Below are 230,686 nucleotides of genomic sequence, written 5' to 3' on the forward strand. Positions count from 1 at the left end.
ACATGTGTTGGTTTCCCGATACCTTTTGGCAACGGTAGATTAGAAAAGCCAGTAACCAGCGATTTTGCAATGTATATTCACGTAGCCGCGCATTTCAGGAGCGGTTTTAGTGGAGGCGAGATCCGATGGTTACGAAGACTTAGGCGAGAGGGCTCTCCCGAGCGCCTTAGTCGTAGTTACCAGCTAGCTTGCCGGAACGTTGCTCCGCACGGCGGTGAATATACATTGTGAAATCGCGTACGGGGTAACGACCAACCCACAAAATAGCAAAAAAGTGGATTGACAAAGCCAAAAAAATGATTTATTATATAGCATATTTTTGAATAAGAATTAGTTTTGACAAAGGCGTCAAAGAGAGATAGACAGGTTAAGTGCCCCCTAATCCTCCTCTTTGACGCCTTTTTTACATATTAGCACATCAAAAGCAATTGGAGGAGGAAATCGAGAAATGGCAGTAAAATACGTTTTTGTTACTGGCGGTGTTGTGTCAGGGCTGGGAAAAGGAATCACGGCAGCTTCATTAGGAAGACTTTTAAAAGCAAGAGGCTTCCAGGTAACCATGCAGAAATTTGATCCTTACATCAACATTGATCCGGGAACCATGAACCCCATTCAGCATGGAGAAGTCTTCGTAACCGACGATGGAACCGAGACCGATCTGGATCTTGGCCACTACGAACGATTCATTGATGAAAGTCTGGATAAAAATTCCAACGTTACAACCGGAAAAATCTACTGGTCCGTTCTGCAAAAGGAACGTCACGGAGATTTCGGCGGAGGAACCGTACAGGTCATCCCTCATATCACAAATGAGATCAAAAGCCGTTTCTACCGTGCTAAATCCCCGGATGAAGACCGGATCGCCATCATCGAGGTAGGTGGAACTGTAGGAGATATTGAAAGCCAGCCATTTTTGGAATCCATCCGTCAGTTCCAGCACGACGTGGGACATGAAAACGCCATCCTCATTCACGTAACCCTGATCCCATACTTAAAAGCCTCCGGCGAGATGAAAACCAAGCCAACACAGGCCAGCGTAAAAGAACTTCAGGGAATGGGAATCCAGCCAGACGTTCTGGTATGCAGAAGCGAATATCCGCTGACTGATGACCTGCGAGCAAAGATCGCCCTGTTCTGCAACGTACCGGTAAGCCATGTACTTCAGAACCTGGACGTAGAATATTTATATGAAGCACCACTTGCCATGGAGCGTGAGAAACTGGCCGACGTGGTTATGCAGTCCCTTGGACTTGAGAAGAGAAAACCAGACCTTACCGACTGGGAAGCAATGGTAGAAAATCTCCGCCATCCAGACAAAAACGTAAACATTGCCATGGTAGGAAAATATACCCAGCTTCACGACGCATACCTGAGCGTAGTAGAAGCGCTGAAACACGGCGGAATCGCCTGCAAAGCAAAAGTTGAGATCACCTGGATCGATTCCGAAGAGCTGAACGAGAAAAACCTGGATCAGAGACTTTACCAGGTAGACGGAATCCTGGTACCAGGCGGCTTCGGCGGAAGAGGAACAGAAGGAATGATCCTGGCTGCCCAGTATGCCCGTGTACACAAGATCCCATACCTTGGAATCTGTCTTGGAATGCAGATGGCAATTGTGGAATTTGCCCGCCACGTTCTTGGCTATGAAGATGCCAACAGCATTGAGCTGGCTCCGGAGACCACCCATCCGGTGATCGCCCTGATGCCAGACCAGGAGGATATAGAAGACCTTGGAGGAACCCTTCGTCTTGGAAGCTATCCATGTGTCCTGGCAGATGATTCCTTATCATTGAAGCTCTTTGGACAGAAAGAGATCCAGGAACGTCACAGACATCGTTATGAAGTAAACAATGCATATAGAAAAGAATTAGCAGAAAAAGGAATGACCATTGCCGGAACCTCTCCGGACGGTCATATTGTGGAAATGATCGAGATCCCGTCCCATCCGTTCTTTGTAGGAACCCAGGGCCATCCGGAATTTAAATCAAGACCAAACCATGCACACCCGCTGTTCCGTGGATTTGTCCAGGCAGCGGCAGAGAAAAGCAAAAAAGAGGAAACTCTTAATCAACAATAGAAAGGATGAGGAAAATGAAAGAAGTGAGAAAGGAAAGGCAGGGACTTTACCGCCAGGAATTTGAACATGACAACTGTGGAATCGGAGCAGTTGTCAATATCAAAGGAAAAAAATCCCACGACACAGTTGCCAACGCATTACGGATTGTAGAGAATCTGGACCACCGCGCCGGTAAGGATGCAGAAGGAAAAACCGGTGACGGCGTTGGTATCCTTCTTCAGATCTCCCATAAATTTTTCAAGAAGGCATGTAAAAAAGAGGGAATCGAGCTGGGACAGGAAAGAGAATATGGTATTGGCCAGTTCTTTTTCCCACAGCATGAGATCAAACGTGCCCAGGCGAAAAAAATGTTCGAGATCATCGTGGAAAAAGAAGGTCTGGAATTCCTTGGCTGGAGAGAGGTTCCGGTAGTGCCGGAGGTCCTTGGACATAAAGCCAGAGAGTGCATGCCATATATTATGCAGGCTTTTATCAAGAAACCTGAGGATATGGAAAAGGGCCTGGAATTTGACCGTAAGCTGTACATTGCCCGCCGTGAATTTGAGCAGAGTAATGACAACACCTACGTATGTTCCATGAGCAGCCGTACCATCGTCTACAAAGGTATGTTCCTGGTTGGACAGCTTCGTACATTTTTCTCTGATCTTCAGAGCCCGGACTATGAGTCCGCCATTGCGCTGGTACATTCCCGTTTCAGTACCAACACAAACCCAAGCTGGGAGAGAGCACATCCGAACAGATTGATCGTGCACAACGGTGAGATCAACACCATCCGCGGAAATGCAGATAAAATGCTGGCAAGAGAGGAAAACATGGAGTCTCCTTACTTAGAAGGGGAAATGCAGAAGATCCTTCCGGTAGTAAACAGAAACGGTTCCGACTCAGCCATGCTTGACAATACCCTGGAATTCCTTACCATGAGCGGTATGGATCTTCCACTTGCTGTGATGATCACCATTCCGGAGCCATGGGCAAATAACGACACCATTTCCCAGGAAAAACGTGATTTCTACCAGTATTATGCAACTATGATGGAGCCATGGGATGGCCCTGCTTCCATTCTTTTCTCAGATGGAGATGTGATGGGTGCAGTTCTTGACCGAAATGGTCTTCGTCCATCCAGATATTACGTAACCTCTGATGGATGCATGATCCTTTCCTCTGAGGTTGGGGTTCTGCCGGTACCAGAAGAGAAGATCGTGTTAAAAGAGCGTCTTCATCCTGGAAAAATGCTTCTGGTAGATACTGTCCAGGGCAAGATCATGGACGACAATGAATTAAAGGAAATGTACGCAAAGAAACAGCCATACGGTGAGTGGCTGGACAGCAATCTGGTACATTTAAAAGATATTAAGATTCCAAACGAAAGAATGGAAGAATATACAGAAGAGCAGCGTTCCCGTCTGCAGAAGGCATTTGGTTATACTTATGAGCAGTACCGTACCTCCATCCGCAACATGGCATTAAACGGCGCGGAGAGTATTGGAGCTATGGGTGTAGATACACCTCTGGCAGTATTTTCCAGACAGAACCGTCCTTTATTCGACTATTTCAAACAGCTTTTTGCCCAGGTAACCAACCCGCCGATCGATGCCATCCGTGAGGAAATCGTAACCAGCACCAGCGTTTACGTTGGAAAAGACGGAAACCTTCTGGAACAGATTCCGGAGAACTGTAAGGTATTAAAGATCAACAACCCGATCCTTACCAATACCGATATGCTGAAGATCAAGGAGATGCATCATGAGGGCTTTAAGGTGGCCGTTGTTTCCACTCTTTATTACAAGAGTACAAAGCTGGAGCGTGCCATTGACCGTCTGTTTGTAGAGGTTGATAAAGCTTATAGGGACGGTGCCAATATTTTGGTGCTTTCCGACAGAGGCGTGGACGAAAACCATATGCCGATCCCGTCACTGCTTGCCGTTTCAGCAGTACATCAGCACCTTGTAAAAACAAAAAAGAGTACTTCTCTTGCCATTATCCTGGAGTCCGGCGAGCCAAGAGAGGTTCATCATTTTGCCACTCTTCTGGGCTATGGTGCAAGCGCAGTCAACCCATATCTGGCGCTGGAGACCATCCATGAGCTGATCGATACCCATATGCTGGATAAGGATTATTATGCAGCTGTTGAGGATTATAATCATGCCGTGATCAGCGGTATTGTTAAGATTGCTTCCAAGATGGGTATTTCCACCATCCAGTCCTACCAGGGCTCCCAGATCTTCGAGGCCATTGGCGTATCACAGGATGTGATCGATAAATACTTCACAGGTACCGTAAGCCGTGTTGGAGGTATTACACTGGAGGATATTGAGGAGAATGTGGAGAAGCTTCATTCTGAGGCATTTGACCCGCTGGGACTTACTACAGACCTGACTTTGGACAGTGTAGGAGCTCACAAGATGAGAAGCCAGGGCGAGGAGCACCGCTACAATCCTGCAACCATTCATCTCCTTCAGCAGTCTACAAGAACAGGCAGCTACGAGCTGTTTAAGCAGTATACAGATCTTGTTGATAAAGAAAATCACGGCAATCTTCGTGCCCTTATGGACTTTAAGTATGCAGAAAATCCAGTGCCCATCGAAGAAGTGGAAAGTGTTGACGAGATCGTAAAGCACTTTAAGACAGGTGCTATGTCCTATGGCTCCATTTCCCAGGAGGCTCATGAGACTCTGGCCATTGCTATGAATCACCTTCACGGAAAATCCAATACCGGTGAGGGTGGTGAAAGTGACGAAAGACTGGACTCAGCAGGAACAAAAGATGACAGATGTTCTGCCATCAAGCAGGTTGCCAGCGGCCGTTTCGGTGTGACCAGCCGTTACCTGGTGTCTGCAAGAGAGATCCAGATCAAAATGGCACAGGGTGCAAAACCTGGTGAGGGCGGCCATCTTCCGGCAAAGAAGGTTTACCCATGGGTAGCAAAGACCCGTCACTCTACACCTGGTGTTTCCCTGATTTCTCCGCCGCCGCACCACGATATCTATTCCATCGAGGACCTGGCAGAACTGATCTATGACCTGAAAAATGCAAACAAATACGCCGATATTTCTGTAAAACTGGTTTCCGAGGCTGGTGTTGGTACTGTTGCTGCCGGTGTTGCAAAGGCTGGTGCACAGGTAATCCTGATCTCCGGATATGATGGAGGTACTGGTGCAGCACCGAGAAGCTCTATCCACAATGCAGGACTTCCGTGGGAGCTTGGACTTGCAGAAACCCACCAGACTCTTCTTATGAACGGACTTCGAAACCGTGTCCGCATTGAGACGGATGGTAAGCTGATGAGCGGCCGTGATGTTGCCATTGCAGCACTTCTTGGTGCCGAGGAATTTGGCTTTGCTACAGCTCCTCTTGTAACCATGGGCTGTGTGATGATGCGGGTATGTAATCTGGATACCTGTCCGGTCGGGGTAGCTACCCAGAATCCGGAGCTGAGAAAGAGATTCAAAGGCAAACCGGAATATGTGGAAAACTTTATGAGATTTATTGCCCAGGAGCTTCGGGAATACATGGCAAAACTGGGTGTAAGAAGCCTGAAGGAGATGGTTGGACGTACCGATCTTCTGGTGGCTACAGACGCAGTAGACGAGCCTCATAAGGGTAAGGTAGACCTTAGTGCTATCCTGAATAACCCATATGCAAAAGAAGGCAATGAGGTAACCTTTGACCCGAAGGCCCAGTACAACTTCCAGCTGGAGAAAACTCTGGATGAAAAGATCCTGGTAAAGAAATGCAGCAGTGCCATCAGAAGAGGAGAGAAGACACGTTTCTCTGTAGAAGTAAAAAATACAGACCGCGCTTTTGGTACCATTCTTGGTGCAGAGATCACCAGAAATAACAAAAATGGACTGCCGGAGGATACGGTAGAGATTGACTGTACCGGTGCCGGCGGACAGAGCTTCGGTGCATTTATCCCGAAGGGACTTACCCTGAAGCTTACTGGTGACTGTAACGATTACTTTGGAAAAGGCCTTTCCGGCGGAAAGCTGATCCTGAAAACACCTGAGAATGCCGGTTATAAGGCAGAAGACAACATTATCGTGGGCAACGTTGCCCTCTATGGTGCAACCAGCGGAACCGCTTTTATCAACGGTATGGCAGGCGAGCGTTTTGCAGTCCGTAACTCTGGTGCAAATGCAGTTGTTGAGGGTGTTGGCGAGCATGGCTGTGAGTACATGACTGGCGGCCGTGTAGTTGTCCTTGGTAGAACAGGCAAAAACTTTGCAGCTGGTATGAGCGGTGGTATCGCTTACGTGCTGGATGTGGAGAATGTTCTTTATAAGAACTTAAATAAAGCAATGATTTCTATTGAAAAAGTAGAGAATAAATACGACAAAAAAGAACTGAAGGATCTGATCGAAGCACATGTAGCTGCAACAGGCTCGGGGCTTGGACAGAAGGTCCTGGATCAGTTTGACGAGTATCTGCCTCACTTCAAGAAGCTCATTCCAAATGAGTACAAGAAGATGATCACATTAAGTGCAAAGCTTGAGGAAAAAGGTCTGAACAGTGAGCAGGCACAGATGGAAGCGTTCTACGAAAGCATAGGAGTTAAGCATTAAGGAGGCAGAATATCGTGGGAAAACCGACTGGATTTTTAGAATATAACAGAGAGACGGCAAAGGTTCTGCCGCCAAAAGTAAGAATCGCCAATTTTAAGGAGTTCCGTACTCCTCTTAATAAAGAAAAACAGAAGCTTCAGGGAGCACGCTGCATGGCCTGCGGCGTTCCCTTCTGCCAGGCAGGAATGATGATCGGAGGCATGGCTTCCGGATGTCCGCTTCACAACCTGGTACCGGAAACAAATGACCTGGTATTTACCGGAAACTGGAAACAGGCATTTCTTCGCCTGAATAAAACACACAGCTTCCCGGAATTTACTTCCCGTGTATGCCCTGCACTTTGTGAGGCAGCCTGCACCTGCAACTTAAATGGAGAGCCTGTTTCCACAAAGGAAAATGAGCGTGCCATTATTGAGACCGCATATGCAGAAGGCTGGGTGGTTCCACAGCCACCAAGGGTCCGCACAGGAAAGACCATCGCAGTTGTAGGAAGTGGTCCTTCCGGACTGGCAGCAGCACAGCAGTTAAACAGAAGAGGCCATAATGTAACGGTATTTGAGAGAAGCGACCGTATCGGTGGACTTCTCCGCTACGGCATCCCCAATATGAAGCTGGAGAAATCTGTGATCGACAGAAGACTGAAGCTGATGGAAGCAGAGGGCGTGAAATTTGTAACAAACACAAATGTAGGTATTGACATTACTGCAGAAGAGCTTTTGAAAAAATTTGACCGTGTGGTTCTTTGCTGCGGCGCTTCCAATCCCCGTGATATCAAGGTTCCAGGAAGAGATGCAAATGGAATTTATTTTGCAGTAGACTTCCTGAAAAAAGTTACCAAAACCCTTCTGGACAGTGATTTTGCCAAGGCTCCTTATGAAGAGGCAAAGGGCAAACATGTGCTGGTAATCGGCGGCGGTGATACCGGAAACGACTGTGTGGGAACTTCTGTACGTCTTGGTGCCAAATCTGTGACACAGCTGGAAATGATGCCAATGCCTCCGGTAGAGCGTGCAGCGTCCAACCCGTGGCCGGAGTGGCCGAAGGTCTTAAAAACAGACTATGGCCAGGAAGAGGCAATTGCAGTGTTTGGACATGATCCGCGAGTTTACCAGACAACGGTTACTGAGTTTATCAAGGATAAAAACGGAAATGTCTGCCAGGCGAAGATCGTAAAGCTGAAAAGTGAGAAAGATCCAAAAACAGGCCGTATGATGATGGTCCCGGTAGAGGGAACAGAAGAAGTAATCCCTGCTGATCTGGTACTGATCGCAGCTGGTTTCCTTGGAAGCCAGAAATATGTAACTGACGCCTTTAAGGTTACCACAACTGCAAGAACCAACGTGGAAACCAAACCAGATGCCTATGAGACCAGCGTACCGCGAGTTTTCACAGCAGGTGATATGCACAGAGGACAGTCTCTGGTAGTGTGGGCCATCCGGGAGGGTAGAGAAGCTGCAAAGGCAGTGGATGAATCCCTGATGGGATATTCCTATCTGTAAAAATACTTCTATAAATATAAATAAAAAAGAAGACCGGGGGTAAACGAAAGCTGCTCCCGGTTTTCTTTTTTTGAAGTCTGCCGACAGCATGGGAAAAGAGATACCGTTTCTTTTGTACAGCATTTTATACAACGCTGATATGGTAAAGTGTTAAAAATAAGTTGACAAAGCATGACCTCGTTGCTATAATAACCTCCATGAACAAGGGCGTTCTTCAGAAGGGTATCTTTTTGAAGTGCGCCTTTTTTGTTTAAATATATAAGTGATCATGCAGGATTGGATGGATGAGGGCATGAGAATGAAAGAAGGAGAGAACACTATGGGGAATTACACCAGAGAAGAAGTGTTACAGATGGCAGAGGACGAAGATGTAGAGTTCATTCGTCTTCAGTTTACCGACATGTTCGGCACTTTAAAAAATATCGCGATTACAGCACGGGAGCTCCCCCGGGCACTGGATAATGAATATGTAGTAGACAGCTCCTACATTGCCGGAATTGCAGGGGAGAAAGAGCCGGATATGTATTTGCATCCGGATTATGATACTTTTACCATTCTTCCGTGGCGTCCGCAGCAGGGAAAGGTAGCCAGACTGATCTGTGATATCTACCGTTCCGACGGAACACCGCTTGAGAAAAGCCCAAGATACATTCTGAAACAGGTGGTAGATGCTGCTGCTAAGGAAGGCTATGTCTGTGAAGTGGATCCGGAATGCGAGTTTTTCTTATTCCACACAGATGACAATGGGGTTCCTACTACACTGACTCATGAAAAAGCCGGATACCTGGATATCAGCCCGCTGGATCTTGGAGAAAATGCAAGACGTGATATGGTGCTGAATCTGGAAGACATGGGATACGAAATTGAATCTTCCCATCATGAGACCGCTCCGGCCCAGCATGAGATCGATTTTAAATTTACAGGTGCAAATGAAATGGCAGACTGTGTGATGACCTTTAAAATGGCAGTCCGTACCATTGCCAAGCGTCATGGCCTTCATGCAACCTTTATGCCAAAGCCAAGGGCAGAGGTAAACGGTTCCGGTATGCACATTCATTTTGCATTGTATAAAGATGGAAAAAATATATTTGCAGATCCTGATGACGTAAATGGTCTCAGTGAAGATGCTTATCACTTTATCGGTGGTCTTCTTGCACACAGTGAAGAGATGGCTGCCATCACCAATCCTCTTGTAAATTCCTACAAGAGGCTGGTACCTGGCTATGATGCCCCTACAGAGCTGACCTGGACAAAGAATAATCAGAACTCTTTGATCCGTATTTCCAATTTAAGGTCAGACAGCCTGGCTATCGAGCTTCGAAGCCCGGATGCATCTGCAAATCCTTACCTTGTATTTGCAGTTTGCATTGCAGCCGGCCTGGATGGAATTCAGCAGAAATTATATCCTACAAAGGCTTCTGACCGTTCTTTTTCCGAGTCAGACCAGAAGGCTATGAACATTGGAAATCTTCCGCTGAACCTGGATGATGCTCTTGCACATTTCGAGAGGAGTACCTGGATCCAGAGCGTACTTGGCAAAAGGTTCTGCGAGGAATACGCAGCTGCTAAGAAGGAAGAATGGCTGAATTATATGAGACAGGTAAGCGAGTGGGAAATCAGCCAGTATTTATACAAGATTTAAGATAAGAGAGTGGCATTGGTATGAACAGCAGCATTGTAATTGCATTACCGAAAATCGATGACGCAAAGAAAATACGTACCATACTGAACCGGCACGGCTTTTCTGTAGCTGCGGTATGTTCAACTGCTTCGACGGCACTGGCCAGCATGAGTGAACTGGATGGTGGGGTTCTGATCTGTGGTTATAAACTGACAGATCTGTACTACCGGGACGTGCTGGAAGATATTCCTTCCTGTTTTGAAATGCTGCTGCTGGCATCTGGAAGAGTGATTGCGGAAGCACCTACATCGGTTCTTACTGTGGAAATGCCAATGAAGGTCAGTGACCTGGTAAACACAGTGGACATGATGCTTGCCCAGATCGAGCGGCGGATCCGAAAAGAAAAGAAGAAACCGAAACCACGTTCCTGGAAAGAGCAGAATTATATTTCCAACGCGAAGTTTCTTCTTATGGAGCGAAACCACTTAAGTGAAGAAGATGCATACCGGTATATTCAGAAATGCAGTATGGATTCCGGGACAAATATGGTAGAGACAGCTCAGATGGTTCTGATGCTGTTGTATGATGAAGTATAGTGTACGGCGGGCAAAAAAATACGTAACTGTGAAGAGGTACTGAACAGCTGTAATTTTTAAATAGCCTGACCGGGGTTTTTATGAAATACATTTTGACGAAATGGAGGATGAGGAAATGGAGTTTTTGGATGGAAGCTGGAAAAAAGAAGTGAGCAGCTGGGATGCACTGATGGGAGAAGAGCTTCTGAATCAGGAAGCCATCCTGGAGGGCGCCATTCACAGTATCCGCAACATGGGAGATGTTGCATTTGTAATTATCAGAAGAAGGGAAGGCCTGTTTCAGACTGTTTTCGTAAATGAGGATGTTGATTTTTCCATTCATGATCTGAAAGAAGGCATGACAGTAAGAGTAAAAGGTGTTGTAAATAAAGAAGAGAGAGCACCTCATGGCAGAGAGCTTCACATCCGGGAAATCCAGGTGCTGTCTGCTCCGGCTGAGCCTCTTCCTCTTGCAATTGATAAATGGAAGCTGAATACTTCTCTGGAAGCCAAGTTAAATTACCGTTCCCTCTCCCTCCGTAATATACAGGAACGCGCAAGATTTAAGATTCAGGAAGCGCTTACAAGAGCCTTTCGTGATTATCTTTATGAGAATGGGTTTACCGAGATCCATACTCCAAAAATCGGAGCCAGAGGTGCTGAGGGTGGTGCGAACCTGTTTAAGCTCAGCTATTTCCATAAACCAGCTGTGCTTGCCCAGAGCCCGCAGTTTTACAAACAGATGATGGTTGGCGTGTTTGACAGAGTGTTTGAGACAGGACCAGTTTTCCGTGCTGAGAAGCACAACACCAAGAGACATCTGAATGAGTATACAAGCCTTGATTTTGAGATGGGTTATATCGATGGTTTTGAAGAGATCATGGCAATGGAGACTGGATTTTTACAGTATGCCATGAAGCTTTTAAAAGAGGACTATGCAAAAGAGCTGGAAATCCTGAAGGTAGAACTTCCAGATGCTTCTAAGATTCCGGCAGTCCGCTTTGACGTTGCCAAGGAGCTGGTTGCAAAGAAATACAACCGTCAGATCCGCAACCCATTTGACCTGGAGCCGGAAGAGGAAGCTCTGATCGGCCAGTATTTTAAAGAAGAATACAACGCAGATTTTGTTTTTGTCACCCATTATCCATCTAAGAAGCGTCCGTTCTATGCAATGGATGATCCGGAGGATACCAGATTTACTTTAAGCTTTGACCTTCTTTTCCATGGTCTTGAGATCACAACAGGAGGACAGCGAATCCATGATTACAATGCCCTTTTGAAAAAAATCCAGGACAGAGGTATGGAGACCGAAGGAATGGAGCAGTATCTGGATACCTTCAAATATGGTATGCCGCCTCACGGAGGTCTTGGAATTGGTCTGGAGCGTCTTACCATGCAGCTTCTGGGAGAAGAGAATGTCCGCGAGGCATGTCTGTTCCCAAGAGACCTGAACCGTCTGGAGCCGTAAAAGGATACGGCATGGTTAGAAATGGAGGATGAGGAAATGGCAAAACAGATCGATGACGAAACCATGGAAAATGTCTGCATTCTTGCAAAGCTTTCCCTTACAGAAGAAGAGAAGGAAAAAGCAAAAAAAGACATGCAGGAAATGCTTGATTATGTAGATAAACTGGATGAGCTGGATACATCCGGGGTTGAGCCTATGTCCCATATTTTTGGTGACGACAACGTATTCCGTGAGGATGTGGTCACAAATGGTGATAACAGTGAGGCAATGCTTGCCAATGCACCAAAAGCCAAAGAGGGACAGTATCAGGTTCCGAAGACCATAGGATAGGAGACATTCGCATGGAATTAGAAAAATTAACAGCTTTACAGCTGGCTGAAAAAATAAAAAAGCATGAGATTACCGTGACAGATGGTGTGAAGGAAGTCTTCTCCAAAATCGAGGAAAAGGACGAGAAGATTCACGCTTATCTGGACACATACAGAAAAGAAGCATTTGCCCGGGCAAAAGAAGTGGAAAAAGGGATTGAAGACGGCACTTACACTGGTCCTCTTGCCGGCGTTCCTATTGCCATCAAGGACAACATCTGTGTACAGGGAAAACCTACTACCTGTGCTTCTAAGATACTGGAAGGTTTTGTCCCACAGTATCAGGCGGAGGTAATCGACCGTCTGGAAAAGGCAGGAATGATCATTATTGGAAAGACCAACATGGATGAGTTTGCCATGGGAAGTACCACAGAGACTTCTGCCTATGGCATTACCAGAAACCCATGGAACACTGAACACGTTCCGGGAGGCTCTTCAGGAGGCTCCTGCGCGGCTGTAGCGGCAGGGGAGACCTATCTGGCACTTGGCTCCGATACAGGCGGTTCCATCCGTCAGCCAAGCTCCTACTGTGGCGTAACAGGTCTGAAACCTACTTACGGCACGGTTTCTCGTTATGGACTTGTGGCCTATGCCTCTTCACTTGATCAGATCGGACCAGTTGGAAAAGATGTGGCAGATTGTGCTGCACTTCTGGAAGTTATCGCTGGATATGATCCAAAAGACAGTACTTCCATTGACCGGAAGGACCTGGATTTTTCCAGTGAGATAACAGACAAGATTGCTGGAATGAAGTTTGGGGTACCGAAGGAATATCTGGCAGAGGGACTTTCCCCAGAGGTAAAAGAGGCTTTTATGGAGACTCTGAAAGTGCTTACCCAGATGGGGGCTATTGTAGAGTTTTTCTCTGTAAAGACTATGGAATACATGATCCCAGCCTATTATATTATCGCCAGTGCGGAGGCCAGCTCCAACCTGGAACGTTTTGATGGTGTGAAATACGGCTATCGTGCCAAAGAGTACGAAGGCCTTCACGATATGTACAAACGCAGCAGGACAGAGGGCTTTGGAGAGGAAGTAAAGCGCCGTATTATGCTTGGTTCCTTTGTCTTAAGCTCTGGTTATTACGATGCTTATTATCTGAAAGCCCTGCGCACAAAGGCGCTTATCAAAAAAGAATTTGACCAGGCATTTGAAAAATATGATGTTCTTCTGGCCCCGGCAGCTCCTTATACAGCTCCGAAGATCGGGGAAAGCTTAAAGGATCCTATGGCTATGTACCTGGGAGATATTTACACCGTTGCAGTAAACCTTTGCGGACTTCCGGGAATTACCGTTCCCTGCGGCAAGGACAGCACTGGTCTCCCAATCGGTATTCAGATGATCGGGGACTGCTTTATGGAAAAGAAGATTCTTCGTGCTGCCCATGCATATGAGAAGGCAAGAGGGGATTTTGGAACACCAGAGGAAGGAGGTAAGAGAGCATGAAACAGTATGAGACAATTATCGGACTTGAGGTTCATGTAGAACTTGCCACCAGAACCAAGATTTTCTGCGGCTGTTCCACAGCTTTCGGAGGAGCGCCCAATACCCATACCTGTCCGGTGTGCACTGGTATGCCAGGATCTCTTCCTGTGTTAAATAAAAAGGTAGTAGAATTTGCCCTGCGTGCAGGACTTGCTACTAATTGCAGCATCAATCAGTATTGCAAATTCGACCGTAAGAACTATTTTTACCCGGATAACCCCCAGAATTACCAGATTTCCCAGCTGTATCTGCCAATCTGCCATGACGGTTTTGTGGAAATTGAGACAGAGGCTGGTAAGAAAAAAGTGCGGATTCACGAGATGCATATGGAGGAGGATGCCGGTAAGCTGATCCACGATGAGTGGGAGGACTGCTCCTTGGTAGATTACAACCGAAGCGGCGTGCCTCTGATCGAGATTGTTTCGGAGCCGGATATGAGAAGTGCAGATGAGGTCATCGCTTATCTGGAGAAGCTTCGCTGCACCATGCAGTATCTGGGAGTTTCCGACTGTAAGCTTCAGGAGGGCTCCATGCGTGCGGACGTCAACCTTTCTGTGAGAGTGGCTGGAAGTGACACACTTGGAACCAGAACAGAGATGAAGAACCTGAACTCTTTTAAGGCCATTGCACATGCCATTGAGGGCGAAAGAGAACGTCAGATCGAGCTTCTGGAGATGGGCAGAAGTGTTACCCAGGAGACCAGAAGATGGGATGACAATAAAGAATCTTCTCACGCAATGCGTTCCAAAGAGGATGCAAAGGATTACCGTTATTTCCCGGATCCGGACCTTCCGCCGATTCATATTTCCGATGAGTGGATTGCCAGGATTAAAGGTGAATTGCCAGAGTTCCGTGAGGAGAAGGCAGACCGTTACCAAAGTGAATTTGGTCTTCCAGAGTACGATTCCCAGATCCTTACAGAATCCAGACATCTGGCTGCTCTTTTTGAAGAGGTGGCTACTTTGTGCGGCAACCCGAAGAAGGCTGCAAACTGGTTTATGGTGGAAGTGCTCCGTCTTATGAAGGACAAGGGCGTGGAGGCAGAGAAGGTGAGATTTACACCTCAGCATCTGGCTGATCTTCTTACTATGGTGGATAAGAAAGAGGTAAGCCCCCAGAATGCCAAGAAGGTATTTGAGAAGGTATTCGATGAGGATATTGATCCAGTGGCTTATGTGGAGGAGCATGGTCTTAAGATTCTGGAGGATACCGGACTTCTTAACAGCACCATCCACAGGATCCTGAATGAGAACCCTGGGCCGCTGTCTGAACTGCTTGGAGGTAAGGAGAAGGTTATGGGCTTCTTTGTAGGCCAGATCATGAAGGAAATGAAGGGTAAGGCAAACCCGGCGAGCGTGAGAGAGGCGCTGATGGCTGAGGTTGAGAAGCGAAAATAGAATGATTAGAAAAGACAAACCATACAGGAGGAGAATCAGATGGTTACCGTAAATCACAATTATTTAAAGCTGCCAGGAAGCTATCTTTTTTCTACCATAGGAAAAAAGGTGCGTGCTTATAAAGAAGAAAATCCAGATAAGGAGGTGATCAGCCTTGGAATCGGTGATGTCACACAGCCGCTGGTTCCAGCTATTATTGAGTCACTTCATAGTGCTGTAGAGGAGATGGCCCATGCTGAGACTTTTCATGGTTATGCACCGGATCTTGGCTATGAATTTCTGAGAAATGCAATTGCAAAAAATGATTATCAGGATAGAGGCTGCGATATTGCAGCGGATGAGATCTTTGTTTCGGATGGAGCGAAGAGTGATTCCGGTAATATTCAGGAGATTTTTGGATCTGATAATAAAGTGGCTGTCTGCGACCCGGTTTATCCGGTTTATGTAGATACCAATGTAATGGCTGGCCGTACTGGAGAGTACAATACGGTCCGTGAGAATTTTGACGGTGTGATCTATATGCCGTGCCGCAAGGAAAACGGATTTTTACCGGAGTTTCCGTCTGAGGTACCAGATCTGATTTATCTTTGTTTCCCGAATAACCCCACTGGTTCTGCAATCACAAAGGATGAGCTGCAGAAATGGGTGGATTATGCCAACAAAAATGGCTGCGTGATCATTTATGATGCAGCTTATGAGGCTTATATTTCTGAGGAGAATGTGCCTCACAGCATTTACGAATGTGAGGGGGCCAGGACCTGTGCCATTGAGCTTAGAAGCTTTTCCAAGAATGCAGGATTTACCGGCGTTCGTCTCGGATTTACGGTAATTCCGAAGGATCTGGTAAGAGACGGCGTGTCCCTTCACAGCCTGTGGGCAAGACGCCATGGTACCAAGTTTAATGGTGCTCCTTATATTGTGCAGAAGGCTGGTGAGGCTGTTTATTCTGAGGCTGGCAAGGCGCAGCTGAAGGAGCAGGTTGGTTATTACATGAGAAATGCAAAGCTGATCCATGATGAACTGGCAAAGGCTGGTTTCTCTGTTTCCGGTGGTGTGAATGCGCCGTATATCTGGCTGGAAACACCGGATAAAATGACTTCCTGGGAGTTCTTTGATTATCTTCTTAAGAATGCAAATGTGGTTGGTACACCGGGTTCTGGTTTTGGTGCTCATGGTGAGGGCTATTTCCGTCTGACTGCTTTTGGTACTTATGAGAATACCCTGAAAGCCATTGACAGGATCAAGAGTTTGTAATTATAATTGAAGAAAGCTGAAAAACAGGGCGTATCTCTGGCGAAAGGCTGGGGATGCGCTCTTTTTATGAAGGAGGATTTTGATATGAAGATCAGTCGTGTTGAACATATGTGTGAGGGAAATGGACATGTAATTATCAAGGAACTGCTGGATGGGCAGCAGTTGAATGGGAAATGTGGGCTTTATGCGGAGGTAACTCTGGAGCCAGGATGTTCTCTTGGTTTTCATATGCATTATGGGGAGAGCGAGACCTACTATATTCTCACTGGTGAGGGAGAATATAATGACAATGGCACTTCCTGGAGACATGTAAAAGCAGGAGATATTACCTTTACACCGGATGGCAGAGGTCATGGACTGGCCAATACGGGAAATACGGATCTGGTGTTTATGGCACTGATCATTAAAGATTGAGACAGCTGCCAGCCAGACGTCAGCGCCTGCTGACAGGGAAAAAAATATATTTAGGAGTTTAGAAATGAATCATACAGCAGAGAAATTACTTACATTTATTAAAGAGAGTCCTACTGCATTTCAGGCAGTGGAGATGATGAAAAAGAGATTTACGGAGAATGGTTTTACAGAGTTAAAGGAAGATGAGCATTGGGAGATAGAGAATGGCGGAAAGTATTTTGTGATCCGGAATCATTCCGCGATCATTGCATTTACAGTGCCGAAAGTTTCCAGCGATGTGTTCCATATTATTGCAAGCCACAGCGATTCCCCATCCTTGAAAATTAAGGAGAATCCGGAGATGGTGGAAAATGGATACGTAAAGCTGAATGTGGAGCTTTATGGTGGAGCGCTTCTGGCGCCCTGGTTTGACAGACCTCTTTCTGTGGCTGGACGTCTGATCGTGAAGGAAAATGGACAGATCTGTGAGAAGCTGGTGACAGTGGATAAGGATATGCTAATGATCCCGAACCTGGCGATCCACATGAACCGTGAGGCGAACAGCGGATATAAGTACAATGTACAGAAGGATATGCTGCCTCTTTATGGACTGGAGAGCGCCAAGGGGACTTTCTTTAAAACTGTGGCGGAGGCTGCCGGAGTGAAGGAAGAGGATATTCTGGGACACGATCTGTTCCTTTACAACCGTATGCCTAGTACTGTCTGGGGCAGCGAGGAGGAGTTTGTTTCTGCGCCAAGACTGGATGATCTTCAGTGTGCTTTTTCTTCTATGGAAGGGCTGATCGCGGGAAAACATGAGAAGAGCATCTGTGTACATATGGTAATGGATAATGAAGAGGTAGGAAGCGGCACCAAGCAGGGCGCGGCATCTACCTTCCTCCGGGATACCCTCCTTCGCATTAATCTGGGGCTTGGAAGAAGCTATGAGGATTATCTGATCTCTCTTGCAAAGAGCTTTATGATCTCTGCTGACAATGCCCATGCCATCCATCCAAATTACCCGGAAAAGGCAGATCCGGTGAACCGTCCGCGTATTAATGCTGGAATTGCAGTGAAGTATAATGCAAACCAGAAGTACTGTACAGATGGAATTTCTGCGGCCACATTTAAAGAGCTTTGTAAAGAGGCAGGAGTATCCTGCCAGGTATATGTGAACCGGTCCGATGTAGCTGGCGGTTCTACCCTTGGCAATATTTCCAATACCCAGGTGGCTTTAAATACAGTGGATATCGGACTGCCGCAGCTGGCCATGCATTCTCCTTATGAGACTGCAGGAGTGAAGGATACCTGCGATTTTGTGAAGCTTGCGGAGGTATTCTATGCTTAAGGCTGTCAACGCGATCAGAAGTGGGGATTTTCATAAAAAAGTAGTTTTCTTTGATGCAGATGGTACCATCTGTGATATTGAAAAGGGGACTCCGGCAAGTGCTGTAGAGGCCATAACCAAGCTTATAGAGAATGGACATGAGGCATGGCTTTGTACAGGAAGAAGCCGGGCTTTTGTGCCGGATTATCTGGAGAAGATCCCTTTTACCGGGATGATCAGCGCCTGTGGATGTACCATTGAGAAAAATGGAGAGCGGCTTTTTAACAAGGAGATGACCACACAGGAGGCCTGGCATTCTGTGGAGGTTCTCCGAAAATATGGCATGGTTCCGGTAATGGAGGGTGCCGACTGGATGTATTATGACAAGGATGAGTACAATACAGAGATCAACTGGTATGCAGATCTGATCACAAAGGCTCTGGGGGCAAAGTGGCGCCCGATTAAGGGGTATGAGCAGGATCTTCATATCAATAAGATCAGCTCCAAGATCGTGCCAGGAAGTGATCCGAAGAAGGCCTGTGCAGAGCTTGGGGACTATTATGAGTTTATTGGTCATGTAGGGGAAGGCCTCGCCGGAGATACCATTGAGATGATCCCCAAGGGCTTTTCAAAGGCGGTCGGCATTGCGGCTGTGTGCAGGATCTTTAACATTGCGCATGAGGATACCATTGTGTTTGGTGACAGCAACAATGACCTGTCTATGTTTGAATATGCAAAGACGAAGGTGGCAATGGGAAATGCGGCGCCAGGAATCAAGAAGCTGGCCGATTATGTGACAACGGATATTTTCCATTATGGAATTAAGAATGGGCTGGAGCATCTGGGGCTGATCTAGGGTTAGGGGTTAAAATCTCTCACCAATCGTGAGGCATAATATGTTGAAATTTTTTGCGCGAGTTTAAGATAAAGGATAAAATATGGCAGAGCGATTCAATTACCAACCTAAATTTGAAAAATACAAAGAAGAGCTGATCATACTGCGTCGGTATTTTCACAGACATCCGGAGCTGGGACTCCAGGAGTTTGAAACTTCAGCTTTTATACAGGAGTATCTGGGAAAACTAGGCTACCATTTTCGGATGGTGGAGCCTACCGGGATCATTGCGGAGCATCCCTGCCAGGATATGGCAGCGTTTGCCTGCAAAAAGAAGGTAGTGCTTCGTGCGGAGATGGATGCCCTTCCTATAAAAGAACAGACCGGGCTTTCTTATGCGTCGGAAAAGGATGGAGTGATGCACGCCTGCGGCCACGATGGGATTGTGGCAACAGCCCTTGTGCTGGCACGTATTCTGGTAGAAGAGGGGGAGAAGTTTCCGGTGCGGATGCGGTTCCTTTTTGAACCGGCTGAGGAGATTGGAGAGGGCGCAAAAAGGATGCTCTTAGCTGGTGCTCTTGATGGGGAGCCGGATGCTTTTCTTATGTTCCATTATGCAGTAGACCAGCCCTTTGGCATGGCTGTGCATGAGGGACAGGCCTCTGCGATGATCAATGGCATGGAAATCCGTGTTCATGGAAAATCCAGCCACTGGTGTGAGGCGGACAAGGGAATTGACAGTATTTACGCGGCTTCCCTGGTGGTAAAAGCCCTTCATGACCTGAACGAAACCTATAAAGGAAAAGGTCCCTGCCTGATTGGAACCGGAACCATCCATGGTGGAGAATACTCCAATATTATTACCGATCTTGTGACCTTACGGGGAAATATCCGGGCTGCTTATGAGGAGGATTATCTGGCTCTGGCTGAGCGTTTGAAGGAAATATTAAAAGAGGTAGAAGCAAAGACTGGCACCACAATGGAGCTGGAATATCCTAAGCCCGCAGTTCTGCCTTTTGCAAACGATCCCGGGCTTACCAGAATTGCAGAAGAGGCGGGAAAGAAAGTGTTTGGAGACCAGTTCCTTCTGGAAGGCGAGGACCAGCTGTTTTTGTCCGGAGACAATGCCTACCGGTATTTTTTACAGACAAAGGGATTGTTCAGCGTATTTCTGGCTGGGATTCCTGGAAAGGTTTATCCGCTGCATCATCCGAAATTTCAGTTTGATGAGGCAATCCTGCCGTATAGCTTGGAGGCCTTGTATGAAATACTGGCTGGAATTGGCTGTGAATGAGGAGAGGGAAAGCAGCGGAGAACTTAAGAAAACAAAAATAATAACAGCTTACACAGATGCAGGTTTGGGAATAAGAAAGAGCATTTGTGTAAGCTGTTTTTTTGAAAATGTTAATATTGTTATTAAAAAATGTTTAAATCAACCCAAAACTCTTACAAATGAACAACCAGACCGTAAGGGTAAAGGCACTGAAAAGTGTGGTGAGCATAATAACACTGGAAGAAAAAGATCCTTCGTGTCCCATGTTTTTCGCCATGATATAGCAGCTGACTGTAGTGGCGGAACCAAGCATGATCAAAATGGCAACTAGTTTGTCGTGGGTAAATCCAAGACTGACTGCAACTGGAAGGAAGATGGTACAAAAGCCGATCAGCTTCATAAAGGTGCAGGCAATGGTTGCTTTTAATCTGGAAAAGGCTTTTCCAAAATGAAGGGCGCCGCCCATTGCCATTAGACCAAGAGGGGTAGCTGTTTTGCCCAGATTGTTAACCGTACTGTAAAGGATGGTTGGAAGAGGCAGGCGAAGGAGAGACCAGATCAGACCTGCCAGGATTCCCAGGATAATGGGGTTGGCTGCAATTCCCTTTAAGGTTCTTAGGATCAGCTGTTTATCCATTTTATGGTGTCCAGGCTGCATGAAGGAGAGCACTGTGACTGCCATTACGTTGTAAAGGGGCACACTTGCAATGATCATCAGCGGTGCCATGCCGGCGTCTCCGTAAAGATTCTGGATAATGGCAATGCCAAGGATTGCTGCGCTGCTCCGGTAAGAGGCCTGCACAAATTCGCCCTGGATGTCTCTTGGCTTCAGAAGAAAGGAGAGGCCAATGGAGATAGCAATGCTGCAAAAGGTGGCGACCAAACAGAAGAGAACAAATTTGGTATCCCACACTTTCATAAAATCCGATTCCGCCACATTCAGGAATAAAAGGGCGGGCAGGGCAGCCTTAAATACGAATTTGTTCATCTGGGAGACGAAGGAGTCGTCATAAAGATTGATTTTTCGAAGAAAAAAACCAAGCATAAGGGTTAAAAAAATAGGAATTGTCGCATTGAGACAAAAAGTAAGATTTTCCATAACAAAATTCACCTTTCTTAGGCCGGCGCCAGTAACGGCGGGTTATCTTTTTTGATTATAAACTCTTTCCAATAATTGTCAAATTTTGTTTTCTGTGGTATCGTATAAATGACAGGCAACGAATGGAGGAGAATTATGAGATACGGTAAGATTCGCGTAGAAGATGGAAATCTGGTCTTTTTCAGACATATGATACAGAATAATCTCCCATGCCGGGATATTGTTTGGGCATATATCCATCGGGAAGGCGAAAATGCAGAGGCAGCAGTGAAACAGATGATTTCCAATTATCTGGTGATTATTACCAGAAGGAAGAAACAGTATCGGTTTGAAATGACAGAGCATGAGGCACAGGATTGTCTGCGGATTTTGAAGCTTCTGAATTCGGAGATGGCTACTGGCTTTCCAAGAGGAAGCAGGATCCCTCTTCAGAGTCTTCCTAATACAAGGGATCTGGGGGCGATCGTCACAAAGGATGGACGTCACATTCTTCCAAGAAAGCTTATCCGGAGCGGAAATCTTTATCATGCTTCCGTGGCAGACCAGCATGTTTTGCAGGAGGAATGCAAGTTAAAAACTGTAATCGATCTCAGAGACCAGACGGAACGAAATGAGAAGCCGGATGCTGTGATGAAGGGGGTGGAATATTATTATATTCCCATGAGTGATGAGGAGCTGATCAATGATTCCCCGGAAAGTGTTCTTGGAATGCTGCAGTCTGATGGAATGCTCCACCAGGTGCTGGATTATGATGGAGACATTGAAAAGCTGCTGGAGCAGCAGTATGAGAATTTTGTGAAGGATCAGTACTGTGTGAAGCAGTGTGCCAGATTTATTGATGTACTGCTGCATCATGACAATGGAGCTGTTTTATGGCATTGCAGCTGGGGAAAAGACCGGGTAGGAGTGACGACTGCACTTCTTCTTTGCATACTTGGTGTCCACCGGGATGTGATCCGGGAGGATTTTATGCGCTCCAATGTATATCTGGCAGGGGAACTGGACTATATGTTACGTTATCTTGAGGCGAACCGCCTGGACAGCATTGCAAATGTGAACAAAGTGTCAGCACTTTTTAAAGTAAAAGAAGAATATCTGGACCGGATGTTCCAGACCATCTATGGGGAATATGGAAATGTGGAGCGCTTCCTAAGAAGAGGGCTCTATTTGAATCCAAAGACCGTGACAGATCTACAGAGTAAATATCTGATATAAAATACTGGAGTCGGTATAAAACCAAAGTCCGGCCTCTGATATGTATAATTATGCTTTAATACAATAAAACATTAAAACTTTTTTGGAATGTAGCATTGACAAAAAAAATTATATTGTTATAATGGTAAACATATCAATCTGAAGCACGAAAGCAGGATTATTTTTATGCAAAACAAGATTTTATCATTATTAGTTGATAACACGTCTGGTGTACTTAGCCGGATCGCCGGAATGTTCAGCCGACGTGGTTATAATATTGACAGTATCACTGCTGGAGTTACAGCAGATGTGAGATACACCCGTATTACAGTGGTGTGTAGTGGAGATGACACAATTCTTGACCAGATTGTGAAGCAGCTTGCGAAGCTTGTAGATGTAAGGGATATTAAGGTTCTGGATCCATCTGAGAGCGTTGTTCGTGAGACTGTTCTTGTGAAGGTTGCAGCAGCACCGGAGCAGAGACAGGGAATTGTTTCCATTGCAGATATTTTCCGCGCCAAGGTGGTGGATGTGAGTAAGGATTCTCTGATTGTGGAGATGACAGGAAGCAAGACCAAGCTGGAAGCGTTTATTGATCTGATGGGAGATTACGAGATCCTGGAGCTGGCACGCGCCGGCGTTATGGGGCTTGAGAGAGGCTCCCATGGAGTAAAGTTTTTATAGTTTGCTAAGGGGTATGTATTCCGAATATGAATAATCATGCGTTTGGTATGCATATATATACCCTTAACGATACATTATTTCTAAGTTTTAACACAGTAGGAGGAAACGAAAATGTCAGCAAGAATTTTTTACCAGGAAGATTGTAATCTGTCTTTATTAGATGGAAAGACAATCGCAATTATCGGCTACGGCAGCCAGGGACATGCTCATGCACTGAACCTGAAAGAGTCCGGATGTGACGTCATTATCGGTCTTTACGAAGGCAGCAAATCCTGGAAGAGAGCTGAAGAGCAGGGATTTAAAGTATATACAGCAGCAGAGGCTGCAAAGAAAGCTGATATCATCATGATCCTGATCAATGATGAGAAACAGGCTGATATGTACAAGAATGATATCGAGCCAAACCTTGAGGAAGGCAACATGCTTATGTTCGCTCATGGTTTCAACATTCATTTCGGATGCATCGTTCCGCCAAAGAATGTAGATGTTACCATGATCGCTCCAAAAGGACCTGGACATACAGTAAGAAGCGAGTATCAGGCAGGCAAAGGTGTTCCGTGTCTGGTAGCTGTTGAGCAGGACTACACAGGAAAAGCTCTTGACGTTGCACTTGCATATGCACTTGGCATCGGCGGAGCAAGAGCTGGTGTTCTTGAGACAACCTTCCGTACAGAGACCGAGACAGACCTTTTTGGTGAGCAGGCAGTACTTTGCGGTGGTGTTTGCGCTCTTATGCAGGCTGGTTTCGAGACTCTTTGTGAGGCTGGTTATGACCCAAGAAATGCTTACTTTGAGTGTATCCATGAGATGAAGCTGATCGTAGACCTGATCTATCAGTCAGGCTTCGCTGGAATGAGATACTCCATCTCCAACACAGCTGAGTACGGCGATTACGTCACAGGACCGAAGCTTGTTACAGAAGAGACAAAGAAAGCTATGAAGAAGATCCTTTCCGACATTCAGGATGGTACCTTTGCAAAAGAATTCCTGCTTGATATGAGCCCGGCTGGACGTCAGGTACACTTCAAAGCTATGAGAAAGAAAGCTGCTGAGCATCCATCAGAGAAAGTTGGCGAAGAGATCCGTAAACTTTACAGCTGGAACGGCGAAGACAAGCTGATCAACAACTAATTCAATAGAACAGGTAAAGAAATAAATGGGGACAGTCCTTTGGGACTGCCCCTTATTTTATTTGTTGCAGAAAATGGAAAAGCTTTCAGAGAGTGTTTTGCCGCATCGTTTTCTATAATTTATCCAAGCTTTGACAGAGCCTCTTCAGATACGATTTTTCCACGTACACTGAGGAAAATGATAAAAGCAGTGGTAGCAGCTGTAACATCTGAGATGGGTTCTGCATAATAAATCCCCATAACGCCGAAGAACTTCGGAAGGATCAGTGCCAGCGGGATCAACAGGATTACTTTACGGAGCAAGGCAATAAAAAGAGAAATTTTTGCCTGGCCCAGACCCATGAAAGTGGTCTGACAGCCCATCTGGATCCCGAAAACGGCAATTCCTGCCATGAAGATCGGCATCACCTTTTTTACTAATGCAAGAAGCTCCTGGTCAGAAGTAAAGATCCCTGCGAAAACACCAGGGAAAAACACAGTGAGAAGGCAGAAAACAGTGGCAACTGCAAAGGTAAAGCTGATGGTAAGCCGATAAGTCTTTTTTACACGGTCAAATTTTCTGGCACCAAAATTGTAACTGATAATGGGCTGCACGCCCTGTGTAAAGCCCTGAATGGGAACTACGGCAAGCTGCATAACACTTTGAAGAATGGTCATGGAGCCGACGTACAAATCTCCCCCATAAATGGAGAGCCCACGGTTTAATACAATGTTGATAGCGCTTTCTGTGGCCTGCATAATAAAAGGCGAGATCCCAAGAGCCATGATATTTTTCAATATTCCAAAATCAATGGCCATATTTTTTCGCCGGATGCGGATGGCAGACTTTTCAGAAAGTAGAAAATGCACTACCCAGATAGCACTGACTGCCTGGGAAATGATGGTGGCAAGGGCTGCTCCCTGTACATTCATATGCAATACGAAAATAAAAAACGGATCCAGCACAATGTTGATCACAGCGCCGATAAGCACCGATAGCATAGCGGTACGTGCCTGTCCCTGTGAGGAGATAAACATGTTAAGTCCCAGTGCAAGCTGTACGAAAATCGTGCCAAAAAGATAGATGGTAATATAATTTACTGCATATGTAATGGTCTGGTCACTGGCTCCGAACAGAAATAGAAGGGGACGTTTGAAAATCATAAAAATAATTGTCAGGGAAATGGAGAAAATAAGAAGAACACTGACTCCGTTTCCAAGGATTTTTTCTGCCCGGTCCCGGTCGCCTTTGCCAAGTGCAATGGAAGCAAGTGGTGCGCCGCCGGCGCCGATGAAAGCACTGAATGCAGAAATCATCATAATAATAGGAAAAGTAAGGCCTACTCCGGTCAAAGCAATTGGTCCCACATCCTGGATGTGTCCAATATACATTCTGTCAATAATGTTATAAAGAACATTGATCAGCTGTGCAATGACAGAAGGAATTGCGAGGCTGGCCATAAGACGGGGCAGGTTTTCTGTGCCTAGCTTTTGTTCTCGTGTCTGATTCATGAATTACCTCTTTTCTCGTTTTATCGTCAGGAAGTAAGTATAACATATGGAAATTTTTTCAGCAAGAATTGATGAGAGAAATTACCATTAAGTACTATAGGAAAATAGAGGAAGATGTGATATGATAGCAGAAAAGGTTAGAACATACTAACTTGCATGGCTTTTGAAGTATGGTGCATAAAATATAGAAACGAAGGAGGTGTTAGAATGAATGTATTCTGGGGATTGATGATTCCCTTTGCAGGAACTGCTCTTGGAGCTGCCTGCGTATTTTTTATGAAAAAAGAGCTGGATCCTCTGGTGCAGAAAGGATTTCTTGGTTTCGCAGCAGGTGTTATGGTTGCAGCTTCAGTTTGGTCTCTTTTGATCCCGGCAATGGATATGTGCGCCGGAATGGGGAAGCTGGCGTTTATTCCAGCGGCTTTTGGCTTTTGGCTTGGAATTGGTTTTCTGCTTTTTATGGATCGGCATGTGCCCCATTTGCATCTGGACAGCGAGGAAAACGAAGGCCCGAAATGTAATTTAAAAAAAACGACCATGCTTGTCCTTGCAGTAACCCTTCATAATATACCAGAAGGATTGTCCGCAGGTGCGGTGTTTGCAGGAGCCATGTCTGGAAACGAGACGGTGACTATGGCTGGCGCTTTTGCCCTGGCCATTGGAATTGCCATACAGAATTTTCCGGAAGGAGCTATTATTTCCATGCCTCTTTGTGGAAATGGGATGAGCAGGAAAAAGGCATTTGTTTATGGAACTGCTTCCGGGGCAGTGGAACCCATCGCAGGCGGGCTGACTCTTTTGCTGGCGAAATACATTACGCCGGTGCTTCCTTATCTGTTATCCTTTGCAGCCGGTGCTATGATCTACGTGGTTGTGGAGGAGCTGATCCCGGAATCTAGTGAAGGAGAGCACAGTAATATTGGAACCCTTGCTTTTGCAGCAGGGTTTGTGCTGATGATGGTGCTGGACGTGGCGCTGGGGTAGGGTTACGGTTCACTTCGTGAACAGTAACGGGGTAGAGGCTTCTATGGGGCTTCTATAAGAAAATCTGTTGCAATTTATCTGCTTCAAGTATAAAATGGGAGCAGAGTAAATTTTTACAAAAGAAAAGGGCTGCCATAGAGACAGTCACAGACAAAAGGAGAGAGTGAAATGTCAACAAAAATCGGACGTAATGATCCATGCTGGTGTGGCAGCGGGAAAAAATATAAAAAATGCCATGAGGCTTTTGATGCAAAGGTGGAAATGCTGCGCCAGAAAGGGTATCCGGTACTGGATCATAAGCTGATCAAAACTCCGGAACAGATTGAGAAGATCAAGGAGAGCTGTAAGATCAATGTGGCTGTGCTTGATTATGTAGCAGAGCATATTAAAGCAGGCGTTTCCACAGAGGAGATCGACCGCTGGGTACATGAGGAAACTGTTCGTCACGGCGGAATCCCGGCACCGCTGAACTATGAAGGCTTTCCCAAGAGCGTCTGCACCTCTGTCAACGAGGTGGTGTGCCATGGAATTCCATCTGAGGACGAAATCCTGAAAGAAGGGGATATTGTAAACGTAGATGTTTCCACCATTTATAATGGTTATTTTTCTGATTCTTCCCGTATGTTCTGTATTGGAAATGTAAGCCCGGAGAAAGAGAAACTGGTCCGCGTTACCAAAGAATGCGTAGAAATTGGTATTTCCCAGGTAAAACCATGGGAGCCTATTGGAAATATGGGACACGCCGTTCATATGCATGCCCTTGAAAATGGCTACACCATTGTAAAAGAGATCGGCGGCCATGGAGTGGGACTGGAATTCCATGAGGATCCGTGGGTAAGCTATACCTCTGAAGAGAATAGTGGCGTGATCATGGAGCCAGGAATGATGTTTACCATTGAACCGATGGTGAATATGGGAAGTGATGAGGTTTATACAGATGAGGAAGATGACTGGACGGTCCGCACCGAAGATGGTATGCCGTCTGCACAGTGGGAAGTTACTGTCCTGGTGACAGAGGATGGCTGTGAGGTGATCTGCTGGTAAAGAGGCGAAATGCTGCTAATGAATAGTAATTGGAAGCTTTCTTTTTTGCTCATTATTTTGTGCACTATTTTGTAAAAATAATAGTTGCAAACAGGAAATAATTATAGTATAATCACTTATGTTGTGAAAAAAGATGGTCCGCTGTTACCGTGATGGGTATTAAGAACATCCAGAGAATAAGGAGAGAATAACATGAACGAAATTATTAAAAACATCGAAGCAGAACAGCTGAAAAAAGAAGTACCGCAGTTTAACGTAGGTGATACCGTAAGAGTACACGCTCTGATCAAAGAGGGTAACCGTGAACGTATCCAGATCTTTGAGGGAACTGTATTAAAGAAACAGGGCGGAAGCACCAGAGCTACTTTCACAGTAAGAAAAGCTTCCAACGGCGTTGGCGTTGAGAAGACATGGCCGCTTCATTCCCCACATGTAAAAGAAGTAGAAGTTATCCGTCATGGTAAAGTTCGTCGTGCAAAACTGAACTACTTAAGAGACCGTGTAGGTAAAGCCGCTAAGGTTAAAGAGCTTGTTAAATAATTTCAATCGTAGAATTCAGTGTTTATTGTTCAATAGCAATATTCCGCGAGCTGTTTTTTGTGAACAAAGTTCACAGAAAACCCGAGAATCTCAGCGCGAAATCATGCGAATGCATGATTTCTGTGCATCGCGAAGCGTGTTGCTGTAAACGAAGTGAACAGTAACAATTTGCTGCGCAGATGGCCGGTATGACTGTCTGGGCAGCATTTTTTATGTAATAGAAAACATATCTCACAGGATATGCGCCCCATTTTTTCCTTTTTCTTTCCCAGGATATGTGGTAAGATAGTAAGGTATCTGGCGGACGGTGCAGGAAATGGTGCTGTCAGATGTGAGGTATGGAATTGTGATACGAATGGAGTAGATATGAGCGACAGAAGAAATAAAAGAGAAAAAGAACAGCTTTTTAACATGCCTGAAATTACAAAAATGGAGAAAAAAGCCCTTTCCGGTGCCATGGAGAAGTTAGAAGACAGCAAGCTGAAGAAGGTGCTGATCTGGGTGTTTGAGATCGTTGTCACACTGATCTTCGCAGCACTGACTTCCATGATGCTGTTCCAGTCTGTGACCATGCAGGAGAGCTCCATGGAGCCGACCCTGGCGGTGGGCAGCCGCTATTTTGTGAATAAGCTTGCTTATAAGGCATCTTCTCCAAAGAGAGGGGACATTATTGTATTCCGCATAAATGGAAGTGATGATGCAGCCCTTCATATCCGCCGTGTGATCGGACTTCCTGGGGAAACCATTCAGATTGTAAATGGAAGGATCCTGATCAATGGAGAGACCTATAAGGAGGGCAAAGACTTCCCGACTATCAACAATCCGGGAATGGCAGCCAATGCCATAACTCTGGAGGCTGGAGAGTATTTTGTCCTGGGAGATAACCGCAACAATAGTGAAGACAGCCGTTATGGGGACATTGGACGGGTGAATAAGAAATACATAACAGGAAAGCTGTGGTTTCAGATTTCCCCGAAGAAAGACATTGGTCCTTTGGAAAACTAACACTTTATAATAGAAAATGAGGTAAATATGAACGTACAATGGTATCCTGGTCATATGACCAAAGCGAAAAGACAGATGCAGGAGGACATTAAGCTGATCGATCTGATCATTGAGCTTGTGGACTCCAGAGTTCCCCTTGCAAGCCGTAACCCAGACATTGACGAGCTTGGCAAAAATAAAGCAAGACTGATCCTTTTAAATAAATCCGACCTTGGGGATGAACGCCAGAATGAAGCCTGGAAGTCCTATTTTCAGAGCAAAGGATTCTATGTGGTAAAAGTAGATTCCCGCAGCGGTTCCGGCATGAAGGCCATTCAGGCGGCGATACAGGAAGCCTGCAAAGAGAAAACAGAGCGGGACAGAAGACGAGGAATCAAGAACCGTCCTATCCGCGCCATGGTAGTAGGAATCCCAAACGTTGGGAAATCTACCTTTATTAATACCTTTGCGGGAAGAGCCTGCGCCAAGACGGGAAACAAGCCTGGTGTGACCAAGGGCAAACAGTGGATCCGTCTGAATAAGAACGTGGAGCTTCTGGATACACCAGGTATCCTTTGGCCGAAATTTGAGGATGAACAGGTGGGAATGCGCCTTGCGTACATTGGTTCCATCAAGGATGACATTCTGAATATGGAAGAGCTTGCCCTCACACTGATTGATTTTCTCCGGGAAAAATATGCAGGCGTACTGGAGAAACGTTATCAGATCCAGGAAGAGGGAACTTCTGTACAGGTATTAGAGGCTATCGCACGCTCCAGGGGCTGCCTGAAAAAGGGCGAGGAACTGGATTATGCCAAGGCATCCCTGATCCTGTTTGATGATTTCCGTTCTGGAAAGATCGGAAGGATCACCTTAGAGTGGGTATGAAGAAGGAAAGTAATATGCAGAAGATCGGAGAAATAAAGAGCGAGATACAGGCGGCAGAGCCGGAAGAATATGCTGCTCTTTTTGAAAAATACAAAGAAGATACAAGAAGCGGTGTGAGAAAACTTTTAGAGCAGCTTCATAAGAAAGAGGCTGCCTACGAAAAGGAGCTTCTCCGTACCGAGAAAATGAAGGAATTTGAGCACAAATACGAAGATCTTGGTTATGTTTGCGGGATCGATGAGGTAGGGCGGGGACCGCTGGCAGGACCGGTGGTTGCAGGTGCAGTTATTTTGCCCAGGGACTGTAAGATTTTATATCTCAATGATTCCAAGCAGCTAAGCGCAAAAAAAAGAGAAGAATTGTATGATGTGATCATGGAGAATGCAGTGGCGGTAGGAATCGGAATGGCGAGCCCACGGAGAATTGATGAGATCAACATTCTTCAGGCTACTTACGAGGCCATGAGAGAAGCCATTGGCAAGCTGGATCCGGTGCCCCAGATCCTTCTTAATGATGCTGTAACCATTCCCCAGGTGACCATCCCCCAGGTGCCGATCATAAAGGGAGATGCCAAGAGCATTTCCATTGCAGCGGCCAGTATCGTGGCGAAAGTTACAAGGGACCGGATGATGGTGGAATATGATAAGCTCATGCCAGAGTATGGGTTTGCGTCAAACAAGGGATACGGTGCTGCGTCTCATATTGAAGCGCTGAAAAAGTATGGACCAAGCCCTATCCACAGGGCATCTTTCATAAAAAACTTCATATAAGAGAAAAACTGGCGGCTATTTTGGAACAGCATAAGCCAGGAGCATGAATATACAAAAGCTACCTACATAGAAAGAGTCTGGAGTTTAAATGGAAGTAAACAAGCGAAAAGTAGGTGCTTTTTATGAAGGACTGGCAGCGGATTATCTGATCTCCCAGGGCGTGATGATCCTGGAACGGAATTACCGCAACAGGCTGGGAGAAATCGATCTGATCGGAATGACGGCTGATGGCTGGCTGATCTTTGTGGAGGTCAAATACAGAAGCTCAGAATATTCCGGGAATCCGTTGGCAGCAGTGGATAGCAAAAAGCAGTGGGTGATCTCCAGGGTTGCTGTGGAGTATTTGAAGAACCGTTACAGGAGTATGGATGTGAGGTGCCGGTTTGATGTGGTGGGGATCGAAAGGGATGAAATCTGCTGGGTGAAGAATGCTTTTGATTTTTGCAGTTAAATCGGAAGTTGACATACCTTCAGGCTCATTTTGGGCAATCTGTACTTCAATTTGCCAGGAAAATTTCAAATGTGTGCCTGGGAGAAGAAATTAGGAGAACAAGATGGATATAAAATGGCATGATAAAAATAAACCGCATATGCAGGTAAGAAAATCTGGTGAAGTGACTTATCTTACCTATCCCTCCTTTGAACAGTTTCCAGACATTGTGCACTGCTTCAGCACAAGGCTGGGAGGTGTAAGCGAGGGGATTTTCGCATCCATGAACCTTAGCTTTACCAGAGGGGATGAGGAAGCTGCGGTGAAAGAGAATTATCGGAGACTCGGTGAAGCGGTGGGCTTTTTTGTGGAGGATATTGTCACATCTGACCAGACACATACTGCCAATGTACGGTTGGTGGGGGCAGAAGACCGGGGGAATGGAGTGATGCGCCCAAGATCTTATCAGGATGTGGACGGAATGATCACCAATGTTCCCGGAGTCGTATTGTGTACCTTTTATGCGGACTGTGTACCTTTGTATTTCGTAGATCCGGTTCATAAAGCAATCGGGCTGTCCCACTCTGGATGGAGGGGAACCGTAGGGAAAATAGGTAAAGTGACCATAGAAAAAATGAAAGCGCAGTTTGGCTCAGCTCCTGAGGATATTTTTACCGCCATTGGGCCTTCTATCTGTCAGGATTGTTATGAGGTAAGCGAAGATGTGATCCTGGAATTTCAGAGCACATTTGATAAAAAATATTGGGAAAGCCTTTTTTATCAAAAGGAGAATGGCAGGTATCAGCTAAATCTCTGGGAGGCAAACCGGATTATTTTTCTGGAAGCAGGAATTAAAGAAGAACATATTTCCATGCCGGGAATCTGTACCTGCTGTAATCCGGACTTTCTCTTTTCCCACAGGGCAACCCATGGCAAAAGGGGGAATCTGGCAGCTTTTCTTGGAATCCGCCGGGAAGCGAGATAGGGTATACTTGTAAATAGAAAGAAGCCCTGTACCACAAAATGAGATGTGGCACAGGGCTTCTTCTTGCGTATACGACAAACAGTTTTTGATGCTTTATTCCTGATTTACACGTTTCATCAGATCCATGATCTTCTCGTTGCTGGAACGGACTTTCTCAACGGAAACGTCGTGGTTGATGATATCCATAATACTTGCAAGATATTTACTCATATTGGCCTCTACGTAGTAAGGTCTGGTGAGGAGATCCGGAATACGGTAGTTCAGGTTAGTGGTGATAACCTTGTCAATCCAGCCTTTCTCATAGTAGGCATCAAATTTATCCATGCCTTCTGTGAACAGACCATAGGTGGTGCAGATGAATACACGGTTCGCATGGCGTTCTTTGATCTGTTTGGCAACATCAAGCATACTTTCGCCAGAAGAAATCATATCATCAATGATAACAACATCCTTGCCCTCTACAGAGTCCCCGAGGAATTCGTGGGCAACAATTGGGTTCTTGCCATTTACAACGGTAGAGTAGTCACGTCTCTTATAGAACATACCCATATCAACACCCAGAATGTTGGAAAAATAAACGGCTCTGGACATAGCGCCTTCATCCGGGCTGATGATCATAAGATGGTCATTATCAACCTGGAAATTGTCAACACTCTTTACCAGTGCTTTCAGGAACTGATAAGTGGGGAAGAAGTTGTCAAAACCGTTTAACGGAATGGAGTTCTGTACACGGGGATCATGAGCGTCAAAGGTGATGATGTTGGATACGCCCATATCGCTTAATTCCCGGAGTGCCAGTGCACAGTCCAGGGATTCTCTCTTCTTACGTCTGTGCTGACGTCCTTCATAAAGGAATGGCATGATCACATTGATACGGTGTGCTTTACCTGTAGCTGCGGAAATGATTCTCTTCAGGTCCTGGAAATGGTTGTCAGGAGACATATGATTCTCGTGACCGCAGACAGTGTATGTGGAACTGTAGTTGGTAACGTCTACCATAATATAAAGATCGGTTCCTCGAACAGATTCCTTAATGATACCTTTACCTTCACCGGTACCAAAACGTGGGCACTCACACTCTACAATGAAAGTATCCTCGCTGTAACCCTGGGGAATGTTTTCAAGACCCTTCTTCTCTACAAGTTCCTTACGGAATTTTACCAGGTTTCTGTCTACCTCCTCTGCAAGCTCGCGGCAGCCTTCCAGAGCAGCGATACGAATAGGTGCGACAGGCATAGATTTCTCAAGTAATTCTATGTTCGGCATGATATTCCTCCTAAGTAGTATGCTAATTGTCGATTGGAAAATCTGCAAAAATGGGGACTAGTGTCCTTTACCTTTGCAGACCTCTACTTTATATTTATAACATTTGCCCTAAATGACGTCAAGGAATTTATTGATTTTTACTTGAAAAAATGCCTGGATAGGGCAATGATGTGAAATTTTTTGTTGTGTTTTTGGAGAAAACTTGTTATAGTAAAAATAATGGTTTTATTATGCTATGCCAGAAATTGGTGATCTGAGGTACCTTACTGCAGGCGGCTGATTTTCCTGTGAGGGAATGCCTGCGTATGCGGCTGTTGTCTGCTTTTGCGAAAAGGATCTGGCAGATCATAGTTGAAATTGTATGGAGAAAAATGTGAAGAAACAAAATAAACATGTGATTGCAATTGTGCAGGATGGAAGTATTGCGCAGGAGCTTGAACTTCAGCCGGGGGATGTGCTGCTTACCGTGAATGGTCAGCCGGTGGAGGATATATTTGATTACCGCTATCTGATGAATGAAGAATATGTGGTTTTGGAAGTGGAGAAGCCAAATGGAGAGATCTGGGAGCTTGAGGTGGAGAAGGAATACGAGGAAGACCTTGGGATTACCTTTGAGAAGGATCTGATGGATGACTACCGTTCCTGTTCTAACCACTGTATTTTCTGTTTTATTGATCAGATGCCGCCTGGGATGAGAGATACGCTTTATTTTAAGGATGATGATTCCCGTTTGTCTTTTATCCAGGGGAACTATGTAACCCTGACCAATATGAGTGATCATGATATAGACAGGATCATCCGCTATCATCTGGAGCCGATCAATATTTCCATCCAGACCATGAATCCGGATCTGAGATGTAAAATGCTTCATAACCGCTTTGCAGGGGACGCTTTGAAAAAGCTTCAGAAGCTTTATGACGCGGGGATTACCATGAATGGGCAGATCGTTTTGTGCAAGGGCGTCAATGACGGAAAGGAACTGGATGACAGTATCCGGAAAATGGCAGCTTATGCGCCAGTGCTTCAGAGCGTTTCCGTGGTTCCTGTTGGCTTGACGAAATTCCGTAAAGGCTTATATCCGATGGAACAATTTAAAAAGGAAGATGCATTAGAGGTTCTGGAAATCATTCATTCCTGGCAGCAAAAGATGATGGACAAATATGGGATCCATTTTATCCATGCTTCTGATGAATGGTACATTCTGGCAGAGAAGGAACTGCCAGGGGAGGAATCCTACGATGGTTATCTCCAGCTGGAAAATGGTGTAGGAATGCTTCGGCTTCTTGGGGAAGAAGTGAAGGAAGCGCTTGCTGACCGGGTGGGAGATGACCGCAAAATAAAAGCAGTCAGCGCCACAGGTGCATTGGCGGCACCATTTATTCAGAAATACATGGGGATGATCCGGGAGAAATTCCCAAATGTAGAAGTGGATGTGGTTTCCATCCGAAATGAATTTTTCGGTGAGACTATCACCGTATCCGGACTGATCACAGGACAGGACCTGATCCGGCAGCTAAGTGGCAAAGACCTTGGAGAGAAACTTTTGCTTCCCTGCAATATGCTGAAAAATGAAGAAGATATTTTCCTGGATGATATCTCCGTGGAGAAGCTATCCAGGAAACTGAATACAGAGATTGTAATTGTGGATGAAGGCGGTGCGGATCTGGTATCTGCAGTTCTTGATCCGCCCACACAAAAGAAACAGAAAAGGAGACAAATGTATGAGCAAACCGGTAGTAGCAATTGTGGGCAGGCCTAATGTAGGAAAATCCACATTGTTTAATGTGCTGGCGGGAGATAAAATTTCCATTGTAAAAGATACGCCAGGTGTAACCAGAGACAGAATTTATGCAGATGTGTCATGGCTGGACAATGATTTTACCCTGATCGATACAGGCGGTATTGAGCCTGACAGCGGGGATATCATTCTTTCCCAGATGAGAGAGCAGGCACAGATCGCCATTGACACTGCAGATGTTATTATTTTTATCACAGATGTACACCAGGGACTTGTAGACTCTGATTCCAAGGTGGCAGACATGCTCCGCCGCAGCGGTAAGCCAGTGGTTTTGGCGGTAAATAAAGTGGACAGCATCCAGAAATATATGATGGATGTTTATGAATTTTATAATCTGGGAATCGGGGAACCATTTGCCATTTCTGCTGCGAACAGACAGGGACTTGGAGACATGCTGGACGAAGTTGTAAAGCATTTTCCCGAGGATGCAGGTGAGGACGAGGATTCCGATATTCCGAAAATCGCCATTGTTGGTAAACCAAACGTGGGTAAGTCATCCCTGATCAACAAACTTCTTGGTGAGGACCGTGTGATCGTTTCCGACATTGCAGGTACTACCCGTGACGCGGTGGATACCAAGGTTACCTGGAATGAGAAGGATTATATCTTTATTGATACAGCAGGACTTCGCCGTAAGGCAAAGGTAAAAGAAGAAATCGAGCGTTTCAGTGTGATCCGTACAGTAACAGCGGTAGACCGCGCTGATGTTGTGGTTGTAATGATTGATGCAGCAGAAGGTGTGACCGAGCAGGATGCCAAGATTGCAGGAATCGCCCATGAAAAAGGCAAGGGTGTGATCATTGCCGTAAATAAATGGGATGCCATTGAGAAGAACGACAAGACTATTTACAAGCATACCAACCGGATCCGTGAGGTGCTTTCCTTTATGCCGTATGCAGAAATCGTCTTTATTTCTGCAAAGACCGGGCTGCGTATTTCCAGAATGTTTGAGACCCTGGATGCGGTGATTGAAAACCAGACTATGCGTATCCAGACGGGCGTGCTTAACGAGATCCTGGCAGAAGCAGTTGCCATGCAGCAGCCGCCGTCTGACAGAGGCCGCCGTCTGAAGATTTTCTATATGACACAGGTTGCGGTAAAGCCACCTACATTTGTAATCTTTGTCAATGACAAGGAACTTATGCATTTCTCTTATACCAGATATCTGGAGAACAAGATCCGTGACGCCTTTGATTTTGGCGGTACACCGCTGAAATTCATTGTAAGAGAGCGCGGAGAGAAGGAATAAAAATGGAACGTATTATTTGTCTGGCAATCGGATATGTGTTTGGCATGTTCCAGACTTCTTATATCATTGGAAAAGTACATCACATGGACATCCGTCAGTATGGAAGCGGTAATGCAGGAACTACAAATGCTCTTCGTACCCTGGGTAAAAAGGCCGGAGCGATGACCCTGATCGGGGATATGCTGAAATGTGTGATCGCCATTCTGGTGGTGGACGCAGTTTTCAAAAATGATTATGGGGAGATCCTTCCGCTGCTTGGCATGTACACGGCGGCCGGCTGCGTGCTTGGACATAATTTTCCTTTTTATCTCGGTTTTCGGGGGGGAAAGGGAATCGCAGCTTCCGCGGGAATGCTGCTGGCTATGGACTGGAGAGTGTTTTTGATCTGCGCTGTGGTCTTTACCGGACTTGTGGCGATCACCCGTTATGTGTCATTGGGCTCAATAGCGGCTTATGTAGGGGCATTGATCTGTTTTATCGCGTTTGGTGCAGCTGGAAGCTACGGGATGGATCTGTCCCATACAGTGGAGATGGACGTGATCATGGGGCTGATGACAGTGCTTGCAATATATAGGCACAGAGCAAATATTTCCCGCCTTTTAAAGGGAACAGAGAATAAACTGGGAGCAGCGAAGACTACATCTAAATAAGGACGAGGTGATGAAATGGCAAAAATCAGTGTAATGGGAACTGGAAGCTGGGGGACTGCACTTGCAATCCTACTTCACAACAATGGCCATCAGGTTATGCTGTGGTCTGCACATCCGGAAAAGGCCATCAGTCTGAATGAGACAAGAGAGGATCCCAAAAAACTTCCTGGAATTAAAATTCCGGAAGGTATTGTAATAACGGGGGATGAGAAGGCAGCCCTTGATTCACCGGATGTGGCTGTATTTGCATCTCCGTCTGCCTATATGCGTGAGATCAGCAGAAGACTTTCCCCACTGGTACGCCAGGACCAGATCATTGTAAATGTGGCAAAAGGTGTGGAAGAGAAGACCCTTATGCCGGTGTGCGATATTATCAAGGAAGAAATCCCACAGGCAGATGTGTGTGTGCTTTCAGGTCCAAGCCATGCGGAGGAGGTAAGCCGCGGCCTGCCTACCACCTGTGTGGTCAGTGCTAAGAAAAAGGAGACGGCCGAATATCTTCAGGGCCTTTTTATGAGCCCGGTTTTCCGCGTTTATACAACACCGGATATGCTTGGGGTGGAACTTGGCGGTGCCCTTAAGAATGTGATCGCCCTGGCAGCTGGTACTGCAGATGGCCTTGGATATGGAGATAATACCAAGGCGGCGCTGATCACAAGAGGAATTGCAGAGATGGCAAGACTTGGCAGAAAGATGGGAGCCAAACTGGAAACCTTTGCCGGACTTTCCGGGATTGGGGATCTGATCGTTACCTGTGCCAGCGTGCACAGCCGCAACAGACGCGCCGGTTACCTGATGGGACAGGGCTACACCATGCAGCAGGCTATGGATGAGGTGCAGATGGTTGTGGAAGGTGTTTATTCCGCAAAGGCTGCCAAAGCACTGGCTGAGAAATACGATGTGGAAATGCCGATCATTATGGAAGTAAATAAGCTTCTGTTCGAAAACAAACCTGCATCTGAAGCTGTGAAGGATCTGATGCAGAGAGAGAAGCAGGGAGAGATTTCCTGGGAATGAACGGTTCCTTATGACGAAGCAGTTTATAGTAGGAAAAATATAGAAAAGCTGGAAACTTTTTTAGATTGAGGTGCTCCCTCAATTATTAGAAGAAGTTTCCGGCTTTTTATTTTTATGAACAACGAACCAAAGTACATGCTTACATGAGAAATTGGCGACTGCCATCATAACGAGCGAAACTCGCAGGGTATATTTTGCCTCGTTTACCTAAAAGATATAGATGAAAGAGATAAGACAAAAACTGCCAAAGCTGTGTGCACAGCCTTGGCAGTTAATGACATGTCTAATTAAGAATCAGAAAATAACATCCTTCAGATCATCCGGCACATGTGATGTGTGGAGATTCTCGTTCAAAGTATCCATGATGGCCATGTCTTCGTCTTCAATATTGAAATCAAAAATATTGGCATTGGAGGCAATACGGTCTGGATTGACAGATTTCGGGATTACGGAAATGCCCTTCTGGATCGCCCAGCGAAGACCAACCTGTGCCGGAGTGTGGGCATATTTGGTGCCAAGGACACACATAACATCATTGTCAAGGTAAGCTCCCCTTGCTAGCGGAGCATAAGCCTGAACCTGGATCCCCTCGGACTGACAATACTCGATCAGCTCCTTGGGATAGCAGAGCGGATGACATTCAATCTGGTTGACTGCAGGGACAATGCCGGAAACCTTCTTAAGCTCTTCCAGATGGTGGATCTGGAAATTACTGACGCCGATGGAAAGCACACGGCCGGTTTCAAGAAGCTTGGCCATCTCCAGCCAGGTTCCAGTGTAGCAGCCGGGTACCGGCCAGTGAATCAGATAAAGATCCAGATAATCCAGCCTCAGCCTTTCCATACTTCTGTAAAAAGCACCGTCCACATCTCCAAGCCGCTGGGCATTGTTCCAGATCTTGCTTGTGATAAAAAGCTCCTTGCGGGGAACGCCGCATTTGGCAATGGCCTTGCCGATGCTTTCTTCGTTCTTATAGGCAGAAGCGGTGTCAATAAGACGGTAGCCGGCATTGACTGCGGCTGTGATGGCTGTTTCTGCTTCGCTATCTGCTGTTTTATATACACCAAGCCCTAAAAGGGGCATTTCTCTGTCGGTATTCAGAAATACGGTTTCTTTCAAAGATAATTCCTCCTTGCTAAAAGAATAGGCGTTACTGTTCATGACCTGTCCAGTAACCAATAAACTTTCATTATTATACCATATAATCACAAAACATTCACCTGTTTTTTACTTAAATGCCAAGTTGTTAATCTATAGACAAACTTTAGGAAAAACTGTTAAAATTGTACAGAAATTAAAACATATATTTGTATGGTAAAGCATTGAAATTTGGTAAAATTTTATAATTATTTCCTTGCGTATCAATGAGAAAGGATGTATAATAAAGAAAAAATTGATAAATTTATGTCATAAGTCTGCACTTTTTCAGGTAGAGGAAAGGAACTGCGCTATGCATGATATGGAGATAAGCGGAATCTCAAATAAGGGGAACGAATACCCTCATTTCCATACTCACGTCACCCGCGTGAGTCTTTTTCGTGTCTGAAAATAATTCCTGCGGCGTTATTATGCCATAAAGAATCTGCCTGACCTGCAGGCGGAAAGGAGTAGTTCAATGCATTTAATCAAAGACGAAAACGGTAATCTGATCCAGCATGGCCATGAGCATACTCATGAGCACACACATGCTGACGGAGTAAGTCATACACATGCACATACTCATGACGGATCTGAGGGCCATGACCATACACATACTGAGGGACAGAACTGTGGTACAGACTGCGGCGGCTGCCAGGGAGGAGACTGCAAGAATGAGACAGTAGCGCTTCTTACCTATATGCTGCAGCACAATGAGCACCACGCTGCGGAGCTTGACCAGATGGCAGACAATCTTGCCAAGATGGGAATGGATGCTGCTGCGAAGACCATTAAGGAAAGCGTTTCTGATTTCCAGAAAGGCAACATGCGCCTTGGCCTTGCTCTGACTCTTGTAAAAGAGGAAATGAAATAAGGAGGCATTATTATGTGTTTAGCAACTGTATACAAGGACAATGATGATTCTGTGATCTTCAAGAACGTCAGCCGCATTAATGTAGATGGAAACCAGCTTGTTCTCCGTGACATTATGGGTGACGAGAGAGTGGTAGAGGGAACCATCCTTATGGTAGACCTTGCCAACAGCATCGTCAAAGTGAAATGTGATTAAACGTTGATCTTCAGGCGCTTACGCCTTTAGAATAAAATTACTTAATACGTGGAGGTATGTAATTATGAAATTGTCAGAAGCTATGAGAGAAAAAATGCTTCTGTCCTTCGAGCTTTTCCCGCCGAAGACAGAAAAAGGAATGGAGAACCTTCCTGGAACAATCGATCATCTGATGAAGTACAAACCAGAGTACATTTCCTGTACATACGGTGCAGGCGGCGGAAACGTTGGTGCTAACAGAGAAGTATGTCAGATGATCAAGAAAGCCGGAACAACACCGGTTACTCATTTCACAGTAATCAAGAACACCAAAGAGGGAATCAAAGAGCAGCTGGATCAGTACCTTGCAGAAGGCGTAGATCATATGCTTGCACTTCGTGGAGATATTCCGCTTGGTGAGACAACAACCTGTGGTGATTTCAACTACGCTACAGACCTTGTTAAATTCGTTCGTGACGAGTTTGGTGACAAATTCGAGATCGCAGTTGCTGGATCCCCGGAGGGGCACATTGCATGCCGCAGCCTTGATGCTGATATCGCGGTTCTGAGACAGAAACAGGACAACGGCGCTGACTACATCATGACTCAGCTTTGCTGGGATATGGAGCAGTTCAAATACTGGCTGGATGCAATCCGTGAGGCTGGTGTTACAATGCCTGTAGATGTTGGAGTTATGCCAATCCTTGACATGTCCGCAACAATCAACATGGCACTTTCCCGTAACGGCTGTGTAATGGATCGTGAGCTTTGCAGACTCATCTCCAGAAACTGGCTGTTCCCGAACCCATTTGCAGCAAAAGATGCAGACGGCAAGCCATTTGATATGTTCTATGATGACAAGATCAAGAGATTCAAAGAAGAGGGAATCGAGTACACAATCAAACAGATCGACGAGTACCGTGCTCTCGGCGTAGATGGTATCCATCTGTACGCTCTGAACAAATGGAAAGACGTATCCGAGATCATCGACAGATCCGGACTTCGTACTTTAATCTAATCTGTTTTTGACTTAAATTTTTCAGGAGGCAATTGATAGTATTATGGCACATGTAATTGCTGTCGCAGGTAAAGGCGGCGTTGGTAAAACCACATTATGCGGAATGCTGATCCAGTATCTCTGCGAGAAAGGCAAAGGACCGATCCTTGCCGTAGATGCAGATGCAAACTCAAATCTGAACGAAGTTCTCGGAGTAGAAGTAGAAACTACACTTGGCGATGTCAGGGAAGAGATTGCCCGTGCAGAGCTTGCAAAAGAGAACCCGATCCCGGCTGGAATGTCCAAGGCTGATTATGCTGAGAGACGTTTTGAGGATGCCCTTGTAGAAGATGACGATTTCGATCTTCTGGTTATGGGCAGAACCCAGGGAAAAGGCTGCTACTGTTTCGTAAACGGACTTCTTCAGACACAGCTCGCAAAATACCAGAACAATTATCCCTATATCGTAGTAGATAATGAGGCTGGTATGGAGCATATCAGCAGAGGCGTACTTCCGTCCATGCAGACAGCGATCCTGGTTAGCGACTGCTCCAGAAGAGGCGTGCAGGCTGTAGGCCGTATTGCAGAGCTTATTAAAGAATGTGATATGCACCCGGATAAAGTTGGCCTTATTATCAACCGCGCTCCTGGCGGCAAGCTGAATGACGGAATCAAAGAAGAAATCGAGAAACAGGGACTGGACTTACTGGGAGTAGTACCGCAGGATGAAACTGTTTACGAGTACGACTGCGAAGGCAGACCGACCGTAGGACTTCCAGAGGATAATCCGGTGAAGATCGCTCTTCGTGAGATCGTAGATAAGCTTGGTTTATAAGTAAGATCCCCCTTGCCTGGTATGCTTATGCGACAAGAGGATAGAAAAGGCTATATATTTCCGCAGTAGGCGGGTTCGCTGCTGCGGAATTTTCGTCAGAAATTTATCCCATGGGAGGGGATGGGTTCCGATTAACGGAATATATATAAAATTATCGAAAGTAACACATACTTAGAGGAGGTCAATAATGAGTGAATTCAAATTAACTACAGTGGAAGAATTCGAAGCTGCCACAGCCCGTCTTCTTGAGACTGGTGCAAAGGTAGGCGCTGATTCCTGGCAGATGCGTGTTAAGAATCAGACTCCACACTGTAAATTCGGTGAGCAGGGCGTATGTTGCCGAATCTGTGCTATGGGTCCGTGCCGTATTACACCTAAGGCACCGAGAGGTATCTGCGGATGCGATGTACATGGTATCGTAGGAAGAAACTTCCTTCGTTTTACAGCAGGCGGCGCAGCTACACACTCTGATCACGGACGTGAGATCTGTATCACACTTGGACATGCAAAAGAGGGCGGCGATTACCAGGTAAAAGATCCTGAGAAGCTGATCCGTATTGCAAAAGAGTGGGGTGTTGAGACAGAGGGCAAAGACATCTATGATCTGGCTCATGAAATGTCTGATCTTGCTCAGGAAGAGTACGGAAAGATCAGAGGAAATTCCAGATGGCTGAAGAGAGCTCCTCAGCATACACAGGATCTGTGGCATGAAGCTGAGATCGAGCCAAGAGCAATCGACCGCGAGGTTTCCTGTGCACTTCATATGACTCATATGGGTAACACATCCAAACCAGAGGCTCTGATCCGTCAGGCACTTCGTAATGGTCTTTCCGATGGATGGGGCGGTTCCATGTGCGGAACTGAGTTCTCTGATGTCCTTTTCGGAACTCCGAAGCCAATCGAGACCGAGGCTAACCTTGGTGTTATGAACGCTGAGAACGTAAACATTGTTGTACATGGACATGATCCGAGCCTTTCCGAGATGATCTGTGAGTACGCAGACAGCAAAGAAATGATCGATTATGCAAAATCCATGGGCGCTAAGGGAATCACTGTTTCTGGTGTATGTTGTACATCTAATGAGGTTGCAATGCGTCGTGGTATTCCGATGGCTGGTAACTTCTTACAGCAGGAGAACGTTGTACTGACAGGTGCCTGCGAGGCAATCGTAGTTGACGTTCAGTGTATTTTCCCGGCACTTGGACCTCTTTCCAAATGCTTCCATACAAAATTCATCACAACTTCTCCAATCTGCCAGATGCCAGATTCTGACTTCATCAGATTCAACGCTGACACAGCAGGAGAGAATGCAAAACAGATCGTAAAACTTGCATGTGAGAACTTTAAGAACAGAAAACCAGAGCTTGTACATATCCCGGATATGAAACAGAAAGCTACTGTTGGTTACTCTGTAGAAGCAATCGTTAAGACACTTGACGGTGTAACAAACTCTCAGGTAGATGAGACCGGTACCACCAAACCTCTCCTTGAGTGTATTACATCTGGTGTTATCCGTGGTGCTGTTGCTATGGTTGGATGTAACAACCCGAAGGTTAGACCTGACACAGCTCACATTGAACTTATGAAGAAACTGATCGCAAACGATATCGTGATCATCGCTTCCGGATGCTCCGCACAGGCAGCTGCTCGTGCAGGACTTATGGACAAAGCTGCAAAAGACCTTTGCGGTGCTGGTCTGAAACGTGTTTGCGAGCTTGCAGATATCCCGCCAGTATTACATATGGGATCCTGCGTTGATATCAGCCGTATGATGATCCTTGCTTCTGAGCTTGCTAAGGATTCCGGACTGAACATTTCCCAGCTTCCAGTAGTAGGATGTGCTCCTGAGTGGATGTCTGAGAAAGCGGTTTCCATCGGAAACTACGTAGTAGCAACTGGTATTGATACATTCCTTGGCGTAGATCCATATGTATCCGGATCCACAGAGGTAGCTGGTCTCCTTACAGAGGGTGTTCGTGACTGGGTAGAGGCTGCTTATACAGTTGAGAAAGATATTGATAAATTAGGCGATCTGATGATCGAGAGAATCGAAGAGAAACGTGAAGCTCTCGGAATCTAATTGCAGGAAAGGCGCGATTAACTTATGAAAATAGCAGTAACCGGTAAAGGCGGAGTAGGAAAGACAACTTTTGCGGCAACACTTGCCAGATTATATGCAGATGAAGGGAAAAAGGTCCTTGCAGCTGATGTTGACCCGGACGCAAACCTGGGACTGGCTCTTGGATTCGATGAGGAGACTTTGGATTCCATCGTTCCCATTTCCAAGATGCGTAAACTGGTAGAGGAGCGTACCGGAGCCAACAGCCAGAATCAGTTTTATACACTGAATCCGAAGGTAGACGACATTCCGGACACCTACGGAAAGGTTTGTAATGGGGTAAAGCTGCTTGTCCTTGGAACCGTGGAGACAGGCGGAGGCGGATGTGTCTGCCCTGAGCATGTCATGTTAAAGAGAATCATCAGCAACCTTGTAGTACACAGGGATGATGTGGTGATCATGGATATGGAAGCCGGTCTGGAGCATCTGGGCCGGGGTACCACGGAGAGCATGGATGAATTTATTGTGGTGATCGAACCAGGCGCAAGAAGCGTACAGACCTACAAGAATGTAAAGCGTCTTGCAAAGGATCTTGGCATTACCCAGGTTAAGGTAGTAGCCAACAAAGTCCGGAACGAAGAGGATGAAGAATTTATCCGAAACAAGATCCCGGCGGAAGATCTTCTTGGAATGATCCACTACAATGTAGAAGTTATGGACGCAGACCGCCAGGGCAAATCACCCTATGATTTCAGTGAGACAGTAACATCTGAGATCAGAAAGATTAAAGAAAAGATAGACAACGAATCAAGTCTGTAAATAATAGGAGGTACTACAGTGACTTTATTTGATAGAGTATTCAGCGGAAACGACGCTGTTTATGGATTAACAGAGGGCGCTATTGATGCAGCCATCGCACAGCATGGCGAAGACAAAGCAGTAAGCTTCCCTGATACCGCTTACAGCCTTCCTTGCTACTATTCAGTAACAGGAACCAAGGTTACAACCTTAAAAGAGTTAAAAGAGGCTCTTGGCGTTGTAAAAACTCTTATGACAAGAGAGAAAAGACTGAACGACGCATTCATGTCCGGTATTGCTACCGCACTTTGCGCAGAGTTCATCGAAGTTCTGAAATATATCGACGGAGCAACACCATATGAGGAGCCATGCTATGGCCACCTTGCAGATGCTGTGATCCGTGAGCTTGGTGTACCGCTTGTAACAGGCGATATCCCTGGTGTAGCCGTTATCCTTGGAACAGCTCCATCTGTAGAAGAGGGTGTTGCACTTGTAAAGAGCTATCAGGCACAGGGTATTCTTGTAACACTGGTTGGCGGAATCATTGACCAGGTGAAGGAAGCTGGCATGAACACTGGAGCAAACGTACGTGTTATTCCTCTTGGAAAAGACGTTACAGCAGTTATCCACGTTGTATCTGTTGCACTTCGTGCAGCTCTGATCTTCGGTAACGTAACACCTGGAGATGCAGGTACACTTATGAAATATACAATGGACCGTGTTCCGGCATTCGTTAACGCATTCGGACCTCTGGATGACGTTGTAGTTGCTTGCGGAGCTGGCGCTATCGCACTTGGCTTCCCGGTAATCACAAACGAGACAGAGAACATCTTCCGTGTACCGAAGAGCCTTATCGTTCAGGAGGACGTAAGCAAATTCAACGCTACTTCCCTTGAGGCTCGTGACATCAAGATCAAGATCACAAATATCGATATCCCGGTTGCATTCGCATCTGCATTCGAGGGCGAGATCATTCGTCGTAAAGACATGCGTGTTGAGTTCGATGGTTCCCGTGTTGACTGTGCTGAGCTTGTACATACCTGTGACGCTTCTGAGATCGAGGATCACAAGATCACAGTTGTAGGACCGGAAGTTGACGAGATGGAAGACGGAAGCAAGAACAGCATTGCATACGTTGTTAAGGTTGCCGGTAAGAACATGCAGCCTGACTTTGAGCCTGTTATCGAGCGTAAATTCCACAACTACATCAACTGTATCGAGGGTGTATATCACACCGGTCAGAGAGATATGCAGCGTATCCGTATCAGCCATGCAGCATTTGATGCAGGATTCCGTATCAAACATATCGGTGAAGTTCTTTATACTCAGGTTAAGAACGAATTTGACGCAGTTGTTGACAAGTGTGAGGTTGTGATCTACACAGATCCTGCTGAGTGTACCAGAATCCGTCATGAAGTTGCAATTCCGACATTCGAGAAACGTGATGATCGTCTTGCAAACCTCACTGACGAGTCTGTTGATGTATATTACAGCTGTATCCTCTGCCAGGCATTCTCCCCGTCTCACGTTTGTGTTGTTACACCAGAGAGACTTGGACTTTGCGGTGCCGTTTCATGGCTGGATGCAAAAGCTACCAACGAGCTTGATCCGAACGGACCTTGCCAGGTGATCACCAAAGAGCGTCCGATCAATGAAGAGCTTGGTTCTTATGAAGACGTTGATGAAGCGGTTCAGAAGTTCTCCCAGGGTGCTCTGGAGCACGTTACCCTGTACTCCATCATGCAGGATCCTATGACTTCCTGCGGATGCTTCGAGTGTATCTGCGGTATCGAGCCATTCTCCAACGGTGTAGTTATTGCTAACCGTGAGTATGCAGGCATGACACCTCTCGGAATGACCTTCTCTGAGATGGCTTCCATGACAGGTGGTGGTGTTCAGACTCCTGGATTCATGGGACATGGTAAACACTTCATCGCTTCCAAGAAATTCATGAAGGCTGAGGGCGGTATCGAGCGTATCGTATGGATGCCGAAAGAATTAAAAGAGTTCATCGCAGAGAAATTAAATGCTACTGCAAAAGAACTTTACGGAATCGATAACTTTACAGATATGATCGGTGATGAGACTGTTGCTACAGATCCTGAGACTCTGGTAGGATTCCTTACAGAGAAGGGACATCCGGCACTTGGACTTGACCCGATGATGTAATTTATCCAGCAGCTCCTGCTGCAAAATGGAGATAATTTCCCTGGAGTCTGTCTCCTTTAGACAGGCTCCGGGATTCACTATTTCCGGCAGGAATACTGATTTATAATTTCGCTGCGGAGGGCGAACAAGCAGATCATTTTGAGTGCGGAAGGAAATGGTCTGTATCTGATAATTTATTTAGCAGCAAATCCATGGAAAGAAGCGAGGCTTTACGTGGTTTGTGATAGAAGATTAACAGAAAAGGAGATGCAGAAAATTGTTAATTAACAGAATTTTCAGCGGAAATGATGCAGTATACGGTCTGACAGAAAAAGCCGTAAACGATGCTGTACAGCAGCATGGTGCAGACAAGGCAGTGGGATTTCCACACACAGCATATTGTCTTCCATGCTATTATGCAGTAACCGGTGTGAAGATCAAAACACTTGGAGAACTGCAGGCAGCCCTTGGCGTCGTAAAATCTCTTATGACAAGAGAGCATGTTCTGGATGATGCTCTTATGTCAGGTGTAGCAACAGCCCTCTGTGCGGAATTTATTGAAGCACTGAAGTATCTTGATGGGGCAGAACCCTATCAGGAGCCTTGTTATGGCCATCTTGCAGATTCCATTATCCGTGAGCTTGGTGTACCGCTTGTAACAGGAGATATCCCTGGTGTAGCTGTTATCCTTGGCAGCGCACCGACTGCACAGGAAGGTGTTGACCTGATCAAGAGCTATCAGGCACAGGGTATCCTGGTAACATTAGTTGGCGGTATCATTGACCAGGCACAGGAGCTTGGCCTTAAGATGGGCTATAATTTACGAATTGTTCCTTTGGGAAAAGACGTAACATCTGTTATCCACGTTGTATCTGTTGCACTTCGTGCAGCACTGATTTTCGGCAATGTAACACCTGGCGATGCAGCAAGCCTTCTTACATACACCAAAGACAGGGTTCCGGCATTTGTAAATGCTTTCAAACCTGTTGATGATGTAGTTCTTGCAGCCGGTGCTGGTGCGATCAAGCTTGGTTTCCCGGTAATCTCCAATGAGGATGAGAACATTGTGGAAGTACCAGGAGCCCTGATCGCGTGTCCGAACGTTGCTGACTTTAATAAGGTTTCCCTTGAAGCAAGAGGAATCAAGATCAAAATCACAAAGGTGGATATTCCGGTAGCATTTGCGTCTGCCTTTGAAGGTGAGATCATTCGTCGTAAAGATATGCGTGTGGAATTTGACGGTTCCCGTGTGGACTGCGTAGAGCTTGTGCAGACTAAGGAAATGAACGAGGTCGAGGATCACAAGATTACTGTCGTAGGTCCGGAAGTCGATAGCTTCGAACCTGGAAGCAAGCACAGCCTTGCCTACGTGGTAGAAGTAGCTGGTAAGAAGATGCAGCCGGATTTTGAACCGGTTATCGAGCGTAAATTCCACAATTATATAAACTGCATTGAAGGTGTATATCACACAGGACAGAGGGATATGTTCCGTATCCGTATCAGCAATGATGCTTTTGCAGCAGGTTTCAGAGCAAAACACTTTGGTGAAGTTCTTTACACTCAGGTAAAGAATGAGTTCGAGGCTGTTGTAGATAAGTGTCAGGTAACTGTCTATACAGATCCGGATGAGTGTACCAGAATGCGTCATGAAGTAGCAATCCCTACTTTTGACAAACGTGATGCGCGTCTGGAGACATTGACTGATGAATCTGTAGATGTTTATTACAGCTGTATCCTGTGTCAGGCATTTTCTCCGTCACATGTCTGCGTAGTAACACCGGAGAGACTTGGACTTTGTGGAGCCGTTTCATGGCTGGATGCAAAAGCAACCAATGAACTGGATCCAAACGGCCCATGTCAGATCATCACCAAGGAGCGCCCGATCGATGTAAATCTGGGCTCTTACGAGGATGTTGATGAAGCAGTAAAGAAATATTCCCAGGGTGCTCTGGAGCATGTTACTCTGTACTCCATCATGCAGGATCCTATGACCTCCTGCGGATGCTTCGAGTGTATTTGCGGTATTGAGCCATTTTCTAATGGTGTGGTTATCGCAAACCGTGAGTATGCAGGCATGACACCTCTTGGAATGACGTTCTCCGAGATGGCTTCCATGACCGGCGGCGGTGTTCAGACACCAGGCTTTATGGGACATGGAAAACACTTTATTTCATCCAAGAAATTCATGAAGGCAGAGGGCGGAATTGAGCGTATCGTATGGATGCCAAAGGAATTAAAAGAGACCGTGGCGGAGCGACTCAATAAGACTGCAAAAGAACTCTATGGCATTGACAACTTCACTGATATGATCGGTGATGAGACCGTTGCCACAGATCCGGAAGTTCTTGTTGCATTTTTAACAGAACATAACCATCCTGCATTGTCAATGGATCCGATGATGTAGTATAATGGTTCTGTATAATTTTTACAAATTTTTAAGGAGGCTTTAAGAAATGCCATTTAATCAGAAACCACAGAAGTTCAACGCAAAGATCAACACTGTTACGGTTGGAACTGGCGATAAAGCGGTTACTATTGGAGGAAATTCTACATTTCCTTTCTATACATTTGACGCACCAACCGAGAACAGCCCGAAAATCGGTGTAGAGATCACGGATATGGGACTTGATGACTTTGCACCTGGAATCAAAGCATATTATGAAGGATGCACCACCATGGCTGAGATCGCTCAGAAAGCAGCAGCTATGGAAGGTGGAGATTTCGTTGTACTCAACCTGGAAGGCGGAGATCCAAACGGAGTAAACAAATCTACAGAAGAACTTATTGCAATCGTAAAAGAGGTTGCAGATGCAATCGACTGTCCATTAGTAGTTGAAGGCTGCAAGAACGTGGAGAAGGATGCGGAACTTCTTCCGAAGGTTGCAGAGGCACTTCAGGGCAGAAACGTGATCGTGATGTCTGAGAAGGAAGAAAACTACAAGGCAATCGGTGCTGCAGCAGGACTTGCTTACAACCAGATCGTAGGCGCTGAGTCCGCTGATGATATCAACCTTGCAAAACAGTTGAACGTAGTAACAACACAGTTAGGTGTTGATGCGAAGAAGATCGTTATGAACGTAGGAACAGCTACCGTTGGTTATGGTTACGAGTATGTTGTTTCCACTATGGACCGTATCAAAGGTGCAGCATTATCCCAGAATGATAACATGCTGCAGATGCCTATTATTACACCAGTTTCTTCTGAGACATGGGGCGTAAAGGAATCAGTTGCAACTGAGGAAGATATGCCAGAATGGGGCTCAGAGGATGAGCGTGGTATCGACATGGAAGTTATGACAGCAGCAGCAGACCTGGCGGCAGGATCTGACGCAGTTATCTTAAGACATCCAGAGTCTGTAAAGACCATCGCTAAGATGATCAAAGCACTTGTGTAATATTTTTAGGAGGGAAAAATTGATATGGCACTGAATGGTATTCAGATTTTTAAATTAACACCAAAGAAAAACTGTAAGGAATGTGGATGCCCGACATGTATGGCTTTCTCCATGAAAGTTGCACAGGGCGCTTTAAAGATTGAGCAGTGTCCACATATGTCTGAGGAAGCATTAGCATCTCTTTCCGAGGCAACTGCTCCGCCAATGAAGACGATCAAGATCGGTACTGGCGATGAGGAGCTTACCCTTGGTGGTGAGACCGTTCTTTTCAGACATGAGAAGACCTTTGTAAACAAGACAAGATATGCAGTAGAGCTTTGCACATGCATGGATGACGCTACTGTAGATGCAAAACTGGCTGAGATCCCGAAGGTTGATTATGACCGTATCGGTGAGAGAATGTACGCAGAGATCGTTTACGTAAACTGCGATGCAGAAGCAACAGCTGACAAATATGTAGCACTTGTACAGAAAGCAGCAGCTCTTGGACGTACCCTGATCCTTGGATGTTCTGATCCGGAGATCGCAAAAGCAGCCCTTGAGGTTTGCAAAGACAGCAAGCCGGTATTAAACGGAGCAAATGCTTCTAACTATGAGGCTATGAACGCAGTTGCAACAGCAGCTGGTGTTGTTCTTGGTGTATCTGGCAAAGATCTTAACGAGTTATATGATACTACAGCAGCAATCGAGAAACTTGGAAACAAGAATCTGGTACTTGATGTAACAGGCGCTGACATCAAAGAGACCTTCGGCAATGCCGTACAGGTACGTCGTGCAGCTCTGAAGGATCAGGACAGAACATTCGGTTATCCATCCATCGTAAACCTTGCAAAGATCGCTGGTGGTGACTATCACCTTCAGGCAGGTCTGGCAGCTATGTTTACAATGAAATACGGTTCCATCGTTGTTATGGAGCGTATGACATATGCAGAGGCACTTCCGTTATATGGTCTGCGTCAGAACGTATTTACTGACCCGCAGAAGCCAATGCGTGTAGAGCCAGGTATCTACCCGATGAACGGTGGAGATGAGAATTCTCTTGTTGTTACAACTGTTGACTTCGCTCTTACATATTTCCTTGTATCTGGAGAGCTGGAGCGTTCCGGTGTTCCGCTTAATCTTGTTATCAACGATGCCGGCGGTTTATCCGTACTGACATCCTGGGCAGCAGGAAAATTCTCCGGAAACAGTATTTCTACATTCTTCAAAGAGAAAGTAGAGCCAAATGTTAAGAGCAGACGTCTGGTAATCCCAGGTAAGGTTGCAGTCCTGAAGGGTGATCTGGAAGCAAAACTTCCAGGATGGGAAATCATCGTTGGACCAAGAGAAGCTGTACAGCTTGTGAAGTTCTTAAAGGATCTTGAAGGCTGATTTAAGCCTTTAAGACCCTAAAAGGGTATGCCGCTTATGGGCGGCACCACTATAAATGTAAAGGAGAACATTTGACATGGCAAAATTTGTTACAATTGGAGAGAGACTTTCAACAACAGCACCTTCTGTAAACAAAGCATTTACAGAGAGAGATCCTGAGCCGATCTTAAAGAGAGCAAAACAGCAGCTTGATGCTGGTGCTGTTTATCTTGATGTAAACATCGGACCAGCTGAGAACGATGGAGAAGACCTGATGAAATGGGCTGTTAAGCTTCTTCAGGAGAACTTCGACAACGTTCCGCTGTCTCTGGATACATCCAACAAAAAAGCAATTGAGGCTGGTATTTCCGTATACAACCGTTCCAAAGGAAAACCAATCGTAAACTCTGCTGATGCAGCTGGAAGAATTGAGAACATCGACCTTGCAGCAGCTAACGATGCAATCGTTATCGCTCTTTGCAACGGTGAAGGTATTGCAAAAGACAACGACGAGCGTATGATGTACTGCCAGATGCTTCTTGAAAGAGGTATGGAGCATGGTATGGACGCAAGTGATCTGTGGTTTGACCCGCTGTTCCTGGTTGTTAAAGGAATGCAGGACAAACAGATGGAAGTACTTGAGGCTATTAAAATGTTCTCCGATATGGGACTGAACTCTACAGGTGGTCTGTCCAACAACAGTAACGGTATGCCGAAGAACATCCGTCCAATCATGGATTCCGCATTAGTTGCTATGGCTATGATGCAGGGCCTTACATCCGCAATTGTTAACCCTAACGACCTTCGTCTTATGGAAACAATCAAATCCTGCGATGTATTCAAGGGCAACACCCTGTATGCTGATTCCTATCTTGAACTGTAATCATCTATAGTTCTTTCTAATAGGGACGTAAGATACAAAGAGGGGCTGGGGCTTTGGCCTCAGTCCCTTTTTCTAACGGATAAGATGTAAAAAATGTCTGTTTTGGTTATTGTTCATGTGGTGAGCAATAACCTGTTTTGGCAGATATGACCATATGAGAAAGGTGAGTGCCGGATGTTTAAGGTTACATTTTCTTTTGAAGATGGCAGTGTGGTAGAACATTTTGCCAATGCGGGGGACAATTTACTTGAATTAGCCAGAGAGGCCAATGTGGCCATCGATGCGCCGTGCTCCGGAAATGCTTCCTGCGGAAAGTGCCGGGTACAGTTAAAAAAGGGAGAGCTGGACAGCAAGAAAACCTTGCATATCAGTGAGGAAGAATATCAGGAAGGCTGGCGTCTTGCCTGCGTAAGCAGGGTCTGTGCAGATGTGACCGTACTGGTACCTGATATTGCGTCTGCTTACAAGAGCAGAATGAAGGTTGCAGATCTCAGCTCCAAAGAGGAAATTGCCATTTTCGAGAATTCCAAAAGAGACGTAGAAATGACCGGTATTGAGCTCAGAAACAGTCTGGATGTAATTGAACTTGATATGAATGAGCCAAGTCTTGATGACACCATGCCGGATAATGAGCGCCTTACAAGAGCTTTAAAGAAATACATGAATCTGAAGCAGGTAAGGATTCCTTACGCTGTATTAAGAAAATTACCGGATGTACTCCGGGAAAATCATTTCAAGGTAAAATGTGTGGTTCGTACGGCTCCTAATGATCTTTTTGTATACGATATTTTCGGAAAAGATGAAGAAGTGGTAGTGGGCGGACTTGCAGTGGATATTGGCACCACAACTGTTTCTGCAGTCCTGATCAATATGGAGACTGGAGAGATTCTTGCCAAGGCTTCCTCTGGAAACGGACAGATCCGTTTCGGAGCAGATGTTATCAACCGTATCATCGAACAGCAGAAGCCAGGTGGGAAGAAGAAACTGCAGGATGCAGTCATTAAAGAGACAATCAATCCAATGATCGCACAGATGTGTAAAAGTGCAGGCATTCCAGCCAGCCATATTTACAGAATGTCTGTGGGAGCAAATACAACGATGAATCATCTGTTTGCCGGGATCAACGCGGATCCGGTCCGTATGGAGCCGTACATTCCAGCATTCTTCAAAACCAATTCCCTTTTTGCTTCTGATGTGGGAATTGCCATCAATAAAGACGCGCATATCATCATTGCGCCAAATATCGGAAGCTATGTAGGCGGTGATATCACTGCCGGAACTTTAGTAAGTATGATCTGGAACAGACCGGAGTTCTCTTTGTTTATCGACCTTGGCACCAACGGCGAGCTGGTATTTGGCAACTCTGATTTTATGATGAGCTGTGCATGTTCTGCTGGCCCGGCCTTCGAGGGTGGAGATATCAGCTGCGGTATGCGAGCAACGGATGGTGCCATTGAGGCTTGTACCATTGATAAAGAGACTATGGAGCCGACCTATAAGGTAGTAGGTGATCCAGGCACCAAACCGGTGGGACTTTGCGGTTCCGGAATCATTGACGTGATCAGTGAGCTTTTCATGTGCGGAATCATCAATCCAAAGGGCAAATTTGTCCGCGAGGGAGAGAGAATCCGCCACGATAAATACGGAATGGGAAGCTATGTGATCGCATTTGAAAAGGATGCAGGCTCTGTGAAGGATATTGAGATCACAGAGGTTGATATTGATAACTTCATTCGTGCCAAGGGAGCTATCTTCTCAGCCATCAGAACCATGATAAACAGTCTTGATTTTGATGTGAGCATGATCGATGACGTATACGTTGCCGGCGGTATCGGAAGCGGAATCAATATGAGAAATGCCGTAAATATCGGAATGTTCCCGGATATTCCTCTGGAGAAATTCCATTATATCGGTAACTCCTCATTGACCGGTTCCTATCTGATGCTTCTTTCTACAGAGGCAGAGAAGAAGACCTATGAGCTTGCTGCAAACATGACATACATGGAGCTTTCCACAGTGCCAACCTATATGGACGAATTTGTAGGAGCATGTTTTATCCCTCATACAGATACCGGAATGTTCCCTGATGTAATGAATGATTTACAGAACAGGAAGTAATTAATAAAATGCCATTTACAATTGATGACTTAAATTATGATAAAGACAGTAAAGAGAGAATGCCATGGGAGCATTATCTTGAGCTGTATGCAAAAGCTGATCCAAAGGAGATCGCATCCAGACTTTCCATCCCATATGAAGAAGAGTCGAAGGAATTTACTTTGACTTTTCTGGGTTCCGAATATAAGGTTACATACCCGGATTTCCAGGTAAAACATGTGGCAGATGAGAAAAACTGCTATCCTCTTGAGGATATGATCTATGCGAAGATCCTTACCATCCGTTTTCTGCTGAACGGTTCCGCCTCTGTGGGAACCGGAAAGTTTAAAACTTACCGGGAGATGCCATGGGGAGAGGTTTACCTGCGGCAGTTTGACGGACGGTGTATCAAAAGGCTTGCATTTACCTATGGAAACAGGCTGGATGATTTCCGACTGGTGATGGATCATATGAAATGTACTCCTATAAAGTTTGGAGACGTTGCATATGAGCTGTCCATCTATCCGGGATATCAGATCCAGATGATCCTGTGGGAAGGGGACGATGAATTCCCGCCGTCTTCCCAGATCCTGTTTTCCGACAATTTCCCGGTATCCTTTGCTGCGGAAGATATGGCGGTTATGGGAGATGTGATCATTGGCTCTTTGAAGGCTTTTCTGAAAGCTGCGAAAGAGCAGTAAAACATTTATTTTAGATTAAAGCGGACTGGAGTGCGGGTGCTTGAACCTGCACCAGGATCCGTTTTGATAAATCCAAATTAAGCGGAGGCGTCCGGCTATTATAGTAGCAGGGACGTAAAAAGGAGGTAAGTTACAATGGGATACAAGAGTGACATTGAAATCGCACAGGAATGTGAAATGCTACCGATTACCCAGATTGCAGAGAAAGCTGGTATTGATGACAAATACCTGGAGCAGTATGGAAAGTATAAGGCAAAAATCGACTACAATCTCTTAAAAGAGAGCGACAAGAAAGACGGAAAACTGATCCTTGTAACAGCAATCAACCCGACCCCGGCTGGTGAGGGAAAAACAACTACAACTGTAGGACTTGCTGATGGAATGCAGAGACTTGGAAAGAGCGCAATGGTTGCACTTCGTGAGCCATCTCTTGGACCGGTATTCGGTGTTAAGGGCGGCGCTGCAGGCGGCGGATATGCACAGGTTGTTCCAATGGAAGATATCAACCTTCATTTCACAGGTGATTTCCATGCAATCGGAGCTGCAAACAACCTTCTTGCAGCAATGATCGACAACCATATTTTCCAGGGCAATGCTCTGAACATTGACCCACGTAAGATCACATGGAAGAGATGCGTGGACATGAACGACCGTCAGCTTCGTAACGTGATCGATGGTCTTGGCGGAAGAACAAACGGTATGCCTCGTGAAGATGGCTATGACATCACAGTTGCTTCCGAGATCATGGCAGTTCTCTGTCTTGCAAGTGACATCACAGATCTGAAGAACAGACTTTCCAAGATGATCATTGGTTATACATATGGCAAAGTATCTGAGCAGAAACCGGTAACAGCTGGTGATCTTCACGCAGAAGGTGCTATGACAGCTCTGTTAAAAGACGCTCTGAAACCAAACCTGGTTCAGACTCTGGAGCATGTACCTGCAATCGTTCACGGCGGACCATTTGCAAACATCGCTCACGGATGTAACTCTGTAACAGCTACCAAGATGGCTATGAAGCTGGCTGATTATGCCATCACAGAGGCTGGATTCGGTGCTGACCTTGGTGCAGAGAAATTCCTTGACATCAAATGCCGTATGGCAGGTCTTCATCCAAATGCTGTTGTGATCGTTGCTACTGTACGTGCCCTTAAATACAACGGCGGTGTTGCAAAAGCAGACCTTAACAACGAGAACCTTGAGGCTCTTGAGAAAGGTATCCCGAACCTTTTAAGACATGTAAACACGATCAAAAATGTTTACAAACTTCCATGTGTTGTTGCAATCAACGCATTCCCGACCGATACCAAGGCAGAGCTTGACCTTGTTGAAGCAAAATGTAAAGAGCTTGGTGTTAACGTTGCACTTTCCGAAGTATGGGCAAAAGGCGGCGAGGGCGGCCTGAAGCTTGCTGAGGAAGTAATCCGTCTCTGCGAAGAGCCAAATGACTTCTCTTATTCCTATGAGCTTGACGGTTCTATCGAGGATAAGCTGAACCAGATCGTTCAGAAAGTATACGGCGGAAAGAAAGTTGTTCTCACAGCAAACGCTCAGAAACAGGCAAAACAGTTAGAAGCTCTTGGTTTTGGAAACTGCCCGATCTGTGTTGCAAAGACTCAGTACAGCTTAACAGATGACCAGACAAAACTTGGTGCACCGACAGATTTTGAGATCACAGTTCGTAACCTGAAGGTTTCCGCAGGTGCTGGATTTGTTGTTGCACTGACTGGTGAGATCATGACCATGCCAGGTCTTCCGAAAGTTCCGGCAGCTGAGAGAATCGACGTTGACGAGACTGGTAAGATCACAGGTCTGTTCTAATCAAAGAAAAAAGAAACATCAGGCGGATATACCTGTCCGCCTGGCGTTATAAAAAGGTCATGGCTTACATGATGATTAAGAACAATAAGGAGACAATGAAAATGGGATTTTCAACAAGTACATGTACAGAATTTGTAGAAGTTCTTGCTTCTAAAGCCCCGGTTCCAGGCGGCGGCGGAGCATCTGCACTGGTAGGTGCTGTAGGAACTGCACTTGGAAATATGGTAGGAAGCCTTACTGTTGGCAAGAAGAAATATGCTGATGTTGAGGATGAAATGTGGGAACTGAAAGGCAAATGCGACCAGCTTCAGAAAGATTTCCTTCGCCTGATCGAGCGCGATGCAGAAGTTTTTGAGCCTCTTTCCAAAGCATACGGTATGCCGAAAGAGACAGAGGAAGAGAAAGCTGAGAAAGCAAGAGTTATGGCAATCGTATTAAAGGATGCCTGCTCTGTTCCAATGGAGATTATGGAGAAGTGCTGTGAGGCACTTGATCTGATCAAGGAATTTGCTGCAAAAGGCTCCAAGCTTGCCATCAGCGATGCTGGTGTAGCTGCAACCTTCTGCAAAGCCGCCTTAAAGGGCGCCAGCCTGAATGTTTATATCAACACCAAATCCATGGCTGACAGAGAATATGCAGAAGAGCTGAATGCAAAGGCAGATGCAATGCTTGAAAAATACTGTAAGCTTGCAGATGAGACATTTGACAGCGTACTTGCAAGACTGAAATAAAAAGGATATGATTGTCAAAAGGTCTTTTGACAATCATTTGATACCCTGGATTTATCATAAAATAAGGAGATTACTTAAAAATGGCAAAACAGTTATTAGGTAAAGAAGTAACTGCTGCATTAAATGAGCGTATCAAAGGCAATGTAGCAGCACTTCAGGAAAAAGGCGTAAATCCAACACTTTGCATCATCCGTGTAGGAGAGAATCCAAGTGATATTTCCTATGAAAAAGGAGCAACAAAGCGCTGCGAGACATTAGGCGTTGCATGCGAGAAAATCCTTCTTCCAGAGGATGTAGCTCAGGATGAGCTTCTTGCAGTTATCGATAAAGTAAGCAAAGACGACCACATCCATGGCGTTCTTCTGTTCCGTCCGCTTCCGAAGCACTTAGATCAGGCTGTGATCGAGAATGCACTTGCTCCGGAGAAGGATGTTGACTGTATGACAGATCTTTCCATGTCTGGTGTTTTCACAGGCAAGAAGATCGGTTTCCCACCATGTACACCACAGGCCTGCATGGAGATCCTGGATCATTACGGAATCGACTGCACAGGCAAGAAAGCAGTTGTAATCGGAAGAAGCCTTGTTGTTGGTAAACCGGCAGCCATGATGCTTGTTAAGAAAAACGCAACTGTAACCATCTGCCACACAAGAACTGTAGACATGCCGTCTGTAGCACGTGAGGCTGATATCATCATCGTAGCAGCAGGACGCGCAGGCGTTGTTGGTGCAGAGTATGTAAAAGAGGGACAGGTTGTCATTGATGTAGGAATCAATGTAAACGCAGAAGGCAAACTTTGCGGAGATGTTGATTACGCAGCAGTAGAGCCGGTCGTAGACGCCATCACACCAGTTCCTGGCGGAGTTGGAAGCGTAACTACTTCTGTTCTTGTCGGACATGTTGTAGAGGCTGCCATGCGTAAGGTAAATGCATAATTATTGATCAGATTATAATGATATAAGGATGTAATCAGATACATCCAGTGTCCAAGCGGAAAAAAGGCTCTCCAGAGTGAAATCTGGGGAGTTTTTTTGTGGCTCAGATTTCGTGAAATCTCCCATTATATGGCAAAATTTTGTTTTGCTATTACAAAAAATTTGCTTTTCTCAGTAAGATATTGTACTATAGAAAGTACAGATAAATGGAGGTAACACATTATGGGAAAAGTGATGGCAGTAAACATCAGTGAGAAGCGAGGGACTCAGAAGGTCAATATCCACACTGTAAAACTGATCGAGAATTACGGACTGGAGAATGATGCCCATGCAGGGAACTGGCATCGCCAGGTCAGCCTTCTGTCCTATGAAAAAATAGAAGAATTTAAAGCCAAAGGAGCACCTGTAAAGGATGGTGCTTTCGGGGAAAATCTGATCGTACAGGGGTTTGATTTTAAAACACTTCCGATAGGAACCCGCCTGAAGTGCAACGATGTGATCCTGGAGATCACCCAAATCGGGAAACAGTGTCATAATGGCTGTGAAATATTCCAGATCATGGGAGACTGCATTATGCCCCGGGAGGGCGTTTTTGCAAAAGTGATCCATGGCGGCGTGATCTCTGAGGGAGATGAGATGGTTTATGCTTGACAGATACGGAAGGAATATTAATTACCTGCGGATATCCCTTACAGACAGATGTAATCTCCGGTGCGTGTACTGCATGCCGGAAGAAGGAATCCATCAAATTCCAAGAACGGAAATACTGGATACAGATGAGATCGTGAGAGTCTGCCGCGCAGCCAGTGAACTGGGGATTTCCAAGATCAAATTGACTGGAGGCGAGCCCCTTGTCCGCAAGATCTGTATTCCATTGGTAAAAGAGTTGAAAGCCCTTCCTGGAATCAGTGAAGTAACGCTGACTACTAATGGAATCCTGCTGGCAGAGCAGCTCCCGGAGCTGATGAAGGCTGGGTTGGACGCTGTAAATATCAGTCTGGATACCCTTGCAGCAGAGACGTTTGAGCGGATAACAAGAAGAAGTGCTCTGCCCCAGGTATTGCAGGGCCTGGAAAAAGCACTTTCCTATCCATCTCTGAAGGTGAAAGTAAATTGTGTTCCCACATTTCAGCCGGAAGCGGATCTTATACAGATCGCAGGGCTTGCCAGGGAGAATCTCCTGCATGTTCGTTTCATTGAAATGATGCCAATTGGTCTCGGAAAGGAGTTTACAGCCAGGGGAGAAGAACAGATAAAGGCTGTTCTGGAAAGAGCGTACGGATCAATGACACCTACAGGGGAAAGACTTGGAAATGGCCCCTGTCATTATTATACCCTGGAAAACTTCCAGGGCAGGATCGGTTTTATCAGTGCATTGTCCCATAAATTTTGCGACAGCTGCAACCGGGTACGTCTTACTTCTACCGGTTTCCTAAAAGGCTGTCTGCAGTTTGAGAACGGAGCAGATCTGAAAGCTCTGATTCGCGGCGGCTGTTCAGATGAGACTTTAAAAGCAGCAATAGAAAAAGTAATCTATGAGAAACCAGCAGGCCATAATTTTCAGGAAAAGAAAAAAGGAAACGAAGAATCCCATATCATGGCACAGATAGGCGGGTGAATATGCTGCGAAAGCAGGGATGGGATAGGACAGAGCAGTTTCTGAAAGGACGGGCAGGCGGTTCTTAGCGTATATAAAACGAAAAAAGATGACAGATAAGGAAAGTCGGAGAGTGCAGCTGTATCATATGTGCAGCCTGCGCAATCTGGCCTTTTTTGTATGTTTTCATATATTTTGACATACAAAATTGTGCAAAAATAATTGTTAATTAATAAACTTATACGGAATTACTTGCCAAAATGAACAAAAAATTATATAATTTCATTACAAAAAATAGTCATGTTTGTTAAAAAATACGCAAAGCGAGCAGCCCTGGAGGACGGGGACAAAAGACCTGTAGGCAGCTGGCAAGTAAGGAGGTTAACAAAAATGGTAGATCAGTCATATTACAAGAAAGCAGATGAGATTATCGATCATTATGAGCGGTGTGCGGCATCTTTAATCCCCATCATGCAGGATATCCAGGCAGAATATCGGTACCTGCCTGCAGAGCTTCTGACCTACGTAGCCGAGAAGATCGGCGTTACTGAAGCGAAAGCCTTCAGTGTTGCAACCTTTTATGAGAACTTTTCCTTTGAGCCTAAGGGAAAATACATAATCAAAGTATGCGACGGTACGGCCTGTCATGTAAGAAAGTCTATTCCGGTTAAGGAAGCCTTCATGAAAGAGCTTGGACTGAGCAATAAGAAACATACCACAGATGATATGATGTTTACGGTAGAGACCGTGTCCTGTCTTGGAGCCTGCGGACTTGCTCCCACCTGTATGGTCAATGAAGAAGTGCATGCCAAGATGACACCAGAGAAGGTAGTAGAGCTGATTAACAGATTGAGAGGTGAGAATGGATGAGAATTAACAGTAAAGAAGATCTGCAAAGCAAAAGAGCTGAGATTGAACAGAATATCCAGAGCTTCACATGCCGCGTTCTCGTCTGTTCCGGTACTGGATGTATGGCTTCCGGTGCACAGAAGATCTATGATGAGATGGTAAGACTCTGTGAAGGTATTGACGGTGTGGAGATCGAAATGCAGAAGGATATCCCACACGTAGGCGTGATCAAGACTGGCTGCCAGGGACTTTGCGAGTTAGGCCCTCTTGTAAGAATTGAGCCATATGGATATCAGTATGTACATGTTCAGGAAGAAGACTGTCTGGAGATCGTAGAGCGTACCGTACGTCTGGGACAGCCTGTAGACCGTCTGTTTTACCGTCATGGGGATGAAGTCTGTCCGAAGCCTGAGGACATCCCGTTCCTCAGCCGTCAGACCCGTATTGTTCTTGAGAACTGCGGTAAGATCGACGCAGAGTCCATTGACGAATATATTGCAGCAGGCGGTTTTTCTGCCCTTGCGAAAGCAGTCACAGAGATGACACCCCAGGATGTCATTGACGAAGTTACGAAATCCGGTCTTCGCGGACGTGGAGGCGCTGGTTTCCCGGCGGGTAAGAAATGGTCACAGGTAGCAAGACAGGCTGAAAAGACACGCTATGTAGTATGTAACGGTGATGAGGGTGATCCGGGAGCATTTATGGATGGCTCCGTTATGGAAGGTGATCCTTATAAGATGATCGAAGGTATGATCATTGCCGCCTATGCTGTTGGAGCTGAGAACGGATATATTTATGTACGTGCAGAATATCCTCTTTCCGTAGCAAGACTTCGCCTTGCCATTTCCCAGGCTGAGAAATATGGTCTTCTGGGAGAGAATATCCTTGGCAGCGGCGTGAATTTCCATCTTCATATTAACCGCGGTGCAGGAGCTTTCGTATGTGGTGAAGGTTCTGCCCTTACCTCCTCTATTGAAGGAAACAGAGGTATGCCTCGTGTTAAACCGCCTCGTACCGTTGAGAAAGGTCTGTGGGGCAAACCAACAGTATTAAATAACGTAGAGACTTACGCAAATGTTCCGAAGATTATTGCCCAGGGCGCTGAATGGTTCCGTACCATCGGAACAGAGGGAAGCCCGGGAACCAAGACCTTCTCCCTGACAGGTGCCATTGAGAATACTGGTCTTATTGAAGTTCCAATGGGAACCACACTTCGTGAGATCATTTATGATATCGGCGGCGGCCTGAAGAGCGGTGCTGCATTTAAGGGCGTTCAGATCGGCGGACCATCCGGCGGATGTCTGATCGAAGAACAACTGGATGCACCTCTTGATTTTGACTCCGTGAAGAAGCTGGATGCTATCATGGGTTCCGGTGGCCTTGTTGTTATGGACGAGAATACCTGTATGGTAGAGGTTGCCCGTTTCTTTATGAGCTTTACCCAGCGCGAGAGCTGCGGTAAATGTGTACCTTGCCGTGAGGGTACCAAGCGTATGCTGGAGATCCTTGAGAAGATCGTTGCTGGCAAGGGCGAGATGTCTGACCTTGATGAACTGGAAGAGCTTGCAAAGATGGTTCAGAGCATGGCTCTTTGCGGACTTGGAAAGAGTGCACCACTTCCGGTTCTCAGTACTATGAAGCGTTTCCGTGAGGAATACGAGGAGCATATCCGTGACAAGAAGTGTCGTGCAAAGGTTTGTACGGCTCTCCGCCAGTTCCACATCAATCCGGAATTCTGTATTGGCTGTGGAAAATGTGCCAAGAACTGTCCTGCCGGGGCAATTTCCGGTAAGATCAAATCACCTTATCATATTAACAATGATGCATGTATCAAGTGCGGTACCTGTAAGGATAACTGTAACTTTGATGCAATATATGTGGAAATGTAGAGGGAGGACAGATTATGGGTACAATGACAATTGACGGCAGAAAAGTCGAATTTACAGATGAAAAAAATGTCCTGACCGTAATCCGTAAGGCAGGCATTAATATTCCCACGCTTTGTTATCACTCAGAGGTTTCCACATTTGGAGCCTGTCGTCTGTGTACGGTAGAGGATGACAGAGGAAGAACCTTCGCTTCCTGTTCTGAGGAGCCAAGGGATGGAATGGTAATTTATACAAACTCAGGCAAGATCAAAAAATACAGGAAACTGGTTGTAGAACTGCTTCTTGCAGCTCATTGCCGTGACTGTACCACCTGTGTAAAGAGTGGAGAGTGCGTTCTTCAGGAACTGGCTCACCGCCTTGGCGTACATAACATCCGTTTCCAGAATACAAGAGAGCAGTACGAGATTGATGACAGTTCACCATCACTGGTTCGTGACCCTAATAAATGTATCCTCTGCGGTGACTGTGTACGTGCCTGTGAGGAACTTCAGGGAATCGGCGCGTTGAACTTCGCATATCGTGGAACAGAAGCAATCGTAATTCCTGCATTCAACAAAAAGATTGCAGAAACCCAGTGTGTAAACTGCGGACAGTGTCGTGTATATTGTCCTACAGGTGCGATTTCCATTAAGACCCATATGGATCAGGTATGGGAAGCTCTTGCAGATCCTAATGTCCGTGTAGTAGCACAGATCGCTCCGGCGGTCCGTGTTGCAGTAGGAGACCATTACAGCCTTCCGAAAGGCCGAAGCGTAATGGGTAAGATCGTCAATGCGCTCCACAGAATGGGATTTGATGAAATTTATGATACCACATTCAGTGCTGACCTTACCATTATGGAAGAGTCTGCAGAATTCCTGAACAGGATTGAGAAGGGCGAGAACCTCCCGCTTCTTACCTCCTGCTGTCCCGCGTGGGTAAAATTTATTACAGACCAGTATAAGGATTACATTCCGAATCTGTCTACCTGCAGATCCCCACAGGGAATGATGTCTGCAGTCATCAAAGAGTACTTCCGTGATCCTGAGAATGCCAAGGGTAAGAAGACCGTTATGGTATCTATTATGCCATGCACAGCTAAGAAGGCGGAGATAATCCGTCCGAACAGCTTTACAGAGGGGGAGCAGGATACCGATATTGTGATCACCACTACAGAACTGCTTCGCATGATCGACAACTTTGGTCTTGACTTCGCACAGCTGGAGCCGGAAGCATGCGATATGCCATTTGGATTTGGTTCTGGCGGCGGTGTTATCTTCGGTGTTACCGGTGGTGTGACTGAGGCGGTTCTCCGTCGTTTAAGCCCGGATCACTCCAAAGAAACCATGCGGGAGATCGCAGAGTGCGGTGTACGTGGAGATGAGGGCATTAAAGAATTCTCTGTTCCATATAAGGGAATGGATATCAATGTATGCGTAGCCAGTGGACTTGCAAATGCAAGAACGGTTATGGAGCGCGTAAAGAACGGGGAAGCCAATTACCATCTGATCGAGGTTATGGCATGCCGCCGTGGATGTATCATGGGTGGAGGCCAGCCGGTACGTGCCGGTGACAGAACCAAGGCTGCAAGAGCCAAGGGACTGTACAATGCAGACAATACCATGCTGATCAAGAAATCCGATGAGAACCCGATGGTTCTGGAACTTTACCAGGGCCTGCTGAAAGGCAAGGAGCACAAGCTTCTCCACAATGAGTTTTATTGATTTTTAAATATGATCCAGTTGTTTGGCAGCTACGCCATGGAAAATGGCTTCCGCCAGTGGGAGAAGCAATAGCATAATAAAAAGCCCGACTGCATAATATTTAGAGGAAGAGTATATACCTGTGCCGAGAAATCATCTCGCAGCTACCTTTTAATTATGATGCAGGAGGGCTTTTTTATATGGAAAATTTTCAGATTTACCGGGATATACAGGCCAGAACCGGCGGCGATATATACATAGGCGTTGTAGGCCCTGTCCGTACTGGAAAATCCACTTTTATCCGCAGGTTTATGGAGCTGATCGCTCTGCCTGGGATGGATGAAAAAATGCAAAAAGAAGTGCGGGACCAGCTTCCCTTAAGCGGTTCCGGGAAAATGATCACCACAGTAGAGCCTAAATTTATACCAAAGGAAGCAATCCCGGTTGATTTAGGCGAAGACCTGAAGGTACAGGTGCGTCTTATCGACTGTGTGGGTTTTCTCGTAAAAGATGCAGGTGGCAATCTGGAGGACGGAAAAGAGCGGATGGTAAAAACCCCCTGGTTTTCCAAAGCTGTTCCTTTCCATGAGGCTGCGAAGGTGGGAACGGAAAAAGTGATCCAGGAGCATTCTACCATTGGTCTTGTGGTCACCACAGATGGAAGCTTTGGAGAAATTCCAAGAGAAAATTTTGTCCAGGCAGAAGAGCAGACAGTGACAGAACTAAAAGCCCAGAAAAAGCCGTTTCTTATTGTGGTAAATTCCCAGCTGCCCCATAGGGAAGAGAACATTCAGCTTGTGAATGAGCTTCAGAATAAATATCAGGTACCAGTACTTGCGCTGAACTGCGAACAGCTGAAAAAAGAAGATATCGCGCAGATCCTGGAAAAAATCCTTTACGAGTTTCCAGTTACCCAGCTGCAGTTTTTTATTCCCAAATGGGTGGAAATGCTGCCAGCAGCCAGTGAGCTGAAAGGCCAGATCCTTTCCCAGATAAAAGCCTGTATGAAAAAGCTTCTCCACATCCGGGATATTACCAGGGAATCGGTGAAATTAGAAGGGCCTTATGTGCAGGATACCCTTCTGGATCGTGTGAGCCTGTCTGATGGAACCGTCCAGATCCGGCTGCAGGTAGACGATAAATATTATTATAAAATGCTTAGTGACATGAGCGGGATCCCCATGGAAAGCGAGTATGAACTGATCCATACCATGAAAGAGCTGGTAGCCATGAAGGAAAAGTATGTAAAGGTAAAGGATGCCCTTGACGCTGTGAACGGCAGCGGCTATGGGGTGGTAGTGCCGGAGCTTTCCCAGATCCAGCTGGAAGAGCCTGCCGTGATCCGCCAGGGAAATAAATATGGCGTAAAGATCAGATCCAAGAGTCCTTCCATCCATATGATCAAAGCAGATATTGAAACCGAAATTGCGCCAATCGTGGGAACAGAGCAGCAGGCAAAAGACCTGATCACATACATTGGGGAAAGCGACGCAAGAGGGGAAAGCATCTGGGAGACCAATATTTTTGGAAAATCCATTGAACAGCTGGTTCAGGATGGGATCAAAAGCAAGCTTGCCATGATCAGCGAGGAAAGTCAGGTAAAGCTTCAGGACACCATGCAGAAAATCGTAAACGACAGCAAAGGTGGTCTGGTATGCATTATCATATAGGATTCTGGCAAAAAGGCAGTGCATTTAAAGCAGCTGCCTTTTTGCTGTGAAGAAAATGTTACAAAAAGTTATCGTTTATCTGTAATCGTGCTCTTTTTTCCATTTCGCCAGATATTCCATCTGCTCCTGGTCTGAAAGAAACTGGGAATAAGCATCATTCCCCGCCGCCAGGCAGCAGAACAGAACCAGAAGCTGTAAAGCAAAAAACAGGATCAGAAATAAAACTGCAAATACAACCATAAAAATCCTCCTTTATCTGTATTAAAAAGTCTTTACAGAAAAGTTAATTTTATACATCCATTTTTGGAAAACACGAAAAACCCAGTATTTATGCGGGTTTGCGGGCTTTTTGCACCCATCGTAAAATGCCGCAAAATATCGTATTTTGGTGTAAAAATGGTGTAGTAAATGGTGTAGTAAAAGGAAAATCAAATTGAACTTATAAGAGCATTAGTGGAGAAATCTACTGGTGCTCTTTTTATGTATATGTGCTCCTTTGGCGGTAAATGATATGGTTATAGTACGGATTATATGAAAGGCTGGCGAACACCATAGATAAATACTGCCCTGACTGTAAAGAAAAATTGAAGCGATATGATACTGTGAAACGAATTGTAAGAGGAAAGGATCATTCCAAAAAACTCGTTGCCATAGAACGTTATAAATGCCCGAAGTGCAAAACAATTCATAGAGATCTTCCAGAATATTTATATCCTTTTAAGCATTACGAGTCGGATATTATAGATGGAGTGATAGAAGGATTCATCAGTCCAGAGACTTTAGGCTTTGAAGATTTCCCTTGTGAGGAAACGATGAAACGTTGGAAGAAGCAGGGTATTAAACCAAGATTATGATGGAAAATTTTTCCACTGACTTTGTTTTAACATTTTCAAAATTCTAACCTAGAATAGAATTTAGAAGGAGGTAATACTATATGGGAAATATTATAAGAGCCGAAGTATCCGAAAATAATCCATATTGGATTGAGAAGCATCGTTATTACGAGTTGAAGCATTTTTGTCTTCAATATCCAATATGGAAAAGAAACTATGTATCACTAGATGGTCTGTCTAGTCGTTCTACTAATTATGTGGCAGTTATAGCAAACAGCACAGTATGCGATCCGACTGCAAAAATCGGAATGCTGAAATCATATTTTTCAAAGCGTATGGATATGATAGAGAAAACGGCTGAGCGGACAGATACAGAATTGGCTGAGTACATATTAAAAGGCGTAACTGAGGGATGGTCCTACGATATTATTAAAGCTAGATTAGAAATCCCATGTTGTAAAGACACGTATTACAACTTGTACAGACGATTCTTTTGGCTGCTGAATAAAGAAAGAGGATGAAAATGCGCGATAAAAACAACTCCTATTATGAAAGGAGAGTGATTTAAATGTTAATATTTGAAAATTGCAGTTTTTCTTATACCGCTGATGCTAAAGGAGGTCGTCCATTTATTGTCGGAGTAAAAGATAGAGAACATTCTGATGATAGTATTGAACGATGGGATATGGCATCGTTGAGAGAAGAAGAAGCAAAACTTGTATATGAATTACTCAAGAAGCATTTTGAGATTGAGTCCTAACAAGGGCTCTTTCTTTTCGCAAAGTTTACAAGTTATTTTATGAATAAACATTTATTTGAAAGGAGATTCATTATGGAAACTAAAACCGAAACCAAAACTAGAAATTCATTCAAAAAGTTTATTTGCAACAACATTAGTACGATCGTGGTATCGAGTCTTACTTTAGCAGGAGGATGCGCAGTTGGTTATGCTTTCGGGCATATGAAAGGTATCAGACTGGGGCAAGGAGAAATACTCACTAAGATTGTATCAAAAAGTTGCGGAGATGGACTTATTATGAATAATTCGAAGTTAGGTAGTTATATTTTCACAGCAAAGAAACTCAATTGATAATGCAAGTTTTTAGATTGAGTCTTAGAGAAATCTAGGACTCTTTCTTTTATTCTAGATTAAAAACAGTACGGAGGCTACCACGAATCGTGTTATTTTGATAACTGAAATATTGACGGAGAGGAGGTATAGCAGATGGGACTTATCATCTTAGTGATAGGTATTCTTATTGGATTGCTCATTGAGCGATACATATTTCAAGAAAAGCCAATTGGTTCGCTTCGAGTCGATCATTCAGATCCGGACAGCGGACCATATTTATTTCTTGAATTAGATCCTGGCGGAGCAAATGAGATTTATAAGAAGCAGCGTGTTTCATTGCGAGTGGAAATTAAGAATTATATTTCGCACAAATAGCACGTCCTATTATGAAAATCAATAATTTATCTGAAAGGAGATATCAGAAATGGATGAAAAGAATATTGAAGAATTATTGAGTGAGGAAATTGCAAGACAGATTAAGGGGTTATCTGAATTTGCATCCGGAAGTAAAGAAAAATCAATGGCAATTGATGAATTAGCTACACTTTACAAGCTAAGAATCGAAGAGAACAAAAGCGAATGGGATGCTGATGAGAAGTATAATTCTCGTGTTGCTGATAATGAGGCAAAGGAGCGAGATGAAAAACTTAAACAGCGGCAGATCGACGAGCAGGTTAAAGATCGATATTTCAAAGCTGGTATTGCTGGAGCAGAGCTTCTGTTACCATTGATATTCTATGGCATCTGGATGAATAAAGGATTCCGATTTGAAGAAACTGGAACAATTTCATCACAGGTATTCAGAAACTTAATCAACCGTTTCAGACCAACCAGGAAGTAAAAATTAATGTTCAAAGCGTCGAGGGCAATGGTACAAGCCCTCTTCGTTTTACGCGTCAAAATCATTGGCTACTATGAAAGGAGATGAAATATATGAGAAATATTTATATTGAAGTACCAACAACTACAAATGAGGTGATGATGAGCATACCTTACAGAAACGATGAACTATTGGGAAAAATTCATGTAATCTTTACAGAATTGGATGAATCCAAGGTTCGCATCGTAACTGTTCGAGCTAAAGACAGTGAAGACGACAAAGACTGGTCGATTCAGAGTAAACAGGTGATGAGCAAAAATATGCGAACTGTAGAATTCGATTTCGATTTCAGAGATGACGATGGAATAAAACTTCACGTTTCAACGAAAATAATGCTCTCATACAGTCACAGATGCATAATGGTTGACTGGTAAACTTTGATGGAGATGCTTACAATTATGTTTGCATCTCCTTTTATTTTTTGCGTGAAATTTACAAGGACTATTATGAGAGAATAAAGCTTTATCTCTTGACCAAAATAATACCGACGGATATACTGTGATATACAGATATGTACGACGGTCTATATGCGAAAGGAGATATTTAGCTATGAGTATTTTTAATGAAGAACTTATCAATTCTATGAAAACTGGCAAATACATTTGTCATGAGTGCGGAAATTTAATGGAATTTGAAGATGAAAAGTGGCGGGACACTTTAGTGTGCCCGAATTGCGGTCATAGCGTAGATTTAGATCACTATGGCTGTGAAGGAGAAGAAGAATATGAAAGTTTATATCCGACACTGGAAGAAGTCATAGAGTCCGATAAGTAAATACGTATAAGCTAAAAGGAAGAGTCTTGGAGAAATCTGAGGCTCTTTTCTTTTTGCCTAGGAGAACACAAATGAGATACCATTATCAGAAACCAGATATTTATAGATCAATGTATGGAGAAACTTATATTTGCAATCATCCAGTGTATAACAAATGCACACTGTTTAGAATAGGAGACAATGGATTAGCCGTTATTCAGCAGAGATTTAATGCAGAAACCAAAAGTACCTGGTGGGGAGAAGTGGATGCTTGGCTAACAGATACTTTATATCTACATCCAGGCTTTAGGAAATATTTTGACAACAGATGTGGAACATGTAAGGACGGGTTATACCCTACAGTAACGGTCAGACAGATTATGTGGGCATTAAAAATGAAGCCTATTCAGAGGCAACGATGGGAAACTTGTTTTGACAGGAGAGAAATATAGCGAAAATTACATGGGATGTTATGAAAGGAGAGTGACATTTTATGAACAAAACCATAATATTTGACGAAAAGTCATGCCAATGGAGTAAAAACGAATTGGTCAATGCGTGGACGTTAGGTGCTTACGAATGTCGATTAAACGATCATTTACAGACCCGCGGATACTTATTGCTGAGAGATGTATACGAAGCATTAGGAATACCGATAACTAAAGAATCGTTAATCGCCGGGTGGGTAAGAGCTAAAATCCATGAACAGTTTAGATTTGAAATTTATACAAAAACGAATGGCGTGATGGAAGCCGTACTACCGGATATGGAATTAGACATACGATATGCATTACCATCGGAAGAAGAGTCCTAACAAGGGCTCTTTCTTTTTCGCCATTTTTACAGCTCCTATTATGAGAAACGATAGCTTTTGAAAGGAGAAAAGGAGCATGGATGAAATGAGAATAGTATCGAAATTCACAAGAGGAATTATTTCCAAAGCGTTGAAGATGGTGGTACATAAGAAAACTGGATATAACGTGGATATTCAGTTAAATGAGATTACTACCACAATCAATGATGGAAAGACACACCTTCACTTGGATGTAGATGCTGAGCTGGAAAAGGACGAGCTTATTAAAATTCTAAAAAGTATCGGTTTGAACTAACCGGGAGGGGCGTGGGCAACGCCTCTTTCTTTTTACTTCGCAAAATTTACAAGGACTATTATGAGAGAAAGAGAAACGGGTAGCTCGATTGGGAGAGCAACGGATTGTTCCGTACTGCTTCTCTTTTATTTTTTATCGAAAGGAGAGCTAGTAAATGAATGTCTATTGAAGAATTAAAGCTAATGCTTAGTGACGTATTCGAGTTGGATATGTGGTTTCCAGAGTATTCTATTCGAAACCGAGAGTTCGAAAAGTCAAGTTATTCGGTCTGGGCATTAAAGGAATTAACAGAGTATGTCTCACAAAAAGTTTATCCAAGAAAGGAGGTTGCAGTTGACGAAATAATTGTACTTACGAATGAATTTAGAAACAAGATGAGACGGTATGCTCAAATCAGACAAGATAACAATTTTATGTTTGTTGTGGCACAAGATATTTTGTCTGATGTATTGGATGTGTTGCGTGCCACGAAATGAAAGGAGATAGTATGAAGAAATTAAACAAGAAGAATCTGAAAAAGGCATCACCAACCCTTTTATCATGTTTTGGAGCTGTTGGAGTAATTGGAACGTCTGCTCTGGCTGTAAAAGCTACGCCAAAAGCTCTTAGAAAAATAAGAGCAGATAGTAGAGAGAATCATAATGACCCGAATGCGTACACAAAACTCGAAGCTATTCAGTCCGCATGGATTTATTATGTTCCATCTGTAGTTATGGGAGCAGCAACGATTATTTGTATATTTGGAGCAAATATTCTGAACAAACGTCAGCAGGCGGCTTTAACCAGTGCTTATGCGTTGCTCAATGATGCATACCAGGATTATCGAGATAAACTGAAAGAACTGTATGGCGAGGATGCTCACAGAAAAATTATGGAAGCCATTGCTGTGGAGAAAGCAGATGATGTCTATATCGCGTCAGATGGATTTATCGGCGGCGGATCTCTCGATATTGAAGAGCATAATCCAGATGATAATGTATTATTCTATGATAGCTACTCAAAAAGATATTTTGAAAGCTCTCTTAATCGGGTAATTCAAGCAGAATATTACTCCAATCGAGATTTTGCCATTGGAACCCAATTATCAGTAAATGATTTTTATGGATTTCTTGGATTAGATCCGATTGATGATGGGGACGAAATTGGTTGGACGATGAGCAGTGGTTATAGCTGGATCGATTTTCGTCATTATAAAACGACATTGGAAGATGGGTTGGAAGTCTGCATTATTGACATGGATTATGTTCCAGAATTGGATTTTGAACAGTGCTAATTCGCAAAATGCACAAATGCTATTATGAAAGGAGAGTGAAGTCATGAACAGTAAGATGATTAAGGTTATTGGAATGGCAGCAACACTGATTGGAATAGGGGTAAATCTTATAACCGATTGGGTTGATGACCAAAAGATGGATGAAAAAATTGACAAAAAGGTGAATGAAGCACTTGCCAAGAAAGAAGCGGAGGAGTCCTGATGTGGACTCTTTTCGTTTTTATTTTTGCTAATGTTGTCCATTGAAAGCGTGATTTACATCATCCAGTATTGCCTTAATGAATCTTTGCAGGATTGTAGCTTTGAGCAGGGGAGCTATTTAAAATGGACGGTTAATGAATTATTAGATCGTCTTAGAGAAAATCCTGAAGTAACGCCTCTGATTATAATCAAAGATTTTAGAAATCAGATGGAAGAATATTCAAAAGTAAGTCCATTGACTGCAAGTATATTTTGTACCGCAAAAGAATTGACAGAATGGATTATCAACCTGCTAGTTGCTTAAATTTTAAATATTAACGAGAATAGGAGAAAATATTATGCCATTAGAAACTTTTGCCGCATCAAAACTTGTTCAGAAAATGCTTAGCTCTAATGCTTCACAGGAGGAACTTTATAACGCAAAGAAATATTTATTGGCGGCTGTAGATTACGATTCAGCATCGCTTGCGTTGAAATCTGTTGCAAATGAAACAAATATTAAAGAACTGAGTAAGAAATACCCGCTTTATGGTTCATGGATGGGTTCCAGCGATATATCTGCCAAAGAATTACTTAATTTAAACTTCGGTGTACCAAAGCACGAATATGATTTTTCCAAAACTAAAGTAGGTGACAAGATTACAGTAGACTTGAAAGAACTGGGAAAATTTGAAGCTACTGCCTATGAAGTGACAGATAACAACGTTCTTTTCATCTTTGATGATTATATTGCAGAGCGTCCTATGAATGAAAAGCCTACGAACGAAGGCGGATATGAAAAATCAGATCTGAAGAAATGGATTGATAGCTATTTATATAGTTTATTTCCATTAGAGTTGAAAACACGTATCATCGAGCTCACCATTCTTACAGTTGGACAGGTTGTTGGCTGGGACGATGCGTGGGATAAAAGCCATTTTGAACCAGATGGAGACGAACAGCTTCCACTTATGAAAAAGAGACGCAATCGAGTTGCTTATTTTAATAATGAATGCGAATGGGGCTGGCTTCGTAATGCAATGAAAAAAGAATACTCTTCGGCTTACTTTGCCTATGTGAACAGCAACGGCAGTGCGGATTACTACAACGCTTCGGGTTCTAATGGGGTTCGTCCGGCTTTCCGTGTGGTTAAGAAACTCAGCCTGTAATAACCTTCCGCCCCTTGTGGGCGGTATTACTAAAATTTGGAGGATATTTTGAAATGCAAAAAGTAAATCTACCGAAAGTGCTCAACGATTTGAAAATCAGAACAGTAAAACGTAGTCCGGAAATATTAACTGGCATTGGAATTGCTGGGATGATCACGACAACTGTGATGGCTGTAAAAGCAACTCCGAAAGCGCTCGTATTGATTGAACGCGAAAAAAATCGAGTGAACCATGAAAATTTGGAAGAAGCGAAGAGATCTGGCTGTGAAGAATGCAATCAAATCAGTCACTTAGAGCCGCTTGAAATTGTAAAAATCACGTGGAAATGCTATATTCCAGCTGGTATTACTTGTTTCGTGTCAATGGCTTGCTTGATCGGGGCAAGTTCTGTTAATCTCAGACGTAATTCTGCTCTGGCGATGGCATACACATTATCCGAATCCACTTTGAGAGATTATCAGAAAAAGGTAGTTGAGACCATCGGAGAGAAGAAGGAGCAGACAGTTAGAGATGCAGTCGCCAAGGAACACGTAGAAAAGAATCCCATAGAAAATAAAGAAGTTATCATCGTTGGCCGTGGCGATACTTTATGTTTTGATACTGTGTCTGGTCGATATTTCAGATCAGATATAGAGACAATCAAAAAAGCTGAAAATGAACTGGATGCCAGATTGAGAACCGAAATGTATATTTCCCTTAATGATTTCTATTATGAAATCGGTTTGGAACCGCTTAGAACAATCGGGGACGATCTTGGATGGAATATTGACAGAGGATTTCTGGATTTGAGTTTTAGTTCTCAATTAGCTACAGATGGAACGCCCTGCCTGGTAATCGACTATGGAGTTGCTCCGAGATACGATTATCGTAATCTTATGTAAGTACGCAAAATTTACAAAGTATATTATGAAAGAAAATTAATTTCGAAAACTGAAAGGAGAAAGAAATCATGGAAAACAACAATGAAATCATCGAAAACAGCGAGGAAGTTATGGAAACAGCAACTGAAGAAATCGTTAAGGCGGCTTCAAGCAACAGCAGTTTCAGTACAGCTACTAAGTTTGGATTAGCTATGATTGCGGGAGGATTGATCTGCAAATTTGTAGTAGAGCCAGGCGTAGCAAAATTGAAAAGAAAAGCAGAAGAACGTGCAGCGAAGAAAAGTGCATCTAATCCTAATAACGTTGTTGACGCGGATTATGAAGAAGTTCCAAATGACGATGCTCCAGAAGAATAAGCATCGAAATGAATTTTAGGAAGATTGAGTCTTAGAGAAATCTAGGACTCTTTCTTTTTTGTTTTTATATGGGAGGTGTCCTATGAACCAGTATACGTATGATGGTCCTGTTATGAATTTCGGGACTTGTATTTCAGATCAATGGCATGGAACAACATATGCTGTATCTGAGAAAAAAGCCAGGAGTAATTTGGCTTATCAGTTTAAGAAAAATAACAATCGCATAACGGGATCGAGGATCACTCTCCCGGGAAAGGTGAAGATGGTGAACAAATATGACTATTGATTTGGATACAGTTATTGGATTTGTTGGTGTAACAGTTGGCTTATTTGGTCTCGGATATGCTGTTGGAGCAAATAAGAAAATGAAAGAAGTTAGTGAAGTAGTTGGAAAATCCGTGGATTCCATGATTTCTGACGGTAAACTTGATATTCCCAAAGAACTTATTAATGAAACCATTAAGGAACGGGTGAACGAAAAAGTTGATTGCGAGATACAGAGAAAAGTAAAAGCAGCGTGCGATAACATCGTTATTGATGTGAAAACTTCTATGTACAACAAAATCAGCGATGCTGCGGAGAGAGCTGTAGATTCGACATACCGTTCTATGGAAGTTGAGGCGAAAGAGAAAATCAGAAAAGAGCTTCGCAATATTGATATTTCTGGTTTGAAACGGGAAGTAAAGGCGGAAGCTAAAGAAGCCGTTACCGAGAAACTTCAATCTTCCATGGACGATATCCTTGAAACCTATAATTCAAATCTTGCCAACGTGCAGAATATTTATAGCACAATCGCGAAATCAATGGCAGGAAGAGCATAAATTGGGAGGTGGTTAGAAAATGGCGACAGAAGAGTATAAATCAAATTCTCATAAATCAAAGGAGCAGAGTCAAGTGCCGGTTGAGAAAAAGGTAGAGAAAGTAATTTCTGGTTCTGCGAAGTCTAAGAAAAAGGGTGGGATTCAGAAACTTACAGGCATGTTTGTTCCGGAGGATGTTGATGATGTAAAAAGTTATATTTTTGAGGACATTGTGGTTCCCTATGTAAAAGATATGTTCCTTGATGCTGTAAAAGCATTTTTAGGCGTTAATGGAAGTTCTCGGGGAAAATCGTCCACATCTTCGAGAGTGTCATATCGAAAATATTATGATGATCGTGAACGCAGGGATAGTGGGTCTGGTAATCGCACTCGATCTGGTTATGAGTACGATGATATTATTATCGAAAATCGAGGGGAAGCTGAAGACGTGTTATCCAGAATGGATGAGCTTATTGATCAATATGGTCTGGTGAGCGTTGCTGATCTGTATGATCTTGTTGGTATTAATGGAAATTATACCGACAACAAGTATGGTTGGTTTAATATCCGAACAGCTTCCGTAGTTCGTGTACGAGATGGGTATATGATAAAACTGCCAAAAGCAGTACCATTAAATTAAAGAGGAGAAACGAAATGAATAAAAATGAAATTGTTAAAAAGGCATCTTCTGCCTTAGGAAAAGTAAACATCAAACTCAGAAAGCATAGTCCAGAGCTTTTAATTGCTGCTGGTGTAGTTGGAACGGTTGTTAGCACGGTTCTCGCTTGTAAAGCAACTACAAAATTAAGCACAATTCTGGACGAATCAAAAGGCAATATTGAAACTATTCACAAATGCGAAAATGATAAAGAAATGGAAGAGCGGTATTCTCAGGAAGATGCTAAGAAAGATTTAGCAATTGTGTATATACAGACTGGTGTTAAGATTGCAAAACTGTATGCTCCAGCTGTAGTTCTTGGAACTATTTCCATTGCCGGAATTGTTGCGTCCAATAACATTCTAAGAAAAAGAAATGTGGCATTGGCTGCCGCTTACGCAACAGTTGATAAATCTTTCAAAGAATATCGTAGCAGAGTGGTTGAACGATTCGGTGCTGATGTCGACAAAGAGCTTCGATACAATATCAAAGCTAAGAAAATCGAAGAAATGATCAAGGATCCCGAAAGTGGAAAAGAAAAGAAATCCAAAACGACTGTAAATGTTGCGGCTCCGACAGTCGATGACTATGCAAGATTCTTTGATAAGACTTGTCGACATTATGAAGAGAATATGAATTACAATCTTATGCTGCTCAGATCTCAGCAACAGTTAGCAAACGATAAACTTGTTGCAGATGGATTCCTGTTTCTAAGTGATGTGTATGATATGCTCGGTATTACTCGTACAAAGATGAGCCAGTCTGTTGGCTGGATTTATAAACCAGATGGAAATTCAAACGGAGACAATTTCGTTGATTTCGGAGTTATGGTTGTTAAAAGAGAAACTGAAGACGGCGGATATGAAGATGCCATCTTAATGAACTTTAATGTTGACGGTCCTATTCTGGATCTTATCTGATGGAAAGGAGATTTTATTATGACGGGATTAATGGCTTTTACATTTTCAGCAGCAGCTGGCATTTGCTTCTTTAGTGGAATCGCAGTTCTTATGGGTGGAAAGGGGAATCACTAATGGACGGATTTGGAAATTTCATTTCAATGATGGACTTTATTCTTGATACGAAAAGAAAACGTCATATCACAGGAGGCATTCTTTTGAGTGCTTCCTTACTTTTCGGAGGGCTCGCTCTTACCGTGATGACAATCAATGAGGGGGAAACTAATGATAATGAATAAAAAGACAACTATTCTTTTAGCATTTATTTTAGGAGCGGCTTCTGGATCTGCTGTAACTTGGTATTCGGTTAAGAAAAAATATGAAGAGATTGCGCAAAGAGAAATTGATTCGGTAAAAGAAGTTTTTGCTAATCGCGAAAAAGAACGGAATAAAGATGTTGTAGCGAAAAACGTAACCGAAGACAAAAAAGAAAAGCCGGAACTCAAAGAATATGCAGCCAAACTTCATAGACAAGGTTATACAAAATATTCGGAGTATTTTGATGGTGGTATCAGCGAAGAGAAAGAAAGCGTGGTTAACGGTCCGTATGTAATTTCTCCAGAGCAGTTTGGTGAAAATGAAGATTACGAGAAAATCAGTCTAACATATTATGCCGATCAGATATTGGCGGACGAAAACGATGAAATAATTGAAGATGTGGAAGAGATGGTCGGTTTTGAGTCATTGAACCATTTCGGAGAATATGAAGACGATTCGGTATTTGTTAGAAATGACGCTAAGAAATGCGATTATGAAATTCTCCTAGATCAGAAGTTATATTCTGATGTAATCAATGAGATGCCACATCAGATGGAGGTATGATGACGAGGGATGAACTGAATAAGGCGTATTTTGAGTGGATGTATAGTCTTGTCTGTGACGATGAACCATCTTACCGAGAATTATTTCATTTCCTTCATGGTGTTGATTTTACATATACAATCGATATGGATGGAAATCGTTTTGACGACGGCATCAATCTGCGATATCGCTTTGCGGATGAAAGTGGATATAATGGGCGGATGGTTGCGAAATATTTAGACTCTCGTCCATGTAGCGTATTGGAGATGCTTTTAGCACTAGCCATTCGATTAGAAGAGCATATTATGTCAGATCCAGAGCAAGGCGACCGAACTAGAATTTGGTTCTGGACTATGCTTTCTAATCTGGAGCTCGATGATATGATTGATTCCAGATTCGATGCGAATCATGTAGAAAATGCGATTCAGAAATTATTGAATCGGGAATACGGACGTGACGGTAAAGGCGGTTTGTTCAGAATAAAGCATTGCAAATACGATTTAAGAAACGTTGAAATCTGGTATCAGGCAAACTGGTACTTAAATGGCGTGAAATAGGAGGTAATATTACATGCTTGAGTATATTTTCAATAGTATGAAAAACACGGAGAAAAACTTTGAAATCATTTGCAGAAATCTGAAGAGGCAGAAGAGTTTTAACAAGTCTGTTGTATTCTTTTCTTTTTCTGTAGCTGCTTATGCATTTACAAATGAAATTGAAAAAAGGAACCAGGCAATGAGGATCAAGAATCTTGAGAAAGAGATTGAAAATATCAACAATAGAAACAACGAGCCAGGAGACGAAATGTGATGTGATGATGGATTTTATGATAATTTCAACACGTTCCAACAAACGCGGAATAATTGAAATCTATCCTAAATTTATAATCAAAAAAAGTTCTGATTTGATGATCCGCGGCGGTGATTTTTATGCTATCTGGATTGAGGAACGAGGATTATGGTCTACGGACGAACAAGATGCATTGCAACTTATCGACCGTGAATTGGATAGATATGCCGAAGAAAATAGAACGAAATTCAATTCGGACATAAAAGTTCTGCATATGTGGGACGCTGAATCTAAAATGATAGATTCGTGGCACAAATATTGCCAGAAGCAAATGAGAGACAATTTTCATGCGCTTGACGACAAACTTATATTTTCAAACATGGAAACAAATAAAAAAGACTACGCCAGCAAAAAGTTGAGTTATCCGCTTGAAGCTGGCGATTTGTCTGCTTATGAGAAATTAATGTCTACTTTATATTCCGAAGAAGAACGAACGAAAATAGAGTGGGCTATAGGTTCTATCGTATCTGGAGAGTCAAAGAAAATACAGAAATTTATGGTTCTTTATGGCGCACCAGGATCTGGAAAGGGAACGGTTTTAAATCTCATACTTTCATTATTTGAGGGTTATTACTCAGTATTCGATGCAAAAGCATTGGGATCGAGTAGTAACTCTTTTGCATTGGAAGCATTTAAAGCCAACCCACTTGTCGCGATTCAGCATGATGGTGACTTGTCTAAAATCGAGGATAATACTAGACTGAACAGTTTAGTTTCTCACGAGCTTATGACTGTGAACGAGAAGTTTAAATCTGCATATTCCAGTAGATTTAATGCTTTCTTATTTATGGGAACTAACAAAGTAGTAAAAATAACAGATGCAAAATCGGGTCTTATAAGACGACTGATTGATGTATCACCCTCTGGGAATAAATTAAGTCCGAAAGAATACAAAGCAATTGTAAGTCAGATTGATTTTGAGTTGGGCGCGATTGCTTATCATTGTAAAAATGTATATTTAGCAAATCCTGGCAGATATGATGATTACATTCCAATCACCATGCTTGGTGCATCAAATGATTTCTACAACTTTATAATTGATTCTTATCACGTATTCAAGAAAGAAAACGGAACTACACTAAAAGCAGCATGGGAGATGTACAAAACTTATTGCGATGAGGCGAAGGTGAGTTATCCGTTTTCGCAGAGGGTGTTTAAAGAGGAACTTAAAAACTATTTCAGAGATTTTCAAGAAAGATTTAATTTGGACGATGGAACCAGAGTGAGGAGCTATTACGTGGGATTTCGAACTGAAAAATTCGAAGCGGAAATCGTATCGGATAATTCTTCGGAAGGGATAGCAACTAATGCTATAGAACTTCACGATAGTGCTGTTTCCATATTTGATGAGATGTGTGGGGATTGCCTGGCACAATATGCTTCGGACAATGAAACTCCTCAGAAAAAATGGGAAAAAGTAACTTCTAAATTATCAGAGATAGATCCAACAAAACTCCATTACGTAAAAGTTCCAGAAAATCATATCGTTATTGATTTTGATATTCCAGATGAGCAAGGGAATAAATCTTTAGAAAAGAATATGGCAGAAGCTAGTAAATGGCCTCCGACATATGCCGAACTCTCTAAATCTGGACAAGGTGTGCATCTTCATTATATTTACACTGGAGATCCAGCTGCATTGAGCAGAGTATATGACGACCATATCGAAATTAAGGTCTTTACTGGAAAAAGCTCATTGAGACGTAAGTTGTCCAAATGTAACAATCAACCTATCGCAAAGATTAGCTCTGGTTTACCACTGAAAGGAGATAACAAAATGGTAAATTTTGAAGCAATAAAAAGCGAGAAAGGGCTTAGAACACTGATAAAACGAAACCTCAATAAAGAGATTCATCCTGGAACTAAGCCGAGTATCGATTTTATATACAAAATATTGGAAGACGCATACAAAAGTGGTCTTCAGTACGATGTAACAGATATGCGGAATGCAATATTAGCATTCGGTGCAAATAGTACACACCAAGCAGAATATTGCGTGAAGCTTGTAAGTAAGATGCACTTTAAATCAGAAGAACCAGCCTGCGCTGTAAAAAATGAAAAGGCAAAGCTGGTCTTTTATGATATTGAAGTTTTTCCAAACCTGTTTCTTGTCAATTGGAAGATGGAAGGCGTCGGAAAACCTGTAATACGTATGATTAATCCTACACCACAGGAAATTGAGGAACTTATGCAATTTCGGCTGGTTGGATTTAACTGTCGCAGATACGATAATCATTTCTTATATGCGCGACTTATGGGGTATACCAACGAACAGCTTTATAATCTTTCACAAAGAATTATTAAAGGTGGTCCAAATTGCTTCTTTGGTGAGGCGTATAACGTATCGTATACGGACGTTTACGATTTTGCATCCGCTGGAAACAAGAAGAGCTTAAAGAAGCTTGAAATTGAGATGGGAAATCTTTCTGAAGAGAAGCTCAAAAAGAAAGGATTTTCAGATTTCGAAATTCAGATCATCAAAGCTGGAACTCATCATCAGGAACTTGGACTTCCATGGGACCAGCCGGTACCAGAGGAATTATGGATTAAGGTCGCTGAATATTGTGACAACGATGTTATAGCAACTGAGGCAGCATTTACATATCTGAAAGCCGATTGGACCGCAAGACAAATTCTGGCAGATTTAGCAGAAATGACTGTAAACGATACAACCAATAGTCTTACAACCAGAATTATATTTGGTAAAAATCGTAATCCTCAGAATGAATTTCATTATAGGGATTTATCAAAGCCTGTTGGTACGCTTGATCAGGAAAGTCTTGATTTCTTAAAAGAAGCTTGCCCTAAAATGATGGAAGATTTTCATTATGGTTGGAAAAATAACGGTAAGGAAAAAGTTCCATTTGAAGAATCCAGTATTCTACCATATTTCCCTGGGTATGAATTTGAGTGTGGAAAATCGACCTATAGAGGCGAAGAAGTCGGAGAGGGTGGATTTGCACAAGGTGCTCCTGGAATGTATGGAAATGTTGCGCTTTTGGATGTTTCATCAATGCACCCGCATAGTGTAATCGCAGAGGTGCTATTCGGACCTAAGTTTACAAGAGCGTTCCGGGAAATTGTTGAAGGACGAGTGAGCATCAAACATGAGGCATGGGATATTGTGAATACTATGCTGGATGGAAAACTTACTCCATATATTCAGAGGGTTATTGATGGCGATATGACATCGAAAGATTTAGCAAATGCGTTAAAGACAGCCATCAACTCGGTGTACGGACTCACATCCGCTTCATTTGCTAATCCATTTAAAGATCCAAGAAATATTGACAATATTGTAGCTAAACGTGGAGCTTTATTCATGATTGACTTGAAGAACGAAGTTCTCAATCGTGGGTTCCAGGTAGCACATATCAAGACCGATTCGATTAAGATTCCGGATGCAACACCGGAGATAATTCAGTTTGTCATGGATTTCGGAGAACGATATGGCTATACATTTGAGCACGAAGCTACATATGATCGGATGACTTTAGTCAACGATGCGGTTTATATTGCCAAGTATAAGGATGCAGAGGATTGTAAGGCATTATATGGATATATCCCAGGAGACAATAAAAAGAATGGTGGAAAGTGGACTGCTACAGGAACTCAGTTTCAGATTCCATATGTATTTAAAAAGCTGTTCAGCGGAGAAGAAATCGCATTTGAAGATATGTGCGAGACCAAATCGGTGAGCAGCTCTTTATATTTGGATTTAAATGAAACTTTACCAGATGTATCAAAAGAAGAAAAAGAATTTGCCAAAGCAGAAAGTGACTATAAAAAAGGTCTTATTTCCGACATCACATTTGAATCTACCTGCCAGGAATTGAATCCGAAAATCGCGAAGGGACATAATTACAGATTCGTTGGAAAAGTTGGTCAGTTCTGTCCGATGAAAGAAGGATATGGTGCTGGATTACTTATGCGTGAAAAAGACGGTAAGTATTACGCGGCAACCGGTTCCAAAGGATATCGGTGGATGGAATCGGAAATGGTTAAAGAGCTTGGAAAAGAGGACGGAATCGACCATTCTTATTATGACAAGCTTGTTGATGAAGCTGTGAAGACTATTTCTCAGTATGGCGATTTTGAATGGTTTGTGTCCGACGATCCATATATTGAAGAGCTTGGAGCAAACGATGCAGACTGTATGCCTTGTGGTGATGGAAAGTACAAGAGTTGCTACGATTGCCCCGATTTCAAGAACGATTATCCGTTAAACATGTCCTGCGATAAAGGCTTTAATATCGGAGATGTTTTGATGGGGCTTTGCATGAATAAACCAGAAAATTAATAAGGAGATATTTTAACAATGAGAGACAATTTAGTAATTATCGAGGGAACAAAATTTATTTACAAAACAAATTTCTCTGGTGATCCAGATAGAGACACTTATGGAAATACTCAGAGAAAAGGGAATCTGATTATTCCGGATATTGAGCAGGCAAGAAGACTTATCGATGAAGGCTTCAATGTTAAACTGACAAAGCCGAAACCAGGAGAGGAAGAAGGATTTATTCCAAGATATTATGTAGCCATCAAAGTGAACTACGAGAGCGAATGGCCGCCTAAAATTTTCTTAATGACAGGCGAGAACGATCGTCATGGAGTCCTTCTGGATGCGGAATCTGTTAGTAATATCGATTACATGTGGATCGATAACGTGAATGTTGTTCTGAATAAATACGAGGGAAAGAACGGAAAATCTCTCTGGGTTAAGAGTATGGAAGTATTCCAGAAAATGGATGACGATCCGATTAGTATGAGACATTCCGATGTAAATCGCGATCAGTCTGATGAGGAAGATGATATTCCATTTAACTAAGCATTTCGTAATTTTGAAAGGAGATCAAGATGAACGAATTTGAACTTGGACAGATAGTGTGTACCCGTGGTATCGCAGAAGCGATGAAAAAAGACCGAAATTTATATTTATTCATTTTGGATGCCTTGTATGGGAAGTATTGCAAATGTGACTGGGGTGATACCTGTGAAGAAGATGTTAGAAGTAACAACGAAGCTGTAAAAAATGGTGAGAGAATTTTAGCTGCTTATATGTATGGTGATACGAAAATTTGGATAATCACTGAATGGGATAGAAGTGCAACAACGATTCTTTTTCCAGAAGAATATTGATGGAGGGCTCATGAAAAAAAGATATTCCATAAGTTCATTCCAATGCTGTCAATCAATAGAAAATTTTTATGCAAACGTTGCCAAAATAATCGGAATTACTGTAACCGACAATACGGTTTATGATTGCAGAAAGATAAGAGTAACCGTACCGGTGCAGAACTGTATTTTCGCATATTATAAAGAAAACGGATTTTCTAATGCTGCAATTTCATGTAACTGGCTTATGAGAGGTCCGAAAGCAGATCTGACTGGCGACGATTTAGCATTTGAAGTTGAAGATGGATTCACAAGCGAAAGTGGAGACTTATGTGCGCATTAGAATTACGTGAGTATCAACTAAAAGCTGTTGAGCAAATGAAAAACGGATGTATTCTTTGTGGTGGAGTTGGTAGCGGGAAATCTAGAACATCTTTGGCGTATTATTACGTCCGTAATGGTGGCTGCCTGGAAACGGATGAGTATATGCCTATGGATGATCCGCCGAAAGACTTATACATAATTACAACTGCTCGAAAGAGAGATACTTTAGAATGGGAGGGTGAGCTTGCGCCCTTCCTTCTTTCTACTCACGAAGATGTTAATTTATATTGTAATAAAGTAATTGTTGATTCTTGGAACAATATAAAAAAATATTCCGATGTTAGAAACGCATTCTTTATATTTGACGAGCAGAGAGTTATAGGTTCTGGAACATGGGTTAAAGCGTTCTTGAAGATTGCGAAATCAAACGAGTGGATTCTTTTATCAGCAACACCTGGTGATACTTGGCAGGATTATATTCCGGTATTTATAGCAAATGGATTTTATAAAAACCGGAGCGAATTTATAAGGGAGCATGTTATATACAGCCGATTTAGTAAATTTCCAAAGATTGACAGGTATATAGATACTGGAAGATTGATCCGTTTACGAAACTCCATTCTCGTGAATATGGATTTCAAACGCCAGACCGTTTCGCATCATGAAGATATCTATGTCAAATACGATGTTTCAGAATACAAAATGGCTGGGAAAAACAGATGGAATCCCTTCAAGCAAGAACCAATCATTAATGCGGCTGAATTATGTTATGTTTGGCGAAAGATAGTTAATACCGATACATCCAGGCAAATCGCATTATTGGAAATCATTGAGAAACATCCAAAAGCAATTATATTTTACAATTTTGATTATGAATTGGAGTTGTTAAAACAGATTTTATCTGAATATGAGATTGCAGAATGGAACGGACATAAGCATCAGCCTATACCAACAGGCTCGGCGTGGGTATATTTGGTACAGTACAATGCCGGAGCAGAAGGATGGAATTGTATTACAACTGACACAATAGTATTCTTTTCTCAGAATTATTCTTACAAAATAATGTCACAGTCAGCTGGACGGATTGACAGAATGAATACTCCATTTACGGATTTATATTATTATCATTTGAAATCGAGATCTGGTATAGACCTAGCTATTAGTAAGGCTCTGAAAGAGAAGAAAACATTCAATGAAACGAGATGGTTTAATAAAAGTCGGGGGCATTCGGTGTAAAGGATGGTGGATTGACGTGCAAATACTGAAAACATTAAAAACATTGACTATGTTTATATGGATGTTATCTATTAAATTAAAAATGTTATCAGAAGAAGAGTTTAATGCTTTGATAACGTGCTGTACTTATGAAGAGACTGTATACGCATTTTTACTTCGATATTGTGTATGAATGAGGTGTCACATGGAAAATATTTACAGAGAAGTAAATTTTGAAAAATATTGTCCTACTTGCGAGCATAAGAAAAAGGATGAAAAATTTGATCCTTGTAATGATTGTTTAGCAGAGGGCATGAACACAAATTCAGAAATACCAATCTATTGGAAGGGGGAGGAATGATAATGGTAGAAAGTGTTATTGTTAGCGTGAATTTTCCAGATGATGGTGGTGAAGACACTGGGATATTATTAGTAGGAAAACCAAAACCAGGTCACGCTTCAGAAATCATCAATGCATTTGAGGGAAAGGCAGCACGAGAACTTTATAAGAAATTGACGAAAAGAAAGGTGGTGCCAGAGGCATGAGCTTTCAATACGATCAGTATCTGGCACAGCACCGATCAAATGTAAAAAGAGGATATGAATGGCTATGTGAGAATTTACCAGATGTAATAAAAGACGCTGTGAATGCTGGATGGCAGACTGGATTTGCTCACGATCAGTCTAAGGATGAGCCGGATGAGTACAACGCTTACGACGCATATTTTTATGGTAATAATCGTTCTTTTAAAGTTGTACAGGATTACCAGCGAGCTTGGCTCTTACATATTCATCGTAATCCGCATCATTGGCAACATTGGGTATTAATCAATGACGATCCAAAAGAAGGAGAAATCGTGTTGGAGATGCCATACGATTATATTATTGAAATGATCTGCGACTGGTGGGCGTTCAGCTGGGCACAGGAAAATCTGGATGAGATATTCAACTGGTATGAAGAACATTCAAAGTATATGAAGCTTGCTCCCGACACAAGGAAAACTGTAGAAGATATTCTCAGTAAGATCAAGGTTAAGCTGGACGAGGATAGCAATGCGGAAATTCAGCATAGTGGAGTCAAAGGTACGAAATGGGGTGTTAGAAATGGTCCACCATATCCGATAGAAGAAAATAAAAAGGTTGCAAAAGTTCGCAGACATGATAATCTTGTAGAAGAAGCAATTCATTCTGGGGAAGTATCCAAGACAGTCAATAAAGATAAACAAAAGCGTCATACCAAATCAGACCATTTACCAGGAAGAAGCTATCTTGATGGTGATGTAGAATATGCTCAGAAGTTGGTTGATAAGTATGGCGGTAAAGGCGAATCAAGATTAGATCGCAACGGACACTGGAATCATCGAGAACGTATTACTGCCGATCATGATATTGGTACGTACGTTGATGAAAGCGGAAACGAAGTTGTATCTAACACAGCTATGATCGTATATTCTAAAACGGGAACGCACGTTTATCCAGCAAGAAGAAAGGAGAAAAATAATGCTTAGTCAGAGTCTTGAAGGAAAAAGAGTTAAAATAATTTGCACAGATGGAGAAGAATTTGAAGGAATTGTTTCGGATTATATATTTCCAGACGACAACGAACCAGAGGGAATCGCAGCAATCGACATTGAAGATTGTCCACAGAGACCTGGATTGTGTATCGGCTTCAATGAAGATGAAATCGAGTCAATTGAAGTATTGGGGTAGACCATGAACCATTTTACCGTTCTCATTCATATACGGATGATATAAATCTTTATCCATGCTAATCCCCCCTTCCATATATTTTTGTGGAATACAGCATATAGCGTAACAAAGAAAAAGTCAATAAATTTATAAACTGACCCATGAGTCTTAACTGGCTTGTGGGTTTTATTTAATTGGAGGAAAATTGAAATGAAAAAATCAAGTTGGAAGTTAATTCTTATTATTGTTGCAGGAATTCTTGCGGTTGTCATGTTAGGCGTATTCGGAGTGCAGAGCTCGCAGAATAAAGCTTTTTCACTGGAGGAGCAGGTGAATACAGCTGATTCAGACATCAAAGTTCAGGAAAAAAGACGTGTGGATCTGGTTTATAACCTTGTAGATTGTGTAAAGCAGTACGATAAACACGAAGCTGATACACTTACTGCTATCGTAGAAGGACGAGGTTCAACCGGAGATATCGAAAATGTTACCACTGCGATTGCAGCTGTAAGCGAGGCTTATCCGGAATTAAAATCTAATGAAAATTATAAGGAATTGATGAATGAACTTTCTATTACAGAAAATCTAATTGCGGAATATCGCAGTAACTACAACAAACAGATAAAGGTATACAGACGTTATGTAAGAAAATTCCCTACACGAATCTTTTTAGATATTCTCGGCTATGAGCTTCAGGAGTATACATATTTGAATTACGATGCTCCAGTTGATGCTCCACAGAATTTGTTCGGGGAATAAGCTTATGAAGAAATGGAACAGATTTGATTTCGGAGACTTTGAAATCACAAAAAGAGAGATCTTAGTAAGTATATCTATCATTGCAGTTCTGTTACTCATTGGCTTTATAATTTCCGGCAAAATCTCAGACCATTTGATGGATAAAAACGAAAAGTATAACAAAGCGGTAAAGATTAAAGAACAAGATCTGTTTGAATATGGTATGCGGACTGATATTGGAAACGCATTTATCTATGGTGATTTGGAAGCTGTTGACACTGTTACTTATCCGGAGATTGGTGGAAAGTATATGTATGTGAGAAAGGTTGAAGAGCATTACACGAGACATACTCGTAAGGTAGCTCACACAAGGACTGTGAATGGAAAATCCCACACATATTATACGACGGAAGTTTATTGGTCATGGGATTATGTCAGGAGTGAGGATAAGACTTGCAAAGAGGTATCTTACTTGAAACATATATTCTCAAGTAAGAAGATTCAATTACCGGACGACGATTATATTGACACATTAAAGGAATCTTCCCATGTACGTTTCAAATACTATGGAGTTGGTTTGAAGTACACTGGGACGATATTTACAGAATTAAAAAATAAAACAATAAAAAATAATTCACCATTCTATGAGAATATGACGATTGATGAGACCGTAGATCACTTAGAATCCGATTTTGCGTTATGGTTATTCTGGATTTTCTGGATAATTTTAATCGGAGCATGTGTCTACGGTTTTTATTATCTTGACAATGAATGGCTTGAATAAAAAGAAAGGAGATTACGAAAATGAGCAAAATTAAGAGAGAAAAATCAAAAATGGAGTTATGGGCTGAAAATGAGGTAAAGATTGCTTGCCATCGTAAAGGGGACGAATTCGATTATGGTTGTGCCAGCTATGAAAGCGCACTGAAAGCATTTAAAACCCTTTGCAAAGATGAACATTCTGGAGCGAGTATTATGTTTACTAAAGCTATTCTCAATCGAATGATTACTGGTAAGCCTCTTACACCAATCGAAGATACTGAAGATGTGTGGAATGAAGTACACGGCAGAAAGGATGCTTCTAAACATTACCAGTGCAAGAGAATGAGCTCTCTGTTCAAGGATGTTAAACCCGACGGAACTGTTAAGTATACAGATGTGGATCGTTTTCATGGAGTCAATATTTCCAATCCACATTGTAGTTATCACAGCGGTTTGATTGATACTGTGATGAGCGAACTATTTCCTATCGCAATGCCTTATATGCCTTTGATCGACGCATATCGTGTTTTTACAGAAGATTTCCTAGTAGATCCAAAGAACGGCGACTACGATACGGTTGGTATTTTATATGTAGTAACCCCTAAGGGTGAAAAAGTTGAAATCAACCGATATTTCAAAGATGCACCGGTAGGATTTGCTGAGATTGATGAAAAAGAATATCTGGAGAGAAAAGAAGCAGCAAAAGCACGACTAGAGAAAGCTGGTGATAATAATGCTTAATTTTATTATCGGATTTATTATTGGCGTTATTCTTGGAGTCTTTATGCTTCTCTTTGTACAGGGAGGAACAAGATGAAACGCTATAATTTTATTAAAGGGATGAATAGTAACTTGGAACTTTCTGATAAAGAACGTCGGCGCATATTAAGACGGAGTGTAGAGAAAGATCCATGGAAATTGAAGTGTACCATTGCTATGGAAGAATTTGCAGAATTACAACAGCAGGTAAGCAAAGAAATTCGAGGATATCACGATCAATATGGACTCTTGGAAGAGATGGCAGATGCTTATATTTGTCTGAATTTCCTTGAGTCCATTTTTAATATTAGCCCGGAAGAAATTCAGAAGGCTATTGATGTGAAATTATATAGAGAAAAGGGGAATCTCAAATGAGTAGAAATATTGAAATCGCAGGAACCATATCTTTCGGTGGAAAGCTTCTTAATGTGTATGGAGATCTTGATGCTCCGTTATTTAAGGCTAAGGACATTAGCCATGTTATCGAATATAGTTCTGGTAACGAATGGAAAATGCTTGAGATGTGTGAAGACGACGAAAAGCTGAAACTACCAATGGTAGTAGCAGGTCAGCGGCGATCCGTCAACTTTGTAACTGAGAATGGGTTGTACAATATTCTTTCCCAGAGTCGTATGGAGATCGCGAGAGCTTGGAGACGAATTGTGCATGACGAACTCATTAACATGAGAAGAACCAAAGGGCGAAATATCGCAGAGCAATTTGAAGAATGGGACCATGCTCTGGATAATATCTACTTTGATGAAGAAACTGGAAAACTCATGCAGTCAGTAACTGTGCAGGGCGGAGACGTTGAGCAGATTCCTTATGAGGAAGATTCAGATGGAGATTGATAACGTTAAGGATTGCATAGAGGTCAAAATTCATGCTGGATTAGTTATTGACAATAAGACTTTTGAATTGTGCATGGGCTTAATTGCTGCATATGCCAGAAACGAAGGTCTGAAGGGATTGGATATTCGTTTTAGCGATTTTGGTGGAGGATATTTAAAGAAGAAACAAAAGAATGATATTTAATAATGCGGTTTAGGTCACAGTGACGACTTCCAGGTACGAAAAACTACCTAAGCGGAATGAATGTAACACGAGAGTTAGCACCCCGGACGACGCGGCATAGTCCACCGCCCGCATTATTTTGAAAGGAGAAAATCGTTATGAGAAAAACAAAACATAATGCGTTGGATGAAAATGCGATTTATGGCGCGCCTATTTGGAAATCCGATGGAGCAAAAGGCTCCGGGTTTGTTGAAGATTATAACAGGGAATTGTCACCACATCCTTCTTTTAGTTGTGGACTTACTCCTGTATCTAAAAACGTTTTTATGAGTTTGACTATTCACAGAGGAAGGGGAGGACAATGGTAGAGTTTGTTGGGAACTGGGGAGAAAGACCAGAGAGCGAAACAGTAAGATGGAGAAATGATGTAACGGCTGCTAAAGAGCTTTGTTACCCAAAAGATGTTGTGAGAAAAATTGAGGATGAATCTGATCCGTACAAACGGCAGCGGATGCTTTGCGATGCAAGACACAAATATTTATAATGTATGTTCTTTTGAAAGGAGACTATGATGTACAGCTTTAAGATTTTTATATTTTTATGGATTCTTATTGGGGCAATATTTTGCTTATATGCTCTTTCCACTGACAAAATAAAAGTACTTGTAAACGAGAGACCTCTTTTGGAAACAGCCATAGCTATGATGTATGCCATGATTGCTAGTCCATACTGGCTGATTGCGGGAATTATTAAAGTACTGTTTAGTAAAGGGTGACGGAAAAGTGAAAAGCGAAATTACTTATAAAATCATGGTATCTCGTGCTGATTCAGATGCTATTAAAGATTTGATCGATATTTTGGAGAATTGTCCGATGGGATTGAATAACGACGATTACGTGGAAATAATGAAAACCATAGCTTATCACAACTATGAAACCGATATTGAAGGCGTAGAAATCGAGTATGAGGAGGATTCAATCATATGATATTTGTAATAAACAACTTAAAGTATGATACGGATAAGATGGAGCTTATCTCTGATAAATGTGAATATTGGTATAAAGGAGAACTATTAGGTACACCAATGCGCGACTGTGGAGAAGCAGCAAAGATAATTGGCTCTTAACGTATAGATCTAATTATACTACCTATGGAAAAGCATTATATGAAAAAGAGGTTGAGAATATTCTGATTCAATACGATTCGGAAAAGTATGAACAAATATTTGGAGAGGTGGAAGAAGCATGAGTAATATTGGAATCGCTGCCAACTTATTTCAACCAAGCGGAAAGTGTTTAAAATGTCGTCATTGGAATCCGGCCACAAAAGATTTTATGGGAAATGGAACGGACGGACATTGTAGACTTGCTTACTGCAAAAATTCCCGACCAGAAAGGAGAAACAAAAAGAGATGATTAAATTAGAAAATGTGGTTCTGGGGGTGTTTATCGAATGATTCAGTTATCCGGGCGGTTTCTAAAATATAATCTTATTGATAAAAATGGTGTCCAATTTCCAAAATCAGCAACTATTAAAATCCCAAGCAAAGTCTTTGTGCTCTTCAATTTTGATAAGTCACATCCCATTGGTATTGCGAAAGTTATTAAAGATGAAGAAGGGCTTTTGGCAGAAATTGAAAGCGAAATGGATGATATCTTAGAATTACTTGAATACGATAAGGTTGGATGCGGTGGATATTATCGTGCGGTTAAAAGTCATATGGGATACGGTATAAAAGTTATTGACTCCGCTGAATTGGTGTCTATATCTATCACGTTAGCACCATCTAGTGCGGAATATTATGTTTCCAGAAAGGAGAAGAAAAATGATTAAATTAGAAAATGTGGTTCTGGCGAGTCCAGAGCAGATGGAGTTTATTATCGAGGGAATGAGAAATCCTATGAATTCATGGGAGAAGAGTGATAGTTGGATAGGTTGTAAAAATGGAGATAAATGCGAAGAATGTTATAATCTTCCATACGATCCATGCGGTATGGAATGGGAAAATTTATACATTGGCGAAAATGATCACTCGCTCATGCAGCGCTTATCCAACGCCGGTACGGAGCATCGTAAATATATGAGAATGATGCCCGTGTATGTGAGAATTACAGCGCCGTTGTATTGGTAGTTCTTTCTGCCAATGAAACACTTTACCTGTTTATCAGCAGGGGTCACGCGAAAAATATGTATTGTATTATGAGAGAAAGACCAGGCGTGTTCGGTGACGAATTGCGTAAGACCTAGTGGGATAGACGGTAAGTAGGACCTTACCCTTTCTCTTTTTATATTTCAGCGTGGCTAACGGGGAACCACCCATTGGAATCCCGTGGGAAACATTTCAAAAATATATTTCGCGAAAAATACGCATTGTATTATGAAAGAAAAAGGTGCAGATTGTGGATGCCGTGAAGGTCCAACGCCTATATACAAAATAGTGCTACGATTCAGTAATGAATTGGGAATGATAAAGGCTTTGTTTGCGAATCTGTGACTGAGCGAAAGGACGGCTTACGCGCTCGATATTTTCTTTTTTCGCGAAAAATACAGCTACTTTAATGAAAGGAGAGTGATTATTATGTCCATAGAAAAGATAGTACTTAAGATGGCGACTCATTACCATGCAAACTTGATTGATATTCATAACGCTTTACACGCTTTAGGTTTAAAAAGCGATGAGCAAGCAGAAGAATTCAATAAGAAGCATATGATGAAGATCGTTGATATGTATACGAGAAGAGGATATGATATTACTAAATAAGATTAAAGCCTTAGTTGAAATATACTAGGGCTTTCTCTTTTGTATTTTTGAAATGAACCTGTAGAGGCTATCCCCTATGCCTTCTGGGCGGGGGAGTAGGGCTACTATTGATACGTAGCTGGGTTTTAGGAAACGAAGCCCATGAAAACCGAAATGGTGTCTTCACTATTTTAGTGAGTAAAAGATAGTCCATTAATGGGAAAGAATTTGATACATATAAGGTTGGTACTGTTGCGAACTCCTGTAGTACGATGCATAAGATTGCTGAGAAAGAGTTTACGTTGGAAGATTTCTCGACGGAACATTTGAAAAACAGTCCATTTGATAGGGATTGGATAACCAGTGCTATGGTTGATGAAGACGATAAATCACCTCATAAAGTATGGGCTACACCACTTGACATTCTCCGATATACGATAGAAATGCTAAATTTATATCGCACTGAATATCTTGAAACTAAATCTAAGGATGACTGGTGGCAGATGATCCAGCTTCTTCCGAGTAGCTATAACCAGACTCGCAATGTTATGTTGAATTATGAGGTGCTGGCTAATATTTACAGACAGCGAAAAAATCACAAGTTGGATGAATGGCGAGAGGTTTGTAAGTGGATCGAGAGCCTTCCGTATAGTGAGTTGATTACCGTAGACTCTTGTGAGGCGATAAAAGAAGAAGTCTGGAAGGAAATCATAAAAGTCCGTGAAATTCCAGATCCTTGGGAAGTACATGGCACTGCTGAATACGCTAAAATGTGTCCAGATCAGTTAATAACAATAGCCGAGATGGAGGCTGACGCAAGACGAGCGATACCAGCTGATAAGATTAAGACTGGAAGTAAGGAGGACTGATATATGAAATATATTATTGCAAAAATAATTGAATTTGCAGCGATTTGTGCGGTTGCTATAATTTTAATTAAAATGGGATATGGTGGTGAGACCTGGCAGTATTGGGTAATTTTAGTACTAATGACTGTGTATGGTGGTGCGTTCGCATGCGAGAAAGACAAAGAGGAATTGGAATGACGGTAACGGTGTTTATAGTATTAATTATGACAATCTTCTGGATGCTGCTGCAATTTATTTTACCAGGTTTGAACGATACATTGTGCATCATATTCTATTATCTAACCATGTGCTTACTCGGCATGTGGTGTTTTTATTATATTGGAGTCGTTATGGCGGAAATGAGGTAGAAAATGGATGAGATTTTATGTATTTTAATAATCTTCGTTATTTACATATTGGCGAAGATATTTTAATAGAAAGGAACTATTATGGACGATTTAAAGTGGTGTTTAAAAATTATCTCGATCATGATTGGCGTCGTCTTATATGTTTCTATATGGTGGGCAATGCCATCGGGAGTCAATTATTATAAAAAACATCCAGATAATAACGGATGGAATTTCGTATATCTTATGTACAAGTTTTGGATTATTGGGCATATTATTGCCACATTGCTGGCATTCATATGGGCGTGGAATTAAGTGAATTTGGTTCGTCAGAAAAGGAGAAAAATAATATATGGAAATGAAAAGGGTAAAAGTCGCAACACACGAAGAGTTGGAGATATTGCAGAAAAGTGTTGACGGAATATTAAGTTTTGTATTGGACGTTCGAAATATTTTCGGCTATGACTGCTTTGTTGAAGAAACGGAGGAGGAAATCAAAATCGTTCGTAAATTATATGATTTACTTGTCTTCAGTATGGAACCCGACGATCTGAATGAACAATTAAAAGAGTTAGAATCAGAAGATCCGAAAGCATGCACATTTATTTACCGATTCATCAAAACAAAATTGAATAAATAATTTAGCTGTGAGAGGAGAAAAATAACATGTGGAGAGAAGAGTTAATTTTGAATAAGATATTTGCAATCATTACGATTCTTATTGGAGCGTTGTCAGTCCCGGTTGAGTGGGATGCAACGTTCTTTTTATTTACTTTAATTGTCGGCGGATATCTGTTCTTTGCCAAACGAAACTGGATCGCTTTGTGAGGTGACGGTTATGGGAAGAGCCGAGCGAAGAAGAGAACAGAAACAGGAACAAAAATCTAAAACGGTTACATACAATCTCACAAAAGAGCAATTAGATGTAATGGTTCGTGAGAAAATTGGAGAAGAACTTGTACGAATCAAGAGGGAAGCTACCGATGAAGCTGTAAACACAGCACTTACTCTGTTGCTGACCTTACCCTTAGAGGTTCTCATGGACCATTTTTGGAAAAAATCATACCCGCAAAAGATTCCTAAGTTTGCCGATCTTTTGATTGATTATTATGAGAAATGGCAGGACGGCGAACTGGATTTGGATGAGTTAAAAGAAGACCTCTGGAAATATGGGGGAGTAAAATTCAGGGAGGGACAGATCAATGGTAAATGACGATATGAGAAAGAACAGTGAAGGGTATTCTGATCCAACTGTTTACAATGCTTTGAAGAATATTGAGAAGGATGGGGATGAAAGATTTCATAAACTTCTCGATGCGATCTTCACTATTTGTGAGCTTTCCGGGTTCCATATCGAAGAAAGAATCATTGTGAAAGACAAGAAAACTGGTAGAATTTGGAGGTAAAAAGTGACGAATATTTCTAATCTAGGATAGAATTTCGTCTAATCTAGGTTAAAAATCCTGGTAGTAACAGGTCATTTTTCTGCCCACTTTTGGGTTTTAGGATTTGACCAAAGCCCACTTATTTTTGACCAGAGCGAAAAATTTGAAGAAAAATGGAGCAGAAAATCGGAATTTTGGTCAAATTTCTGGCCATTTGCCCGGTTTCTGCCCACTTTTAAAACCCCACTTTGACCACGAAAAACCCAGTATTTATGCGGGTTTGCGGGCTTTTTGCCCACTTTCCCACTTTTTTTCTTTAAACTATTATGATAAAAAAATTAATATAATATATAAATATGGCCAATAAAAGTGGGCTTTTGACCAAAACCGAAAAAGGAGTGATTTTTATGAGTGCAAAAAGAAAAGTGAGCTGGCGAGATATATTTGACAATTTCAAAACTGTATATCCAACCTTGTCAAAAAATGCAAGAGATTTTAGACCACATGATTATATGAGCATTATCGTATATTTCAGAGATGGAAGCCAGATGATCTATGATGATGTTAGAAAACGAGGAAAACTTATTGTTGCCTAAATTACTCTTTCTTTTCTTTTTGATTCGTGATATACTAAATACGCCACACAATCGTATATCGCATAAAACGTTCAAGGGAATAGCTTCGGTAAAAAGTGTATTCTCTCTTTTACTTATACCCTTGAACGGTACGAGATTGTGTGGCAACAATGGGAGAAGCATTTTTTCGGTGCGTCTCTATGGGGCGCACTTTTTTTAATGCTCTTAATTTACCATTGGATGGAGGAAGAGTATGAGTGAATCGGAGAATAATTCAATAATGCAACTGATGGAATTGGAGAATGATTTTAAGTTGGAGGCAGTTAACACACCATACGATCTCGCCAATGGATATATTAAGATTGGTTTAACTAATGATCAAAAGTGCCAAATGAGCAATGCCATTCAGCATTTACCAGAAATGTTTGCTACTAGTTCAATGGCTAATGCGTATATCGCAAAATTTCCAGATGGTATTAATCGTACGCTTGTGTCATTAAAGCAAGGTGGATTCATGAGTTTCTGGAAAAAAGAAAATGGTCAATTTGGTGGAACCGCATCGTTATATCCATTAAAGAATGAGGCGATGATACTCGGTGCATTTTCAGCAATGGCGTTTGCGTCGGGACAGTATTTTATTACGCAGGTTAATTCCGAACTAAAGAAGATAAATCAGAACATTGATAAAATTCTGGAATTCTTATATGGGGATAAGAAGGCTGAGCTTCTATCGGAAGTGAGTTTTGTTAAGTATGCTTATGAAAACTTTTCATCCATTATGGCTCATGACGAACAACGAGTAGCTACAATTGCAAGTCTTCAGGAGGCAAAAAAGGTTGCCATTAAAGATGCTGAATTTTACATGAACGATTTGGACTTAACCGTGAATGGAAAAGATGGTATAGAAAAGTTAGTTGGAAATGCGTTCCAGATAAAAGAGAGTTTAGAGTTATCGATTCAGTTGTATGGAATGAGCAGTATTTTGGAAACATATTTTTCTCAAAATTATGATGCCGAATTTATCAAGTACATTGATCGGGAGATGACAGCGTATATCGATAAGTGTGAAAAAAGAATGCTTAGCAGTTTTAGCATTTTGAAAAAGCATATAGCTGATTATAAAGGTCGATGGCTTGAAAAGATTGATAAATCTCAATACGAAAAAGATGTTTGTGAATTGATCGATTCGTTGAATAACGGTGAGGAATCTGTAATGAGAAAAACGCTTCGGAAAACATTGCGTGCAGTTTCCGAGGTAAAAGAATTTTATATTTCCCAAAGTGGAGATGTGTATTTGAAAAAAAATTAAATTATATTTGTAGACAGAGATGTAATTCAACTTCCAGCAAAGTTAGAATTACTTCAACACCACAGTTAAAAGGACTGATCGGATTTGATACTAAAGAAGCGTATGGTCCAGATTCGAGCTCTCCTGTAAAAGTTGAAACCGTTGGTTCAAGAGAGATAGAGTACTATTCAAGAAATGGAAAGACCTATAAGAAAATGGGCAATAAACAAATCGAAATGGGGAAAGTCTCTAACTTGATTACGGATATGACTTTGAAAGGAGCTACCGAAGAAGAACTTACCAGAGCAATCCGTCACAGCATGGTTGTTATTGATGCAGAGAAACATGCTTTGGATTACAAGCAGAGCGAGATCGATAATGGTATTGCCTCGTTAAAGAAAAAGTATCAAGGTAGCATTGATAAAGATGGCAATTATCATGAGGGTGCTTCAACGTTGATTTCCAGAGCTAAATCTGAAACTCAGGTTTACAAGAGAAAAGGTTCTCCAATAATCAATGAAGATGGTTCCTTATCATACAAAACCGTAAAAGAAGAGTATGTCAATAAAAATGGTAAACTCAAATTCAGAATGCAAAACAGTACCAAGATGGCAGAAGCTAAAGATGCTCGTGAGTTATCTTCCGGTACTCCGCAAGAGGAAGCCTATGCTGATTATGCTAATACCATGAAATCATTGGCGAACCAGGCTCGAAGAGAGATGATTAATACTGGTAAGATTGCCTATTCCGCCGCTGCTAAGAATACCTACCAGGGGGAAGTTAAATCATTGTCTGCAAAACTTAACATTGCATTATCGAATGCGCCAAGGGAGAGACAGGCACAGGTGATGGCGAATGCAACTGTGGCAGCAAAGAAGAAAGAAAATCCAGACATGACAAAAGCTGAGATAAAAAAAGCAAACCAGCAGGCATTATCTTCAGCAAGAACCTCTGTGGGGGCGCATCGCACACCTGTCGAGATTACAGATCGAGAATGGGAGGCTATCCAGGCGGGAGCTATTAGTGAGAATAAACTTATTCAAATTCTGAATAATACAAATATTGATACTATTCGTCAGCGAGCAACTCCGCGAGCTACAAATTCTTTGAGCACAGCAAAACAGCATAGAATTTCAGCAATGCGTGCTTCTGGCTATACAACTTCAGAGATTGCAGATGCTCTTGGCGTATCAACTTCTACAGTTTCAAAGTATTTAAATGGAAAGGGATGAGAGTGTTAAATGACAGCAGATTGTGCATTAACCACGATTGATAATCCTTTTGATCCTTTTAAACAATTTGATGAATGGTTCATGTTTGACGAGGAAAAAGGATATCATTCAACTTCTTATTTAGGACGAATTGCTCGAACATCTGATCAGCTTTCTGATGAAGAAAATAGAATTGAAGTTGAGAGAGCAATTGATGAAATCATCAAGTATGATTTTAGAGGAATCTATAAGAAGGTAAAGAACTTAAATTAAAAAGAGAAAACCATCCGTGCTTATAGGCAGAAAAGAAAAAAATAAATATTCAGTTACAACATAACATAAATCAACAATAATTATCGTTTTGTAGTAATTGAAGTGCAACAAATTCACATAATCATCCACGTGAAAGTAATCAAATCTATAAAAGACAAGTCATTAGGACTGGAACGATGATAATTAGGGATAGAGGGGGCTTGCTAAAAATGCACCCCCTCCCCGCATCGCCCCGGTCTTTATTTTTTCCCCGGGGGATATTTTTTGAAAAACAAATCGGACTGGTGCTTGAACAGGCTTATGAGTTTATTGATATTGGCTGCCTTTTTATCTCCTTTCGGCAGATGGAATGCTTATCAGAATTCTCATAAGTCTGTTTAAACACCAGGAAAAGTGCGTATAAACTATCGATCAACTTACAGAAAGGAGGCATCAAGTATGGGAAAAGTAAAGCAAAAAGCATCAAAAGACAGTTCTTCCATGATGCGTCCGGCTCTAACACCTGAGGCAAGGGAAAACCAACTTATTTCCTTAGCTGTGGATCTTGCTGAAAAACAGTTAAGAGAAGGGACTGCTTCATCCCAGGTTATAACACATTATTTGAAATTAGGTTCAACAAAAGAACGAATCGAAAAAGAAATACTTGAAAAGCAAAAAGATTTAATCGACGCCAAAACACAAAATCTTAAATCTATGGAAAGACAGGAGCAGATGTATGCTGAAGCATTAAAGGCGTTTCGAGGATATAGTGGTCATGGGGATGAAGAAGATGATTAGAACATATTCCGAATTGATCAAGTTGAAAACTTTTAAAGACCGATTTGAATATCTGAAGCTGGACGGAATTGTTGGAGAAGAAACATTCGGATTTGATCGGTACATGAATCAGATATTTTATAAGTCCAGAGAATGGACTTCTGTCAGACGAGCGGTCATTATTCGGGATAATGGATGCGACCTTGGAGTGGAGGGTTATGAGATACATGGGAAGATACTTATTCATCATATGAACCCGATTAATTTGAGTGACATAGTACATAAAACTGATGAGCTTTTGAATCCAGATTATCTTATTACAACAGTGTTATCTACACATAATGCTATTCATTACGGTGATGCGAGTTTATTACCTGCATTGCCAATTGAACGGAGGGCAAACGATACATGTCCATGGAAAAGAAATTAAGGGGGTGAGATCTATATGGACAGCATACTTACTTCTGTCAAGAAGATGTTAGGCATTGAAACAGAATATGAGCATTTCGATGCTGACATCCTTATGCACATTAATTCTGTGTTTTCAGTTTTAACGCAGTTAGGCGTTGGTCCAGCGTCTGGCTTCACGGTCACAGATGACAAAACTAACTGGGTGGAGTTTATGCAAGACGAACCAAAATTGAATTTGGTTAAATCGTATATGTTTCTAAAAGTAAAGCTGCTTTTCGATCCGCCAATGAGCAGCGCTGTATTAGAGTGCTATAAAACACAAATCAGCGAGTACGAATCAAGATTGAACTGGGCAGCAGAGAATGATGACATGGAGGAAAATCAAAATGGATAACACATTCTTAGAACATCATGGCGTTAAGGGTATGAAATGGGGCGTTCGTCGTTACCAGAATAAAGATGGAACATTGACATCTGCTGGACGACGGAAGTCTGCCGAACCCTTAACATCTCAACAGAAAACCGAACGAAATAAGAGAATTGCCAGAGTTGGAGTGGGTGTAGCTACGGTTGCGGCAGCAGCTTATTATGTCCATAAGAATCCAGAAAAAATTGGGAAAGTGATTTCTAAATTTCGCGGTGTAAAGATGAAAGATCTTAGCGAGAAAACAATTAACCGTGGAAAAACATATGTGAAAAGCTGTCTGAAAAATTCCGTGAACGGCGTTAAAGAGGGAATCCGTGAAGGAGCAAAAGAAGCACCTAAAAAAGCTGCTAAGACTGTAGTTACGGGTTTGGTTCTTAATCAGACTAAGAAGTATCTTGATTCGGTTGTAGGTAAAGAGGAAAGTGCCAGAATCTTCCAGGCAAATGACAACAAAAAGATTGGAAAATTCTGGAAAGTGGGACCGGATGATAAGGACGATGACGATTAAACAGTAGGAGAACAATATGGCATTATCAAACACTGCCGTCCCGAAATATTACGGCGAGTTTCGAGATGCCGTAATTCGAGGCGAGATTCCGGTATGTAAAGAAATCGAAATGGAAATGAACCGAATCGATGATCTTATTGCTGATCCAGATGTGTATTATGACGATCAAGCAGTAGAAGGCTTTATCAAGTATTGTGAAAACGAGCTTACATTAACCGATGGTTCTGATTTGAAATTGCTGGATTCATTTAAGGTCTGGGCTGAGCAAATATTCGGATGGTATGAATTTGAAGAGAATCGTGTGTATGTACCTTATGAGGACGGATACGGTGGAAGGTACGTAACAAAAATTAAGAGGAAACGTTTGATAAACAAGCAGTATCTGATAGTTGCACGAGGCGCTGCAAAATCTATGTATGGTTCATGCTTGCAAAATTTTTTTCTTAATGTGGATGTTACAACGACTCATCAGATAACAACTGCGCCAACAATGAAACAGGCAGAAGAGGTGTTATCTCCGATTCGAACGGCTATCACCAGATCCAGAGGCCCGTTTTATAAATTCTTAACAGAAGGTTCTTTGCAAAATACAACCGGTTCTAAAGCAAATCGCATGAAGTTATCTTCTACCAAAAAAGGAATCGAGAACTTTCTTACTGGATCACTACTGGAAGTACGACCAATGCGAATAGACAAGCTCCAGGGACTACAGCTGAAAATGGCAACAGTCGACGAATGGCTTTCTGGCGATATCAGAGAAGATGTTATCGGAGCAATTGAACAGGGAGCATCTAAAGTAGAAGATTATCTGATTGTCGCAATCAGTTCGGAGGGTACTGTCCGTAATGGAGCTGGCGATACAATCAAAATGGAATTGATGGACATTCTCAAAGGAGATTATGTCAATCCTCATGTATCAATCTGGTGGTATAAACTCGATTCTGTGGATGAAGTCCCCAATCCAAGAAAATGGCTGAAAGCAAACCCAAATATAGGAAAAACAGTAAGTTACGAGACATATCAAAGAGATGTCGACAGAGCTGAGAAAGCTCCAGCCGCTCGAAATGATATTCTTGCAAAACGTTTTGGTCTTCCGATGGAAGGCTATACATATTACTTCACTTATGAAGAAACTCTTCCTCATAGGAAAAGAGATTATTGGCAAATGCCATGTTCAATGGGCGCAGATTTATCGCGAGGCGATGATTTCTGTGCTTTTACTTTTCTATTTCCATTATCAAATGGTTGTTTTGGTGTTAAAACTCGAAATTACATTTCTTCGTTAACTCTAATGAAACTTCCAGCGGCTATGAGAGTTAAATATGATCAGTTTCGCGATGAGGGCAGCCTTATTGTACTTGAGGGTACTGTCCTTGACATGATGGAGGTTTATGAAGATCTGGACAACCACATTGTTGAATGCGGGTATGATGTTCGGAGTTTCGGTTATGATCCATATTACGCAAAAGAGTTTGTAGAAAGATGGGCGAGTGAAAATGGTCCGTTTGGTATTGAAAAAGTTATCCAGGGAGCCAGGACAGAATCAGTACCATTAGGTGAATTGAAAAAGTTATCGGAAGAAAGGATGTTGCTGTTTGATGAAGAACTTATGACATTCACGATGGGTAACTGTATCACACTGGAAGATACAAATGGAAACAGGAAACTATTGAAGAAGCGTCTGGATCATAAGATTGATGCCGTTGCCGCAATGCTAGATGCGTATGTGGCTTATAAAGCCAATAAAGAGGCATTTGAATAGATTACACTTTTGAGGTATCCAACGTAAAGCAAATCTAAATGGGTTGGGAGTGATTTAAGAGAGCCACTATTCGTGACTCTCGTGCTTTGCTCTGTTAGCATCAAAGTATTTCGAATAGCTTACATACTGTCTGCGTTCAGAGCGTTCCATATAAGCCAGGTACTTAGGAAATTTCGGTTCCTTGTCGCTTGATGGCTTATAAAACTTGCTGTAGTTAATCATAACATACCCCCAATCCTTTTAGATTTGCTTTACGCATACCATATATTGTAATTGGTGACAGATGAAGTGTCAACATGTAGTAAATGGAGGTGAAAATTCAAAATGGAATTATCAGTGGGTTCCAGGTTTAAAAATGCCTGGAATGCTTTTCGAAATCGAGAGCCGACAAAGGTGTTTCAAGACATTGGATATGGGTATTCATATCGACCGGATAGATTTCGTTTGACTCGTGGAAACGAGAGATCAATTGTAACATCAGTTTATAACCGAATAGCTTTAGATGTAGCCGCCATAGATATTCAGCACGTTCAGCTGGATGCCGAAGGGCAGTTTTGTGATGTTGTGCAAAGTGGACTGAATAATTGTTTATCAACAGAAGCCAATCTGGATCAGACAGGACGGGCGTTTATACAAGATGCAGTTATGTCCATGATGGATGAAGGTTGTATAGCAATCGTTCCAGTTGATACTGATGACGATCCAGACGATACGACAGGGTATCAAATCCTGTCTATGCGAGTGGGCAGAATCCGAGATTGGTATCCAAAGCACGTTCGCGTTGAATTATACAACGAAGAGAAAGGACGAAAACAGGACATTGTTGTTCCTAAAAGTACAGTGGCAATCGTTGAAAATCCGTTATACGCAGTAATAAACGAACCGAATTCAACAATGCAGCGATTGATTCGAAAGTTGAATTTACTGGATGCTGTAGACGAACAAAGTAGTTCTGGAAAGTTGGATTTAATCATTCAGTTACCTTACGTGATTAAAACCGAAGCAAGACGTAAGCAGGCTGAAAAGAGACGAAAAGACATTGAGCAGCAATTAGCAGGTTCCAAGTATGGCATTGCTTACACTGATGGTACTGAGAGAATAACTCAGCTAAATCGTTCGCTGGAGAACAACTTGATGAAACAGATTGAATACCTTACGAGTATGCTTTATAGCCAGTTAGGTATCACTCAGAGTATTCTTGATGGAACAGCAGACGATAAAACCATGCTGAATTATTACAACCGTACTATTGAGCCAATTATTGCAGCTATTGTTGACGAAATGAAACGGAAGTTTCTTAGTAAAACAGCCCGTTCCCAGAACAACTCTATTAAATTCTTCAGAGATCCATTCAAACTGGTTCCAGTTGCAGATCTTGCAGAAATCTCAGACAAATTCACAAGAAATGAAATCGCAACTTCAAACGAAATAAGACAGGTTATCGGATGGAAACCGTCTGATGATCCAAAGGCAGACGAGCTTAGAAATAGTAATCTCAGTCAGCCAAACGAAAGTCCGATTCGGGAAGAAAGAGACACAGGAGGTATTAATCAAAATGAAGTATGACTTTGGTGGCTGGGCCACACGAAATGATTTGACCTGCGCAGATGGTCGAGTCATTAAAAAAGATGGATTGAAAATCAGTGATGAGACCTCAGATAAACTGAAAAGGACCTTCAAGGGTGTATTTTCGGCTGTGGATCTTTTGAAAAAAGGATTTTCTTCTATAATCAGTCCTATTGGAAAGTTTCTTGGTTCTGGAGGACTAAACGGAATCATCGATGGATTGCTGAACATAACAGCATCTGTCGGTGATTTTTTGACGTCTCTCAACGAAAGTGGAAATGTCAGCGAATTCTTATCAAAACTATCTGACGGTATTTTTGATACATTCCGAGGAATTGCTGGAGTGATAGATCCTGCTCTTGAGAAAGTAGAGTCACTGGGAGATGTATTTTCAGTTGTAAAAACGACAATCTGTAACGCAGCAACGAATATTTTCGACGCTGTGAAAAACGTGTTCTCTTGGATTAAAGAAAATGTTTCTGCTGGGGATCTATTTGCCGGATTAGCTAGTGGCGGAATATTCGCTGTAGCAAAGAAATTGTCCGGCGTATTGAGCACTATAAAAGAAGGAATAGAAGGTCTGTTTGAGAAGAAAACATCAAAGATTGCAAAACAATTTTCTGATCTTCTGAACGGAGTGAAAGATGCAATTTCATCATTCACAACTGGTATAAAAGTTGCTTCATTAATCGGTATTGCAGCAGCTATTGCAATATTGTCAGTTGCACTGAATTCCATAGCAAAAATTGATTCGGATAAAGTCGTTACATCTTTGTCTGCTATTGGAGTAATGCTCGGTGAACTTAGTGGCACTTTATTTGTAATCACAAAAGTGCTCTCTAAAAATGGCTCTAAGGGGCTTATAAAAGCTGGGGCATCAATGGTGCTTATCGCTGCTGCGGTTAAAGTATTGGCAGACGCAATGGTCAAAATGGCAGATTTATCCTGGGAGAAAATCGGAAAAGGACTTACTGCTATGGGTGGAGGCCTTCTCGAATTGTCAGCCGCAATGAAGATTATTAATGGTGCAAAAGTTTCCCTCTCGACAAGTGTTGCAATGCTTGCACTGGCGAAGTCCTGTCGGATGCTCGGAGACGCGCTTGCTAAATTTTCAGTGTTTTCATGGGATGAAATCGGTCGAGGACTGTCTGCGATGGGCGGAGCTTTGGCGGAAATGACGGCATCATTAAGCGTTCTTAGCAAAGCTGGCGGTTTTGGAGCTTTACTTGGTGGTACTGGAATGCTGATAGCTGTACAGTCTCTTGATGAAATTTCAGAAAATCTTGAAAGACTTGGTAACCTTTCCTGGGAACAGATCAAACGAGGTCTCGCCGCAATGGGTGGTGCTTTTGGTGAGTTTACTGCTTCGTTAGGAATATTAAGCGCGGTGGGTGGCTTCGGATCACTTTTAGGAGGAACTGGTCTTCTTGTGGCTGTACAATCTCTTGATGAAATATCAGAGAATCTCGAAAAACTCGGTGCTCTATCGTGGGATGAAATCGGTAAAGGTTTAGCTGCGATGGGTGGTGCTTTGGGCGAGTTAACGGCTTCGCTTGGTATTCTTAGTGCGGTTGGTGGATTTGGCTCTCTTCTTGGAGCAACTGGTATTCTTATAGCCGTTCAAGCTTTAGAACCTATTGCAATAGCACTTTCGAATATCGGTTCTCTTTCCTGGGAAGAAATTGGCAAAGGATTAGCGGGAATGGGCGGCGCACTTGCTGAGTTTACAGCAGCATTAAGCGTGTTAAGCCTTAGTGGAGGCTTCGGCTCGCTTCTGGGTGGAACTGCCGTTCTTATTGCTGCTCAGTCATTAGAACCTATTGCTGCAACACTATCTGAAATTGGTGCCATGGATTGGGACGAGATTGCAAAAGGTCTTGTCGGAATGGGTGGCGCCTTAACGGAGGTTGGAGTTGTATCTGCCCTGGTTGGCAATCTTGGAGGTTTGGGTTCGCTTATCGGTAGCGCATCGCTTACTCTTGGCGTGCAAGGCTTAGGCGAACTTGCCAATGCATTGACGATTTTTGGCACCATGGATTGGGATGAAATCGGTCGTGGTTTAACAGCTATGGCTGGAGCTCTTGGTGAAACTGCATTAGGCGGATTGCTGAATACCTTTTCCGGATTTGGCGCGGCTGCAATTGCTGCTATGGCTGAACCTCTTGGTAACCTGGCAGATTCGGTAAAGCGATGGTCTGGGGTTATTGTTCCAGATGGATTAGGAACACAACTAGGATCTCTTGCCACAGGTGTTCAGAAATTTAATTTCAGTGGATGGGGAGCCGATGCTATTGGTGCGATGGCGATTCCACTTGGCGATTTAGCTGACTCAATTTCAAAATGGAAAGATGTAATTGTTCCAGACGGAATTGGAGATGGACTTAGTAATCTTGCAGATGGCGTAAAAGCATTCAACTTCAGCGGATGGGGTGCGGATGCTATGGCAGATGTGGCAACACCGTTGGGAACCATGGCGGATTCCATTAAGAAATGGGACGGAATCATTATCCCAGAAGATTTAGGAACCAATCTCAGCTATTTGGCAAACGGTGTGTACGCATGGTCTACTGTTGGCCCATCCGATATTGTTGGCATCACTGAGCCGTTAGGAACTTTTGCTGATTCTGTAAAGAAATGGAACGATGTGTCAATTCCATCTAATCTTGAAACTGCTTTGACTGGATTTGCAAACGGGATTAATGCTTGCAATAACGTTTCTGTGGATAATGTAACGAATGTATGTACGAGTGTGAAAGATCTTGGTACTGCGGTTTCGGATATATCAACAATTGACTTTAGCGGAAGCGTTTCCAAATTGTCAGATTTCGCAGCTGCTATTGGAAATGTGAGCGTTTCGACCGACTCTTTCAAGATACTTGGAACGACTATTGTTACTGACTTTGCTACTTCTTTAAAGAGTGGAGTAAGCACGGTTTCAGAAGCTGGCAGTGAGCTGGCAGAAGCAGTTGCCACTGGAATGCGTAGGACGATTGATTCTATAGTGAAAACCGCGTCATCAATTGCGAACTCAGCGAAAAATTCGGTAGCAAATAAAAAGAGTAATTTTGTAACAGCTGGATCTTCTCTTATGCTTGGTCTTGCAGCAGGTCTTCGTTCCAGCATGGGCGTGGTCGCATCCGCATCTGGTTCGGCAGCATCAGCCGGTGCGAGTGCGTCTATGGCATATTATAGTAGCTTTTATAGTTCGGGTGTCTATCTTGTCAGCGGATTTGCAGCTGGCATCAGAGATAATATCAGTTCGGCAGCATCAGCCGCAGCACAGATGGCATCTGAAGCGTCAAAAGCAGCAAGAAGCAGTCTTGATATTAATTCGCCATCAAAAGTTTTCTATAAAATAGGTGGATTTGCTGGACAAGGTTTTGTGAATGCTTTGGTCGATTATAGTGAGGCTTCTTATGATGCTGGATCGAACATTGGATTATCAGCCAGGGAAGGATTAAGCCGGGCTATTTATAAAGCTACTGAGATAGTTTCAAATGGCATTGATAATGTTCCAACAATTCGACCGGTTCTTGATCTAAGTGCAGTAAGAGCTGGTGCAAATGAGATCGGTGGAATTCTTGGAATGGATCATGCTATCGGATTAAGTGGAAATCTCGGAGCCATCACGACAATGATGGCACAAAATCAAAATGGAAATTCTTCTGATGTTGTTGATGCTATTAATCGACTTGGAAAGAAACTTAACAACCTTGGTAATACTTATAACAATATCGGCGGTGTTACTTATGATGATACGAGCGGCGTTAGCGATGCTATCGAGATATTAACAAGAGCAGTGGTAGTGGAAGGGAGGCGATAATAGTGGCTACTACTAAATCTGCGCCAACTATAGAAAAGTTCGGTTTGCAAACTGGTACAGAGCGTACTATTTTCGCAACCTGGAAATGGAGTAAATCGCACACAAAAGAGTATAAATGCATTTGGTATTATGCAACCGGAGACGGCGTCTGGTTCGTCGGTGCTGATACGACAGAAACTGTAAAACAGAGTACGTATACTGCTCCAGAGAACGCTACAAAGGTAAAGTTTAAAGTTAAGGCGATTGCCAAGACGCATAAAGTCAATAAAAAAGATGTTGCGTATTGGACGGGAAAATTTTCAAGCGAGAAAAAATACAATTTCAAATCCAGTCCGCCGTCTAAACCATCGGCACCTGAAATCGGTATCAACGAGTATAATAAAACTCAGATTGATTTGAGTATTTCTAATTTGGATTCGAAATGGACGGCTACCGGGGTTGAGTTTGAAGTTTACAAGGATGGCACAAGTGATCCGTTCTATACAGGGTATTCCACAATTCAGAATCAATCTGCTGGAATATCCTGTACGATCGAAACTGGGTATAAGTATAAAGCTCGTTGCCGTGGATATACAATGGACGACGAAGGCGCATGGTCTGATTATTCGAGTACTATCACTACTCAACCATCTTCGCCAGGAAAAATCACAACACTTAGAGCATTGTCGTCAACTTCCATTACTATGGATTGGGATCGCGTTGTCAACTGCACGAGTTATGAGATTCAGTACACTACTGAGAGACAATATTTCGATGCAAATCCCGACCAGGTGACAAGCAAAACCATTGAATCCGAAGCCGGTCACGCTGAATTTACAGGGCTTGAATCTGGAAAAGAATATTTCTTTCGGGTAAGAGCGGTTAATAGTGCAGGAAACTCTGGATGGAGCGATGTGGCATCCGTTGTTATCGGAAAGGAACCCTCAGCACCTACGACCTGGTCGTCTACAACAACAGCTATGGTCGGAGAATCGTTGATTCTATATTGGATTCATAATTCTCAAGACGGTTCTTATGAGAAACATGCTCAACTGGAATTGAACGTTGACGGTAGAATTACGACACAGACGATTCAAAATACGAAATCCGACGATGATCAAGGAAAAGCAAGTACATATTCCATCAATACTGGAGTGTATACAGAAGGCACAACCATAAAATGGAGAGTTAGAACGTCTGGTATTACTGAGGCGTATAGTGAATGGTCTGCAACTCGTGAGGTTAATATATATGCACATCCAACATTGTCTGTTTATGTACGTAAGATGGACGGCACAGCGCTATCAACTTTAACATCTTTCCCATTCTATATAAATGCGATTCCAGGTCCAAAAACACAAAGTCCAATAGGGTATTATGTTGATATTACAGCCAACGAAGGGTATGAAACAACTGATCAAGTTGGAAATGAATATATGGTGACTGCTGGAGAATCGGTATATTCAAAATATTTCAACGCTTCTGGAAATTTAGCAATTGGAATTTCAGCTAACGACTTAGATTTGGAAAATGGTATATCGTATACGGTTAAAGTAACTGTAACGATGAATATCGGTTTGAGTTGCGATGCGACAACCAAATTTACGGTGAGCTGGGATGAAACAGTTGACGAGCCGAATGCAGAGATTGCATACGATCCAGATACGTATTCCTGCATCATTCGACCGTATTGCGAAGATGAAAATGAGAAACTCGCAGCAAACGTACGATTAGCTGTGTACAGAAAAGAATACACTGGCGAGTTCGTTGAAATTGCCAGCGGTATTGAAAACACGCATGGCCATTACGTTACTGATCCGCATCCGGCATTAGATTACGCAAGGTACAGAATCGTGGCTACCGATATCAAGACCGGTGCTGTATCTTATTATGATCCTCCAGGTTATCCTATAGGAGAAGACGGCGTCATTATTCAATGGAGTGAAGCATGGAGTTCTTTTGACTCATCGTTGGCAAACGAAGCCGATGAAGTAGCAACTCCTCCGTGGACAGGATCATTAGTCAGACTTCCGTATAATGTGGATGTATCGGATAAGAATGACAAAGATGTAGCTCTTGTTAAATATGTTGGACGAAAGCGACCTGTAAGTTATTACGGGACACAACTTGGAGAAACGTCTTCATGGAAAATGGAAGTGCCATCTAATGACGAAGAAACTTTATATGCTCTCAGAAGACTTGCCGTTTGGATGGGGGATGTTTACGCAAGAGAACCATCAGGAACCGGATACTGGGCTCATATAAAAGTATCAATATCACAGACACATTGTGCATTAACGATACCAGTTTCGATAGAATTGACAAGAGTAGAAGGAGGTGCATAAATGCCAGATTGGAAAAAATCTATGCAGCAAACCTTCGAATACTATATTGTCGATCCTGGAACTTGGAAAGATAAGGATCAGATTACTACTGTAAGATCAGCTACCATCGAGCGAGACGAGGACGCCGAGACAAAAGGATCTGCTTCTTTCAACATCAATGAGCGGTTAGGTGAGTGCTATATTCGAGCATATCTCGTAACAATTCAAAATGGAATTAAAGAAAGGCATCCATTAGGAACTTTTTTAGTACAAACACCATCCTCGGCGTTTGATGGTCGTGTAAGAACAATTAACATGGACTCGTACACGCCATTACTTGAGTTAAAAGAAAATCCGCCACCAATCGGATATTTTATCAAAAAAGACTCGAATGTAATGGATGAAGCTTATCGGATTGTAAGAAATCATGTTAGGGCTCCGGTCGTGAAGCCTAGTTGTGACGAGAAATTGTATTTCGATTTCGCAGCAAATACCGATGATAAATGGATTTCATTTATTGATGATCTTATAGCAAACGCAAAATACGAATTAGGGCTTGATGAATTAGGCCGTGTTCTGTTCTTACCAGTTCAGGATACGGCTACTTTACAGCCCGTAACTGAATTCAATGATGATGATAGTTCTATTTTGTATGCAGATGTAAGTGAAGAATACGATTTATACGGGATTCCAAATGTAGTTGAAGTTGTGTATTCCAAGAACAACTTGAATTATTATGCCCGAGTTGTAAACAAAGATTCCAACAGTCCCACATCTACGGTTAGCCGTGGGAGAGAAATAATCCATAGGGACACTGATCCAGATTTTTCTGGAGAACCGACAGAATATCAAGTTAAAGAATATGCTGAAAAATTACTTCAGAAGCTATCGACAGTGGAATATAAAGTGACATTTTCACATGGGTATTACCCTGTTAGACTGGGGGATTGTGTTCTCTTGAACTATAAGGCAGCTGGTATTAACAATGTAAAAGCAAAAATCGTGAAACAGGCAATTACTTGCGATACTGGATGCAAAGTTACAGAAACAGCGATATATACATCAAAATTATGGAGGTGATTGACTTTGGCGTTATCTAACGAGATTGCATCTCAGTTTGCAAAAACTGTTGCGAACAAAGATAAAAGCAGAAGCGAAAACGCTGTTTATGGAACAGTAGTTGTTCGAAATGGGGAAAAGTATGTGCGAATGGATGGTTCAGATTTACTTACCCCTTGCGGTGCCACGGTCAATGCGATAAATGGTGAGCGAGTTCTTATATTGGTTAAGAACCATTCAGTCATTATCAATGGAAATTTATCATCCCCAGCTGCAAGACTGGGCGATCTGGACGACGTTAGGAAAGTCGCTGATGAAAGTTGGAAAAAACTTGTAGCGTGGGCAAAAGACAAAGATTTAATCTACATTGATGGTGCAAATTTGTATTCTGGCTCGGTAAATGCAGATAAGATCAACGTAAACGATTTGTTTGCCCAGAATATAGAAGCAAGCGGATCAATTATTGGTGTGGAAATCGAAGCCCGTGAAATGAGTGCCAAAGAATCATATTCGATATTCAATGGAAAAAATATTCAGAAGATCCTATATTTCGATGGAACATCCATAAAACTCGGAAAAATGGGTACCGGAACCGAAATCGCCAATGGTGCTGGATTTGAGTTTTTTGATAAATCTATAAATGTTTACGGAAATCTCGCTTTCATGAGTGGCGACATTTCAACTCCAGGAGCAATATCGTCTGGAAAAGAAATATCAGCAGCTAGTAATGTGAAAACAGGAGATAATTTTCTTGCTAATAACGGTCATGGGCTGTGGGTGGCAGATACTTCTGGTAATTATCGATCTGTTGTTGACGTGAATTCTAGCGATCAAGTGGTTGTTGGATATGGACATGCGGTTGCAAAAAGAGGTCAATTATGTTTAATGGGAAGGGATATAGTATTATATTCTGGATTATATGACACCTGGATAAGACCATATTATGCCCCAGGAGACGCTTGCGTTAATATGCGTTATAAAGGCGGAGGATTTATTACAGGCAGTAAAGCAAATCTACATTTTTGTATTCCTTTATCGAGACCATGTGTTGGAGTAACATCCGTAAGCGTAGTTTCTAATCCGGGTTTGATAATTCGACAAGGTGGGAATTATTTGTATGGCTCTGGAGCAGATACGAACGTTCAACCGGAATATTACGAAGCAACCTTAGCTGATAACTGTATCAGTGTTATGGCACACTTTTCGAATACTACAAATGTAGTTACCAATAATGATGCTTGTGGCGTTTCTGGTCAGTTTACAGTGTATTTCAATTAAGAAGGAAAATTCAAAATGGCTTTAAGCAAATCTATAAAACAGGATAATGGTATTCCTCTGAGTTATCATCGAATCCTGTTTGTTCATTCAGCAATCAACACGCACATTTCGATTGCTGTTATTTCCTATGTGGACGAAGAAAGTAGAGAGAATGAAAACGCTGGGAAACCAGCATATACGGCTACAGTTACATATGAGTTGCCGTACAAAGAAAATATGACAATCGAAGAGGCTTATGATTATTTGAAGACTCTTCCTGCGTTTGCGGACGCAATAAATTGCTAAAAGGAGGAACAAGAAATGAGTAAACTTATTGATTATCCTGCTGCGACAAGATTCGACAGTGGGGATATTCTTATCAAGGATGGTACGAATGGTACTAAGAAAATCACAGCAAAAAACGCAGCTATTGACTTGGCTGGTATGGTGTCAGCAGAGCAGCACAGAATGATCTGGGGCGGAAGAAATCTTGGAACATCCGTATCGGCTGAGCAGAAAGCTGCAATTAGAAATAGAACATTTGATAATCTATATATCGGCGATTACTGGGTGATTAACGGTATTACCTGGAGAATTTGGGATATTTGCTATTTTACCAATAGCGGTGATAATGAATTCACAAAACCACATTTGGTAATCGTCCCGGATTCCGCATTATACAGTCATGCTATGAATGATACAAACACAACCGAGGGCGGTTATGTTGGATCTAAGATGTACAAAGAAGGTCTGGAGCAGGCAAAGACCACAATCAAGGCTGCATTCGGAGACATGCTTCTCACTCATAGAGATTATCTGACAAATGCTGTTACTGATGGTCATGCATCTGCTGGGGCATGGTTTGATTCCCAGGTAGAATTAATGAACGAAATCATGGTTTATGGTACTCATGTGTATGCGCCCGCAAATGATGGTGTAACGCTTCCGAACAAGTATACAACTGGTCGTCAGCAGTTCGCAGCAGCTATGCTTAATCCGTCAATCGTTAACTTACGATACTGGTATTGGTTGAGAGATGTAGTGTCTTCGGCTGACTTCGCCATTGTGAACGCCACCGGCCCTGCGAATTACTCCGGCGCTTCGTCCTCTGGTGGGGTTCGTCCGTATTTCCTTATTGGTTAGTACCTGAGGGGCCTTGTGCCCCGAAGAATTTAATATTTGTATAAAAGAATAGGAGAAAATTCAAAATGGAAGATAAAAATTATTCAATTACACTTGCCGATGGTACTGTTATCGGCGACTTGAAACTCAACGGCAACAATTTTATCTCGAAATCTCCAATTGCAAAAGAGATATTTGAAGATTGTTGCAGTCCTGTTGTCATCAGCGATGGCGAAGCAGAAGAAACTCACAATAATATGGAGCTTGTTCAGATCACTCCGATGGGAGAAGAGTATTGGTTTGTTCTTCGAGACATTTCAAAAGCTGAAATGGAAAAAATCAAGATGCAGTCGGACATTGAGTATATTGCAATGATGGCTGGCGTTGAACTTTAAAGAAAAGGAGGAACATCGTGATGCATAGTGATAATTTCGAGAAAGTAAAACGTTTTTATACTCTGAAAGTATGGAATGAAACACGTGTCCGCAACGCCGTAAAAATGGGCTGGATTACAGAGGAAGAATTCACTGAAATTACCGGAAATGATTATTAATGAGCGTATTAGCATCTAAGCGGAAAGAGTCGAGAGAAGAAGCGATTGCTTATTCGCTGGAGTTATACGACATGCTGATAGAATTCATGCAGAGGAGCTTTGCGATAAAAAGTCAGGAACAGTTTGTTCGGGAACAATATGCAACTGGAAAAGGATTGGAAGTTGATTATCAAGCTTATGCTTATATTATGCTTAGTACAAAAGAACAGATTGAAAAATCTGCCTCTTTATTAACTGCTAACTTACGAGCTGCGAGATCTTTATTTCCGACTTCTATGCATGAATATGAAATTAGGCGTGATTATTTAAATGCCGGTATTGTGAATTGCAATCAGATAATCAATTCATTACAGCGTGTTGTAGGCAGATTCAATGTTGATTTGAATGCCTATGGCAGATATAGTAAAGCTATTGACCGAGAAATCGAGTTGATAAAGAGATGGCGTCAAAGAGACAATAAAATGAAATCGTATCTTCCAGGGTAACATCTGTATTTATGCGTGTCTTCGGCTAACTTTGCCAATGTGAACAACAACGGCAATGCGAATTACAACAACGCTTCGAACTCTAATGGGGTTCGTCCGGATTCTTTGATCTAACCAATCAGGGAAGGAGATGTTATCCGTTCCACCAAAGGGATAAATGATAAAGCCGGACGCAATTTACTACGGTAACTATTGCTATCACGGTGAATAATTATGACATACGAGGAAATTCTCTGCGACGCCAACAATCTCTATGCGGGTTACAAAGCCTCTATAAAAGGCAGTAAGTGGAAAGAATCCACCCAAAGATTTATTCTTAATTTCTTGAGGTATATTTTTGAACTGCAAGATGATCTTATTAATAGGACTCTTACAAACGGTCCTGTTGATGAATTCGAACTGCGCGAACGAGGCAAAATAAGACCAATTACAAGTATTCCAGTAAAAGACCGTATTATCAGGCATGTTCTATGCGACGAATTATTAATCCCCAAAATAAGAAGAAAAATCATATATGATAATTGTGCGTCCTTGAAAGGGCGTGGTATATCTATGCAAAGGAAACGTTTCGAGATACATTTACGGAAGTATTATAAACTGTATGGAAACGACGGATATATTCTCTTTGGCGATTTTTCAAAGTTTTACGATAATATTATCCATGAAATAGCAAAGAAAGAATTGCTCGAATTATTTGAGGATGATGAATTTATAGACTGGTTGCTCACCGTTATATTTGATGGGTTTAAAGTTGATGTGTCGTACATGAGCGACGATGAATATGCGTCATGTTTGGATGAGGTATTTAACAAATTAGAGTACCGAAAGATTCCAAAGAGCAAATTGACTGGTGAGAAATTCATGGAGAAGTCCGTGAATATGGGCGATCAGTTATCGCAAGCGATTGGTATTTATTATCCGCATCGGATTGATAATTATGTAAAGTATGTCAGAGGAATAAAGTTTTATGGAAGATACTCAGACGATTGGTATATCATGAGTCCATCCAAAGAGGAATTATTGGATTTGCTTGAAAACATCAAGAGAATAGCTCATGAATACGGAATTCATATTAATATGAAGAAAACAAAAATCGTCAAAATAAGCGGTACTTATAAATTTCTTCAGATAAAATACACACTAACCGAATCTGGAAAAATTATGAAACGAATTAATCCAGATCGGATTTATACAATGCGTAGAAAATTGAAGAAATTAGCCGTTAAGGTGGAAAATGGCGAAATACCATATGAAAATGTTGAAGGAATGTTCAAGGGCTGGATGGGAGACTTTTATAAGCTTATGTCCAGAGCTCAGAGAAAAGATTTATTAGAACTATACGAAGGCCTATTCAATAAGACCATAACCATCGTGAAAAAGAAGATGATTATAAAAGATAGGTCACAACAAGAATCGACATGGGAGGTAGCTTGATGGAACCATGGTTTCAGATGGTACTTACGATTATTAGCTCAGTTTTAGCTTCTTCTGGGCTGTGGGCCTATTTAACAAAAAGAAGTGAAAGAAAAGATGTAAAAACGGAGATGCTTGTTGGTTTGGCTCATGATCGGATTATGTATCTTGGTATGCAGTACGTAGATCGAGGTTACGTAACACAGGATGAGTATGAAAACCTACGAACATATCTCTATGATCCTTATAAAAAATTGGGAGGGAATGGTTCTGCCGAAAGAGTTATGAAAGAAGTGGACAAGCTCCCGATTCACAAATTTGCCATAGGCAAGGAGGAAAAGAATAATGAACATGAGTAACAAAACTTATGACACTCTTAAATGGATTGCAATGTATCTGCTTCCAGCTCTGGGAACTTTGTACTTTGCGCTTGCTGGTATTTGGAATTTTCCATACGGAGAGCAGGTTGTCGGAACTATCACAGCGGTTGATACATTCCTTGGCGTGATTCTTGGAATTAGTACATCCCAGTATAATAAAACTTCTGAAGATGCGACGAAATAGTTAAAGATGAGCGGGAGAGATGGGATGTCTTTCTCGCTCTAAATACATTTCCTCTTATTTTTTTTCAGTACGCAGGTGACAGTCTCCGTTGGTACTATCAAGACTAGAATGGAGGTAGTCAAAATGGAAAATAAAAAAGAAAAGAAACTGCTCACTGTGAAAGATTTGTGCACTTATTTAAGTATAGGAGAAACCAAAGCGAGAGAGTTGTTACATAACCCCGATAATGGTTTTACTATTCGAATAGGGAACCGATTATATGCTCACAGGGATAAAGTCGACGCCTGGTTATTGCGAAATATCTTTTAAAATGATATATTTGGGGTAAGTTCAATTTGGATTTTCCCCATTGCAGAAAGGAGTTTATATGGGAAAATCGATAAAAGGAAAAGAACTGGGTGTTGGCATCACTCAAAGACAAGACGGCTTATACCAAGCCAGATTCACAAATCGCTTTGGAAAAAGGGAAACTTTATATGATAAGAACCTAAACAATCTCAGAACCCAAATGCGAAAAGCTCAGACTGCTGATGACAACGGAGTAAATCTGGTAAAAAGTAACATGACATTAGACGAGTGGTATAAGGTTTGGATAACTACATGTAAAGGAAATTGTAGAAATACAACATTAAGCGCCTATGAGATAGCATATAAATCTATAAAAGAAGGGATAGGTCGTGAAAAAATACAGAAGTTAAATCCTGTGATGCTTCAAGCGGAATTGAACAAATTAAAAAGCAATCAGCAAAGAACGAGGGTCAAAGTAGTATTGAATGGGCTATTTGCCGAAGCGAAAAGAAACGGTCTGGTACCACAAAATTTTGCGAAAGACCTCATAACTAAAATCGGTAAAGAAGTATCGAAAGAGCGTCGAGTGCTAGGAATCGAAGAGACTAAATTGTTCCTTACATATGCTAAAGATCACAGATTCTACAATATATTCGTTGTGGCACTTGAGACCGGAATGCGAATCGGAGAGCTTAGAGGACTGTACTGGAGCGATATAGATTTTGAAAGACGAGCGCTACATGTGAGAAGAACAATGTGTCATATACATGGGGAGAACGGGTATTATTTCGAAGAGCACGAGCCAAAAACATTCAATGGAAAACGGTTAATTCCGCTTACAAATGCGTGTATTGATGCACTTATACATCAAAAGCTATTGAATGAAACTAGAATTAAAAAACGCAAATGTTGGGATTTTAAAGACCTGGTGTTTCCTACAAGCAGTGGTAAACCTTTTCAGGAGGTGGCAGCAATTGACGCAATAAATGAGATACTCAATAAAATGGAAGCTGATGGAATTCGTATAAAGAAATTCACTCCGCATGCGTTCAGACATACTTTCGCAACAAGGGCTATAGAGAATGGAATGAGCCCTAAAACGCTTCAAAAAATATTAGGTCACAGCTCATTGCAGATGACAATGGATTTGTACTGTCATGTCTCAGATGAGACTTTATTTGATGAGATGAAAAAGATGGAAAATCAAAATGGTGTAAAAGTGGTGTAGTAAAAAAAACTATAGTCTGAAAACCCTTGATTTTACTGGATTTCTAAAGTCAATCTTTAAGAAAAAGTTAATTTTATACATTTTACGCTGGAAAAGTAGAAAAGAGTAGTGGGGTTTGGTATAATTATAAAAACTGTTTTTACAGTAGAAAAAAAACAAGTGCTATAATGAAGATAGTATGAAAGCGATATGGGAGGAAAGGGACCACTGTTTGGAGCGTCTACACATAGCGCATACAGAATCAGATCCAAAGTGAAATTCTAAAAACAGCTTCACTTTCAGAACAGAAGACTGTCAGAGAAAATCTGATAGAATATAAATTTAAAGAAAAGGGAGAATATTGAGATGAAAAAATGGAAAAAATTATTGATTCCGGCAATGTGCGTTTTCATGCTGCAGACACCGGTAATCGCAAATGCGGAGGCTACAGGTAGCGGAAATGCTGTTTCTGTGATCACAGATCCGGTTGCTACACCTGCACCGGCTGTTAAGAATGGCATTTACACAGAAGGTGGCAAGAAATACCTTTATGTAAATGGTGTAAAGAAGAAAAACTGCTGGGATAAGACTAAGACATACTACTTCGGCAAAAATGGGGCCGCTTATGCAGCACCGAAGGTAGCTTGGTCCAAGAAAAATGTAAAAGTTTTCAAAATCGGCAAAAAGAAATATGGATTTGATAGAAACGGCTGTAAAGTAAAAACTGGTGTTTATGCGGACAAAAAGGGAACTCCTTATTACTTTAAAAAGGGTGTTCTCGTAGAGAAAAAGAGTGCACAGCTAAAGAAAGCAAGTAAATATAGGGCAAATGGTAAGACCTTACGCAAACTTATGGGTAAAAAGCCATCCAAGACAACCAGTTCTTCCAGCTGCTTAGCGGGTGTAAAGAAGGATCTTACTTTAACTTATGCTAATGTTTATGTACAGCTTGGAAAGAAAAAAAATGGCAGTGAGATCGTTATCGGCATTCAGGCACGTTAAGGCTTGAAATATTTTTCTTTTTGATGTGAATAAATTTAAAAACGCTGAATTGTTATAATAAGAATAAATGACAGGAGAAATTAGTATGAGAAAGTTTACAAAATCAATGGCAGTAATTTTATCCCTGAGTATGACTCTTACAATGGGAACCCCTGTATTTGCGGCTGCAGAGTCTTCAAACACTACAGTAAATGCAGAGCAGACAGTTACACCTACCCCTGCACCCCAGGTTAAGATTCCGAAAACTGGTTTCTATACCAAGAACGGAAAGACTTACTACAACAAAAAAGGCAAACTGGTAAAGAACAAATATGGCTACAAGATTGGTAAGAAATATTACCGCATCAACAAAAAAGGTGTTGTAACCAAACTTTCCACAGCAGAAGGTCTTGCCGGTGCCCGTCTTGATAAATGCGGCGGAAATTTAAAAAAAGCATTCCAGTGGAGCTCAAGAAAAATTAGATACTGGGGTAACGTTGGAACACCGAAAAAAGGTCAGAATGAAGTTGAATATTATGCAACTTACGGCTTCAAGAATGGAAGAGGCGATTGCTATGTTATGGCGGCAACTTTCTGTATGATGGCGAAGGCAAAGGGCTATAAGGTAAGATTTGTAAAAGGAACTGTACCGCAGAGAAATGGCAAAAATGGTGCACATGCATGGTGCGAGATCAAATCTGGCGGTACCTGGTATGTGTATGACCCGAACTTTGCATACTCTTTTAGAAATAATCCAAAGGCGCACAGCGGATATAAGTTTAAATATAGAACAAAAGGTACCTATCAGTACAATAAGAAAAGAACGAAAATTACTGTTTAAAAATTAAAAAGGCTAAAAAGTATGACGTAAGGAGAGAATCATGAAGAAAAAAATACTAATCGCATTATTAGCAGGAACAATGATAGCAGCAGCTCCGGTAAGCAGCTTTGCAGCAGAGGCAACAGACGCTGCCGAGGAGGTTCAGGAGTCCACATCAGAGGATAGTCGGGATACTACAGAAGCAGAGGAATCCAAAGAAGAAAAAGCCACAGACGATCAGAAGAAAGAAGAACTGAAAACAGTTGGTGAGAAAAAAGATGGCTGCATCACTTTTAAGATGAAAAATGCAACTTCTAAGAAAATTACCGGGCTTGCTATTAAGACTGCAAAGGATACCGAATTTCCAGAGAATATGATGGCAGCAGAGGATTCCTTTGAGTTAAAAGAGAAGAAAAAGGTATTTTACTCCAAGGCAGCAGAGGAGAATACAGAAGAAACAACAGATGCAGCCGCAGAAGACCAGGCACCTGCCTATGATCTTCATATTACATTTGAGGATGAGACAACGGCTGATGTTCATGGTGTAGCTCTTGAAGACCTTGGAACGCTTACAATCCGAGAGAAGGATGGAATTGTTTACGGTACCTACAAGACAAAGAGTACCAAAGAGAAAAAGAGCACCTATGATACAGAGAAAGCCATTGCAGATCAGGCAGCAGCGGATGCAGCTGCAGCAGAAGCAGCGTCCCAGCAGACTGAGAGTTATGACAGCAATGATTATTCCTACGACTATAGCGATGATTATTCTTATGATTATGATGACGGCGGTGACAGCGGTGATGACGGAGATGGTTGTCTGGATGATGGTCTTTTAAACTAAATGGAATTGTCTGTTTATGTGTTACTGTTCGCAGTAATGCTTATGCAGATATCACGAACTACATAGGATAAGGGCTCCTGCACTGTACAGAGCAAGAGCCCTTATCCAGTCTTAGGAGAAAAATATGTCGCTAGTATCTAATCTCTTTTTACTTTTTGTGGCAGCAAGTGTATTTGTCTATTACATTGTGCCGCATAAATTCCAGTGGATCGTCCTTCTTGTCTTCAGCTATATTTATTACATAGCAGGCGGTCCCCGTTATGTTGTCTTTATTCTTTTTTCCACCCTGGTTACCTGGCTGATGGCGCTTCTTATCGAAAAAACAGAAGAGAAGGGCGGTCATAAGAGTGCAAAAAGGCTTTTGATCCTTGGACTTGTGCTCAATTTCGGAATGCTGGGAATTGTAAAGTATACCAACTTTGCAGTGGAAAATATCAATGCATTGTTTCATCTGAATTTAAGAGGAATGGCACTTCTTCTTCCCCTTGGAATCTCTTTCTATACATTTCAGTCCTCAGGATATCTTCTTGATGTATATTGGAAGAGATGCAAGGCAGAGAAGCAGCCGTTCAAATATGCCCTGTTTGTGTCTTTCTTTCCGCAGATCCTCCAGGGCCCCATTGGAAGATACAGCCGTCTGGCAGACCAGCTGTATGCAGAGCATTCCTTTAAAGGGGAAAATATTACCAGAGGCTTTGAACGGATCCTCTGGGGATTCTCTAAGAAAATGATCCTGGCAGACTGGGCGGCCGTTTTTGCAGATGCGATCTTTGATGATCCAGCCCAATATAATGGAGTGGCCCTTCTGGGAGTCCTTTTTTATACCATACAGCTCTATGCGGATTTTTCCGGTGGAATGGACGTGGTGATCGGTATTTCACAGATGTTTGGCATTCAGCTGGATGAAAACTTCAAACGCCCGTTTTTTGCAGTTTCCATTACAGATTTCTGGCATCGCTGGCATATTACCCTTGGAACCTGGATGAAGGATTATGTATTTTATCCGGTTACTTTATCCGGCTGGATGGGGAAATTTGGCAAATGGGGTAAAAAGACATTTGGCAAAAAAATTGGCCGGACCCTTCCAATCTGCCTGGCGAATCTGATCGTATTCTTTGTAGTGGGAGTATGGCATGGCGCCGCATGGAAATACATTGTATACGGTATGTATAACGGTATTATCATTGCATTCAGCGGACTTATGGCAGAGAACTACCGCAGCTGGAAAAAGAAACTGCATATTTCAGGCAAAGAGACCTGGTATTATGTGTTTACTGTGATAAGAACCTTCATACTGGTTGTGATCAGCATGTATTTTGACCGCGCAGATAGTGTTGGACAGGCCTTTCATATGATGAAACAATCTGTTACACACTTTTCCCCGTCACAGCTGCTTCTGATTCCGGCAGGCAGACAGGGCACTGCCTTTACTCCCTATGCGCTTTGGATCATTGCAGTGGGATGCGTAATTTTGTTTATCATAGGCGTTCTTCAGGAACGGGGTATGAAGATACGGGAATCCCTTGGAAAGCTGCCCCTTCCTGTTACAGCTGCCATATATTTCTGCGTGCTGGTATCCATTGGCTTGTTTGGTTCCACAGCAGTAGCGAGAGGTTTTATCTATGCACAATTTTAAGAAGATCATAAAAACAATAATCGTGCTTGCCGTATGCATAGCACTTCTTGTGGGACTGGACACGGCACTTTATCCCTGTACGTTTATGCGAAATGATATCCATGCAGTGGTAAGCAATCAATATGACGATATTATTCTTGGAACTTCCCACGGAATGACAGACATTGATCCGGCGGTGATGGAAGAAATTACTGGAAGAACTGGCCACAATGTCTGTGTAGGCGGAGAATACGGAATTGACGCTTATTACATTGCCAGACTGATCGCAGAGAAACAAAAGCCCACCCGGATCATTTACGAGGTGGATCCCGGATATTTTGTTTCCGAAAAAGAAGAAGGAAATAATTATCTGCTGTTCTTCCATGAATTTCCTTTTTCCAGGGCGAAACTGGAATACTTCTGGAATTCCATTGCAAAATGTAATTTCCGTACGATCCTGTTCCCCTGGTATGAGTATTCCCTTAGTTATGAACTTGGAAAAGTGAAAGAAACTTTTTCCCGGAAATGGAATCAGGACTATGATATTTCCCATCTGAAAAGCGACACCCAGGAATACCACGAAAGCGGTCTGATCGAGCGCTATCCAGTGGACACCTCCAAGCTGAAAATGAAGGATCTGAAGCTTTTCGAGGAAGACCAGGTAAATCCGCAGAATATGGAATATCTTGGGAAATTAATTGCTTTTTGCAAGGAGAATGACATTGAATTTGTAGCTGTGACCACACCAATTCCTATTAATACCTTAAAAGCTTACAGTGATAATTACAATGCTGCATGGAAATATTTTGGAGAGTATTTTGACCAGCAGGAAGTTCCGTATCTGAACTTTAATACACAGTATTTCAAGGCATTTTCACATGATCTTAAGGATTACACAGATTATGATGGACATATGAATGGAAATGCTGCTTCTGAATATTCCAAAGTTCTGGCAAATATTCTGAAAGGAGAAGGCGTATGATTACAAATGTTTTAGAATATCTTGAAGCTTCCGCAGCAAAATATCCAGACAAAACGGCGTTTGCAGATCTTGACTCTGCATGTACCTTTGAGGAGCTTCGCCAGCGGGCAAGAAGACTTGGGACAGCTTTGGCGGAACATTTCCTGCCTGGAAATCCGGTACCAGTATTTATGGAAAAAAGTGTGGATACCATAGGGGTATTCATGGGGGCTGTCTATGCAGGCTGCTTTTATGTAATGCTTGACACAAAGCAGCCGGCAGCCAGAATACAGCAGATTCTGGAAATTCTTGACAGCGATGTGATCGTGACATCGCAGAAATATGAAAAGGATCTGGAAAAACTGGAGTTCAGGGGAAAAGTTTTATTCACAGAGGAACTGGATCAGGGCGCAGAGGATTCCTTTGTGCTGGACCGTATTCGCGCACAGGCTGTGGATACAGATCCCCTCTATGGAATTTTTACCTCTGGCTCTACGGGAGTTCCTAAGGGTGTTGTAGTAGGGCATCGTTCGGTTATTGATTTTATTGACTGCTTTATAGAGCTTTTTCATATTACCTCTGAAGATGTGATGGGAAATCAGGCTCCATGGGATTTTGATGTGTCTGTAAAAGACATTTATTCTGGCCTGAAAACAGGAGCAACGGTACAGATCATTCCGAAACAATATTTTTCCATTCCCAAAAATCTGCTTGATTTTCTGGTTGACAGAGAGGTTACCACCATTGTGTGGGCTGTTTCTGCCATGTGCATTATCAGTACCTTAAATGGTTTTACCTACAAGGTGCCGGATAAGATCAAAAAGGTACTGTTTTCCGGTGAAGTGATGCCAATTAAACATTTGAATATCTGGAGAAAGTATCTTCCGGACACCATGTTTGTAAATATCTATGGCCCTACAGAGATAACCTGCAATTGTACCTATTATGTAGTAGACAGAGAATTTCAGCCTGGCGATGTACTTCCAATGGGCAGGGCATTCCCCAATGAGAAGGTATTCCTTCTGGATGAGGAGGACCATCTGGTGACAGAAAAAGGTGTAAACGGAGAAATCTGCGTAGCGGGAAGTGCACTGGCCCTTGGCTATTACCGAAACCCGGAACAGACCAGAAAGGCATTTGTGCAGAATCCCTTGAATAACCGTTATCTGGAGCCAATTTACCGGACTGGAGATCTGGCGTTCTATAACGAAAGGGGAGAGCTGTGCTTTGCAACCCGAAAGGACTTCCAGATCAAACATATGGGACATAGAATTGAGCTTGGGGAGATCGAGACTGCAATGGATAAGATTCCTGAGATCCGCAGAAGCCTTTGCATTTACGATCAGCCAAAGAATAAGATCGTAGCCTTCTATGAAGGGGAAATCGACCGCAAAACCCTGTCACGTTCACTGGTAAAATATGTGCCAAATTTTATGGTTCCCAATGTGTTTGTCCAGGTGGAAACCATGCCGCTTACCAAGAACGGCAAGATTGACCGGAAAGAACTGACAGCCAGATACCAGGAGGGAAGATAAATGGCAGATTATCATTTTTTGCAGAAATTTGTAGAGGAGAAAAGTCCTACCCCTTCTTATGTCTTTGATCTGGATATTCTTTCTGGACATGTAGAAAAGATAAAGCAGCTTCTGAAGGGGAAAGCAAGAGTCTGCTATGCAATGAAGGCAAATCCTTTCCTTACCAGACCGATGCTTGACCATGTAGATCTTTTTGAGGTATGCTCTCCTGGAGAATTTCGCATCTGCGAACGCGTGGGTGTGCCTATGGAGAAGATCGTACTTTCAGGTGTATATAAAAACCCGGCAGATATTTCTTATGTACTGAAGACATATGGGGGGAAAGGTGTATACACAGTAGAGTCCTGGGAACATTTAAGACATCTGAACCAGAATGCAGAAGCGCTGGGAATGAAAATCCATGTGCTGATCCGTATGACCAGCGGAAATCAGTTTGGAATGGATGAAGAGGATATCAGAAAGATCATTTCCAGGAGGGAAGAATACAAAGGGCTTCATATTCTGGGCCTTCAGTTTTATTCTGGAACCCAGAAGAAAAATCTTTCCCAGATGGAGAAAGAGCTTCAGACTCTGGATGGATTTCTGGGAGAATTACACCGTGAGTATGGCTACCAGGCGGAAGAACTGGAATACGGACCAGGACTGTTTGTGCCCTATTTTTTGAAAGACAAAGAGGAAGATGCCACAGAACTTTTAGGAGCCTTTGGAGAACTTCTTGATAAACTTACTTTTGGTGGAAATGTGATCCTTGAAATGGGACGCTATCTTACCTATCTCTGTGGTTTTTATCTTACTTCAATTGTAGACAGGAAAGTAAATCATGGACAATCCTATGCAATCCTGGATGGGGGAATCAATCATCTCAATTATTATGGGCAGGCAATGGCTATGAAGCTTCCCCACTGTACCCAGACAGATCAGGCTGGAAAGCCACGGACCGAAGGTGAAGAGGAGCTGTGGAACCTGTGCGGATCCCTTTGTACTGTAAGTGATGTGATTGTAAAGCTTTTTCCATTGAAAAAACCTGAGATTAGTGATATGCTCATATTTGAACGGGTAGGTGCATATTCCGTAACTGAGGGAATTTATCTTTTCCTGAGCAGACCGATGCCAAGAATTTATTTCTGGCAGGAAGGGAAGCTTACATTGGTGCGGGATGCAGTACATACGGACGAAATAAATTCGGAAAGGGAGGAATCAAAAAATGGACAAATTGATTGAAATTCTTGAAGAAATTCAGCCAGACGCAGATTATGAAACCTGTGATACGTTGATTGATGATGGCATTCTGGATTCTTTTGCCATCCTGTCAATTGTAAGCGAGCTTCAGGATGAATTTGACATTACCATTACCCCTGCTGACATTGTTCCAGAGAACTTTAACTCCGCAGCAGCACTCTGGGAAATGGTTTGCCGTCTGAAAGGCTGATTGCAATCATGTGATACATAAGGGAGAGCGAGTATGCGAAAGATAAGAAAAATTCTTGCCATTGCAGCGATATCTGCAATGACGATTTGCACAGTGCCTGTTCAGGCAGAAAACGGGGGGGCGGTTTCTGATACAGTTCAGACCCAGCCCACAGTGGCCGTAAAGAAAAGCGGTCTTATAAAAGAAGGTACCAAATACGTTTACTACGATAAGAAAGGCAATAAGCTGAAAAGTAAATGGAAAACCATTGGAAAAAACCGCTATTATTTTAAAGCAGATGGAACAGCTGCTGTTGGTGGAACCAAAATTGGAAAGTACATATATGTTTTTGACCTGCAGGGAAGACTGATCAAGCCATCCAAATCCAAGATTGTTACTGTAGGCAAAACATCATACTATGTAAACAAAAAAGGACAGGCAACAAAGGGATTTTTCAAAATCGGCAAAAAACTTTACAGAGGAGACGCAAAAGGTCGTCTTACCAAAAACAAAACGGTTGCGAACATTACCTTTAACAGCAAAGGATATGCCAAGAATGATTTAAATGCCAAATTAAAGAGGAAGCTTATGACTACAATTTCCAGAATTACAACTCCTGGAATGAGCAAGTCACGGAAACTGTATGCATGCTGGCGTTATCTTACCAGTGGGGGACATTTCTATTATTCAACTTACTGGCCGGATTTTAACAAGAAAGGCTGGCAGCGCGAGGTGGCATACCGCATGCTGACAACAGGTGGTGGAGACTGCTATGGATTTGCCTGCACATTTGCGGCAATGGCCTATGAAATCGGATATAATCCTTATGTGGTTCTTGGAAGAGTATCTGGCACAAGAGATGGTGCCGCAGATGGACTTACAAGTCATGGCTGGGTTATGATCAATGGGGCTTACTATGATCCGGAAGCCCAGTTCGCAGGCTGGTATCGCGGTGTGTATGGAAGCGGAAGCTATGATATCAGACATACAGTCAGCCGCCGTGTAAGATATGCTTCATAATCAGACATCTTAGGGCAGACGTATTTAGTGGGAAAGAGGCGGATAAATAGTTTCTTTTCCACTTTTTACGTTTGGATTGAAAGAGAAAGAAAAATGGAAAAGAGAAAAGTACAAAAGTGGAAAATTTGGTTTGTGCGTGTTATGATCCTGTGTGGGATCCTTTTTCTCACGCCACAGGTAAATGTACAGGCAGCGGCGAAAAAGAGCTGGACTGTGAAGGTGAATAAACAGTATCAGGCCAAGCTTCTCAAAAAAGGCAGCCAGTGGTATCTTCAGTCTGCAGATGTGCAGATGAAGGAATTAAAAGCTACAGAGCGGGTCGCCTATCTGTCTATTTCATCAAAGAGTGGATTAAAAAGCGGATACTATTATTTCTACTCCAATGGAAAGCTGGATAAACGCAAAAAATTTCATACTCTGGATACCAGGATCGGAACTGTAACTTTCCATGGGACTTACTACTTTGGGGAGACTTCCGGACGCCTGAAACAGAAGGCTGGTGTATACACCATCAGCGGTAAAAAATATGGTCTTGACAAATGGGGCAAGATGATGACAGACCGTTGGTATAAGGGCTGCTATTTCCTGAGCAATGGAACCATGGCAAAAAGCATGCAGATTTCTGAGACTCTGTATGTGGACGGGGATGGCAAAAAATGTACCAAAGAAGAGGTAAATCTGGGAAGCCTGAAAAGAAAGATCCAGAATGCAATTAAAGGATATAGCGGAAGCTGGTCTGTCTATGTGAAGGATTTAAAGACCGGTGATGTGATCTCTATCAACGAGACAAGCATGTATCCAGCCAGCGTGATCAAGCTCTTTGTTATGGAGGCAACTTATGCAAGTGCTGCAGAGAAGCGGACCAGTCTGAACAGCAGTACCAAGAGCCTTCTTCGCAGCATGATCACAGTTAGTGATAACGAGAGTTATAATGCACTTGTGAGAAAAGTTGGAAAAGGCAGCTTTGCATCTGGCTGCAGGTATATCAACAAATACCTGAAAAAGAATGGCTATACAGGAACAGCAGTACACCACACCCTCCATCCATCCAGCAGCAGCTACCAGAGTGATGGGGGCGGAAGCAACAGAAGCTCTGCCAAGGATATTGGCAAACTTCTGGAAAAGATTTATAACAACACTGCCGTATCCAAAACCTATTCCAAACAGATGCTGAATCTGATGCTGAAGCAGGAGTGCCGTTGGAAGATCCCGGCAGGTCTGCCATCAGGAGTAAAGAGTGCCAATAAGACTGGTGAGACAGATTCCTATCAGCATGATGCGGCGATTATTTTCGGAAAGAAGACAGACTACGTGATCGTCGTATTTTCAAGAGTGGGAGAGTATTCCGGAATCAACGGAATTAAGAAGATCTCCCGTATGGTGTATGATTATCTGAACTAAGGATCAGGATAAAACACGCTTTGCGAGTTTGCCTTGTAATTGCGGCAGCAGTTAAGGTTTTGTGCAGGCACGAGTTTGGCTTACTGCTCACGTAAATAAAAAGAGAAGAAACATTTTTTATAAGTATCCTTGTTTATTGACAGGATATTGCTTAAAATGTTTCTTCTCTTTTTTATGCTCTGTGAATTTATTTTTCCAGGAAAGAAGTGAAGCTCATATGCTTGTCCATCCAGTCCCCGGCGATTCCAACACCTTTTCCCATGGTGAAGGCGGCTACTATAGTACCGATCCCAAGGCCTTTGATATGGCCAAGACCGAAGCCTGTGAGGGCTGCTGTGACGATCAGACAGATCACATCGAAACTGATCTTGATCTTAGGATATGCCACAGAAGTGATCTGGGACAATTCTCTAGGGAAAAGATCTGTAGGGACGATTGGCATTTTGCAGCGGTTAGAGATGGCGATTCCAATGCAGAGCAGAATGTAGCTTGCGATAAAGTAAAAAACACGCCAGCCCAGTGCGGTAGGAAGAACGTTGATCCACAGCTCATGTACATCCAGCAGTTCTCCAAAAACAAATCCGACCACAAAGCTGAACAGATACTGTGTGACGAATCTTTTTCGTAGGATCATCAGGGTGAGCACCAGAAGTCCCTGGAATATGTAGGTCCAGGTTCCCAGGCTGACCTTGGGAAATACGCAGGAAAATGCGTAAGGAACGCTGGAAATGGCGGATATTCCTGTGCCGGAATAAAGCATCAGGACAACGCCGAAGCTGTTGATGGTAACAGCAAGAAGAAGGGCAAGCTCCCCGCGCAATACAGGGAGAGATTTTGACGTAGTTTTCGTATTCAAGTTGAATGCCTCCTGTAGTGTAAGTGATGAATGCAAAAGGGATAAAAAGCCAGAGCTTCTGTATGCTTCTGGCTTTTTCGTTCCTGCAAACGATAACTATTATACTACGGAAATGAAAAATTACGCAAGTATTTTTGGCTGCGCATTCCTTGGAGGACTGCTTGGAAAAGTCCTTCTGAAAAAACACTTCAAAAAGGCAGGTATTGCCTGATAGGGCCTGGAATTTCGGCAGGCAGTTATGGGAAAAATCATGTGAAGCTGGATCCGGCTTTTTCTCTGTGTGTTTCCCTTTGTCTTGCTTTTTATGGAAAGACGGGCAAAAGAAGCGGTGAAATATTTTGGATTCTACCTGATCTGTATGGTTCTGGAGTATTTGTCCCTGCAGCTAACAGGAAATTTATCTTTTCTTCTGCTTGCGGTCAGCTCCATTATGACCAAGTTTGCTCCTGGAATTATGATGGCGGCATTTTTCCTTGGAACCACCACCATCAGCGAGTTTGTGGCGGCTATGGAGAAAATGCATGTTTCTGAAAAGATCGTAATCCCTATGTCTGTTATTTTCCGCTTTTTTCCAACTATCTCCGAGGAATACCATGGAATTTCCGATGCCATGGAGATGCGGAAGATTTCCTTCACAGGAAAAAAGCCTGGGGCAGTAGTTGAATATCGTCTGGTGCCGCTGATGATCTCCATTGTAAAAATCGGGGACGAACTTTCCCAGGCGGCGCTTACCAGAGGACTTGGCGCTCCTGTGAAACGGACCAATATCTGTAAGATCGGCTTTATGCTGCACCAATGTGATCGAAATTGAAGATGGCGAAATAAAACAGGTAAGTATGAATTAAAATGAAAAATATTATCATATAATTTCCTTGCAATCCAACCATGGTTAGTGTATACTAATCAACAGAGTTAGGAATAGCTAACCTAACGGTGTAAATCATTTGGACTCCTTATTATGGCAGAAAGACCGCTGGCATAATGCAACGCGGATTGTGACGCGGATTTTCCACAAAAGCAGTTCGCGAAGGAGTTCCTTTGAAAAACGAAAGGAGTATACATACCATGGATTACTTAGAAATTGAGAAAGTCATTGGAAGAGAGATTATGGATTCCAGAGGAAATCCGACAGTAGAGGCAGAGGTTTATCTGGTAGATGGAACCATCGGCAGAGGAGCTGCGCCAAGCGGTGCTTCTACAGGCGAATTTGAGGCTCTGGAGCTTAGAGATAATGATAAGAGCAGATACCTTGGAAAAGGCGTTACAAAGGCTGTAGAGAACATTAACACATCTATCAACGATGTGATCGCTGGAATGGATGCGTCTGACATCTACGCAATCGACAAAGCCATGATCAAAGCAGACGGAACCAAGGACAAATCAAACTTTGGTGCAAATGCCATCCTGGCTGTTTCCATCGCATGCTGCCGTGCAGCTGCAACATCCCTTGACATTCCGCTGTACCGTTTCCTTGGCGGCATTTCCGGAAACCGTATGCCAGTGCCGATGATGAACATTGTAAACGGCGGCTGCCATGCACTTTCCTCAGGACTTGACGTGCAGGAGTTCATGATCATGCCGGTTGGGGCACCAAGCTTCAAAGAGTGCTTAAGATGGTGCGCAGAAGTTTTCCATGCTCTTGCAGCAATCCTGAAATCAAGAGGCCTTGCAACATCTGTTGGAGATGAGGGCGGTTTCGCACCAGCGCTGAAGTCCGACGAGGAAGCAATCGAGACCATTCTTGAGGCTGTTAAGAACGCAGGCTACGAGCCAGGAAAAGACTTCATGATCGCTATGGACGCAGCTTCCTCTGAGTGGAAGACTGGCAAACTTGGCGAGTACAAGCTTCCAAAGGCTGGCACTGTTTATACTTCAGATGAGCTGATCGACCACTGGAAAAAGCTGGTTGACAAGTACCCGATCATTTCCATCGAAGATGCTCTTGATGAGGAAGACTGGGAAGGCTGGAAGAAACTTACCAAAGAACTTGGGGATAAAGTACAGCTGGTAGGTGATGACCTGTTTGTAACCAATACAGAGAGACTTTCCAAGGGTATTTCTCTTGGCTGCGGTAACTCCATCCTGATCAAACTGAATCAGATCGGTTCTGTTTCCGAGACTCTTGAGGCGATCAAGATGGCCCACAAGGCTGGCTATACTGCAATTTCTTCCCATCGTTCCGGTGAGACAGAGGATACCACAATTGCAGACCTTGCAGTAGCATTAAATACCTGCCAGATCAAGACCGGTGCTCCGTCCAGAACAGAGCGTGTAGCGAAATACAACCAGCTGCTCCGCATTGAGGAAGAGCTTGGCGAGGCTGCTGTATATCCGGGAATGGGCGCATTTAATGTAAAACGCTAAGCAATCTTGATCCCGCATACTCAATGATTTCATAAATGTAATTTACCTTATACCCCCTTAAGTAGTGTTACAAAAATCCCCCTGTCAGGAAAGCGTGGTTCCTCGACAGGGGGATTTTTTATAAAGATTTCATTATTAAGTTACTGCTCTTGGGGAACTTTCCATAAAGGGCAATACAGTCCTGAACAGCAGCCGTATTTTATTCCATCTTACAGGAATACATATTTCAAAACAAAGATAACAGCCAGTGCATACATAAGTGCGCTGATCTTCTTGTCCTTTGCTTTTCCAGTACAAACGTTGATCACAACATAGGAGATAACGCCAAGTGCGATACCTTCGGAAATGCTGTACAGGAACGGCATTGCGATAATCGTAATAAATGCCGGGATTGCTTCTGTAAGGTCGTCAAAGTCGATCTTGGTAACAGAAGTCAGCATAAGGAATCCAACCACGATCAAAGCCGGAGCTGTTGCAAAGGATGGAATAGCCAGGAAGATCGGGGAAAGGAACAGGGAAAGTGCGAACAAAATAGCGGAAACCAGGGAAGTAAGACCGGTACGTCCGCCTTCTGCAACACCGGAAGCACTCTCAACGAATGTGGTAACAGTAGAAGTACCGCACATAGCACCTACAGTAGTACCAACAGCGTCAGAAAGAAGTGCGCCTTTGATCTTCGGAAGCTTGCCGTCCTTATCCAGCATGTCCGCCTTGGAAGCAACACCGATGAGAGTTCCAAGAGTATCAAACATATCTACGAACAGGAACGCAAACATGATGACGATAAAGTCAAGTGAGAAGACTCCTGCGAAATCCATCTTCATAAAGGTAGGAGCCATGCTCGGTACGGAAATTCCGTTGGAGAAATCCGGGAGAAGACTGTAGAAGCCTGCGTCCAGATTTGGAACGTAAAGTCCCACAAGCTGACAGATGATTCCAAGTGCCCATGTGATCAGAATGCCCCAAAGGATACCGCCTTTTACATTCTTAACCAGAAGGATACCGGTAACCAGAACGCCGATCAGAGCCAGAAGAACGGTAATTCCCATGTAATGAAAGGAGCCGTCGGATACAGAGCCCTTAAAGGAGAACATGCTTACCAGAGTGGAATCGTTGTTTACCACGATCTTTGCATTCTGCAGACCGATGAACGCGATAAAAAGACCGATTCCAACAGAAACTGCATGTTTCAAAGTCATAGGAATGGAGTTGAAGATGGCTTCACGTACATTGGTAAGGGAAAGCAGGATAAAAATAATACCTTCCACAAATACAGCAACCAGAGCCTGCTGCCAGGAATACCCCATGCCAAGGACTACGGTGTATGCAAAATATGCATTCAGTCCCATTCCAGGTGCAAGGACAAATGGGTAGTTGGATAACAGTGCCATCAGGCAGGTTGCGATGAAGGATGAAAGGGCAGTAGCAGTAAAGACTGCACCGCGGTCCATTCCGGCAGCGGAAAGGATGTTCGGGTTGACGGCCAGAATGTAAGCCATGGTCATAAATGTGGTAATACCAGCCATGACTTCCGTCTTCACGTCAGTGTGGTTTTCCTTCAGATGAAATAGTTTTTCAAGGTTCATAAATGTACCCCCTTTTTTTGCGGCACGTTAAATGCCGTTTTTTTATATTTTACAGGAATGCACCTGTGCTGTTCACGCTATACCCGCAACAGGGATTTCTGTAAATTTCAGGTTGTATTTCCCATTTCATGGTACATGGAGGAAACTGGCCCGCCTGCTCCATGGTAATTTAGGAATTTTTTACATTTTCGTATGCTTGTTAATGTATTTCGCTTTGTACTTAGAATATACAATAGTCTGATCTTTATACAGTCCGTAATATCCGGAAGCAGCATAGCTGATGGAAACGGCGATCAGATAGAAGGATACGCCTTTAAATCCAAACATCTCAAATGCGATCAGGATAGATGTGATCGGACAGTTGGTTACACCGCAGAAAACAGCCGCCATTCCGCAGGCTGCACAAAGAGATGGGGAAAGTCCTATAAGCTGTCCCACCATGCATCCAAAGGTAGCACCTACGCAGAAGGACGGTACGATCTCACCGCCGCGGAAGCCTGCCCGCATGGTAAGTGCGGTAAGGATCATTTTCCAGAAGAAAGCCAGGTAATCTGTTTCTCCTGTCTCCACAGCCTTCTCGATCAGCTCGGCTCCGGCACCCATATAGTCGTAGGTTCCGAGGATCAGTGTGATAAAAATGACCAGTGCAGCACCAGCCACCACCCGGATATATTTATTTGGGAAAAACCGGCTGTATAATCTTGCGGTTTCATTTAAAATAATACAGAACACAATACTGATCACCGCGCATCCAAGTGCCACTACACCCATTTTCAGCCCCGTTTCCAGAGAAAGGGCAGGAATATTTACCACATGGAATGCTTCTGGGGTAATGCCCATACCGGCTGCAAACCGGGATGCGATCAGGGATGCAATCATACAAGGCATCAGGGCTGTATAGTACATAACCCCTACGCTTACAACCTCCATGGAAAAAACGGCCGCAGCCATAGGTGTTCCGAAAAGTGCCGAGAATGCCGCGCTCATACCGCACATAACGATCACATGACGATCCTCTTCATCAAGATGGATCCATCTTCCAAGGAGATTGGCAATGCTTCCACCAAGCTGGATGGCAGCACCCTCACGTCCGGCAGAACCTCCGGTAAGATGAGTCAGTGCAGTGGAAATAAAAATCAGCGGGCCTGACCGCCATGGCACGTCATCCCTGGAGCGGACTGTAGAAAGCACCTGGTTGGTGCCGCCGTCATCTTTTCCGAATTTCTCATACAAAAATACGATACAAAGTCCGGATAACGGCAATAAGAAAAACATCCATGGATTGGTCTTGCGGTAACCGGTGACAGCCTTTAATACAAAAGAAAACAACGTGCTGAAGGCACCTGCAATACAGCCCACCACCACAGCGAAAAGCAGCCATTTAAACAGATTTCCCATGTCACGTCTGATAGCCCCGGAATAATAATGCAGTTTATTTTCCGAAGCCTGCCGATTGTCTTTTTCCATAATTCACTTTCGTCCCCTCGTATGTAGTTGCAGCGTAACTGTGAACGATGTTCACCAAAAACACTTCGCGGAATATTGTTTCCTGAATAGTTTTGCTATAACTTACTCTATTTCGCTGCGTGAAATATTTGTTTGATTTACTATAAAATTTCTTTTATAAACGTCAAATTTTGTGTATTTTCATTATACTATATGTGTTCGGAAAAAGCGACAAAAATTTTTGGGAATTATAAAAATTGTCTATAATTTTAAGGCAGATTTGAAAACGAAAACATAATTTATTATAAGCATCTTCTTATTGGGGAAAATAATGGAAAAATCTTTTTATACTGGAAAAGGAATTGGCGTGTGCATCATGGATACCGGGATTTATGAGCATATAGATTTTGTTGGCAGAATCTGGGCGTTTTATGATTTCCTCGCTTTTAAACGGCGGCCCTATGATGACAATGGGCATGGCACCCATGTAGCTGGTCTGGTGGCAGGAGACGGCACTGCATCTATGGGAAAATACAGGGGTGCGGCGCCTGGCTGTGGGATCATTGCCCTGAAGGTGCTGGATCGTTATGGAAATGGCAGCCAGGAGGATGTGCTGCGGGCCTTTCGGTGGATCCGGGAATACCGGCAGCAGTACAGGATCCGGGTGGTGAATATTTCCGTAGGCACCACCTGTAATTCCAAAAAGGATCATACAGGGCTTTTGAAAAGCGTGGAACAACTGTGGGATGAGGGAATGGTGATCGTCACCGCCGCCGGAAACCTGGGGCCAAAACCTGGCAGCATTACGGCTCCCGGCAGCAGCAAAAAGGTAATTACTGTTGGCTCCAGTGATCTGCTTGAGGGGCGCGGGGCCATTTCCGGCAGAGGCCCCACTGAGGAATGCGTGTGCAAGCCGGATATTGTGGCTCCTGGAAACAAGATCATGTCCTGCGTGCCAGGCAAGCCTTTTTCCTATGGGGTAAAAAGCGGTACCTCCATGTCCACTCCTCTGGTAACCGGTGCCATTGCCTGTGCCCTGGAAAAAGATCCTGCACTGACTAATACAGATATCAAAACTATGCTGATGAATAGTGCAGATGATATGGGGCTGCCGAGAAATTTGCAGGGGTGGGGCCGTTTCAACCGCCGGAAATTCCTGAAAATGTGATTTCGGCCCTGAATTTGATAACTTTGATAAGAAATTATCACTTTACAGTACAAAAGCACTTGACGCCGCTGTTTTAATTGAGTAAAATGAACAGCAAGAGTTTCAAACAACGAGGAGGAAATATCTATGGAAAACAGACGTGTTTCAATGAACCGCCACACGAACCTGCTTCAGTTAGAGGAGCATATGTACCCACTTGTGGACGTTACAACTCCCAATGTATTCCGAAATCTTTTTCCATATTCAGAAGTACCGAAGATTGCATTTAACGACAGGGTCGTTCCACATCATATGCCAGATGATATCTGGATCACTGATACTACATTCCGTGATGGCCAGCAGTCAAGAGCTCCGTACAGTACTGAGCAGATTGTAAGGATTTACGATTACCTTCATAAGCTGGGCGGGCCGGAGGGAAGGATTCGTGCTTCTGAATTTTTCCTTTACAGCAAAAAAGACCGTGATGCAGTTGAGAAATGTATGGAGAGAGGATACGAGTTCCCGGAGGTTACCAGCTGGATCCGCGCCAATAAGAAGGATTTCCAGCTTGTCCGCGATATGGGTATGAGAGAGACCGGTATTCTGGTAAGCTGCTCCGATTATCATATTTTCTATAAGATGAAAATGACACGTAAACAGGCTATGGAGCATTACCTGAGCATTGTCAAAGAGTGCCTGGAGATCGGCGTTTCTGTCCGCTGTCATCTGGAGGACATTACAAGAGCCGACATTTACGGCTATGTAATCCCGTTCTGCCTGGAACTGATGAAGCTTCGCCAGCAGTACGGTATTCCGGTTAAGGTCCGCTGCTGCGATACCATGGGCTATGGTGTCAACTACCCTGGTGCCGTGATCCCGCGTTCTGTGCCTGGTATTATTTATGGTATTATGGTCCATGCAGGAGTTCCATCTGAGCTGATCGAGTGGCATGGTCACAACGACTTCTACAAGGCCGTCAGCAACTCTACAACAGCATGGCTATATGGCGCATGTGGTGTCAATACCTCTTTGTTTGGTATTGGAGAGCGTACTGGTAATACTCCGCTTGAGGCTATGGTATTTGAGTATGCACAGCTTCGGGGAAATCTTGGCGGTATGGACACTACGGTTATTACAGAACTGGCTGAGTATTATGAGAAAGAGATCGGCTACCATATTCCGGAGAGAACTCCTTTCGTTGGAAAGAACTTCAACGTAACAAGAGCCGGGATCCACGCCGATGGACTCCTGAAAAATGAGGAGATCTACAATGTATTTGATACTGAAAAATTCCTGAACCGCCCGGTCGAGGTGGCTGTTTCCAATACCTCCGGAGCTGCCGGAATCGCACACTGGATTGACAGCCATTACCGTCTGAAGGGTGACCAGAAGGTAGATAAGAACAGCGAGCTTGTAAAGATGATCAAGTCCTGGGTTGACCAGCAGTATGAGGAAGGACGTGTTACGGTTCTTTGCGATGCAGAGCTGGAGACCGTTGTATCTGAGACCTGCCAGAGACTTGGGATTACATTAAAATGAGAACACCAGGATTGTGGGAGCAGCGTGGCTGCGGTACAATCCGTAGTGTTCGGAGTATAACTACAAATAATTTTATACTAGGAGGAAATAATGGGTAAAATTCAAATGCAGACCCCTCTTGTAGAGATGGACGGGGACGAGATGACCAGAATTCTGTGGCAGATGATTAAGGATGAGCTTCTTCTTCCTTTTGTAGATCTGAAAACAGAATACTATGACCTTGGACTGGAATACAGAAACGAGACAGATGATCAGGTAACCATAGATGCAGCAGAAGCCACAAAAAAATACGGCGTTGCTGTTAAGTGTGCCACTATTACCCCGAACAAAGCCAGAATGTCCGAGTATAATCTGAAGAAAATGTATAAGAGCCCTAATGGAACCATCCGTGCCATCCTGGACGGAACTGTTTTCCGCGCTCCGATCGTGGTAAAAGGAATTGAGCCATGCGTGAAGAACTGGAAGAAACCGATCACCATTGCACGTCATGCTTATGGCGATGTATACAAGAATGCTGAAATGTACATTGACAAACCAGGCGATGCCCTGCTGGTATTTAAAGGGGATGACGGAGAAGAGCGGACTGAACTGATTCATCATTTTGACACTCCTGGTGTGATCCAGGGCGTTCATAACCTGGACAAATCCATTACAAGCTTCGCAAGATGCTGCTTTAATTATGCATTGGACATCAGGCAGGATCTGTGGTTTGGCGGCAAGGATACCATTTCCAAAACTTACGATGGTAAATTTAAAGAAATTTTCCACAATATTTATGAGGCTGAGTTCAAAGAGAAATTTGAGGCAGCAGGCATTACCTTCTTCTACAGTCTGATTGATGACGTAGTAGCCCGTGTAATGAAAGCAGAAGGCGGATTTATCTGGGGCTGCAAGAATTATGACGGTGATGTGATGAGCGATATGATCTCCTCCGCATTTGGGTCACTGGCTATGATGACTTCTGTTCTGGTTTCACCAGATGGATATTATGAGTACGAGGCTGCTCATGGGACAGTACAGAGACATTATTATCGTCATCTGAAAGGAGAGGAGACCTCTACCAACTCTGTAGCGACCATCTTTGCATGGACAGGCGCACTTCGTAAACGCGGCGAGTTAGATAAGAATCAGGAGCTTGTAGAGTTTGCAGATAAGCTGGAGAAAGCAACTCTTTCCACGATCGAAGGCGGACAGATGACCAAAGACCTGGCGCTGATCACGTCCTTAAAGGATGTGAAAGTCCTTAACAGCCGTGGGTTTATTCTGGCGATCAGAGAGAAGCTTGAGACAATGTAATGAGATAAACAACTTTGAAAAGTAGTTTGAGACAAAATGTTAATATTGTTATAAAAAACAGGAACGGTTTCGGGTATCTATTCGAAATTCGTTCCTGCTTTTATACCTGCACACTCGAATCCACATCCTACGCGATTGGTATAGTTATTTATGAAACGATGTACTAGTTTGTGCCGGTGCGTGGCCCTGTGGTGGCTGTTTCGTTTCGTAAATACAAATTATGGAGGAGGATAAGAATTGCAGGATATCACTGGCAAGAGTTTATAGCTTAATGCTATGCCAGCTCCTCCCACTTCTCATAAAGCCCTTCCAGTTCCTCTGCAATTGCAGCCTTCTCCCGGCTGAGCTTGGTGCATTCTGCCACATTCGTACAAACATCCGGCAGAACCATAGTGTTGTCGATTTCTTTATCCCTTGCTTCCAGCTCCTCGATCCGGGCTTCCACTTTCTTTAATTCATTTTCCCGTTTGCGCTTCAGTGCCTGTTTCTCTTTCTGCTGCTGCCAGGTAAGCTTGGTTTCTGAAACAGTTTCCTTTGCTTCCAGAGAAGCAGATTCCTGAATTGGAGCGTAAATCTGCGTCATTTCATCTTTCTTTTCCAGATAGTAATCATAATCCCCGATATAGTTAACAATAGCCTGATTCGTCAGATCCATAATACGGGTGGCAGTCTGGTTAATAAAATAACGGTCATGGGAAACGTAGAGTACGGTTCCGGTATAACTGTTCAGCGCCTCTTCCAGAATCTCTTTGGAAGCAATATCCAGATGGTTGGTAGGCTCATCCAGGATCAGGAAGTTGGCTTCTGAAAGCATCAGCTTTGCCAAGGAAACACGGCCTCGCTCACCACCGGAGAGAGCGGAAATCAGCTTGAATACATCATCTCCTGTGAAAAGGAAAGCAGCCAGCATATTGCGGATCTCTGTTTCCGTGAGAGTTGGATAAGTGTCGGAAATTTCCTGGAAAATGGTTTTCTCCATATGCAGAACATGGTGTTCCTGGTCATAGTATCCAATCTGCACTTTGGAACCAAGGGCAAAGCGTCCTGCGTCAGCTTCCACGATTCCGTTGAGAATCTTCAGAATGGTGGTTTTGCCAGTACCGTTATTGCCGATCAGGGCTACACGCTCACCACGCTTGATCTCAAAATTAATATCTGTAAATAAGGTCTGTCCAGGGAAAGCCTTGGAAAGCCCCTCTACCGTAAGCACGTCATTTCCACTGATAAAACGGGGCTCCAGGGAGATGCGCATCTGGTTATCAATTTCGATCGGCTTCTCAATACGCTGGATCTTGTCCAGCATTTTTACACGGCTTTCCGCGCGCTTAATGGATTTCTCACGGTTAAAAGAGCGGAGCTTAGTGATAACAGCCTCCTGGTGTTTAATCTCTCTTTGCTGGTTCAGGTATGCCTTGTACTGGGCGTCACGCAGCTGCGCCTTCTTAAGAGCATAAGCAGAATAATTTCCCTCGTACATTCGCATCTGGGCTGCCTCGATCTCCACGATCTTGGTGACAACTTTATCCAGAAAATAACGGTCATGGGAGACGATAAATACAGCACCCGGGTAGTTGAGAAGATAGGTCTCAAGCCAGGCAATGCTCTCCATATCCAGGTGGTTGGTTGGCTCATCCAGAAGCAGGATATCCGGCTTGGAGATCAGAAGCTTACCAAGGGCAACCCGTGTCTTCTGACCACCGGAAAGGTTTTCAATCTGTTTGTTGTAGTCTTCCTCTTCAAATCCAAGACCCTTTAAAACACCTACAATCTCACTTTTGTAAGCGTAGCCGTTCTCAAGCTCAAACTGATGGGTAAGACGGGTGTAGCTGTTCATCAGGCTTTCCAGCTTTTCACCAGCTACATATTTCATTTCCTGTTCCAGAGAACGGATCTTATCCTCCATGTCCAGAATGTACTGCTTAGTGGTCATCAGTTCCTCATAAATAGTGTGATGCCCATGAATGTCCTGGTACTGTGCCAGATAACCGATCTTCTTATCTTTGGCAATAACTACCTGTCCGGAATCGGCGGAAATCTCCTGCATAATAATACGAAGGAGAGTAGTTTTTCCTGCGCCGTTATTGCCAATCAGGGCGGCCTTTTCCCGTTCTTCTATGTGAAAGGAAGCATCCTGCAGGATTACTTTTTCCCCAAAAGATTTGCAGATGCTCTGACATGATAAAATCATAATTTCCTCCTTAAAAAGCCAGTTTCGTAAATACAAAATCTGTCATATATAAAAGCCTGTTGCTTTAGGCAATGGCTTGTCCAGAAGAATATTATACTTGAAAAACAGATTTTTTGAAAGAATAATTGTCAAATAACAAAAAAAATGTAAAAATTTGTAAGTATGCACAAGCAATCCCATGAAAGCTCTGAAAAATATAGTATTTCTGTATTTTCTGCTTATTGCAAATTTACCGCTGCTTATCATAAAATATCGTATTTTTGTGTTAGTCTGAATGTCAGGAAAAAAGAAGCCAGAGAGAGAATCTGATTGGAGGGAAGGACAGTTTAGAATAAGCATAACGAGTCGGAGGTCACGGATCGCAAAGAGGCTTCTGTTTTTTTGTTTTTAGGCGTTAAAGCATTTTATTTTTCTTGTGTATAGTGGAGTATTAGCGTATAATAGAAATAGTTTTTTTCGCATATGTTTAAAAGCTATAATAAGAAAACTGGCAAAAAAGATGAAAGTCTGCGACGCAAAGCTACAGGGCCTGTAAAATGGCAGCCAGTTGCATGAACTGATGTGCACTGTCTGTGAGACGGTGTTTTTTTCGGCGTTACTTCATAGACGTAACAATACTCACGATATACGTACTCCTATGAATGCAATCATTGGTATGACATCATTAATCCGATATGATGCCTGTTATGAATGGCCATGAGGCAACAAAGGCAATCCGCAGAAGTTCCCATGAACTGGCAGGGAATCAGATATGAAAAAAACGAAAAGGATAGTTAGGATAGACAGAAAATGAAAGGAAAAAGAGTGATTGCAGGCATTCTGCTTGCGGGAATTTTAGCAGTTACCCTGGCAGGGTGTAAAAACACAGATAACACGAAAGAAGAAACAGAAAAGCCCGTCATTACCCTCGGCAGCGACAGCTATCCACCATACAATTATCTGAATGAGGATGGTGTACCGACGGGCATAGATGTAGAACTGGCTACAGAAGCTTTCAAAAGAATGGGATATCAGGTGGAGGTTGTCCAGATCAACTGGGAGAAGAAAAAAGAACTGGTGGAGAGCGGAGAGATTGACTGTATCATGGGGTGTTTTTCCATGGAAGGACGTCTTGACGATTACCGCTGGGCAGGACCGTACATAGCAAGCCGCCAGGTGGTCGCTGTAAATGAGAATAGTGACATCTATAAACTGAGCGATCTGGAGGGAAAAAACCTGGCTGTCCAGTCCACAACCAAACCGGAAGGTATTTTTCTGAACCGGACAGATGATAGAATCCCCAAACTGGCAAATCTGATCAGTCTCGGACACCGGGAGTTGATTTATACGTTTCTGGGGAAAGGATATGTAGATGCAGTTGCTGCACATGAGGAATCTATCGTCCAGTATATGAAGGATTATGATGCAAGCTTCCGTATCCTGGAAGAGCCTCTGATGATCACCGGAATAGGTGTCGCTTTTGCAAAAGATGATGACAGAGGAATCTGTGAACAGATGGAACAGACATTGGAACAGATGCGTCAGGATGGCACATCCCTGAAAATTATTGAAAAATATCTGGATGATCCCCAGAAGTATCTGGAGGTGGATGACCTTGGATATTAAGAGAAAGAAAAAAGAAAAACGAATCCAGATGATCGGAGGTCTGATTGGAATCTGTGTGGCTGTAGTCTCTCTGTTTTATTTCTTCCATATAAAAAAAGCGGAAGCAGAGAAAAGAATGGTGGAGATTGTAAATTATGTCAAAGTGCAGTGTTCCACCTACACCCATTATAATGAATCTTCCGAATCCAAAAGTCTTCTCCGCTCAATTGAAAGTGCCAGACAGATGAGTACAAATATTAACATGGAAATCGAAAACGGCGGACAGCTAAGCCAGGAGTTCTTGAAAGAAAACCTGCAGACTCTCTGGGTGGATGGTATCATTGTACTGGATATAGAAGGAAAGACGGACTGTGAATACAGCACGGACGAGGCTCTGGCTAATGAGATTACGGAGTATCTGCAAAAAGAAATTATCGTAGATTTTGCCGGATATGAAGAAAGATCTTATTCAGAACGGTTTGCCAGGGAAGATGGATCCTATATTGACATTGCAGCCTGTGCCAGAAAAGATGCACCGGGTATTGTTGCAATCTACTATTACACATCTCCTGAATTTACCAGAAATTATACTTTGACAATGCAAAGTCTTTTAAATGGCTATAGTACCCGGAAGGATGGAACGATTATTGTTGCAGACGAGGGAATCGTTGTTGCCAGCAATGATCAGAGCCTGTTGGGGCAGAATACGGCTGACAACGAAGTTGTTCAGGCAATGAAGGGGCATACAGACAGTCAGCACATTTATCATTTGAAGAATGAAGGGAGCGGATGCTACGGAATCATGCTGAAGCAGAGGGATTACTATATTTATGCATATCTTCCGGATACAGAGGTGTTCCACAATCTTCCATTAAGTGTGATAAGTGTTATTTTTCTCTATTTTCTGATATTCGGCACATTCTGGTTCTGGACATACAGAACCAATCTGGTGCACTGGAAACAGGAACAGGAAAAAGATGAAAAATATAAAGCAGAACTTCTGATAGCTGCAAAAAAGGCAGAAGCCGCCAATGAGGCAAAAACAGAGTTTCTCCAGCGAATGAGCCATGATATCCGGACTCCGATCAATGGAATCTGCGGCATGGTCAATATGGCAGAACATTATGCAGGTGATTTGGAGAAACAGACGGAATACAGGACAAAGGTGAAAAAGGCGTCCAATCTGTTGCTGGAACTGGTAAATGAAATCCTGGATATGAGTAAGCTTGAGTCAGGCGAAATCGTTCTGGAAGAGATTCCATTTAATCTGAGCAGTATTTCAAGGGAAGTATTTGCTGTGATCGAGCAGATGGCTGCAGAACAGAATATCCGGATCGAGTGGGAGAAAAAAGAAATCACACATCGGGATTTTATTGGAAGTCCGGGGTATGTGAAACGTGTGATGATGAACATCCTGTCCAATGCGGTGAAATATAACAGAGAAAACGGACATATCTATATCAGCTGCATGGAAATCCCATCCGAACAGCCGGGAATGACCACAATGGAATTTGTCTGCCGGGATACCGGAATCGGAATGACTGAGGAGTTCCAGAAATGTGTATTTGAACCATTTGCACAGGAACACACAGGAAGCCGTACAAAATTTGCCGGAACAGGACTTGGAATGCCGATTGCAAAGAATCTGGTCGAGAAAATGGGTGGAACCATTACTTTTGAAAGTGAAGAGGGCGCAGGCACCACCTTTGTGATCCGGGTTCCGTTCAAAATAGATCTGGATGCGGATAAACGTGAAGAACAAAAGGATGTATCAGAAAACTCTATAAAGGAACTGCATATTCTTCTGGCAGAAGACAATGACTTGAATATGGAAATTGCAGAATTTATGCTCCAGAATGTAGGCGCTGAGGTGACGAAAGCATGGAATGGACAGGAAGCTGTTGAGCTATTCAGAAAAAGTAAACCTGGTGAATTTGATGTCATTCTTATGGACATTATGATGCCGGTTATGAATGGTTATGAAGCTACAAAGAAAATCCGTTCTCTGGACAGAGAGGATGCAAAGGTGATTCCGATCATTGCAATGACGGCAAATGCGTTCACGGAGGACAGACTGAGGGCAAAAAAAGCAGGAATGGATGAACATATAGCAAAGCCCGTTGATGGAAAATTATTAATAAAGGTAATTCATAAACTGATGAAACACAATTTCAGGGGAAGTCATAATGAAAAAACGGAATAAGTTACTTGCTGCACTTCTGGTGATGGCGACAGCCACATCACTTTTGTCAGGCTGTGGCAGAAAAATTGCAGAAAAAGAAGATGCAGAAACCATCACAGTGTATTTATGGAGCACCAGCCTGTATGATAAATATGCACCATACATCCAGGAACAGCTTCCAGATATCAATATTGAATTTGTAGTAGGAAATAATGATCTGGATTTTTATAAGTTTCTTGATGAAAACGGTGGATTGCCGGATATTATAACCTGTTGCCGGTTTTCCCTGCATGATGCAAGTCCGCTGAAGGACAGTCTGATGGATCTTTCCACAACCAATGCGGCAGGAGCTGTCTATGATACCTACCTCAACAGTTTTATGAACGAGGATGGCAGTGTAAACTGGCTTCCCGTGTGTGCAGATGCCCACGGTTTTGTAGTGAACAAGGATCTTTTTGAAAAGTATGAGATTCCGCTGCCAACCGATTATGAAAGCTTTGTCTTTGCCTGCCAGGCATTTGACGAGGTGGGAATCCGTGGCTTTACTGCAGACTATTATTACGATTATACCTGTATGGAAACACTGCAGGGTCTGTCTGCATCAGAATTGTCTTCTGTAGACGGACGCAAGTGGCGCACCACCTACAGTGACCCGGATAATACAAAGAGAGAAGGTCTGGATGGTACCGTCTGGCCGCAGGCTTTTGAACGCATGGAGCAGTTTATCCAGGATACAGGGCTGAACCAGGATGATCTGGACATGAATTATGATGATATCGTTGAGATGTACCAGAGTGGTAAGCTTGCCATGTACTTTGGCAGCTCAGCGGGTGTAAAAATGTTTCAGGATCAGGGCATTAACACAACATTTCTGCCATTCTTTCAGGAGAATGGCGAAAAGTGGCTGATGACGACCCCATATTTCCAGGTGGCCTTAAACCGCGACCTGACACAGGACGAAGCCCGCCGGAAGAAAGCAATGAAGGTATTGAATACAATGCTTTCAGCGGAGGCACAGAACCGGATCATTAGTGATGGACAGGATCTGTTGAGCTACAGCCAGGATGTGGATTTCAGGCTTACGGAGTATATGAAGGATGTGAAACCTGTGATCGAAGAAAATCATATGTATATCCGCATTGCGTCAAATGACTTTTTCTCCGTTTCCAAGGATGTGGTGTCTAAGATGATCTCAGGAGAATACGATGCAGAGCAGGCCTATCAGTCATTTAATACCCAGCTTCTTGCGGAAGAAGCTGCTTCAGAGAATACCGTGCTGGATTCACAGAAATCCTATTCCAACCGCTTTCATAGCAGTGGCGGGAACGCGGCATATTCGGTTATGGCAAACACCCTGCGCGGCATTTATGGTACGGATGTGCTGCTCGCAACCGGAAACAGCTTTACGGGAAATGTGCTGAAAGCCGGTTATACAGAAAAAATGGCGGGTGACATGATCATGCCAAATGGTCTGTCAGCTTACAGCAGCAAAATGAGCGGGGCTGAACTAAAAGAGACGGTTAAAAACTTTGTAGAAGGCTATGAGGGAGGATTTATCCCGTTTAACCGTGGCTCTCTGCCAGTGCTCAGTGGTATTTCTGTGGAAGTCACGGAGGCAGATGATGGCTATACATTGAGCAAAGTTACAAAGGACGGAAAACAAATTCAGGACGAGGATACTTTTACGGTAACCTGCCTTGCGATACCAAAACACATGGAAGCATATCCCACAGATGAGAATATTGTGTTTGAGGGAGGAGATACCACTGTGAAGGATACCTGGACAGGATATATTTCAGATGGTGATGCCATTCTTGCAGAGCCTGAAGACTACATGACTCTGAGGTGAGAAGAATGGATATTAAGAATCGTAATAAAGGCAGAAAGAAACCTGGCATGGGAAAACGCTCCCGGATTGCTGTCTTTACAGCTGTTTTACTGGGAATTGTTCTGATGGTTTTCCGATATTTTGACTTTGTGTCGAAAACCATTTATGAGGAAAGCGTTTCTCATCTGACAGAGATTTTTCATCAGTCTGATAATATGCTAAGGGAACTGACAGATAAGAACCTGACTTATCTCCATATATGGGGTGAGAATCTGCAGAATATCTCCAGCGAAGATGAAATCCGTAATTATATAAAGAATGCGCAGGAGGATGCCGGATTTTTGGATTTCTTTTTTCTGTCAGCCGACGGAAACTATAAGCTGGTGACAGGGGAAAACGGATACCTTGGATTACAGGAAGATATTGAAGAGGACATCCGGCAGGGAAAGGATGTGATATCAAATGCAGCAGTTCCAGGAAAATCCCAGCTGCTTGTTTTTGCCACTCCCAGGGCGCATGGAAGCTATCAGGGATTTGAATATGATGCCATTGCCATTGCCTATGAAAACTCTGATATCGTAGATGTACTGGATATTTCTGCTTTCAATGGAAATGCACAGAGTTTTATTGTTCATCCGGATGGCCGTGTTGTGATCGATCATTCTTCTGAGTCATGGGGGAATGTATATAATTTCTTCGGTGTTCTGAGAGAGCATTCTGATATGTCTGAGAAAGAGGTTAATAAGCTTTCGGAGAAGTTTAAAGCGGGACATACCGGTGCGCTGCTGGTAGATCTGGATGGAAGAAACTATTATCTGGTTTATGAAAAATCGGATATTCAGGACTGGGTATTTCTGGGACTTGTACAGGCGGATATTGTCAATGCCAGTATGAACAGCCTGCAGCGTAGCACAATGTTCCTTGTGGCTGCTGTCGTGTTCTGTATTGCCGCCTTTTTTATCAGCCTTATTATCCAAAAAAGCAGGACAAGCCTTAGAAGAAAGGACACACAGATCCGGTACAGGGACGAACTGTTTCAAAAGCTGTCAATGAATGTGGATGACGTTTTCCTGATGCTGGATGCCAAAACATATCAGGCAGATTACGTCAGCCCGAATGTGGAAAAGCTGCTGGGCATTACGGTAGAACAGATCCGCAAAAATATTCGTGTTCTGGGAAAAATGCATCCAGAGGAACATGAAAATCCGGAGAAAAATTATCTGGAGGAAATCCGGGTGAATGAACAAAGAGAATGGGATTTTGAATATGTTCATCAGAAAACAGGGGAAAAACGCTGGTTCCATAATATTGCAATGGGCAGTGAGATAGACGGAAAAAAGAAATACATCCTGGTTATGTCGGACCGTACCGCTGACTGGAAAATGAACCAGGCACTTTCTGAGGCAGTCCGTGCGGCGGAGACAGCAAACAGGGCCAAGAGTACCTTCCTTTCCAACATGTCTCACGATATCCGGACACCAATGAATGCGATCATCGGCTTTACCACACTGGCTGTAAGTAATATTGATGATAAAAACAAGGTTCGGGATTATCTGGGAAAGATCCTTTCCTCCAGTAACCATCTGCTTTCCCTGATCAATGATATCCTGGATATGAGCCGGATTGAGAGCGGAAAGATCCATCTGGAAGAAACGGAGGTCAGTCTGTCGGATGTGCTTCATGATCTGAAGACGATCATCAGCGGGCAGATCCATGCGAAACAGCTGGAGCTTTATATGGATGCCATGGATGTGACAAATGAGGATGTCTATTGTGATAAGACGAGGCTGAATCAGGTGCTGCTGAATCTTTTGTCCAATGCGATCAAGTTTACTCCTGCTGGCGGAACCGTTTCTGTCCGGCTGAAACAGTATCCTGGGCTCCAAAGAGGCAGTGAACTGTACGAGATCCGGGTGAAGGATACAGGAATTGGCATGAGCCAGGAATTCGTGAAGAAGATCTTTTCTCCTTTTGAGAGGGAGCGGACTTCCACTGTGAGCAGGACTCAGGGTACAGGACTTGGCATGGCCATCACCAAGAATATTGTGGATATGATGGGCGGCACCATTGAGGTCCGGACAGAGCAGGGGAAAGGTACCGAATTTATCGTCCGTCTGCCATTCCGGACTCAGCCTGAGAATCACCGGATAGAGAAGATTGCAGAGCTGGAAGGCCTTAAGGCTCTGGTTGTAGATGACGATTTTAATACCTGTGACAGCGTGACAAAAATGCTTGTGAGGGTTGGAATGCGTTCGGAATGGACACTTTCCGGTAAGGAGGCTGTTCTGCGTGCACGGCAGTCTATGGAGCTTGGGGATGCCTTCCATGCTTATATCATCGACTGGCGTCTGCCGGATATGAATGGTATTGAGATCACCAGACAGATCCGCAGTCTTGGTGACGATACACCGATCATTATTCTGACTGCTTATGACTGGTTAGACATCGAAGTGGAAGCCAGGGCTGCAGGGGTAACTGCATTCTGCGCGAAACCTCTGTTTATGTCCGATATCAGAGATACCCTGATGGCTGCCATTGGCCAGAATCAGGCTGAGCAGGAGAATCCTGTTCTTCCGGCGGCATGCTCAGATTTCAGAGGCAAATGTATACTGCTTGTGGAAGACAATGAACTGAACAGTGAAATTGCGGTGGAGATCCTTAATGAATATGGCTTCCTGGTGGATACTGCAGAAAACGGGGCAAAGGCAGTTGAGAAGGTCAAGAGGTCGAAACCGGGCGATTATGATCTGGTGCTGATGGATGTGCAAATGCCGGTAATGAACGGATATGAGGCCACGAAGCAGATCCGTGCCCTTAGGAATCCGGCACTGGCAGGAATCACCATCCTTGCCATGACGGCCAATGCTTTTGACGAGGACAGAAAAAAAGCGCTGGAATGTGGTATGAATGGATTCTTATCCAAGCCAATCGTTCTAGAGGAATTGATCAGTACGTTACAAAATAATCTGACAGATTAGTAATAAGAACCTGCTAAGAAGTTCGGTTAACAACTTTTTAGCAGGTTTTTAAATTATTTTTAAGCGTTAAAGCGGTGAGGCTTTTCTTGTGTAAAGTGGAGTAGGGGAGTATAATAAAATCAGTTTTTGCATAATTTTAAAAGCTATAATAAGAAAATCGGCAAACCAGATGAAAGTCTGGGACGCAAAGCTACAGGGCCTTTAAAATGGCAGCCAGTTGCATGAAATTATGAATTTGGTTCCTGTTCACTCCGTGACCAGCAACACACTTCGCGATGCACAGAAATCATGCATTCGCATGATTTCGCGCCGATGTTCCCGGGTTTTCTGTGAGCTTCGCCAAAAAAAACACCTGGCGGAACGTTACCAGTGAACAGTAACTGAATTTGCAAAATATTTGTAATTCTGCACAACTTTAATTGACAAGAAAATAACATTTAGGTATAATTGACATAGTGTGACGCGGAAAATTTAGGCAGCGGAAACAAGGAGGGGAACATTTTGGAGGCGAAGGAAATCTCAAAGGCAGTGATCAAAAGACTGCCAAGGTATTATCGCTATCTGGGGGAGCTGATGGAAGAGAAAGTTGAGCGTATATCTTCCAATGACCTTAGTAAGAAAATGCATGTGACTGCATCACAGATCCGCCAGGATTTAAATAATTTCGGCGGTTTTGGACAGCAGGGCTATGGATATAATGTTGAATATCTTTATACAGAAATTGGTAAGATCTTAGGACTGGACACCATTCATCCTATGATCATTCTTGGTGCAGGTAACCTGGGACAGGCACTTGCCAATTACGGGGATTTTGAGAAAAGAGGATTTCGTCTGGTTGGGATTTTTGACGTAAATCCGGTTCTGGAAGGAATTTCGGTTCGGGGAATTGAGATTCAGATGATCAGTCACCTTCCAGAATTTATCAAAGAGAATCAGGTAGAGATCGCCATTCTGACTCTGCCGAAGAACAAGGCCAAGGAGATGGCGAAGGTTCTCATTGACAATGGAATCAAGGCAATCTGGAACTTTGCACATACAGATCTTGATGCTCCTGAGAACGTGATCGTGGAGAATGTTCATCTGTCTGAGAGCCTGATGGCGCTGTCTTATAATTTAAGCCAGTACCGCAACGAGCATAAAGAAAACAAAGAATAAAACGTTACTGTGAAGGACATGACAGTAACAACAAAAGGTCAAAGAGGACTGCTGCTTGTCTCGCTGAAAGATTTACAGGAGACCGGGCGGCAGTTTTGCATTAGAGCGTGTTTGAAAATGGCTTTAGCGGTTAATGGGCAGAGAGTGAACTGCAACCGGAGCCCAAAAGTTATTCTAATGTTAGGAGTGGTTTTATGAAAAAAGTTGTGACCTGCAGTCAGATGAAGCTTCTAGACTATGGTACTATTCATAATATGCATGTTCCCTCCCTGGTTCTTATGGAGAGGGCGGCGCTTGCCACGGCAGAAGAAATCCGGAAGTATCTGGAAAAGAAAAACAGTCCTGGAAACTTAGAAAAAGAGCGGATACTGGCCGTCTGCGGTTCCGGCAATAACGGTGGTGACGGAATTGCCATTGCAAGGCTTCTTCATCTTGCCGGGATTTATTCCGAAATCTATCTTGCCGGAAATCCGGACAAAATGACCGAAGAAACCAGACACCAGTGGGAAATTGCCAGGAACTATGGCGTTCCCGCAACGAATAACCCGGTATGGGATGAATATACTGTTATAGTAGACGGAATTTTCGGCGTTGGGCTGTCCAGGGAGATTTCTGGAACTTATAAGGAAATTATCCACTGTATAAATCAGAGCAGGGCTTATAAAGTGGCGGTGGATATTCCGTCTGGTATTCACGGAGATACGGGAGCAGTACTTGGAATTGCTTTTCAGGCAGATCTGACGGTGACCTTTGCATACCGGAAACGGGGACTGTGCTTTTTTCCTGGCAGAGCATACGCTGGCAGGATCCTGGTGGCGGACATCGGAATCTATGACCGGAATCGTGATGGCAGTGGACTTGCAGATCAGGCAGCCTGGCATCTGGAGAAAAGGGATGTGGAAACACTTCCTGCAAGATCTGCCTGGGGAAATAAAGGAACCTTTGGAAAAGTACTTTTGGTCGCAGGCTCGAAGGGCATGTGTGGGGCAGCTTATTTAAGCGCCAGCGCAGCGCTTCACGGGGGAGCCGGAATGGTCAAGCTCCAGACTGTGGAAGAGAACCGGATCCCACTGCAGAGCCTTCTTCCCGAGGCTATGGTGACCTGTGAGTTTGACGAAGCGTCCAATGAGAAAAACTTAAACTGGTGTGATGTGCTGGTGATCGGACCTGGACTTGGCACCGAACGGGTTGGAAAAGAAAGATTGCTCTGGTTCCTGAAAAACGGGACAAAAGCAGGAAAACCGGTTATACTGGATGCAGATGGCCTGAATTTTCTGGCCATGAATCCCCAGTGGTTGGAATATCTGAACCAACAGACCATTCTTACCCCTCACATGGGAGAAATGAGCCGGCTTACCGGCAGGACAATTTCCGGACTAAAAGCAGATCCAGCGGCCAGTGCCTGGGAGTTCGCTAAGAAAACAGGCTGTGTCTGCGTATTAAAAGATGCCTGTACCACTGTGGCAGATGGAGATGGTAGTTTGTACCTGAACCTTTCCGGCAACTGCGGAATGGCAACGGCTGGAAGCGGAGACGTTCTGTCTGGTATGATCGCAGCTGTTCTTTGCATGTATTTAAGCAGTACGGAGAACCGGGATATTTCTTATAAAACAGCGCTGGCAGTGTATATTCACGGTCTTTGCGGTGATATTGCCAGAGAGAAAAGAGGAACTCACAGTATGACGGCGAAAGATATGATCGAAGCACTTCCGGAAATATTAAAGCTGGCAGAAAATTTAGAATAAAAATCGAGGAAAAAATTATGGAAAAATACAGCAGAATTAAAGCGTTGATTTCTCTTGACGCGGTCCTGTATAATTTTGAACAGATGAAAAAGAGCATAAAAGAGGGAACAAAGATCATTGCTGTAATCAAAGCAGACGCATACGGACACGGTGCTGTGCCCATTTCCAGGATGCTTGAGGAACTGGATTATGTCTGGGGCTTTGCCACGGCTACGGCTCAGGAGGCCCTGCAGCTTAGAAGAGCCGGGATCACAAGACCGATCCTGATCCTGGGGCTTGTTTTTGAAGAGTACTATAAAGAACTTGTGGAAAATGAGGTGCGCATGGCAGTCTGTGATTATGAGACCGCGAAGAAGTATGATGAGGCCGCTGCCAGGGCAGGCAAAAAGGGCCTGATCCACATTGCTGCTGATACAGGTATGACCAGGATCGGATTTAAAGACAGCGAAGAAAGCCTGGAGGATATCCGCAGGATCGCAGCGCTTCCCAATGTGGAGATCGAAGGCTTGTTTACCCATTTTGCAAGGGCAGATGAATATGACCGGGCTCCGGCTATGGTACAGCTGAAAAGATACCTGGATTTTGCAGAGCTCCTGGAAAAGAATGGCATCCAGATCCCTCTTCATCACTGTTCCAACAGTGCCGGGATCATCCGCGTACCGGAGGCAAACCTAAACATTGTGCGCGCCGGGATCACCATTTATGGAATTTACCCTTCCGAGGAAGTGGAGAGGGATATTGTGAAGCTGCAGCCGGTTATGTCCCTGAAAAGCCATGTTTCCTATGTAAAAGATGTGGAACCAGGAACGGAAGTCAGCTACGGCGGCACCTACACCACAGACCATGTGACCAGGATGGCGACTATTCCGGTAGGTTATGCAGATGGATACCCCAGAATGCTTTCCAATAAAGGCTGGGTACTGATCCATGGAAAGAAAGCACCGATCTGCGGAAGAGTCTGCATGGATCAGTTTATGGTGGATGTAACAGAGATCCCGGAGGTAAAAGCAGGAGATGAGGTGACACTTCTTGGAAAAGATGGGGATGAGGTGATCAGTGCAGATACCCTGGGAGATTTATCCGGACGGTTTTCCTATGAGTTTGTATGCGATATTAATAAACGTGTACCAAGAATTTATATCAGAGATGGAAAGGAGAGTGGCGAATTGACTCATTTTGAATGAGAACCAGTTCGTTTATGTTAAAAAAAGCTTTCCACAAAGTGGAGCGTACAGATTTCGGGAAGGACAAAAACCCGTCAGCTGTGATACGCTGACAGCATTTGCAAAAATATCAGACAGGATTTTTACAGTAAAGTACCACACATGTATACACATGAAAAAAGTTGGAAATACTTATTTTCAGAAGTGAAAAATGAAGTTGCTGGTCAGAGCCTGAACAGGAACAAAGTGAAAGCAAAACGGAGTGTGAATTGTGTGGTAATTAAAAGAGGGGATATTTTTTATGCGGATCTTCGGCCCGTGGTGGGAAGCGAGCAGGGAGGCATCCGCCCGGTACTTATTATTCAGAATGATGTAGGAAACAGACACAGTCCAACTGTGATCTGTGCAGCCATCACATCCAAAATGAACAAGGCGAAGCTGCCAACCCACATTGAGATCGATGCATCTGCTTACGGGATTGAAAAAGATTCTGTAATTTTGTTAGAACAGCTTCGCACCATTGACAAGAGAAGATTAAAAGATAAGGTATGCCATCTGGACGGCCCTATGCTTGACAAGGTGAATCATGCCCTTGAAATCAGCCTGGAGCTTACATTCTCTTGACGAAAAGAAACTTTAGTGATATAGTTGTTAAGTCTCAGCGGCAATTATTGCCGCATTTGCACGTTCGTGCTGCTGTGGAAATTCTGACGGCAGCCCGGCTCTTTAGGAGGAACAAAGGTTTAATATATGGAAGCTGGCAGTAGTATGCCCCTGGCGGGCTTTGTTATTTTATTGTTGCTTTTGTGGCTGAACGGTATTTTTTATGGCTTTTCAGCTGCAGTGCACAATCTGAGCGGGAACGAAGTGGAGAAGCGGGCCCAGGAAGGAGATAAGAAAGCAATCTATCTGTTATCTCTGATCAACAATCATGTTTCATTTGTCAATGCGATTCCGCTGATTGTTATGGCTTCCGGAGTCAGCTTCGGAGCATTTATCGTTCCATGGGCTACCGAGACCTTTCATCCCTACATAAAGCATTTGGTGGCTTTGATCCTGGTGCTTGCGCTGGTGATCATTCTGCTTGCGTCTCTTGGTATTCTTACGTTCAGGAGGATCGGAACCTATCACCCGGAGAAATATGCATACCGGTATATGAAGGTTGTGGGAACTTTTACCAGGATTCTGTATCCCTTTACCATGTGTGTTACCTTTATCGCCAAGCTGGCGGCAAGACCTTTTGGTGTTACCTTTAACCAGGCGGAGGATCCGGTGACAGAAGAAGAGATCATTTCCATTGTAGATGAAGCCCACGAGCAGGGTGTGATCGAAGAAAATGAAGCCGAAATGATCCAGAACATTATGGAGTTCACGGACACAGAAGCCAAGGACATTATGACTCACCGCAAGAATGTGATCGCATTCGACGAGGAGGACAATCTTCAGACCATTGTGGATACCATGCTGGAGGAGGGGAATTCCCGCTATCCGGTGTATCGGGAGACCATTGATAATATAGTGGGGATCATCCACTATAAGGATGCCTTGAAATTCCTTACCAGAAATTCCTGGGCGAAGTTCAAGCCCCTTAAGGATCTGCCTGGATTGATCCGGGAAGCCTCATTTATCCCAGAGACAAGAGGAATCAGCGATCTTTTCAAATCCATGCAGATGAAGAAAATACATATGGCTGTGGTGGTTGATGAATATGGCCAGACTTCAGGAATTGTTTCCATGGAGGACATACTGGAGGAAATCGTAGGCGATATTCTGGATGAATACGATGAAGATGACAGCACCTTCCGTACCCAGAAGGACAACAGTGTGATCATTGATGCACTGGCGTATCTGGAGGATGTATCGGAGGAGCTTGACATTGATTTCGGTAAAGTGGAATTTGAGACCTTAAACGGTTATCTGACCAATCTTCTTGGACACATTCCTACGGAAGATGATCTGGATAAAGAAATAGTTGTAAACGGCTATCGTTTCAGAATTCTTTCTCTTGGCAATAAAACCATCGGAAAGGTACGGGCCGAAAAGATAAAAAAAGAACCAAAAGGAGAGGAAAAGAAATGTCAGGACATTCAAAATTCGCAAACATAAAGCACAAGAAAGAAAAAAACGACGCTAAAAAAGGTAAGATCTTTACCATCATTGGCCGTGAGATCGTAATGGCTGTTAAGGCTGGCGGTCCAGACCCGAACAACAACGGTAAGCTTCGTGACGTTATCGCCAAAGCGAAAGCAAACAACATGCCAAACGATACCATCGAGCGTGGTATTAAGAAGGCAGCAGGCGCTGATTCTGCTGACAGCTATGAGAAGGCTGTATATGAAGGATATGGCCCGAACGGTGTTGCCATCATCGTCGAGACTCTGACTGACAACAAGAACCGTACAGCCAGCAACGTAAGAAATGCTTTCACAAAGGGTAACGGAAGTATTGGAACACAGGGATGCGTATCCTACATGTTCGACCAGAAAGGCCAGATCATCATCGACAAGGAAGAGTGTGAGATGGATGCTGACGACCTGATGATGACTGCTCTTGACGCAGGTGCTGAGGATTTCAACGAGGAAGAGGACAGCTATGAGGTTCTTACAAACCCGGATGATTTCAGCGCAGTACGTGAAGCTCTTGAGGCTGCAGGTGTTCCGCTCCTTGATGCACAGGTTGCCATGATTCCGCAGACCACTGTAGAGCTGACTGATGAGAAGTCTCTTAAGGATATCCAGAGAATCCTTGACCTTCTGGATGACGATGATGATGTAACAGATGTATGGCATAACTGGGACGAATAATTTTTTACCTGCCTGAAACCTGTAGAGAATAATTTTATTAGATTTGCAGATAATACCTCCATACGATTGTGTGGAGGTATTTTTATGCAGAAAATAGAAAAAAAAACAGATAATGACTCAATTAGGGAAAATCAGACAGAAAGCGGAAAAAAAGAAGCTTTGGAAAAAGAAGAACAGCAAAATAAGCAGATTCTCGATATGGGGCAGATTACTTTAAATGAGAATGCCAATAAATATAAGGTGGAGCTTCTGACCATCATAGGCGAAGTGGAAGGCCACGAGTCTGCGCCATCCAACAGTAAGACTACAAAGTATGAGCATGTTCTGCCCAGGCTAGCCACGATCGAAGACGACGAATCTGTGGACGGGCTTCTGGTTTTGTTAAACACAGTGGGTGGCGATGTGGAAGCCGGCCTTGCCATTGCAGAGATGATCGCGTCTTTGAGCGTGCCAACTGTTTCCCTGGTCCTTGGCGGCGGTCATTCCATTGGTGTTCCCATGGCTGTTTCCGCAGACTATTCCTTTGTTGTCCCAAGCGCCACCATGGTGATTCACCCAGTGCGCACAAACGGCATGTTTATCGGAGTTGCCCAGTCCTACCGCAACATGGAGAAGATCCAGGACCGGATCACTACCTTCATTTCCAACCATTCCCATACTTCCCAGGAACGGCTGGAAGAACTGATGCTGGATACCACACAGCTGGTAAAGGATGTGGGAACCCTGTTAGAAGGCCCGGAAGCTGTAAGGGAAGGATTGATCGATGAAGTGGGCGGAATGAAGGAAGCCCTTGGAAAATTATATGAATTGATCGGCGAAGAGAAAAGCAAAACCACTGAAAAATAATAATTTATACATTTTTTGGAAAAATATAAGAAAAACAGGAGAATTTCATTTTACTAACCCACTTTTTTGTGCTATAGTGTTATAGGATATGACCGACACAAGTGTCCATACAGCGGACATATACATGAAGTGACGGTTAAATATAGGCCGCTGCCCGTGGAGTGAGCAGTGACAAATATAGTACTTCAGGAGGGAACTATGTATAAGATACTCAACGCAGAGAAACTTTCTGCAAATGTTTTTCTTATGGATGTGGAAGCTCCTCGTGTGGCTAAGCATTGTCTGCCTGGCCAGTTCGTCATCGTAAAGATGGACGAAGTAGGAGAGAGAATTCCGCTTACAATCTGCGATTATGATGCAGAGAAAGGTACTGTAACAATCGTTTTCCAGCCGGCTGGTGCTTCTACAACCAAGATGTCCGAGCTGAAAGCAGGCGATTATTTCGAAGACTTCGTTGGACCGCTGGGACAGCCATCTGAGCTTTGCCACGAGGACATTGAAGAGCTTAAGAAGAAAAAAATTGTTTTCGTAGCAGGTGGTGTTGGAACAGCTCCTGTATATCCTCAGGTAAAATGGCTTCATGAGCACGGCATTACTGCTGATGCAATCGTTGGTGCCAAGACAAAGGATCTCCTTATTCTTGAGGACAAGATGAAAGAAGTATGTAATCTGTATGTTACTACAGATGATGGTTCTTATGTACGTAAAGGTATGGGTACAGACGTACTTCGTGACCTTGTACAGAACCAGGGCAAAGAGTATGATCTCTGCGTTGCAATCGGACCTATGATCATGATGAAATTTGTCTGCCTGTTAACAAAAGAACTGAACATTCCTACAGTTGTCAGCATGAACCCGATCATGGTAGACGGAACCGGTATGTGCGGTGCCTGTCGTTTGATGGTTGGCGGCGAAGTTAAATTTGCCTGCGTTGATGGACCGGAATTTGATGGACATAAAGTTGACTTCGATCTTGCCATGAAGAGACAGCAGATGTATAAGACCGAAGAGGGACGTGCTCTTCTGAAGCTTCAGGAAGGCGATACCCATCACGGCGGATGCGGACAGTGTGGAGGTGACAAATAATGGCAGATGTATTAAAGAAGGTACCAGTCAGAGAGCAGGCTCCTAAGGTACGTGCGACTAACTTTGAAGAGGTTTGCCTTGGTTATAATAAAGAAGAGGCAATGGAAGAAGCAAACCGTTGTCTTGGCTGTAAGAAAGCAAAATGTATGGAAGGATGCCCGGTATCTATCAATATCCCAGGCTTCGTTCATGAAGTAAAAGAAGGAAACTTTGAGAAAGCTTACCAGATCATCGGCGAGTCCAGTGCTCTTCCGGCTGTCTGCGGACGTGTATGTCCTCAGGAGACACAGTGCGAGGGTAAATGTATCCGCGGTATGAAAGGTGAGGCTGTTTCTATCGGTAAACTGGAGCGTTTCGTTGCTGACTGGGCTAAGGAGAATGGTATCAAACCAGTTCCGGCTGCACAGAAGAACGGACACAAGGTTGCAGTTATCGGTTCCGGTCCTTCCGGGCTTACCTGTGCCGGAGACCTTGCAAAGATGGGTTACGATGTAACAATCTTCGAGGCTCTTCACAAAGCAGGCGGTGTTCTTGTTTATGGTATTCCGGAATTCCGTCTTCCAAAAGACAAAGTAGTTGCTGCAGAGGTTGAGAATGTAAAATCTCTCGGCGTTAAGATCGAGACCAACGTTATCATTGGTAAATCTGTAACAATCGACGAGCTCCTGAAGGATGAGGGCTTCGAGGCTGTATTTATCGGATCCGGTGCCGGACTTCCTATGTTCATGGGAATCCCGGGAGAGCAGGCAAACGGCGTATTCTCCGCAAACGAGTACCTGACACGTAACAACCTTATGAAAGCATTCCGCGAGGATTATGATACCCCGATCGCACACGGCAAGAAAGTTGCTGTTGTAGGTGGTGGTAACGTTGCCATGGACGCTGCAAGAACTGCACTTCGTCTTGGAGCAGAGGTACATATCATCTATCGTCGTTCTGAGGCAGAGCTTCCTGCACGTAAAGAGGAAGTTCATCACGCTAAAGAAGAGGGCGTACAGTTTGATCTTCTCTGCAATCCGGTTGAGATCCTTACAGATGACAAAGACTGGGTAACCGGTATCAAATGTATCCGTATGGAGCTTGGCGAGCCGGATGCTTCCGGAAGAAGACGTCCTGTTGAGATTCCTGGTTCTGAGTTTACCATCGACGTTGATACTGTTATCATGTCCCTTGGTACAAGCCCGAACCCGCTGATCTCTTCCACAACCATCGGTCTTGATGTAAATAAGAGAAAATGTATCATCGCTGACGAAGAGTTTGGTAAGACCTCCAAAGAGGGTGTATATGCTGGTGGAGATGCTGTTACAGGTGCGGCAACTGTTATCCTTGCTATGGGAGCAGGTAAAGCAGGCGCCCGCGGTATCGATGAGTATATTAAGAGCAAATACGCAAAATAATAAAAATCTGTTTTACGAAAAAGTAAGATAGAATGTGTTTCCCCGTCTGGGATTTCCGATTTGAAATCCTGGACGGGGATTTTTATATGGCAGGAAAAAATTTGGCGCGAAATCATGCGAAAGCATGATTTCTGTGCATCGCGGAGCGTGTTACTGGTCAAAGAGTGAACAGTAACTGGCGAAGATCACAGGGAAACAGTCGTTCGAATAAAAGTTGTATCTTATCCTGTTTTATGATATAATGGATTCGCTTGGTGGGCTTTTGCAGTCTGCCTTACCCAAAAAAAGAAAAGGAAATATTTATTATGTCAGTTTTACAGGCAATCTTATTGGGAATTGTTCAGGGAATCACGGAGTTTCTTCCTGTGAGCAGTTTCGGACATCTGGCAGCGATAGAGAATGCAATGGGAATCACCCGCAATACGGCAGTTCTTTTCGAAGTGCTTCTTCATGTAGGTACATTGGTGGCCATTTTCTTTGCATTCTGGAATGATATCCGCAGAATCGGAGAGGAACTTCTTGGCATGATCATGGATCTGGTCGGCAATGCGAATATTTATTTCCATAATCGCAGGACAGGAGAGAACCTTCATTATGCCAGAGTGGTACATGGTACCTATCGTAAATTTACGGCGATTATGGCAGTTTCGTTTGTTCCTACTGCAATGCTTGGATATATTTGCAGAAGACTTGTGACCAGGGCAGCTATTTCACCGCTGCTTCCAGGAGCGTGTATTCTTGTGACTGGAGTGTTCCTTCTGGTGACAGATCTTAGCAATATTGGCGGGATCAAGACACCGAAAGATGTTACATATGACAATGCCATGTGGGTTGGAATTTGTCAGGGAATTTCTGTATTTCCAGGAATCTCCAGATGTGGAATGACCATCTGTGCCGGGCTTTTATGTGGCTTCAGCAGGAAATTTGCAGTGAAATATTCTTATCTGATCAGTATTCCTGCAATTCTGGGATCACTGTTTCTGGAGGTCCCGCAGTTTACCACACCGAAGATGACCGTGTCTCTTGGTTTTACTTATATTCTTGGAATGATCGTAGCAGGAGTAGTTGGATACTTTATGATCCGTTTCCTTCTTCAGATCGTACAGCATGCGAAACTGCGCTATTTCGCATTTTATTGCTTTGTGGCAGGAGCCATAGCGCTTATTAGTAATTTTGCCTGATGAAGGGGGAGCTTTTAAATGGCAGCGTCTAATACGCCGAAGAAATCAACAACAAAAGGACGGACTTCCGGGAAGAAGAAAACCTCCGGACGGACTTCCACTAAGAAAAATACAACAGGAAAACAGTCTATATCCAGTGGCTTTCAGACAGAGATCATTCTTCTGGTGCTGATGGCAGCTTCCATCATCCTTATGGTCAGTTGTATTGGCCTTGGGGGAAGTGTGGGCGGAACTATCAGCAAGGTACTTATGGGGGGGATGGGATTGATGGCTTATGTCTTCCCTATTGTTCTTTTTATTATGGCAGCCTTTTTAATTTCCAATAAAGGAAATGTGCTTGCCTATAAAAAAACTGCTGCAGCTGCAGTATTGTTTCTGGTGTTCTGTGGACTGACCCAGCTTTTTACAGAAGGATATGCAGAGAGTACCACCCTTGCAGAGTATTACAGAATCAGCGCTGAATACCGTACAGGAGGCGGTGCCATTGGAGGCGCGATCTGTATTTCTACGATCTCTGCATTTGGAACCATTGGCGCATATGTGATCATTGTACTTGTGATCCTGGTATGCCTGATCCTGATCACCCAGCATTCTTTTCTGGGATTTTTATATATGCTTTATGACCGGATCTTAGAAGCGGTGAAAGGCCGGCAGGCTCTTTATCAGGAGGGTGCACCAGAGCGTGAGCTTAAAAAGCAGCTGAAAGCCCAGCAACGCCAGATGGCAGCCCAGGAACGCCGGGAGAAGAGAATGCAGGAATTAGAGGCTGCTCTTGCAGAAGAAGGTCTGGATACGGAAGAGGAGAGTTCTTCTCTTTTGGGAAAGAAATCTGCCACAAAGGCAGGGACGAAATCCAGGAACGCATCTGGAAGCAGATCTGGGAAAAGAACCCAGGAAGAGGCAGAAAGCAGAAGGCGCCGTCAGAGAGGCAATGAAAACCAGTCATCTTCCGGTTTTCTTAATGGAACAGATCTGTTTGGAAACAAAAAGGCAGAAGGAGATCCAGAGCCAGCGGAACAGGAATTTCCCTTAAATCCAGAGAATGCGGTGAATCCGGAAGGGGAGAACCCTGAAAATGGGATGGAGTTTACATATGCCAAGGAGAATAGCGGGAGTGGATTTCCAGCAAATAACCTTGAAGCAGATGGCAGAGGAGCACATGAAGATGCACAGATGAAGTTTGCAATTCACCGCTCAGAGCCTGAGTGGGAAGAAATACCTGAGACGGATGCAGAGGCTTCTGCTGTAAAAGAACAGGATGAAAGTTATATGGACAGCCCGGTGCTGCCAGAAGCAGAAGAACCGGAAGAAGCTGAAGACAGCTATGCAGGGGTGGATTTTAATGAGGCTATGGCAACCATGCAGAGTACAGCCCGGGGATTGAAAGAGCCTGCATCTGGGGAAAATGGTACCTGTAATGCTGGTACTGTCAGGGCTTCCAGTCAGGAGAACGGAAATGCACAGGAGAGGGCTGCCCTGGAAGATACACCTGCGCATCAGCCTGCCAGGAATCCTAAATCTTCTAAGCAGGAGATTGCCAATGGCATTGTAAACATCCAGCATGAGATCAATACCCAGGAAGCAGCCGTGAAGAAAGAATACCAGTACCCTCCGGTAAGTCTTCTGAAGCGGGGAAATGGCAAGGCCCAGGGGGATTCCGATGCCCATCTTCGAAAAACAGCCCAGAAGCTCCAGGAAATCCTGTATAATTTCGGGGTAAATGCCAAGGTTACCAATGTAAGCTGTGGACCTACTGTTACCAGATATGAGCTTCAGCCGGAAATGGGCGTGAAGGTAAGTAAGATTGTAGGACTTTCCGATGATATTAAGCTGAATCTTGCAGCACCGGATATCCGTATTGAAGCCCCAATCCCTGGAAAAGCTGCTGTAGGAATCGAGGTTCCCAATAAAGAGCACAGTGCAGTTATGCTCCGTGATCTGATCCAGAGCCCGGAATTTATGAATGCCAAGTCCAAGCTGGCTTTTGCTGCTGGTAAGGATATTGAGGGCAAGACTGTTGTGGCTGATATTGCCAGGATGCCCCACCTTCTGATCGCTGGTTCCACTGGTTCTGGTAAATCTGTCTGTATCAACACCCTGATCATCAGTATTTTATATAAAGCGAAACCGGATGAAGTCAAGCTGATCATGATCGATCCGAAGGTGGTAGAGCTTAGCGTTTACAATGGAATTCCCCATTTGTTCATTCCGGTTGTCACAGATCCGAAGAAGGCGGCTGGAGCCTTGAACTGGGCGGTAAGTGAGATGAGCAACCGTTACAATACTTTTGCAGAGTATGGAGTGCGAAATCTGGAAGAGTTTAACCGTAAGATTGAGAAGATGAAGTTCCCGGAGGGAGAGCAGCGGCCGGAGAAAATGTGTCAGATCGTCATTATCGTAGACGAGCTTGCAGACCTTATGATGGTTGCGCCTGGAGAGGTGGAGGATGCCATCTGCCGTCTGGCCCAGCTGGCACGTGCAGCAGGTATCCATCTGGTTATTGCAACCCAGAGACCATCTGTTAATGTTATTACCGGTCTTATTAAGGCAAATATGCCGTCGCGTATTGCGTTTGCAGTTACTTCCGGCGTGGATTCCAGAACTATTCTGGACATGAACGGTGCAGAGAAGCTTCTTGGTAAAGGAGACATGCTGTTTTATCCACAGGGATATCAGAAGCCTGCCAGACTGCAGGGAGCGTTTGTATCGGATGATGAGGTCAGCAGTATCGTGGACTTTCTTGCAGATAAGAATCCGCGGACAGATTATGACAATAAGATTGAGCAGCAGATGAACAATGCAGTTCTCACCGCCGGAGGAAGCTCCGGCGGCAATGAGAGGGATGTTTATTTCGAGCAGGCCGGAAGGTTCATTATTGAGAAGGAGAAGGCCTCTATCGGTATGCTGCAGAGAATGTATAAGATTGGCTTTAACCGCGCAGCCCGTATTATGGACCAGCTGTGTGATGCAGGAGTAGTAGGCCCGGAGGAGGGCACGAAGCCCCGTAAGGTATTGATGAGTATGGATGAATTCCAGACTTATGTGGAGGAACATTTGTAAAATTTGATTCATACCTTTGCATTCCGTTCTTAAATAGTAATGCAAAATTTATTTAAATGCGTTTTGGAACAGATTTATGAATTGATGAGATAGTTAAGAAAATACATGTAAAGGAGACTGAAACAATGGTAAAACATATGGTAATGTGGTCATTTAAAAAAGAGATCCCAGAGGAAAAGAAACCAGAGTTAAAGGCACAGATCAAAGAGCATCTGGAAGGACTGGTAGGAGTTGTTCCAGGACTTATTAAGGCAGAGGTTATCACAGATCTGCTTCCATCCAGCACCAGAGATTTATGTCTCATCACGGAGCTGGAGAGCGCTGAGGCACTGGCTGCCTATGCAGTAAACCCGAACCATGTCCATGTGGCAGATACCTATGTAAGACCAAATGTATGCGATCGCGTGGCTATGGACTTCGAGATATAATAAATATAGCAAATATTAAGTGACGGCTGCTGTAATTTGCTTTTTCAGACACGTGCTTAATTAGTATACTTAACATCTGCATGCCATTTTCATATGGCAATTGTATTGAGATTGTAATGGAGTAACGAATCAAAAATGGAAATTCGTATTATCACAGTTGGAAAGGTTAAAGAGAAATATTTAAATGATGGAATCGCAGAATATGCCAAGCGCCTTAGCCGTTACTGCAAGCTGAATTTTATCCAGGTACCAGATGAAAAAACACCGGATAAGGCTTCGGATGCACTGAACCGTCAGATCAAGGAGATAGAAGGCAACCGGCTTCTTAGCCATATCCGCGACACAGATTACGTGATTGCCCTTGCAATAGAGGGGAAAATGCTGGATTCTGTAGAATTGTCGGATCTGGTCGCAAAACTTGGTGTCCAGGGAAAGAGCAGTATCGCCTTTGTGATCGGAGGCTCCCTTGGGCTTTCCGATGCTGTTTTGAAACGGGCAGATTATAAGCTTAGTTTTTCCAGAATGACTTTCCCTCACCAGCTGATGCAGATGATCCTGCTGGAACAGATCTACAGGGGATACCGGATCATAAATCATGAACCTTATCATAAGTGATGAGGTTTGCAGATATAAAAACTCCCAGATGTTAGATTGAAACTGCTAACATTTGGGAGTTTGTTGTTTACGCGAGCAACGAGCCAAAATCCATGTTTACACGAGACCTTGGAGACTGCCGCGATAACGGGCAGAACTTGCAGAGCGTGTTTTGTCTTGTTTAGATTCCGCTTGTACGGATGGATTCCACGGCTTCTTTGATTTTCTCAGGCGGAAGTACCAGCGCGAAGCGGACATATCCTTCCCCGTGAGGACCAAAGCTTGCGCCTGGAGTAACGATGACGCCTGCTTTTTCCATCAGTTCCATACAAAATGCCATGCTATCGGTGCGGTTTCCTGGGATCTTAGCCCATACGAACATGGTTCCTTTGCCATTTGGCTTCTCCCAGCCGATGGAGGCAAGTCCGTCGCAGAGAGCGTCACGGCGGGCCTGGTATTGTCTGCACTGTTCTTTTACGCTGTCAAGAGGTCCTTTAAGGGCTGCGATAGCAGCTTTCTGGATGGGCAGGAACATACCGAAGTCAATCTGGCTGCGAAGCTTTTTAAGGGCAGCAATGATCTCCGGATTTCCGATGAGAAAACTGATTCTGGCACCGGTTACGTTAAAGGATTTGGAAAGGCTGAAAAATTCAACCCCAACTTCTTTTGCGCCAGGTGAGGCAAGAAAACTTCCACCCTCTACGCCATCGAAGATAATGTCGCTGTATGCGTTATCGTGGATAATAAGAATGTCATATTTTTTTGCAAACGCAATGATTTCCTCATAAAGCCCGGGAGTGGCAATGCTGCCTACCGGGTTGGACGGAAGGGAAACTACCATGTAACGGGCCTTGCGTGCCACATCCTCTGGAATATCTTTTACATATGGCAGGAAATCATGTTCTGCCACAAGAGGATAGTAGTAGGGAACGGCGCCACCAAGCTTACTTCCGGCTGCAAAAACCGGGTAGCATGGATCTGGCAGAAGAACTACATCTCCCTCGTCGCATAAGGTCATGCCAAGGTGTCCCATACCTTCCTGGCTGCCGTAAACGGTCATTACCATATCTGGTGTGATCTCCACGCCAAACCGTTTCTTGTAATATGCACAGACCGCATCCAGAAGCTCTGGCAGGTCACGGAGACTGTAACGCCAGTTCTGGTCATCAGCGGCAGCTTCCATAAGCGCTTTCTTAATGTGATCCGGTGTATGAAAATCCGGAGTCCCCACACTCATGTTGTATATTTTTTTTCCTTGTTTTTCAAGCTCAAGCCGTCTTTCGTTTAATGCGGCAAAAATTTCATCTCCAAATAAATCCAGTCTTTTGGAAAAGTTCATCGTCTGTAAGCCTTCTTTCATTCAAATTCACAAACCTGTGCTAAAATCCTGTTTATTCTATCACATTACCAGAACAGAGTGCAAGATAAAAATGTGTTTTCCGGAAAGACATTTGTGTTATCATAAACAAACAATAATTGAATGACTGCTGGAGGTGACTGCCGGATAAGGGAAGGTTCCTATTTTTCTACAAATTATGAAGAAAAATAGCATCAGCCAGTTAAGATTGCATTGTCTAAAGGTGAAGAAACGTGTATAATTGGCTATATCAAACCAGGGAAGGAAAGAAGAACATGAAGAAGTTTCTCGAAGAATTCAAGACATTTATCAGCCGTGGTAATGTAATGGATATGGCAGTCGGTGTAATTATCGGCGGTGCTTTTTCCAATATTGTTACATCTCTGGTAGATGACATCATCAACCCGATTCTGGGTATTTTCGGCGGGATTAACTTTGATCAGCTGAGTGTAAAGCTGGCAGGAGATGCCACTTTGAACTATGGTAAATTTATCACAGCTGTGATCAACTTCCTGATCATGGCACTGATCATCTTTATCATTGTGAAAACACTGAATAAAGCAGCTGAGAAATTTTCCGCACCGAAGGAAGAGGAAGTGCCTATCACTAAGGTATGTCCGTTCTGCAAGAGCGAAATTCCTCTGGAGGCAACAAGATGTCCGCACTGTACTTCTGTTCTGGAAGAGGAGAAGTAACAACGAGTCGATTTTGGCTAGTGAGTGTCTATTAAGAGATTTATAGGCAGGCAACGAACAAAAGAAAGAATTCGGCTGTGCATTTTGCAAAATGAAGTATGATTTTGTGAACTGCTACAGCCGAATTTGTGTTATAATCTAATATAGTGATAATGAAAACAGACATGCGAGGAATTAAATGAAAGATTACATGGCCCCTATGGAGGGCGTTACCAACTTTATATACCGCCGGGCTTATCACCGGTTTTACCATCCAATGGATAAATATTTTACCCCCTTTATTTCTGCGAAACCAAAGAAGAACCTCAGCTTCCAGGAAATCTGTGAGGTCTCGCCGGAGCGAAATGAGGGAATGTATGTGGTTCCCCAGATCCTAACCTGCAATGCAGATGATTTTATCCGCACAGCGCAGCTTCTGAAGGAGGATTATGGACATGAGGAAGTGAATCTGAATCTTGGCTGTCCTTCAGGAACAGTTACAGCTAAGGGAAAAGGCGCCGGATTTTTGGCAGAGCCCCAAAAGCTGGATCAGTTCCTGGATCAGATTTTCTCGGAGCTGGATATGAAGATTTCCGTAAAGACCAGGGTCGGAACCCATTACGAGGAAGACTGGGATTACCTGCTGGCGATTTATGAGAAATATCCCATGTACGAGCTGATCATCCACCCAAGGATCCAGACAGACATGTATCGGGGAGTCCCCCGCCTTGGAGCTTATGAGAAGGCGGTGAAACGTCTGAAAATGCCACTTTGTTATAATGGAAACCTGTTTTCTGTGGCGGATTATAAAAGGATTACAGAGCTTTTTCCAGAGACGGATTGTTTCATGTATGGAAGGGGACTGATCACCAATCCTGGGCTGGTAACTGAAATCCGTGAGGGAAACCGTCCAGATAAAAAGACATTAAGAGAATTCCACGACTGCCTTTTTGAAGAATATCAGGAATTGCTTTCCGGGGAACGAAATGTATTGTTCCGCATGAAAGAACTGTGGAGCTATATGGCAGTTAATTTCACTAATTATGAGAAATACGCCAAGAAAATTAAGAAATCCCAGCACCTGCCAGAGTATTTGTCTGTGGTATCCAGTCTGTTTGCAGAGCAGGATCTGGTTGATTAAATATTGAAAGAGGAATCACATGTTAGATATAAGTCGTTTTGAAGAATTCATATCCCAGTATCCCATCTACGAATACCGTCTTTTGGATACTGTTGAAATAGAAGTGAGAGAGCGTGTGCGCACCATCTGCAGGCAGGAGTGCCAGCGCTACGGCACTACCTGGGCCTGTCCCCCGGCTGTGGGCAGCCTGGAAGAATGTGGAAAGCGGATCCACAGTTATCCTAATGGGATTTTTTTCTCCAGTGTGGCAGAGGTTTCTGATCTGATGAACATGGAAGAAATGCTTACCACCAGGGACGCCCACGAAGAACTGACTACAGAGGTTGCTGGATTTCTGAAAGGGGAAGGCTTTGAGTCCTTTACCTTATCTACAGAATCCTGTGATTTATGTGAACACTGTGCCTATCTGGAAGGAAAGCCCTGCCGTTTCCCGGAGAAAATGCATCCCTGTCTGGAAAGCCATGGTGTGGTGGTAAATGAACTGGTAGAGCGTCATTCCATGGAGTATAATCTTGGCGGAAACACCATCCTGTGGTTTTCCCTGGTGCTTTTTCGTTGATAAAGGCATAAATATTTATCAGGAACAGGATTTGTATAAAATACAAAGCCAGGAAGTAACGGCAGAGCCTGGATTTACATACCGATATAGGGGCGCAGCCTGGCAATTATGGACAGAACTGCACAGCAAAATCAAGAATGAAAAGAAAACCTCCTGCATAAGCTAGAGATAAAGACCGGGAGGTTTTCTTTATGTCTGTAAATATATTTCGCAAAGAACATGTCCCGGAAAGAAGCTCTAAGACAGGCAAAGCTTCTGGCTACTCTATTTCAGAACGTTTTTTGACAGCTATGGAACTCCCCGGTGACCTGGCGCATAAAGCACCGATCATTACCATCACTGGTCCGGCGCAGGTGATGCTTGAAAATTATAAAAGTATTCTGTCTTATACCAGTGAGCAGCTGATCGTAGCTACCTGCCAGGGACGCGTAATCCTTCAAGGGAAAAATCTGGAAATCTCCAGCTACACTTCCCTGGAGATGGAAGTGACGGGGAAAATTATGGCTGTGATGCTGGAGTGCAGATAAATGCTTCATGAAATATAAAAGGAGGCGGCGCAGAATGAATGCCCCTGAAAAATTCCTTCACGGTTTCTTAAAGATCAGCGTCTCCGGAGACCAGTTGGAACGCTTCTTAAATCTCTGCCATGCCAGAGAAATCCCTTTGGAAAAGATATGTCTTCAATCGGAACAAAACATAACGGCTTATATCTCCATAAATGATTTCCGAAAACTCATCCCCATACATAGAAAAACCAGAGTCCGCATTCACATCCTTAAAAAAAGAGGTCTGCCATTTTTACTGTACAAAAGCAGAAGACGCAAGTGCTTCCTCACAGGCATCCTTCTTTGCGCTGCCCTGTTATTCTGGCTCTCCGGACACATCTGGAACATTCACATTGATGGAAACGTAAAAAATTCCACCCCACAGCTTCTGGAATTTCTGGACCAGCAGGGAATTATCCACGGGATCAGCCGCAATAAGGTAAACTGCTCCCAGATTGCGACTCTTCTTCGGCAAAATTATCCGGACATTACCTTTGTCTCTGCCAGAGTCCAGGGCACCCGGCTTCTCCTTACCATCCAGGAAGAAGCGCTGACAGAAGATTTCCCGAAGTCAGAATCCCCCTGTGACCTGGTATCTGATCTGGATGGCAAAATTGTAAATATGGTTATCAGAAATGGCATTCCTATGGTAAAAACGGGAGATATTTGTAAACAGGGTGATATTCTGGTGTCCGGCAAAGTGCCAATCCTAAATGACAGCCAGGAGCTTGTCCGTACAGAATACGTTCCTGCTGATGCGGATATCTATGTGCGCCACCAGATTGCCTATTACCAGGAATTTTCCCTGTCCTACGAAAAAAAGCTTACGGACGGCAGCCCCAAAACCAGCTGGTACCTTCATGCTGGAAATTGGATCCTGGGTGCAGATACTTCGGAAAAAAACAGATATTTCACTTCTGTAGAAGAATTTCCCTGGAAAATCACAGAGAATTTTGTCCTTCCCCTTTCCTTTGGAAAGATCACGCGGACACCTTATAAGGTTCAAAAAGCAGTTTATACTAAAAAACAGGCGGAAAATAAAGCTGCCGCACAGTTCAAACGGTACGAAAAACAGCTGCTGGTGCGCGAAATACAGATTGTGGATTCTGATATATCGATCACCATAGACGGCACAAGCTGCATCACAAAAGGCACCTTAACTGTAGAGGAAGCCTGCGGAAAAAAACACTTTTTTTATAAAAGTTGAAAACCTATCTTTAGAGTGGTATACTTTTAACCAGATATACTTTTGAAGAAACACAAGGAGGAGCATTTTTTTGAAATCCGCGAATATAGAGATTGACTCATTAGATATTTTACAGGAGCTTTTTGGCATCAATGATAAGCTGATCAAGGTGATCGAGAACCGCCTTGGCGTATCCATTACCCAGAGAAATTCCTGCATTACCGTTAGCGGGACAAATGATGTAAGGATCCGTTCGGCTGTGAATATCATAGAAGCCATGCAGGAAGCTCTTGGAAAACAGCAGCAGCTTTCCGTGGATATGATCCATCGCTTTTTAGACGAGACAGAGGAAGAGGATGACAGGGAAGAGGACATTGCAGGCAGCACCCGTAAGGTGCTTGGGGATGCCGTTACCCTGAATTATAAGAATATCCCCATCCGCACCAAAACAATCGGACAGAAGAATTACATTAATGCACTGAAGAATAATACCGTAACCATCTGTATTGGACCTGCCGGTACCGGCAAAACCTATCTGGCCGTGGCCTATGCCGCTGAGCTGTACCGGAATGACGAGATTGAGAGGATCATCTTAAGCCGTCCTGCTATTGAGGCTGGTGAGAAGCTTGGCTTTCTTCCGGGAGATCTGCAGGAGAAGGTGGATCCTTATCTTAAGCCTCTTTATGACGCATTAAACGACGTTTTTGGACCGGACCAGGCAGCGAAGCTTCGGGAGCGTGGAATCATTGAAGTAGCGCCTCTTGCATATATGCGGGGACGTACCCTGAATAACAGCATGATCATTATTGATGAGAGCCAGAATGCTACACTTCCCATTTTGAAAATGGCGCTTACCCGTATTGGTACTGGTTCCAAGATGATCCTGACAGGTGATGTAACCCAGATTGACCTTTCGAAAGAGACCGATTCCGGACTTCAGAAATGTGCTTCTATTTTGAAAAATGTGGATGACATTGCAACCATTTCCCTAACCAACCGGGACGTTGTCCGTTGCAAGATCGTGAAGGACATTGTAAAAGCCTTTGAGAAAGAAGAAGCGAAGGCCCAGGAGAAGACACAGAAGCGGGCCACACGCAGGACAAGCCATTCGTAAACTGCCACTTAAGCTTTTGGCAGCAAGAAACAATTTATAGTTTCTGCACAGCTTACGCTGAAAAATAGATTTTACAGAAAAATTCAGACAAAAGAGTAAAATAAATAGTAACGATTGGGAGGAAGAAATTTTGGTGACAATCGAATATGAATGTGAGACTGATTTTGACCTGGGACTTGACTGTCCGGCACTTGCAAAGATGGTTGCAGAGAGGGTGCTTGACATGGAGAATTGTCCCTGGGATGCACAGGTGAATCTGGTGCTCACAGATAATGAAGAGATTAAACGGGTAAATACAGAATTTCGCGGAATCGAGAGAGCCACTGATGTGCTTTCTTTTCCCATGCTGCCATTCGAGACACCGGCAGACTATTCTGTAGCAGAGGATGATGAGTCCTGCTTTGATCTTGACAGTGGGGAACTGCTTCTGGGAGATATTATGATTTCAGCAGAGCGGGCCGCAGCCCAGGCAGAGGAATACGGACACAGTGTGAAAAGGGAATTCTGTTTCCTGGTTGCACACAGCATGCTTCATCTTCTGGGCTATGACCATATGACGCCGGAGGAGGCTAAGGATATGGAAGCCCGTCAGGCGAAGGCTTTGGATGAGCTTGGAATTACCCGTTGATCTATGCTTTTTCGTGCTTGATCTTATCATGGAAGAGGACATTGCTTCCCTGATTATAGATGCTCTTACCAGCTGGCAGATTACAATTTGCAGATGGGACGGGAAGGTGTCTATGAGGAGAACAGTGATTTTCAATGTATAAGATGAATATAAGGCATAAGGAGGATGTGACATGAAGAGAAAATTATTTAAGCTTCTCACAGGCGTACTGCTTTCCTGTACACTTGCAGGATCTGCAGTTATGGTACAGGCAGAGGAGAATCAGGAGACTACCGTTAAGAGCTACCTGACAGGTGAAGATGTATCCCAGAGCGTTGGCAGAAGAAGGCCTATAGCAGTTATGCTGGGAAATGATGCAGACGGTGCCCCACAGAGCGGAACGGAGAATGCCGGGGTGATCTATGAAGCACCTGTAGAGGGAAGCATCACCCGTCTGATGGCGATCATTGAGGACTATGACAATCTCCCACGGATCGGATCTGTAAGAAGCTGTCGTGATTATTTCCTGTTTTATGCAAATGAGTATGATGCCATCTATTCCCATTATGGACAGGCTGTCTATGCATTGCAGTACCTAGACCAGCATCTGATCGACAATCTGAACGGTCTTACCCTTGGAAACGCGTACTACCGTACCACCGACCGGGTGGCACCACACAATGCCTACACCGATTTTTCCCATCTTCAGGCTGGTATCCAGAGCCTTGGATACAGCCAGGAGTACAAGGAAAATTACAATGGACATTTCCAGTTTGCAGCAGATGGAACCCAGACCACTTTGGATAACGGAATTTCTGCAGGTGTAGTAAAGCTGGACAATTTTGCCTACAATCATCCATGGTTTGAATATAATGCAGAAACTGGGGAATACAGCCGCTTCCAGTTTGGTGCACCTCATATCGACCAGAATACGGGCAATCAGCTGACTTGTGAGAATATTATCTTACAGTATTCTAATTATGAGCCTTATGATCCCAATGGATATCTGAACATTGATACCCAGTCCGGCGGCGAGGGTAAATACATTACCAAAGGCAAGGCCATTGACATTAAGTGGACCAAGGATTCCCAGTGGGGAACAACCCATTACTATGACAGCGCAAGTGGGGAAGAGATCCGGCTGAATCCTGGAAAAACATGGGTAGAGATTGTTTTGAATGATTCTGTGGACTCGGTGTCCATACAGTAATGGGAAAAAAGTACCTTGCGTCGGTTTTTACTGCATAAATTTAAACAGATGTGATGTCAGCAGATGACATTATAGAATAAGGGGGAACGCTAGGAAATTTGGCGTTCTCTTTTTGAATTTACACGAGCAACAAGTCAAATTCGTGGAACGTGTTTTGGTTCGTTAGCAAAATCTTTGTGCATGGGAGCCATGGGAAATAGTTTTGCGCTTTAAAATGTGAAATTTTTCTGAAATTAGACAGTGTTTTCTTAGAAACCATGGACGAATGGATAAAAATGATGTAAGATAGGAAGCTGAAATATAATAACGGAGTTGACGGATAAAATGAATGATCGTGGAAGACTTAAAGATAAAAAACGTATTGTAATCAAGATCGGAAGCTCTTCTCTTACCCATGCCCAGACGGGCAAGCTGAATCTTCGGAAGCTTGAAATTCTGGTAAGAGAGCTGGGAGATCTTCGAAATCAGGGAAAGGACGTGGTTCTGGTATCCTCAGGAGCCATCGCAGTAGGGGCAGCAGCCCTTGGCTTTAAAGAAAAGCCCCAGGAGTCCCGCCAGAAGCAGGCCTGTGCAGCAGTTGGGCAGGCCAGACTGATGATGATCTATCAGAAACTGTTTGGAGAGTATAACCAGATGGCAGGCCAGATCCTGATGACCAAGAATACCATGGTAAACAATGCCAACCGTAAGAACGCAGAGAATACCTTTAATGAGCTTTTATCTATGGGGGTAATCCCTATTGTAAATGAAAATGACTCTATTTCCACTTATGAGCTGCAGTCCCTGGAGAAATTCGGAGATAACGATACTCTTTCCGCAGTAGTTGCGGCACTGATCGGCGCAGATCTTCTGATCCTGATGTCTGATATTGACGGACTTTTTACAGATGATCCCAATACCAATCCGGATGCCAGATTTATTGATACGGTGGAAACGCTGGATGAGAAACTGCTTGACATGGGAAAAGGTTCTACAGGAAGCAAGGTAGGTACCGGCGGTATGGCGACCAAGCTTACTGCAGCCAGAATTGCCACTGCAGCGGGCACTGATATGGTAATTGCAAATGGCGGTGATTTTCACAATATTCACCGTATTGTGGAAGGAGAAGCCTGTGGCACCCTGTTTGTGGGAAAGAAAGAGGAAGAGTTTTTCCTGATCGACTATATCGAAAAATTATTATAGAGTACAGATAAAATTAAAATTACACAGAATATTTACAGGAGGAGTATGATAATGGACAGCACAAAAATCGACCGCATTAACACCCTTCACCACAAGGCACAGAGTGTAGGTCTTACAGAAGAAGAGAAAAAGGAGCAGGCAGAGCTTCGCAAGGAATATATTGCTACCATCAAGATGAACCTTAGAAACCAGCTGGATAACATTGATGTGAAAGAAGCTGATGGAACGATCGTAAATCTTGGAGAAAGATATGGAAGAAAAAAGACTCATTAGAAAGCAGATATTTGCCGCCAGGAAGCAGTGCAGCGATAGGCAGATTGACCAATGGAGCCGTCAGGTAACAGAAAATATCATCGGCCTTCCTGAGTTTACAGCTGCCAGGCGGATTATGGCTTATGCAGATTACAATCACGAAGTGATCACAAGATATGTGATCGGGGAAGCCTGGAGAGCTGGGAAAGAAGTTGCCGTACCCAAGGTTGTGGGAAAAGATATGGTCTTTTACAGACTTACTGATTTTTCCCAGTTAGAGCCTGGGTATTTCGGAATTCCAGAGCCGGTAAGAGGTGAGATCACAGAGTGGGACGATGCACTTATGGTCATGCCTGGAGTAGCCTTTGATCCTGAGAATAACAGGGTGGGTTACGGCGGCGGTTTTTATGACCGTTTTCTGGAAAGGCATCCGGATATTCTGAGAGTAGCAGCAGCTTTTGATTTTCAGATTCTGGAAAAGGTTCCTACAGAACCCACGGACATTTGTCCTCAGATCATTGTGACACAGAGTAAGATTTACCGGAAGGAGGACGTACTATGAATGAAATGCTGGAAACTCTTGGCAGGAATGCCAAAGAAGCAGAAATAGTTCTTCGTAACCTGGATACCGCCAAGAAGAATCAGGTCTTAGAAGCCGTTGCAGACAGTCTCATTGCAAATTCCAGAGAGCTTCTTGAGGCCAATGCCATTGATGTAAAAAATGGCCGGGAGAATCAGATGCCAGAAGGACTTGTGGACCGTCTGATGCTGACGGAAGCCAGAATTGAGGGAATGGCGGAGGGACTTCGCCAGGTAGCATCTCTGGAGGATCCCATTGGGGAAGTGATCGGCATGAAGAAGCGTCCAAATGGGCTTCTGATCGGTCAGAAAAGAGTGCCTCTTGGAGTGATCGGAATTATTTATGAAGCGCGTCCAAATGTGACAGCTGACGCTTTTGCCCTTTGTTTTAAAACAGGTAATGTGGTGATCTTAAAAGGCGGAAGTGATGCTATTCACTCCAATACGGCCATTGTGGACTGCATCCGCAGAACTTTGGAAGAGAATGGGATTACCAGTAATGCCATTCAGCTGATCACAGATACCTCCAGGGAAACAGCCGGTGAGTTCATAAAAATGAATGAGTATGTGGATGTACTGATCCCAAGAGGCGGCAGAGGACTTATCAGTACAGTTGTGAATAACAGCACCATTCCGGTCATCGAAACTGGTACTGGAAATTGCCACATTTACGTAGACGAGAGTGCAGATCTTCAGATGGCAGCAGACATTGTGATGAATGCCAAGACACAGAGAGTGGGTGTCTGCAATGCCTGTGAATCTCTTCTGGTGCATGAGAAGGTAAAAGATGCCTTCCTTCCGGTTCTTGCCAGGCGGCTTCGCACCAGGAATGTGGAAATGCGTGCTGACGAGGAAGCCAAAGCTCTGATTCCGGATGCGGTGCCGGCAACGGAGGAAGACTGGGGAACCGAATATCTGGATTACATTCTTTCCATTAAGGTTGTGGGCGGCGTGGACGAGGCAATCCGTCACATTAACCGCTATAATACCGGTCATTCTGAGGCAATCATTACCAAAGATTATAATAACGCACAGAAATTTCTGGATGAGGTAGACGCGGCAGCAGTATATGTAAATGCCTCAACCCGTTTTACAGATGGGTTTGAGTTTGGATTTGGGGCAGAAATCGGCATTAGCACCCAGAAGCTTCATGCCCGTGGACCTATGGGACTTTTGGCACTTACTTCCACAAAATTTATCATATATGGAAATGGACAGATTCGTCCATAGGTTTGATTTTTTAATCGAAATGTGCTATACTGGACTAGATGTTGATGTTACTACGTTACTGTTCGCAGGTAATGTTCCGCGAGGTGCTTTTTGTGGGCAAAGCTCACGAAAAACCTGAGAATTGCGGCGCGAAATCATGCAAAGCATGATTTCTGTGCATCGCGAAGCGCGTTGCTGTGAACGGAGTGAACAGTAACGTTACTACTTCAGGTAACATGGAATACTTAATACGGGGGACTCATATATAAGGAGGTCTTTTTAAAATGAAGAAAAAGCAACTTTTGGCATTGATTATGGCTGGAACCATTGTGACCGGAATGTCACCGGCTACAGTGGCATTTGCAGAAGAGGCCCAGACCATGACTATAGATGATACTGTAGCAGTAGCCGCAGAGTCAGAGGAGAGCGAAGAGACAGCGGCAGAACCAGCTGGGGATACCACAGAGGCTCCATCGGATACCACAGCAGATGAACCAGCAGCAGACATTCCGGCAGATACACCGGCTGCTGAGCCTACACAGGAGCCAGCAGACACACCAGCTGCTGAGGATACAGCTGAAATTTCTGACGATGGATTTGGAAGCGGTGATACAGAAGAGATGACAGATACAGAGACTGAGATTGCAGTTCAGGCTGAGGAGAATTCTACTGGAAAGATTTATATCCAGGCAGAGGATGGCACTCAGACGGAGTATGCTTCTTTAGAGGAAGCCATTGCAAGTGCGCCGGTTGATATTGGCAAGGATGGTACTTTAACTCAGATTCTGATCACTGGTTCCATTGAAATCAGTAAGCCTGTTGTAATTGATCAGAATAAAAACATCTCTATTGCAGCCGCAGAAGATAACACTACAATAACACGTGCTTCTGGCTTTAAAGGCGATATGTTTCAGGTAACTGGTGAGAATACTTCCTTCCAGTTTGGAACAGGCAAGAATGGAGATACGGTATTAAATCTTACGGTAAATGGTGCACCAGATGAAGGTGATGCAGAAGGCTCTATTGTAAAAATGGCTTCCGGATATTTTGGAATAAATGATGGAGTTACCCTGACAGGCAACCGCACAAATGCAGCTGGATCTGCGATTTATAACGATGGCGGAAGCATTGTACTTGGCGGTGGTACTATTACCAAGAACCAGTCTTATGAAGAAACTACAGGCGGAGCCATTTACAGTACAGGCGTTATTTATGTATCTGGTTCTGTAGTAGTAAACGACAATAAAGATGATGCAGTTAATGATAACAGTATTGTGTTAAATGGAGACGGCGCTTATATCCGCGCAGCAGGTGTTCTTACAGAGGGAGCTAATCTTCAGGTAAGAAGAGCAGATGCAGCTGCTGGCAAGACATTAGTTGCTATTGGTGATGGAGCAGACACCACAATTGAGAACGTTTTAACGTATGTTCACTATCTGGATTCCACATATACTATTAATACATCAACTGGTAAATTAGAGGAGATTTCCGAGCCAACCAGCTCTATGGAACTGGTTGCAGATGGAATTTCATGGAATAAGGCTTATGAGCATACCATTGACCTTAGTTTCCACGCAAATGATGCAGGTACAGGCGGTAAATATTATGTTACTTGGATGAAGAAATCTGATTCCACACCAAGTTTTGAAGAAGTAAAGAAGGATAACAGTGATTCTGGATATATTACAGGTCCGGTTTCCATTTCCATTAGTGGAGTTGCTTATGATACTCCAATCAAGGTTGTTGTTTATGGAGAGGATGGCAATGGATTAGCTGCAGCCGAGCCGTTGGTACTTACCTTAAAGGCGAAGGCTACACCTCCTACTGAGACTCCTACTACACCAACCCCAACTACTCGTGCTACCATCAATCCATCTGTCAGTGAGAGTAAAGTTACTGGATTGGAGAAGCCGCTGGCTTTCTATCCGAAGACTATGTATAACTTCAAGGTAACAGGTGCCGGAACAGATAATACAAGCCCGGTTAAGGGAGACACCAAGTGGATTCCATACGGCTGGAGCATGTCTGCAAAGAACATTGACACTGGTTATCAGAAGAGCTGGTCTATCGGTAACGTAAATGGGATCAAGCAGGCGAAGACATTTAAGATGTATATCTTCTTCCAGAAATACATTTACAACGGAACTGAGTGGGAAGCAACTGGCGTGAAGGAAGCTCTTCCAACAGAGTTCAAGTCCAAAACAATCGACTTCACTGTAACTCCAGCTGGCACCATTACACCGGCTGCAACTGATGGTACTGGCGGATATAGCCCAGACGGTACTGGTGATGGTACAGGAGACGGCACCGGTGATGATGCAGAGAATCACGATGGCAGCGACAGCGATACAGGATCTTCTTCTGCAACCAATGCAAGAACCGCAGATAACTCCCCGATCGCGACCATGATGATGCTCGCAAGTCTTTCCCTTGTAGCTGGCGGTTATGTAATCGTTAGAAAGAGAAAAAAAGGAATCTAAAAAGTGAAATGTACGCAAGGCAGGTCTTAGGACCTGCCTTTTTGCATATAATGATATTGGCGGCGGGGGACAGGCTGGTACTTGAAATGCAATACTGTCTGAGTTTTTCCTCCGCTGCAGGAGGTAAAATATGTTGTCAGAAACGAAGAATGCCGCAGAAGAAAAAGCAGAATATAGAAAAAAAACGATACATAGAAAAACAGAGCCAAGCGCAGAAACAGTACCTTCATATGAAAAAATATATTATTCCCTATGGGAAATGGCGAGCAGGTACAGTAGCTTTTGTCAGTTCCGGGTGATTGGAAACAGCCATGATGACAGAATGATCCCTATGCTGGAAATCGGAACAGGAGCACAGCTGATTTTCTGTGTGGCAGGGATCAACGGAACCCAGGCACTTTTGCCCGAGCTTCTTCTAAAAATGGCGGGAGAATATTGCAGGGCTTACGAATGCAGATGGCAATTGGAAGAATTTTATGAAGTGCGAAAGCTTCTGGATAAAATAAGAGTCTGCATGATTCCCCTTTTAAACCCGGATGGCTATGAAATCTGCAGGAATGGTTTTGGAACCATAAGAAATCCTATTTACAGGCAGATGCTTCGCATGCAGAGCATTCCTGACAAGGATTTTGGATATAATGCAAGAGGTATGGATCTTGCACACAATTTTCCAACGATCCATTATATCCGTTCGCGGATGGGAGAAGAACCTGCCAGTGAGAACGAGACGAAGGCGTTGATCCGGATCATTCAGGAATACGGTGGCAGAGGCTTTTTATCCTTTGGGCAGTCAGGAAGAGAGATTATTTATTATCATAGTCAGCAAGGAATCGGATGTTTGCCAAAGTCTTACCGCCTGGCGCGGCATATGCAGAAGTCATCCTCTTATCATCTGGAAAAAGAGCAGATGGCAGAATCGTCCAACCAGAAATTTAAGGGAATGGGTACACCGGAGCAATACTATATTCAGACTATAAAACAGCCAGCTTTTCGCATTAAAGTGCCGGCACCAGGAGGCAGTGTGGGGGAAGAGAGCAAGAAGACCATATATGAGGAAATCCATTTACTTCCATTAGAGTATATTTTTTCATTAGATAATTAAAGCAGATAATAAGACAGAGATGCCAGACTGTATTCTGACATCTCTGTTTTTCGCTGGTAATAAGCCAAAGTTCAAGGCTGCATGAGATCTTGGCGTCTGCCATGATAATGAGCAAAACTGGCAGAGCGTATTTGGACCTGTCTGGTTCGTTGTGTTTGAAAAATGCTATTTCATGGAAGCCATAGCTGGATTTTCGTACTTCTTTCTTATATCCTTCATAACAAAGAGATAAGAAACACCAGTAAAGATTGCAGCAGCAAGCCATGCGGCCGGATCGCAGAAGCATGCAAGTGCGTAGCTTCCGACCGCCATGGAAATCAGTGCCACTACCAGGCGGGCGATCAGCTCTGCCACGCCGCCCATCATAGGCAGGAAACCGTATCCACAGCCTTGCATGGTATTGCGGAATACAAAGATGCTGCTAAGCGGAATATAGAAGATGACACTCATATAAATGTAGGTTTTGGCCCAGGGAAGCATGCTGTTCATATCCACGCCTCCGGTAAAGAAAAGCCCCAGAGCCGGTTTCAGTAAAAGACAGACGAGCACAGCTGCGACAAGGGCATAGACAACGCAGGTACCAAGTGCCGCTTTTACCCCCTGACGTATCCGTCCGATATCACCTTTGCCAAAGTTCTGACCACTGTAGGTGGCCATGGTCTGTCCCATGGCCATCATTCCCTGGGTTACCAGGTTCTGAAGCTTGCTGGCAGCTGTAAACGAAGCAACCGCATCAGAGCCAAACAGATTGATGGCAGCCTGCATGATCATAGTTCCGGAAGCTGTGATGGCAAACTGAAGAGCCATTGGGATTCCAACCGCCAGCTGATTGCGGCTCTCCTGTCCGTGAAGCTTCCAGTGCCGTCTGTTCGGGGCAAGGGATGGAATACGGATGTATATGTAGATTAGACACAGGATCGCGGAAACGCCCTGTGAGATAACAGTGGCATAAGCAGCTCCGGCAACTCCCATTTTTACATTGATGATCAATACCAGGTCAAGAATAACATTCAGCGCAGCGGAAAATACCAGGAACACAAGTGGAATTTTGCTGTTTCCCACTGCACGGAGATAGGAGGAGAACAGATTGTAGAAAATAGTAGCTCCTAATCCTGCACTGATGATCATAATATAGGTATATGCATCCTGGAAAATATTATCCGGCGTATTCATTAGCTTTAACAGGGTATGCATGCTCAACATACTTAAGGCACTGAGCAAAACTGTAAAAATCAGGGAAAGAAGAATCCCGTTTGCTACGCTGGACTTTACGCCTTCGTTGTCCTTGGCACCGAAACGCTGGGCTGTAAGAACAGAGAAACCGGCGGTGATTCCCTGTGCAAATCCCACGATCAGAAACATAATGGTTCCTGTAGAACCTACGGCTGCAAGTGCATCAGATCCGACATAACGGCCTACAATAATGGTGTCAGCCATGTTATACAGCTGCTGAAAAATATTTCCTATAATAAGAGGAAGGATAAATTTCAGGATCACTGGCAACGGCCGGCCCTTGGTCATATCTTTTTCCATAAAAACCCCTTTCTTTTTTCTAAACATACCAAAATGGTACATAAAATCCTTCTATATAAATGTATTTATCGAAGCGAGAGTTATTTTACCACACTCACAGGTATCTGTCACTATTATTTTTTTAATGACAACATCCAAAAAACCACAACTTTTTTCTTCCTTTGGTTAGGAATTTTGACTGTTTTGTTGGTTTTGCTTGCTATTTGATCATATAGATGGTAAAATCAAATATAAACGTGAAGATATTTTTTTCGAAAGAGAGGCACTGACATAAATGGCAAATGAACATGGAGAGCAGATCAGAATCGTGCAGGAAACGGTAGCAGGTAAGGAGATTACCTTTGCTCACGTAATGGGTGGTCCTGCACCGATCATTTATCAGAAACTTGGACTGAACCCGCAGCTGGATTATCGTTCCTCTGCGATTGGAATTATGAATATGACACCGCCGGAATCTGCTGTGATTGCATCTGACATTGCTGTAAAGAGCGGTAACGTATATCTTGGATTTGCAGACCGCTTTACAGGTACGCTCATCATCACAGGGGAGATTTCTGATGTAATGTCAGCCATGACAGAAATCGTTAATTATTTCCGCGATTCTCTTGGATATGTAGTCTGCAATATTACGAAACGATAGGAAGTAGGAGCATGGAGCGAATAACGAAGGAAGAGCTGCTGGAAATGCTGTTCCATGATGATTATGAACATCTGAAGGGGAAGAAGCTTCGTATGACCCGTGTGCGTGTACCGGGGAAGGAGGTTTGCCTGGCCCATGTGATCAGTCCTTCCCAATCCTGTATTTATGAGAACCTGGGACTGCATATTGGAGTGCATGAGGGAGAGGACCACACAGGAGAATCTATTGGACTGATCCGTTTCACACCATGGGAAGCAGTTGTGGTAGCTGCTGATGTTGCCATGAAGAGTGCTGATGTACAGATCGGATTTATGGATCGTTTTTGTGGTTCTCTTATTATAACAGGGGGATTGTCCCAAGTACAGACTGCTGTGGAAGAGGTTGTACATTTTTTTAACAGAGAGTTAGGCTTTAAAACATGTGAGGTCCACAAAAGCTGACAGATACCTTGTGGCTGCAGGAACAGCAGCTTATGGATACGATATTATGATATGAAAACGTAAAAATACTGCACTACTGTATATTTACAAGTAAGGTTTATTGAAAACAGGGGAAATGCAATTCAATGAAGAAAATTTTTTTGATGGGAAGAAGTGAGGCCGGCAAGACCTCACTGACGCAGGCACTAAAAGGCGAGGAGCTTCATTATATAAAAACACAATATACCAATTCCAATGACGATACCATTGACTCTCCGGGGGAGTATGCAGAGTCAAAAAGATTCAGTGTAGGACTTGCCTGCTTTTCCTTTGAGGCAGATGTGGTAGCAATTGTACAGGCGGCAGATGAGCCCTTTAATCTATTTGGGGCAAGCTGCCGTTCCTTTATCCTGCGCCCGCTGATCGGAATCATTACCAAGATTGATTCCCCTTACGCCAACATTCCCATGGTGCGCCAGTGGCTGATCAATGCAGGCTGCGAGCGCATTTTTATGGTGAATAATGTGACTAGAGAGGGAATTGATGAGTTAATGGAATATCTGGCAGAGGATACCCCGAAGCTGACTTTGGAGCAGGCGAAATTCAAACAGAATCTTGGCTTAAACGAGTGGGATCCTCTTCCGGAGGGTGTGAGCTACCCCGAGGATATTGCCTGAGGCAGATGCACGGGCGGTTACTGTTTACTCCGTAACCAGTAATCACGGGCTTTAATTAGGGCTTGACGGAGAATTTTAAATATAGTATAGTTTAGTAGATTCATCGGAGGGTTTATTGTTCGACGGAAACAATGGCTGGATAAGATGACAGGCTGAGATGCCTGTTTCTTATCCGGCCTTTTTGTGTGACAGTAAAATTGCCATGTTTGTCATAGACAAATGTGGCAATTTGTTTTATCCGGTCGAATTATAGGGTATACTAAATATAGAAGCCGGTCAGGTGCACTGGAGCCTTTTCTCAAACATGCTCCAGTGATACCAGGGGAGGGACTTCTGAAGAGGAAATATATTTGGAATAGAAAATAAATTGGGAAAAGAGGTGGGAATTCATTGACATTTCAGGACTGTTTAAACTCATATATAGAAGAGCTGCGCTGCAGCGGCAAGGAGCTGGCAGCAAACAGCGGCATCTCAGAAACCATTATCAGCCGCTACCGGAAGGGAGAACGCGTCCCGGCAGCAGACAGTGAATATCTGAAAAAGCTGTCCGCCGGAATTGCAAAGACCGCCCTGGAAAAGGGAAAGCCAGAGATAAAAGAAGAGGATGTATATCAAACCCTTCTGGAACATCTTCCTAAGGAAAATGCAGAGATTTTTTACTATGAGAAATTCGACCTGCTGTTAAAAGAACTGGAGATCAATGTATCCAAAATGGCAGCAGCCTTGCATTACGATGCTTCCTACATATCGAAGATCCGTACAGGAAAAAGGGCTCCTTCCGATCCTGCTGCATTTGCAGAAAACGTGTGCGGCTATGTTGTAAGAAACTGCATTGGAGCGGAAGAACTAAAAAAAGCAGCAGCCCTGACAGGGGGTACGGCAGAACAGCTGGAGAATCAGGAGACGTATTTTCAGACCTTGCAGAACTGGCTTTGTCTGGCGAATTTTGAGAAAACAGATTACATTTCCAGTTTTCTGCAGAAGATGGATGAATTTAACCTGGATGATTATATCCGGGCCATTCATTTTGACAGCTTTAAAATCCCGAAAGTGCCTTTCCAGCTGCCTGTATCCAGACATTATTACGGACTGAAGGAAATGCGGGAGGGAGAACTGGATTTCCTCAAACATACCGTGTTGTCAAAATCCATGGAGCCTTTGCACCTCTGCAGTGACATGACGGTAGAGGATATGGCCCAGGACGAAGAATTTGCCAGGAAATATATGTTTGGCCTTGCAATGGTGTTAAAAAAAGGGCTCCACATTCATATTATCCATGAGGTAGAGCGTCCTATGAAGGATATGATGCTGGGGCTGGAAAACTGGATCCCCCTTTATATGACCGGGCAGATTTCCCCTTATTATCTGAAAGGCATTCAGAATAAAGTTTACTCCCATCTGCATTACAGCTCTGGCCAGGCAGCCATGACCGGGGATTGTATCAGCGGACATCACGAAAATGCACACTATTATCTGACCAGTCATAAAGAAGAGGTAGAGCGCTGCAGAAAGAACACGGAATACCTTTTGAAAAAGGCAAGTCCGCTTATGGATATTTACCGGGAGGAGAAAAAAGAGCAGCTTTATGAGTTCCTGGGAAAAGACAGCAGGATTGAGGGCAGGCGAAGAAGAATCCTGGCAGCCCCGCCGTTGTTTGTAATTCCGGAAGAGCTGCTAAAAGAGATCCTGTACAATAATCAGATTGGGGAAAGCATGTGCACCCGGATCCTGGAAGCCCAGAAAGCCGAAAAGAGCCGGATGGAACATATTTTTGCCCATAGTGCAGTAACGGATGAATTGTCAGAGGTTACCAGCATAGAATATGAGAGATATCCAGTGGCGCTGCCTGTGGCAGAGTGTTTCCTTGAGCGGGATATTGTGCTTACTTTTCAGGAATATAAAGACTGCATCGCAGCTGCGAAGGAGTATGCATCCCGGCAGGAGCATTACAATTTCCGCCTCACCAGAGTGAAAAGCTTTCACAACATCCAGATTACCTGTCATGAAGAAAAATGGTGCATGGTATCCAAAAACAAAGCCCCATCTATCCATTTTGTGATCCATCACCCTAAACTTAGTTATGCATTGGAGAATGTGATCCTTCCCATTCAGGATGAAACGTAACCCGTCCCATTTGGGGCAAAATGTCATCGGAATAGCGCCCTGCATGGAGAAAACAGTAAAAAGGTAAGAATTAAAGGAGGCATGAAAATATGAGAAAAATATTGAGAAAGACAGCTGCAGCAGTCGGTGTAGGAGCTCTTCTCCTGGCCGCTCCTGTTTATGGTGCGGACAATATTTCTGATCTTATGGTGTATACCGATAATATACAGTCCGACGGTTCCCTGATCTATTATTTTGAAGAAGTGGCCGTTGTGCTTCCGGCTGATTGGAAGGGGAAAATTGACATTGTAACAGATGGAATCTCCGCCACTTTTTATCATAAGGCCAGCCACGAAAAATGGCAGGAAAAATACGGGGAAGAAGGAGGAAAACTTTTTACCCTGTCCTGTTCGGTCAATCATGATTTTTCAGAGCTGCCGGATTTTACTTATATAGGATTCAGTGAAGAGTCCGTGATGAATTATTTTATGGTTTTTCCAACTGATTTCCAGGCGTATACAGAAGATGAGAGCGTGGCACATGAATTCCAGCAGATGAACGCCGAAATCGATTACGTGAAGCAGCATGCCTATATGCTTGCAGAGGGGGAAAAGGTTCCTGTGGCCTCTTCTGAGCCTTCTGATTTTTCCATTTCCCAGACAAGTGATGATGGGGAATGGGTGAAGATGAAAGAGGGATTTGAGCTTTATCTTCCAGCAGACTGGACCGGTGCAGAGTTATCAGATTCTGATCAGGAAGATGAGACCTATTATGCAGCTCTTTCGGGAGACGAAAAGATTGTTCTGGTTGTAACTTCTCTGGATCTGAGAGAGGATTATACAGAGAAAGAAATACAGGCAGCATTGGCAGAGGAAAATTATGACAGCCTTTTTGATGCGGCAAAGGACCAGATTAAAGAGCAGGGCTATACCATCGAAAAAACAGAGCTGATCAATGGGATTTCCTGTGCATATATTTCGGCAGAGGACGAATATGGAATTGTATTTATGGATAAAACGGACTCGGTTATGGAACTGGTTTATCTGACAGGAGAAAATGTGGCAGAAGATGAAAGCGCATTAAGTATCCTGCATTCTGTAAAATGGGCAGAGTAATTTCCCGGCTGCTTCCAGGAATTGTTTGCGCAGCGTTTTTGTGCAGCATCAGTGCGGAGGCAGTCTGGGCTGGGGAATCTCTTGTTGAAGCCTGGGAAAGGCAAAACCAGGAAGAGGATTCCAACCAGGGAAACGTTGGAGATGGCGGGGAGGTGAATCCCTCTGGTGAAGAGAATTATAATGAAGTACCGCAGCTGAACGAAGCGGATATTTACCAGATGAACCAGGGAAATGCAGCGTTTTTATATAATGACCAGGGTTATGTTTCCTTTCTTCGGGGAAGATTTTTCGATGAGAAAGTAACCGATACGGAAAAAGGCGTGGAATCTTTGATGGGAATTGCAGATCTTCTGGGGTTGTCCAAGGGTTCTGAGTTTTTCGCTGTATATGGGGAGCAGGATGAGTATGGATATACTTATCTTACCTATAAACAGCGGTATGGGGATCTTACCTTGGAAAATTTATGATTATGTGTATGAGGGAACGGACGGAAATGTATACGTCAGTGACAGCAGCTTTGACCAGCCAGGGGGCTCTACCCAGCTGTATCCAAATTAGCAATTGATTTTGTGGTATGCTTTGCTCCAATTTAGTCGCCTAAGATTATTTTGGTCTGAGCATAAACGTGTAATAGAAATATGAAAAGGGAGGATTACCTGAAATATGAAAAAGATGAATGAGAAAAAGAAATATCTGCTTTCCACAGTTCTTGCTACCAGCCTGCTCTTTGGTAGTATCATTCCGGTCAAGGCCGAAATAAAATTAGGAGAACTGGGCGAGGAAGCCAACCAGATCGCAGCATCGGTAGCTGGTGTCTCTTATTCCTCAGATGTAGTGGCGTTAGATGACCTTGGGATTTCGGTTGCGCCATCAGATTATGTGGCAATCCAGCAGGTTGATGGCTTTGTTTATATTTATACACAGGAGACGGATTGTATCCCTTACGTGATCGTAGGCTATTACGATATGGTGGCGGAGGATTTTGCCAGTCAGTTTACCCAGTATATGACGGAATCCTATGAGGATCTCCAGGTGATGTCTCCAGAAGCGGCAGTAACTGTGGGGGACCGGGAATATACCTACATTCAGTATTCATACAGCGTAAGCGGTTATACAGTGCGTGACAGCCGACTGTTTCTTCCGGAAAATGGCAGAACCTATATGTTTGGTGCAAAAGAGATTCCAGAGCTTTCTCTGTATGTAGGAAGCAATCTGGAAGAAGTCGCAGGAAGCTTTGCGTATTTGGCTGGCGGGGACAGTGATTATGCCAAGCATGTAGACAGCACCCGTTCCGTAGTTCCGGATGCCCAGGCGACAGTAGACAATATTGAAGATACCGTTGGGGACATTGTAGAAGAGCAGGGCTCCGGCGACTCCAATATTGCAGGCGGAACGGTAGGGGACAACAGTGGGACAGCTGGGGGAAGTGCAGGTGGAACCACTTCTGGCACAGAAGATTCTGATGTTTCAGACAGCAGCGCTGGATACAGTTCCATTACTTTTTCCCAGGATAAGGCGAATTATGAAGGAACCTGGGTGCCTTTCGAAGATGGTTTCCAGTTATATCTGCCAAGCGCATGGAACATCTATGAATTGACAGAGGATCAGGTAAACCAAGGCGTTCTTTACCTGGCTGGAGATGCCTCCGGTGCAGACACAGCACCGGCGGTTTCAGTAGTATGGGCTTACAGTGACGGCGCCGAGACCATCAATGATCTTGCAACCGCGATCCGTCAGGGCGGCTATCAGGTTGATGACCTGGTTTCCATCAACGGAATCCCCTGTGTTTCCTACCGCCTGGAAGATGGTGACTGCAGCGCGATCATGTTTTTCCATCCCACCAACAAGGACTATGTATTCTGCGTAACCGCAACCCAGTACACAGCCAATGTGGATAGGATCTGCTCCATCCTCACTTCCCTCAGCCTGGCTTTATGATCATTTAGGCGAGATATACGAATCAAGAAAAAAAATTCCCGTTCAGATTTTCCTGTTATCTGGACGGGAATTTTTTATAAAAGAGAAGTTATCAGGGACGCCCCGCCATAGGCGGAGAATCCCATGTTCTATGGTAGGTTGCTATGTAAATTATGGTATTAAAGAAATGTACTGCTTTAATAGACAGAGGGTTTCTTCCTTCGAATAAACCATAGGGCTGCCAGATAATCCTGTAAAAAAGTCAGTGAAAACCTTGCATAAGGAGATATCGGAAATATGGATATTACTGGAATAAGCACCAAAAACAAAAGAGTTCGTAGTGTACAGATGCAGCCCTGTCTGGGAAGTTGCATAAATGGATAAATATTCGGGAATCTGTAAAACAGTGGGACGGACGATCAGACTGGTAATCGTTCCGTCTTCTGTTTCTTTATACAATTCTGTTAACATCATTTTTACGTCCGAAGGTTCCAGAGGCGGAACATATTGGGGCGGTAAATCCTGAAGAATTCCATTTTGGATAAAAGCCGCCAATCCTTTTTCCGAGAAAATAGTTACATAATTTTTCTGAATGTTCTGCAATACGGAAAAATGTCTTTCAAAGTGCCAGTGATCGCTGTTTCCGCCAATGCCTTTGATGAGGATATGGAAGCGTCACGGGCAGCTGGTATGAACGGACATCTGGCGAAGCCGATCATGGCGGAGGCGCTGCTTAAGACGCTGGGACAGATCATTAAGTATAAATGATATGTAATATTGTAATATGAAAAGCCTGGCCGAAGATAGAGTAATGTCTGTTTGCCAGGCTTTTTTGCTGAAATAGAGAGAATGGTTTATCTATGCTTTCGGTATTCCCGGGGACTGCATCCCTTTATTCTTGCAAATACTTTGGAATAATAATTCGGATCTGAAAATCCAGCCTTGTCAGCTACCGCGCTGATCGGCTCACCAGCCTGCAATAACTCCAGGCTTCGCTCAATCCGATATTCCTGCAGAAAGGCAAACAGAGTAGTATTCATATGACGCTTGAAAAGCCGGGTACATTCGCTTTCGCACAGGTGGATGTGTCTGGCAATGTCATTTAAAGTGATCTTATTTTGATAATTTTCCTCTATGTAGGACAGGATCTTCTTAATCCGGTCGTATTCCAGGGAGTTTTCCCGGGAAGCCTGGGGTTCGTAAATAATGTGCTCCAGAAGAAGCCGCCACATGGATTGCAGGCAGATTGTAATATCTAGCTCGTAAAAATCTGGTTTTTTCTTGTCAAGATCAATAATACGGAGAAGATACTCGCGAAAGGGCCTATGCCATGGCTCGCTCTGGTTGATACAGAGGGCGGGGAGCAGGGAATCCTGAAGGACAGGATCTACATATTTGCTGTTAATGGTGCTTTGGAAAAATCCGTAGATCAGTCTGGGATCAAAGGTTACGGGAATGTAGGAGCAGTCCTTCTGATCTTCCATTGTGCCAGAATGGAGAGCACCGGAGTTGTTGAATACAATATCACCTTCTTTTAAGTGGTAAACCATATGGTTGACCTTGTAGCACATGGTGCCTTTTTGCACATAAGTAATCTCTATTTCCGGGTGCCAGTGCCACATAAAGGAACCGGACTCATATTCCGATAGTTTCTGGTAGCTGACCAGGAATGGAAACTGTTCATTGCCGTGCTGTTTTAATTCTTTTTGAAACTGATTGGTTATGATCTGCATGCCAAACCTCCCGGGAAAAATTTTATATCCTGTGAACTGTATAGGATTCCATATGTTCAAAAATAGAGAATTACAATAAAACGCATAAATTTACCTGTATTATACATCTATTAAAGATAAAAACGCAATATATTACTTGTTTTTCGCAAGTTATTTAAGGTAATGTAAAGGGAATGCATGTAAAATGGAATTAACTTGATGAGAGATCCAGATAAGCACAGATGAAGCGTAAAATATGCACTGAAGCTTCTGGAATACAGAACGTAAAATTATAACAATATTAACAAAACAGGAGAGATTAGCCATGAATTTACCAGAAAAAGCAAACCTTGAGAAAATCTATGGAAAGAGCAGCGCCTGCGCAGCCCGTTTCCAGAATCTTGCAGACAAATTTGCCCAAATCTATAAGCATGACCATGCAGATTTCTTTACTTCCCCTGGAAGAACAGAAATCATCGGAAACCATGTGGATCACAACGGCGGCAAGGTAATTGCAGGAAGTATCAATCTGGATACCATCGGTGCAGCAGCACCAAATGGAACCAACGTGATCCACATTACAAGTGAAGGCTACAGAGATGAGATCGTAGTTGATCTTGACAAGATCAGCAGAGCCAATTATCCGAAGGGAACCTTTGCCCTGGTTGCAGGTATGATGGAAGGTGCGAAGAAGAATGGCTTTCAGACAGCTGGCTTTGATGCCTATGTAAGTACCAACGTGATCGCAGCAGCAGGAGTAAGCTCCTCTGCATCCTTTGAAATGCTGATCTGTGTCATCATTGATTACTTCTTTAACGACAGCAGGATGACTTACACAGACTATGCTAAGATCGGTCAGTACGCGGAGAATGTTTACTGGGACAAGGCTTCCGGAATGATGGACCAGATGGCATGTGCAGTTGGCGGCCCGGTTCTTTTCGACTTTGCAGACAGAAATGACCTGAAATACAGCAAACTTGATTTCTCCTATGGAAAATTTGGTCACAGACTGGTGATCGTAAACACAGGAAAAGGCCATGCAGATCTCAGTCAGGAATATTCTGAGATCCCAGGTGAGATGAAAGCCGCAGCTAAGGTGCTTGGAGCAGAGCTTCTTCACGAGACCACTCTTGAGAACCTTCTGGCACATGTAAACGAGATCAAGGACGACAGAGCAATTCTTCGTTCTATCCACTTCTTCGAAGAGACCTCCCGCGTAGAGCGTTCAGCTAAGGCCATTGGAGAGGGAAACTATGAGGAATTCCTGAAACTGATGGATGAGTCTGGAAGATCTTCCTGGGAGCTGCTTCAGAACTGCTACTGCATTAAAGACTGCCATGAGCAGAAGATCCCGCTTGTTCTTGCCCTTACCCAGCTGTTCCTGAACAAGATCGGCGGCGGTATCTGCCGTGTACACGGCGGCGGATTTGCAGGTGTTATTGCAGCAGTTGTCCCGGAAAATGAGATGGAGAATTATGTAGAATACATTTCCCAGTATGTTGGCAGAGAGAACGTTTATCCAATGGATATCCGTGCAGTTGGAGCTGCTCATATCGGCTGAGAAGAAGTCTGAAATGCAAGCGTTGAGGATCTGAAGGCACTGTTCAGAAAAATTATGTAATAAGCAAAAAAATTCCCAGGCAGAAATGCCTGGGATTTTTTTGCTTGTTAATCATCCAGCTTGATTTTCTCTTTCAATACTACACATCCAGCCATATCCCCAATAACATTGACACAGGTAGCACCCATATCGCAAAGGGTATTGATACTTATGTATACGCCCATAACACCTGCCGGAAGACCAGCCATAGTAGCCAATGCTGCGAAGGAAGCAATGGCACCGCCTGGGATTCCAGGAGTTCCTACGGACAGAAGTACATTTGCCAGAAGGATTATGAGCATCATGGAAATGCTCACGTTAATTCCACAGGCATTGGCAAAGAACATGATCATAAAGGACATCAGAATGGAAACTGCATCCATGTTTACGGTAGCACCAAGAGGAATGGCAATACTTGTGATCTTGTTGGATACACCCATTTCTTCTTCCATACACTGCTTGCTGATGGGAATGGTAGCAGAACTGGAGCAGGTTCCAAATGCATTCAGGGCTGCAGGAAGCATGGCCCTGATAAATTTGATGGGGCTTTCTTTTCCGATAAATTTCACTGCACTGCCGTATACAATGAGAGCAAATCCGAAGAATGCCACATACAGAATGATCAGCTGTGTAGCCAGCGAGATAATGGTCTCTGTACCATTTGCTTCTACAACTGGAACGATGGTACAGAAGACACCGATTGGGGTGAAGTACATTACTGTGCTGATGACTTTCAGACATACCTCGTTGCAGGAGTCGATCACATTCAGAAGTGCGGCACCCTTTTCCCCGATGGCGATTAGGGTGAAACCTACGATCACTGCGAATACAAGTACCTGAAGCATATTTCCGTTGGCAAAAGCGGCAACTGGGTTGGATGGAATCAGGTTCTTGATGGTATCCAGAATGCTGGTCATCTCAGTTGCCTGGATATCGGATGTAGCCATTTCGAACTTTACATTTTTTCCAAGGTTGATCAGTCTTGGGATGATCAGGCCTGCAAGGCTGGCAAGTGCGGTGGTGCACAGGAAGAAAATCATGGCGCCTGCGGTGATCTTACCGGTAGTACGGGCATTTCCAATACTGGTGATACCCATTACAATGGAACAGAATACCAGTGGAAAGATCATCATGTTCAATGCATTCATGTAAATGCTTCCGATGAGATTGGTTATAGTAAGCACTGGCTCATACCGTCCAGCCAGAAAGAGCCCGGTGAGAATACCAAGGATCAGTCCGATGAAAATTGCGGATGTGATATGTTTTTTATACCACGAATAGAAAGTTTTCATTTATTTCCTCCTAAAAACGAATATTGTAGTATTTTACCACATTTTGCAGAAATAAAAGTTACGAAAGTATTACTTTATTAAGGAAAAATATGCATGCTTACCTAAAAGAACAAGAAGAATCTGGACTTATTTCCTATATGCGTGATATACTGAATTTAACAGAATTGCCGGAATCTTACAGCTGGAAGCTTCTGGGTTTGAAATGGAGGTGAAACATATGGAAAGGCTGATCTTTCATGTAGATGTAAACAGCGCCTTCCTCTCCTGGGAAGCAGCACGCAGAGTAAAAAATGGAGAGCCGGATCTGCGGACAATTCCTTCCGCAGTGGGCGGTGACCCGAAGAGCCGTACCGGGATTGTAGTTGCCAAATCCATTCCGGCAAAGAAATACGGAGTACAGACTGGTGAGCCTGTGGCTATGGCCCTTCGGAAATGCCCAGGTCTGGTTGTGGTTCCCAGTGATTTTCAACTTTATACCAGGAATTCCCAGGCGTTTAAAGCAATCTGTAAGTCCTATGCTCCTGCAATGGAATCCTTTTCCATTGATGAGGTGTTTCTGGATATGACAGGCACTTCCCTGATCTATCCAGATCCTATCGCCACAGCCTGTGAGATAAAGGACAGGATTTATCAGGAGCTTGGATTTACAGTAAACGTAGGAATCTCCACCAATAAGCTGCTGGCAAAAATGGCGTCAGATTTTGAGAAGCCAAATAAAGTGCATACCCTTTTTCCGAAAGAAATCCCGGCGAAAATGTGGCCTCTTCCTATAAGAGACCTGTTATTTCTGGGAAAGGCTTCGGAAAAGAAGCTGGTAGATTTCGGAATCCGCACGATAGGAGAACTGGCCCGTGAAAAGGAGTCCACCATCCAGACCCTTCTTGGTGAAAAAAACGGACACCAGCTTTATCAGTACGCCAGAGGCATCGACGAGTCTCCTGTGCTGGAAGTGCCGGAGGAGAGCAAGGGCTTTAGTGTAGAAAAAACTTTTAATGATGATATTGTATCCATGGAACAGATCCAGCTGATTTTGCTGGAGCAATGCGATGTGGTCGCCACCAGAATGAGACGGAAGGGGAAGAAATGTACCTGCATTTCCGTTACTTTCCGAACCCTGGATTTTAAGAACCGTTCCCACCAGATGAAGCTTGGAAATGCCATAGATGTCACCGATGAGATCTACGCAAATGCCAGAAAGCTGTTCCAAGAGTTCTGGAAGGGACAGCCACTGCGGCTGATCGGTGTGGCCCTCACAGGACTTACGGAGGATGGGTTCGAACAGATGTCTTTGTTTGAGGACAGTGCCAAAAAAGAACAGCGCCAGAAGCTGGATGCCACCCTGGACGCTATCCGTATGAAATTTGGAAACGACACGATCACCCGCGCCAGCATTATGAACAGCAATGCCGGAATCGGGCGGAAAGCCAAGGCACAAATGGAGAATGAACGATAGGCGGATATGACGTAAGACAAAAAGCTCTGGTTTACTGGATATCAGATAGAAAATATGGAAAATAAAATCGTATAGAAACAAGGGCATTGTTTGCTTCTTTGCAGGAAGAAGAGGACAATGCCCTTGTTCTATAAATTTTATTAAAGCACCTCTTGACAAACACGCATCACTAGTGTACTATCTACCTATGACAGCGATACAAGAAAGGAGGACGCCATGGAATATAATTCATCGCTGCCTATTTATCTCCAGGCAGCAAATTCCATTAAACGGGATATTGTAACAGGTAAGCTGTCTCCGGGTGTGAAGCTTCCATCGGTGCGTGAGCTGGCAGTTGCGTACACCATTAATCCCAATACAGTCAGCCGCGTATATAAAGAATTGGAGATGGAAGGCGTCTGCTTTACCAGACGCGGGATGGGAACTTTCGTAACAGAAGATCCAGGGAAGGTCCGGCAGCTAAAAGAAGAGATGGCGGGGACCCTGATCCGAGAATTTCTGGAAGGAATGGAGCAGCTTGGTTTTTCCAGAGCCGAGACGATCGGCCTTCTGGAGGAAAAACAGTCGAAATAGACGAGGAGTGTATGAAAATGATCTTAGAGAGCAGAGAAGCAACGAAGAAATACGGCAGTAAGACTGCTGTGAATCAGGTATCCTTACAGTTGGAGCCAGGACTTGTATACGCTATGCTTGGTCCCAACGGAAGCGGCAAGACCACCTGGATGAAAATGGTGGCAGGACTTGTGAAGCCAACCAGCGGTGAGATCCTGTATCAGGGAAACCCCATCGGCAAAGAGAGCCGGAAAGAAATTGCCTATATGTCCACAGAGCCCTACTTCTACAGCTGGATGTCCGTTGCGGATGTGGGAAAATATTATGAGGACTTTTTTGAAGATTTTTCCATGGAGAAATATAGACAGATGATTTCCCGTATGGAGCTTACAGAGGATATGAAGGCGAAGAAGCTGTCCTCTGGTATGATGGCCAAGCTGAAGATCGCAGTTACCATGGCAAGAGGCGCCAGGCTGTATTTACTTGACGAACCCCTGAACGGCATTGATCTTCTGGCAAGAGACCAGATCATGAAGAGCATTCTGGAAGCCATAGATCCAGATGTGACACTGGTGGTTTCCAGTCATCTTGTAGACGAACTGGAACGAGTAGCAGATGCGGCCATTTTTATGAAGGATGGCATATTGGCTAAGCAGTGTATGGTAGAGGAGCTTCGGATTGACGAGCATAAATCCGTAGTGGATCTGTACCGTGAAATCTATGGACATGGAGGAGAAGAAGTATGTTAAAGTTGATGAAATACGAGCTTCGGAAAACAGCGTTTTCCAAGCTGGTTCTGCTGGTGATCACTGCCGTTGCGGAACTTGCATTTTTGTTAGGTGTGTTTTTGAAAAAGGATAATCTTCTGGCAATCGGAATTGTATTCCTGTTCATGTGTGCAGTATTTGGTGTTATTTACATTGGAATAGAGAGCGTGAATGTCCTATATCGTGACCTGAATACCAAACAGAGTTATATGTTGTTTCTTACACCAAAAAGCAGCTATGAAATCCTTGGTGCCAAGATTCTGGAAAACGGCATTTCCATCGTAATGGCCGGTGTATTTTTCGCATTGCTGGCAGCCCTTGACATTACCGTTGCAACCCTTTATATTGGCGGCTTGAAAGAGATGATCAATCTGGTAAGCTCCTTTATGGAAATAAACTGGTCCGTTACCTTTACCCCTGCAGAAGCAGCCTTCTATTTCTTTGGTCTGCTGGCAAGCTGGATCGTTTACATTGTGAATGCTGACCTGTCCGTGATCTTATCCGCCAGTGTCCTGGCCGGCAAAAAAGGCAGCATCATTGCAGGCTTCCTTATCTTCATGGTAATCTCCGCTATTATTGGAAAGGCATTGGATCTGATTCCGGTTCTGCAAAGCACAGAACTTACTTTCGTTATATATATCGCAGCCGCATTTGCCATTGCAGCAGTACTGTACCTGATTAGCGGCTGGATCATGGAGAAGAAGCTGAGCGTATAAAGCTTAATGGTATATTTATGATTGCAGAGTGAAGAGGGGTGTGATAGAATGAGGCTCGCAGTAAAAAGAAAAGAAAACTGGAATCGGGAAAGGATTCTATTGCGAGATGGAAAAAGTAAAAAAATCAAACGAAATGGATATGCTGAATGGCGGTCTTGCAGGCAAGCTGATCATCTTTGCCATACCTCTGGCATTCAGCAGTATTTTACAGCAGTTATTTAATTCCGCGGATGTTGCGGTTGTTGGCCGGTTTGCAGGAGACAGGGCTTTGGCGGCAGTTGGAAGCTGTGTGGCGCTTGTTGGTATCTTTGTGAATCTGCTGGTGGGAATGTCTGTTGGACCAAATGCAGCCCTGGCAACCTTGATCGGTCAGAAAAAGCGGGAGCGGATCAGCGGTATGCTACATACCGTACTCACCTTTGGCGCAATACTTGGATTTTTACTTATGATCATTGGCATGCTGTGTGCGAAAGTAGTACTGGAAGCATCTGGAACACCGGAAAGTGTTATGAGTGAGGCTCTTTTGTACATTCGGATCTATTTTATCAGTCTGCCATTTATGACTATTTACAATTTTGGCTCGGCTATTTTGCGAAGCTATGGGGACAGCAGAAGGCCGATGTACTACCTGCTTACCTCTGGAATTGTAAATGTTATCTTGAACCTGTTTCTGGTGATCTGCCTTCACCTGGGTGTTTCCGGCGTAGCCATTGCGACAGTAATATCCAATGTATTAAGCGCATCTTTGGTTATTCATCATCTTCGTAAAAGGGATGATGAATTCCAGTTCAGTTTTTCCAGAATGCATATTAATAAAAGTGAGCTATCCAAGGTTCTGGCTATTGGAATCCCGGCGGGAATACAGGGGGCTATTTTCTCTGTTTCCAATGTATTTATCCAGAGTGGGATCAATTCCTTCGGAGAGGATGCAATTGCTGGTTCTTCACTAGCTCTGAATTTTGAGTATTTTACATATGATATTGCAGCTGCTTTTGCTCAGGCGGCGGTTACCTTTACCAGCCAGAATTTCGGTGCTGGAAATTTGAAAAGGTGTAAAAAGGTATTCTGGCTTTGTCTGTTGTTTGGAATGGTCTTCACAGAAATCCTCAGTATTGTATTTATGATCTGGGATGATTTCTTTGTGAGCATCTATACCACCAGCGCAGGAGTGGCAGCCTTCGGCCTGATTCGTATGCACCGGGTATGTTCTTTGGAGGGACTTACCGCTACTTACGAAGTGGAAAGCGCAGCCCTCAGGGGAATGGGAAAATCTCTGGAGCCATCCATTATCACAATTCTTGGAACTGTGGTTTTCCGCATGATCTGGCTGGTTACCATTTTCAAGCTGGTTCCCACCTTCGAAATGCTGATGAACGTTTACGTCGCTTCCTGGATCTTCACAGGCGGCGCGATCATGATCGTGTATCTGTGGCATATGCGGAAGCTGGAAAAGAACCATTAGACATTGAAACAGGGCATTACCTGCTTCTCGGTGAGGAGTAAGTAATGCCCTGTGTTTTTTTTCTAATCAAGCTATTTTCAGATTAGTACTGACCACTCTGGCCGCTCTGTCCTGCGGACATGGATCTTTCCTGAGCCTCGATCATCTTTTTCACCATATAGCCACCTACACTACCATTCTGTTTGGAAGTAAGGTTTCCGTTGTATCCGTCTGTAAGCGGCACACCCAGCTCATTTGCAACCTCAAATTTGAAACGATTTAATGCGCCCTTTGCTTCTGGTACAGCTGCTTTGTTAGAAGAAGTATTGTTTGACATAATCCTTTTCCTCCTTGGTTAATTGTTGTTTTGTTTGATGTTACATTGCTAGTATGTGCTCTATAAATGAAAATACACTGGGAATAAATGGACTGATTTTTTAGCTTGACATAGCCGTACGGCATAAAAAATAAATTAGGACTAAAATTTAGCCGTACGGCATATATTGAAAGGCTAGACAAGGTGAATTATGAAAATCACGGATTCTAAATCATTAGGTATCGCATTGAAAACAAGAAGAAAAGAATTACATTATACTCAGTTATATTTAGCTGAATTTACAGGCTTAAGCGTCACTTTTATTTCTGATGTTGAACGTGGTAAGCCAACTGCAGAATTAGAGAAAACAATTCGCTTGGCGAATACCCTGGGGTTAGATATTTTCTTGCAAAAGAGAGGATAAGAATATAAATGAAAAAATTATCGGTTTTGAATGATCGGCGGTTCTGATGCCAATACTGACGCAAGGGAGCGAAAGGAAGCCTTTCTTCAGATCCTGAAAGAATATGGCATCCCATTTGAAGACCGCAATTATATCATCAGCGATCTGTCCAAGCGGGATAAGAAAGCAGCAGTCTCCTTTATGGAAAATAACCCGGACGTGCAGGCCTGATCCATCTGGAAAATGCGGATATCGATAATCTTCTCAGTATTTTTGAGGAGCTTTGCAGCTATATTTGCTACCGTCATAAGATCCAGGACAGAAAATATGAAATCCACCAGCTTTTTGAGATCCTGTACCGTAAGATCATCCATTCCATGAACCACCAGTTCAAGCTGTTTGTCAGCAATACCATGCAATTCGAAAATGGAAATGACCAGAGCTACACCAAACTGATCTCTGACATTGATTTTCTGGGAATCCAGAACGCAGGGATCTATTTGTTTGAAAAGCCGCTTACTTATTTACAGAAGGATAAATTTGTCTGTCCGGATCAGCTGTACTTAAAAGCAATCCTGGAAAATGGGATGGTAAGATCCGTCCCGGGAGCAAGGCAGCGAGTGGCGAAAAAGGATTTATTCCATCTGGCAGAACTATCCGGATCCCGCAGCAATCTGGTATGTCTTCCCCTTTTTTCCAATGAAATGCTGTACGGACTGCTGATCTGTGATCTGACACTCTGACGCCCTTACCGGAATTCTGAACCGGAGAGGCTTTCATTTATCTGCAGAAGAATTGGTGTCACAGTTGAAAACACAGGGACACAGGACCTTGTTTGCCTACATTGATATGGACAATCTGAAGATCATCAACGACCGCTACAGCCACGATGAAGGGGATTTTTCCTTGAAACTGATCGGGGAAATCCTGGTGGATATTGTACAGGAAGAGGGAATTACCGGACGGATCGGCGGCGATGAGTATGCCGGCGTGCTGAAATACGAAAAGGAAGACCATGGCAGGGATTTTAGAAACAGGATCCATCAGGCATTCCAGGATTTTAACCGTACCAGTGAAAAAGCCTATAATGTTACCGTCTCAGTGGAAATGTATCTGATGGAAGCAGAAGAGGACCTGACTTTACATGATGCCTTGTCCCATGCAGATGCCAGTCTGTATGAAGCCAAGAAAAACAGAGTGAAATCCGTGGCAAAAAATTTTGATCATAATAACTGATGGGAAAATCAGCAAGAAAAATAGTAAGATTTCAACTTGACTCTACAACCAATGTAGGGTTTATGGTAAGATAGTTACGAGAAAGGAGGAGAAATCCTTTGGAGAAAGATCTTACCACAGGCAGCGTATTCAAAAATATTGTTTATTTCTCACTGCCATACCTTTTATCTTACTTTTTACAGACCCTTTATGGAATGGCGGACCTGTTTATCATAGGCCAGTTCGAGGGTGTTGCCAGTACCACAGCTGTCTCTGTGGGAAGCCAGGTCATGCATATGCTGACTGTTATGATCGTGGGACTTGCCATGGGTACCACAGTCACCATCGGCCAGGCCATCGGAGGAAAGAACAAGAAGCAGGCAGCTCTTGATATTGGAAATTCCGTTACCCTGTTTATGGCAGTATCCATCCTGCTGGCGGCAGTTCTGCTTTTACTGGTGAAGCCTATTGTGGCAGTGATGTCCACACCGGCAGAAGCTGTTTCCGGCACCATTACATACCTGACCATCTGCTTTATTGGAATCCCGTTTATCACAGCTTATAATATTATCAGTTCCATTTTCCGTGGAATGGGTGATTCCAAAAGCCCCATGTATTTCATTGCCATTGCATGTGGGGCAAACATTGTGCTTGACTATGTATTTATGGGTGCCCTTCATCTGGGTCCGGCTGGTGCGGCTCTTGGAACAACCCTTTCCCAGACCATCAGCGTGCTCATTGCCCTTACGGTGATTTTACGGAAAAAAACAGGGATTTCTGTTTCCAGGGCTGATTTTAAACCCAGAAGACAGATTATGGACAAAATCCTGCAGATCGGAATTCCCATCTGCTGCCAGGACGGACTGATCCAGGTGGCCTTTATCATCATAACGGTTATTGCAAACAGACGAGGCCTTACCGATGCAGCAGCAGTGGGGATCGTGGAAAAGTTCATCAGCTTTTTGTTCCTGGTGCCATCCTCCATGCTCTCTACAGTATCGGCTCTCGGCGCACAGAATATTGGGGCAAAAAAGCCGGAGCGGGCAAAAGAGGTGCTTCGCTATGCCACTATGATCGCAGTTGGATTTGGTGTTATCGTGACAGTTTTGATCCAGTTTATTGCAGAACCGGTTGTGGGAATGTTTACCACAGACCAGGGCGTGATCCTGGCAGGTGGGCAGTATCTGCGGGGGTATATTTTTGATGTTATTTTTGCAGGTGTTCACTTTAGCTTCAGCGGCTATTTCTGTGCCTGCGGAAAATCAGGATTGTCCTTTTTACATAATATTACTGCAATTGTGCTGGTACGTGTTCCTGGGGTATATCTTACTTCCAGGCTGTTCCCGGCCACGCTTCTGCCTATGGGACTTGCCACGGCTACAGGCTCCCTTTTGTCTGTGATTATCTGTGTGATCGCGTTTACGGTTATCAACCGAAAGGAAAGAAATGCCGTTTTTTCATAAAGGAGACCAGTTATGGAAAGCAAAGATTTATTTCAGATCGGCGAAGTAGCCCGGATGTTTCATCTAAGTGTCAGCAGCCTCAGACATTATGAAGCCATGGGGCTTCTGGTTCCCGAGGTGACGGATCCGGAGACTGGCTACCGCTATTACAGCACCCGCCAGTTTGAGCCGCTGAACACCATCCGCTACCTGCGGGCCCTTGACATGCCGCTGAACGAAATTGCGGATTTTCTCCAGAACCGTGACCTTGATAAAATGGAGGAAAAGCTTCAGCAGCAAAAGGAAATTGTTATAAAAAGGGAACAGGAATTAAAGCGGATCGAGCGAAAGATCGGCAACCGGTTAAATCAGCTAAAGGATGCCAGAAATTCTGTGCTGGATGTGATCGCGCTTACAACAGCCAGGGCCTGCCGCCTGGTATGGATGGAAGATAACCTTACTATTAAAGAGTTTGTTGACATGGAGACACCGATCCGAAAGCTGGAACAGAAGCAAAAAGAGGCGCTTATTTTTCTGGGAAAGGTAGGGGTTGGCATAGCTGCGGAACAGCTGCTGAAAGGGCAGTTCCAGCAATACAACGGGATTTTTCTTCTGCTGGACGAGGAAGACCAGTACGATGGAACTGTGATCCACCTTCAGGAAACGCCATGCGTTTCCGTCCGTTTTCGCGGCAGCCACAAAGAAGCACCTGCCCAGTATGAAAAACTGATGAATTATATTCAGGAACATAATCTTAAAGTTGCCGGTTTTTCACGGGAAATTACCATGATCGATTACGGCCTCACCAATGACACTGAGAAATTTGTAACGGAGATCAGTATTCCGGTGAAAGTATCCTGATATGTCCGCTGCAATTGTCAGAAATCTGGACTTGGGTTTGCAGGTGAAAGTAAAAACCTCCTGCATAGTATAAATAAAAATATACCATGCAGGAGGTCTTTTTTACGCGGGCAACGAGCTAAAGTCTATGCTTGCATGAGGCTCTGGCGACTGCCGTGATAACTTATCATTCCTGGAATTTCGGATCCTTCAGCAGATCCTCATAAAGCTCTTTATAAATAGCCGGGCGGAAATCTGTTTTTCCATCAATCAAGGAGTTTGGTTCAAACTTTTCTCTGGTTGCAAGGGTAAGATCAATGGTTGCCGTGTACATTTTTGCCTGGATTGCACGCGGGTCTGTAAATGGATAACCGGCAAAATATTCTGCTTCCCAGAAATTGGTGCTCGGCCCGATAATACTGGAGCCGCCCCAGAAAACATTGTATTTATCAGTTCCTGCAAGGTTTGCAGAAACGATATAGATCTGATTGGTAATGCAGCCGGCTTCCAGAGTGGTGGAGCCAAGAGCAATGCCGTGGCATTTGGCAAGTGCGGTACAGTTGATATACAGGCGGCAGCCCTTTGCAGCATAATATCTCATCAATTCCTGGAAGCAATAGGAGTCATAGCAGATGGCCAGACCAACCGGTCCCCACGGAGTATCAAAGATGAAAGGCTTGCTGCCTCTGGTTGCCCAGTGTGGTTCTGGATAAGGAAGATGGATTTTCCGGTAAGCACCGATCACACCTAATGGTCCGCAGACACAGGCAGAGTTATAAATGGTAGAAGGATCCTTTTCATCCCGCTCCGGCATTCCGAAAGCTACATAAATGCCAAGCTTTTTCGTTAATTCTGCAATTTCCAGGGAAGAAGGTCCTGGTACTAATTCTGCCAGATGGGACTGCATCTTATCTGGTTTTGCTTTTTCTTCCTCATCATCATAACCGGTCAGGGCCATCTCCGGAAATACAACAAGATTGGAGCCTTCCGCTGCAGCGGCTTCAATATAACCTTTCATTTTATTCAGATTCGCTTCTTTGTCACCCCAGATAGCATGAAATGCAACAGTTGAAACTTTGATAACGTCTTTCATAATCATTAGCTCCCTTCGTAATCTTTTGAAAATTTGATGAAATAAGTTCCGCCGGTAGAATTCTTTTTCTTACATAAAAAGAGAGCACGAAGATGATCATTAAGTACATCTTCGTGCTCGATGACTGCATTATAGTCCTGGGATTTCGCATTGTCAATCATTTTTTTGAAATAAATCATATTTTTTAACAATTAAGAACAGAAACGGAAATTAAGGCTGAAAATAAATACTGGCTTGAGAATCTTTTCATTTTATGTTACCATTTTTATATCTTTAAGCAGGGAAAATCTGTCTCTGCCATAACCAAAAGGAGACCAGCGTATGAAAAAAATATTAAAAGTCCTTGGAATCATATTAGGAGCAGTTCTGGTTTTGCTGGGCGGATATCTTATTTATCTGTTTGCAAGCTATCACCGCATCCCGGATAATCAGCAGCTGGAGGTAGAAACGGCCAGAAATCGTGAAGATACGGAGGAAAATAAACTTACCACAGACACAGAGTATTCAGCGCTGACCTATAATATTGGTTTCGGTGCATACACTCCGAATTTCAGCTTTTTCATGGATGGAGGAAAATCCTCCTGGGCGAAGAGCAAGGACAGTGTTCTGGAAACGGTGCAGGGGGCAGGGGCGCTGGCAGCTTCTTATGCTCCGGATTTTGCCATGATCGAGGAAATCGACCTGGATTCCACAAGAAGCTATCATGTAGATGAATATTCGATCTTAAAAGATCATTTCCCGGATTATTACTATGTATTTGCCCAGAACTATGATTCTGCTTTTTTATTTTACCCATTTACCCAGCCACATGGCAGCAGCAAGTCTGGAATCGGCCTGTTTTCCAGATATCCGGTAACTTCAGCCCTTCGAAGAAGCTTCCCGGTATCCACCTCTTTTACCAAGTTTTTTGACCTGGACAGATGCTACAGCATTTCCAGGGTTCCGGTAGAAAATGGGAAAGAGCTGGTAATTTTCGCATTACATATGTCTGCTTATGGAAACAGCGATGAGATCCGAAAAGGACAGATCGGTATGCTGGCTGCAGATATGGCAAAAGAATACGAAGCAGGCAATTACGTGCTCTGCGGCGGTGATTTTAACCATGATCTGAAGGCAACAGAAGAAGATACTGGTAAAAGAGAATCCTGGGCTTATCCATTTCCACGGGAAGAGCTCCCAGAGCATTTTTCCTTCGGGATTGACCTTTTCACCCAGGAAGAACGTGAAAATCTCTGGAACAGTGCCAGAAATGCAGATATGGAGTATGTACCAGATGTGACCTATACCGTCACTTTGGATGGCTTTGTTATTTCAGACAACATTGAGTGCACTTCATACGAGGACATCAATACCGGATATTCCTATTCTGACCACGATCCGGTTTATATGAAATTTAAATTAAAAGATTGATACCTGATAATTACAGCTTCTTTTGGAATGGAGAGGCTGTTTTTATCTTTCATCCCTTTTTTTAACTTCAAAAATATATTATAATGATACCCGTATAGAAAAACTAAAAGTTGTTCGTGTTTGCACAATAAGACGATATATCATTATAATTATATAGATTACAGAATCGAGAGTTGGACAGGAATTATTTTATCATGGAAAACGCAAAAAATGAAAAGAAGGAAAATAAAATTCACTCTATCCCCATCGGTCACACCTACCTATGCATAGATTTAAAATCCTTCTATGCCTCTGTAGAATGCCAGGAGCGTCACCTGGATCCCCTTACTACCAATCTGGTAGTAGCTGATCCCTCCCGTACCTCTAAGACCATCTGCCTTGCAGTTTCCCCTGCATTGAAGGCATACGGCATTTCAGGACGGGCGAGGCTTTTTGAAGTAGAGCAGCAGATAAAAAAAGCCAATCATATGCGTCAGCAGCATGCACCAGGTCATAGATTTACTGGTACCTCCTGCAATTCAGACCAGCTTTTTGCCCATCCCGAGTATGCCATTGGATACGTCACGGCGCCTCCAAGAATGTCACATTACATGGAAAAGAGTACTCAGGTTTATCAAATCTATCTAAAATACATTGCCCCGGAAGATATCCATATCTATTCCATTGATGAGGTATTTATTGATCTCACTTATTATCTTCCTGCTTCCGGCAGATCCGCCCGTGATTTTGCCCGTGAAATAATCCTGGATGTGCTGGAGACTACAGGGATTACCGCTACAGCTGGAATCGGAACCAATCTTTATCTGGCAAAGATTGCCATGGATATTGTAGCCAAGCACATTTCGGCAGATGAACACGGTGTCCGGATCGCAGAATTGGACGAGATGAGCTATCGGCGCCAGCTGTGGAATCACCATCCCCTCACGGATTTCTGGCGGGTAGGAAGAGGCTATGCCAAAAAGCTGGAAGAGAACGGACTTTTTACCATGGGAGATATTGCACGTTGCTCCATTGGAAGACCAGGGGATTATTATAATGAAGAGCTTCTGTATAAGCTGTTTGGAATTAATGCAGAGCTCCTGATCGACCACGCCTGGGGATGGGAGCCTTGCCAGATTTCCCACATCAAAGCCTACAAGCCAGAAGCCAACAGCATTTGCTCCGGGCAGGTTCTTCAATGTCCATACACGGCGGACAAGGCGCGGCTGGTGGTACAGGAAATGGCAGATATGCTCACCCTGGATCTGGTGGAGAAGAAGCTGGTGACAGACCAGATCGTACTTACAGTAGGCTATGACATTGAAAATCTGACAGATCCGGCAATACGGATGTGCTGCCACGGACCAGTTACCACAGATCATTATGGCCGTCAGGTCCCCAAACATGCCCATGGCACAGAGAACCTTAAGAGCCAGACCTCCTCCACGAAATTGATCACAGAGGCTGTGATGCGTCTGTATGACCGGATCATAAACCCGGCATTGCTGGTCCGCAGAATTTACCTGACTGCCAATGACCTGATTCCGGAAGGGGAAGTGAGGCAGAAAGAAACCTGGGAGCAGTTGGATCTTTTTACAGATTATACAGCCATAGAAGAGCAGAAAAAGGAAGATACCACCCTTCTGGAACGGGAAAAGAAAATGCAACAGGCCATGCTGGATATTAAGAAAAAATTCGGAAAAAATGCCATTCTGAAGGGAATGAACCTTCTGGATGGAGCCACTGCAAAAGACCGGAATGGTCAGATCGGTGGGCATAAAGCGTAGGGAAAACAAGGAGGGGAACCTTATTATGCCAGCATTACATGAATCCCATAAATACGACGACATCATAAATCTGCCCCACCATGTGTCAGGATCCCATCCGCAAATGGACATCATGGACCGGGCTGCCCAGTTTTCCCCCTTTGCGGCTCTTACTGGCTATGAAGCCGCAGCCAAAGAGACTCAGCGGCTAACACAGCCCAAGGTGGAACTGGATGAATCAGAGAAGCAGCTTCTGGACGAAAAATTTCATCAGCTGGAGGCGGAGCTTTCCAAGGCACCCGTGATAACCATTACCTATTTCATCCCGGATAAAAGAAAAGAGGGCGGTGCCTACCGCACCCTCTCCGGGAAAGTAAGGAAAATCGACTATTTCAAAAAGACGATCCAGATGGAGCAGGGCGAGTTGCTGCCTTTTGATGATATTTCAGATATTCAATTATAAGGAACATAAAAAATAGACAAATTTCCCAGAGTATGGTACTATGGGTTCATTCACGCTAAAGATGAGGAGTCAGGTTTGGATTATGGAAAGAAAAACAAATCGAAAAACGATCAAACTGCGTACCGCACTTGTTTTTTGCGTTACTTTTGTTGTTGCAGTGATATTTGTCAGTATTTTAATTCAGAACCAGATTAAGGAAGAGAAGCTGAAAGCTGCCTATACAGCGGAATCCACGGTAAACCGGATCGAATCCCAGCTTGACCAGTATCTGGTTGCCTCTGACTTTCTGAAAAATATTGTAGAAAATGGAAATACGCTGGATGATCAGACCTATTCTTCCCTGTGCAAGCTTTTACAGGACGATGCTCATGTAGTGGAAGCCTTTGAACTGGCGAAGGATGGGAAGGTGTCCCAGGTTTATCCCCTGGAGGAAAACGAAGAAGCCATTGGCCTTGATATGTTTACCCATCCAGAAAGAAAAAAGGAAGCCAATCTGGCCAAAGAGAGCGGCCAATATACCATTGCCGGACCTTTTGAACTGGTACAGGGAGGTACCGGCGCGCTGCTTTTTGATCCTGTGTACACAAAAGATTCCAATGGAAACAAACAGTTCTGGGGATTTTCCCTGTTGGTTCTGAACTGGGATAAATTTGTGGAGAAGCTGAATTTGGATTCTCTGGAAACAGCAGGTTACAATTATCAGATCTGGAAGCACAATATGAGTACGGATGAGGATGTGGCCATTACCCAATGTAGCAATGTAAATCTGCAATTTGCCCTGGAGGTTGCCTGTGATGTGCCAAATGATACCTGGTATGTAGAAATTTCCCCACACAACGGCTGGATCTCCAGTTTAATCCTATGTGGATACTTTTTCTTTGCCTCTGCTTTGGCGGCCCTGGTATCCTTTGGATACTGGCAGTTTGAGCAGCAGCGCTACAAAGACAGGATTTATGCACACAAAATCGAAAAAACAGCGGAAAAAGCCCGTCTTGCAAATGAGGCCAAGACTCGTTTTCTCTTTAATATGAGTCACGATATCCGGACACCTATGAACGCCATTATCGGTTTTTCAGAGCTTCTGGAAGAACATTTAGATGAGCGGGAAAAGGCAGCAAACTATATTCAGAAAATTAGAGCTTCCAGTGAGTTTTTGTTGGCACTGATAAACGATATGCTGGAAATGGCAAGAATCGAAAGTGGGAAAGCCACTTTAAATCCGGCTCCGATAAACTGCCGAAAGCTTATGAAATCCCTGGAAGCGGTTTTTGAACCAGCTACCACCAAAAAACAGCTGGAATATTCCTGTGCGTTAAGTATAAACCACGATTATATTATATGCGATGAGACGAAGGTACGGGAAATAATCCTGAATATTCTTGGAAACTCCGTAAAATACACTCCGGATGGAGGAAAAGTTTCCTTAACTGTGACAGAGCTGCCTTCAGCAAAAAAAGGCTATGTTTCTGCCCGCATTGTGATCGAAGACACTGGAATCGGAATGAGCCAGGAATACCTCCCCCATATTTTTGAGGAATTTACCAGGGAGCGGACCAGTACAGAGAGTAAAGTAGTAGGAGCCGGCCTTGGCCTTCCCATTGTAAAAGCCCTTATAGAATTAATGGAGGGAACCATCCAGGTGGAGAGTGAGCTTGGAAAAGGAACCAGGACTACCATTGAATTGCCATTCCCCATTGCTACAGAAGAACAGATTGCATCTTTACAGCATCAGCCAGCAGAAGCTGAAAAAACAGCTTTCATAAGCAGACGGATTCTTCTGGCAGAAGACAATGATCTGAATGCAGAAATCGTCATCACGCTTCTGGAAGAACATGGCTTCCAGGTGGAACGGGCAGAGGATGGCCAGATCTGCATCAATATGCTGAAAACAAAGCCAGCAGATTATTATGATCTGATCCTGATGGATGTCCAGATGCCAAATAAAAACGGCTATGAAGCCTCCAGGATCATCCGTGAAATGACAGGCCCCAAATCCCGGATTCCTATCATTGCCATGACTGCCAATGCCTTTGACGAAGACAAGAAGAAAGCCATGGGGGCCGGAATGAACGCCCATATTGCAAAGCCCTTTGACATTCAGATATTGTTGGATACAATGGAGCAGCTGATCTCGAAAAAAGTATGATTTTGGCTATCTTGATATTGGAAAAAGAAAAGTCTTGACAAATAAACGACCGCTTACTATATGTTTTCATAAAATCGAGCGAAGCGAAGATTCCAAAAGGTGGGGAGTGTCCCGCTTTTGAGGCGAATGCCCGGTAGTATATATACTTCCTGTCCCTGCTATTCTTAGCTCTCAGGTATTAAATACAAAAATGATCTGGAAAAATAACAGACCATTTTTTAATAGCAATTTTCTATCAAAAATATACAAATTTTCTATCAAACATTATTGACATGTAAAAAACTTCATGGTATTTTTGCTTTTGAAAAAAGAAATCATTTGAAGGCAAATCTGCTGAAAAGCAGGGACGCAAAGCCAAAAGGAGCTAAAGTCAGAAAGTTTGAACAGAAGAGATTCCGATACCTTTTATACTATATAGATGTGTGATTTTAAAGAAATATAGTAGGGACACTGGCAGATTTTGGCAAGTGTCCTTTTTGTATGCAAAAATGGGTAACAAAACTAGCAGGGACAGGTTTTCTGTATACAGATAAAAGCAGGATGAAGAAGGCATAAGACGGAGAGAGGACTTTTATAAAATGAAAAATTATGAAGACAAAATATATTCATTAGGTGAGACTGTAACGGGGCAGACACAGGCCATGTCACAGGCCGTACAGAAAACACTGGAAAATAATGGCGGGGTAGGTATAATGACAGGATCTTATGACCAAAACCTGTCTATTTTGTCTGTGAATAATCTGCTGTTGCATAGTACAGGATATACATTCGATACTTTCATGGAACAGACAAAAGGTTCATTGAGAAACTTCTTTTATGACGAGGAAGATATACTGGATCGAGACCGTTTTTTGCAGCTTCACGGAGCAGGGGAAGCACAGATCCTTACAGCAGACGGTACAGTGAAAAATGTACGGCTTTGTAAAGAGGATGCGACAGATGAGGCGGGCAGACAGATCTGGGTTATGTCCGTACAGGTCAACTGGGATCATGTAAATTTGACACTGCTCAATGAGGCTATCTGTTCCGGCTTCTGGTATTTTGACTGTGACGAAAACAGTGAGATTGTGAATGCAAACTGGAGTCATGAATTCCGAAAAATGCTTGGCTATCATGACACTCTGGACTTTCCGAATAAACTGGAATCCTGGTCAGATCTTCTGCATCCACAGGATAAAGAAAGAGTAATGGTGCAGCTTCAGGCGGCAATTAAGGATAAGACGAACCAGATAAAATACCAGGTAGAGTATCGTATGAGAATGAAGGATAATCAATACCAGTGGTTTCGGGCATCGGCAGAAGTAATACGCCGTCTGGATGGTTCTGCCAGCAGGATTGCCGGGATTTTTATTAATATTGATGCGGAAAAAAAAGAGGCCATGCAGGCACAAAAATCTGCTGCTTTCCACAGGGCTTTTACGAAAGCAGACCTGTGTGAGTATTATGTGAATCTGGAAGCGAATACTTTTGATACCTTTAAGGTTGAACCGTCCCTGATGACCGTCTTTGAACAGAGTTATACGTGGGATGAATTGATCCGGCATTTTGTGGATTCCTATGTTGTGGAGACAGATAAGAAGGCGGTATCCTCTTTTTACGACCGTGGTTATATTGCAGAAAGGCTGAAGGGTCTGGAAACCGAATTGGCTTTGGAGTGCCGTATCATTCTGAATGGAGAAGAACGATGGGTCCGCAATGTGGTCATACGTGGCGAAATAGAGGATTCAGAATATGCCATGATCTTTCTGCGTGATATCACCGAGGCAAAGGTAGAGAGCGCACGGCATCTGCAGATGGCAGCGGATAATGCTTCCATGGAACAGCTGATTCAGAGTATTGTGCGTCTGGTTGACCGCTTTGTTGTCTGTGATCTGGAAAATGACAGATATGAATTCTACAATCTGAATGGACAGATAATATATAAACCTCTGGGATTTTATCATGATTTTCAGATGCAGGTTCTTGAAAAATATAAGACACTGGAACCATTGGAAGCTATAGATATCCTGATAGCCCCGGATAATATTCGGAAAAAACTGAAAAGTGAAAATGATATTTATAAGTTTGAGTATTGCAGCCTGGATGAAAAGACTTATAAAATCGCTTCTTATATTCCCTTGGAATGGAAGAATGGAAAGCTTGTAAAGGTATTGCTGGCATCCATGGATGTGACACAGGAGAAGAAAGCAGAGATTGAATCTCGTCAGGCACTGAAAGAGGCTTACCGGTCCGCAGAAAATGCAAATCGTGCGAAAACAGAATTCCTTTCTAATATGTCCCATGATATCCGGACACCAATGAATGCCATTGTGGGTCTGACGGCAATCGCAGGAGCAAATGTTGAGAGCCAGGACAGAGTCATTGAATGCCTCAGCAAGATCACAGAATCAAGCCGCCATCTGCTGGGGCTGATCAATGAAGTATTGGATATGGCACGTATTGAAAGTGGAAAAATGACACTGGCACAGGAAGATTTCAATCTGTCAGAGCTGGTAGATAATCTTATTACACTTACGAAACCGGTGCTTGATGAACATAAACATAATTTTGATATACACATCAATCATATTGAACATGAGGCTGTCTGTGGTGACAGCTTGAGGATTCAGCAGGTATTTGTGAATCTGATGAGTAATGCGATCAAGTATACACCGGATGGCGGGAATATTATTTTTTCCATAGAGGAAAAGCCAAATGGATTTTCAGAACTTGGATGCTATGAATTTACGATTGAGGATAATGGGATCGGTATGTCACCGGAATTCCAGAAAATCATGTTTGATCCGTTCAGCCGCGCGGATGACCACCGGACAACCAGAGTCCAGGGAACTGGTCTGGGAATGGCAATCAGCAGAAATATTGTGAACCTGATGAATGGCACTATTAAAGTGGACAGTACCTTGCACAAGGGAACTAAAATCACAGTAACAATTTATCTGGAGCTTCAGGAAAAAGAAAAAGAACAGGACAAAAATCTGATGAATCTGCCAGTTCTGGTTGTGGATGATGATAAGACATGCTGTGAAAGTACAGTTGCCACACTGAAGGAAATCGGTATTATGGGTGAATGGGTTCTCTCTGGCAGGGAAGCGGTTGAGCGCTGTTATGCACGGCATGAGTTGAAAGATGATTACTTTGCTGTTATTTTAGACTGGAAGATGCCGGATATGGATGGCATAGAAACAGCCAGACAGATTCGGAAGCGGATAGGAAAAGAGATCACCATCATTGTACTGACATCCTATGAATTCAGCGAAATTGAAGAAGAAGCAAAGGCGGCGGGCATAGATGCTTTTATTGCAAAACCGCTGTTCCGTTCCCGGCTGACGGCTACACTGCGGCAGTTTACTTCAGGAAGGAAAGAAAAAACAGCGAGAAATTATCTGGAGAAGCTGTCAGAATCAGACTACACGGGAAAAAGGATTCTGCTGGTTGAGGATAATGAGTTGAACAGAGAAATTGCTGGTGAAATTTTGCAGATGACAGGGGCAGAAGTGGAAACGGCAGAAAATGGGAAAATTGCAGTTGAGAAAGTGGAAGCTTCTCCGAAAGGTTCGTATGATCTTATTTTTATGGATATCCAAATGCCTGTTATGAATGGTTATGAGGCAACAGCGGCAATCAGAAGTCTTCCGGGTGAAAAGGGAAAACTGCCTATTGTTGCCATGACTGCCAATGCTTTTGCAGAAGATGTACAGCTGGCAAAAAATACAGGCATGAATGAACATATTGCGAAACCGCTGGATATGAATAAGCTGAATGCTGTTTTGAAAAGCTGGCTGTAATTTCTTCTCAATTATTAAATTAATGATTTTAAAGTGATTCAGGCAGCTGCAATTGGAGAATTCACAAGTCTGGATGGAATTGAATGGCGAAGCTTATCTGAAAGAGCATTGGACAAACTTGAAAATGACCCCCAAAAACTGGATACAGCATTGGATGTTTGAACAGGAATATTCGATTTCATTGAACGATAAAAATGGCCTGGATGCGGCATCGTCTATTCTGACTACAGTAAGAGAAGAAAATAATGCACAGCTGGCTTTTGCGCCATACTACTATTTCACTTCTTCTATTTATGAAGGATCAGGCGATAACAGAAGAAGAGGCAGATTTGCTCAAGAAAAAACTTGATGACGAAGAACAGGGAGTCGAATTTGTTGAAGGCGATAAATCTTACTATCTGGGATATTGTCCGATAGAAAGTAACCATACCATGTTGATTTGTATTGTACCAAAAAGTGTTGTTGATAACGTGCTGAAAGATTACCAGAAGACGGTATTCTTTTTAACAATAATCATGGTAATTTTTATTCTATTACTCTTTGCCGTTTTATTTTATAGTCTTTCCAGACTTAGTATTGCGGATCAGAAAGCAGCGTATGAGAAAAGAAACAATGAACTCCAATTACAGTCAATGAGGGAAATGGAAGAAGCCAATGAAAAACTGAGAAAGGCGAAGAATATTACAACGGAAGCATTACAGACAGCTGAAAATGCAAATAAGGCGAAAACAGATTTCCTGGCCAATATGTCACATGATATTCGTACACCTATGAATGCAATTATTGGCATTACGTCTTTGATCCGACATGATGCAGACGATAAAGATAAAGTCACAGAATATGCAGATAAAATAGACACCTCATCACAGCATCTGTTAGGAATCATTAATGATGTTTTGGACATGAGTAAAATCGAAGCAGGAAAGACTGTTTTTAAGTATTCAGTTTTTGCTATTCAAGATTTTATACTGGAGCTTGATACGATATTTCGTTCACAGGCAGAAAAAAAGAATCAGAGTCTGACCATCACAAAGAAAAATATTCAGCACGAATGCGTGGAAGGGGATCAGGTTCATCTGATGCAGATTTTCAGTAATCTGTTGTCTAATGCAGTAAAATATACTCAGGAAAGCGGAGCCATTCAGTTTTTAATAGAAGAATGTGATACAAATTCTTCTGTCTATGCGAAGTATCGCTTCCTGGTCAGTGATAATGGCATGGGAATGTCAGCTGATTTTAAAGATAAAATCTTTGATCCGTTTACGCGTGCTGAAAGTTCTGTGACTAATAAGATACAGGGAACCGGACTTGGAATGGCTATTACCAGGAACCTGGTTGAGGCAATGGGAGGTACCATTAATGTAGACAGTGAACTGGGACAGGGAAGCTGTTTTGAGGTTCTCATAGATCTGAAAATTGCAGAAGATAGAACAGTTGCTTTGGCGGCACAGGCAGAAAAAGACGAGCAGGATGGTAATATCCTGCAAGGAATGAGGTTCCTGTGTGCAGAGGATAATGAACTGAATGCGGAGATACTAAAGGAACTGTTAAAGATAGAGGGTGCAGAGTGCAGAATCTTTGAGAACGGTGAAAAGGTATTAGAGGCATTTGAACAGTCTGACCCAGGGGATTATGACATGATTCTGATGGATGTGCAGATGCCGGTTATGAATGGCTATGAGGCAACGAAAGCAATCCGCAGAAGTTCCCATGAACTGGCAAAGACGATCCCTGTTATTGCCATGACTGCTAATGCATTTTCTGAGGATATTCAGCGTTCTCTGGAAGCTGGTATGAATGCACATGTTTCAAAACCGATTGAAATGAAGGTACTGGAAAAGACAATTAGAAGCATAAAATCCGGCGGGGCACCGAAACGCAGATCACTGAATAGTGATAAATATTTTTTTAATACCCTTTAGGAATAGAAATAAACCTAAAGGGTATTTTCCTCTTAAGCGACATACAAGGGAGGGTTTGGTAGTTTCTATCTTAAGAGGGAAGCTTCCTGGTTGCAGTAAATACATCTATATTTTCCACTGGAGGACAATTTGAAGATGTGCTCGCAGTTTGCTTCCGTACTGGTAATGCAGCGGGGATTTTTGCATTTGATTACATTTTTTAAAGTTCTTGGCGGAACAGGATGATATTTTTTTACCACCTTTCCATCACGAATTACGATCAAAGTGACTCCATCATTTAAATAACCAAGGACTTCAAGACGCTCAGGCTCTGTAAGCCCCTCTATTTTAATCAGATCTTTACAGCCGTATTTTTCACTTCTTACGGACTGCAGTAGGGCAATGGACTGCTTCTGGGAGTCCAGTTCCAATAGCTTGTAAATATCCATTCCTTTTCCAGCTGGGATATGGTCGATCACAATTCCATTTTGGATAGATTCAATCTTTAACATTACAGCACCGTCCTTCCTGTCAGCGGATCCGGGATTTCAAGCAGCGCCATAATAAGTGCCATACGGATATATTTTCCGTTTTGTACCTGGTCAAAATAAGCGGCTCTTGGATCCTGATCCACATCTGAGGCAATCTCATCCACCCTTGGAAGAGGATGGAGAACCGGCATATCCGGCTGTGCCAGATTCAGCTTCTCGCGGTTTAAAATATAGGTATCCTTTAACCGGACATAATCTTCTTCGTTAAAGAAACGCTCTTTCTGAACCCTTGTCATATAGAGTATGTCCAGTTTGGGAAGTGTTTCCTCCAGGCTGGTAACCTCTTTGTAAAAAGAATGGTTAGGCTTTAAGGTCTCTTCAATTACGTAATCCGGGATTTTAAGCTCTTCCGGGGAGATGAAGTAAAACTCATTTTCTGGATGACGTACCAGACTGTTTACAAGGGAATGTACGGTTCTTCCAAATTTCAAGTCACCGCAAAAACCAACTGTCAGGTGATCCAGATGACCTTTTCTCTGGCGGATGGTCATAAGGTCGATTAATGTCTGGGTAGGATGATTATGTCCACCATCCCCGGCATTGATTACCGGCACTGTGGCATACATGGAAGCGCGAAGGGGAGCGCCTTCCTTGGGATGCCGCATTGCAATGATATCTGCATAGCAGCTTACCACCCGGGCAGTATCGGCTACCGTTTCTCCTTTTGTGGCACTGGACTGTTCAGCACCTGCAAAGCCAAGGGATTTTCCGCCAAGGCTTAACATGGCAGATTCAAAGGAAAGACGGGTTCTGGTACTTGGTTCGTAAAAAAGAGTGGCAATCTTTTTCCCATCTGCCACATGGCTGTACACTTCTGGACTTTCTGCAATGCGGTCAGCCAGATCCAGAACTTTTGTAGTTTCTTCAAGGGTAAAATCAAGTGGATCGATCAAATGTCTCATAACCAGGCTCCTTTTGTTAAAAACTGATCCCGTCTGGCTCCGACGGAAATAAACTGGATTTCATGGTTCAGAAGCTGCTCCAGGATACGAATGTAAGCTTTTGCATTCTCCGGAAGCTCTTCATAGGTCCGGCAGCCCGAAATATCGCATTTCCATCCTGGAAGCATTTCTACTACAGAGGTATAACTATCCAGTTCATCCATAGGATCAAAATCGGTTACTATAACACCGTCACGTTTATAGCCTGTGATCACAGGAATCTCTTTCATGGAACTTAAGACATCCATTTTTGTCAACGCGATCTTATCTGCATTCTGGCATTTTAACCCATAGCGGCTGGCTACGGCATCAAAGGGACCTATCCTTCTGGGACGACCGGTGGCAGCACCATATTCACCGCCAGCTTTCCGCAACGCTTCTTCCCAGTCATCGGACATGGCATGTTCTGCCACAAAAGGACCTGCGCCAACACAGGTGGAATACGCTTTTAAAACGCCAATTACGTGATCCAGGGATTTTCCAGGGATTCCGGCACCAATGGGACCATAGGCAGAAATGGTAGAGGAACTTGAGGTATAGGGGAAAATACCGTAATCAATGTCCCTCATGGCTCCAAGCTGGGCTTCCAGTACCACCTTTTTGCCCTCTGACACTGCCTGTTCCAGATATTCCCCGGTGTCTGCAATATAGGGACCAAACAGTTCAGCCTGTTCCTCACACCAGGTAAGGAGTGCAGGGTAGGACATTGGCTCCTGATGATAACAGCCTGCAAGCTCCAGGTTCTTTGCCACCAGCATGGTTTTTAATCTGGTTTTTACGGAATCCTCTTTTAAATGAAGGAGATCTCCCAAGCGAAGTGTTTTTTTACGGTACTTGTCACTGTATGCATAGGCGATTCCACGGCGGGTAGAACCAAAGGCACTTCCTGTCTTTGCAAGTCTGTTTTCTTCTAACTCATCCTGCACCTTATGCCATGGCATGGAGACCGTAGCACGTTTTGAAAGTTTCAGATGATCCGGTGTTACCCGGATTCCTTTTTTCTCTATTTCATGGATTTCCCGGGAAAGATGTTCCAGGTCAATCACCATTCCGTCCCCGAGGACGCACACCACACCTGGATGTAAAATACCAGAGGGGAGAAGATTTAAAACGAATTTGCCCTGGGTGGTTACCACTGTGTGACCTGCATTGTTTCCGCCCTGGTAGCGGACAACCACATCTGCCTGCTCTGCAAGAAGATCGATCACACGTCCTTTTCCTTCATCGCCCCAGTTAATACCGGTTACTGCTGTAAGCATTTGTTCCTCCTTTGAAAACTGGTCGGGCTGCTGTTTTCCTATTACAATAAACCGCATTTTGCCCTACAACAGCGTTCTTTTTTGTTCGAGTACATAATACGCTTGACGTAGAAATAAGTAAAAGCTATAATTGATATGACTGAAATAAAAATATGACATGTCAAAAAAAGGAAAAATATTATGGACGTTAATTTCGAGTATTATAAGATCTTTTATTATGTGGCAAAATACCACAACTTTACCAAGGCGGCCCAGGCGTTAAACAACAGTCAGCCTAATATTACCCGGGCCATGAACTGTCTGGAACAGCAGTTAAATACCACTTTATTTATCCGTACCAACCGCGGCGTACAGCTCACTCCGGAGGGAGAACGGCTTTATATCCATGTGCTAAGTGCAATGGAGCAGTTCCAGGCAGCAGAAGAGGAACTGGCCGACAGCTCTGGATTATCCCACGGAAGTGTAGCCATCGGTGCCAGTGAAACTGCCCTCAATATTTTTCTGCTGGATAAATTAAAAAGTTTTCACATAACTTATCCTGGAATCCGGCTGAGGCTGTACAACCATTCCACACCGGAAGCCATTGAATCAGTTAAGAGCGGAAAGATTGATTTTGCAGTAGTTTCCACTCCGGCAGAGGTGGATTTCCCATTGAAACAGATCATGCTCATGCCGTTTCAGGAGATTCTGGTTGGAGGCACTACTTTTACCGCCCTTAGCAGTCAGGAGCTTTCCCTTCGGGAGGTAAAGAACTATCCGCTGATTTCTCTTGGGCGGGAAACTATGACCTATAAATTCTACAACAGTGTATTTTTATCACATGGTCTGGATCTTTCCCCGGATACGGAAGCTGCCACTGCGGATCAAATTCTGCCTCTGGTAAAATGCGAGCTTGGGCTTGCCTTTTTGCCCCAGCCGATGGCAGCACCATCCCTTCTGAAAAAAGAGATCGTACAGATCCCATTAAAAGATGAAATTCCGGAGCGCCAGATCTGCCTGGTGTATGATAGTCAGCATCCTATGGGAGCTGCGGCAAGGGAATTAAAAAATACCATTCTATTAGGGCATGTATAAAAACAGCGTATGGAAAAAATTTTGGTAATTAGAAAAACTTGGAGAAGGTACTTTATGGATTACATAAAAGAAGCGAAAAAACTTGGTTTTTCAAATACGGCAATCATGGACACAAAAAAACTCGTATTCAAACCGGAATACCGAAAGTTTTGTGAAGAAAATCAATGTGGATGTTACAACGTGAATCCAGCATGTCCACCTGAATGCGGAACGGTAGAATCTATGAAACAAAGGGTATTTGCCTATGAAAAAGCGCTTATTCTACAGACGATACAAAGCAAGGATATGGACTATAAAATGGCGAAGCTTGCGCACAATAAACTCACCGAACAGTTGGCCTCTAAAATAATGGAATCTGGAAATACCGACCTGCTGATCATGTCCGCTGGTCCTTACAGGCACTATTCCTGCCTGTCCGCCTACTGTGTTGATGCCCAGGAAATGGCAGATGCGGTGGGAATGACCTGTTGGGGGACCGATGATAAGATACGGTATTTTTCACAAATTTTATTTCATGGAAACTTATAATGGAAAACACTTACAACGGTCTGTGATATGGCAGACATAAAAATATGATATGAAAAAGAAATTTCTCATCCTATTGCGGTATGACTATAACAATGCTATAATCCCTCCCGAAAAGAGACAGGTACAGCTCTCATTATGATCCAAACAGAAAAAGAGGCGTTTTAGTATGAAAACAGTTTTACCAAGAGAACTAGCTGTAGAAGATATTTTTTCCAGAATCCTGGCTTCCCCGGAGGCATCAGGAAGGCTTCGGAAAGTATTTTACCAATATCTGGATGATGAACATATGATTAGCGCCTATTAGGAAAACACACTGTCAAAGGGGTTCGTAGCGGGGGTTAGCCCGCTACTGTGGTATCTTCCGTAGTGTTGATTTCAATGTACTCGGCAATCTTGCGGAGCTCGTCAGCAAATTTGAATTTCACGCTGATATTGCCGTTTTCATAGACCTTGATATAGTCCACAAGTTCAACCAAGATTTCACGGTTGAGGGCTTCAATGTTCTGATACTTCATAAAGGCTACCAGTGCAGGATGCTCGTTGTCCACACCGTTTGCCAGTTCTGCGCGTTCAGCGTTCAGCCGGGTAAGCACCGCGGAAATATCAGAAGTCTGCCGTTCGTAGTCAGCCTTCATATCCCGGTATTCCTGCTGGGTGATTTCACCGTCTTTCCAGTCCTGATAAAGAGATTGCTTGTAGCGTGTTATCTTTGTCAGTTCCCGCTCTTTTGCAGCTATCAGATCGTCCAGTCTGTAAGACTGGCTTTTTTTGATTGGAGCGGAATTGATTTGCGTGACGATTTCCGAGTAGGAAACAGCCAAATGTACCTGATGCTGTACAGCGAACAAAACAGCAGCCTCCAGCCGTTCATGCTTGATTGAGTGCATGGTGCAGGCTGTCCGGGAACGGTTCTTGTAGGTTGAGCAAGAATAATATACATTGTTGTTCTTGCCAACGCATCGGGTAATGGCCCGCCCGCAATCGGCACATTTCAGAAAGCCGCTGAATAAATGTACCTCACGGCCTTTCGGGGAAGTACGGGTATCACGCTGTAAGAGAGCCTGTACCTTGTCGAAAGTTTCATAGTCGATAATGGCCTCATGCGTTCCAGCCACTTCCACCCATTCCTCGCGTGGAACAGCTTCAATCTGGTGTACCTTGTAGCTTTTCACCCGGCTTCGGCCTTGGGCTAAATCCCCGGTGTAGGTCGGATTGGTAAGAATGGAGTGGATCATGCGGACTCCCCACATAGGATCGTCATACCCTCTTGTCGAAACAGGCAAGCCCTTTTGTACCTTGTAAGCCGAGGGGCTCGGTACGCCGTGTTCGTTCAGGTACAGCGCGATAGCACGTTTTGATGACCCTTGAATAAGCATTGTGAAAATGAGTTTGACATTTTCAGCAGCATCGGGATCAACAATCAGCCTGTGCTTGTCCTTTGGGTGCTTTACATAGCCGTAAGGAGCAAATGCTCCGATATACTGGCCGTTGCGCCGTTTGTAATCAAATACCTGCCGGATCTTTTTGGAAGTCTGATAGCAGTAATTATCGTTCATCACGTTTGTAATGGGAACGATGATATTTGAAACGCTGTCGGGGTTCTTGTAGCTGTCCACATTCTCAGCAAGGCTGATAAAGCGAACACCCATTTGAACAAACAGGTTATCGATCAAACTTCCGGCATCGCTATAATTTCGTGCGAAGCGGGACAGGTCTTTTACTACCACGCAGTTAATTTTTCCGCTCATTACATCGGAAAGGAGCCGCTGGAAGTTCTCCCGGTTGGCGTCCGTTCCTGTGTGTCCATCGTCTACATATTCGGAAACACTTTCAAATTCTCCGATATGCTTCTGGTAAAAGTCATTGAGCAGATCACGCTGGTTGATGACGCTGTTGCTGTCGTCCTTTCCCTTTTTCAAGTCCTCCTTGGAGAGCCGGATGTATGCGCCCAGCCGCCAGCGGCGGACGGTATAAGAGGGAGAGAAACTCTGTTGCAATCCTCTGTTTTTTGTTCGTGCCATTGTTCCTCCTTCCCTATCACATTACATCTATATTATACCTCTGCTCGGGCGGGACAACAAGGATGCCTCCGCCTCGGGACACTTTGTCTCGAAGTAGAAACGGGCCATAACCGAAGTTACAGCCCGCTTTTTTGCCGGAGAAGAAAGTCCGTCAGCGTGTCCTGCAAGGACGGCCCGCTTTCCGCAAATTCAATTTTTACACCGATCCCGCCGATGCAAAAGCAGTATGGATTTTCTACCGCCTGCAAAAACAGAGCGATCCGCTCCTCCCGGGGGAGAGAGGTGTCAAAGATCATACCGCTCACATCCGGCAGGGACTCGGGAGCCACTGCGCCGATGTCAACGCTTTTCATTTGTTCCAGTTCCTTTGCCGTTAATCTCACGGTAAAACCTCCTTATCAAAAATAGGATACGCCTCCCGCATATCATGGGGAAACGCAAGAGGGCAGCACCCAAACGATGCTGCCCTCTTGCCTCACTCCATGTAAGTATAAAATAGAGAACGCCGCTCCCATTTTCTTGCCCTGTCCAAAGACAACCATGCTCAAAGCGGCGTTCCCTCGCAGATAAGGGGACAGCCCGGAGGGACAAGCGGCCAGCCTGTCCTATGCCGGATCGTGGCCGTGGGGCGGCCCGGCCCAGTTGCGGCGTTGGTGTTGTTCGCTCGTTCTTCCGAAGAAAAAGTCACAGCGCACCCGCCACCCGGCTCCCCGGACTATGCCCGGGGCCGCCGCTGTTTATCTGCGAAAAGAAGAATATCTTCTTTCATAAACCGAGACATTTTTTCATCATTTCCAAGTGGGGAAAATGAAAAAATCAAAAAGTTTTTTTCATACGCTCAAGGCCACGCTTGATCGACTGGCGAACAGACTCCTCATGTACGCCCTCGGCCTCGGCAATTTCCTTGATGCTCTTTCCAAGAATGATGTGGGCATCAATCCTGCGGCCCTGGATCTCCGGCAAAGAGTTGAGTGCATTCCACAGACGGATGAACAGCTCCATGCGCTCCAGAAGCTCCTGGGGCGTTGGCTCATGCAGGCAGGCGGAATATTCGATCCCGTCATCGCAGTCCAGAGAATACTGCGCCTTATGCCGGGAGAGCCGCCGCTGGTAGGCCATTTCGTGCCGGGCATCGGACACAAACACTTCGGCTACCTCGTCAGAAACCTCAATAAACTGATCCTGTGTGTACCAATAATAAAAATCCTTCAGATTGATTGTAGTCATAAATAAACCTCCGTTTCGGTGTTGGGTGGATGAGTGACCGAAACGGGGCTCGGTGGGGAGCGGCATCCCGGGGAGCCGCCCCGCACCTCGGGACAATTTGTCTCGAAGTACAAAAAAGCGCCCGCACAGCAAGACGCTATGCAGACGCATGAAATTACATTATCATAATTGTACTGATATATTGTACCTTCATAGTCAGACTGTCCCGGAGGGGGAGCTACGCTTTTTTTAGCTGGTGAAGGTCATGGGAATTGTGAGAAAGTAAGATGGACACGGCGACACCCTCCTATGGGCCGCCGTGGGGTTACTGAATATCCAAAGAGAAACGGCGGCTCTGAAAATTGAGCCGCCGTTTCAAATAGGCGTATTGATAGGCTGCTGTACGACGGCTTTTTTTCTTTTGCCGTCGTGCGGCAGTTAAATGCTTTGTTTAGTTATGGCTTGCATTACCTATGGATTGGTTTCCAGATATTCCGGCCTGTGTATGCTCGTCAAACTCCTCTTGACTGTATTTCTCGATGCCAGTTAATGTTCCGTGATGTTCGCTGTTCAAGTGGCCGTAATCACGAACGGTATAAATGTCTATTGTACCAACACCACTTCCAAGCGTTCTCATTTCGCCTCGGAATTTTCCGCTGGTGAGACTTTCACCATTAGAAGTGAGAACATCCCGGAAATAGCGGACTTCCTCACCATTGAAATACCACTGATCTTTTTCGGCATCATAGGTTACTCCAAATGCCTCATACTCTGCAACGAGCTTTGCAGTTTCGCTATCTTCAAGCGGCGTTCCTGCCATAGCAACGGATGTGCTGTTTTTCAACGCCTCAATATCCCGTGCGTCAAATTCCTGCTGGGTAAACTCTTTTAAGCCAATCAGCTTACCCGCCGGATCAACGGAGCCGTCAGCCGCTTTTGAAAAGCTCTCTAAATCCCGTACAGCATACACATCTACTGTGCCGTTTTCATTTAGAAAATCAATACCGGCGGTTTCATTGTTACCGATGGGATAATAGTCCTCAAACCATCGAACCAAATTCCCGTTGTAGGTAAGTTCATCTTTGACCGCATCATAGGTCATCCCATATTGTTCATAAGGTGCAAACATTTTTTCTTTGTCTGCGGCGGAAAGTGCCGAGCTATCCTCGCTGTTTCCAAGCGCCTCAGAGCTGCCAAGAGGTTGACTGATTTCTTCCTTGATAACGGGATTACCTTGTTCCTGGCTGTTCTGTGGTGTCGTGCTGCATCCAGCCAAACAGCCTAATAAGAGCATAGACGCAGCGCATAATGCCATTCTTCTCATAGTGTTTACCAATCCTTTCTTTGAATGTACCCCAAGTATAGCAAAGCATTTTGGGATACCTTTGGGATTAGTTTGTGATTTATGTGTAGTTAAAAAAAGCGGCAGGTTGTTCACCTGCCGTTGATTGTCCGCTAAATCGTGAAGAAGAATTTAACACCGTTTTCTGTGTTGCAAGCCTCACAATAGCTGTTATGTTGTTGTAAAATTCTTTGAACCATATAAAGCCCTAAGCCGCTACCGCCTGTTCTTCTACTGCGGGATTGCTCCATACGATAAAAAGCGTCAAACAATTTGGGAATATCATCTTCTGGTATATGTGTACCTGTGTTCTCTACGGAGAACAAAAAGCGTCCGTTGGTATTTTGCAAAATAATATCAACGCTTGCTCCATGCGGCGAATACTTTACAGCATTTGAAATCAAATTGGAGAACACCTTTTCAATCAGCAATTTGTTCCCGTTTATAAAAGCGGGAGACTGTATAGCAAGATGTATTTGCAGTTCTTTTGTTGCCACTAAATCATCAATCTCCCTCAAATAGCCATGTATCATGGGAGCGCAATCAAAATGCTCCATTTTGAAATCAACATTGGTTTCCAGCCTTGAAATCGTTAATATTTCCTGCACCATCGTTTCAAGCGTAGCCGCAACTTCCAAGGATCGGGCAAGATACTTTTCGTGGTCTTTATATGCCCCTATACCCAATAGCATCCCCTCTAATTGACCCTTGATAATGGTGATAGGGGTTTTCAGTTCATGGGAAGCAGAAGAAAAGAAATCCTGTTGTGCCCGTTCCAGCACCTTTTGATGTTCAATATCCTTTTGGAGCTGGAGATTTGCACTTTGCAACTCCTCCAAGGTAGCAGACAGTTTCCGGGACAGCGTATTCAAGCTATTCTCCAGTACACCCAGCTCGTCAGAACGGCGTTCCTCAAGTTGCCATTCCAGCTTCATATCAGACATTTCTTTAGAAATCCGACTGATTTTTAATACCGGGTTTGTAATGATACGAGAATACACCCAAGCAGTTGCCAACGATACAAGGAGAATAACGCAAAACAAAATCGGTAATATGCTTACAAATGATTGCCGCAGTTCTGCGATTTGAGAGGCTTCTCCGTAAACTGTTAAAATATATTGGCTATTATCATCTGCAAATGAGAAGTAATAGCTGTTGGATATAATCGGCGCACTTTCATAAGATGCTCCACCAAGAGCCTCCCCGGTGATCCCATCGTTAAAGCTATTTTGGTTAGACGGTGTTTCCACCAGAACACCATCAGCAGTATAAAGCTCCACCATGCTAATTGTTGTGTTTTGAAGAAACTGATCAAAAAGTCCGCCGCTATCCTGCATACGGATATGTTCTAATTCATAAATAAAGTCGCTGGTCTGTTCATCTAATGCCGCATTGAGATTGTTAGAATAGGTTTGAGGCATATACCAAGCCAAAACGCCATAGACAAGAAAGCTCACGCAGAGCAAAACTGCCACAGTCAGAATAAAGACTTTAGCAAACAGACTGCCTTTAATTCTCTTTATCAACTTTATATCCCACCCCTCTGATTGTTTGAATGAAATCTATTCCCAATTTTTTTCGTAGATTTTTGATATGGGTATCAACAACACGCTCGTCCCCATAAAAATCATATCGCCACAGCTTATCCAACAAGTTCTGCCGGGTCAATATCCGGCCCTGATGGGTCAGCAGTTCCCGCAGTATTTCAAATTCCTTTTGTGTCAGTTCAAAATTAGCTCCGTCCACTGTGGCGGTGTAGCCGTCACAGTTCAAACGCAAATTGCCATAAGTAATGATTTGATACTTTTCATCTGTTCCCCGGTTACTGCGCCGAAGTACAGCCGCAATTTTGCGGAGCAGGACAGGCATAGAAAACGGTTTTGTAATGTAGTCATCCACCTGCAAATCCAATCCTTTAATCTGATCTTCTTCTCCGCTTAATGCGGTTAGCATGATGATAGGAACATCAGATTGTTTGCGTATCAATTCACAGACACCGTAACCGTCAATTTTGGGGAGCATAATGTCCAACACAATCAAGTCATATCGTTCTCCCGCAAATAAAGATAGTGCCTCGACACCATCATTTGCAACAGCTACTTCATATCCTGCTTCTTGTAAAAAATTCTGTAAAAGTTCTTGAATATCAAAATCGTCCTCAACGACTAAAATCCTTTGCATAATAACACCTCCAAAGATAGCGTATCATAGATTTTTGTGATTAAAGTGTAGTTTTCAAATTTTCTTTCTGTTATTATACCTTGTCCGTGTAACATCGGCAACCTTGCCGACGGGCAATAAAATACTACTAAAACATAAAATTGTGTTTCGTTCTCATAGTCAAACCCGAAATGTAAAATAATATAGGGGTGATATGAGAATGTACCAAGACACCAGACGGCTTGACTTCCACGCATTAGGCCGGGAGATCAAGCGCAAGAGAGAGGCGAAAGGCTGGACACAGGAATACCTTGCACAGCTCGTAGACCGTACCCCTCGTTCCATCATGTATTTTGAGAACCGGGGCCAGCATCCAAGCCTGAACACCTTTTACCAAATCGTCACCCTGTTGGATATTTCCGTAGACCAGTTCTTTTATCCTGACAGGCAGAACGGCGAAAGCGACTGCCGCCAGCATATTGACAGGCTGCTCAATACAATGGACGAAAAGGAATTGACGGTCATGGAGGCCACAGCAGAGGGACTACAAAAAGCCAGAGAAACGGAGGTCAAGTAAAAAGGGCCTTCGTTTTTCTCGTTTTTAGGGGGCTTTTCGGGGGTGCCGCTAAATGGCAAGCAATTCGGGTGTGGCCACACTCCGAAATTTTTGCAGGGCGCAGGGCCCGCAAAAATGCTTGTTGGGGAGCTCCCCAAACCCGCTGTACTTCGGGACAAATTGTCCCAAAGTCCCGGTGCGTTGCACCGTAGTCTGCGGCCCGTCACTATCGTTCCTGGGCCTTATTTTCACGCTCGTCTGTTATGCCGAGCAGATGATCAATGTTCGCTTTTATTGCCACGGCCTCCCGCATTTGCCGCTGGGCATCCCGGTATTCTGCATAAAGCTCTTTCTTTTGTCCCGCCAGCTCACGGCGGGATTTTTTTAGTGCTTCAATCTTAGGGAGCTTTGCGCCGTTCAGTATGGTGTTCATGGTATCCTTTGCCGCCCGGTAAGTGGCAAGCTCCACTTCATGCTGGGCCAGATACTTTTTGCTGTACCGCGCAGCCTTGTACCCATCGAACACCGGGCGGGTCTTGGCATAGTCCACCGTGGCAGCCATCAGCTCCGAGGTTTTGGAAAGGGCCTCCTCCGTTGTGCGGAGCTCGTCAGACAGCTTGTGAAAGTGATCCACAGCAGCCTCGGTGCGGGCCGTCAGTGCCGCATAGTCTGTCAGATGATGCTCCTGCAAATACTGGAGCGCGGCGGCCATTTGTTTTAGGTTGTAGACCTTGGCCCATCGTTCATAGGCCGGGCCCTTGCCTTGGGCCATACGCTCTTGAATGTCGATGATGAGATTAACTCGCCGTGGCGGAACCGTGGGCTCCTCTGGTAGTTCAGGGAGTGGACGTTCCCCGGCAATTACCGCCTTGATGTCCTCCGGGTCAAATCCGGCTCCCAGTGTAGAAGCCCGGAGCCGGGTCGGTTTTTCCTGTCCGGGCGCAAGGAATGAGATGACACCGCCGCGCCCCTGTTTTACGGCAAAGCCGGACTCCTCCATGAGACGAAGAAAGTCGGCAAAGTCCGTGGGCTTTTTCTCCAAAGCGGCGAGAACAGCCAGCCGCACCCGCTGCTTGGCAGAGGGCGGCTTTTTCCCGATCCACTGGCCATAGTGAAGAAAGCGGCCCTTGCTGTGCTGGCGCGGATTTTGAATGACAGACAATTCATGTTCGATGCACACGCGGTCAGAGAGCCGCCGCAGGGCAAAGGACGAACCAATAAAATTATGAAATTTCCGGGAGCGGTCAAAGGCCGTTGCATTAAAATAAATGTGATTGTGGATATGGGCCTTGTCGGTATGCGTACAGACAAAGAATTGATGCTTTCCCTTTGTCCAGCGCATCGCAGTTTCATAACCGATACGGTTTGCTTCTTCCGCCGTAACCTCCCCGGGCAGAAACGCCTGCCGGATCTGAAAGAACAGTGCCCCGCGAGATACGGCCCGGCCTGTCTCTGCAAGGTATTGACTTTTTACCAGAAGAAACTCGGCGGGAGCCGTGTTCAGATCGCAGAGATAGGAAGATACGGCTCCCAGCTTTTCCGGGTTCAGACCATAGGTGAAACGATCCTCCATCGTTTGAATTGCACTTTTTCCCGCCGCTGTTTTATAAGGGCGGATGTAGGTGGTCGCCGTAAAAATCCCTCCTTCCGGCAAACAGTATTTTTACTTTGGGACACTTTGTCCCGAAGTAGAAAAAGCCGGGGAGCGGTATCAACCACTCCCCGGATGGGTCAGAGCTCTACCAGCGCGGAGAGCTGTTTCAAGAGATCAGACAGCGGCCCCCACAAAGCGGCATAGTCCCGCTGCAAGGCCGCGAGTTCTTCGGGATAAATCGCGCCGTAGGTGTTGGCTTGAATTGCCACTTGGTTCAGATTGTTGGAGCAGCGCCGCTGGAGCGAAACCAGCTCACGAACAGGCGAAAGGTCAACATGAAGCACATACCCACTCAGGGCCATTTTCCGCATATAGGCTCCCATATTACGGATGCCAGCCTCCGCCATACGTTCTTGAATCAGGGCCTGCTCCGCCTCCGACACCATCACATGAAGATGGATCGGACGGCGGCGCTTTTTTGTCATCGCTCCTCACGCTCCCGGCTGCGGCAGGCGCGGGGCGGCTCCTTTACCTTATCCAGCGGCTTTTCCTGTTCGTCTGCCGGAACAGGGTGCGGCAAATGAAATTCACGGTGCAGGCGCAGCACCTCCAGTACAGACAATTCCTGTTCACGTTTCTTTTCCATATACGCACCTCCTTATCTATCGCCACGGTCAGGCTGCCTCCGTTGGGGAGCCGGAGCCTCCGAGCCGCGATCTGCCTCCGCCAACTTTGCCGCATTTTTCATCTGCTCGGCAATCGGACGGGGCCTGTCGGGATTATCAGGCGCAGGACGCAGCTCATAGTCGGATGCCTGTTTTTCCGTTAGCGGGCGGGTATAGGTAAGATAGCCCCAAGCCAAGAACGAGCCATTTTCCACCGGGATGCGCTGATCGTAATTGAAAATTTCATCCGGCTTGTTATAAGGCGGCTTCGGGAATGTCCCGATGTCCACAGGCCGCTGGGTCGAATAATACTTGTAAAGGCCGGGAGCCTCGGTCTGCCTGATCCCCACGTTATAAATACGCTGATAGTCCTGCACCCGGTCTGCAAAATCCTGTTCCATCGCGGTACGGTCATTTCCATAGTGACCCCATTCGTACTGCCGCTGGCCGTCCTTGTCATCATAGCAGGCCCATGTGACATAGCGGGATGGCGCGGTGGGATGTTCGCCCAATGCAAATCCCCGCCCATTTTCCAGCAT

At 43.7% G+C, this 230,686-nt stretch carries 233 protein-coding genes, 2 pseudogenes and 3 riboswitches (1 of these 238 cut by a window edge); of the genes and pseudogenes, 207 read left to right on the forward strand and 28 right to left on the reverse strand.

Translation table 11 applies throughout. From position 1 onward, the window contains the following. The first annotated feature begins 448 nt into the window (after window positions 1–448). The 14 genes from LIQ05_RS03080 (at window position 449) to LIQ05_RS03145 (ending at window position 20,155) form a co-directional block, all read left to right on the forward strand. Complete coding sequence (locus LIQ05_RS03080; RefSeq protein WP_226818514.1) at window positions 449–2,077, forward strand: CTP synthase; 1,629 nt, start codon at window positions 449–451, stop codon at window positions 2,075–2,077. A 14-nt stretch (window positions 2,078–2,091) separates the two neighbouring features. Next, window positions 2,092–6,639 carry a glutamate synthase large subunit gene (gltB, locus tag LIQ05_RS03085; protein WP_226818515.1) on the forward strand — a complete coding sequence of 1,516 codons (4,548 nt, stop codon included), beginning with the start codon at window positions 2,092–2,094 and terminating at the stop codon, window positions 6,637–6,639. A 14-nt stretch (window positions 6,640–6,653) separates the two neighbouring features. Further along, on the forward strand, window positions 6,654–8,138 hold the full coding sequence (locus tag LIQ05_RS03090) for a glutamate synthase subunit beta (RefSeq protein ID WP_226818517.1): 1,485 nt from the start codon (window positions 6,654–6,656) through the stop codon (window positions 8,136–8,138). 319 nt (window positions 8,139–8,457) lie between these two features. Then, window positions 8,458–9,780, forward strand: coding sequence for a glutamine synthetase family protein (locus LIQ05_RS03095; protein WP_226818908.1), 1,323 nt, complete (start codon window positions 8,458–8,460; stop codon window positions 9,778–9,780). Window positions 9,781–9,800: 20 nt separating this feature from the next. Beyond that, the gene (locus LIQ05_RS03100) at window positions 9,801–10,355 is read left to right on the forward strand and encodes an ANTAR domain-containing response regulator (protein WP_226818519.1); all 555 of its coding nucleotides are present in this window, start codon (window positions 9,801–9,803) and stop codon (window positions 10,353–10,355) included. 115 nt (window positions 10,356–10,470) lie between these two features. After that, window positions 10,471–11,802: an aspartate--tRNA(Asn) ligase gene (gene aspS, locus LIQ05_RS03105; RefSeq protein WP_226818520.1), complete on the forward strand. Its 1,332-nt coding sequence runs from the start codon at window positions 10,471–10,473 to the stop codon at window positions 11,800–11,802. A 36-nt stretch (window positions 11,803–11,838) separates the two neighbouring features. Beyond that, window positions 11,839–12,132: an Asp-tRNA(Asn)/Glu-tRNA(Gln) amidotransferase subunit GatC gene (gatC, locus tag LIQ05_RS03110; RefSeq protein ID WP_226818522.1), complete on the forward strand. Its 294-nt coding sequence runs from the start codon at window positions 11,839–11,841 to the stop codon at window positions 12,130–12,132. A gap of 11 nt (window positions 12,133–12,143) precedes the next feature. Then, entirely contained in the window at window positions 12,144–13,616 is a 1,473-nt protein-coding gene (gene gatA, locus LIQ05_RS03115) for an Asp-tRNA(Asn)/Glu-tRNA(Gln) amidotransferase subunit GatA (protein WP_226818524.1), read from the forward strand. After that, a complete protein-coding gene (gene gatB / locus LIQ05_RS03120) occupies window positions 13,613–15,052 on the forward strand; it encodes an Asp-tRNA(Asn)/Glu-tRNA(Gln) amidotransferase subunit GatB (RefSeq protein ID WP_226818526.1) in 1,440 nt (479 codons plus the stop codon). The genes gatA and gatB overlap by 4 nt, the downstream gene beginning before the upstream one ends. A gap of 39 nt (window positions 15,053–15,091) precedes the next feature. Continuing rightward, entirely contained in the window at window positions 15,092–16,306 is a 1,215-nt protein-coding gene (locus LIQ05_RS03125; protein WP_226818528.1) for an LL-diaminopimelate aminotransferase, read from the forward strand. Between the two features lie 84 nt (window positions 16,307–16,390). After that, window positions 16,391–16,720 carry a cupin domain-containing protein gene (locus LIQ05_RS03130; RefSeq protein WP_226818910.1) on the forward strand — a complete coding sequence of 110 codons (330 nt, stop codon included), beginning with the start codon at window positions 16,391–16,393 and terminating at the stop codon, window positions 16,718–16,720. 64 nt (window positions 16,721–16,784) lie between these two features. Next, window positions 16,785–18,047, forward strand: a complete 1,263-nt coding sequence (locus LIQ05_RS03135; protein WP_226818530.1) for a M18 family aminopeptidase — start codon at window positions 16,785–16,787, stop codon at window positions 18,045–18,047. Beyond that, window positions 18,040–18,882 (forward strand): HAD-IIB family hydrolase, encoded by an 843-nt coding sequence (locus LIQ05_RS03140; RefSeq protein ID WP_226818532.1) that lies wholly within the window; start codon window positions 18,040–18,042, stop codon window positions 18,880–18,882. Before LIQ05_RS03135 ends, LIQ05_RS03140 begins: the two co-directional genes overlap by 8 nt. Before the next feature lie 82 nt (window positions 18,883–18,964). Next, window positions 18,965–20,155 carry a M20 metallopeptidase family protein gene (locus tag LIQ05_RS03145; protein WP_226818534.1) on the forward strand — a complete coding sequence of 397 codons (1,191 nt, stop codon included), beginning with the start codon at window positions 18,965–18,967 and terminating at the stop codon, window positions 20,153–20,155. Between the two features lie 133 nt (window positions 20,156–20,288). On the opposite strand, the gene LIQ05_RS03150 is transcribed toward LIQ05_RS03145, so the two are convergent. Further along, a complete protein-coding gene (locus LIQ05_RS03150; protein WP_226818536.1) occupies window positions 20,289–21,233 on the reverse strand; it encodes an AEC family transporter in 945 nt (314 codons plus the stop codon). A gap of 135 nt (window positions 21,234–21,368) precedes the next feature. On the opposite strand from LIQ05_RS03150, the gene LIQ05_RS03155 reads away from it, so the two are divergent. From LIQ05_RS03155 to ilvC, 3 genes are all read left to right on the forward strand, one after another. Then, window positions 21,369–22,448, forward strand: coding sequence for a tyrosine-protein phosphatase (locus LIQ05_RS03155; protein WP_226818540.1), 1,080 nt, complete (start codon window positions 21,369–21,371; stop codon window positions 22,446–22,448). A 165-nt stretch (window positions 22,449–22,613) separates the two neighbouring features. After that, window positions 22,614–23,111, forward strand: a complete 498-nt coding sequence (gene ilvN, locus LIQ05_RS03160) for an acetolactate synthase small subunit (protein ID WP_226818543.1) — start codon at window positions 22,614–22,616, stop codon at window positions 23,109–23,111. 111 nt (window positions 23,112–23,222) lie between these two features. Continuing rightward, a complete protein-coding gene (gene ilvC, locus LIQ05_RS03165) occupies window positions 23,223–24,242 on the forward strand; it encodes a ketol-acid reductoisomerase (RefSeq protein WP_226818545.1) in 1,020 nt (339 codons plus the stop codon). A 119-nt stretch (window positions 24,243–24,361) separates the two neighbouring features. Here the strand turns inward: ilvC and LIQ05_RS03170 are convergent, their stop codons facing one another. Next, window positions 24,362–25,732, reverse strand: coding sequence for an MATE family efflux transporter (locus LIQ05_RS03170; protein WP_226818547.1), 1,371 nt, complete (start codon window positions 25,730–25,732; stop codon window positions 24,362–24,364). 207 nt (window positions 25,733–25,939) lie between these two features. Here LIQ05_RS03170 and LIQ05_RS03175 point away from each other — a divergent pair, with 207 nt between their 5' ends. The 8 genes from LIQ05_RS03175 to pgeF all read left to right on the forward strand — a co-directional run bounded on the left by LIQ05_RS03175 (window position 25,940) and on the right by pgeF (window position 32,357). Beyond that, window positions 25,940–26,716 (forward strand): ZIP family metal transporter, encoded by a 777-nt coding sequence (locus LIQ05_RS03175; RefSeq protein WP_226818549.1) that lies wholly within the window; start codon window positions 25,940–25,942, stop codon window positions 26,714–26,716. A 168-nt stretch (window positions 26,717–26,884) separates the two neighbouring features. Beyond that, window positions 26,885–27,760 (forward strand): methionyl aminopeptidase, encoded by an 876-nt coding sequence (locus LIQ05_RS03180; protein ID WP_226818551.1) that lies wholly within the window; start codon window positions 26,885–26,887, stop codon window positions 27,758–27,760. A 192-nt stretch (window positions 27,761–27,952) separates the two neighbouring features. After that, the gene (rplS, locus tag LIQ05_RS03185) at window positions 27,953–28,300 is read left to right on the forward strand and encodes a 50S ribosomal protein L19 (RefSeq protein WP_226818553.1); all 348 of its coding nucleotides are present in this window, start codon (window positions 27,953–27,955) and stop codon (window positions 28,298–28,300) included. 366 nt (window positions 28,301–28,666) lie between these two features. After that, complete coding sequence (lepB, locus tag LIQ05_RS03190) at window positions 28,667–29,305, forward strand: signal peptidase I (RefSeq protein WP_330633940.1); 639 nt, start codon at window positions 28,667–28,669, stop codon at window positions 29,303–29,305. A gap of 27 nt (window positions 29,306–29,332) precedes the next feature. Next, the gene (gene ylqF / locus LIQ05_RS03195) at window positions 29,333–30,172 is read left to right on the forward strand and encodes a ribosome biogenesis GTPase YlqF (protein ID WP_226818555.1); all 840 of its coding nucleotides are present in this window, start codon (window positions 29,333–29,335) and stop codon (window positions 30,170–30,172) included. Between the two features lie 14 nt (window positions 30,173–30,186). Next, a complete protein-coding gene (locus tag LIQ05_RS03200) occupies window positions 30,187–30,942 on the forward strand; it encodes a ribonuclease HII (RefSeq protein WP_226818557.1) in 756 nt (251 codons plus the stop codon). Window positions 30,943–31,030: 88 nt separating this feature from the next. Then, complete coding sequence (locus LIQ05_RS03205; RefSeq protein ID WP_226818559.1) at window positions 31,031–31,393, forward strand: YraN family protein; 363 nt, start codon at window positions 31,031–31,033, stop codon at window positions 31,391–31,393. 103 nt (window positions 31,394–31,496) lie between these two features. Beyond that, window positions 31,497–32,357: a peptidoglycan editing factor PgeF gene (pgeF, locus tag LIQ05_RS03210; RefSeq protein ID WP_226818561.1), complete on the forward strand. Its 861-nt coding sequence runs from the start codon at window positions 31,497–31,499 to the stop codon at window positions 32,355–32,357. 93 nt (window positions 32,358–32,450) lie between these two features. Here pgeF and LIQ05_RS03215 read toward each other — a convergent pair whose 3' ends face one another. Beyond that, on the reverse strand, window positions 32,451–33,623 hold the full coding sequence (locus LIQ05_RS03215; RefSeq protein ID WP_226818563.1) for a ribose-phosphate pyrophosphokinase: 1,173 nt from the start codon (window positions 33,621–33,623) through the stop codon (window positions 32,451–32,453). A 361-nt stretch (window positions 33,624–33,984) separates the two neighbouring features. Here LIQ05_RS03215 and LIQ05_RS03220 point away from each other — a divergent pair, with 361 nt between their 5' ends. The 4 genes from LIQ05_RS03220 to LIQ05_RS03235 are packed head-to-tail and all read left to right on the forward strand — an operon-like array spanning window position 33,985 to window position 38,337. Continuing rightward, the gene (locus tag LIQ05_RS03220; RefSeq protein ID WP_226818565.1) at window positions 33,985–35,382 is read left to right on the forward strand and encodes a DUF512 domain-containing protein; all 1,398 of its coding nucleotides are present in this window, start codon (window positions 33,985–33,987) and stop codon (window positions 35,380–35,382) included. Further along, on the forward strand, window positions 35,345–36,670 hold the full coding sequence (der, locus tag LIQ05_RS03225; RefSeq protein ID WP_226818569.1) for a ribosome biogenesis GTPase Der: 1,326 nt from the start codon (window positions 35,345–35,347) through the stop codon (window positions 36,668–36,670). Before LIQ05_RS03220 ends, der begins: the two co-directional genes overlap by 38 nt. Before the next feature lie 2 nt (window positions 36,671–36,672). Beyond that, window positions 36,673–37,320, forward strand: coding sequence for a glycerol-3-phosphate 1-O-acyltransferase PlsY (plsY, locus tag LIQ05_RS03230; RefSeq protein WP_226818571.1), 648 nt, complete (start codon window positions 36,673–36,675; stop codon window positions 37,318–37,320). Between the two features lie 15 nt (window positions 37,321–37,335). Beyond that, window positions 37,336–38,337, forward strand: coding sequence for an NAD(P)H-dependent glycerol-3-phosphate dehydrogenase (locus tag LIQ05_RS03235; protein WP_226818574.1), 1,002 nt, complete (start codon window positions 37,336–37,338; stop codon window positions 38,335–38,337). A 294-nt stretch (window positions 38,338–38,631) separates the two neighbouring features. On the opposite strand, the gene LIQ05_RS03240 is transcribed toward LIQ05_RS03235, so the two are convergent. After that, window positions 38,632–39,456, reverse strand: a complete 825-nt coding sequence (locus tag LIQ05_RS03240; protein WP_318289462.1) for an aldo/keto reductase — start codon at window positions 39,454–39,456, stop codon at window positions 38,632–38,634. Window positions 39,457–39,952: 496 nt separating this feature from the next. Here LIQ05_RS03240 and LIQ05_RS03245 point away from each other — a divergent pair, with 496 nt between their 5' ends. The 22 genes from LIQ05_RS03245 to spoIVA all read left to right on the forward strand — a co-directional run bounded on the left by LIQ05_RS03245 (window position 39,953) and on the right by spoIVA (window position 66,959). Next, window positions 39,953–40,348 carry a cobalt transporter gene (locus tag LIQ05_RS03245; RefSeq protein WP_226818576.1) on the forward strand — a complete coding sequence of 132 codons (396 nt, stop codon included), beginning with the start codon at window positions 39,953–39,955 and terminating at the stop codon, window positions 40,346–40,348. Window positions 40,349–40,360: 12 nt separating this feature from the next. Continuing rightward, a complete protein-coding gene (locus LIQ05_RS03250; RefSeq protein ID WP_226818579.1) occupies window positions 40,361–40,543 on the forward strand; it encodes a CooT family nickel-binding protein in 183 nt (60 codons plus the stop codon). Between the two features lie 64 nt (window positions 40,544–40,607). Beyond that, on the forward strand, window positions 40,608–41,540 hold the full coding sequence (locus LIQ05_RS03255) for a methylenetetrahydrofolate reductase (RefSeq protein WP_226818582.1): 933 nt from the start codon (window positions 40,608–40,610) through the stop codon (window positions 41,538–41,540). A 43-nt stretch (window positions 41,541–41,583) separates the two neighbouring features. Beyond that, complete coding sequence (locus LIQ05_RS03260; RefSeq protein WP_226818584.1) at window positions 41,584–42,354, forward strand: AAA family ATPase; 771 nt, start codon at window positions 41,584–41,586, stop codon at window positions 42,352–42,354. A gap of 187 nt (window positions 42,355–42,541) precedes the next feature. Beyond that, window positions 42,542–44,434: an anaerobic carbon-monoxide dehydrogenase catalytic subunit gene (cooS, locus tag LIQ05_RS03265; RefSeq protein WP_226818589.1), complete on the forward strand. Its 1,893-nt coding sequence runs from the start codon at window positions 42,542–42,544 to the stop codon at window positions 44,432–44,434. Between the two features lie 24 nt (window positions 44,435–44,458). After that, on the forward strand, window positions 44,459–45,232 hold the full coding sequence (locus tag LIQ05_RS03270; RefSeq protein ID WP_118578441.1) for an AAA family ATPase: 774 nt from the start codon (window positions 44,459–44,461) through the stop codon (window positions 45,230–45,232). Between the two features lie 18 nt (window positions 45,233–45,250). Further along, window positions 45,251–47,380 (forward strand): acetyl-CoA decarbonylase/synthase complex subunit alpha/beta, encoded by a 2,130-nt coding sequence (acsB, locus tag LIQ05_RS03275; protein ID WP_118578440.1) that lies wholly within the window; start codon window positions 45,251–45,253, stop codon window positions 47,378–47,380. A gap of 256 nt (window positions 47,381–47,636) precedes the next feature. Then, complete coding sequence (gene acsB, locus LIQ05_RS03280) at window positions 47,637–49,763, forward strand: acetyl-CoA decarbonylase/synthase complex subunit alpha/beta (protein WP_226818592.1); 2,127 nt, start codon at window positions 47,637–47,639, stop codon at window positions 49,761–49,763. Window positions 49,764–49,812: 49 nt separating this feature from the next. Continuing rightward, a complete protein-coding gene (acsD, locus tag LIQ05_RS03285) occupies window positions 49,813–50,754 on the forward strand; it encodes an acetyl-CoA decarbonylase/synthase complex subunit delta (protein WP_118578438.1) in 942 nt (313 codons plus the stop codon). A gap of 24 nt (window positions 50,755–50,778) precedes the next feature. Next, complete coding sequence (acsC, locus tag LIQ05_RS03290) at window positions 50,779–52,125, forward strand: acetyl-CoA decarbonylase/synthase complex subunit gamma (protein WP_118578437.1); 1,347 nt, start codon at window positions 50,779–50,781, stop codon at window positions 52,123–52,125. Between the two features lie 76 nt (window positions 52,126–52,201). Next, window positions 52,202–52,987, forward strand: a complete 786-nt coding sequence (acsE, locus tag LIQ05_RS03295) for a carbon monoxide dehydrogenase/acetyl-CoA synthase methytransferase subunit (protein ID WP_118578436.1) — start codon at window positions 52,202–52,204, stop codon at window positions 52,985–52,987. Window positions 52,988–53,161: 174 nt separating this feature from the next. After that, the gene (gene acsV / locus LIQ05_RS03300) at window positions 53,162–55,105 is read left to right on the forward strand and encodes a corrinoid activation/regeneration protein AcsV (protein ID WP_226818595.1); all 1,944 of its coding nucleotides are present in this window, start codon (window positions 53,162–53,164) and stop codon (window positions 55,103–55,105) included. Window positions 55,106–55,113: 8 nt separating this feature from the next. Beyond that, complete coding sequence (locus LIQ05_RS03305; protein WP_226818598.1) at window positions 55,114–55,785, forward strand: DUF3786 domain-containing protein; 672 nt, start codon at window positions 55,114–55,116, stop codon at window positions 55,783–55,785. A 135-nt stretch (window positions 55,786–55,920) separates the two neighbouring features. Then, entirely contained in the window at window positions 55,921–57,606 is a 1,686-nt protein-coding gene (locus tag LIQ05_RS03310) for a formate--tetrahydrofolate ligase (protein ID WP_118578434.1), read from the forward strand. 101 nt (window positions 57,607–57,707) lie between these two features. Continuing rightward, window positions 57,708–58,337: a cyclodeaminase/cyclohydrolase family protein gene (locus tag LIQ05_RS03315; protein ID WP_226818602.1), complete on the forward strand. Its 630-nt coding sequence runs from the start codon at window positions 57,708–57,710 to the stop codon at window positions 58,335–58,337. Between the two features lie 80 nt (window positions 58,338–58,417). After that, a complete protein-coding gene (locus LIQ05_RS03320) occupies window positions 58,418–59,272 on the forward strand; it encodes a bifunctional 5,10-methylenetetrahydrofolate dehydrogenase/5,10-methenyltetrahydrofolate cyclohydrolase (RefSeq protein ID WP_226818605.1) in 855 nt (284 codons plus the stop codon). 222 nt (window positions 59,273–59,494) lie between these two features. Next, the gene (locus LIQ05_RS03325) at window positions 59,495–59,923 is read left to right on the forward strand and encodes an MOSC domain-containing protein (RefSeq protein ID WP_226818607.1); all 429 of its coding nucleotides are present in this window, start codon (window positions 59,495–59,497) and stop codon (window positions 59,921–59,923) included. Beyond that, the gene (gene moaA / locus LIQ05_RS03330) at window positions 59,916–60,890 is read left to right on the forward strand and encodes a GTP 3',8-cyclase MoaA (protein ID WP_226818610.1); all 975 of its coding nucleotides are present in this window, start codon (window positions 59,916–59,918) and stop codon (window positions 60,888–60,890) included. The genes LIQ05_RS03325 and moaA overlap by 8 nt, the downstream gene beginning before the upstream one ends. A gap of 369 nt (window positions 60,891–61,259) precedes the next feature. After that, a complete protein-coding gene (locus LIQ05_RS03335) occupies window positions 61,260–61,739 on the forward strand; it encodes a complex I 24 kDa subunit family protein (protein ID WP_226818612.1) in 480 nt (159 codons plus the stop codon). Continuing rightward, window positions 61,736–63,607 carry an NADH-quinone oxidoreductase subunit NuoF gene (locus LIQ05_RS03340; protein WP_226818615.1) on the forward strand — a complete coding sequence of 624 codons (1,872 nt, stop codon included), beginning with the start codon at window positions 61,736–61,738 and terminating at the stop codon, window positions 63,605–63,607. The genes LIQ05_RS03335 and LIQ05_RS03340 overlap by 4 nt, the downstream gene beginning before the upstream one ends. A gap of 14 nt (window positions 63,608–63,621) precedes the next feature. Next, entirely contained in the window at window positions 63,622–65,310 is a 1,689-nt protein-coding gene (locus tag LIQ05_RS03345) for a [FeFe] hydrogenase, group A (RefSeq protein WP_226818618.1), read from the forward strand. Window positions 65,311–65,489: 179 nt separating this feature from the next. Further along, entirely contained in the window at window positions 65,490–66,959 is a 1,470-nt protein-coding gene (gene spoIVA / locus LIQ05_RS03350) for a stage IV sporulation protein A (protein ID WP_226818623.1), read from the forward strand. Between the two features lie 75 nt (window positions 66,960–67,034). Here spoIVA and LIQ05_RS03355 read toward each other — a convergent pair whose 3' ends face one another. After that, entirely contained in the window at window positions 67,035–67,199 is a 165-nt protein-coding gene (locus LIQ05_RS03355) for a hypothetical protein (protein ID WP_226818626.1), read from the reverse strand. Window positions 67,200–67,510: 311 nt separating this feature from the next. Between LIQ05_RS03355 and LIQ05_RS03360 the strand changes: the two genes are divergently transcribed. The 87 genes and pseudogenes from LIQ05_RS03360 to LIQ05_RS03790 all read left to right on the forward strand — a co-directional run bounded on the left by LIQ05_RS03360 (window position 67,511) and on the right by LIQ05_RS03790 (window position 129,904). Further along, a complete protein-coding gene (locus LIQ05_RS03360) occupies window positions 67,511–67,813 on the forward strand; it encodes a DUF6431 domain-containing protein (protein ID WP_226818916.1) in 303 nt (100 codons plus the stop codon). An 80-nt stretch (window positions 67,814–67,893) separates the two neighbouring features. Further along, the gene (locus tag LIQ05_RS03365) at window positions 67,894–68,313 is read left to right on the forward strand and encodes a hypothetical protein (protein ID WP_195982752.1); all 420 of its coding nucleotides are present in this window, start codon (window positions 67,894–67,896) and stop codon (window positions 68,311–68,313) included. 47 nt (window positions 68,314–68,360) lie between these two features. Continuing rightward, window positions 68,361–68,552 (forward strand): hypothetical protein, encoded by a 192-nt coding sequence (locus LIQ05_RS03370; protein ID WP_195982753.1) that lies wholly within the window; start codon window positions 68,361–68,363, stop codon window positions 68,550–68,552. Window positions 68,553–68,624: 72 nt separating this feature from the next. Further along, window positions 68,625–68,882, forward strand: coding sequence for a hypothetical protein (locus tag LIQ05_RS03375; protein ID WP_226818629.1), 258 nt, complete (start codon window positions 68,625–68,627; stop codon window positions 68,880–68,882). A gap of 135 nt (window positions 68,883–69,017) precedes the next feature. Further along, window positions 69,018–69,239 (forward strand): beta-lactamase induction signal transducer protein, encoded by a 222-nt coding sequence (locus tag LIQ05_RS03380; protein WP_226818632.1) that lies wholly within the window; start codon window positions 69,018–69,020, stop codon window positions 69,237–69,239. A 49-nt stretch (window positions 69,240–69,288) separates the two neighbouring features. Beyond that, the gene (locus LIQ05_RS03385; RefSeq protein ID WP_195982756.1) at window positions 69,289–69,705 is read left to right on the forward strand and encodes a hypothetical protein; all 417 of its coding nucleotides are present in this window, start codon (window positions 69,289–69,291) and stop codon (window positions 69,703–69,705) included. A 92-nt stretch (window positions 69,706–69,797) separates the two neighbouring features. Then, window positions 69,798–70,118 (forward strand): hypothetical protein, encoded by a 321-nt coding sequence (locus LIQ05_RS03390; RefSeq protein WP_195982757.1) that lies wholly within the window; start codon window positions 69,798–69,800, stop codon window positions 70,116–70,118. Window positions 70,119–70,293: 175 nt separating this feature from the next. Further along, the gene (locus LIQ05_RS03395) at window positions 70,294–70,518 is read left to right on the forward strand and encodes a DNA-directed RNA polymerase I (protein WP_195982758.1); all 225 of its coding nucleotides are present in this window, start codon (window positions 70,294–70,296) and stop codon (window positions 70,516–70,518) included. A gap of 71 nt (window positions 70,519–70,589) precedes the next feature. Beyond that, window positions 70,590–70,949 carry a hypothetical protein gene (locus LIQ05_RS03400; RefSeq protein ID WP_195982759.1) on the forward strand — a complete coding sequence of 120 codons (360 nt, stop codon included), beginning with the start codon at window positions 70,590–70,592 and terminating at the stop codon, window positions 70,947–70,949. Between the two features lie 41 nt (window positions 70,950–70,990). After that, on the forward strand, window positions 70,991–71,311 hold the full coding sequence (locus LIQ05_RS03405) for a DUF6353 family protein (protein ID WP_226818636.1): 321 nt from the start codon (window positions 70,991–70,993) through the stop codon (window positions 71,309–71,311). 76 nt (window positions 71,312–71,387) lie between these two features. Then, the gene (locus LIQ05_RS03410; RefSeq protein ID WP_195982761.1) at window positions 71,388–71,606 is read left to right on the forward strand and encodes a DUF3194 domain-containing protein; all 219 of its coding nucleotides are present in this window, start codon (window positions 71,388–71,390) and stop codon (window positions 71,604–71,606) included. A gap of 158 nt (window positions 71,607–71,764) precedes the next feature. Further along, window positions 71,765–72,082 carry a hypothetical protein gene (locus tag LIQ05_RS03415; RefSeq protein ID WP_195982762.1) on the forward strand — a complete coding sequence of 106 codons (318 nt, stop codon included), beginning with the start codon at window positions 71,765–71,767 and terminating at the stop codon, window positions 72,080–72,082. A gap of 11 nt (window positions 72,083–72,093) precedes the next feature. Next, window positions 72,094–72,879, forward strand: a complete 786-nt coding sequence (locus tag LIQ05_RS03420) for a DUF6353 family protein (protein WP_226818639.1) — start codon at window positions 72,094–72,096, stop codon at window positions 72,877–72,879. A gap of 43 nt (window positions 72,880–72,922) precedes the next feature. Next, window positions 72,923–73,081 carry a hypothetical protein gene (locus tag LIQ05_RS03425; RefSeq protein WP_195982764.1) on the forward strand — a complete coding sequence of 53 codons (159 nt, stop codon included), beginning with the start codon at window positions 72,923–72,925 and terminating at the stop codon, window positions 73,079–73,081. A gap of 337 nt (window positions 73,082–73,418) precedes the next feature. Next, complete coding sequence (locus LIQ05_RS03430; protein ID WP_226818641.1) at window positions 73,419–74,228, forward strand: DUF6273 domain-containing protein; 810 nt, start codon at window positions 73,419–73,421, stop codon at window positions 74,226–74,228. Between the two features lie 53 nt (window positions 74,229–74,281). Then, window positions 74,282–75,109, forward strand: coding sequence for a DUF6353 family protein (locus LIQ05_RS03435; protein ID WP_195982766.1), 828 nt, complete (start codon window positions 74,282–74,284; stop codon window positions 75,107–75,109). A 68-nt stretch (window positions 75,110–75,177) separates the two neighbouring features. Then, window positions 75,178–75,465, forward strand: a complete 288-nt coding sequence (locus tag LIQ05_RS03440; protein WP_195982767.1) for a hypothetical protein — start codon at window positions 75,178–75,180, stop codon at window positions 75,463–75,465. A gap of 82 nt (window positions 75,466–75,547) precedes the next feature. Further along, window positions 75,548–75,751, forward strand: coding sequence for a hypothetical protein (locus tag LIQ05_RS03445; RefSeq protein ID WP_195982768.1), 204 nt, complete (start codon window positions 75,548–75,550; stop codon window positions 75,749–75,751). Then, window positions 75,741–76,286 (forward strand): hypothetical protein, encoded by a 546-nt coding sequence (locus tag LIQ05_RS03450; RefSeq protein ID WP_226818642.1) that lies wholly within the window; start codon window positions 75,741–75,743, stop codon window positions 76,284–76,286. The genes LIQ05_RS03445 and LIQ05_RS03450 overlap by 11 nt, the downstream gene beginning before the upstream one ends. A gap of 19 nt (window positions 76,287–76,305) precedes the next feature. Further along, the gene (locus LIQ05_RS03455; protein WP_226818645.1) at window positions 76,306–76,905 is read left to right on the forward strand and encodes a hypothetical protein; all 600 of its coding nucleotides are present in this window, start codon (window positions 76,306–76,308) and stop codon (window positions 76,903–76,905) included. Window positions 76,906–76,919: 14 nt separating this feature from the next. Beyond that, the gene (locus LIQ05_RS03460; RefSeq protein WP_226818647.1) at window positions 76,920–77,843 is read left to right on the forward strand and encodes a DUF6353 family protein; all 924 of its coding nucleotides are present in this window, start codon (window positions 76,920–76,922) and stop codon (window positions 77,841–77,843) included. 113 nt (window positions 77,844–77,956) lie between these two features. Further along, window positions 77,957–78,121: a histidine kinase gene (locus LIQ05_RS03465; RefSeq protein ID WP_195982772.1), complete on the forward strand. Its 165-nt coding sequence runs from the start codon at window positions 77,957–77,959 to the stop codon at window positions 78,119–78,121. Next, window positions 78,108–78,704 (forward strand): hypothetical protein, encoded by a 597-nt coding sequence (locus LIQ05_RS03470; RefSeq protein WP_318289467.1) that lies wholly within the window; start codon window positions 78,108–78,110, stop codon window positions 78,702–78,704. The genes LIQ05_RS03465 and LIQ05_RS03470 overlap by 14 nt, the downstream gene beginning before the upstream one ends. Next, window positions 78,704–79,240, forward strand: coding sequence for a hypothetical protein (locus tag LIQ05_RS03475; RefSeq protein ID WP_195982837.1), 537 nt, complete (start codon window positions 78,704–78,706; stop codon window positions 79,238–79,240). The genes LIQ05_RS03470 and LIQ05_RS03475 overlap by 1 nt, the downstream gene beginning before the upstream one ends. Window positions 79,241–79,253: 13 nt before the next feature. Then, on the forward strand, window positions 79,254–79,493 hold the full coding sequence (locus LIQ05_RS03480; RefSeq protein ID WP_226818649.1) for a hypothetical protein: 240 nt from the start codon (window positions 79,254–79,256) through the stop codon (window positions 79,491–79,493). A gap of 4 nt (window positions 79,494–79,497) precedes the next feature. Then, window positions 79,498–83,832: a DUF5906 domain-containing protein gene (locus LIQ05_RS03485; protein ID WP_226818920.1), complete on the forward strand. Its 4,335-nt coding sequence runs from the start codon at window positions 79,498–79,500 to the stop codon at window positions 83,830–83,832. 18 nt (window positions 83,833–83,850) lie between these two features. Further along, complete coding sequence (locus LIQ05_RS03490) at window positions 83,851–84,363, forward strand: hypothetical protein (RefSeq protein ID WP_226818651.1); 513 nt, start codon at window positions 83,851–83,853, stop codon at window positions 84,361–84,363. A 29-nt stretch (window positions 84,364–84,392) separates the two neighbouring features. Further along, on the forward strand, window positions 84,393–84,674 hold the full coding sequence (locus LIQ05_RS03495) for a hypothetical protein (RefSeq protein ID WP_226818653.1): 282 nt from the start codon (window positions 84,393–84,395) through the stop codon (window positions 84,672–84,674). Window positions 84,675–84,684: 10 nt separating this feature from the next. Beyond that, window positions 84,685–84,993 carry an L-tyrosine decarboxylase gene (locus LIQ05_RS03500; RefSeq protein WP_195982776.1) on the forward strand — a complete coding sequence of 103 codons (309 nt, stop codon included), beginning with the start codon at window positions 84,685–84,687 and terminating at the stop codon, window positions 84,991–84,993. Further along, the gene (locus LIQ05_RS03505) at window positions 84,981–86,210 is read left to right on the forward strand and encodes a DEAD/DEAH box helicase family protein (protein ID WP_226818654.1); all 1,230 of its coding nucleotides are present in this window, start codon (window positions 84,981–84,983) and stop codon (window positions 86,208–86,210) included. Before LIQ05_RS03500 ends, LIQ05_RS03505 begins: the two co-directional genes overlap by 13 nt. Before the next feature lie 184 nt (window positions 86,211–86,394). After that, a complete protein-coding gene (locus LIQ05_RS03510; RefSeq protein WP_195982778.1) occupies window positions 86,395–86,550 on the forward strand; it encodes a hypothetical protein in 156 nt (51 codons plus the stop codon). Between the two features lie 2 nt (window positions 86,551–86,552). Next, window positions 86,553–86,735 carry a hypothetical protein gene (locus LIQ05_RS03515; protein WP_226818657.1) on the forward strand — a complete coding sequence of 61 codons (183 nt, stop codon included), beginning with the start codon at window positions 86,553–86,555 and terminating at the stop codon, window positions 86,733–86,735. After that, a complete protein-coding gene (locus LIQ05_RS03520) occupies window positions 86,732–87,697 on the forward strand; it encodes a DUF5662 family protein (RefSeq protein WP_226818661.1) in 966 nt (321 codons plus the stop codon). Before LIQ05_RS03515 ends, LIQ05_RS03520 begins: the two co-directional genes overlap by 4 nt. Beyond that, a complete protein-coding gene (locus LIQ05_RS03525) occupies window positions 87,690–87,899 on the forward strand; it encodes a hypothetical protein (RefSeq protein WP_195982781.1) in 210 nt (69 codons plus the stop codon). The genes LIQ05_RS03520 and LIQ05_RS03525 overlap by 8 nt, the downstream gene beginning before the upstream one ends. A gap of 189 nt (window positions 87,900–88,088) precedes the next feature. Beyond that, the gene (locus tag LIQ05_RS03530; RefSeq protein WP_226818663.1) at window positions 88,089–88,637 is read left to right on the forward strand and encodes a LemA family protein; all 549 of its coding nucleotides are present in this window, start codon (window positions 88,089–88,091) and stop codon (window positions 88,635–88,637) included. A 4-nt stretch (window positions 88,638–88,641) separates the two neighbouring features. After that, the gene (locus LIQ05_RS03535) at window positions 88,642–89,400 is read left to right on the forward strand and encodes a hypothetical protein (protein WP_226818665.1); all 759 of its coding nucleotides are present in this window, start codon (window positions 88,642–88,644) and stop codon (window positions 89,398–89,400) included. Between the two features lie 20 nt (window positions 89,401–89,420). Beyond that, window positions 89,421–90,119, forward strand: coding sequence for a hypothetical protein (locus LIQ05_RS03540; protein ID WP_226818666.1), 699 nt, complete (start codon window positions 89,421–89,423; stop codon window positions 90,117–90,119). Between the two features lie 72 nt (window positions 90,120–90,191). Then, on the forward strand, window positions 90,192–90,512 hold the full coding sequence (locus LIQ05_RS03545; protein ID WP_195982784.1) for a hypothetical protein: 321 nt from the start codon (window positions 90,192–90,194) through the stop codon (window positions 90,510–90,512). Further along, window positions 90,509–90,988, forward strand: a complete 480-nt coding sequence (locus LIQ05_RS03550; protein WP_226818667.1) for a Bro-N domain-containing protein — start codon at window positions 90,509–90,511, stop codon at window positions 90,986–90,988. Before LIQ05_RS03545 ends, LIQ05_RS03550 begins: the two co-directional genes overlap by 4 nt. Then, window positions 90,978–91,172 carry a hypothetical protein gene (locus tag LIQ05_RS03555; RefSeq protein ID WP_226818669.1) on the forward strand — a complete coding sequence of 65 codons (195 nt, stop codon included), beginning with the start codon at window positions 90,978–90,980 and terminating at the stop codon, window positions 91,170–91,172. The genes LIQ05_RS03550 and LIQ05_RS03555 overlap by 11 nt, the downstream gene beginning before the upstream one ends. 137 nt (window positions 91,173–91,309) lie before the next feature. After that, window positions 91,310–91,519 (forward strand): hypothetical protein, encoded by a 210-nt coding sequence (locus LIQ05_RS03560; protein WP_226818670.1) that lies wholly within the window; start codon window positions 91,310–91,312, stop codon window positions 91,517–91,519. Continuing rightward, a complete protein-coding gene (locus tag LIQ05_RS03565) occupies window positions 91,513–91,695 on the forward strand; it encodes a hypothetical protein (RefSeq protein ID WP_226818672.1) in 183 nt (60 codons plus the stop codon). Before LIQ05_RS03560 ends, LIQ05_RS03565 begins: the two co-directional genes overlap by 7 nt. 238 nt (window positions 91,696–91,933) lie before the next feature. Then, window positions 91,934–92,137 carry a hypothetical protein gene (locus LIQ05_RS03570; protein ID WP_226818674.1) on the forward strand — a complete coding sequence of 68 codons (204 nt, stop codon included), beginning with the start codon at window positions 91,934–91,936 and terminating at the stop codon, window positions 92,135–92,137. Next, the gene (locus tag LIQ05_RS03575; protein ID WP_226818676.1) at window positions 92,134–92,277 is read left to right on the forward strand and encodes a hypothetical protein; all 144 of its coding nucleotides are present in this window, start codon (window positions 92,134–92,136) and stop codon (window positions 92,275–92,277) included. The genes LIQ05_RS03570 and LIQ05_RS03575 overlap by 4 nt, the downstream gene beginning before the upstream one ends. A gap of 326 nt (window positions 92,278–92,603) precedes the next feature. Beyond that, entirely contained in the window at window positions 92,604–92,984 is a 381-nt protein-coding gene (locus tag LIQ05_RS03580) for a hypothetical protein (RefSeq protein ID WP_226818678.1), read from the forward strand. Further along, entirely contained in the window at window positions 92,977–93,282 is a 306-nt protein-coding gene (locus LIQ05_RS03585; RefSeq protein WP_226818680.1) for a hypothetical protein, read from the forward strand. Before LIQ05_RS03580 ends, LIQ05_RS03585 begins: the two co-directional genes overlap by 8 nt. A gap of 447 nt (window positions 93,283–93,729) precedes the next feature. Then, complete coding sequence (locus tag LIQ05_RS03590) at window positions 93,730–93,912, forward strand: hypothetical protein (protein ID WP_226818682.1); 183 nt, start codon at window positions 93,730–93,732, stop codon at window positions 93,910–93,912. Between the two features lie 200 nt (window positions 93,913–94,112). Continuing rightward, window positions 94,113–94,547, forward strand: a pseudogene (locus LIQ05_RS20545) (hypothetical protein); the annotation flags it as partial. A 216-nt stretch (window positions 94,548–94,763) separates the two neighbouring features. Then, window positions 94,764–94,937 carry a hypothetical protein gene (locus LIQ05_RS03600; protein ID WP_226818684.1) on the forward strand — a complete coding sequence of 58 codons (174 nt, stop codon included), beginning with the start codon at window positions 94,764–94,766 and terminating at the stop codon, window positions 94,935–94,937. A 501-nt stretch (window positions 94,938–95,438) separates the two neighbouring features. Beyond that, the gene (locus tag LIQ05_RS03605) at window positions 95,439–95,726 is read left to right on the forward strand and encodes a hypothetical protein (protein WP_226818686.1); all 288 of its coding nucleotides are present in this window, start codon (window positions 95,439–95,441) and stop codon (window positions 95,724–95,726) included. 26 nt (window positions 95,727–95,752) lie between these two features. Further along, complete coding sequence (locus tag LIQ05_RS03610; RefSeq protein WP_226818688.1) at window positions 95,753–95,914, forward strand: hypothetical protein; 162 nt, start codon at window positions 95,753–95,755, stop codon at window positions 95,912–95,914. A gap of 10 nt (window positions 95,915–95,924) precedes the next feature. Further along, complete coding sequence (locus tag LIQ05_RS03615) at window positions 95,925–96,299, forward strand: hypothetical protein (protein ID WP_226818690.1); 375 nt, start codon at window positions 95,925–95,927, stop codon at window positions 96,297–96,299. After that, window positions 96,289–96,492 carry a hypothetical protein gene (locus LIQ05_RS03620; protein WP_195982793.1) on the forward strand — a complete coding sequence of 68 codons (204 nt, stop codon included), beginning with the start codon at window positions 96,289–96,291 and terminating at the stop codon, window positions 96,490–96,492. Before LIQ05_RS03615 ends, LIQ05_RS03620 begins: the two co-directional genes overlap by 11 nt. A 386-nt stretch (window positions 96,493–96,878) precedes the next feature. Continuing rightward, complete coding sequence (locus LIQ05_RS03625) at window positions 96,879–97,067, forward strand: hypothetical protein (protein ID WP_226818692.1); 189 nt, start codon at window positions 96,879–96,881, stop codon at window positions 97,065–97,067. A 232-nt stretch (window positions 97,068–97,299) separates the two neighbouring features. Next, window positions 97,300–98,355, forward strand: a complete 1,056-nt coding sequence (locus LIQ05_RS03630) for a hypothetical protein (RefSeq protein ID WP_226818693.1) — start codon at window positions 97,300–97,302, stop codon at window positions 98,353–98,355. A gap of 194 nt (window positions 98,356–98,549) precedes the next feature. Further along, window positions 98,550–99,566: a helix-turn-helix transcriptional regulator gene (locus LIQ05_RS03635; protein WP_226818695.1), complete on the forward strand. Its 1,017-nt coding sequence runs from the start codon at window positions 98,550–98,552 to the stop codon at window positions 99,564–99,566. 9 nt (window positions 99,567–99,575) lie between these two features. Next, window positions 99,576–99,818, forward strand: coding sequence for a hypothetical protein (locus LIQ05_RS03640; RefSeq protein WP_195982799.1), 243 nt, complete (start codon window positions 99,576–99,578; stop codon window positions 99,816–99,818). Between the two features lie 438 nt (window positions 99,819–100,256). Then, a complete protein-coding gene (locus LIQ05_RS03645; RefSeq protein ID WP_226818697.1) occupies window positions 100,257–100,595 on the forward strand; it encodes a hypothetical protein in 339 nt (112 codons plus the stop codon). Then, complete coding sequence (locus LIQ05_RS03650) at window positions 100,579–101,004, forward strand: hypothetical protein (protein WP_330633942.1); 426 nt, start codon at window positions 100,579–100,581, stop codon at window positions 101,002–101,004. The genes LIQ05_RS03645 and LIQ05_RS03650 overlap by 17 nt, the downstream gene beginning before the upstream one ends. Before the next feature lie 15 nt (window positions 101,005–101,019). Beyond that, window positions 101,020–101,379: a hypothetical protein gene (locus LIQ05_RS03655; protein WP_226818698.1), complete on the forward strand. Its 360-nt coding sequence runs from the start codon at window positions 101,020–101,022 to the stop codon at window positions 101,377–101,379. After that, window positions 101,372–101,920 carry a DUF7211 domain-containing protein gene (locus tag LIQ05_RS03660; RefSeq protein ID WP_226818700.1) on the forward strand — a complete coding sequence of 183 codons (549 nt, stop codon included), beginning with the start codon at window positions 101,372–101,374 and terminating at the stop codon, window positions 101,918–101,920. Before LIQ05_RS03655 ends, LIQ05_RS03660 begins: the two co-directional genes overlap by 8 nt. Before the next feature lie 16 nt (window positions 101,921–101,936). Further along, the gene (locus tag LIQ05_RS03665) at window positions 101,937–103,682 is read left to right on the forward strand and encodes a terminase TerL endonuclease subunit (protein WP_226818702.1); all 1,746 of its coding nucleotides are present in this window, start codon (window positions 101,937–101,939) and stop codon (window positions 103,680–103,682) included. 324 nt (window positions 103,683–104,006) lie between these two features. Beyond that, window positions 104,007–105,248 (forward strand): phage portal protein, encoded by a 1,242-nt coding sequence (locus tag LIQ05_RS03670; RefSeq protein ID WP_226818704.1) that lies wholly within the window; start codon window positions 104,007–104,009, stop codon window positions 105,246–105,248. Beyond that, window positions 105,238–109,071, forward strand: coding sequence for a hypothetical protein (locus LIQ05_RS03675; RefSeq protein ID WP_226818706.1), 3,834 nt, complete (start codon window positions 105,238–105,240; stop codon window positions 109,069–109,071). The genes LIQ05_RS03670 and LIQ05_RS03675 overlap by 11 nt, the downstream gene beginning before the upstream one ends. Before the next feature lie 2 nt (window positions 109,072–109,073). Next, entirely contained in the window at window positions 109,074–111,395 is a 2,322-nt protein-coding gene (locus LIQ05_RS03680; RefSeq protein ID WP_226818708.1) for a fibronectin type III domain-containing protein, read from the forward strand. Next, the gene (locus tag LIQ05_RS03685) at window positions 111,396–112,454 is read left to right on the forward strand and encodes a hypothetical protein (RefSeq protein ID WP_226818710.1); all 1,059 of its coding nucleotides are present in this window, start codon (window positions 111,396–111,398) and stop codon (window positions 112,452–112,454) included. It abuts the gene before it with no gap. A gap of 6 nt (window positions 112,455–112,460) precedes the next feature. Further along, complete coding sequence (locus tag LIQ05_RS03690) at window positions 112,461–113,711, forward strand: hypothetical protein (protein WP_226818712.1); 1,251 nt, start codon at window positions 112,461–112,463, stop codon at window positions 113,709–113,711. A gap of 15 nt (window positions 113,712–113,726) precedes the next feature. Then, on the forward strand, window positions 113,727–113,996 hold the full coding sequence (locus LIQ05_RS03695) for a hypothetical protein (protein WP_195982816.1): 270 nt from the start codon (window positions 113,727–113,729) through the stop codon (window positions 113,994–113,996). Between the two features lie 15 nt (window positions 113,997–114,011). Continuing rightward, window positions 114,012–114,833 (forward strand): hypothetical protein, encoded by an 822-nt coding sequence (locus LIQ05_RS03700; protein WP_226818713.1) that lies wholly within the window; start codon window positions 114,012–114,014, stop codon window positions 114,831–114,833. A gap of 65 nt (window positions 114,834–114,898) precedes the next feature. Then, complete coding sequence (locus LIQ05_RS03705; protein ID WP_226818715.1) at window positions 114,899–115,207, forward strand: hypothetical protein; 309 nt, start codon at window positions 114,899–114,901, stop codon at window positions 115,205–115,207. Window positions 115,208–115,227: 20 nt separating this feature from the next. Then, window positions 115,228–115,365 (forward strand): XkdX family protein, encoded by a 138-nt coding sequence (locus tag LIQ05_RS03710; protein ID WP_207748570.1) that lies wholly within the window; start codon window positions 115,228–115,230, stop codon window positions 115,363–115,365. Further along, the gene (locus tag LIQ05_RS03715) at window positions 115,365–115,850 is read left to right on the forward strand and encodes a hypothetical protein (protein WP_195982821.1); all 486 of its coding nucleotides are present in this window, start codon (window positions 115,365–115,367) and stop codon (window positions 115,848–115,850) included. The genes LIQ05_RS03710 and LIQ05_RS03715 overlap by 1 nt, the downstream gene beginning before the upstream one ends. Before the next feature lie 213 nt (window positions 115,851–116,063). After that, the gene (locus tag LIQ05_RS03720; protein ID WP_226818716.1) at window positions 116,064–117,284 is read left to right on the forward strand and encodes a reverse transcriptase domain-containing protein; all 1,221 of its coding nucleotides are present in this window, start codon (window positions 116,064–116,066) and stop codon (window positions 117,282–117,284) included. Continuing rightward, window positions 117,284–117,622, forward strand: coding sequence for a hypothetical protein (locus tag LIQ05_RS03725; protein WP_195982823.1), 339 nt, complete (start codon window positions 117,284–117,286; stop codon window positions 117,620–117,622). The genes LIQ05_RS03720 and LIQ05_RS03725 overlap by 1 nt, the downstream gene beginning before the upstream one ends. Continuing rightward, the gene (locus LIQ05_RS03730) at window positions 117,609–117,827 is read left to right on the forward strand and encodes a phage holin (RefSeq protein ID WP_226818718.1); all 219 of its coding nucleotides are present in this window, start codon (window positions 117,609–117,611) and stop codon (window positions 117,825–117,827) included. Before LIQ05_RS03725 ends, LIQ05_RS03730 begins: the two co-directional genes overlap by 14 nt. Before the next feature lie 123 nt (window positions 117,828–117,950). Then, the gene (locus LIQ05_RS03735; RefSeq protein ID WP_195982825.1) at window positions 117,951–118,136 is read left to right on the forward strand and encodes a helix-turn-helix domain-containing protein; all 186 of its coding nucleotides are present in this window, start codon (window positions 117,951–117,953) and stop codon (window positions 118,134–118,136) included. A gap of 58 nt (window positions 118,137–118,194) precedes the next feature. After that, window positions 118,195–119,343, forward strand: a complete 1,149-nt coding sequence (locus LIQ05_RS03740; RefSeq protein ID WP_226818720.1) for a tyrosine-type recombinase/integrase — start codon at window positions 118,195–118,197, stop codon at window positions 119,341–119,343. Between the two features lie 345 nt (window positions 119,344–119,688). Next, window positions 119,689–120,324 (forward strand): hypothetical protein, encoded by a 636-nt coding sequence (locus tag LIQ05_RS03745; protein ID WP_226818722.1) that lies wholly within the window; start codon window positions 119,689–119,691, stop codon window positions 120,322–120,324. Window positions 120,325–120,409: 85 nt separating this feature from the next. After that, complete coding sequence (locus LIQ05_RS03750) at window positions 120,410–121,144, forward strand: transglutaminase domain-containing protein (RefSeq protein WP_226818724.1); 735 nt, start codon at window positions 120,410–120,412, stop codon at window positions 121,142–121,144. Between the two features lie 40 nt (window positions 121,145–121,184). After that, entirely contained in the window at window positions 121,185–121,964 is a 780-nt protein-coding gene (locus LIQ05_RS03755) for a hypothetical protein (protein WP_226818726.1), read from the forward strand. A 124-nt stretch (window positions 121,965–122,088) separates the two neighbouring features. Further along, window positions 122,089–123,600: an MBOAT family O-acyltransferase gene (locus LIQ05_RS03760; protein WP_226818728.1), complete on the forward strand. Its 1,512-nt coding sequence runs from the start codon at window positions 122,089–122,091 to the stop codon at window positions 123,598–123,600. Beyond that, window positions 123,587–124,561, forward strand: coding sequence for a hypothetical protein (locus tag LIQ05_RS03765; protein WP_226818730.1), 975 nt, complete (start codon window positions 123,587–123,589; stop codon window positions 124,559–124,561). The genes LIQ05_RS03760 and LIQ05_RS03765 overlap by 14 nt, the downstream gene beginning before the upstream one ends. Beyond that, window positions 124,558–126,075 (forward strand): amino acid adenylation domain-containing protein, encoded by a 1,518-nt coding sequence (locus tag LIQ05_RS03770; RefSeq protein ID WP_226818732.1) that lies wholly within the window; start codon window positions 124,558–124,560, stop codon window positions 126,073–126,075. Before LIQ05_RS03765 ends, LIQ05_RS03770 begins: the two co-directional genes overlap by 4 nt. After that, complete coding sequence (locus LIQ05_RS03775) at window positions 126,076–127,296, forward strand: diaminopimelate decarboxylase family protein (RefSeq protein ID WP_226818734.1); 1,221 nt, start codon at window positions 126,076–126,078, stop codon at window positions 127,294–127,296. Beyond that, window positions 127,280–127,504, forward strand: a complete 225-nt coding sequence (locus LIQ05_RS03780; RefSeq protein WP_226818736.1) for an acyl carrier protein — start codon at window positions 127,280–127,282, stop codon at window positions 127,502–127,504. Before LIQ05_RS03775 ends, LIQ05_RS03780 begins: the two co-directional genes overlap by 17 nt. A 33-nt stretch (window positions 127,505–127,537) precedes the next feature. Then, complete coding sequence (locus LIQ05_RS03785) at window positions 127,538–128,503, forward strand: transglutaminase domain-containing protein (RefSeq protein WP_226818738.1); 966 nt, start codon at window positions 127,538–127,540, stop codon at window positions 128,501–128,503. Window positions 128,504–128,596: 93 nt separating this feature from the next. Beyond that, window positions 128,597–129,904, forward strand: a complete 1,308-nt coding sequence (locus LIQ05_RS03790; RefSeq protein ID WP_226818741.1) for a serine hydrolase — start codon at window positions 128,597–128,599, stop codon at window positions 129,902–129,904. 187 nt (window positions 129,905–130,091) lie between these two features. On the opposite strand, the gene LIQ05_RS03795 is transcribed toward LIQ05_RS03790, so the two are convergent. After that, window positions 130,092–130,760 (reverse strand): DUF6198 family protein, encoded by a 669-nt coding sequence (locus LIQ05_RS03795; protein WP_226818743.1) that lies wholly within the window; start codon window positions 130,758–130,760, stop codon window positions 130,092–130,094. A 262-nt stretch (window positions 130,761–131,022) separates the two neighbouring features. Here LIQ05_RS03795 and LIQ05_RS03800 point away from each other — a divergent pair, with 262 nt between their 5' ends. Together LIQ05_RS03800 and eno are read left to right on the forward strand one after the other, a co-directional pair. Next, the gene (locus LIQ05_RS03800; protein ID WP_318289477.1) at window positions 131,023–131,571 is read left to right on the forward strand and encodes an energy-coupling factor transporter transmembrane component T; all 549 of its coding nucleotides are present in this window, start codon (window positions 131,023–131,025) and stop codon (window positions 131,569–131,571) included. 254 nt (window positions 131,572–131,825) lie between these two features. Continuing rightward, the gene (gene eno, locus LIQ05_RS03805; RefSeq protein WP_226818746.1) at window positions 131,826–133,124 is read left to right on the forward strand and encodes a phosphopyruvate hydratase; all 1,299 of its coding nucleotides are present in this window, start codon (window positions 131,826–131,828) and stop codon (window positions 133,122–133,124) included. Window positions 133,125–133,333: 209 nt separating this feature from the next. On the opposite strand, the gene LIQ05_RS03810 is transcribed toward eno, so the two are convergent. Further along, window positions 133,334–134,710 carry an NCS2 family permease gene (locus LIQ05_RS03810; protein WP_226818747.1) on the reverse strand — a complete coding sequence of 459 codons (1,377 nt, stop codon included), beginning with the start codon at window positions 134,708–134,710 and terminating at the stop codon, window positions 133,334–133,336. 180 nt (window positions 134,711–134,890) lie between these two features. Beyond that, the gene (locus LIQ05_RS03815; RefSeq protein WP_226818749.1) at window positions 134,891–136,177 is read right to left on the reverse strand and encodes a chloride channel protein; all 1,287 of its coding nucleotides are present in this window, start codon (window positions 136,175–136,177) and stop codon (window positions 134,891–134,893) included. Between the two features lie 310 nt (window positions 136,178–136,487). Between LIQ05_RS03815 and LIQ05_RS03820 the strand changes: the two genes are divergently transcribed. From LIQ05_RS03820 to LIQ05_RS03830, 3 genes are all read left to right on the forward strand, one after another. Continuing rightward, a complete protein-coding gene (locus tag LIQ05_RS03820; protein WP_226818751.1) occupies window positions 136,488–137,324 on the forward strand; it encodes a S8 family peptidase in 837 nt (278 codons plus the stop codon). 126 nt (window positions 137,325–137,450) lie between these two features. Next, the gene (locus LIQ05_RS03825; protein WP_226818753.1) at window positions 137,451–138,842 is read left to right on the forward strand and encodes a 2-isopropylmalate synthase; all 1,392 of its coding nucleotides are present in this window, start codon (window positions 137,451–137,453) and stop codon (window positions 138,840–138,842) included. 90 nt (window positions 138,843–138,932) lie between these two features. Further along, window positions 138,933–140,138 carry an NADP-dependent isocitrate dehydrogenase gene (locus tag LIQ05_RS03830; protein ID WP_226818755.1) on the forward strand — a complete coding sequence of 402 codons (1,206 nt, stop codon included), beginning with the start codon at window positions 138,933–138,935 and terminating at the stop codon, window positions 140,136–140,138. A 274-nt stretch (window positions 140,139–140,412) separates the two neighbouring features. On the opposite strand, the gene LIQ05_RS03835 is transcribed toward LIQ05_RS03830, so the two are convergent. After that, window positions 140,413–142,326: an ABC-F family ATP-binding cassette domain-containing protein gene (locus tag LIQ05_RS03835; RefSeq protein ID WP_226818756.1), complete on the reverse strand. Its 1,914-nt coding sequence runs from the start codon at window positions 142,324–142,326 to the stop codon at window positions 140,413–140,415. 479 nt (window positions 142,327–142,805) lie between these two features. Beyond that, window positions 142,806–142,881, forward strand: a riboswitch (cyclic di-GMP riboswitch). 234 nt (window positions 142,882–143,115) lie between these two features. Between LIQ05_RS03835 and LIQ05_RS03840 the strand changes: the two genes are divergently transcribed. The 17 genes from LIQ05_RS03840 to rlmH all read left to right on the forward strand — a co-directional run bounded on the left by LIQ05_RS03840 (window position 143,116) and on the right by rlmH (window position 166,378). Continuing rightward, window positions 143,116–143,931 carry a substrate-binding periplasmic protein gene (locus LIQ05_RS03840; protein ID WP_226818758.1) on the forward strand — a complete coding sequence of 272 codons (816 nt, stop codon included), beginning with the start codon at window positions 143,116–143,118 and terminating at the stop codon, window positions 143,929–143,931. Next, a complete protein-coding gene (locus LIQ05_RS03845; protein ID WP_226818760.1) occupies window positions 143,915–146,113 on the forward strand; it encodes a hybrid sensor histidine kinase/response regulator in 2,199 nt (732 codons plus the stop codon). The genes LIQ05_RS03840 and LIQ05_RS03845 overlap by 17 nt, the downstream gene beginning before the upstream one ends. Then, the gene (locus LIQ05_RS03850) at window positions 146,097–147,941 is read left to right on the forward strand and encodes an extracellular solute-binding protein (RefSeq protein ID WP_226818762.1); all 1,845 of its coding nucleotides are present in this window, start codon (window positions 146,097–146,099) and stop codon (window positions 147,939–147,941) included. Before LIQ05_RS03845 ends, LIQ05_RS03850 begins: the two co-directional genes overlap by 17 nt. A 5-nt stretch (window positions 147,942–147,946) precedes the next feature. Continuing rightward, window positions 147,947–150,898, forward strand: a complete 2,952-nt coding sequence (locus tag LIQ05_RS03855) for a response regulator (RefSeq protein WP_226818763.1) — start codon at window positions 147,947–147,949, stop codon at window positions 150,896–150,898. 149 nt (window positions 150,899–151,047) lie between these two features. Further along, window positions 151,048–151,123, forward strand: a riboswitch (cyclic di-GMP riboswitch). 276 nt (window positions 151,124–151,399) lie between these two features. Further along, on the forward strand, window positions 151,400–152,053 hold the full coding sequence (locus LIQ05_RS03860; protein ID WP_226818765.1) for a redox-sensing transcriptional repressor Rex: 654 nt from the start codon (window positions 151,400–151,402) through the stop codon (window positions 152,051–152,053). A gap of 194 nt (window positions 152,054–152,247) precedes the next feature. Further along, the gene (locus LIQ05_RS03865) at window positions 152,248–153,798 is read left to right on the forward strand and encodes an NAD(P)H-hydrate dehydratase (protein WP_226818766.1); all 1,551 of its coding nucleotides are present in this window, start codon (window positions 152,248–152,250) and stop codon (window positions 153,796–153,798) included. Window positions 153,799–153,815: 17 nt separating this feature from the next. After that, the gene (gene alr / locus LIQ05_RS03870; RefSeq protein ID WP_226818767.1) at window positions 153,816–154,982 is read left to right on the forward strand and encodes an alanine racemase; all 1,167 of its coding nucleotides are present in this window, start codon (window positions 153,816–153,818) and stop codon (window positions 154,980–154,982) included. Window positions 154,983–155,234: 252 nt separating this feature from the next. Further along, window positions 155,235–155,585 (forward strand): type II toxin-antitoxin system PemK/MazF family toxin, encoded by a 351-nt coding sequence (locus LIQ05_RS03875; RefSeq protein ID WP_021926628.1) that lies wholly within the window; start codon window positions 155,235–155,237, stop codon window positions 155,583–155,585. Between the two features lie 126 nt (window positions 155,586–155,711). Continuing rightward, on the forward strand, window positions 155,712–157,067 hold the full coding sequence (locus LIQ05_RS03880) for a hemolysin family protein (RefSeq protein WP_226818768.1): 1,356 nt from the start codon (window positions 155,712–155,714) through the stop codon (window positions 157,065–157,067). Then, window positions 157,037–157,765 (forward strand): YebC/PmpR family DNA-binding transcriptional regulator, encoded by a 729-nt coding sequence (locus LIQ05_RS03885; protein WP_226818769.1) that lies wholly within the window; start codon window positions 157,037–157,039, stop codon window positions 157,763–157,765. The genes LIQ05_RS03880 and LIQ05_RS03885 overlap by 31 nt, the downstream gene beginning before the upstream one ends. A 198-nt stretch (window positions 157,766–157,963) precedes the next feature. Continuing rightward, complete coding sequence (locus LIQ05_RS03890; RefSeq protein ID WP_416385976.1) at window positions 157,964–158,611, forward strand: ClpP family protease; 648 nt, start codon at window positions 157,964–157,966, stop codon at window positions 158,609–158,611. A gap of 198 nt (window positions 158,612–158,809) precedes the next feature. Further along, a complete protein-coding gene (locus tag LIQ05_RS03895; RefSeq protein ID WP_195587320.1) occupies window positions 158,810–159,697 on the forward strand; it encodes a sulfide/dihydroorotate dehydrogenase-like FAD/NAD-binding protein in 888 nt (295 codons plus the stop codon). Further along, entirely contained in the window at window positions 159,697–161,094 is a 1,398-nt protein-coding gene (gene gltA, locus LIQ05_RS03900; protein WP_226818773.1) for an NADPH-dependent glutamate synthase, read from the forward strand. Before LIQ05_RS03895 ends, gltA begins: the two co-directional genes overlap by 1 nt. A gap of 305 nt (window positions 161,095–161,399) precedes the next feature. Then, a complete protein-coding gene (locus LIQ05_RS03905; RefSeq protein ID WP_226818775.1) occupies window positions 161,400–162,275 on the forward strand; it encodes an undecaprenyl-diphosphate phosphatase in 876 nt (291 codons plus the stop codon). Window positions 162,276–162,293: 18 nt separating this feature from the next. Beyond that, the gene (locus tag LIQ05_RS03910; RefSeq protein ID WP_226818777.1) at window positions 162,294–165,335 is read left to right on the forward strand and encodes a DNA translocase FtsK 4TM domain-containing protein; all 3,042 of its coding nucleotides are present in this window, start codon (window positions 162,294–162,296) and stop codon (window positions 165,333–165,335) included. Window positions 165,336–165,460: 125 nt separating this feature from the next. Continuing rightward, window positions 165,461–165,763 carry a Dabb family protein gene (locus LIQ05_RS03915; protein WP_226818779.1) on the forward strand — a complete coding sequence of 101 codons (303 nt, stop codon included), beginning with the start codon at window positions 165,461–165,463 and terminating at the stop codon, window positions 165,761–165,763. A 135-nt stretch (window positions 165,764–165,898) separates the two neighbouring features. Then, window positions 165,899–166,378 carry a 23S rRNA (pseudouridine(1915)-N(3))-methyltransferase RlmH gene (rlmH, locus tag LIQ05_RS03920; RefSeq protein WP_226818780.1) on the forward strand — a complete coding sequence of 160 codons (480 nt, stop codon included), beginning with the start codon at window positions 165,899–165,901 and terminating at the stop codon, window positions 166,376–166,378. 160 nt (window positions 166,379–166,538) lie between these two features. Here rlmH and LIQ05_RS03925 read toward each other — a convergent pair whose 3' ends face one another. Continuing rightward, window positions 166,539–167,696 (reverse strand): pyridoxal phosphate-dependent aminotransferase, encoded by a 1,158-nt coding sequence (locus tag LIQ05_RS03925; RefSeq protein ID WP_226818782.1) that lies wholly within the window; start codon window positions 167,694–167,696, stop codon window positions 166,539–166,541. 293 nt (window positions 167,697–167,989) lie between these two features. On the opposite strand from LIQ05_RS03925, the gene mscL reads away from it, so the two are divergent. From mscL to LIQ05_RS04000, 15 genes are all read left to right on the forward strand, one after another. Continuing rightward, the gene (mscL, locus tag LIQ05_RS03930) at window positions 167,990–168,409 is read left to right on the forward strand and encodes a large conductance mechanosensitive channel protein MscL (RefSeq protein ID WP_226818784.1); all 420 of its coding nucleotides are present in this window, start codon (window positions 167,990–167,992) and stop codon (window positions 168,407–168,409) included. A gap of 178 nt (window positions 168,410–168,587) precedes the next feature. Next, complete coding sequence (locus tag LIQ05_RS03935; RefSeq protein ID WP_226818786.1) at window positions 168,588–169,529, forward strand: tRNA dihydrouridine synthase; 942 nt, start codon at window positions 168,588–168,590, stop codon at window positions 169,527–169,529. 19 nt (window positions 169,530–169,548) lie between these two features. Next, on the forward strand, window positions 169,549–170,088 hold the full coding sequence (locus tag LIQ05_RS03940) for a DUF2284 domain-containing protein (protein WP_226818788.1): 540 nt from the start codon (window positions 169,549–169,551) through the stop codon (window positions 170,086–170,088). A gap of 191 nt (window positions 170,089–170,279) precedes the next feature. Further along, on the forward strand, window positions 170,280–170,615 hold the full coding sequence (locus LIQ05_RS03945; RefSeq protein WP_226818790.1) for a YabP/YqfC family sporulation protein: 336 nt from the start codon (window positions 170,280–170,282) through the stop codon (window positions 170,613–170,615). A gap of 34 nt (window positions 170,616–170,649) precedes the next feature. Next, a complete protein-coding gene (locus LIQ05_RS03950) occupies window positions 170,650–171,840 on the forward strand; it encodes a sporulation protein YqfD (protein WP_226818791.1) in 1,191 nt (396 codons plus the stop codon). Between the two features lie 70 nt (window positions 171,841–171,910). After that, window positions 171,911–172,933 (forward strand): PhoH family protein, encoded by a 1,023-nt coding sequence (locus tag LIQ05_RS03955; protein ID WP_226818793.1) that lies wholly within the window; start codon window positions 171,911–171,913, stop codon window positions 172,931–172,933. A gap of 133 nt (window positions 172,934–173,066) precedes the next feature. Beyond that, on the forward strand, window positions 173,067–173,561 hold the full coding sequence (gene ybeY / locus LIQ05_RS03960; protein ID WP_226818924.1) for an rRNA maturation RNase YbeY: 495 nt from the start codon (window positions 173,067–173,069) through the stop codon (window positions 173,559–173,561). Then, on the forward strand, window positions 173,539–173,703 hold the full coding sequence (locus LIQ05_RS03965; RefSeq protein ID WP_226818795.1) for a hypothetical protein: 165 nt from the start codon (window positions 173,539–173,541) through the stop codon (window positions 173,701–173,703). Before ybeY ends, LIQ05_RS03965 begins: the two co-directional genes overlap by 23 nt. Window positions 173,704–173,733: 30 nt before the next feature. Next, on the forward strand, window positions 173,734–174,750 hold the full coding sequence (locus LIQ05_RS03970; protein WP_226818797.1) for a DUF3048 domain-containing protein: 1,017 nt from the start codon (window positions 173,734–173,736) through the stop codon (window positions 174,748–174,750). A gap of 324 nt (window positions 174,751–175,074) precedes the next feature. Continuing rightward, window positions 175,075–175,932 carry a glutamate 5-kinase gene (proB, locus tag LIQ05_RS03975; protein ID WP_226818800.1) on the forward strand — a complete coding sequence of 286 codons (858 nt, stop codon included), beginning with the start codon at window positions 175,075–175,077 and terminating at the stop codon, window positions 175,930–175,932. A 51-nt stretch (window positions 175,933–175,983) separates the two neighbouring features. Continuing rightward, window positions 175,984–176,205 carry a DUF896 domain-containing protein gene (locus LIQ05_RS03980; protein WP_226818802.1) on the forward strand — a complete coding sequence of 74 codons (222 nt, stop codon included), beginning with the start codon at window positions 175,984–175,986 and terminating at the stop codon, window positions 176,203–176,205. Beyond that, a complete protein-coding gene (locus LIQ05_RS03985; protein WP_226818804.1) occupies window positions 176,183–176,746 on the forward strand; it encodes a 5-formyltetrahydrofolate cyclo-ligase in 564 nt (187 codons plus the stop codon). The genes LIQ05_RS03980 and LIQ05_RS03985 overlap by 23 nt, the downstream gene beginning before the upstream one ends. Beyond that, the gene (locus tag LIQ05_RS03990) at window positions 176,743–177,993 is read left to right on the forward strand and encodes a glutamate-5-semialdehyde dehydrogenase (RefSeq protein ID WP_226818806.1); all 1,251 of its coding nucleotides are present in this window, start codon (window positions 176,743–176,745) and stop codon (window positions 177,991–177,993) included. Before LIQ05_RS03985 ends, LIQ05_RS03990 begins: the two co-directional genes overlap by 4 nt. Window positions 177,994–178,256: 263 nt before the next feature. Then, window positions 178,257–180,452 carry a hypothetical protein gene (locus LIQ05_RS03995; protein WP_226818808.1) on the forward strand — a complete coding sequence of 732 codons (2,196 nt, stop codon included), beginning with the start codon at window positions 178,257–178,259 and terminating at the stop codon, window positions 180,450–180,452. Between the two features lie 130 nt (window positions 180,453–180,582). Continuing rightward, complete coding sequence (locus LIQ05_RS04000) at window positions 180,583–181,554, forward strand: M14 family zinc carboxypeptidase (protein ID WP_226818810.1); 972 nt, start codon at window positions 180,583–180,585, stop codon at window positions 181,552–181,554. 165 nt (window positions 181,555–181,719) lie between these two features. Here LIQ05_RS04000 and LIQ05_RS04005 read toward each other — a convergent pair whose 3' ends face one another. After that, a complete protein-coding gene (locus LIQ05_RS04005; RefSeq protein ID WP_226818812.1) occupies window positions 181,720–183,087 on the reverse strand; it encodes an MATE family efflux transporter in 1,368 nt (455 codons plus the stop codon). Window positions 183,088–183,361: 274 nt separating this feature from the next. On the opposite strand from LIQ05_RS04005, the gene LIQ05_RS04010 reads away from it, so the two are divergent. The 9 genes from LIQ05_RS04010 to LIQ05_RS04050 all read left to right on the forward strand — a co-directional run bounded on the left by LIQ05_RS04010 (window position 183,362) and on the right by LIQ05_RS04050 (window position 190,726). Beyond that, window positions 183,362–183,727: a BMC domain-containing protein gene (locus tag LIQ05_RS04010; RefSeq protein WP_118578382.1), complete on the forward strand. Its 366-nt coding sequence runs from the start codon at window positions 183,362–183,364 to the stop codon at window positions 183,725–183,727. A gap of 11 nt (window positions 183,728–183,738) precedes the next feature. Then, complete coding sequence (locus LIQ05_RS04015) at window positions 183,739–184,167, forward strand: BMC domain-containing protein (protein ID WP_226818814.1); 429 nt, start codon at window positions 183,739–183,741, stop codon at window positions 184,165–184,167. A gap of 125 nt (window positions 184,168–184,292) precedes the next feature. Then, on the forward strand, window positions 184,293–184,823 hold the full coding sequence (locus LIQ05_RS04020; protein ID WP_226818816.1) for a EutP/PduV family microcompartment system protein: 531 nt from the start codon (window positions 184,293–184,295) through the stop codon (window positions 184,821–184,823). Between the two features lie 390 nt (window positions 184,824–185,213). Next, window positions 185,214–186,947 (forward strand): hypothetical protein, encoded by a 1,734-nt coding sequence (locus LIQ05_RS04025; RefSeq protein ID WP_226818818.1) that lies wholly within the window; start codon window positions 185,214–185,216, stop codon window positions 186,945–186,947. Between the two features lie 89 nt (window positions 186,948–187,036). Next, window positions 187,037–188,041 (forward strand): hypothetical protein, encoded by a 1,005-nt coding sequence (locus LIQ05_RS04030; RefSeq protein ID WP_226818820.1) that lies wholly within the window; start codon window positions 187,037–187,039, stop codon window positions 188,039–188,041. Beyond that, window positions 188,029–188,508, forward strand: a complete 480-nt coding sequence (locus tag LIQ05_RS04035; RefSeq protein WP_226818822.1) for a hypothetical protein — start codon at window positions 188,029–188,031, stop codon at window positions 188,506–188,508. The genes LIQ05_RS04030 and LIQ05_RS04035 overlap by 13 nt, the downstream gene beginning before the upstream one ends. 196 nt (window positions 188,509–188,704) lie before the next feature. Next, window positions 188,705–189,979, forward strand: coding sequence for a hypothetical protein (locus tag LIQ05_RS04040; RefSeq protein WP_226818824.1), 1,275 nt, complete (start codon window positions 188,705–188,707; stop codon window positions 189,977–189,979). Window positions 189,980–190,334: 355 nt separating this feature from the next. Further along, window positions 190,335–190,484, forward strand: coding sequence for a hypothetical protein (locus LIQ05_RS04045; RefSeq protein ID WP_226818826.1), 150 nt, complete (start codon window positions 190,335–190,337; stop codon window positions 190,482–190,484). A gap of 86 nt (window positions 190,485–190,570) precedes the next feature. Then, complete coding sequence (locus LIQ05_RS04050; RefSeq protein ID WP_226818828.1) at window positions 190,571–190,726, forward strand: response regulator; 156 nt, start codon at window positions 190,571–190,573, stop codon at window positions 190,724–190,726. Window positions 190,727–190,812: 86 nt separating this feature from the next. Here the strand turns inward: LIQ05_RS04050 and LIQ05_RS04055 are convergent, their stop codons facing one another. Continuing rightward, on the reverse strand, window positions 190,813–191,691 hold the full coding sequence (locus LIQ05_RS04055; RefSeq protein WP_226818830.1) for an AraC family transcriptional regulator: 879 nt from the start codon (window positions 191,689–191,691) through the stop codon (window positions 190,813–190,815). A 304-nt stretch (window positions 191,692–191,995) separates the two neighbouring features. Here LIQ05_RS04055 and LIQ05_RS04060 point away from each other — a divergent pair, with 304 nt between their 5' ends. Then, window positions 191,996–193,231, forward strand: coding sequence for a galactokinase (locus LIQ05_RS04060; protein WP_226818832.1), 1,236 nt, complete (start codon window positions 191,996–191,998; stop codon window positions 193,229–193,231). A 107-nt stretch (window positions 193,232–193,338) separates the two neighbouring features. On the opposite strand, the gene LIQ05_RS04065 is transcribed toward LIQ05_RS04060, so the two are convergent. Further along, window positions 193,339–194,562 carry a dicarboxylate/amino acid:cation symporter gene (locus LIQ05_RS04065; protein WP_226818833.1) on the reverse strand — a complete coding sequence of 408 codons (1,224 nt, stop codon included), beginning with the start codon at window positions 194,560–194,562 and terminating at the stop codon, window positions 193,339–193,341. A gap of 217 nt (window positions 194,563–194,779) precedes the next feature. On the opposite strand from LIQ05_RS04065, the gene LIQ05_RS04070 reads away from it, so the two are divergent. From LIQ05_RS04070 to LIQ05_RS04090, 5 genes are all read left to right on the forward strand, one after another. Next, window positions 194,780–196,015 (forward strand): DNA polymerase Y family protein, encoded by a 1,236-nt coding sequence (locus LIQ05_RS04070; protein WP_226818835.1) that lies wholly within the window; start codon window positions 194,780–194,782, stop codon window positions 196,013–196,015. 216 nt (window positions 196,016–196,231) lie between these two features. After that, the gene (locus LIQ05_RS04075) at window positions 196,232–196,588 is read left to right on the forward strand and encodes a GntR family transcriptional regulator (protein WP_226818837.1); all 357 of its coding nucleotides are present in this window, start codon (window positions 196,232–196,234) and stop codon (window positions 196,586–196,588) included. Between the two features lie 17 nt (window positions 196,589–196,605). Continuing rightward, entirely contained in the window at window positions 196,606–197,316 is a 711-nt protein-coding gene (locus LIQ05_RS04080) for an ABC transporter ATP-binding protein (protein WP_226818839.1), read from the forward strand. Next, window positions 197,310–198,050 (forward strand): hypothetical protein, encoded by a 741-nt coding sequence (locus LIQ05_RS04085; protein ID WP_226818841.1) that lies wholly within the window; start codon window positions 197,310–197,312, stop codon window positions 198,048–198,050. The genes LIQ05_RS04080 and LIQ05_RS04085 overlap by 7 nt, the downstream gene beginning before the upstream one ends. Window positions 198,051–198,156: 106 nt before the next feature. Continuing rightward, a complete protein-coding gene (locus LIQ05_RS04090; RefSeq protein WP_226818843.1) occupies window positions 198,157–199,512 on the forward strand; it encodes an MATE family efflux transporter in 1,356 nt (451 codons plus the stop codon). 82 nt (window positions 199,513–199,594) lie between these two features. Here LIQ05_RS04090 and LIQ05_RS04095 read toward each other — a convergent pair whose 3' ends face one another. Then, complete coding sequence (locus tag LIQ05_RS04095) at window positions 199,595–199,828, reverse strand: alpha/beta-type small acid-soluble spore protein (protein WP_118584211.1); 234 nt, start codon at window positions 199,826–199,828, stop codon at window positions 199,595–199,597. 190 nt (window positions 199,829–200,018) lie between these two features. Between LIQ05_RS04095 and LIQ05_RS04100 the strand changes: the two genes are divergently transcribed. The 6 genes from LIQ05_RS04100 (at window position 200,019) to LIQ05_RS04125 (ending at window position 203,728) form a co-directional block, all read left to right on the forward strand. Continuing rightward, on the forward strand, window positions 200,019–200,231 hold the full coding sequence (locus LIQ05_RS04100; protein ID WP_226818845.1) for a helix-turn-helix domain-containing protein: 213 nt from the start codon (window positions 200,019–200,021) through the stop codon (window positions 200,229–200,231). Window positions 200,232–200,261: 30 nt separating this feature from the next. Continuing rightward, window positions 200,262–200,441 (forward strand): hypothetical protein, encoded by a 180-nt coding sequence (locus LIQ05_RS04105; RefSeq protein ID WP_226818847.1) that lies wholly within the window; start codon window positions 200,262–200,264, stop codon window positions 200,439–200,441. A gap of 146 nt (window positions 200,442–200,587) precedes the next feature. Then, a complete protein-coding gene (locus tag LIQ05_RS04110) occupies window positions 200,588–200,953 on the forward strand; it encodes a hypothetical protein (protein ID WP_226818849.1) in 366 nt (121 codons plus the stop codon). 52 nt (window positions 200,954–201,005) lie between these two features. Then, on the forward strand, window positions 201,006–201,446 hold the full coding sequence (locus LIQ05_RS04115) for a GGDEF domain-containing protein (RefSeq protein ID WP_318289471.1): 441 nt from the start codon (window positions 201,006–201,008) through the stop codon (window positions 201,444–201,446). A gap of 98 nt (window positions 201,447–201,544) precedes the next feature. Further along, on the forward strand, window positions 201,545–202,888 hold the full coding sequence (locus LIQ05_RS04120) for an MATE family efflux transporter (RefSeq protein ID WP_226818851.1): 1,344 nt from the start codon (window positions 201,545–201,547) through the stop codon (window positions 202,886–202,888). 12 nt (window positions 202,889–202,900) lie between these two features. Continuing rightward, window positions 202,901–203,728, forward strand: a complete 828-nt coding sequence (locus tag LIQ05_RS04125) for a MerR family transcriptional regulator (protein WP_226818853.1) — start codon at window positions 202,901–202,903, stop codon at window positions 203,726–203,728. Between the two features lie 166 nt (window positions 203,729–203,894). Here LIQ05_RS04125 and LIQ05_RS04130 read toward each other — a convergent pair whose 3' ends face one another. Then, window positions 203,895–204,800, reverse strand: coding sequence for a carbon-nitrogen hydrolase family protein (locus tag LIQ05_RS04130; RefSeq protein WP_226818855.1), 906 nt, complete (start codon window positions 204,798–204,800; stop codon window positions 203,895–203,897). A gap of 321 nt (window positions 204,801–205,121) precedes the next feature. On the opposite strand from LIQ05_RS04130, the gene LIQ05_RS04135 reads away from it, so the two are divergent. From LIQ05_RS04135 to LIQ05_RS04165, 7 genes and pseudogenes are all read left to right on the forward strand, one after another. Continuing rightward, entirely contained in the window at window positions 205,122–206,210 is a 1,089-nt protein-coding gene (locus LIQ05_RS04135) for an endonuclease/exonuclease/phosphatase family protein (protein ID WP_226818857.1), read from the forward strand. Window positions 206,211–206,404: 194 nt separating this feature from the next. Further along, the gene (locus LIQ05_RS04140; protein WP_226818859.1) at window positions 206,405–207,976 is read left to right on the forward strand and encodes a DNA methylase; all 1,572 of its coding nucleotides are present in this window, start codon (window positions 206,405–206,407) and stop codon (window positions 207,974–207,976) included. A gap of 25 nt (window positions 207,977–208,001) precedes the next feature. Then, on the forward strand, window positions 208,002–208,418 hold the full coding sequence (locus tag LIQ05_RS04145) for a YolD-like family protein (RefSeq protein WP_226818861.1): 417 nt from the start codon (window positions 208,002–208,004) through the stop codon (window positions 208,416–208,418). Window positions 208,419–208,500: 82 nt separating this feature from the next. Next, entirely contained in the window at window positions 208,501–210,564 is a 2,064-nt protein-coding gene (locus LIQ05_RS04150) for an ATP-binding protein (protein ID WP_226818863.1), read from the forward strand. A gap of 313 nt (window positions 210,565–210,877) precedes the next feature. Further along, window positions 210,878–210,964: riboswitch (cyclic di-GMP riboswitch) on the forward strand. 178 nt (window positions 210,965–211,142) lie between these two features. Further along, a complete protein-coding gene (locus LIQ05_RS04155; RefSeq protein ID WP_226818865.1) occupies window positions 211,143–214,349 on the forward strand; it encodes a response regulator in 3,207 nt (1,068 codons plus the stop codon). Window positions 214,350–214,422: 73 nt separating this feature from the next. Next, window positions 214,423–214,698 (forward strand): hypothetical protein, encoded by a 276-nt coding sequence (locus LIQ05_RS04160; protein WP_226818867.1) that lies wholly within the window; start codon window positions 214,423–214,425, stop codon window positions 214,696–214,698. Further along, window positions 214,628–216,271, forward strand: a pseudogene (locus LIQ05_RS04165) (hybrid sensor histidine kinase/response regulator); the annotation flags it as partial. The gene LIQ05_RS04160 and the pseudogene LIQ05_RS04165, both read left to right, overlap by 71 nt. 65 nt (window positions 216,272–216,336) lie before the next feature. Here the strand turns inward: LIQ05_RS04165 and LIQ05_RS04170 are convergent. The 3 genes from LIQ05_RS04170 to LIQ05_RS04180 are packed head-to-tail and all read right to left on the reverse strand — an operon-like array spanning window position 216,337 to window position 219,001. After that, window positions 216,337–216,762 carry an aspartate carbamoyltransferase regulatory subunit gene (locus tag LIQ05_RS04170; RefSeq protein WP_148462559.1) on the reverse strand — a complete coding sequence of 142 codons (426 nt, stop codon included), beginning with the start codon at window positions 216,760–216,762 and terminating at the stop codon, window positions 216,337–216,339. Further along, window positions 216,762–217,703: an aspartate carbamoyltransferase gene (pyrB, locus tag LIQ05_RS04175; protein ID WP_173773246.1), complete on the reverse strand. Its 942-nt coding sequence runs from the start codon at window positions 217,701–217,703 to the stop codon at window positions 216,762–216,764. Before pyrB ends, LIQ05_RS04170 begins: the two co-directional genes overlap by 1 nt. Continuing rightward, entirely contained in the window at window positions 217,700–219,001 is a 1,302-nt protein-coding gene (locus LIQ05_RS04180) for an adenylosuccinate synthase (protein WP_226818869.1), read from the reverse strand. The genes pyrB and LIQ05_RS04180 overlap by 4 nt, the downstream gene beginning before the upstream one ends. A 180-nt stretch (window positions 219,002–219,181) precedes the next feature. Here LIQ05_RS04180 and LIQ05_RS04185 point away from each other — a divergent pair, with 180 nt between their 5' ends. The 3 genes from LIQ05_RS04185 (at window position 219,182) to LIQ05_RS04195 (ending at window position 220,907) form a co-directional block, all read left to right on the forward strand. Then, window positions 219,182–220,075 (forward strand): LysR family transcriptional regulator, encoded by an 894-nt coding sequence (locus tag LIQ05_RS04185; protein ID WP_148462557.1) that lies wholly within the window; start codon window positions 219,182–219,184, stop codon window positions 220,073–220,075. A 54-nt stretch (window positions 220,076–220,129) separates the two neighbouring features. Then, window positions 220,130–220,603, forward strand: coding sequence for a DUF2284 domain-containing protein (locus LIQ05_RS04190; RefSeq protein WP_173719629.1), 474 nt, complete (start codon window positions 220,130–220,132; stop codon window positions 220,601–220,603). A 166-nt stretch (window positions 220,604–220,769) separates the two neighbouring features. Next, window positions 220,770–220,907: a DUF4866 family protein gene (locus LIQ05_RS04195; protein WP_226818871.1), complete on the forward strand. Its 138-nt coding sequence runs from the start codon at window positions 220,770–220,772 to the stop codon at window positions 220,905–220,907. 34 nt (window positions 220,908–220,941) lie between these two features. On the opposite strand, the gene LIQ05_RS04200 is transcribed toward LIQ05_RS04195, so the two are convergent. The 6 genes from LIQ05_RS04200 to LIQ05_RS04225 form a co-directional block, all read right to left on the reverse strand. Then, window positions 220,942–222,624, reverse strand: a complete 1,683-nt coding sequence (locus LIQ05_RS04200) for a recombinase family protein (protein WP_117465017.1) — start codon at window positions 222,622–222,624, stop codon at window positions 220,942–220,944. A gap of 116 nt (window positions 222,625–222,740) precedes the next feature. After that, the gene (locus LIQ05_RS04205; RefSeq protein WP_117465016.1) at window positions 222,741–223,007 is read right to left on the reverse strand and encodes a DUF6870 family protein; all 267 of its coding nucleotides are present in this window, start codon (window positions 223,005–223,007) and stop codon (window positions 222,741–222,743) included. Between the two features lie 433 nt (window positions 223,008–223,440). Beyond that, window positions 223,441–223,851 carry an RNA polymerase sigma factor gene (locus LIQ05_RS04210; protein ID WP_117465015.1) on the reverse strand — a complete coding sequence of 137 codons (411 nt, stop codon included), beginning with the start codon at window positions 223,849–223,851 and terminating at the stop codon, window positions 223,441–223,443. 430 nt (window positions 223,852–224,281) lie between these two features. Then, window positions 224,282–225,154 carry a hypothetical protein gene (locus LIQ05_RS04215; RefSeq protein WP_226818873.1) on the reverse strand — a complete coding sequence of 291 codons (873 nt, stop codon included), beginning with the start codon at window positions 225,152–225,154 and terminating at the stop codon, window positions 224,282–224,284. Between the two features lie 131 nt (window positions 225,155–225,285). Then, window positions 225,286–226,698 carry a sensor histidine kinase gene (locus LIQ05_RS04220; RefSeq protein ID WP_173744472.1) on the reverse strand — a complete coding sequence of 471 codons (1,413 nt, stop codon included), beginning with the start codon at window positions 226,696–226,698 and terminating at the stop codon, window positions 225,286–225,288. Next, on the reverse strand, window positions 226,682–227,353 hold the full coding sequence (locus LIQ05_RS04225) for a response regulator transcription factor (RefSeq protein ID WP_118686821.1): 672 nt from the start codon (window positions 227,351–227,353) through the stop codon (window positions 226,682–226,684). The genes LIQ05_RS04220 and LIQ05_RS04225 overlap by 17 nt, the downstream gene beginning before the upstream one ends. Before the next feature lie 199 nt (window positions 227,354–227,552). Between LIQ05_RS04225 and LIQ05_RS04230 the strand changes: the two genes are divergently transcribed. Further along, complete coding sequence (locus tag LIQ05_RS04230; RefSeq protein WP_025579572.1) at window positions 227,553–227,909, forward strand: helix-turn-helix transcriptional regulator; 357 nt, start codon at window positions 227,553–227,555, stop codon at window positions 227,907–227,909. Between the two features lie 205 nt (window positions 227,910–228,114). Here LIQ05_RS04230 and LIQ05_RS04235 read toward each other — a convergent pair whose 3' ends face one another. The 4 genes from LIQ05_RS04235 to LIQ05_RS04250 form a co-directional block, all read right to left on the reverse strand. Next, on the reverse strand, window positions 228,115–229,461 hold the full coding sequence (locus LIQ05_RS04235; RefSeq protein WP_226818927.1) for a relaxase/mobilization nuclease domain-containing protein: 1,347 nt from the start codon (window positions 229,459–229,461) through the stop codon (window positions 228,115–228,117). A gap of 158 nt (window positions 229,462–229,619) precedes the next feature. Then, window positions 229,620–229,967, reverse strand: coding sequence for a plasmid mobilization protein (locus LIQ05_RS04240; RefSeq protein ID WP_003020363.1), 348 nt, complete (start codon window positions 229,965–229,967; stop codon window positions 229,620–229,622). Then, window positions 229,964–230,128, reverse strand: a complete 165-nt coding sequence (locus tag LIQ05_RS04245; RefSeq protein ID WP_014080207.1) for a hypothetical protein — start codon at window positions 230,126–230,128, stop codon at window positions 229,964–229,966. The genes LIQ05_RS04240 and LIQ05_RS04245 overlap by 4 nt, the downstream gene beginning before the upstream one ends. 12 nt (window positions 230,129–230,140) lie before the next feature. Continuing rightward, on the reverse strand, window positions 230,141–230,686 hold the 3' portion of the coding sequence (locus LIQ05_RS04250; RefSeq protein WP_015553305.1) for a hypothetical protein. 39 nt of this gene lie beyond the right edge of the window; 546 of the gene's 585 nt are visible here — the last part of the coding sequence; the start codon falls outside the window, past its right edge — the gene reads right to left on this strand; its stop codon occupies window positions 230,141–230,143.

The organism is Blautia glucerasea, assembly GCF_020537505.1.
Taxonomy (GTDB): Bacteria; Bacillota; Clostridia; order Lachnospirales; family Lachnospiraceae; genus Blautia_A.

What these genes read in the sequence shown, in the direction of transcription:
- LIQ05_RS04045 (WP_226818826.1), top strand. Translation starts at nt 190,335, where the DNA reads ATGGATAAATATTCGGGAATCTGTAAAACAGTGGGACGGACGATCAGA.
- LIQ05_RS03380 (WP_226818632.1), top strand. Translation starts at nt 69,018, where the DNA reads ATGGGACTTATCATCTTAGTGATAGGTATTCTTATTGGATTGCTCATT.
- LIQ05_RS03125 (WP_226818528.1), top strand. Translation starts at nt 15,092, where the DNA reads ATGGTTACCGTAAATCACAATTATTTAAAGCTGCCAGGAAGCTATCTT.
- LIQ05_RS04240 (WP_003020363.1), bottom strand. Translation starts at nt 229,967, where the DNA reads ATGACAAAAAAGCGCCGCCGTCCGATCCATCTTCATGTGATGGTGTCG.
- LIQ05_RS04155 (WP_226818865.1), top strand. Translation starts at nt 211,143, where the DNA reads ATGAAAAATTATGAAGACAAAATATATTCATTAGGTGAGACTGTAACG.
- LIQ05_RS03770 (WP_226818732.1), top strand. Translation starts at nt 124,558, where the DNA reads ATGATTACAAATGTTTTAGAATATCTTGAAGCTTCCGCAGCAAAATAT.
- LIQ05_RS03340 (WP_226818615.1), top strand. Translation starts at nt 61,736, where the DNA reads ATGAGAATTAACAGTAAAGAAGATCTGCAAAGCAAAAGAGCTGAGATT.
- LIQ05_RS03205 (WP_226818559.1), top strand. Translation starts at nt 31,031, where the DNA reads ATGGAAGTAAACAAGCGAAAAGTAGGTGCTTTTTATGAAGGACTGGCA.
- LIQ05_RS03540 (WP_226818666.1), top strand. Translation starts at nt 89,421, where the DNA reads ATGAGCAAAATTAAGAGAGAAAAATCAAAAATGGAGTTATGGGCTGAA.
- LIQ05_RS03785 (WP_226818738.1), top strand. Translation starts at nt 127,538, where the DNA reads ATGCGAAAGATAAGAAAAATTCTTGCCATTGCAGCGATATCTGCAATG.
- LIQ05_RS03980 (WP_226818802.1), top strand. Translation starts at nt 175,984, where the DNA reads ATGGACAGCACAAAAATCGACCGCATTAACACCCTTCACCACAAGGCA.
- LIQ05_RS03355 (WP_226818626.1), bottom strand. Translation starts at nt 67,199, where the DNA reads ATGGTTGTATTTGCAGTTTTATTTCTGATCCTGTTTTTTGCTTTACAG.
- LIQ05_RS04000 (WP_226818810.1), top strand. Translation starts at nt 180,583, where the DNA reads ATGTTGTCAGAAACGAAGAATGCCGCAGAAGAAAAAGCAGAATATAGA.
- LIQ05_RS03925 (WP_226818782.1), bottom strand. Translation starts at nt 167,696, where the DNA reads ATGAACTTTTCCAAAAGACTGGATTTATTTGGAGATGAAATTTTTGCC.
- LIQ05_RS04065 (WP_226818833.1), bottom strand. Translation starts at nt 194,562, where the DNA reads ATGAAAACTTTCTATTCGTGGTATAAAAAACATATCACATCCGCAATT.
- LIQ05_RS03885 (WP_226818769.1), top strand. Translation starts at nt 157,037, where the DNA reads ATGTCAGGACATTCAAAATTCGCAAACATAAAGCACAAGAAAGAAAAA.
- LIQ05_RS03460 (WP_226818647.1), top strand. Translation starts at nt 76,920, where the DNA reads ATGAATAAAAATGAAATTGTTAAAAAGGCATCTTCTGCCTTAGGAAAA.
- LIQ05_RS03370 (WP_195982753.1), top strand. Translation starts at nt 68,361, where the DNA reads ATGTTAATATTTGAAAATTGCAGTTTTTCTTATACCGCTGATGCTAAA.
- LIQ05_RS03430 (WP_226818641.1), top strand. Translation starts at nt 73,419, where the DNA reads ATGCCATTAGAAACTTTTGCCGCATCAAAACTTGTTCAGAAAATGCTT.
- LIQ05_RS03585 (WP_226818680.1), top strand. Translation starts at nt 92,977, where the DNA reads ATGATTAAATTAGAAAATGTGGTTCTGGCGAGTCCAGAGCAGATGGAG.
- LIQ05_RS03945 (WP_226818790.1), top strand. Translation starts at nt 170,280, where the DNA reads ATGTCTGTAAATATATTTCGCAAAGAACATGTCCCGGAAAGAAGCTCT.
- LIQ05_RS03675 (WP_226818706.1), top strand. Translation starts at nt 105,238, where the DNA reads ATGAAGTATGACTTTGGTGGCTGGGCCACACGAAATGATTTGACCTGC.
- LIQ05_RS03645 (WP_226818697.1), top strand. Translation starts at nt 100,257, where the DNA reads ATGGGAAAAGTAAAGCAAAAAGCATCAAAAGACAGTTCTTCCATGATG.
- LIQ05_RS03530 (WP_226818663.1), top strand. Translation starts at nt 88,089, where the DNA reads ATGAAAAAATCAAGTTGGAAGTTAATTCTTATTATTGTTGCAGGAATT.
- eno (WP_226818746.1), top strand. Translation starts at nt 131,826, where the DNA reads ATGGATTACTTAGAAATTGAGAAAGTCATTGGAAGAGAGATTATGGAT.
- LIQ05_RS04100 (WP_226818845.1), top strand. Translation starts at nt 200,019, where the DNA reads ATGAAAATCACGGATTCTAAATCATTAGGTATCGCATTGAAAACAAGA.
- LIQ05_RS04110 (WP_226818849.1), top strand. Translation starts at nt 200,588, where the DNA reads ATGAACCACCAGTTCAAGCTGTTTGTCAGCAATACCATGCAATTCGAA.
- LIQ05_RS03555 (WP_226818669.1), top strand. Translation starts at nt 90,978, where the DNA reads ATGGAGATTGATAACGTTAAGGATTGCATAGAGGTCAAAATTCATGCT.
- LIQ05_RS04085 (WP_226818841.1), top strand. Translation starts at nt 197,310, where the DNA reads ATGTTAAAGTTGATGAAATACGAGCTTCGGAAAACAGCGTTTTCCAAG.
- lepB (WP_330633940.1), top strand. Translation starts at nt 28,667, where the DNA reads ATGAGCGACAGAAGAAATAAAAGAGAAAAAGAACAGCTTTTTAACATG.
- ilvC (WP_226818545.1), top strand. Translation starts at nt 23,223, where the DNA reads ATGTCAGCAAGAATTTTTTACCAGGAAGATTGTAATCTGTCTTTATTA.
- LIQ05_RS03375 (WP_226818629.1), top strand. Translation starts at nt 68,625, where the DNA reads ATGGAAACTAAAACCGAAACCAAAACTAGAAATTCATTCAAAAAGTTT.
- LIQ05_RS03500 (WP_195982776.1), top strand. Translation starts at nt 84,685, where the DNA reads ATGAAAAAAAGATATTCCATAAGTTCATTCCAATGCTGTCAATCAATA.
- spoIVA (WP_226818623.1), top strand. Translation starts at nt 65,490, where the DNA reads ATGGAAAATTTTCAGATTTACCGGGATATACAGGCCAGAACCGGCGGC.
- LIQ05_RS03480 (WP_226818649.1), top strand. Translation starts at nt 79,254, where the DNA reads ATGCTTGAGTATATTTTCAATAGTATGAAAAACACGGAGAAAAACTTT.
- LIQ05_RS03315 (WP_226818602.1), top strand. Translation starts at nt 57,708, where the DNA reads ATGGGATTTTCAACAAGTACATGTACAGAATTTGTAGAAGTTCTTGCT.
- LIQ05_RS03245 (WP_226818576.1), top strand. Translation starts at nt 39,953, where the DNA reads ATGCATTTAATCAAAGACGAAAACGGTAATCTGATCCAGCATGGCCAT.
- LIQ05_RS04135 (WP_226818857.1), top strand. Translation starts at nt 205,122, where the DNA reads ATGAAAAAAATATTAAAAGTCCTTGGAATCATATTAGGAGCAGTTCTG.
- pgeF (WP_226818561.1), top strand. Translation starts at nt 31,497, where the DNA reads ATGGATATAAAATGGCATGATAAAAATAAACCGCATATGCAGGTAAGA.
- LIQ05_RS04210 (WP_117465015.1), bottom strand. Translation starts at nt 223,851, where the DNA reads ATGACTACAATCAATCTGAAGGATTTTTATTATTGGTACACACAGGAT.
- LIQ05_RS04040 (WP_226818824.1), top strand. Translation starts at nt 188,705, where the DNA reads ATGAAAAAGATGAATGAGAAAAAGAAATATCTGCTTTCCACAGTTCTT.
- LIQ05_RS03620 (WP_195982793.1), top strand. Translation starts at nt 96,289, where the DNA reads ATGGTAAATGACGATATGAGAAAGAACAGTGAAGGGTATTCTGATCCA.
- LIQ05_RS04090 (WP_226818843.1), top strand. Translation starts at nt 198,157, where the DNA reads ATGGAAAAAGTAAAAAAATCAAACGAAATGGATATGCTGAATGGCGGT.
- LIQ05_RS03715 (WP_195982821.1), top strand. Translation starts at nt 115,365, where the DNA reads ATGAGCGTATTAGCATCTAAGCGGAAAGAGTCGAGAGAAGAAGCGATT.
- LIQ05_RS03915 (WP_226818779.1), top strand. Translation starts at nt 165,461, where the DNA reads ATGGTAAAACATATGGTAATGTGGTCATTTAAAAAAGAGATCCCAGAG.
- LIQ05_RS03495 (WP_226818653.1), top strand. Translation starts at nt 84,393, where the DNA reads ATGAACGAATTTGAACTTGGACAGATAGTGTGTACCCGTGGTATCGCA.
- LIQ05_RS03820 (WP_226818751.1), top strand. Translation starts at nt 136,488, where the DNA reads ATGGAAAAATCTTTTTATACTGGAAAAGGAATTGGCGTGTGCATCATG.
- LIQ05_RS03485 (WP_226818920.1), top strand. Translation starts at nt 79,498, where the DNA reads ATGATGGATTTTATGATAATTTCAACACGTTCCAACAAACGCGGAATA.
- LIQ05_RS03220 (WP_226818565.1), top strand. Translation starts at nt 33,985, where the DNA reads ATGGAGAAAAATGTGAAGAAACAAAATAAACATGTGATTGCAATTGTG.
- LIQ05_RS04180 (WP_226818869.1), bottom strand. Translation starts at nt 219,001, where the DNA reads ATGCTTACAGCAGTAACCGGTATTAACTGGGGCGATGAAGGAAAAGGA.
- LIQ05_RS03400 (WP_195982759.1), top strand. Translation starts at nt 70,590, where the DNA reads ATGAGATACCATTATCAGAAACCAGATATTTATAGATCAATGTATGGA.
- LIQ05_RS03490 (WP_226818651.1), top strand. Translation starts at nt 83,851, where the DNA reads ATGAGAGACAATTTAGTAATTATCGAGGGAACAAAATTTATTTACAAA.
- LIQ05_RS04035 (WP_226818822.1), top strand. Translation starts at nt 188,029, where the DNA reads ATGGGCAGAGTAATTTCCCGGCTGCTTCCAGGAATTGTTTGCGCAGCG.
- LIQ05_RS03830 (WP_226818755.1), top strand. Translation starts at nt 138,933, where the DNA reads ATGGGTAAAATTCAAATGCAGACCCCTCTTGTAGAGATGGACGGGGAC.
- LIQ05_RS03730 (WP_226818718.1), top strand. Translation starts at nt 117,609, where the DNA reads ATGAACATGAGTAACAAAACTTATGACACTCTTAAATGGATTGCAATG.
- LIQ05_RS04010 (WP_118578382.1), top strand. Translation starts at nt 183,362, where the DNA reads ATGGCAAATGAACATGGAGAGCAGATCAGAATCGTGCAGGAAACGGTA.
- LIQ05_RS03625 (WP_226818692.1), top strand. Translation starts at nt 96,879, where the DNA reads ATGAGTGCAAAAAGAAAAGTGAGCTGGCGAGATATATTTGACAATTTC.
- gatA (WP_226818524.1), top strand. Translation starts at nt 12,144, where the DNA reads ATGGAATTAGAAAAATTAACAGCTTTACAGCTGGCTGAAAAAATAAAA.
- LIQ05_RS04200 (WP_117465017.1), bottom strand. Translation starts at nt 222,624, where the DNA reads ATGGCACGAACAAAAAACAGAGGATTGCAACAGAGTTTCTCTCCCTCT.
- LIQ05_RS03455 (WP_226818645.1), top strand. Translation starts at nt 76,306, where the DNA reads ATGGCGACAGAAGAGTATAAATCAAATTCTCATAAATCAAAGGAGCAG.
- LIQ05_RS03630 (WP_226818693.1), top strand. Translation starts at nt 97,300, where the DNA reads ATGAGTGAATCGGAGAATAATTCAATAATGCAACTGATGGAATTGGAG.
- LIQ05_RS03750 (WP_226818724.1), top strand. Translation starts at nt 120,410, where the DNA reads ATGAGAAAGTTTACAAAATCAATGGCAGTAATTTTATCCCTGAGTATG.
- LIQ05_RS04050 (WP_226818828.1), top strand. Translation starts at nt 190,571, where the DNA reads ATGTCTTTCAAAGTGCCAGTGATCGCTGTTTCCGCCAATGCCTTTGAT.
- LIQ05_RS03345 (WP_226818618.1), top strand. Translation starts at nt 63,622, where the DNA reads ATGGGTACAATGACAATTGACGGCAGAAAAGTCGAATTTACAGATGAA.
- LIQ05_RS04020 (WP_226818816.1), top strand. Translation starts at nt 184,293, where the DNA reads ATGAAGAAAATTTTTTTGATGGGAAGAAGTGAGGCCGGCAAGACCTCA.
- LIQ05_RS03760 (WP_226818728.1), top strand. Translation starts at nt 122,089, where the DNA reads ATGTCGCTAGTATCTAATCTCTTTTTACTTTTTGTGGCAGCAAGTGTA.
- LIQ05_RS04095 (WP_118584211.1), bottom strand. Translation starts at nt 199,828, where the DNA reads ATGTCAAACAATACTTCTTCTAACAAAGCAGCTGTACCAGAAGCAAAG.
- LIQ05_RS03320 (WP_226818605.1), top strand. Translation starts at nt 58,418, where the DNA reads ATGGCAAAACAGTTATTAGGTAAAGAAGTAACTGCTGCATTAAATGAG.
- LIQ05_RS04140 (WP_226818859.1), top strand. Translation starts at nt 206,405, where the DNA reads ATGGAAAACGCAAAAAATGAAAAGAAGGAAAATAAAATTCACTCTATC.
- LIQ05_RS03910 (WP_226818777.1), top strand. Translation starts at nt 162,294, where the DNA reads ATGGCAGCGTCTAATACGCCGAAGAAATCAACAACAAAAGGACGGACT.
- LIQ05_RS03450 (WP_226818642.1), top strand. Translation starts at nt 75,741, where the DNA reads ATGACTATTGATTTGGATACAGTTATTGGATTTGTTGGTGTAACAGTT.
- LIQ05_RS03140 (WP_226818532.1), top strand. Translation starts at nt 18,040, where the DNA reads ATGCTTAAGGCTGTCAACGCGATCAGAAGTGGGGATTTTCATAAAAAA.
- LIQ05_RS04075 (WP_226818837.1), top strand. Translation starts at nt 196,232, where the DNA reads ATGGAATATAATTCATCGCTGCCTATTTATCTCCAGGCAGCAAATTCC.
- LIQ05_RS03615 (WP_226818690.1), top strand. Translation starts at nt 95,925, where the DNA reads ATGGGAAGAGCCGAGCGAAGAAGAGAACAGAAACAGGAACAAAAATCT.
- LIQ05_RS04235 (WP_226818927.1), bottom strand. Translation starts at nt 229,461, where the DNA reads ATGGAGGATCGTTTCACCTATGGTCTGAACCCGGAAAAGCTGGGAGCC.
- LIQ05_RS03890 (WP_416385976.1), top strand. Translation starts at nt 157,964, where the DNA reads ATGGGGCAGATTACTTTAAATGAGAATGCCAATAAATATAAGGTGGAG.
- LIQ05_RS03940 (WP_226818788.1), top strand. Translation starts at nt 169,549, where the DNA reads ATGTTAGATATAAGTCGTTTTGAAGAATTCATATCCCAGTATCCCATC.
- LIQ05_RS03660 (WP_226818700.1), top strand. Translation starts at nt 101,372, where the DNA reads ATGGATAACACATTCTTAGAACATCATGGCGTTAAGGGTATGAAATGG.
- LIQ05_RS03130 (WP_226818910.1), top strand. Translation starts at nt 16,391, where the DNA reads ATGAAGATCAGTCGTGTTGAACATATGTGTGAGGGAAATGGACATGTA.
- LIQ05_RS03590 (WP_226818682.1), top strand. Translation starts at nt 93,730, where the DNA reads ATGTCCATAGAAAAGATAGTACTTAAGATGGCGACTCATTACCATGCA.
- LIQ05_RS03670 (WP_226818704.1), top strand. Translation starts at nt 104,007, where the DNA reads ATGGAATTATCAGTGGGTTCCAGGTTTAAAAATGCCTGGAATGCTTTT.
- LIQ05_RS03640 (WP_195982799.1), top strand. Translation starts at nt 99,576, where the DNA reads ATGACAGCAGATTGTGCATTAACCACGATTGATAATCCTTTTGATCCT.
- rlmH (WP_226818780.1), top strand. Translation starts at nt 165,899, where the DNA reads ATGGAAATTCGTATTATCACAGTTGGAAAGGTTAAAGAGAAATATTTA.
- LIQ05_RS03235 (WP_226818574.1), top strand. Translation starts at nt 37,336, where the DNA reads ATGGCAAAAATCAGTGTAATGGGAACTGGAAGCTGGGGGACTGCACTT.
- LIQ05_RS03840 (WP_226818758.1), top strand. Translation starts at nt 143,116, where the DNA reads ATGAAAGGAAAAAGAGTGATTGCAGGCATTCTGCTTGCGGGAATTTTA.
- LIQ05_RS04070 (WP_226818835.1), top strand. Translation starts at nt 194,780, where the DNA reads ATGGAAAGGCTGATCTTTCATGTAGATGTAAACAGCGCCTTCCTCTCC.
- LIQ05_RS03135 (WP_226818530.1), top strand. Translation starts at nt 16,785, where the DNA reads ATGAATCATACAGCAGAGAAATTACTTACATTTATTAAAGAGAGTCCT.
- LIQ05_RS03215 (WP_226818563.1), bottom strand. Translation starts at nt 33,623, where the DNA reads ATGCCGAACATAGAATTACTTGAGAAATCTATGCCTGTCGCACCTATT.
- LIQ05_RS04245 (WP_014080207.1), bottom strand. Translation starts at nt 230,128, where the DNA reads ATGGAAAAGAAACGTGAACAGGAATTGTCTGTACTGGAGGTGCTGCGC.
- LIQ05_RS03695 (WP_195982816.1), top strand. Translation starts at nt 113,727, where the DNA reads ATGGCTTTAAGCAAATCTATAAAACAGGATAATGGTATTCCTCTGAGT.
- LIQ05_RS03395 (WP_195982758.1), top strand. Translation starts at nt 70,294, where the DNA reads ATGAGTATTTTTAATGAAGAACTTATCAATTCTATGAAAACTGGCAAA.
- LIQ05_RS04150 (WP_226818863.1), top strand. Translation starts at nt 208,501, where the DNA reads ATGGAAAGAAAAACAAATCGAAAAACGATCAAACTGCGTACCGCACTT.
- LIQ05_RS03600 (WP_226818684.1), top strand. Translation starts at nt 94,764, where the DNA reads ATGAAATATATTATTGCAAAAATAATTGAATTTGCAGCGATTTGTGCG.
- LIQ05_RS03325 (WP_226818607.1), top strand. Translation starts at nt 59,495, where the DNA reads ATGGGAAAAGTGATGGCAGTAAACATCAGTGAGAAGCGAGGGACTCAG.
- LIQ05_RS03425 (WP_195982764.1), top strand. Translation starts at nt 72,923, where the DNA reads ATGAACAGTAAGATGATTAAGGTTATTGGAATGGCAGCAACACTGATT.
- acsE (WP_118578436.1), top strand. Translation starts at nt 52,202, where the DNA reads ATGGCAAAATTTGTTACAATTGGAGAGAGACTTTCAACAACAGCACCT.
- LIQ05_RS03815 (WP_226818749.1), bottom strand. Translation starts at nt 136,177, where the DNA reads ATGGAAAAAGACAATCGGCAGGCTTCGGAAAATAAACTGCATTATTAT.
- LIQ05_RS03305 (WP_226818598.1), top strand. Translation starts at nt 55,114, where the DNA reads ATGCCATTTACAATTGATGACTTAAATTATGATAAAGACAGTAAAGAG.
- LIQ05_RS03850 (WP_226818762.1), top strand. Translation starts at nt 146,097, where the DNA reads ATGAAAAAACGGAATAAGTTACTTGCTGCACTTCTGGTGATGGCGACA.
- moaA (WP_226818610.1), top strand. Translation starts at nt 59,916, where the DNA reads ATGCTTGACAGATACGGAAGGAATATTAATTACCTGCGGATATCCCTT.
- LIQ05_RS03635 (WP_226818695.1), top strand. Translation starts at nt 98,550, where the DNA reads ATGGGCAATAAACAAATCGAAATGGGGAAAGTCTCTAACTTGATTACG.
- LIQ05_RS03720 (WP_226818716.1), top strand. Translation starts at nt 116,064, where the DNA reads ATGACATACGAGGAAATTCTCTGCGACGCCAACAATCTCTATGCGGGT.
- LIQ05_RS03580 (WP_226818678.1), top strand. Translation starts at nt 92,604, where the DNA reads ATGATTCAGTTATCCGGGCGGTTTCTAAAATATAATCTTATTGATAAA.
- LIQ05_RS03650 (WP_330633942.1), top strand. Translation starts at nt 100,579, where the DNA reads ATGAAGAAGATGATTAGAACATATTCCGAATTGATCAAGTTGAAAACT.
- LIQ05_RS03990 (WP_226818806.1), top strand. Translation starts at nt 176,743, where the DNA reads ATGAATGAAATGCTGGAAACTCTTGGCAGGAATGCCAAAGAAGCAGAA.
- alr (WP_226818767.1), top strand. Translation starts at nt 153,816, where the DNA reads ATGGAAAAATACAGCAGAATTAAAGCGTTGATTTCTCTTGACGCGGTC.
- LIQ05_RS03765 (WP_226818730.1), top strand. Translation starts at nt 123,587, where the DNA reads ATGCACAATTTTAAGAAGATCATAAAAACAATAATCGTGCTTGCCGTA.
- ilvN (WP_226818543.1), top strand. Translation starts at nt 22,614, where the DNA reads ATGCAAAACAAGATTTTATCATTATTAGTTGATAACACGTCTGGTGTA.
- der (WP_226818569.1), top strand. Translation starts at nt 35,345, where the DNA reads ATGAGCAAACCGGTAGTAGCAATTGTGGGCAGGCCTAATGTAGGAAAA.
- LIQ05_RS03420 (WP_226818639.1), top strand. Translation starts at nt 72,094, where the DNA reads ATGAAGAAATTAAACAAGAAGAATCTGAAAAAGGCATCACCAACCCTT.
- LIQ05_RS04195 (WP_226818871.1), top strand. Translation starts at nt 220,770, where the DNA reads ATGAAAACAGTTTTACCAAGAGAACTAGCTGTAGAAGATATTTTTTCC.
- LIQ05_RS03150 (WP_226818536.1), bottom strand. Translation starts at nt 21,233, where the DNA reads ATGGAAAATCTTACTTTTTGTCTCAATGCGACAATTCCTATTTTTTTA.
- LIQ05_RS03905 (WP_226818775.1), top strand. Translation starts at nt 161,400, where the DNA reads ATGTCAGTTTTACAGGCAATCTTATTGGGAATTGTTCAGGGAATCACG.
- LIQ05_RS03550 (WP_226818667.1), top strand. Translation starts at nt 90,509, where the DNA reads ATGAGTAGAAATATTGAAATCGCAGGAACCATATCTTTCGGTGGAAAG.
- LIQ05_RS03270 (WP_118578441.1), top strand. Translation starts at nt 44,459, where the DNA reads ATGAAAATAGCAGTAACCGGTAAAGGCGGAGTAGGAAAGACAACTTTT.
- LIQ05_RS03565 (WP_226818672.1), top strand. Translation starts at nt 91,513, where the DNA reads ATGGTAGAGTTTGTTGGGAACTGGGGAGAAAGACCAGAGAGCGAAACA.
- LIQ05_RS03575 (WP_226818676.1), top strand. Translation starts at nt 92,134, where the DNA reads ATGATATTTGTAATAAACAACTTAAAGTATGATACGGATAAGATGGAG.
- ylqF (WP_226818555.1), top strand. Translation starts at nt 29,333, where the DNA reads ATGAACGTACAATGGTATCCTGGTCATATGACCAAAGCGAAAAGACAG.
- aspS (WP_226818520.1), top strand. Translation starts at nt 10,471, where the DNA reads ATGGAGTTTTTGGATGGAAGCTGGAAAAAAGAAGTGAGCAGCTGGGAT.
- LIQ05_RS03725 (WP_195982823.1), top strand. Translation starts at nt 117,284, where the DNA reads ATGGAACCATGGTTTCAGATGGTACTTACGATTATTAGCTCAGTTTTA.
- LIQ05_RS03415 (WP_195982762.1), top strand. Translation starts at nt 71,765, where the DNA reads ATGTCTATTGAAGAATTAAAGCTAATGCTTAGTGACGTATTCGAGTTG.
- LIQ05_RS03545 (WP_195982784.1), top strand. Translation starts at nt 90,192, where the DNA reads ATGAAACGCTATAATTTTATTAAAGGGATGAATAGTAACTTGGAACTT.
- LIQ05_RS03155 (WP_226818540.1), top strand. Translation starts at nt 21,369, where the DNA reads ATGAGATACGGTAAGATTCGCGTAGAAGATGGAAATCTGGTCTTTTTC.
- LIQ05_RS03665 (WP_226818702.1), top strand. Translation starts at nt 101,937, where the DNA reads ATGGCATTATCAAACACTGCCGTCCCGAAATATTACGGCGAGTTTCGA.
- LIQ05_RS04230 (WP_025579572.1), top strand. Translation starts at nt 227,553, where the DNA reads ATGTACCAAGACACCAGACGGCTTGACTTCCACGCATTAGGCCGGGAG.
- LIQ05_RS03705 (WP_226818715.1), top strand. Translation starts at nt 114,899, where the DNA reads ATGGAAGATAAAAATTATTCAATTACACTTGCCGATGGTACTGTTATC.
- acsD (WP_118578438.1), top strand. Translation starts at nt 49,813, where the DNA reads ATGCCATTTAATCAGAAACCACAGAAGTTCAACGCAAAGATCAACACT.
- LIQ05_RS03410 (WP_195982761.1), top strand. Translation starts at nt 71,388, where the DNA reads ATGGATGAAATGAGAATAGTATCGAAATTCACAAGAGGAATTATTTCC.
- LIQ05_RS03385 (WP_195982756.1), top strand. Translation starts at nt 69,289, where the DNA reads ATGGATGAAAAGAATATTGAAGAATTATTGAGTGAGGAAATTGCAAGA.
- LIQ05_RS03440 (WP_195982767.1), top strand. Translation starts at nt 75,178, where the DNA reads ATGGAAAACAACAATGAAATCATCGAAAACAGCGAGGAAGTTATGGAA.
- LIQ05_RS03825 (WP_226818753.1), top strand. Translation starts at nt 137,451, where the DNA reads ATGGAAAACAGACGTGTTTCAATGAACCGCCACACGAACCTGCTTCAG.
- gltA (WP_226818773.1), top strand. Translation starts at nt 159,697, where the DNA reads ATGGCAGATGTATTAAAGAAGGTACCAGTCAGAGAGCAGGCTCCTAAG.
- LIQ05_RS04160 (WP_226818867.1), top strand. Translation starts at nt 214,423, where the DNA reads ATGGAATTGAATGGCGAAGCTTATCTGAAAGAGCATTGGACAAACTTG.
- LIQ05_RS04170 (WP_148462559.1), bottom strand. Translation starts at nt 216,762, where the DNA reads ATGTTAAAGATTGAATCTATCCAAAATGGAATTGTGATCGACCATATC.
- gatB (WP_226818526.1), top strand. Translation starts at nt 13,613, where the DNA reads ATGAAACAGTATGAGACAATTATCGGACTTGAGGTTCATGTAGAACTT.
- LIQ05_RS03250 (WP_226818579.1), top strand. Translation starts at nt 40,361, where the DNA reads ATGTGTTTAGCAACTGTATACAAGGACAATGATGATTCTGTGATCTTC.
- cooS (WP_226818589.1), top strand. Translation starts at nt 42,542, where the DNA reads ATGAGTGAATTCAAATTAACTACAGTGGAAGAATTCGAAGCTGCCACA.
- LIQ05_RS03535 (WP_226818665.1), top strand. Translation starts at nt 88,642, where the DNA reads ATGAAGAAATGGAACAGATTTGATTTCGGAGACTTTGAAATCACAAAA.
- LIQ05_RS04015 (WP_226818814.1), top strand. Translation starts at nt 183,739, where the DNA reads ATGGAGCGAATAACGAAGGAAGAGCTGCTGGAAATGCTGTTCCATGAT.
- LIQ05_RS03835 (WP_226818756.1), bottom strand. Translation starts at nt 142,326, where the DNA reads ATGATTTTATCATGTCAGAGCATCTGCAAATCTTTTGGGGAAAAAGTA.
- LIQ05_RS03405 (WP_226818636.1), top strand. Translation starts at nt 70,991, where the DNA reads ATGAACAAAACCATAATATTTGACGAAAAGTCATGCCAATGGAGTAAA.
- LIQ05_RS03445 (WP_195982768.1), top strand. Translation starts at nt 75,548, where the DNA reads ATGAACCAGTATACGTATGATGGTCCTGTTATGAATTTCGGGACTTGT.
- LIQ05_RS03935 (WP_226818786.1), top strand. Translation starts at nt 168,588, where the DNA reads ATGAAAGATTACATGGCCCCTATGGAGGGCGTTACCAACTTTATATAC.
- LIQ05_RS03560 (WP_226818670.1), top strand. Translation starts at nt 91,310, where the DNA reads ATGAGAAAAACAAAACATAATGCGTTGGATGAAAATGCGATTTATGGC.
- LIQ05_RS03685 (WP_226818710.1), top strand. Translation starts at nt 111,396, where the DNA reads ATGCCAGATTGGAAAAAATCTATGCAGCAAACCTTCGAATACTATATT.
- LIQ05_RS04190 (WP_173719629.1), top strand. Translation starts at nt 220,130, where the DNA reads ATGGATTACATAAAAGAAGCGAAAAAACTTGGTTTTTCAAATACGGCA.
- LIQ05_RS03965 (WP_226818795.1), top strand. Translation starts at nt 173,539, where the DNA reads ATGAGCTTGGAATTACCCGTTGATCTATGCTTTTTCGTGCTTGATCTT.
- rplS (WP_226818553.1), top strand. Translation starts at nt 27,953, where the DNA reads ATGAACGAAATTATTAAAAACATCGAAGCAGAACAGCTGAAAAAAGAA.
- acsC (WP_118578437.1), top strand. Translation starts at nt 50,779, where the DNA reads ATGGCACTGAATGGTATTCAGATTTTTAAATTAACACCAAAGAAAAAC.
- LIQ05_RS03755 (WP_226818726.1), top strand. Translation starts at nt 121,185, where the DNA reads ATGAAGAAAAAAATACTAATCGCATTATTAGCAGGAACAATGATAGCA.
- LIQ05_RS03985 (WP_226818804.1), top strand. Translation starts at nt 176,183, where the DNA reads ATGGAAGAAAAAAGACTCATTAGAAAGCAGATATTTGCCGCCAGGAAG.
- pyrB (WP_173773246.1), bottom strand. Translation starts at nt 217,703, where the DNA reads ATGAGACATTTGATCGATCCACTTGATTTTACCCTTGAAGAAACTACA.
- LIQ05_RS03855 (WP_226818763.1), top strand. Translation starts at nt 147,947, where the DNA reads ATGGATATTAAGAATCGTAATAAAGGCAGAAAGAAACCTGGCATGGGA.
- LIQ05_RS03475 (WP_195982837.1), top strand. Translation starts at nt 78,704, where the DNA reads ATGACGAGGGATGAACTGAATAAGGCGTATTTTGAGTGGATGTATAGT.
- LIQ05_RS03655 (WP_226818698.1), top strand. Translation starts at nt 101,020, where the DNA reads ATGGACAGCATACTTACTTCTGTCAAGAAGATGTTAGGCATTGAAACA.
- LIQ05_RS03995 (WP_226818808.1), top strand. Translation starts at nt 178,257, where the DNA reads ATGAAGAAAAAGCAACTTTTGGCATTGATTATGGCTGGAACCATTGTG.
- LIQ05_RS04005 (WP_226818812.1), bottom strand. Translation starts at nt 183,087, where the DNA reads ATGGAAAAAGATATGACCAAGGGCCGGCCGTTGCCAGTGATCCTGAAA.
- LIQ05_RS03525 (WP_195982781.1), top strand. Translation starts at nt 87,690, where the DNA reads ATGCTTAGTCAGAGTCTTGAAGGAAAAAGAGTTAAAATAATTTGCACA.
- LIQ05_RS03435 (WP_195982766.1), top strand. Translation starts at nt 74,282, where the DNA reads ATGCAAAAAGTAAATCTACCGAAAGTGCTCAACGATTTGAAAATCAGA.
- LIQ05_RS04105 (WP_226818847.1), top strand. Translation starts at nt 200,262, where the DNA reads ATGATCGGCGGTTCTGATGCCAATACTGACGCAAGGGAGCGAAAGGAA.
- LIQ05_RS04030 (WP_226818820.1), top strand. Translation starts at nt 187,037, where the DNA reads ATGAGAAAAATATTGAGAAAGACAGCTGCAGCAGTCGGTGTAGGAGCT.
- LIQ05_RS03505 (WP_226818654.1), top strand. Translation starts at nt 84,981, where the DNA reads ATGTGCGCATTAGAATTACGTGAGTATCAACTAAAAGCTGTTGAGCAA.
- LIQ05_RS03465 (WP_195982772.1), top strand. Translation starts at nt 77,957, where the DNA reads ATGGACGGATTTGGAAATTTCATTTCAATGATGGACTTTATTCTTGAT.
- LIQ05_RS03970 (WP_226818797.1), top strand. Translation starts at nt 173,734, where the DNA reads ATGAAGAGAAAATTATTTAAGCTTCTCACAGGCGTACTGCTTTCCTGT.
- LIQ05_RS04130 (WP_226818855.1), bottom strand. Translation starts at nt 204,800, where the DNA reads ATGAAAGACGTTATCAAAGTTTCAACTGTTGCATTTCATGCTATCTGG.
- LIQ05_RS03880 (WP_226818768.1), top strand. Translation starts at nt 155,712, where the DNA reads ATGGAAGCTGGCAGTAGTATGCCCCTGGCGGGCTTTGTTATTTTATTG.
- LIQ05_RS03790 (WP_226818741.1), top strand. Translation starts at nt 128,597, where the DNA reads ATGGAAAAGAGAAAAGTACAAAAGTGGAAAATTTGGTTTGTGCGTGTT.
- LIQ05_RS03170 (WP_226818547.1), bottom strand. Translation starts at nt 25,732, where the DNA reads ATGAATCAGACACGAGAACAAAAGCTAGGCACAGAAAACCTGCCCCGT.
- LIQ05_RS03780 (WP_226818736.1), top strand. Translation starts at nt 127,280, where the DNA reads ATGGACAAATTGATTGAAATTCTTGAAGAAATTCAGCCAGACGCAGAT.
- LIQ05_RS03095 (WP_226818908.1), top strand. Translation starts at nt 8,458, where the DNA reads ATGGGGAATTACACCAGAGAAGAAGTGTTACAGATGGCAGAGGACGAA.
- LIQ05_RS04145 (WP_226818861.1), top strand. Translation starts at nt 208,002, where the DNA reads ATGCCAGCATTACATGAATCCCATAAATACGACGACATCATAAATCTG.
- LIQ05_RS03255 (WP_226818582.1), top strand. Translation starts at nt 40,608, where the DNA reads ATGAAATTGTCAGAAGCTATGAGAGAAAAAATGCTTCTGTCCTTCGAG.
- proB (WP_226818800.1), top strand. Translation starts at nt 175,075, where the DNA reads ATGAATGATCGTGGAAGACTTAAAGATAAAAAACGTATTGTAATCAAG.
- LIQ05_RS03470 (WP_318289467.1), top strand. Translation starts at nt 78,108, where the DNA reads ATGATAATGAATAAAAAGACAACTATTCTTTTAGCATTTATTTTAGGA.
- LIQ05_RS03310 (WP_118578434.1), top strand. Translation starts at nt 55,921, where the DNA reads ATGGGATACAAGAGTGACATTGAAATCGCACAGGAATGTGAAATGCTA.
- LIQ05_RS03515 (WP_226818657.1), top strand. Translation starts at nt 86,553, where the DNA reads ATGGTAGAAAGTGTTATTGTTAGCGTGAATTTTCCAGATGATGGTGGT.
- LIQ05_RS04055 (WP_226818830.1), bottom strand. Translation starts at nt 191,691, where the DNA reads ATGCAGATCATAACCAATCAGTTTCAAAAAGAATTAAAACAGCACGGC.
- LIQ05_RS03180 (WP_226818551.1), top strand. Translation starts at nt 26,885, where the DNA reads ATGTCAACAAAAATCGGACGTAATGATCCATGCTGGTGTGGCAGCGGG.
- LIQ05_RS03740 (WP_226818720.1), top strand. Translation starts at nt 118,195, where the DNA reads ATGGGAAAATCGATAAAAGGAAAAGAACTGGGTGTTGGCATCACTCAA.
- LIQ05_RS03865 (WP_226818766.1), top strand. Translation starts at nt 152,248, where the DNA reads ATGAAAAAAGTTGTGACCTGCAGTCAGATGAAGCTTCTAGACTATGGT.
- LIQ05_RS03260 (WP_226818584.1), top strand. Translation starts at nt 41,584, where the DNA reads ATGGCACATGTAATTGCTGTCGCAGGTAAAGGCGGCGTTGGTAAAACC.
- LIQ05_RS04080 (WP_226818839.1), top strand. Translation starts at nt 196,606, where the DNA reads ATGATCTTAGAGAGCAGAGAAGCAACGAAGAAATACGGCAGTAAGACT.
- LIQ05_RS03100 (WP_226818519.1), top strand. Translation starts at nt 9,801, where the DNA reads ATGAACAGCAGCATTGTAATTGCATTACCGAAAATCGATGACGCAAAG.
- LIQ05_RS03080 (WP_226818514.1), top strand. Translation starts at nt 449, where the DNA reads ATGGCAGTAAAATACGTTTTTGTTACTGGCGGTGTTGTGTCAGGGCTG.
- LIQ05_RS03610 (WP_226818688.1), top strand. Translation starts at nt 95,753, where the DNA reads ATGTGGAGAGAAGAGTTAATTTTGAATAAGATATTTGCAATCATTACG.
- LIQ05_RS03365 (WP_195982752.1), top strand. Translation starts at nt 67,894, where the DNA reads ATGGGAAATATTATAAGAGCCGAAGTATCCGAAAATAATCCATATTGG.
- LIQ05_RS03175 (WP_226818549.1), top strand. Translation starts at nt 25,940, where the DNA reads ATGAATGTATTCTGGGGATTGATGATTCCCTTTGCAGGAACTGCTCTT.
- LIQ05_RS04215 (WP_226818873.1), bottom strand. Translation starts at nt 225,154, where the DNA reads ATGAGAAGAATGGCATTATGCGCTGCGTCTATGCTCTTATTAGGCTGT.
- LIQ05_RS03700 (WP_226818713.1), top strand. Translation starts at nt 114,012, where the DNA reads ATGAGTAAACTTATTGATTATCCTGCTGCGACAAGATTCGACAGTGGG.
- LIQ05_RS03520 (WP_226818661.1), top strand. Translation starts at nt 86,732, where the DNA reads ATGAGCTTTCAATACGATCAGTATCTGGCACAGCACCGATCAAATGTA.
- LIQ05_RS03605 (WP_226818686.1), top strand. Translation starts at nt 95,439, where the DNA reads ATGGAAATGAAAAGGGTAAAAGTCGCAACACACGAAGAGTTGGAGATA.
- LIQ05_RS03335 (WP_226818612.1), top strand. Translation starts at nt 61,260, where the DNA reads ATGGTAGATCAGTCATATTACAAGAAAGCAGATGAGATTATCGATCAT.
- LIQ05_RS04225 (WP_118686821.1), bottom strand. Translation starts at nt 227,353, where the DNA reads ATGCAAAGGATTTTAGTCGTTGAGGACGATTTTGATATTCAAGAACTT.
- plsY (WP_226818571.1), top strand. Translation starts at nt 36,673, where the DNA reads ATGGAACGTATTATTTGTCTGGCAATCGGATATGTGTTTGGCATGTTC.
- mscL (WP_226818784.1), top strand. Translation starts at nt 167,990, where the DNA reads ATGAAGAAGTTTCTCGAAGAATTCAAGACATTTATCAGCCGTGGTAAT.
- gatC (WP_226818522.1), top strand. Translation starts at nt 11,839, where the DNA reads ATGGCAAAACAGATCGATGACGAAACCATGGAAAATGTCTGCATTCTT.
- LIQ05_RS03390 (WP_195982757.1), top strand. Translation starts at nt 69,798, where the DNA reads ATGAGAAATATTTATATTGAAGTACCAACAACTACAAATGAGGTGATG.
- LIQ05_RS03950 (WP_226818791.1), top strand. Translation starts at nt 170,650, where the DNA reads ATGAATGCCCCTGAAAAATTCCTTCACGGTTTCTTAAAGATCAGCGTC.
- LIQ05_RS03895 (WP_195587320.1), top strand. Translation starts at nt 158,810, where the DNA reads ATGTATAAGATACTCAACGCAGAGAAACTTTCTGCAAATGTTTTTCTT.
- LIQ05_RS03775 (WP_226818734.1), top strand. Translation starts at nt 126,076, where the DNA reads ATGGCAGATTATCATTTTTTGCAGAAATTTGTAGAGGAGAAAAGTCCT.
- LIQ05_RS04060 (WP_226818832.1), top strand. Translation starts at nt 191,996, where the DNA reads ATGAATTTACCAGAAAAAGCAAACCTTGAGAAAATCTATGGAAAGAGC.
- LIQ05_RS03845 (WP_226818760.1), top strand. Translation starts at nt 143,915, where the DNA reads ATGACCTTGGATATTAAGAGAAAGAAAAAAGAAAAACGAATCCAGATG.
- LIQ05_RS03745 (WP_226818722.1), top strand. Translation starts at nt 119,689, where the DNA reads ATGAAAAAATGGAAAAAATTATTGATTCCGGCAATGTGCGTTTTCATG.
- LIQ05_RS04125 (WP_226818853.1), top strand. Translation starts at nt 202,901, where the DNA reads ATGGAAAGCAAAGATTTATTTCAGATCGGCGAAGTAGCCCGGATGTTT.
- LIQ05_RS03810 (WP_226818747.1), bottom strand. Translation starts at nt 134,710, where the DNA reads ATGAACCTTGAAAAACTATTTCATCTGAAGGAAAACCACACTGACGTG.
- LIQ05_RS03735 (WP_195982825.1), top strand. Translation starts at nt 117,951, where the DNA reads ATGGAAAATAAAAAAGAAAAGAAACTGCTCACTGTGAAAGATTTGTGC.
- LIQ05_RS03200 (WP_226818557.1), top strand. Translation starts at nt 30,187, where the DNA reads ATGCAGAAGATCGGAGAAATAAAGAGCGAGATACAGGCGGCAGAGCCG.
- LIQ05_RS04185 (WP_148462557.1), top strand. Translation starts at nt 219,182, where the DNA reads ATGGACGTTAATTTCGAGTATTATAAGATCTTTTATTATGTGGCAAAA.
- acsV (WP_226818595.1), top strand. Translation starts at nt 53,162, where the DNA reads ATGTTTAAGGTTACATTTTCTTTTGAAGATGGCAGTGTGGTAGAACAT.
- LIQ05_RS03710 (WP_207748570.1), top strand. Translation starts at nt 115,228, where the DNA reads ATGCATAGTGATAATTTCGAGAAAGTAAAACGTTTTTATACTCTGAAA.
- LIQ05_RS03145 (WP_226818534.1), top strand. Translation starts at nt 18,965, where the DNA reads ATGGCAGAGCGATTCAATTACCAACCTAAATTTGAAAAATACAAAGAA.
- LIQ05_RS03510 (WP_195982778.1), top strand. Translation starts at nt 86,395, where the DNA reads ATGGAAAATATTTACAGAGAAGTAAATTTTGAAAAATATTGTCCTACT.
- gltB (WP_226818515.1), top strand. Translation starts at nt 2,092, where the DNA reads ATGAAAGAAGTGAGAAAGGAAAGGCAGGGACTTTACCGCCAGGAATTT.